Raw genomic sequence first — 226,234 nt, 5'->3', positions numbered from 1 at the left:
TGATCGAGGGGGCCGCAATGCACAATGGCAAGGTCGAGACGCGCGCCGGACTTGCCTCGGCTGTGGCGTCGTTTATCACGCTGTCGTCGGGAGGATCGACGGGCCGCGAAGGTCCGGTGGTGCATTTGGCTGCGGTGATTTCGACCAAGGTCTGCCGGTTGATCAAGGCCGACGGGGTGACGGGGCGCGATCTGCTGGGTTGCGCCGTGGCCGCCGCAGTATCTGCCAGTTTCAACGCACCGATTGCGGGAGCGTTGTTCGCGCTTGAAGTGGTGTTGCGCCACTTTGCGGTTCATGCCTTTGCACCTATCGTGATCGCCTCGGTGGCGGGCACGGTGATCAACCGGTTGGAATTTGGCGGCGTGACCGAATTCCGCCTGTCCCAGCCCGAGATGTTGCAGTTCTATGTGGAACTGCCTGCCTATCTGATGCTGGGTCTGGTCAGCGGGCTGGTGGCCGTGGTGCTGATGCGCGCGGTGTTCTGGGCGGATGATGTGGGCACGGCGGTGCAGACCCGCACCGGCTTGCCGCGTTGGTTGCGGCCTGCGGTAGCGGGTGCGCTGCTGGGCGGCATTGCGGTTTTTTTCCCGCATATCATCGGGGTGGGATACGAAACGACGTCACTGGCGCTGACCGGTTCTCTGGGGCTGCGCGAGGTGATTGTATTTGCGGTGCTGAAGGTGATCGCGGTGGCGATCACCATGGCCGGACGCATGGGCGGCGGGGTGTTTTCGCCGTCGCTGATGGTGGGGGCGCTGACGGGGCTGGCCTTTGGCCTGATTGCCACGGCGGTGTTTCCCGATGTTTCCGGGTCGGTCACACTTTATGCGCTGGCGGGCATGGGGGCGGTGGCTGCCGCTGTGCTGGGGGCGCCGATTTCTACCACGTTGATCGTGTTCGAACTGACAGGCGACTGGCAGACCGGTCTTGCCGTTATGGTATCGGTGTCACTGAGCACCGCATTGGCCAGTCGTCTGGTGCACCGCAGTTTCTTCCTGACGCAGCTTGAGCGGCGCGGGGTACATCTGGCGGCGGGACCGCAAGCGTATTTGCTGGCGATGTTCCGTGTCACGAGCGTGATGCGCAAGCCGGACGATCCGCGCGCGGCAGATGACGACGCCTGCTGGGCCATGATCGGCGAGGGCACCTATCTGGATGTCACGGCCACGCTGGAAGCCGCGATGCCGATGTTCGAAACCGCTTCGGTGCCGTTCATTCCGGTGGTGATTTTAGGGGGTAAGGACGTGCCGCCGGAACTGTTGGGCGCGGTGTTCCATGTCGACGCCTTACGCGCCTACAACCGCGCGCTGGCGGCGACGGCGGCAGAAGAACACTCCTGACGCCGCCGTGGCGCATCGACAGTTCAGATTTTTTCGACCGTGACACCGTCACCGGCATAAAAGGCCAGATAGCCTTTGATCTCGGCTACGTCGGCCTTGGGGTCTTCGTAGCTCCATGCGACATTTTCCAGCGTGGTGGATTTGGTCACAACCGAATAATAGCTGGCGTCGCCCTTGTGGGGGCAATGGCTGGTCTGTTCCGATGCGTCCAGAAATGCGGTGGCGATGTCACCGCGTGGAAAGTAAATCACGAAGGGATAGTCGCCCTCGGTCAGTTCCAGTGCGTTTTCGCTTTCACCGATGACAGCACCACCGGCGCGCACGCTCCATTTGCCGGGGGCAGGGCGGATTGTGATGTGATTGGCCATGATATGTCCTCCTCGGAACGCTCAGCGCAGTCTCTAGCAGTTTTGTAACACTCCCGCTACGCATCAGATAGATGCCGTAGCGTTCTTTAGCCATTCCAGTGTATCTGCGCTGACCCGTGGGCCGATTTTGTCCAGAACCTCGGCGTGATAGGCATTTAGCCAGTCGCGCGAGGGGGTGTCCATCTGTTCGGGCAGGATCAGACGTCGGTCGATGGGCACAAAGGTCAATGTGCGCCACGACAGCATTGCCCGATGCGCGTCGCCGCCTTCGGGCGCTGTTGCAGGTTCGACCACCAGCAGGTTTTCCAGCCGGATGCCAAAGGCGCCCTCGCGGTAATATCCCGGCTCGTTCGACAGGATCATGCCAGGTTTCAGCGGCACATGGCTGGCCCGCGACAGACGCTGCGGGCCTTCGTGCACCGACAGATATGCGCCAACGCCGTGACCCAGCCCGTGATCGAAATCCTGATGGGCATACCACAGCGGCGCGCGGCCGATCGCCTCGATGTCGCGACCGGCAAGGCCTGCAGGCCAGCGCAGGCGCGACACGGCGATCATACCCATCAGCACGCGGGTAAAGGCGGCGCATTCGTCTGCGCCCGGCTTGCCAATGGGGATGGTGCGGGTGATGTCGGTGGTGCCGTCAAGATACTGCCCACCGCTGTCCAGCACCAGAAGATGCCCCTCTTTCAGCGTCAGATCAGTTGCCTCGTTGACGTGGTAATGGTTGATTGCGCCATTCGGACCGGTGCCCGAAATGGTGTCAAAGCTGATGTCTTGCAGGGCATTGTCGCTGCGACGGCAGGCTTCAAGCTTGGTGACAACTTGCGTTTCGGTCACCGTGCCGGGGGCCTGCGCGTCCAGCCATGCCAGCAATTCTACCACAGCCGCGCCATCACGCAGGTGGGCGCTGGCGCTGCCTTCGATCTCGGCGGTGTTTTTGCAAGCCTTGGGCAAGGCGCAGGGGTCATCGCCCCACGTGCCATTGCTGCCCACGGTATCGGCGACGATGGCCGGAACCGAGGTTTTTTCCATACGCACAGGGCCGGTCAGCCCTGACAGATAGTTTAGAAAGGTATCGGGATCACGGGCAGTGACGTCAGGGCCCAAATGGTCGCGCACTTCGTTCAGTTTCGCGTCAGCCATGAACAGATCAACCCGCGCATCCGCGTGCAGAATTGCAAGGCCTTGGGCCACGGGGTTGCAGTGAATGTCGGCACCGCGGATGTTCAGCAGCCAGCACAGGCTGTCGGGCAGGGTTATGATGGCAGCAGTCTGACCGGCACGAGACAGCTCTGTTCCCAGTCGTGCGCGTTTGGCTTCGTGGCTTTCGCCCGCAAACTCCAACGGATGTACTTTGGCGGGAGCCATCGCAGGGGCGGGCTGGTCGTCCCATATCGCGTCGACCATGTTGTCGGTCGGTTTGAGCGTGATGCCAGTGCCTGTCAACGCTTCGGTCAGCTGTTCGATCTGGCCTGCGGTGTGCAACCACGGATCAAACCCGATCACACCGCCCGCTGGCATCTGTTCGATCAGCCAGTCGGCCAGACCGGTTTCGGGCCAAGGCACGGGCGTATAGACATCGGCCACCTGTGTCTTGATCTGGGTGCGATAGCGCCCGTCGATGAACACGCCCGCCACGTCGTGCAGCACGGCGCAAAAGCCTGCGGAGCCGGTGAAACCTGTCAACCACACCAGCCGTTCGTCGCGCGGCGAGACATATTCGCCCTGATGCACATCGGCGCGAGGGACCAGAAAACCGTCAAGACCCTGTGCGGCCAGTTCAGCGCGCAGCGCTTTCAGTCGAGGGGGGCCTTGCTCCGGGCGTGCGGTCACTTCGAACGACTGGTACATGGGCCTGTATCCTCTTCATTTATTTAGGTAAACGCGCCGCTCGGGCGCTGTTTCATCGGACGTTGCGTATTCCCATCACGCGGGCGCGCGCACGCGGGTCGCTGTCGAACAGCGCCGCCAGTTGCTCGGTCATCGCACCGGCCAATTGGTCCACATCGGTGATCGTGACTGCGCGATCGTAATAGCGGGTCACGTCGTGCCCGATACCGATTGCCAAAAGCTCGACCGCGCGGCGTTTCTCGATCATCGCGATCACGTCGCGCAGGTGCTTTTCCAGATAATTGGCGGGATTGACGCTCAGCGTGCTGTCATCGACCGGCGCACCGTCTGAAATCACCATCAGAATCTTGCGCGATTCCGAGCGGTTGACCATCCGGCGGTGGGCCCATTCCAGCGCCTCGCCGTCGATGTTCTCTTTCAACAGGCCTTCTTTCATCATCAGACCCAGATTGGGCCGCGCGCGGCGCCACGGGGCGTCGGCGGATTTGTAGATGATGTGGCGCAGGTCGTTCAACCGGCCAGGTGTTTGCGGGCGGCCGTCGTTCAGCCATGCCTCGCGGGCCTGACCACCCTTCCATGCGCGGGTGGTAAAGCCCAGAATCTCGACCTTGACGTTGCAGCGTTCCAACGTACGGGCCAGTACGTCGGCACAGATAGCGGCGATGCTGATCGGGCGGCCGCGCATCGACCCCGAGTTGTCCAGCAGCAGTGTCACGACCGTGTCGCGAAATTCGGTGTCTTTCTCGACCTTGAAGCTGAGCGGTGTGGTCGGGTTTGCAACAATCCGCGCAAGACGACCCGCGTCAAGCGTGCCTTCTTCCAGATCAAATTCCCAACTGCGGTTCTGCTGCGCTTGCAAGCGGCGCTGCAACTTGTTGGCCAGACGGCTGACAGCGCCCTTCAACGGCTCAAGCTGCTGGTCCAGATAGGCGCGCAGGCGTTCCAGCTCGACCGGTTCGGCCAGTTCGTCGGCGGTGATTTCCTCGTCGTGGGTGGACAGATAGACCTTATAGTCGGGGTCGGCGTCGCTGTGAGGCTGCGGGGCGGGCGGCTCAAGCGGCGCTTCGCCCTCGGGCATTTCGGCCTCTTCGCCCATCTCCTGATCGGCCATCTCGTCCATCGAGACCTGTGCCTGCGACGCGTCCTGCTGCTCTTCTTGCGACTGCTCGGGTGATCCTTCGGCTTCTTCGCCGTCGTCTTCGTCGTTGCCGGTGCTGTCGGGATCTTGTTCCTCTTCAGCGCCTTCTTCGGCCTGGTCTTCCTGATCCTCGTCGATCTGATCAGGGTCGTCGCCGATCTGGTCGCCATAGCCCAAATCCTTGATGATCTGGCGCGCAAAGCGGGCAAAATTGGCTTGGTCGTCCAGCGTCTTGTCAAGGTTGTCCAGCGTCACGCCCGCCTGATCCTCGATAAAGCCGCGCCACATTTCCATCGCGTTCTGCGCGCCCGCAGGCAGTTGGCGCCCTGTCGCCAGATGGCGGATCAGATAGCCAGCGGCGGTGGCCAGTGGTACATCAGAGGCTTGTTTGACCTGATCGTATCCCTTGCGCATCGCCTCGTTGGCGATTTTGGCGTCGATGTTGCCGGCGGTGCCCGGCATATCGCGCGCGCCCATTGCTTCGCAGCGGGCGGTTTCCATCGCCTCGTAAAGCTCGCGGGCCACTTCGCCAGAGGGCAGGTATTTCGAATGGGTCTGCCCGTTGTGATAGCGCCGGTGCAGTGCCAGCGCGTCGGCGGTGCCGCGCGCCAAAAGCACCTCTTGGCGAGTCATGCGGCGGGTGACTTGCGGCAGACGCATCGCATCGCCCGACAGCCCCGAAGGGTCGGCAGAATAGCTGACGTTCAGTTCGGGGTCATTGGCCATGACCTTGGTCGCTTCACCAAGCGCCTTTTTGAATGCGTCTGCGGGGTTGTCTGATGGTTTGCTCATGACAGCTTTCGGGTTTCGGGGTGGTCCTTGGCGAAACTCTTGCAGGTTTCTCCGAGGGCTTCAAACACATCCGCGCTTTGGCGGTCGCGGCCAAAGATCATCGCCTCGACCAACGTTTCCATCTGCGGGCGTTGGCCCGCAATAAAGTGGTCGATCTTGGTGCGCGGAGCTGTGCCAAGGCGCAAGGCAACAGCGCGAAAGGCAGCGGTGCGGGTGGCGTCAGTCGGGTCAACATCCAGATAGAGCGACCGTGCCGCATAATCGGAATAGCCCAGCCACAGAGCCGCGCATTGGGCGGCGGGGTAGATCGACAGGTCGCGGGCGGCCTGTGCGGCGCCGACGCCGAGCGCGCCAAGGGCGGCTGCGGTTGTCAGCGCCTTCAGGCTCACCCCAAGCTCACGCTGGCCGCGGATTCCGGCAGTTCCTCGTCAAACAGGCGCTGATAGAATTCGGCCACGGTCTGGCGCTCCAGCTCGTCGCATTTGTTCAGGAACGACAGACGGAAGGCATAGCCCACATTGCGGAAGATCTGGGCGTTCTGTGCCCATGCGATCACGGTACGGGGCGACATCACAGTGGACAGATCGCCGTTCATGAAGGCCGTGCGCGTCAGATCAGCGACAGTAACCATCTGTTTGACGGTCTTGCGGCCTTCAGCGTTGTTGTATTGCGGGTTCTTCGACAGAACGATCGCGGTTTCGGCGTCGATCGACAAATAGTTCAGCGTGGCCACCAGCGACCAACGGTCCATCTGGCCTTGGTTGATCTGTTGCGTGCCGTGGTACAGGCCCGTGGTGTCGCCCAGACCAACGGTGTTGGCGGTTGCGAAAATACGGAAATAGGGGTGCGGGTGGATTACCTTGTTCTGGTCCAGCAGCGTCAGCTTGCCGTCCACTTCCAGCACACGCTGGATCACGAACATCACATCGGCGCGGCCCGCGTCGTATTCGTCGAACACGATGGCGGTCGGGTTGCGCAGCGCCCAAGGCAGAATGCCCTCCTGGAAATCGGTGACCTGCTTGCCGTCTTTCAGCTTGATCGCATCCTTGCCGATCAGGTCGATCCGGCTGATGTGGCTGTCAAGGTTGACGCGCACGGCGGGCCAGTTCAGGCGGGCGGCGACCTGTTCGATGTGGGTCGATTTGCCTGTACCGTGATAACCTTGGATCATCACACGGCGGTTGTGTGTAAACCCTGCCAGAATGGCCAGCGTGGTGTCGGGGTCAAACTTGTAAGTGCTGTCGATGTCGGGCACCCGCTCCGATCCGTCGGCAAAGCCTTTGACGACCATATCCGTATTGATGCCAAAGACATCGCGCACGGAAATCTCTTCGGTGGGTTTCGCATTAATATCCAGTTCACCGTCGGCCATCATCTGTCCTTGTCTTTGGTATCTCGTGCGCCCTTACGCACCCTGCAGGTGGTGCAACATATCGCGGCGAGTGGCAAGGGGGCAGGGGCGCAAGCATCGTGAAAGAGCGGGACGTGGCGTCGCTTAGCGCGCGGCTGAGGCATTTCAAACCGATGGACATGAAATCATCGTGAACGAAAAATTGCATCTAATTTGAAACTACGAGGCGTCGGGGCTCGTACCTCTTTTCACATATGGCAGCACGCCTATGACTGAAATCAATCTGGGAGATCACTATGTTTTCTACTAAAGCACTTGCAACATCCGCACTCGTCCTGAGCCTGTCGGGCTTTGGTTTTGCCGCTTCGGCAATGGACAATCCGATGGTCGGCGGTGCTGCCATGTACGCAGACAAGAACATCGTTGAAAACGCGGTAAACTCGGCAGATCACACAACGCTGGTTGCCGCTGTGCAGGCGGCCGGTCTGGTTGAAACACTGTCGGGCGAAGGTCCGTTCACAGTATTCGCTCCGACCAACGACGCATTCGCCGCACTGCCCGAGGGCACGGTTGAAACACTGTTGCAGCCCGAGAACAAAGACATGCTGACAACAATCCTGACCTGTCACGTCGTAGCAGCCGATGCGATGTCTGACGCAATCGCAGGTATGATCGCGGATGACGGCGGTGTGCATCCTGTTTCCACAGTCGGCGGCTGCACACTGCAGGCCAAGATGGACGGTGACAACATCGTTCTGGAAGACGAGCGCGGCGGCACGGCCACAGTTACAATCGCAGATGTGAAACAGTCGAACGGTGTGATCCATGTGATCGACGCGGTTCTGCTGCCCGCGGAATAAGACCCGCTCGCGGATGCTGATGTAATGTCGGCTGAACGCAAAACGCCCCGCTTGTTGCGGGGCGTTTTTGGGTTCGGGGCTTTGGTTGGCCCCCGGATCAGATCCGTTAGTCCTTGAAGTTCTTGCTGGCCTTGATCTGCTCCCAAGCCCACATGACCTCTTGCAACTGCTCTTCCTGAGAGCGATCACCGCCGTTCATGTCGGGGTGCAACACCTTGATAAGCGCCTTGTAGGCCTTGCGCACTTCGGCCTTGGTCCAGCTGTCCTTGGCTTCCAGAATGTCCATTGCACGGCGTTCGGTGGGGGGCAGTTTCTTGCCCGCACCGGCGCTTTTGCCTGGATTCTGGGTCGCGTTGGCCCCCAGCACCTGATGCGGGTCTTCGATGCCCAGACGCGCCCAAGCCCGCGCCTCGGGGTCGCCCAACGGCTTGGTTGCACGTTCCCAGACCTTGTCCTTGGACATTTGCGCGTTCAGTTCGGCCTCGGTGGTGCCGTCGAAAAAGTTCCATTTCAGGTTATATTCGCGCACGTGTTGCTGGCAGAACCAGAAATAGTCGTCCAGCACATCCGGCGCCTTGGGCGCGCGATATTTGCCGGGCTCGTCGCATCCGTCGTGATCGCAAATACGAGTCGAGGTTTCGGACGCCCCCGACATCCCGCGACGTCCGCGCGGGTTCTTTTTCTTTGCGGAGGAGACGGACATATCGAAACCGAAGGGATCAGACTTGGACATTGGGACAACCTTATCGACTCTGGGCCGTTACTTTAGGATATTGGGGCGGAGATAGAAGGGGGCACAGTTAAAAAGTGAGCGAAAAAATGCGAGTGGCAGACGAGATAGCAGTAAAATTGAACGATGCCTTTACACCGCGCGAATTGGAGGTCGTGGACGATAGTGCATCTCATGCGGGCCATGCAAGTGCCCCGGATGCGGGGCAAAGCCATTTCAACGTACGCATCCGTGCGGATGAGTTTGCGGGTCAGAGCCGAATTGCCCGTCACCGTGCGGTTCATGCGGCCATCGGGGCCGAGTTGATGGGACGTATTCACGCGCTGGCCATCGACGCCGACGCGTAAGGGGCGGTTAATTGTCGCCTCTGGTGACACCTTTGAGGCGGTTGCGGTTGCTGGCAAGGTTTTGCAGCGAATTGGTCATGCCCGAAACTTCGGACGTGTCTTCGACGCCGTTGTCGGACAGCATCTGTGTGGCACCCTGACGCGGGGTTTTCTGTTCGTCCTTGTCGACTTTTGCGTCGTCATCGCCGTCCGGGGTGTCTTTGGTGACGTCCTGTTCGGGCGTGTCTTCGACCACCTGTTTCACAGGCGGCAGCAGTATCTCGGGCGGGTCCGGCACTGCGACCTTTTCCGTTCGCGCCTCGGGCAATGCGCGACGGAAAACCAGCAGGTGACGCCACTCGGTGATTGATCCTGTCAGCCCCGCACGCTCGGTCGAGGGCAGGGTGTCGGCGCGCTGGTATTCCCAGCCATCCCCCGCCAACTGGTTCATCAGCGTCTCCAGCGCGTTGGCATAGCGCGCCTCGGGGCTTTTGATGCCTTGACCCTTCAGGCCTTTGGCGGGTGCCGGAACAATTTTGTATTCGTACTGTGTCATGACCCTGTGCAACCGCCCCTGATGATGTCATTGCGGAGGGGTGTATACCAACTGGGGCCGGGATGTGAAAGGGCGCATCAGCCTTTGCGCGGAGGAATACCGATCTTGCGGCCTGCACGCGCAGGCCACCGCAGCGCACTTTGGGCGCTGTGCATCTTGCGCAGGTTTTCGATGATGGACTCGGGCATGGGGGCCACACGCGGGCCGGACTGGTCAACGTGCAGCGTCAGCCCCTCGCCCGTGGCGGCCAGCCAGCCGTCTTCGTGCCAGATTTCTTGATAAAGATGAAAGCGTTTCTCATCAAAATCAAGCAGATGCACAGTGGAATAGACCTGATCACCCGCGTGCAACTCACGCACGTAGCAGATGTGCAATTCGGCCACATAGGTCGTGCAGCCGGTGGATTTCAGATAATCCGGCCCAAAGCCGAATTGGGGGTATAGATCATCGACCGACGTGTCCATCAGCACCGAATAATAGGCCATATTCAAATGACCGTTATAGTCGATCCAGTCGGCGCGCACAGACATCAGCGCGCTGCGGAACAACAAGTCGGAATGGGATTTTGTGTCAGTCATGGTCTACCTTTGTGTCACTTGAGTTGACCCAAGGTGAGCGGCCTGTGCTGCGAGGTAAAGCGCGACGTCGCGGCGCACCCGCGCGTGGCGGGTGCGGGATTTGGATATTTAAAGCCAAAAGAAGGGGGGTTACCCCTTGAGCTTTTGCGCGACCAATTGGTTGACGGTCTTTGGGTTGGCCTTGCCGCCGGTGGCTTTCATCACCTGACCCACGAACCAGCCTGCCAGCTTGGGGTTTTCTTGCGCCTTGGCGACTTGATCGGGGTTGGCGGCGATGATCTCGTCGACGGCGGCCTCGATGGCACCGGTGTCGGTGACTTGGGTCATGCCTTCGGTTTCGACAATTTCGGCCGGGTCGCGGCCCGTGGTATAGGCGATTTCAAAGACGTCCTTGGCGATCTTACCGCTGATCGCATCCGAGGCGATCAGATCGATGATGCCGCCCAGTTGCGCGGGCGTCACGGGGCTTTCGTCGATGTCCTTGTCGTCTTTTTTCAGCCGGCCGAACAGCTCGTTGATGACCCAATTTGCAGCCATCTTTCCGTCGCGCCCAGCGGCAACGGATTCGAAATAACCGGCGCTGTCCAGATCGGCGGTCAGCACGCTGGCGTCATAGTCGGTCAGGCCGAAATCACCCATAAAGCGTGCCTTTTTGGCATCGGGAAGCTCGGGCAGGTCAGCCTTGATCCGGTCGACCCAGTCCTGTTCGATTTCCAGCGGCAAGAGGTCGGGATCGGGGAAATAGCGATAGTCGTGCGCTTCTTCCTTGGACCGTTGTGTGCGTGTCTCGCCCTTGACAGGATCGAAGCCGCGGGTTTCCTGATCGACTTCGCCGCCCGCCTCGACGATGGCAATCTGGCGTCGCGCCTCGACCTCGATAGCCTGCTGGATAAAGCGGGTCGAGTTCATGTTCTTGATCTCGCAGCGCGTGCCGAGATGGCCAAAATCGCCGGTCTCGCGGTAGCGCTCGTAAGCACCCGGACGGCAGATCGAAACGTTGACGTCTGCGCGCAGGTTGCCGTTCTGCATGTCGCCGTCGCAGGTACCCAGGTAACGCATGATCTGGCGCAGCTTCAGGATATAGGCGGCGGCCTCTTCGGGGCTGCGTATGTCGGGACGGCTGACAATCTCCATCAGGCAGACGCCGGCGCGGTTCAGGTCGACAAAGGACATTTCGGGGTCCATGTCGTGAATCGATTTGCCCGCGTCCTGTTCCATGTGGATGCGTTCGACGCGCACCGGGCGCGCTGTGCCGTCGCCCAGTTCGACCAGCACTTCGCCTTCGCCCACGATGGGGTGGTACAACTGGCTGATCTGATAGCCCGCCGGCTGGTCTGGGTAGAAATAGTTTTTGCGGTCAAAAGCTGATTTCAGGTGGATTTCGGCATTCAGGCCCAGACCTGTGCGCACGGCCTGTTCGATGCAATATTCGTTGATCACGGGCAACATGCCGGGCATGGCCGCGTCGACAAAGGCCACGTTCGAATTCGGTTCGGCCCCGAATTGGGTCGACGCACCCGAGAACAGCTTGGCGTTCGAGGCCACCTGAGCGTGGACTTCCATCCCGATTACCAGTTCCCAGTCGTGTTTGGCACCGGCAATCACACGGGGTTTCGGCAGGTCATAGGACAGATCAAGCATAGTCTCACCAAAGGCTGTGGGGCATTGCGGGCTGGTGTAGTCCAGCGCCCGCTGTGCTGCAAGAGGCTGCGACATTGCGCGGACTGTGCGGACCTGGGCCCGCGGTGCTAAGGGGCGTTATGGTTGTAGTTGTTTCACAAGATGTTCCTTCGGGCAGTTTGATCGATGCCTATGCCGGACTGGCCGGGTTTCACACAGATTGCTACAGCGCGGTGGTGGCGGGGCAGGTCAGCCTGACCGATTTTGTCACGGCGTTTTACACCACACCCTTGTTTCGAGCCGAACGCCTGGTGTTGCGGCTGGCGGCGCGGGCGCCGTCCACGGATGCCCAAGCACGGGCGGTGGCCGACGGAACAGCCGAGCGGTTTGCCGTCTGGAAGGTCGAGGCGCGACACAACGACGAGATGATATTGGCGGAACGGTCGGGGCGGACCAAGTCATGGTTCATGGTCGTGGCCCAAGACGTTGATACCCAGCTGCTTTTCGGATCGGTTGTGGTGCCGGTCAGGTCAAAGTCCGGTGCAATGGTACTGGGGCCGGTGTTTGACAGCCTGCTGGGCGCGCATGTGTTATATTCGCGCGCGCTGTTGGCAGCATCGACGCGGCGTTTGCCTCGAACCCGGACCTAGGCGGGCTCAAGTTGTGCGCCGCGGTCGGTAAACACCACGCGCTTGCCCTGAGACAACTCGCGGCGGAACATGTCACACAGGATGCGGTGCGCATCGGCCGCCCCTGCGGCGGCAAAGCGGTCCGGGCAGCGTACCCGCAGATTGTTGTCAAATCCGCGTGCGGCATGGGCCCAGATCATCGGGTGCAACTCGGTCAGGTGCTGGCGGATGATCCATTTGCCGCAATCCGCAATCTGGTTGCGCACAAAGGCGACTTCGTCGGCGGCGTCCAGTGTCATGCCCATCGTATTGGCACAGTAGGCAGCCAGCAGGTTCACCGTGTGCTGGTCGGTGCGGCGGGTCAGAATGTCGTGCAGGCCTTCAATGAAAAACTCCAGATCCAGTTGGCTGCACGCAGCATCATCCAGCGCGATGGCATCCAGCATAACCCATGTATAGGCGCCTGCATCCCAGACAGCTTGGGTGCGACTGGCCATGCGGCGGGCCTGAAGTTCAAGCTCTTGTACCGACCCGTGCCAGCGCGGCAGCAGATGCGTGCCAAAATTGCGAAAAGCGCGGGGGTTCAGCGGATCAAGGTCGATCAGCCGCTCGTAGGCGTCGACCAGACGGCGTGTGTCGGTTGGCAGGCCGTTGCGCAGGGCACAGTGGGCGGACGCCAGAAGCGGGGCGTCGAAGCGTTCCGCCGGATAGCTTTCAAGAATGTTGCGGGCACGGTCGAAATGGGCGTCAAAGGCGTCACGGTTGCGCTGGGGCACTTCGACGACCCAACCGGAGCCGCGCCATGCCCAGCCGATGTCGATGTGCGCCAATGCCACTACAGTTGCGATGGCGTGGTCGTCGGGGAACTCCATCAACACTTCTTCCAGTGCGATGATTCCATCCAGCAAAGGTGCATCTTTGGCAGGGTGCCCTGACAACAAAGCGTGTTCGGCGGCATAAACCACATCCGAGCGCGCGCCAAAGGCGATCAGGTCGGCGACCGGCATCCCGCCCGGTGTTCGGCTGCCTGCGGCTTCGGCGGCGTGGATCGCGTCAGAGACAGCAGCCCAGTTTTCCTGACGAGCCATACGCAGGCCGCTTTTCTGGTGATTATCACAAGCACGGTCTTCGCCGGTGGGATCAGGGCACGGAATGCTGAGTGCCGGAGGCGGGACAGATGTGACAGCAGGTGCGACAGCGCGCTGTGGGCGCACCGCCGAACCCGAAGCGTCGATAACCCCGTCAGACGCCAGATGGGGCGCGGTGGCATGTGCCATGTTTCGGAACATATTGAACAGTTTGAAAACTGGGAGCTTTGCGCGCATCTGATTTACTCGTTAATCTGAACTGACTGATGCCAATTTGCAGGGCGTTTGAGGCGCAATCGTGGCACCCGTGCGGAGCTTTGACGCCGATTGATGGACGCAGGTGCACAACCTCGCCACAGTTCGTGCCTAGGATGCGCCATGTGCCGGTTTTTAGGTAATTTTTTGCAAATTTGGTAATGAAAATTTAACTGTTTCACAGTTGCGTGACGGCCTCTTTGGGTGGTGTCAATTTGCGCGAATCTGGGCGCCTTGCCGAAAATGGCGCTAATGTGGCGATAGAATTCCGTGCTGTTTCCAAAACGGTGATGAACGTAAGGTCCAGACGTTTCTGATTGCTTGATTTGGTATAAATCTGTTGCGCATAGTGCTGCGATGAAACGGGTGCTGATGACTGTCGGGGTGATGTTGTGGGGGCTGTCTGCCAGCGCTCCGGTTTTTGCCGACCTGTCACAGATGCCGCGCCCGCCTGCGCGCGACGGAGATGTGCCGCGCACCCGCTGGTCGCATCAGGCCGATCACATGATCTGGAACCGCGCGGCGTTGTCCGCACTCAAGGCGCATGGCGCGCCGCTGGTCCGGACTGTGCCGCGTGATGTCGAAGAGTGGTGCCCGAATTATCCGCGCGCCAGCGTGCGCGAACGCCGTGCCTTCTGGTTGGGGTTCATGTCGGCGCTGGCCAAACATGAAAGCACCTATAAACCCAAAGCGGTTGGGGGCGGGGGGCGCTGGTACGGGTTGCTGCAAATCCTGCCATCCACCGCGCGCGGTTACAAATGCAATGCGGGCACCGGCCCGGACCTGATGAACGGGGCGGCCAACCTGTCGTGCGCGATCCGAATTCTGGCGGTGACAGTGCCGCGTGACGGTGTGATCTTTGGCCGTGACAAAAGATGGCGCGGGGTCGCTGCCGATTGGGGGCCGTTGCGCCATCCGGACAAGCGCCGCGACATCGCAAACTGGACGCGCAGACAACCCTATTGCGCGCTGCCAAATGCGATACGGCCCAAGATGCGGCCAGCGCGCAAAGATCAGGATTAGCCGATCAGCCGGAAATGATGACGCTCGACCTTGATGCCGCGTGCGTTCAGCGCGTCCTCAAAGGACTGGGCAGGCGGCACCACGTCCAGCGGCAGACGCACAGATGCGCCAGAGTGCCGGATCAACGTGGCCTTGATCGACATATCCAGCCGTGTGTCCAGCCGAACGGTTTGAATTTCCGCCAAGGGAACGCCGCCCGTCCTTTTGCCCGATTGCCAGCCCATATCTGTATCGCTCAGCAGCAGCGAAGACACCCGTGCCGTGACCAGATCAAAAAGCGCGGGCAGGGTGGCCAGCACCCCCAGTCCCGCGACCCAGATCGAGGCATCAAGCAGCACCATCGCAAGGCCCAGCAAGACCCACACCACCACCACTGTTACCGCGGTTGCTGGTCTGCGTCCGTTGCGTGTGTAGATATAGTTGCTCATATCTGGTGACAGGCGCGCTTGATGTCGTCCAGCGCCTCGACCTGGCGTTTGCTCGGGTCCGTGCCCGCAGCGTGAGCGGTGTCTTGCAGCACTGCCATCAGGGTCGGGAGTGATGCGCCGCCGTCCAGTTTATAAAGACGCCGCGCCAGCCGTGTCACCGCCGCCTGCGCGCCGCCGCAGGTCTGCACGAACCAATGGCCCAACACTGCGATTTCTTGGGCCTGTTGCGCATGTTGCGCGATTCCGTGGAGGCGCAACTGTACGTTGAGCGCCGCGCGGGTATCGCGGGTGGGCAGATCGTCAAGCTCCAGAAATGCGGTGGCCAGCGCACCCAGCACCAGTTTGGTATCCTCGATGCTGTCAACGGGATGCACATCGGTACGGCGTTTAAAGCCGAAACGACGGGCGGCGGCGCGGACGTCGCTGGCCATGTCGATGACCTCGGCCACCATATCCGAACCACGTCGCACGCGCAGCAGGGTGAAATATACGATCATCCCGACCACGATCATGCCCAGAACTATCGGCATGTTCAGCGACCGCCCGTTACATCAAGAAACGTACCCGTTACGTAACTGGCGTCGTCGGACATCAGATAGAGTACCGATGCCGCCACTTCGGCGGCGCTGCCCGACCGGCGCATTGGCGTCATCGGCCCCAGTTCGTCCACCCGTTCTGCCGCACCGGCCTTGCCGTGAATGTCGGTCTTGATGATGCCCGGACGCACGGCGTTCACGCGGATGCCGTTTGGGGCAACCTCGTCTGACAGGCCTTTGGTAAAGGTGTCGATGGCCCCTTTGGTGGCGGCATAGTCCACGAATTGCCCGCCCGAACCCAGACGCGCAGCAGCGGACGAAATGTTGACGATGTTGCCGCCGCTGCCCTGCGCCTCCATGCGTTGCACAGCAGCTTTGGCCACCAGCATCGCGCCGATCACATTGACCGCAAAGATGCGGGTCAGGCGGGCGTGGTCCATGTCGGTCAGGCGCGCGATGGTGTCGATGGCACCTGCGTTGTTGACCAGCGCGTCGATCCGTCCGAAATCTGCGTCCAGCGTGGCAAAGATGCGGTCGATGTCCGCAGGCTCTGCCACGTCGGCCTGTACCAGCACCACGCGGGCACCGGCAGCTTCGGCCTTGGCACGAACCGCGGCGGCACCGGTGGCATCGCGACGATAGGTCAGCAACAGGTCGTATCCGCGCCGCGCCGCCAGTTCGGCGCAGGCGGCACCGATGCCCGCCGAGGCACCGGTGATCAGACAGACGGGACGGGGTGTGCTCATGTTAAGCCTCAGGCGTTGCGGATGCGGGTGATCATTTCGGTGGTGTCACGGCTCAGGTCGGGGGTGGACGCGATACGGTCCAGCTCTTTGGCCATCAACGACTGGCGGATCTGGTCATAACGTCGCCATGTCTGAAAGGCCGAACACATCCGCGCAGTGGTCTGCGGGTTAACCGGATCCAGCTTGATCAGCCAATCGGCCAGCAGCGCGTAGCCCGATCCGTCGGCAGCGTGAAAGCCCGCGTGGTGCATGGCAAGCGCGCCCAGAGTGGCGCGGAACCGGTTGGGGTTCTTCCAGTTGAAATCGCGGTGACGGGTCAGCGCCTTGGCGGTGTCGGCGGCATCATCGGGCTTGGCTTCGCTCACTTGCAGGGCGAACCATTTGTCCATGACCAGACGGTCATCCTGCCACTGCGTTTCGAAATCTGCCAGCGCCGCATCGCCACGGCCTGCGCGGATCAGGTTGGCCAAGGCGGCCAGTTGCTGCGTCATGTTGGTGGCTGCGTCGTATTGCGTCTGGGCTGTGTCGCCGTTGTCCAGCAGGGTCAGCAAAGACAGCGCGGCATTGCCAAGGGAGCGCGTGCCCGATTGTTCGGCATCGGGCGCATAGGATGCGGTGACCTGATGGCGGGCATAAAGTCGCGGCAGATCGTCCTTGAGCGTTTGCGCCAGCGCCTCTTTCATGCCGCGCACCGCGTCGAAAATCGCCTGCGGGTCGGGCGTGTCGCCGCGCCGGTGCAGGGCGGCGGCCAGTTCTGGTTGCCCTGGCAGGCCCAGCATCAGCGCACGATAGGCCGGATCAAGACTGTCGTCACGCAATATGCTGGCGATCCCTTGTAGATAGTCATTGTCGGGCGCCGAGCCTTTGGTGATCGTGGCCAGCAAAGACGCCAGCGCCAGCGCGCGCCCCGATTCCCAGCGGTTGAACGGGTCTGTGTCATGGGCCAGCAGGGCCGCGTGGTCGGCGTCAAACTCCAACACCACTGGCGCGGAAAAATTGCGCAGGATCGAAGCTGTCGGCTTGGCACTGTGGCCCGCAAAGGCAAAGCTCTGCGTGGCGTCCGTGACCTCCAGCACCTGAGTCTCCATCACCTCGACGCCGCTTGCATCCAGCAAGCCCACGGCAACCGGAATCACCAGCGGTTGCGGATCGGGCGTGGCGGCGCTGGGTGGGGTGTTTTGGGTAAAGGTCAGCGTATAGGTCGCGTTCTTGTACGTTTCGGTCACGGTCAGATGCGGTGTGCCGGCTTGATTGTACCAGCGTTTGAACTGGCCCAGATCGCGGCCTGTGGCATCTTCGAAGACCTGCAACCAGTCCTCGATGGTGCAGGCCTGCCCATCGTGACGGTCGAAATACATATCCAGCGCGCGCTTGTAGGCATCGGCCCCGACCAACGTGCGCAGCATCCCGATCACCTCGGCGCCCTTTTCATAGACGGTGGCTGTGTAGAAGTTGTTGATCTCCTGAAAGCTTTCGGGCCGCACGGGGTGGGCCAACGGACCCTGATCCTCGGGGAACTGGCGGGCACGCAGGTCGATCACGTCGCCGATGCGTTTGACGGACGCGCTGCGCATGTCGGATGTGAACTGGCTGTCACGGAAGACGGTCAGCCCCTCTTTCAGGCACAGCTGGAACCAGTCGCGGCAAGTGATGCGGTTGCCGGTCCAGTTGTGGAAATACTCGTGTGCGATGATCGCCTCGATCCGTTCAAAATTCATGTCCGTCGAGGTTTCGGGCGAGGCCAGAACCGCAGAGGCGTTGAAGATGTTCAGCCCCTTGTTCTCCATCGCGCCCATGTTGAAATCATCCACCGCAACGATGTTGAACACGTCCAGATCATAGGCGCGTCCGTACACATTTTCATCCCATGCCATACTGTCCTTCAGCGCCTGCATGCCGAATGCGCATTTTCCCTCGTCACCGGGGCGCACATACAGCGCCAGATCGACGGTGCGGCCCTCCATCGTGGTAAAACTGTCGCGGTGCGCGACCAGATCGCCCGCGACCAGCGCGAACAGATAGGCAGGCTTGCGCCACGGGTCGTGCCATTCGGCCCAGCCATCACCCGATGATACAAGGTTGCCATTCGACAACAGCACGGGATGCGGGCCGTTGATGCGCACGGTAAAGGTGCTCATGACATCGGGGCGGTCGGGGTAGTAGGTGATCTTGCGAAAGCCTTCGGCCTCGCATTGGGTGCAGTACATGCCACCCGACTGGTACAGGCCTTCAAGGGCTGTGTTGGCGGCGGGGTCGATCTGCACATGGCTTTCCCATGTGAACGGGATCGACGGCACGTCGCAGGTCAACCCCTCGGGCGTGACTTTGGGCTTAACCGTCTCTCCGTCGATTTTTGCCCCCAGCAGCGTCAGGTTTTCACCGTGCAGAAAAAAAGTACGGTCGGTGGCGTCGGGATTGGGCGAGAACCGGATACGGGCGCGCACATGGGTGGCCGAAGGGGCCAGATCGAACGTCAGATGCACCTCGTCTACGTCAAAACCAAAGGGCGTGTAGTCGGCAAGGTAGATCGTTTGGGGGGCGGCATCGCGCATGGGCTGTCCTGTCGTCGGTCTGATGTGGAACAAAGCGGTAGGCGCAGACGTTAATTGGATGACGCTAGGGCGGCAACCCGCCCATTTTGCCAAGCGAAAGGAATTGATATGTCTGCATCCGACACAAAGATTGAAAAGCAAACCAAACATCACAAGCCCTCATTGTTGGGCATCGCAGCTGCGGTCGCACTGGCTGTTGTTGCATGTGTCGCAATCTTGATGTGGGGCTTTGGGGATGATGTGGATGACGCGGCAAGCGTAGAACCTGCGGCAGTCACCCAGCCGGCAACAGACTGATACCACCGCCAGCCGCGCCATCGGACTTCACGAAATACCGGTTTCGCCCGACAGGCGAAGCCGGTTTTTTTGTCTGAACCTGTCGGGCACTTCAATAACTCCGCGAACTGGTAAAGTAATATTACCAATCCTGCGCAAGGGAGGTTTACGGCTGCGGGAATAAGCCGTAACTTTGCCGCAATACAGCAATATACAGGAGTGTGTCATGACCAATTACGTGGATCGCAGCGGTTTGAGCGTTGCCCCCGAACTGGCAGCCTTTGTCGAAGATCGCGCGCTTGTGGGGACTGGCGTGGATGCCAGCACCTTTTGGGCAGGCTTTGCAGGTATCGTGGCCGATCTTGGCCCGAAAACCCGCGACATGTTAGCCAAACGCGCGGCGATTCAGGCAAAGATTGACGCTTGGCATGTGGAACGCCGTGGCCAGCCGCATGATGCCGAAAGCTATGCCGCGTTTCTGCGCGAGATTGGCTATCTGGTGCCAGAAGGTGCGCCGTTCCAGATCGACACCGCTGGCGTGGACCCCGAAATTGCACAAATCCCCGGCCCGCAACTGGTGGTGCCAATCACCAACGCCCGTTTTGCGCTGAACGCCGCGAATGCGCGGTGGGGCAGTCTTTATGATGCGCTTTATGGCACGGATGCGCTGGGCGATCTGCCTGCGGGCAAAGGTTATGATCCCAAGCGCGGCGCACGGGTGATCGACTGGGCCAAGGGGTTTCTGGACAAGGCCGTGCCATTGGCGGGCGGCGCATGGGCGTCGGTTTCCGGTCTTGGCGTCGTAGACGGCAGCCTTGCCCTGACAACCGCAGACGGCAGCGCCACGTTGACCACACCTGACAGCTTTGTGGGCTACGGCGGCAATGCGGATGCGCCCGACTTTGTGCTGCTGCGCAACAACGGCCTGCACGTCCAGATCATGCTGGACCGCAGCACCGACATCGGCGGTAGCGACCCCGCAGGCATATCGGACGTGCGACTGGAATCAGCCATGTCCACAATCATGGACTGCGAAGACAGCGTGGCGGCCGTGGATGCGCAGGACAAAGTGGTCGCCTATGGCAATTGGCTGGGCCTGATGACCGGCGACTTGCAAGAGACCTTTGAAAAAGGTGGCCAGCAGATGACCCGCAAGATGGCGGACGACATTGCCTTTACCGCTGCCAATGGCCGTGCAGGCACGCTCAAGGGGCGATCTTTGATGTTGATCCGCAACGTGGGCCACCTGATGACCAACCCCGCCATTCTCGATGCCGAAGGCCGCGAGATCAGCGAAGGGTTGATGGATGCGATGGTGACCACGCTGATCGCCATGCACGATCTGAAAAAGTCCTACGGGCTGCGCAATTCGGTCGCCGGCTCGGTTTATGTGGTCAAACCCAAGATGCACGGGCCCGAAGAGGTTGCCCTTGCCGACGAGATATTCACCCGCGTCGAAAAGGTGCTGGGTCTGTCTGCCAATACGGTCAAGCTGGGCATCATGGACGAGGAACGCCGCACATCCGCCAACCTTGCAGAATGTATCCGTGCCGCGAAATCGCGGGTGGCGTTTATCAACACCGGCTTCCTCGACCGGACAGGCGATGAAATCCATACCTCGATGGAGGCAGGGCCAATGGTGCCCAAGGGCGAGATGAAATCCGCCGCGTGGATTGCATCCTATGAGGATCGCAACGTCGATATCGGTCTGGCCTGCGGATTGCAGGGCCGCGCGCAGATCGGCAAGGGGATGTGGGCGATGCCGGACCTGATGGCTGACATGCTAAAAGCCAAGATCGGCCACCCGAAATCAGGTGCCAACTGCGCCTGGGTGCCGTCGCCCACCGCTGCCACGCTGCACGCGACCCATTACCACGAGGTCGATGTGCTGGCGCGACAGGACGAGATCAAGGCGGGCGGCGCACGCGGCACGCTGGAAGATTTGCTGACCATTCCGGTGATGGACGGACGCAACCTGAGCGACGAAGAAATCACCCGCGAGATCGAGAACAACGCCCAAGGCATCCTTGGCTATGTGGTGCGCTGGGTCGATCAGGGCGTGGGTTGTTCCAAGGTGCCCGACATCAATGATGTGGGCCTGATGGAAGACCGCGCGACCTGCCGCATCTCGGCGCAGGCGCTGGCCAACTGGCTGCACCACGGTGTGATCAGCGACGATCAGGTGATGGCGGGCCTGCGCAAAATGGCGGCTGTGGTTGACCAGCAGAATGCCGGTGATGCGTCCTATACGCCGATGGCACCGGGGTTTGACGGCGTGGCCTTTGCTGCGGCCTGTGATCTGGTGCTGAAAGGGCGCCTGCAGCCTTCGGGCTATACCGAACCTGTGTTGCACGCGCGGCGGCTTGAGTTGAAGGCGCAGGCCTGAGGGCGCGTGCGGCAGGGGAACTGTCCGCCGTGCCCGTGCCGCAAGGATTTTTGAACCACATTATAAGGAGGGACCGATGTCGGTGACCCTGAGCCAAGCAAGAAAGATCATTCGTCACGCCCTGACCAAAGGCCGCGAGATGGAACTGAAACCACTTTCTGTGGTGGTGGTAGATGCGGGCGGTCATGTGGTGGCGTTCGAGCGCAGCGATGGCGCGCCTCCGGGCAGGTTCGCCATTGCCCACGGCAAGGCATATGGCACCGTGATGCTGGGCATGGGCGGCACCAAACAGATGCAGCGGGCCGAGGATCAGGCCTATTTCATGGCGGCCGTGAACGGCGTTTTTGGCGGTCAGGTCGTGCCAGTGCCGGGGGGTGTGCTGCTGCGCAACAAGACGGGCAAGGTTGTGGGCGCGGTCGGCGTAACCGGCGACACCTCGGACAATGACGCGGCTGTGGCGATGGCGGGCATCGAAGCTGCTGCTTTGGTGGGCGAAATCTAGGCTTTGGTTGCAGGACGGCGCGTCAGGCTGGGCAATCGCTTTGGCCTGCGGTATATGGTCTGGAACAGGTGACGCAAGCGAGAGAGGCCCTTTATGGCACGTCCGGTTGTCGGAATTATCAGCAACGCCCATGTGATCGGTGACGATTACAAGGTACACGCCGGTGGCATGATGAATACCTCTGCCATTGCGGAAGTGTCGGGCGCAATTCCTCTATTGGTGGCCGCTGATCCTGCGTTGAACACCGCCGAAGAACTGCTGGAAGTTTGCGACGGCTTTTTGTTCACCGGCGGGCGGCCCAACGTCCACCCCGAGGAATACGGCGAAGAAGCCACTGCAGCGCACGGCGATTTTGACCGCGCGCGTGATGCGGTGACGCTGCCGTTGATTCGCGCCTGCGTCGAGCGCGGACAGCCGTTTTTCGGCGTCTGTCGCGGGTTTCAGGAAGTGAACGTGGCAATGGGCGGCAGTCTTTACCCTGAAATTCGCGATCTACCCGGACGCACCAATCACCGGATGCCCCCCGATGGCACGCTGGAAGAAAAATTTGCCCTGCGCCACGAGGTCAGCTTTACCCAAGGGGGGCCATTCCACCGCCTGCTGGGCAAACAGGCGGTTATGACCAACACGCTGCACGGTCAGGGCGTCAAAATGGCAGGCAACCGTGTGGTGATCGACGGTTATGCCCCCGATGGCACGCCCGAGGCGATGTATATCGATGGTGCGCCCGGCTTTACCATGTCGGTGCAGTGGCATCCCGAATACAACGCCCGAATGGACCCCGTGTCGAAGGTGCTGTTCGGAGCCTTTGGGGACGCGCTGCGTGACTGGGCAGCGGGCAAGACACGCCCGGCGTTAAAGACCGCCTGAGCTTTCGAATTGTCAGGCCGCTGTTGCCTGCAGCGGCAAGGTCCATGTGCCGGCACCCAAGGCGCGGTGCAACGAGGTGTGTGGCCACTTGCACGCATCGCTGACAAGGCCCGCCTGCACCGGTGCGACATAGATCAGGTGGCGATGGGCTGCAACGTCATCTGCGTCTGTCAGGCGGTGCGCCCAGAACCGGCGCTGCCATACCCCTTTGTTCTCGCTGCGCAAGCTGGCAGGACGGCAGTGCGCCGGTGCAGGCAACCCGCGCGAGAATTGCGATTTCAGGACGCGCCATCGGGTCGATACATCGGCATCGCCCGCAGGCAAGGTCCAGATGGTGTGGATGGCATTTGGCATAACCACGATGTCGTCAATCCGGAACGGATGCGCCGCAAGCGCCGCGCGCGTTGCGTGGCGCAACCGGTTCACTTCGCGCACCAACAGGTCCGAACGCCTGTCTTGCAGGCGGACAGTAAAGAAAAAGACGCTTTCGGGTGTCATCTGGCTGGGTGCTTCAATCATGCCACCAGCCTATAGGCCACAGTGTTAATGATGCGTGAACCCCCAGTATATTTGCACTCTGGCCTGTCAGCGGCGGCCACACAGAGCGATCGGATAAACTGCCGTAAGGGAAGTGCGTATGAAAGATGCGCGATGCATGATTTTTCTTTGCACTTATTGCTCTGCGCCGCAGCGTCGCTGCTTGTAACTGTGGACGCTGCAAGCTAGTCAAGTTGTCGTTAACCGTCGTCAAGACGGCGGATTTGGAATCAAACGGGGGGTGCGCGGTGAAAATCGGAACACCAAAGGAAATCTTCACGGGCGAACGCCGGGTTGCAATGACACCCGACAGCGCGCTGATGCTGCAAAAACTCGGGCATACGTGCATTGTTGAAACGGGCGCAGGGATCGAGGCCGGCTTTGCCGACGCCGATTACAAGGCCGCGGGCGTCGAGATTGCCAAAACGGCAGCGGCCCTGTGGAAGGCGGCGGATGTCGTTGCCAAAGTGCGCGCACCCGAAGAGGTCGAGGTGAAACGTCTGCGTGCGGACCAGACGCTGATCTCCCTTATCAATCCCGGTGCCAATGCCGAATTTCTGGAAGCGGCTGCCAAAAAAGGCAGCACCGTTGTTGCGATGGACATGGTGCCGCGCATCAGCCGTGCGCAGAAGATGGACGTTTTGTCGTCGATGGCCAATATCGCGGGCTACCGCGCGGTGATCGAAGCGGGCAACAACTTTGGCCGTTTCTTTACCGGACAGATCACGGCGGCGGGCAAGGTGCCCCCGGCCAAGGTTCTGGTTGTGGGGGCCGGTGTGGCCGGTCTGGCTGCCGTGGGCACGTCCACGTCGCTGGGCGCGATCACCTACGCCTTTGACGTGCGGCCCGAAGTGGCCGAACAAATCGAATCCATGGGCGCCGAATTTGTCTATCTGGACTTTGAAGAAGAACAGCAGGACGGCTCGGCCTCGGGCGGGTACGCATCCGTTTCCAGCCCCGAGTTCCGCGAGGCTCAGCTGGCCAAGTTCCGCGAACTGGCCCCCGAGATGGACATCGTCATCACCACGGCGCTGATCCCCAACCGTGAAGCGCCCGAACTTTGGACCGAAGACATGGTTGCGGCCATGAAATCCGGTTCGGTCATTGTGGACCTTGCCGCTGAACGCGGCGGCAACTGCAAGCTGACGGTCATGGACGAAAAGATCGTGACAGACAACGGCGTGACCATCATCGGCTACACCGATTTTCCCAGCCGGATGGCAACACAGGCCTCGACCCTGTTTGCGACCAACATCCGCCATATGATGACAGACCTGACGCCGGAAAAGGATGGCGTTATCAATCACAACATGGAAGACGACGTGATCCGCGGTGCAACCGTGACCCACGCCAAGAAAGTGACGTTCCCGCCACCGCCGCCCAAGGTCGCCGCCATCGCGGCAGCTCCGAAAAAGCAAGCGACCAAGGAACTGACACCTGCCGAAAAACGCGAGGCTGAAATCGCTGCGTTCAAGGCGCAGACCAAAAGTCAGGTGACCTTGCTGGTCGTCGGTGCGGTGCTGCTGCTGGGCGTGGGCCTTGTGGCCCCTGCCAGCTTCATGCAGCACTTTATCGTGTTTGTTCTGTCGGTTTTTGTTGGTTTCCAAGTTATTTGGGGCGTCGCGCACAGCCTGCACACACCGCTGATGGCCGTGACCAACGCAATCTCGTCAATCATCATTCTGGGCGCCTTGGTGCAGATCGGGTCGGGGTCGTTCCTTGTGGTCGTTCTGGCAGCGGTTTCGGTCTTTATTACCGGCATCAACATCTTCGGCGGCTTCCTTGTGACACGGCGTATGCTCGCCATGTTCCAGAAATCTTAAAGGGGCTTAGACAATGGATTTTGGATTTACGACAGCGGCCTATGTGGTCGCAGCCATTCTCTTCATCCTCAGCCTTGGTGGTTTGTCGGGACAGGAAAGCGCGAAGCGCGCGGTGTGGTACGGCATTGCCGGTATGGCGTTGGCAATCTTTGCCACGCTGATCGGGCCGGGTGCCGGTTACTGGTTGTTGTCACTGGTGCTGATCGCAGCGGGTGGGGCCATCGGCTACCAGCTGGCGACAAAGGTGCAGATGACGCAGATGCCCGAACTGGTGGCTGCCATGCATTCGCTGGTGGGTCTGGCGGCGGTCTTTGTAGGCTATATCGCCCACTTCGAGGTCGGCAACGTGGCGGCAGCGGTTGCTGACGGTACGGTCAAGGAACTGGGCAACTTCGGCCAGTTGATCGCCAAGAAAGAAGCGGTCGAGATCAACATTCTTCAGGTCGAACTGTTTCTGGGCATCTTTATCGGTGCGGTCACCTTTACCGGTTCGGTTATCGCCTATGGCAAGCTGGCGGGCCGCGTGAACTCGAAGGCGATCAAACTGCCGGGGGGCCATCTGTTGAACGCTTCTGCGGCGGGCCTGTCGCTGATCTGCCTGATCTGGTATGTCAACGCGGGCGGCTTCTTGCCCCTGTTCCTGATGACATTGGCGGCGCTGTTCATCGGTTATCACTTGATCATGGGCATCGGCGGTGCGGATATGCCCGTGGTTGTGTCCATGCTGAACAGCTATTCGGGCTGGGCGGCGGCGGCCATCGGCTTCAGCCTTGGGAATGATCTGCTGATCGTGGTCGGCGCGCTGGTGGGCTCTTCGGGTGCCATTCTGTCCTATATCATGTGCAAGGCGATGAACCGTTCGTTTATAAGCGTGATCCTTGGCGGCTTTGGCGGCACCACCGGTCCGCAGATGGAAGTTGAAGGCGAGCAGATCGCAATCGAGGCGGATGGCGTGGCTGTGGCCTTGAATGAGGCCGACAGCATCGTCATCATCCCCGGTTATGGCATGGCTGTGGCGCAAGCGCAGCAAGGCGTGGCGGAACTGACGCGCAAACTGCGCGCAGCAGGCAAAACCGTGCGTTTCGCCATTCACCCCGTCGCGGGGCGTCTGCCGGGGCACATGAACGTGCTGCTGGCCGAGGCAAAAGTGCCCTATGACATCGTGTTGGAGATGGACGAGATCAACGAAGACTTCCCCGATACGGATGTTGCCATCGTGATCGGGTCGAACGACATCGTGAATCCTGCTGCACAGGACGACCCAAACAGCCCCATCGCCGGCATGCCGGTTCTGGAATGCTGGAAGGCCAAGCAAGTCTTTGTGTCGAAACGCGGTCAGGGCACCGGCTATTCGGGTATCGAGAACCCGCTGTTCTTCAAGGAAAACACGCGCATGTTCTATGGCGATGCCAAGGCGTCGATCGACAAACTGCTGCCGATGATCGACTGATCGCATTGAAAGTGAACAACAAAAGGCAGGCCCGTCGAGGCCTGCCTTTTTGCTTTGCGCGCCAAGTCAAAAGGGCGGCAGGTCGTCCGGTATACATATGTATTCCATAATGCTTTGATATTACTGTGTTTTTACTATCTTTTTGCCTATGATCCCGTTAAATGTCTCTGCCAGTAGACATCAACAGGGCCGGACCATGCCTCCAGTGATCGACCACCCCTTGCGTCACCGCCTGACGTCCGAACTGCACGCGCGGCCCTTTCCGGTGCTGAATGCGCCTGCGATGGCGGCCTATCTGGCGATCAAGCACAGCCCTGACGACACCGATCGTGCAGCCGCTTTGGCGCAGCTAACGGCATTGCTGGACCACTACGGCGCGCCGCGTCCCGATCCGGGGGCGACGCATTATGTGGGACCGATGGGCAAATATTCCATCAAATGGGAGCAGCACACCGAATTTGTCACCTATACGGTGTTCCAGACGGGGCTGAGCGACCGCCCCTTTGACCCTGCCGAATTCGAAGTTTTCCCCGCCCACTGGCAAGACTCCGTGCCCGGTGCGCGCATCACCTCGGCCCTGTTTCGGGTCATGCCGCGCCCCGAGGATGACGGCCAGATCGTGCCGCAACTGGACAACTGGCTTGTGACCGAAAGTATCGCGGTGGCGGATGTGCTGGATGGCTCTGCCGTGGTGGCATCGGATTTTCGCATTGATCCGGCGGGGCACATGCGGTTTGCGGTCTATGTCAGCGCAACCACCGGCCCGGGGCGTGTGGGCCGGATCGTGCAGCGGTTGTGCGAGATTGAAACCTATAAATCCATGTCGCTTTTGGGTTTCGCCAAAGCCCGCGAACTGGCGGGGCAGTTGAACCGGCTGGACACACAACTGAACGACCTGACCGAAGCGATGCGCAGCCCCGATGCCCGCGCCGAAGAAACACTGCATGCGCTGCTGGATGTCTCTGTGGCGCTAGAACAGCAAGGCGCGCGCTCGGCCTATCGCTTTGCTGCGACGGGGGCCTATGCGGCGCTGGTGGCCGAACGGATCGCCGTATTGCGCGAGGCGCGGTTTCTTGGGCGTCAGAGCTTTGCCGAATTCATGATGCGTCGCTATGAGCCTGCAATGCGTACGGTAAGGTCTGCCGAGGCACGGCTGAATGCCATGTCAAACCGCGCCATTCGCGCTTCGGAATTGTTGCGCACGCAGGTGGATGTGGAGCGCTCGGCCCAGAATCAGGCGATTCTGGCCAGTATGGACCGCCGCTCGGACCTGCAACTGCGGCTGCAACGCACGGTTGAGGGGCTTTCGGTGGTCGCGGTCAGCTATTACGCGGTGTCTTTGGTGGGGTATCTTTTGTATCCGCTGGCGGAACACCTCGGGGTCAGCAAGGGAATGATGACAGCCGCCGTGACACTGCCCGTGATCGGGTTGGTCTGGCTGATGCTACACAGGATCAAGCGGCACGTAGAATAGACCTTGCGGTCAATGATCGGCAGATACGTCTAAAATCCGGCGCGAAAACTGCCGGTCTCAGACGGTTTTGCGCTGGTGATTTAAACAGATGCCAAGGCTTGCGCACTATGCCCCGATACATGGGCAGCAGGGCATGGCATTTTCGCGCAACGCAGCAAAGCGCAGTGGCACAGGGTGGCTGGATGCGCCCGTTACAGCGCCATCGCGCGGTTTTTGTGCCACGCGGTCCACGGCTTTTGGTCAGCTTTGACACGATGGATGCCCAACTCAAACCGCCGCCGCGCAGGCCGTGGGCGTGGGATCTGGCAGAAACGGCAGGCTGGTCGCATCTGGGGCTGATGGCGGGGCCGGTCAACGACTGGTATCGGCAGCGCGCAGTTCTGGATTTCTTTGATGCGCTGCGCGACACATGCTTTTTCCTGCAGTTCGACGATGTCGTGTTCTATGGCAGTTCGATGGGCGGCTTTGCGGCCTGCACCTTTGTCGCCTCCGCGCCGGGTGCGCGGGTCGTGGCCATCAGCCCGCAATCCACATTGCTGGCGGGGCTTGTCCCCTTCGAGCGGCGCTATCCGGCGGGGCAGAAATACGGCGACTGGACCGATCCACGCTATCTGGATGCGGCAAGTTGCCTGACGCTTGCCCGCAGCACCGCGGTGCTGGTGGACCCCTATCATGCAGTGGACACGGCCCATGTGGCGCGCCTGCCAGCGCAGCGGCTGACGGTGCTGCGCTGTGCGTTTATGGGGCACCGGATTCCGCACCAGTTGGCAGGGATGGGCGGGTTCAGCACATTGATGCGTGGGATAATCGAGGGGCAGGGTGACGCCGAAAGTTTTGCCGCGCATTTGCAGCGGCGCAAAACCTCGGGCAGCTATCATAAAGCACTGGCCAAAGCGCTGCTTGCGCGGGAGCATCCAGCGCTGGCGGCGCAGGTGTTGAAACGCTACCGCAGCCTTCCGGATGCGACCCCTGTGCCGCTGCTGGCGGCCCGTGTGGCCCGCCAGTTGGGTGTTACCGCAGGTCTTGCGGATCAGCGCCCGCGAATCCGTGGATCCAGCGCATCGCGCAGCCCGTCGCCCAGATAGTTCACCGACAGCACCGTCAGCGAAATTGCCACACCGGGCAGCATCACACGCTCGGGAAACTGTTCCATCCGTTGCACCGCATCTGCCAGCAACTTACCCCATGTGGGAAAGTCCGATGGAAAGCCGACGCCCAGAAACGACAACGCGCTTTCGGTGATGATCGCAGTGGCCAGACCCAGTGTCGCAGAGACGGTTATGGGCGAGATGACGTTGGGCAGCAGGTGGCGCATGATAATCTTGGAATTTTTGGTGCCGATGGACCGTGCCGCCAGAATGAATTCGCGTTCTTTCAGCGCCAGAATGTCACCGCGCACAATCCGCGCCGTCTGCATCCACGAGGTAATGCCAACCACGCCGACGATCAGGATGAACATGCCCGTTTCGGGGCCGAAGTTGGCGCGCAGCGGTTGGCGGAACAGGGTGACGGCCACCAGCAACAGCGGTAGGATCGGCAGCGACAAAACCAGATCGGTAAAGCGCATCAGCCAGAAGTCGGCACGACGGAAATAACCGGCGACGACACCGACAAAGGTGCCGATCAGCAGCGCCAGAACCATCGCAGCCCAGCCCACGGCCATCGACGCGCGACCACCCTTGATCATGGTGGCCAACAGGTCGCGGCCCAACTGGTCGGTGCCAAAGGGATGGCCCCACGCAGCCTTGGCCTCACTGTCCCAAAGCAGCGTCCAGATCGGGCGCATGTCCTTGGCGCGAATGTCCAGCTTTTGTGCGTCCAGCGTCCATATATAGGGGCCGATCAGCACGAAAAGCGTGATGAAAATCAAAAAGCCGCCGCCGAACATCGCACCTTTGTGGTGTTTGAACTGTTGCCAGACGTCGTGCCACTGGCTGCGGGGAGGGGCGATGGGGCCTTTGTCCTGCAATGCACCAAGTGCGTATTCGTCGATTTCCGGATCGGGGCCGGACACGAGGGGTTGGTCAGTCATAGCGGATCCTCGGGTCGAGCACGCCGTACATGATATCGGCGATCAGGTTGAACATGACGATCAGGATGGCGAAGATAAAGGTCAGCGTCATCACAGTGGGAATATCATTGGCAAACAGTGCGATCAGCAACTGGTAGCCGATGCCGTTCACGCCAAAGATGTTCTCGGTGATGATCGCGCCACCAAAGATCGCGGGGATACCAAGGGCAATCACCGTCACCACAGGGATCATCGAATTGCGCAGAACGTGAACCATCACCACGACGCCCTCGCGCAGACCTTTGGCACGGGCGGTGCGCACATAATCCTGCCCCAGATTGTCCAGCATGGCCGACCGCATATAGCGGCTGATTTGTGCGGTGGTCTGCAACGCCAGTACCATCACCGGCAGAACCATCTGTTTCAACTGGTAGATAAAGGTTTCCCAGTTGGTGACCTCGTGGACGGTATTGTAGTTGGACGGCAGCCAGCCCAGCTGCACCGCAAAGATCACGATCAACAGCGGGCCGGTAAAGAACGGCGGGATCGAAAAGCCGATCATGGTGATGAATGTGCCGGTCTGGTCAAAGACCGAATAGTGCCGATAGGCCGAATAGATGCCGATGGGCAGCGCAATCAGCACGCCCACGATATAGGCCATGCCGACAACCCAGATCGTCTGTGGCATGGATTGCACCACCAGATTCATCACCGGACCACGGGTCTGCCATGACAACATACGCAGGCGACCATCATAAAACGACGTGTCAGGCAACCAGCCCAACAGGGTGCTTTCGCGGGTCAGCCAGTCGACAAAGACCATCGGCTCGACCCAGAAAAACTGGACCATCCATTTCCAGTATTGAACATAGAGAGGTTCACCCAGCCCCAGCGCGATGCGCATCTTTTCTTTGACTTCCGGCGGCACCGTGAGGGGCACCTGCGCCATCGGGTCACCGGGGGCGAGTTGCAGCAGAAGAAAAATCACGAGGCTGATAAACAAAAGCGTCGGGATCGAGAGGATCAACCGGCGTATTGCAAAGGTAATCATATGTGCGGCGCCTTTGTGCGTCAGTCTTGTTTATTGCGACCCTGTCCCAGGGCCGGAAGGCTGTGCCCCCCTTAAAGAAGAAAGGGGGACACATCAACTTTATGAAGGATTATTTAGTGCGATACCAGTCGCCAACATTCCACAGCTCGGAATCCCAGACGTTCAGCACAACACCGCCCAAAGAATTGGCTTTTGCCGAGACGCGCGCACGATTGACCAACGGCACAATGGTATATGTGTCTTTGGTCAGAACGTCGTTCATCTTCTTGGCAAGCGCGCTACGCTCGTCCAGATCGCCGGTGCGGCCCAACTCGTCGATCATGGCGTCATAGGCCGGATCGCAGAAGCGGTTGATGTTCTCACCCTGCCACTGGCTGGATGGTTTGGGTTCGCCACCGCAACGATAGGCCGCCAGATACTGCTGGGGGTCTGTGCCGTTGAAGGTGTTGGCGTACATTTCCACGTCCGCATAGAATTTCTGGAATGTGTCGGGCGAACCCGGATCACCACCAAAGAACACGGAACCGTCAAGGTTACGCAATTCGGTTTCAACACCGATCTGGCTCCACCAATCCTTGATCAGCGCCTGAAAGTCCTGACGGACGGCGTTGGTCGATGTCTGGTACAGCAGCGACAGCTTCATGCCGTCTTTTTCGCGCACGCCGTCACCGTTGCTGTCGGTCCAACCGGCTTCTTCCAGCAGGGCCTTGGCGCCTTCGATGTCTTGCGTCAGGCAGTCTGTGTTGTCCGAAGCATAGATCGCAGGTGCGGGCACAAGGTTACAGGTCGGCGCGCCGGCCTTGCCATAGCCCACTTCGGTCAGCAGTTCACGGTCGATGGCCATCGACAGCGCCTTGCGCACTTTGACATCGCTCAGAATCGGGTGGGGTTCTGCCACGGTCGAACGTGTTTCCGCGGGCAGGTCTGGCGACGGGTTGGTCAGGTTCATCTCGATACGTTCGAGAAGCGGGCCGAAACCGGTGATCGCCTTGCCGTAACCGGCGGCTTCCATTTTGGCGATGACGTCGGGTGCCAGTTGAAGGTTCCAAGCATAGTCGAATTCGCCGGTTTCAAGAACCGCACGACCGGCCGAGTTCGCATCGCCGCCACCTTTAAGAGTGACTGTGGCAAAGGCAGGTTTGCCCTCTTCACGGTAGTTTTCGTTCGCTTCGTACTGGATCACGTCGTTGGGCTTGAACTCAGCAACCTTGAACGGGCCGGTGCCGACCGGATTATAGTTGGCGTCGGTGCACTCGGGCGCTTTGGCGCCAAGGCAGTCGGCGAACTGCGCGGCCTGAATGATCGGGGATTGCCCACCGACAAACGGACCATAGGGATTCGGTTTGGGCTGGTTGAACGTGACCTTGACGGTCAGATCGTCCACAGCTTCGACGTTTTCGACACCGTCAAAGAACGCGCCCTGTGCGCAACCGCCTTCTGGGTGCATACAGTATTCTGCGGTAAATTTCACGTCTGCGGATGTCACCGGTGTGCCATCGGACCAGACGAGGCCTTCTTTGATTTTCCATGTGATGGTTGTCAGGTCTTCGGACACGCCACCGTTGGCAACTGTCGGTACTTCTTCCGCAAGGAAGGGCACCATTTCACCGGTTTCATTGTAGCGCGCCAGCGGTTCGAGAACCAGCGAAGACGCTTCGATGTCCTTTGTGCCGCCCGACAGGAACGGGTTGAGAATCGAGGGCGCTTGCCAATAGAGGATTTTCACCTCGCCGTCGCGGCCGCGCTCGCCTTCGTGGCCATCTGCCATTGCCATCGGAGCGAGGGCAAAGCTGGCGGCCGCGCCGAGCATTAGGGTCTTGAGTTTCATAACATACTCCTAGTTGGACACATATTTTGTGCCTTTGGCGTGACCCTTTTTCGGGCACACGCAGTGTAGCGTCGGTGGGTGCATTGGATTTACCCAGCGTAACCAAGCGATTACAGTGGCTTTTCTAGCGCGTCCCCCAGACGAATGGCCACATCGAAACAGACTTGGCGGAAAAAGCAACCCCGCAGATGCCTGATAATTGTGCAATCAACCGGATGGGTTTGACAGTGCCCGAACAATGGTCTTAGCGTCATGTCAAAACAGCCGGGGAAAGTTATGCTGGATCACGGGGCCGAAGGGCCAATTGCCGACATCAGGGGATTGCAGGTCGAATTCCAGACCAAGGACGGCCCCGTATTGGGGGTCGAGGACGTATCCTTTACCATCAACGCGGGCGAAACCGTATGCGTGGTGGGCGAATCCGGTTCGGGCAAATCGGTGTCTTCGCTGTCTTTGATGCGTCTTGTCGAATTCGGCGGGGGCCGGATCGCAGGTGGCCAGCTGCTGTTTGATCGCAAGGATCACGCGCAGGTTGATCTGGCGCAGGCCGACCAAAGCCTGATGCGCACCATTCGCGGCAATGAAATCGGCATGATCTTCCAGGAACCGATGACCGCCCTGAACCCTGTTTTCACTGTGGGCCGCCAACTGACCGAGGGGCTGCGTCTGCACAAGGGCATGTCTAAAAAAGCGGCATCCGCCCGCGCGCTTGAACTGATGCGTCAGGTCCGTATTCCCGAACCCGAGCGGCGATTGCAACAATACCCGCACGAGTTGTCCGGCGGGATGCGCCAGCGCGTCGTGATTGCAATGGCACTGGCCTGCGAGCCGCGCCTGCTGATTGCGGACGAACCGACAACCGCGCTGGATGTGACCATTCAGGCCGAGATTCTGGCGCTGATGGACCGTCTGAAACGCGAAACCGGCACTGCGGTGATGTTTATCACCCATGACATGGCCGTGGTCGCACAAATGGCCGACCGCGTCGTTGTGATGTTCCGCGGCAAGAAGGTGGAAGAAGGCCCCGTCGCTGACATCTTCGAGGCACCCCAGCACCCCTATACCAAAGCGCTGCTGGCCGCTGTGCCCAAGCTGGGCGAGATGAGGGGCAAACAATACCCCGAACCGATGAAGCTGCTGGGCCGCGCTCAGGGTGAGATCAAACCGATTGTTGGCGAAGAGAACGAAGTGTTGCTGGAGGTGCGCAACCTGACCACACGCTTCGTTGTCAAGGGCGGTATGCTGCGCCGTACCGTTGCCAACGTCCACGCGGTCGAGGATTTGTCGTTCACCATCAACAAGGGGCAGACGCTCAGCCTTGTGGGGGAATCGGGCTGCGGTAAATCCACCGCCGGGCGGTCGATTCTGCGTCTGGTCGAACCGCTCTCGGGGCAGGTGAGGCTGGGCAAAAAGGACATTATCGCGCTGAACCAGCGTGATCTGCGCACCGCGCGGCTGGACATGCAGATGATCTTTCAGGATCCGTTCGCCAGCCTGAACCCGCAGATGCAGCTTTCGGATCAGGTGGCCGAACCGATGCACAACTATGGCATGTTCAAGGGCGACGAGGGCACCAAGCGAATCGAAATGCTGTTCGATCGCGTCGAGCTGCCGCGCAGTTTCATGCGCCGCTATCCGCACGAGCTGTCAGGCGGGCAACGCCAGCGGGTCGCAATTGCACGCGCGCTGGCGCTGAACCCCAAGCTGATTATCGCAGACGAGGCCGTCAGCGCCTTGGACGTGTCGGTGCAGGCACAGGTGCTGAACCTGATGATGGAACTGCAAGAAGAGATGGACCTGTCGTTCCTGTTTATCAGTCATGACATGGCCGTGGTCGAACGGGTCAGCCATTTTGTCGGCGTGATGTATCTGGGCCGCATCGTCGAAATGGGCCCGCGCAGCGCCGTGTTTGAAAACCCCCAGCACCCCTATACCCAAGCGTTGATGAAAGCGGTGCCAATCGCGGACCCGCGTCAGCGCAAAGACGAAAAAGATCTGAATTTCAAACCAATCCCGTCGCCTATTCATCCAGTGGATTATGTTGCCGCGCCGTCGGAATACCGCGAAGTTTCGCCCGGCCATAAAATTCTGACCACCGACAGCGGATACTGACATGCCTGAACGCCTTACGCCCTTGCAGCTGATGACCAAGCTCATCAGCTTTCCCACCGTGTCGCGTGACACCAATCTGCCGCTGATCGACTGGGTCGAGGAATATCTGACCTCTCATGGCATCACTGCGCACCGCTGGCCCGATCCCGACCAGCCGCACAAGGCGGCGCTTTTTGCCCATGTCGGTCCGTGGGTCGAGGGTGCGGTTGTGCTGTCCGGCCATACCGATGTGGTGCCGGTCGACGGTCAGCCGTGGGACAGCGACCCGTGGACGGTTACCGAGAAAGACGGCAAATATTACGGGCGCGGCTGCTGCGATATGAAGGGCTTTGACGCGCTGGCGATCTGGGCGCTGGTCGAGGTGCACTATGCCGACGTGAAACGCCCGCTGCAACTGGCGCTGAGTTTTGACGAAGAAATCGGCTGCACCGGCGCGCCGCCGATGATCGAAGCGATGCAACCGGTCCTGCCCAAGGGCGAACTGGTGATCGTGGGCGAACCGTCGATGCTGCAAGCGGTAACTGGCCATAAGGGCGGGCAGGGGTTCGACACCCATGTGATCGGCTTTGAGGTGCATTCGTCGCTGCTGCACACCGGCGTCTCTGCAATACTTGAGGGTGCAAAAATCATCGACTTCGCCAACCAGCGCAATGCCGAGAATTTCGGCAATCCGCCTACTGCCTTGGGGGCGATGTTCGAACCGCCCGTCACCACATGGCATGTGGGCCAGATCAGCGGCGGCACCGCGCATAACATCACCGCCAAGGATTGCTATTTCTCGATGGATTTCCGTGCCGTGCCCGGCGACGACCCCAAGGCGCTGAAAGAATCCTACTTTGAACATGTCCGCACCATCGAGGCGCGTATGCAAACCGTCCACCCTGACGCGCGCGTCGAGATCAGCGAACGCTTTGCCGTGCCACCGCTGAAACCCGAAGAAGAAGGCGCAGCAGAAATGCTGGTGCGCCAGATCACCGGCGACAACGGTGGCCATGTGGTCAGTTACGGCACCGAAGCGGGGCAGTTTCAGGCGGCAGGGTATTCGGCCGTGGTCTGCGGGCCGGGCGATATTGCGCAGGCGCACCAGCCCAACGAATTCATCACCGTGGCACAGTTCGATCTGGGCCATCAATTCATGCGCGATCTGGTGGCGCGGCTGGGCTGAGTGCCGCCACCTGATTTGCAGTGGTCGGACATCTGCATTTGATGCTTTCTGACACATGCCGGAAAATGCAGCACTATTCAGCCTGAAGTTCCGAAAGAATTTCGCCGCATCTTGCACCTGCCAATTCAAGGCGTAGGGTGCGCCGCATGAGCTTTCCTACTTTCATGGATACGCCACCGCAGTGGCCCGGACCCGCCCCGAAAGAGACGGATGTTGTGGTAATTGGCGGCGGTGTTATCGGCGTCTGCACGGCCCTGTTTCTGGCCCGCGCGGGCAAACGCGTTGTCGTGTTGGAAAAGGGGCGTATCGCCGCCGAACAGTCCAGCCGCAACTGGGGTTGGATCAGGGTGCAGGGGCGTGACCCTGACGAAATTCCCATCGTTCTCGAAGCTGCCGATCATTGGCGCGCGCTGGCGCAACAGACCAATGTAGACATCGGATTGCGGCAAGAGGGTGTGACCTATCTGGCTGAAACCGAAAAGGAATACACCAGGTACGAGGCATGGCTTGACCATGCGCAGGCGTATGGGCTGGACAGCCGCATGCTTGACAGCGCCGAGACGGCAAAGCTGATTCCGAACCTGTCGCGGTCATACAGCGGCGCGATTTATACCGCGCAAGACATGCGCGCCGAGCCGTGGGTCGCGGTGCCCGCACTGGCAGGTATTGCGGTGCGCGAAGGTGCTACGGTGGTTGAAGACTGCGCTGTGCGCGGGCTGGACATCGAAGGCGGCAAGGTCGCGGGGGTCATCACCGAACAGGGCCGCATCAAAGCCCCCGAAGTGGTTCTGGCGGGCGGCGCATGGTCCGCGCTGTTCTTGCAGCGTCATGGCATCTTTGTCCCGCAACTCAGCGTGCGGGCGACGGTTGTTGCGACAAAACCGATGGACGCCGGCTATAAGGGTGGGGCGACAGACAGCAAGGTGGCGTTCCGCCATCGCGCCGATGGCGGGTATTCCCTAGCCCAAGGCGGATTTTCCGAATTGTTCGTGGGCCCGCATGCCTTTCGCAGCCTGCGTCACTATGTAACCCAATTGCGTGCCGATCCCTTTGGCGTGCGGCTGTTGCCCCGCGCCCCTGCGGGGTATCCCGACGCATGGGGTACGCCGCGCAGCTGGGCCGATGATGATGTCAGCCCGTTCGAACGGATGCGCGTGCTGAACCCCGCGCCGAACACGCGCAAGGCGGCCAAACTGCTGCGCCAGTTCGCACAGATGATGCCCGGACTGGGCACGGTGAAGCCAGCCAGAACCTGGGCCGGAATGATCGACACCATGCCCGACATCGTACCGGTGGTGGACCGCGTTGCGGCAATCCCCGGCCTGACTGTGGGCACAGGAATGAGCGGTCACGGCTTTGGCATCGGTCCCGGTATGGGGCGGGTGCTGGCGGCGCTGGTCACCGGCGACAAGGTGGGGCATGATTTGCACCGCTTCCGCCTGTCCCGTTTCAGCGACGGATCGGCCATGACCCTTGGCCCCGGAATTTAAACTGAGTCATACCCGAAGGAGACCGCGAGATGCCGATCAAGAACCGTTTTGCCGAGATGCACAGCGACATCACCGCGTGGCGCCGCCACCTGCATGCACATCCCGAATTGCTGTTCGATGTGCACGAAACCGCAAAATTTGTCGAAGACAAGCTGCGGGCTTTTGGCGTGGACGAGATCACGACGGGCATCGGGAAAACCGGCGTTGTGGGTGTGATCAAGGGCAAAACAGACACCTCGGGCAAGGTCATTGGCCTGCGCGCCGATATGGACGCGCTGCCGATCGTCGAGGCGACGGGGTTGGAATATGCGTCGACGGTGTCGGGCAAGATGCACGCCTGTGGCCATGACGGCCACACTGCGATGCTGTTGGGGGCGGCGCAATATCTGGCCGAGACACGCAATTTTGACGGCACCGTTGTGCTGATCTTTCAACCCGCCGAAGAGGGCGGCGGTGGCGGGCGCGAGATGGTGAATGACGGTCTGATGGACCGTTGGAACATCCAGGAGGTCTATGGCATGCACAATATGCCGGGCATGGCGACCGGCAGCTTTGCCATCCGTTCCGGCCCGCTGTTGGCCAGCGCCGACGAATTCACCATTCGCGTCGTGGGCAAGGGCGGCCATGCCGCCAGCCCGCACGAGGCGATTGACCCCAACCTTGCCGCCGCCCACGTCATCGTGGCGCTGCAAAGCATAGCCAGTCGGAACGCGAATCCGCTGTCGTCGGTTGTGGTGACAGTGGGTGCGCTGCATTCCGACAGCCACGTCAGCAACGTGATCCCGCAGGCGACCACCATGAAGGGCACCGTGCGCGCGCTGGACGAAGCGGTGCGTGCCATGGCGCAAGAGCGCGTGCAGGCGATTGCGACTGCCACCGCTCAGGCCTATGGCTGCGTGGCCGAGGTGGATTATGTCGTGGGCTATCCCGTCACTGTAAATGCCGAAAGCAACACCGAATATGCCATCGCGGCTGCCCGCGCCGTTGCGGGGGATGTGGCAGATAACATCCCGCCCGTTATGGCCGCCGAAGACTTTGCCTTTATGTTGAACGCCCGTCCCGGCGCCTATATTCTGGTGGGCAATGGCGAAGGCGCGATGGTCCACCACCCCGAATACAACTTCGACGACGAGGCGATCCCCGCAGGATGCAGCTGGTTTGCCGAGATTGTCGAACAACGGATGGCGCAGGCCTGAAACCTGACGCCCCGAACCTACCAAGAAGGAAAGACAAACCATGCCCGTTAAAAACCGATTTGCAGAATTGCACAGCGACATCACCGCCTGGCGCCGTGATATGCACGAACATCCCGAAATCCTGTTCGATACGCATCGCACCAGTGCGCTGGTGGCGGACAAACTGAAAGCCTTTGGCTGCGACGAGATCGTCACCGGCATCGGGCGCACCGGTGTTGTGGGTGTGATCAAGGGGAAAACAGATACCTCGGGCAAAGTCATCGGCCTGCGTGCCGACATGGACGCGCTGCCGATTCTTGAACAGACGGGGCTTGAGTATGCCTCCAAGACCGATGGCGCGATGCATGCCTGTGGCCACGACGGCCACACCGCGATGCTGCTGGGGGCGGCGCAGTATCTGGCCGAGACCCGCAATTTCGACGGCACCGTTGTGCTGATCTTTCAACCCGCCGAAGAAGGCGGCGGCGGTGGCAAGGAAATGTGCGACGACGGCATGATGGAGCGTTGGGGCGTGCAGGAAGTGTACGGGATGCACAACTGGCCCGGCCTGCCCACTGGGCAGTTCGCGATCCGTTCGGGGGCATTCTTTGCGGCAACCGACCAGTTCGACATTTATGTCGAAGGCCGTGGCGGCCACGCGGCAAAACCGCATGACACCGTGGATACAACAGTGATGGCATCGCAACTGGTGCTGGCGATGCAAACTATCGCCAGCCGCAATGCCGATCCCGTGGATCAGGTGGTGGTGTCGGTCACCTCGTTCGAAACCTCGTCCAAGGCCTATAACGTGATCCCGCAAAAGGTACACATCAAGGGTACTGTGCGGACCATGAGCACTGAAATGCGCGATCTGGCCGAGGCGCGGATCAAGGCGATTGCCAAAGGCATTGGCGCCACATTCGGCGGTGTTGCGGATGTGGATTACCACCGCGGCTATCCGGTGATGGCCAACCACGAGGCGCAGACCGAATTTGCCGCCGACGTGGCGCGGTCGGTTTCGGGCGGCTGTGATGACGCGCCGCTGGTCATGGGCGGAGAGGACTTTGCCTTTATGCTCGAAGAGCGTCCGGGAGCCTATATTCTGGTGGGCAACGGCGAAGGCGCAATGGTGCACCACCCCGAGTACAATTTTAACGACGATGCTATTCCGGCGGGTTGTTCATGGTGGGCGGGCATCGTCGAACAGCGGATGCCTGCGGCCTGACTGTCGGGCGGAGTCGGGGGCGCTGCCCCCGGCCTGCGGCCTCCCCCGGGATATTTCCGGCCAAAAGAAAACGCGGTTTAGCTGGGCTTGAGGGTCTCATAGACTTTGCCAATGCCGTCTGCTTCGGCTTTGGCCGAGAAGTCGGTGCAGGCGGTGGCGCGGGCGGCTTTGGCCATTTCTTCAAAGCGCACCGTCAGGACTGTGCGCGCGGCTTGGGCTGCGGTCTCGGGCGTGGCGATCAGCCCTGCGGCGCCATTCTTGCTGAAGGCCGTGTAATAGCCTGCGTCGGTGCCCACAAAGGGCACGCCGCTGGCCATGCCTTCGAGGGGGGCCATGCCATAGCCTTCGTAGCGGGGCAGTTGTACCACAAGGCTGAGCGCGCGCATCAGGGCGGGCAGGCTGGCGGGGGGGACTTCTCCGGGGAACAGGATGCGGTCACCGAGCCCTGCGGCGGCTATTTGCGATTTGAGGTCTTTCAGAAAAGTCTGATGTTCGCGGGCGGCGCGGCCAATGACAAGTGCTGTGGCATCGGGCAGGTCCGGAAGCAGGTCGATCATTGCGGAAACGAACCTGTCGGTGCCTTTTTCGGGGCGGATGCGACCAACTGTGGCGATGCCTTGGCTGCCTGTGTACCCCAAGGCGGCCCAAGCATCCGCGCGGTCGGGCGCGGGCGAAAACAGGTCGGTGTCGACGCCGTGCGGGACAGTGGCGCGGACATGCGGGACAAAACCTGCGGCCTTGTCGGTGGTGGCGATGACCGCATCCATGCGGCTGATCAGCCAGCGCGGAAAGGCCGAATGGCGGCGCTGCGCGGCAGAGGTAAAGACGATCTTGACTGGCAGGCGCAACACGTCGCGGGCCCAGATTGCAGCGCGCATTTCCGTGTTGCGGCGCACGTGCCAGATGCAAGGCTGGTTTGACAGCGCGCGGGCCTGTTTGACGGTGATGGGTGGCGGACAGCCGGGCAGGGGCTGACCCACCAGATGCAGGTCGTAGCGGTCGGCCTGTTGGCGCACCACATTGGCTGCCGTGGCCGAGACTCCGGTGAAATTGCGGTTGAAGTTGGTGACAAAGACGCGCTGTCTCATGGGCCAAGATCCAGTGCCGTGACCAGCCGTGCCGCAATGTCTGCCGCGCCGGTATCACGTTTGGCGACGAAATCGCTGGCGGCAATGCGTGCGTGCGCCAGCGCTTGGGGGGTGTCGATCCAGTGCAGGGCGCGTTCACCCAGATCACGCCCGTCGGCCACCAGTTGCACCGCGCCGCATGCTTCGAGCGGGGCGAAGGTTTCGGCAAAGTTCGACAGATGCGGGCCGGTCAGGATCGCAGCTCCGGCTTGCGCCACCTCGTAGGGATTGTGCCCGCCATGCGGTTGCAGCGATCCACCCAGAAACACAAAAGGCGCCAGCGCATACCACAGCCCCATCTCGCCCAGCGTGTCGGCCAGAAAGACCTGCGCATCCGGCTCTTGCCCTTCTGTGCGGCGGGTGTGCGTCAGGCCCATGTTCCGGATCAGGTCGGCTACTTCGTCGCCGCGATCGGGATGACGGGGGGCCAGAATCAGCAGCGCGTCGGGATGGGTTTGCAGCACATGCGCATGGGCCAGCAGGGCGTCGGCCTCTTCGCCCACATGGGTCGAGGCGGCAACCCATGTGGGGCGCCGTGCGATGATTTCGGCCAGACGGCTGCGTGCGGCGCCGTGGACCGGCAGGGCGGGCGACAGGCTTTTGAGGTTAAAGCCTGCTTCAACCTTGGTGTGTGGCGGCGCAAGTGCCGTGAGCGCCTTGGCCATATCGTCGTTCTGGGTCAGGATCAGGCGGAACTGGCCCAGAATAAACGCAGCCGTGCGCGGAAATTTGGCCCATCGGGACAGCGAGCGCTGCGACATGCGCGCGCCGACCATCGCCAGCGGCACGTTTGCCCGATGCGCGCGCACCAGAATTTGCGGCCAGAGTTCGGATTCGACAAAAACCGCCGCATCGGGCCGCCAGCGCTTCAGGAACCGTTTCACTGGGCCTGCGGAATCCAGCGGCGCAAACTGGTGAACACAGCGCGGCGGCATCCGTGCCTCGATCATGGCCGCTGACGTGGGTGTGCCCGAGGTGATCAGAAACCGCGTCTGTGGCAATTGTACCCCGATGGCAGTGATCAGCGGCAGCACCGACAGGCTTTCCCCGACCGAAGCCGCATGAAACCAGATCAGAAGCCCGCCGGGCCGCTGTTGTGTGGTCTGCCCCAGAATTTCATGGGCACGGTGCACCGCCACCCCGTCGCGGCGCAGACGCCTGATGCGCAGATGGGCGGCAAACGGTACCACCAGTGCAGCCAAAACCACATAGGCACGATAAAGGGCGGTCGGGCGCATTCAGCCGCCGGTGTGGCTCATGTGGCGGGGCATTTGCCCGTCGGCCTGCTGGCGGGAATAGTCGAAATCGTGGCCCTTGGGTTTGATGCCGATGGCCTGACGGATGGCCGCATGAAGGGGCGCGTCATCGTCCGGGTGGGCGCGCAGGGGCGCACGCAGGTCCATCATGTCTTCCTGACCCAGACACAGGTAAATTTCGCCGGTGCAGGTCAGACGCACGCGGTTGCAGCTTTCGCAGAAATTATGGCTGAGCGGGGTGATAAAACCGATCTTTTGGCCGGTCTCTTCCAGACGCACATAGCGGGCGGGGCCGCCTGTGCGCTCGGCCAGATCGGTCACTGTATAATGTTCGGCATAGCGCGCGCGCACGTCTTTCAGCGACCAATACTGTCCCAGACGGTCCTCGTTGCCCAGATCGCCCATCGGCATCACCTCGATCCACGTCAGGTCCATGCCGCGGTCGGCACACCACTGCGTGATCGCGGGCAGTTCGTCTTCATTAAAACCTTTGAGTGCCACGGCGTTGATCTTGACGTGCAGACCGGCGGCCTGTGCCGCATCAATGCCGCGCAGCACCTGGGGCAGGCGCCCCCAGCGGGTGATCTCGGCGAATTTCTTCTCGTCCAGCGTATCTAGCGAGATGTTCACGCGGCGCACGCCTGCGGCGTAGAGATCTTTGGAAAACCGTTCCAGCTGGCTGCCGTTGGTGGTCAGGGTCAATTCCTTCAGCGTGCCTGCGTCCAGATGACGGGCCATGCTGTTGAAGAACGTCATGATCTCGCGCCGCACCAAAGGTTCGCCGCCGGTGATCCGCAGCTTTTCCACGCCCAGATCGACAAAGGCCGTGCACATGCGGTCCAGTTCTTCCAGCGTCAGAAGTTCTTTCTTGGGCAGAAAGGTCATGTTTTCCGACATGCAATAGACACAGCGAAAATCACATCTGTCGGTGACAGAGACGCGCAGATAGGTGATGGCGCGGGCGAACGGGTCAATCAGAGGTGCATTCATACCCACATAGGTAAGGGCGGCGGGAAAGCGCAGCAAGGGGGAATGCACGTTGATGCGCTTTGCGGGCTGTGGTTATCTGGATGTTATGAAAACGATACCCCTGATCCTGATTTGCGCGCTTTTCCTTACGGGCTGTGCGCAACTGCCCGAATTTCTGCAGCCGCGCCGGGATTCGGCGGAAACCGGCACCGGCGGCGCAGGTGGAGAAACGCGACCCCAATCGCGGCCTGCCGCTGTTGCGCCTGTGACGGGGGCACGCACCGTTGCCGAATTTGACACCGTCAGCGCCGAGGACAAGGCCGCAGCCAGCGCACCCGCGCCGGTGGGGGGCTCCTTGGGTATTACAGTGGCGTCGCTGGGCAGCCCGTCCGAGCCCGGATTGTGGCTGAAAACCCCGCTGGTCAAAAGCGAGCAGGCCGGTCGGGTAAGTTATGCGGGCACGGGCAAATCGGTGGCGGTGACGCTGATCCCGATCGACGGGCCTGCAACGGCGGGCAGCCGCATGTCACTGTCGGCCTTTCAGACGCTGGGTGCACCGCTGACTGGGTTGCCCGAAGTCGAGGTGTTTACGGCATCATAAGCGGTGGCGCGCGCCGCCGGTGTTTCGGGAGCCTGCGGCGCGAGTTTATTTGGCAAGGTGAAGGCAGGGGCAATGCCCTAAAGGTATTTGGCCGCATCCTTGCGGGCAAATACCTTCATCGTGTCGCCGTGTTTCGCCAGAAAGGCGCGGGTGCGGTCGGGATCGTGTTTGCTGAGATCGCGCAGCCACCACGAAATGGCCTTTTGGATAAACCAGCGTCCGTCGGGCGCATAGCTTGCAGCCCAGCCCAGTATGCGGTCGCGGGCTTCGGCCTCGTGCGGTTTGGGGTGGTTCTGTTTGGTCCACGGTAGGGTGATGACCAGTGCGGCACGTTTGGTCCACATGTGATCGCTGGTGGTCCAGTCTTCGATCTCGTCCAGACGGGACGGGTCGGCGATCAGGCGTTTTTGGCCCGCCAAGCAGGCATGATCGGCGATGGCCCAACTGTCGAAGTCGGGCGCCCAGGATTTGATCAACGCCCAAGTGGTATCGTCAGGTGTGATCCGGGCCTGTGTCAGTACTTTGGCGGCAGCAATGCGCGCCTCGAAGATATCGGTTTTCCACAGTCCGTCGGCCAGCGCCACGCGGGTTTCGATATCCAGTTCTTGCCGCCATGTCTTGGTCAGGTCGTTCAGCACCGGATTGGGCACGCCCAGATAGGTGCGGTCGGCCTTGTGATAGGCCTGTGCGCCCGTCGCCCGTTCGGGATCGGCATGTGCGGTGATTTCGGCAAGCGCCGCTTCGGGTGTCATGTGTCGGTGTCCAATATATGTGTAGGCAGACCGTTGATGCTGGTCTGGTTGCGGTCGGCCCAATAGGTGCTCAGACCGTCGGGGCCTTTGTCTTCGGCCCATTTTTGCAAGGTGTCGCGGGGGCCTGCGTGGTCGTAATAGGGCACCGCATACCCGCAGGAAGTTTGCAGCATGTCCACCGTCACGTCATAGATCTGGCGGGTGCCAAGGGCGGGGGGGAACTGCGCGTTCAGGCTGGCAAAATCCGCATCGCGCGGGTGCAGGGTGCGGGCAGTGCCATAGGCGCGCATAATCATCGGGCGTTTTTCGAACCCGCACCACATCAGCGTGATGCGGTTGTGCAGGGCCAGATGGGCGGCGGTTTCGTTGCCCGATCCGGTCAGGTTGCGCCAGACAATCCGGTTGGGCGACAACACGCGCAGGCTGTCCATCCCCTTGGGGCTGATGTTCACATGGCCGGTGTCGGCAGCGCTGCCCACAAAAAACATATGCTGGGCGGCGATGAAATCGGCGTGATCCTGTTCGATCCGGTCAAACTGTTTGCCCATTATTCCACCGTCACCGATTTGGCCAGATTGCGCGGCTGGTCCACGTCGGTGCCTTTGGCAACGGCGGTGTGATAGGCCAGCAGTTGTGCGGGCAGCGCGTAAAGAATGGGGGCCACGGCGTTGTGAACCTGCGGCATCTCGATCGAGGCCCAGACACCTTCGCCGGCCTCTTTCAGCCCTTCGGAATCCGAGATCAGAACGACCTTGCCCTTGCGCGCCATGACCTCTTGCATGTTGCTGACGGTCTTTTCGAACAGCACATCGCGTGGCGCCATCACCACCACGGGCACATGTTTGTCGATCAGTGCGATGGGGCCATGTTTCAGTTCGCCTGATGCATAAGCTTCGGCATGTATATAGCTGATTTCTTTCAGCTTAAGCGCTCCCTCAAGTGCCAGGGGGTACATCAGTCCACGGCCCAGAAACAACACGTCACGCGCCTCGGACAGGCGGCGGGCGGTGTTTTGCATTGCACCGTTCTGCTCAAGCGCCACGGACATCAGCGCAGGCAATCCGCGCAGGGCCGAAACGTGATCGGCCAGCGCATCCGCCGACAGCGTGCCACGATCCGACGCGGCCTTCAGCGCCAGCATCAGCAGTACGGTCAGTTGGCAGGTGAACGCCTTGGTCGAGGCGACGCCCACTTCGATGCCCGCGTGGATCGGCAACGCCAGATCGCTTTCGCGCGCGATCGAGCTTTCGGGGACATTGACCACCGACAGGATGCGCGCGGCTTTGCCTTCGCAATAGCGCAGCGCGGCCAGCGTGTCGGCAGTTTCGCCCGATTGCGACACGAACAGCGCCAGCGTGCGGTCGGGGATCGGCGGCTCGCGATAGCGGAACTCGGACGCGACATCGACCTCGACGGGAATGCGTGCAATCTGTTCGAACCAGTATTTCGCCGTCAGACAGGCGTAATAGGCGGTGCCGCACGCAACCAGCGTCAGCCGGTCGATGTCGTTGAAATCCACGCCGGGATCGGGCAGGGCGATATGGCCTTCGGCGGTCAGGTAGTTGGCCAGCGCATTGCCGATCACCGTGGGCTGTTCGGCGATTTCCTTGGCCATAAAGTGTTTGTGGCCGCCCTTGTCGACGCGGGTGGCGTCGATCTGGATTGTCTTGACCGCGCGATTGGCCAGCGTGCCGTTGGCGTCGTGGATTTCCAGCGAGGTGCGGGTAACAACCGCGCGGTCGCCTTCCTCAAGATAGGTGATCCGGTCGGTCAGCGGAGCCAGCGCTATGGCATCCGATCCCACGAACATCTCGCCGTCGCCGTGCCCGATAGCCAGAGGCGAACCCTTGCGTGCGGCGATAATCAGGTCGTCCTGCCCCTGAAACAAAAAGGCCAGCGCAAAGGCACCGTGCAGCCGGTCCAGCGTCTGGTTGGCAGCCGACACAGGGTCTGCGCCACGGTCCATGTACATCTGCGCCATAAGGGCGACGGTTTCGGTGTCGGTTTCCGTGACAAACGCGATGCCCGCTTCGGCCAGTTCAGCGCGCAGCTCGCGAAAGTTTTCGATGATGCCGTTGTGTACCACAGCCACCGGTCCCGCCTGATGCGGGTGCGCGTTGGCAACCGAAGGTGCACCGTGCGTGGCCCAGCGGGTGTGGCCGATGCCAGCCTTGCCCGCCAGTGGTTCATGCACCAGCAGGTCGCTGAGGTTCACCAGCTTGCCCACCGCGCGGCGGCGGTCCAGCGTGCCGTGGTTCACGGTGGCGATGCCTGCGCTGTCATAGCCGCGATATTCCAGACGCTTCAGCGCCTCGACCAGAATGGGGGCAACCTCGTGGTTGCCCAGAACGCCAACGATTCCGCACATCTTAGTTGCCCCTTGTTTGTCTGGCCTTTTTGGCACGCAGCATCTGCATCAGCTTGCGCGCCATTCCTGGCTTTTCGGTTTGGTGGGCGCGGGCGATGGCCAGCGCACCGTCTTCGACGTCGGATGTGATAACCGAACCCGAGGCTGTCATAGCCTCGTTGCCGATGGACACAGGGGCCACCAGCATAGTGTTTGATCCGATAAAGGCGCGCGCGCCGATGTGGGTGTGGTGTTTCAACACGCCGTCATAATTGCAGGTGATGGTGCCTGCGCCGATATTGGCGCCGGCCCCCACAAATGCATCTCCGATATAGCTGAGGTGATTGACCTTGGCCCCTGCGTCAATGGTCGCATTCTTGATCTCGACAAAGTTGCCGACGCGTACATCTTCGGACAGCTCGGCACCCGGACGCAGACGGGCATAGGGGCCAACGACCCCGCCGCGTGCCACATGGCAGCCTTCAAGGTGCGAGAACGCGCGGATGCGGGCACCGGATTCGATCGTCACTTCGGGGCCGAAAAACACATGCGGCTCGATCACAGTATCGCGGCCAATGACGGTGTCATAAGCGAAATAGATGCTGGCAGGGTCCAGCAGGGTCACGCCGTCTTCCATTGCTGTGGCGCGGGCGGCCTGCTGGAACAACGCATCGGCTGCGGCCAGTTCCGCGCGCGAATTGATGCCCAGCGTTTCCGCCTGCGGGCAGGTGACGACGCCGGCACTCAGCCCGCGTGCGCGGGCAAGGCCGATAATGTCAGTCAGGTAATATTCGCCTGCCGCATTGTCGTTGGTCACCGCATCCAGCAGCGAAAACAGCGTGGCGGCATCACAGGCCACAACGCCTGAATTGCACAGGGTGATGGCGCGTTCGGCTTCGGTGGCGTCGTTGAATTCTACAATCGCTTCAAGCGTTTCGCCCGCCATCTTCAAGCGGCCATAGCGTCCCGGATCGGTCGCCTCGAACCCCAGAACCACAACGTCTTGCGTGCTGCGTGCGTCGATCATCGCTTGCAATGTCTCGGGGCGCACGAAGGGCGTATCGGCATAAAGCACGATCACCGTGCCGTCAAAACCGTCCAGCGCCGCGCGGGCCTGTTGTACCGCATGGCCGGTGCCCAACTGCTCGTCTTGTACAACAACCTGCGTTTCTTCGTCATATTCCTGTACGACCTGAGTGACAGCTTCGGCACCGTGGCCTGCGACGACAACCATGCCTGCGGGTTCCAGTGACCGCGCCGCTTGCAGTGCGTGCACCAGCATGGGCGCGCCTGCGATGGGGTGGAGGACTTTCGGAATGTCCGAATTCATCCGCGTGCCTTTGCCAGCGGCAAGGATGACCGTCGCGATGCTCATGCCAAATCTCTTTGTGTTCTTGGTGTGACCGTTTTATCCATCTTGCCATGCGGCGCAACCGTTGGCCCCATCAAACAAGATTGCTGGCCGTAACACGAACAATGACAGGACGGCAATGATCCGCCCATCAGGAGACAGGCATGACATCGGTAATCTTTGATCTGGACGGCACTTTGGCAGACACCAGCGGCGATTTGCTGGCCGCCGCGAACGTGTGTTTTCGCGATATGGGCGCGGGCGATGTGCTGACTGCGGCCGACGCGGGGGCGGCGCTGCGCGGCGGGCGGGCGATGCTGGCCTTGGGGCTGACGCGGCTGGGCCGGTTGGACGAGGCGCTGATTGCGAAGTATTATCCCGTGCTGCTGGAGGCCTATGATGGTGCAATTGATCTGCATACCGTGATGTATCCCGGCGCGATGGAGGCAGTTGCGGCGATCAAGGCGGACGGCTTTGCCGTGGGCATCTGCACCAACAAACCCGCCGCACTGGCGGAAAAACTGCTGCAATCGCTGGGGGTGCGTGATGCATTCGCGTCGATGATCGGGGCCGATACGCTGCCCGTGCGCAAACCCGATCCCGCACCCCTGCTTGCGGCCGCGCGGGCTGCGGGCGGATCTGATACCTGCATCCTGATCGGTGACAGCGACACCGACCGCAACACCGCACGGGCCGCAGGCGTGCCATCGGTTCTGGTCACCTTCGGCCCCTCGGGCGAGGATATGGCGGCACTGGAACCCGAAGCATTGCTGCATGATTACGCCGATCTGCCCGCACTGGCGCGTCACCTGCTGCGCGGCGAGGCCGCCGCATGAGCGAGGTGTTCGAGGGCAGCTTTACCCAACAAGAGTCGATCCCCGAGGCAGGCATAGAAGCCGCCGTGCGGGTGATGCGCCACGGGCGTTTGCATCGTTACAATACTGTGGGGGATGAAGTGGCCGAAGCGGCCATGCTGGAACAGGAGTTTGCGGCACTGGTCGGGGCAAAATACTGCCTGGCGGTGGCGTCGGGCGGCTATGCGATGGCCACGGCGCTGCGGGCGATCGGTGTCAAACCGGGCGGCAGGGTGCTGTCCAACGCCTTTACGCTGGCCCCTGTTCCGGGGGCGATTGCCTCGCTTGGAGCTGTGCCGGTCTTTGTTGGTGTAACCGAGGATCTGACGATTGATCTGGATGATCTGGACGCCAAGGGCGGGCAGGCCCGTGTGCTGCTGCTAAGCCATATGCGCGGACACATCTGCGACATGGACGCGCTGATGGCGATCTGTGACCGGCATGGCATTCAGGTGGTCGAGGATTGCGCCCACACGATGGGGGCGGCGTGGAACGGCGTGCCGTCGGGGCGACATGGTGTGGTGGGATGTTATTCCTGCCAGACCTACAAACACGTGAACGCGGGCGAGGGCGGTTTGCTGGTGACCGACGATGCCGACGTCGCAGCGCGGGCTGTGATGCTGTCGGGCAGCTATATGCTGTACGAACGTCATCTGGCAGCTCCCCCCGCAGAAGTGTTCGAGGAGTTGCGTTATACAACGCCCAACATCTCGGGCCGGATGGACAACCTGCGCGCCGCGATCCTGCGTCCGCAACTGGCCGCACTTGAAACCCAGTGCGCCCGCTGGAACGCGCGGTACAAAGTGCTGGAAGACGGCGTGCGCGGCACACCGGGCCTGAAGGTTGTGGAACGCGCCGAGGTGGAACGTATCGTCGGCTCGTCCTTCCAGTTTCTACTGCTGGACTGGGATGTCGCCAAGCTGCAAGCCGTCATAAAACGCTGTGCCGCCCGCGGGGTCGAGCTGAAATGGTTCGGCGCGCCCGAACCCACCGCATTCACGTCGAAATACGACAGTTGGCGCTATGCCGCATCCGAGGCGATGCCCGCCACCGACAGGGTGCTGGCGGGCATCGTGGACATGCGGGTGCCGCTGACCTTTTCGACCGATGACTGCGCATTGATCGCGCGGATCATCCGCAGCGAGGTGTCGGCGGTCTATCAGGCCGCCTGAGCGCTAGTCGGACCCGTATAGCGGCACCGTGGACATGCTGACCTTGGCGCTGCCTTGGGTCAGCTCGCGGGCGTGGGCCACATAGATCAGCGTCTGGTTCGCCTCGTCAAATATCCGTTTGACGCGCAGGGTTTTAAGCACGATGGACCGCGACGTGCGAAACACATCCTCGCCATCTTCGCTGCGGTCGATGTCACCCACTTTGATCGGGCCGGTCTGGCGGCAAGAGATCGACGAGTTTGATGGATCTTCGAACCAGTTGCCGTTGGCCAGCCGGTCGATCAGGCCGCGATCGAAATAGGCGATATGACAGGTGACACCCGCAACGTCCGGATCAGGGATCGCTTCGATCACGATGTCATTGCCTGCCCAGTCGACACCGATTTCGCCCACCTGATCGGCCTGCGCTGCGCTGCCGGTTCCCAGCAGTGCGGCGATGATCCACGTGCTCAGACGGGTCAAAACGTCAGTACCCCGTACGTGCCCAAATCGGGCTTTTTGTCGGTCAGATTGGCCTTGGCGACCTCATAGAAGAACCGCGCGCTGCCATCGGTCAGCCAGACCTCGGCCTTGGACGGTTTCATCCGGACAAGGCAGACGTCAACGTCGTGCTCTCCGCCCTCGAACCAGGCGTCGGCGGCGGGCGACCACAGTTCGTCCAGCACCTCTTTGTCGCTTACAACATCCAGCGCACCTTCGATGGTGGCGTAAAGTTTGTTGTGCTGGCAGGCGACCAGATAGGTTGCCGCACTGCCCAACTTGGCGGCGTCGGCGATGTCGGTGCCATGCGCGGTGATGAACCACAGCACCTGTTCGTCATCGTCACGAATGTTGTGCGACATCGGGCGGGCGCGGTCGCTGGGTGTGGCCAGCATACCGGCCGTTATGCCTTCCAGGCGGTCCCAGAATGTCTCTTTTATCCCGGATTGTCTGTCATGATCTTTCATGGCGGATGTCCTTTTTCATGCTGCATTCGCAGCTCAACGCATCATCTCGGCGCTTGTTCCGCGGCAGGGGTGGTGATCATACTTGACCGGACGGGGCGCGGGCATGTAAGTAATGAACAAGCGTTCAATAACGGGAGGTATGCGCGGATGTTTACCCATTCAATGACGTTCGATCTGGGCGAGGATGCCAACAGCCTGCGCGAAATGGTGCACCGCTGGGCACAAGAGCGCGTGCGCCCGATGGCGCACCAGATCGACCAGACCAACGAATTCCCCCACGCTCTGTGGGCCGAGATGGGTGAGTTGGGCCTGCTGGGCATCACCGTAGAGGAAGAATTCGGCGGATCGGGCATGTCCTATCTGGCGCATACCGTCGCCGTGGAAGAGATTGCGCGCGCGTCGGCCTCTGTCTCGCTTTCTTATGGCGCCCATTCGAACCTCTGCGTGAACCAGATCAAGCTGAACGGCACGCCCGAGCAAAAGGAGAAATACCTGCCCGGTCTGGTCAGCGGCCAGCACGTCGGTGCCTTGGCCATGTCCGAACCGGGTGCGGGCAGCGATGTGGTCAGCATGAAGCTGCGGGCCGAAAAGCGGAACGATCACTTCCGGCTGAGCGGCAACAAATACTGGATCACCAACGGCCCCGATGCCGACACGCTGGTGGTCTATGCGAAAACCGACCCCGATGCGGGCAGCCGTGGCATCACCGCGTTCCTGATCGAAAAAGACATGGTCGGCTTTTCCACCTCGCCGCATTTCGACAAGCTGGGGATGCGTGGCAGCAACACCGCCGAGCTGATCTTTGACGGCGTCGAAGTGCCGTTCGAGAATATCTTGGGCGAAGAGGGCAAGGGCGTTGCTGTGCTGATGTCGGGCCTTGATTACGAACGTGTTGTGCTGGCGGGCATCGGGCTTGGGATTATGGCCGCCTGTCTGGACGAGGTCATGCCCTATGTCTCCGAGCGCAAGCAGTTCGGCCAGCCTATCGGGAACTTCCAGCTGATGCAGGGCAAGATTGCCGACATGTATACGGCGATGAACAGCGCGCGGGCCTACGTCTACGAAGTGGCGCGGGCCTGTGACAAGGGCACCGTGACCCGTCAGGATGCGGCGGCGTGCTGTCTTTATGCCTCCGAGCAGGCAATGGTGCAGGCGCATCAGGCCGTACAGGCGCTGGGCGGGGCTGGGTTCCTGTCCGACAGTCCGGTGAGCCGTCTGTTTCGCGACGCCAAGCTGATGGAGATCGGGGCCGGCACATCGGAAATCCGCCGGATGCTGATCGGTCGCGAATTGATGGGTGCGATGGCGTGACGAACGCGTGGTCCCGTGAACGCGACATTCGGGGCCTGCGCCGTGCATAGGTCTGCGCCCGCACTGCCACGCTGGCTGCGTTGGATGCCGCTGGTGGTGGTGACGCTGTTGGGTGCGCTTTGGGTGTTCCGGTTGGGCTGGATCTGGGCGCATCTGGATGAAAGTGCTCTGCTGGACCATTACGCACGGCTTTACGTGGCCGAGACGGGCGCGGGCGCCAGCCCGAGCGATTGTGTCGGGCGTCCGGGGGAACAGGCAGCGGTGCGGCTGGTGATTAGTTGCACCACGCCGCAAGGGAGCAGGCGGGTCTACCTGATTGGCCGGTTCGGCGGTCTGCTGGACCAGCTTCCCGCGCCGCGAAACGCGGCAGAGACATAAGCGGCGGCGCGGTGTCGTCGTGTGAAGGGAGAGGGAATATCATGCTACTCAAACGTGCCTTGATCGCAACCGTTCTGGCCGCCCCTGTGACCCCGTTGGCGGCACAAGATCTGGCGTTTACATCGACTATCACCGCTTCATGCCTGTCGAATGCACCTGATATGGCGGGACAGATGGCCTGTATTGGCACATCAGCCAACGCCTGCATGGAAGACACGCCGGGCGGCTTTTCGACGGTGGGCATGTCGGGCTGTCTGGACCGCGAATTGCAGTATTGGGATGCCAAGCTGAACGAAAACTATGGCGCGGCCCGCACAAGGGCGCGTGCGGATGACGATTACCTGAATGGGACGCCTTCGGAAACCGCCCTGCGCGACATGCAGCGGGCATGGATCACCTTTCGCGATGCAACTTGCGACTATGAACGCGCACAGTGGGGTGGTGGCACGGGGGGTGGACCTGCGACGGTGGGCTGTCTGATGCGCCTGACCGCGATGCAGGCGCTGTATCTGGCCGACAGCGGGATCGGTGAATGACCACCCTGCCCAACATTGCACAAACCTGTCTGGACCATGAACCGGACAAGGTGGCCATCATAAACCTGTCCGAGGGGCGGCGCCGTGATGTGCGCTATGGCGATCTGGCGGATATGGTCGACGGCATCGCGCGCGCGCTGCTGACACAGGTAGCGCCGGGCGACCGCGTGGGCGTGCTGCTCAGCCAGACGCCGTGGTGTGCCGCGGCGCATCTGGCGATCTGGAAGGTGGGCGCAATCTCGGTGCCGCTGTTCAAGCTGTTCCAGCATGACGCTCTGGCGGCACGGATCAGCGATGCGGGTGCCGCACTGGTGCTGACCGACGCCGAAGGGGCAGTACTGCTGGGCGATCTGGCGACACCCGTGATGGCGGCAAGCTGCGGTATTGCGGGTGGTCCGGTGGACTATGCTGCGGGCGGCGCGGAGGTGCCTTGCGTGCTGATCTACACCTCGGGCACCACCGGCACGCCAAAGGGGGCGCTGCACGGGCACGGCGTGCTTGAGGGGCATCTGTCCGGTGTCAGCGCCAGCCACGACCATCTGGGCCAGCCGGATGATTGCTTGTGGACCCCCGCCGACTGGGCATGGATCGGCGGGCTGTTCGATGTGCTGATGCCCGGCCTGCGGCTGGGCGTCCCTGTGGTCGCCGCACGCATGCCGAAATTCGACGTGGACCGCTGCGCGCAGATCATCGCGGAGGGTGGCGTGCGCAACGTGTTTTTCCCGCCCACCGCCTTGCGGATGCTGAAAGCCGCAGGGGCAAAGCTGCCCGGTCTGCGCACGGTTGCCAGTGGCGGCGAGCCTTTGGGCGCCGAGATGCTGGCGTGGGGGCGGGATGCTTTTGGCGTGCAGATCAACGAGTTTTACGGGCAGACCGAATGCAACATGGTCGCCAGCAGCTGTGCCGTCGATTTTCCGCCGCGTCCGGGCTGTATCGGCAAGGCGGTCGCGGGCTTTGACATCGCGGTGATCGACGATGCGGGCCAGCCCACGGACGGGGAAGGCGACATTGCCATCCGGCGCGGCGCGCCCAGCATGATGCTGGGCTACTGGCAGCGGGCGCAAGCTACCGCCGAAAAGTTTCACGGCGACTGGATGCTGACCGGCGATCGCGGCCTGTGGGAAGGTGATTATCTGCGGTTCGTGGGCCGCGAGGATGATGTGATCACCTCGTCGGGCTACCGCATCGGCCCCGCCGAGATCGAAGATTGTCTGATGACCCACCCCGATGTGGCGACTGTGGGTGTCGTCGGCAAGCCCGACCCGATGCGCACCGAGATCGTCAAGGCCTATGTGGTGCTGAAGGACGGCGCCACGGCGACGGAACAGACCCTGCAAGACTACGTCAAAGCGCGACTGGCGCAATATTCCTACCCGCGCGAAATCGCATTTCTGGATGCGCTGCCGATGACGGTGACGGGCAAAGTGATCCGCAAGGCGCTGCGTGCGCAAGCGGTGGCAGAAACTGGGAAAGGGACGGCATGAAACTGACGTCACAGATCTTGACAACTTCGGCCGATTTCAAGGCCAACCAGCAGGCGCATGAAGCGGCGCTGCAACAGGTGCAGGAGGCGGCGCAGGCGGCCACCCTGGGCGGCGGCGAGCGGTCGCGCGACCGGCATGTAAGCCGCGGCAAGATGCTGCCACGCGAACGGGTGGCGAACCTGCTGGACCCGGGCAGCCCGTTTCTGGAGGTGGGTGCCACAGCCGCGCACGGCATGTACGAAGGTGCCGCACCCGGCGCCGGCGTGATCACCGGCGTGGGCCGCGTGATGGGCCGCGACGTGATGGTGGTGTGCAATGATGCGACCGTAAAGGGTGGCACCTATTACCCGATGACGGTCAAGAAACACCTTCGCGCACAGGAAATCGCCGAGGCAAACCATCTGCCCTGCATCTATCTGGTGGACAGCGGTGGCGCGAACCTGCCCAATCAGGACGAGGTCTTTCCCGACCGCGACCACTTTGGCCGTATCTTTTTCAATCAGGCGCAGATGAGCGCCAAGGGCATTCCGCAGATCGCCGTGGTGATGGGATCGTGCACGGCGGGCGGGGCCTATGTGCCTGCGATGTCGGACGTGACGATCATCGTGCGCGATCAGGGCACGATCTTTCTGGCGGGCCCGCCGCTGGTGAAGGCGGCCACGGGCGAGGTGGTCAGCGCCGAGGATCTGGGCGGTGGCGATGTGCACACGCGCCTGTCCGGGGTGGCCGACTATCTGGCCGAGGACGACACACATGCGCTGGCGCTGGCGCGGCGCGCGGTGGGATCGCTGGAGGGGGCGGGGACGCGTTTTGCGTCCGGTGCTGTCAGCTATGATGAGCCTGCCTATGATCCTGCGGAACTGCTGGGCGTGGTGCCTGCGGATGCACGCACGCCCTATGACATCCGCGAGGTGATCATGCGGCTGGTCGACGGCAGTGTGTTCGACGAGTTCAAATCGCGCTTTGGCGAAACGCTGGTCTGCGGCTTTGCCCACGTCAAAGGCACGCCTGTCGGCATTATCGCGAACAACGGCGTGCTGTTTTCGGAAGCCGCGCAAAAGGGCGCGCATTTTGTCGAGCTGTGTTCGCAGCGCAAGATCCCGCTGGTGTTCTTGCAGAACATCACCGGCTTCATGGTCGGGCGCAAATACGAAAACGAAGGCATCGCGCGGCACGGGGCCAAAATGGTGACGGCAGTGGCCACCACTTCGGTGCCCAAGATCACCATGCTGGTCGGCGGCTCGTTCGGGGCGGGTAACTATGGCATGGCGGGGCGCGCCTATTCGCCCCGGTTCCTGTGGACCTGGCCCAACAGCCGCATCAGCGTCATGGGCGGCGCACAGGCGGCGGGCGTGTTGGCCACGGTCAAACGCGACGGCATGGAAGCGCGCGGCGAGACATGGAGCGCGCAAGACGAGCAGGCGTTCAAACAGCCCACGATTGATATGTTCGAAGAACAATCGCACCCGCTTTATGCCAGTGCGCGGCTGTGGGACGACGGGGTGATCGACCCGCGCAAAAGCCGTGATGTGCTGGATCTGAGTCTGCGGGCCAGCCTGAATGCGCCGATCGAAGATACGCGGTTCGGTCTGTTCCGGATGTGAGACTGGCCAGCGGAGGACGGGGGCCAGCCCCCGGACCCCCGGGATATTTGGGGCCAAAAGAAACGGGCCTGTTGAAAGATGTAGAAGGACGGGAATGATGTTTGACACGATCCTGATTGCGAACCGCGGCGAGATTGCCTGCCGCGTGATGGAGACGGCGCAGGGCATGGGGGTGACCTGTGTGGCGGTCTATTCGGATGCGGATGCAAGCGCCAAGCATGTGGCGATGGCGGATCGGGCCGTGCACATCGGCGGCGCGGCCCCGTCCGAGAGCTATTTGCGCGGCGACGTGATCATTCGCGCAGCCTTGGATACGGGCGCGCAGGCGATCCATCCGGGGTATGGGTTCTTGTCGGAGAACCCGGATTTCGTCGAGGCGGTCGAGGCGGCCGGTTTGATCTTTATCGGGCCGTCGGCCAGTGCGATCCGCGCGATGGGTTTGAAAGACGCGGCCAAGGCGCTGATGGTCGAGGCAGGCGTGCCGGTTGTTCCAGGCTATCACGGGTCGGACCAGTCGGATGATCTGCTGGCAAAAGAGGCGGAAAAGATCGGCTTTCCGGTGCTGATCAAGGCCGTGGCAGGCGGTGGCGGCAAGGGGATGCGGCAGGTCGATGCCGCAGAGGGGTTTCAGGAGGCGCTGGCGTCGGCACGCTCCGAGGCAAAGGCCGCCTTTGGCAACTCGGACGTGCTGGTCGAGAAATTCGTAAGCAAGCCGCGCCATATCGAAGTGCAGGTCTTTGGCGACGGAACCCGAGCTGTGCATCTGTTCGAGCGGGACTGTTCGCTGCAACGCCGCCACCAGAAGGTGATCGAAGAGGCGCCAGCGCCCGATATGACGCCCGAAATCCGCGCCGCAATGGGGGCAGCGGCGGTGCGTGCCGCAGAGGCGATCGGCTATGCGGGGGCTGGCACGGTCGAATTTATCGTCGACGGCTCGGACGGGTTGAATGCCGACGGGTTCTTTTTCATGGAGATGAACACGCGGCTGCAGGTCGAGCATCCGGTGACCGAGGCGATCACCGGTGTTGATCTGGTGGAATGGCAACTGCGCGTGGCGGCGGGCGAGGCGCTGCCTGCGGCACAGAACGACCTGACCATCAGCGGACACGCATTTGAGGCGCGGCTTTATGCCGAGGACGTGCCGAAGGGTTTCTTGCCCGCGACCGGCACGCTGACGCATCTGCAATTTCCTGACGGCTGCCGCGCAGACAGCGGGGTGCGGGCAGGCGATGTGATCAGCCCGTTTTACGATCCGATGATTGCCAAGGTGATCGTGCACGGCCCGACGCGTGACGTGGCGCTGGCACGGTTGCGGGCGGCACTGGCAGGCACGCAGGTGGGGGGCACTGTCACCAACCTTGCGTTTCTGGGGGCGCTGGCAGGGCACGCGGGTTTTGGCCGGGGCGAGGTCGACACCGGCCTGATCGGGCGCGATCTGGACGAACTGGTGGCCGCCCCCGAGGCCGCGCCGCGTCATGCGGTGGCGGCGGGGATGGTGGCCTTGGGGTTGGACCGGCCTGCGGCGGATACGGGCTTTGCGCTGTGGGCGCCGCTGCGGCGTGCCTTGACGCTGGTGCACGGCGAGGCCGACATTGTGTTGCACGTCGATGTGCTGGGCCCCATGGCGCAGGATTGGGTCGTGGATGGCACTGCGGTGGCCGTACGCCGTGTCGGTGCGCTTTGGCAGATCGACGGACAGGCAGCGCCGGACGTGGCGCAGGCGGGCGCGCAGATCACTGTCTTTGACGGCTATGGGCTGGCCTATGGTGTTGTGGACCCGCTGGAACGCGCGAGTGCCGCAGGCGGCGATGGCAACCTGATCGAAGCGCCGATGCCGGGGCTGGTGCGGTCGCTTTTTGCCAAGGCGGGGCAGGCGGTCAAGGCGGGCGAACGGCTGGCTATTCTCGAAGCGATGAAGATGGAGCACAGCCTGCTGGCTGTGCGCGATGGCATTGTGGCCGAAGTGCTGGTGGAAGAGGGCGCGCAAGTCGAAGCGGGCGCGGCACTGGTGCAATTGGAACCGGAAGCCTAGGCTGTTCACAGCAAGGGAGGAATTGCCATGAGTCTGGGTGTTTGCGAGATTTTCGAAGTCGGTCCGCGTGACGGGTTGCAGAACGAACCGAACGAGATTTCGGTGGCCGATAAGGTGGCCTTGGTCGACATGCTGAGCCGCGCTGGTTTCAGCCGCATCGAATGTGCGTCTTTTGTCAGCCCAAAGTGGGTTCCGCAGATGGCGGGCAGCGCCGAGGTGCTGGCGGGAATCACCCGGGGCGATGGCATCCGCTATGCCGCCTTGACGCCCAACATGCGCGGGTTCGAGGACGCGCAGGCGGCAGGCGCGGACGAGATCGCGGTCTTTGCCTCGGCGTCGGAAGGGTTTTCCAAGGCCAACATCAACGCCACCATCGCAGAATCGCTGGAACGGTTCGCGCCGGTGATCGAGGCTGCGCGGCACATTGATCTGCCGGTGCGCGGCTATGTGTCTTGCGTGGTGGAATGCCCCTATGACGGCGCGGTTGCGCCGCAGGCCGTGGCCGATGTGGCGGACAAGCTGTTCGGCATGGGCTGTTACGAGATCAGCCTGGGCGACACCATCGGCAAGGGCACGCCGGACGCCGTGGCGCGGATGCTGCTGGCGGTACGTGATGTGGTGCCTGCGGGCCGACTGGCCGGGCATTTCCATGACACCAATGGCCGTGCGATGGACAATATCGACGCGGCACTGGCGATGGGTCTGCGGGTGTTCGACGCGGCGGTGGGTGGTTTGGGCGGATGCCCCTTTGCCCCTGGTGCGGCCGGTAATGTGGCGACCGAAGCGGTTGCGGCGCATCTGAAACGGCTGGGCTATCAGACCGGACTGGATGCCGATGTGATCGCCGAGGCTGCCGCCTTTGCCATAAGCCTGCGCAGTTAGGCGTACAAGAAGGACAGGAATATGTACGAAACGATTTCGATCGACGTGGATGCACGCGGTGTGGCCACGCTGATGCTCGACCGGCCCGAAAAGCACAACGCCATGTCGGCGCAGATGCTGGCCGAACTGACACAGGCGGCAGGGGCGCTGGGCACGGATGACACGGTGCGCGTGGTGGTGCTGACCGGTGCGGGCAAATCGTTCTGTGCAGGCGGCGATCTGGACTGGATGCGCGAACAGATGGCCGCCGACCCTGACACCCGTGCCCGCGAGGCGGGCAAGCTGGCGCATATGTTGCAGGCGCTGAACACCATGCCCAAGCCGCTGATCGGTGCTGTGCAGGGCAATGCCTTTGGCGGGGGCGTCGGCATGGCGTCCGTCTGCGATGTGGCGCTGGGGGCGGATCATCTGAAGATGGGCCTGACCGAGGTGCGTCTGGGCATCATCCCCGCCACCATCGGCCCCTATGTCATTGCCCGCATGGGTGAGGGACGTGCGCGGCGGGTGTTCTTCTCGGGCCGTCTGTTCGACGCGCCCGAGGCTGTGGAACTGGGCCTGTTGGCGCGCGTGGTGCCATGCGGTGATCTGGCGGCGGCAGTCGAGGCCGAAGTGTCGCCCTACCTCAGCACCGCCCCCGGTGCCGTCGCATCGGCCAAGGCGCTGGCGCGCAGTCTGGGGCCGCGCATTGATGCGGACACCATCGACATGACCGTGCAGGCGTTGAAAAACCGGTGGGAGACCGAGGAAGCCGCCGAAGGGATCGGCGCGTTTTTCGACAAGCGCAAGGCGGCGTGGATGGTGTGAACTGCGAGGCGTGCAGAACGCTGACCGGACTGTACAGATGGTCGACTTTGAGGCCTACCTTAGCTTTCGTCAGCGTGCGGCGAATAACCGAAACCCAATTGACCGTTCCGATAAATCAGGTAGGAAAATGAGTGTAGCCTTGCTCGGGCCTCCCCCCTCCACTGGGGCAGCATTCGACATGCGGAGCGATACTATTTCGAACCCAACCTGTTCGAGCACGCGCATAAGGAGGGATTGCGGAGACCGCTCGAAAGAGGAGGTTCAGGATGAGACTGTCATCACCAATCTATAAACTAAAGCGCCGGGCAAAATTTCTGGTACGCGGAAACGACGTCAAGCTCCACGAGGCACTCAACCAGATTGCCGCCGAAGAAGGCTTCAAGGATTGGAGTCATTTAGCATCTAACTACTCCAAAGCGACCCCTGCCAAGGAGATCGTGAAGCAGTTAGGTGCAGGCGACATGCTGCTTATCGGTGCCCGCCCCGGCCACGGCAAAACCCTTCTGGGGCTGGAACTGACTGCGTTGGCTGAAAAGATCAATCGTACAGGATATTTTTTCACCTTGGACTTTAATGAAGCCGATGTCCGGGATCGGTTTGAAAAGCTTGGATTCGACCCCAAGGGATTTGACCGCCCCGTCGTCGTTGATACCTCGGACAACATCTGTGCCGATTATGTCATCGAATGCCTCAACAAGTCATCTGATGATGCGTTGGTAGTGATCGACTACTTGCAGCTATTGGATCAACGAAGGCGCAATCCTCCGCTCGAAGAACAAGTCCGGGCACTGAGGGCATTTGCCACCAAATGCGGGGCGATTGTTGTCATGATCTCACAGATTGACCGCACTTTTGAGCTATCCTCAGGTCTCATGCCAAGCATCGATGACATTCGATTGCCAAATCCCCTCGATCTGTCACTCTTCGATAAACGATGTTTTTTGCATGACGGCGAAGTCCAGATCGAGAAGGCGGCGTAAGTCAGGCCAAACTTGCTTTACAGGCTTTCGCAGAAGGTCCGCAATGTCCCACACTGCGGACCAAGAGCGCACCGCGTCACCGCATGGCCGGTTCGGGTCCGTTCGTGATCTCGCCACATAGGGCAGCGCCCGGCGTGCTGCTGTAAGCGCGCCATTGGCGTGACGGCGTTGCGGGTCTTGTTTCAGGCTGTGTGATCAGGTGCCGATACCAGGTAAACTTTGACACGTCTGAAGGCACTGCCCGCTCTTCGCCCGATCCATCCCTCTCGAACCCGTCCAAAACCGTCTTGCTTCTGTTGACCCTGCCCATCGGGCGGCGTAAACCTGCCCCAGTCTTGAGGGCCGCGCGACGCCGTGCGCTGGCAAAGCAAAGGAACCACACGTGGACGAGATGCTGCGGGAATACCTTCCCATTCTGGTTTTTCTGGCCGTTGCCATTGCATTGGGCCTGATTCTGATCCTTGCCGCATTGGTCATCGCGGTGCGCCGTCCCGACCCCGAAAAGGTCAGCGCCTATGAATGCGGGTTCAACGCATTCGACGATGCGCGGATGAAATTCGATGTGCGGTTCTATCTGGTGTCGATCCTGTTCATCATCTTCGATCTGGAAATCGCCTTTTTGTTCCCCTGGGCTGTCGCGTTCAAGGACATCAGCATGACAGGCTTTTGGTCGATGATGGTTTTCCTTGGCGTTCTGACCGCCGGATTTGCCTATGAGTGGAAAAAAGGCGCGCTTGAGTGGCAATAAGCCACGCCTAAGCGCCCCGTTGAAAAGCCGCCCCCCAACAGGGCGGCTTTTGTCATTTCGGGGGGCGGGTGCTAAAGTGCCGCAGGCCAAGGCCGATTTGCGGGGCGTTTTGCTGATGGCAGAGCGGCTTGGCCGCGTTTTCCCTGTGATGGGGCAAGCATGTCGCGTTGACGCTCTGGCGGGGCTGGGCTACACCCGACACCAACATGCGGGTCGCGGGAATTTCGCAACCCGTCATCCCGACAAAACGCTGGAGCGAAGCGCATATGTCAATTGCCACATCACCGAACGCTGCGGGGGCAGACCGCGAGGTCGCAACCCAGAGCCTGAACGCCGAGTTGCAGGACAAAGGGTTTCTGCTGACCTCGACCGAGGACCTGATCAACTGGGCCCGCACCGGCAGCCTGCACTGGATGACCTTTGGTCTGGCCTGCTGCGCGGTCGAGATGATGCACACGTCGATGCCGCGCTATGATCTGGAACGGTTCGGCACCGCGCCGCGCGCCTCTCCGCGCCAGTCGGATCTGATGATTGTTGCGGGCACGCTGACCAACAAGATGGCCCCGGCCCTGCGCAAGGTTTACGACCAGATGCCCGAGCCGCGTTATGTGATCTCGATGGGATCCTGCGCCAACGGCGGCGGTTATTACCACTACAGCTATTCGGTTGTGCGCGGGTGTGACCGTATCGTGCCGGTCGACATCTACGTGCCGGGCTGCCCCCCCACGGCCGAGGCGTTGTTGTATGGTATCATGCAACTGCAGCGCAAAATGCGCCGCACCGGGACCATCGTCCGCTGAGCCGGATGCGGGGATATACCTCCGCCACGGCGGCGGGCAGGGGTGTGGCAACGGCCGCACCGCAAAGACAGACTTCGGGTAAGGATAGCCGATGAGCGATGCACTGAAAGAACTGGGAACCTATATCGAGGCCAAGCGCCCCGACTGTGTCTTGTCCTGGGACATCACCCACGGCGAGCTGAATCTGGACATCACGCCCAACAACATCGTCGGGCTGGTCGAGTTCCTGAAAACCGATGCGACCTGCCGTTTCTCGTCGCTGGTTGACATTACGGCAGTTGATTACACTGGCCGGACCAAGCGGTTCGACGTGGTTTATCACTTCCTCAGCATGTACCAGAACCACCGCATCCGCTTGCGCGTGTCGGTGCGCGAAGATGCGATGGTGCCGTCGATCGTGAACGTCCACCCCTCGGCCAACTGGTTCGAGCGCGAGGTTTTCGATATGTTCGGCATCTTGTTCTCGGGTCATCCCGACCTGCGCCGCATCCTGACCGACTATGGTTTTCGCGGCTATCCGCTGCGCAAGGATTTCCCGACGACCGGCTATACCGAGGTTCGCTATGACGAGGCGCAAAAGCGCGTGGTTTACGAACCCGTCAGTCTGGTGCAGGAATACCGCCAGTTCGATTTCATGTCCCCGTGGGAAGGTGCCGAATACATCCTGCCCGGCGATGACAAGACAGCGCCTGACGGTCATGTCAGCAAGGACGCCAAGTGATGGGCGGCTTGTGGTGGCTTATACTGTCGGCATTGACGGTTATTCCGATGCTCAAGCTGCTGCCGTTTTTTGGCATCAATAAATACTGGGCTGCGGCCTGTATCGTCCCGTTCGGCACCATCGCATTGCTGTGGTGGATCGGGATGCGGTTGCAAGAGCTGGAAAAGCGCTGATGGGTGACGCGACCTTTCTTTACGGCAACGGGGCTGCCCGGTCGGGAACGGCCTGGCTGGCGCAAGCATTGCGCGCGATTTTGCAACCACAATATGATTATGTTGCGTCCAGGTTGGGCGCGCTGCCGCTGCGGTGGCAGGAACACATGCAGGAGAGAGCGGGATGATGGACGGCTCGAAATTTGACGATGCCCTGACGGGCGAGCAGAAAATCCGCAACTTTAACATCAACTTCGGGCCGCAACACCCTGCGGCGCACGGCGTTTTGCGGCTGGTGCTGGAACTGGACGGCGAAATTGTCGAACGGTGCGATCCGCACATCGGCCTGCTGCACCGTGGCACAGAAAAGCTGATGGAAAGCCGGACGTATCTGCAAAACCTGCCCTACTTCGACCGGCTGGATTATGTGGCCCCGATGAATCAGGAACACGCGTGGTGTCTGGCCATCGAAAAGTTGACCGGCACCCCGGTGCCCCGCCGTGCCTCGCTGATCCGTGTGTTGTATTCCGAGATCGGGCGCGTGCTGAACCACCTGCTGAACGTGACCACGCAGGCGATGGACGTGGGCGCGCTGACGCCGCCGCTGTGGGGCTTTGAAGAACGCGAAAAGCTGATGATCTTCTACGAGCGGGCTTGTGGTGCGCGTCTGCACGCGGCCTATTTCCGCCCTGGCGGCGTGCATCAGGATCTGCCCGACGCGCTGTTGGACGATATTGAACAGTGGGCGCACGAGTTTCCCGCCGTTCTGGCCGATATTGACGGTCTGCTGACCGAAAACCGCATCTTCAAGCAGCGCAACGCCGATATCGGCATCGTGACCGAAGAGGATATTCTTGAATACGGCTTTTCCGGCGTGATGGTGCGCGGCTCGGGGCTGGCATGGGATTTGCGCCGGTCGCAGCCCTATGAATGCTATGACGAGTTCGATTTCCAGATTCCTGTGGGCAAGAACGGCGACTGCTATGACCGCTATCTTGTACGTATGGAAGAAATGCGCCAGTCGGTCAGCATCATCAAACAGGCCATCGGCAAACTGCGTGAAGCGACGGGCGACATCATGGCCCGTGGCAAGATCACCCCGCCCAGCCGTACCGATATGAAAACCTCGATGGAAAGCCTGATCCACCACTTCAAGCTTTATACCGAAGGGTTCCACGTGCCCGAAGGTGAAGTGTACTGTGCCGTCGAAGCGCCCAAAGGCGAATTCGGCGTCTACCTTGTCGCCGATGGTAGCAACAAACCCTACCGTGCCAAGATACGCGCGCCCGGGTTCCTGCACCTTCAGGCGATGGACCACATGAGCCGCGGCCACCAACTGGCCGATGTCGCTGCGATCATCGGCACGATGGATGTCGTGTTCGGAGAGATTGACCGGTGATTCGCCCTCTGGTCTCTCCTGCGCTTCATCTTGCCCGTAAAACTCCCGCCGGAGGCTCCCACCTCTGCCACGCGAACCGAAAGTCGAACTGATGCTCCGCCGCTTGCACCTTGACCAACCCGAAAGCTTTGCCTTCACCTCCGCCAATCAGGCGTGGGCCGAAGCCCAGATCACCAAATATCCCGAAGGCCGTCAGGCCTCGGCGATCATTCCGCTGTTGTGGCGTGCGCAAGAGCAAGAGGGCTGGTTGACCCGCCCCGCGATTGAACACGTGTGTGAAATGCTGGGCATGGCCTATATTCGCGGGCTCGAGGTGGCATCGTTCTACTTCATGTTCCAGCTGCAACCGGTTGGTTCTGTTGCGCATATTCAGGTTTGTGGCACCACGTCGTGCATGATCTGCGGTGCGGAAGACCTGATGGCGGTTTGCAAAAACAAGATCGCCGCCAAGCCGCATGAATTGTCGGCCGATGGCAAGTTTTCGTGGGAAGAGGTTGAATGTCTTGGCTCTTGTGCCAACGCGCCCATGGCCCAGATCGGCAAGGATTATTACGAAGATCTGACCACCGAGCGTATGGGCGAGATCATCGACGAGCTTGCTGCCGGACGCGTGCCCACACCCGGCCCGCAAAACGGGCGCTATGCGTCTGAGCCGCTGAACGGTCTGACCACGCTGACAGAGTACGAAAGCGGCAAGACACAATATAACGCCAGCGTTCAGTTGGCGGAGGACATTGGCGACACGGTCAAGCGTATCGACGGCACCGAAGTGCCGCTTGTCACGCCGTGGCAGGACAAGGCGGCCAACACCGCAAGCAAACCACCCGCCAAGCCCAAGATGCGTACCGCGCCGTCGGCCCTTGTGACCGAGACCAAGGCCAAAGTCGCACCGGCTCCTGCGTCCGAAGCACAGTCCAAAGCCAAACCCGAGCGCACCAAGGCAGCGCCCGACGCTGCCGTTGACGCCGGTGTGAAAGTCGAGAATGATGCAGGTGCAGCGACAGGTGCAGGCAAAAAGCCCCGCACGATGAAGGCTCCGCGCAAGGCTGGTCCTGATGATCTGAAAATGATCAAAGGCGTTGGCCCCAAACTTGAAGCGATGCTGCATGAGTTGGGCTTTTACCATTTCGACCAGATCGCCAATTGGTCCGACGCAGAAGTGGCTTGGGTCGATCAGAACCTTGTCGGCTTCAAGGGCCGCGTTAGCCGTGACAACTGGGTTGAACAGGCAAGCAAGCTGGCCGCAAATGAAGAGACAGAATTTTCCACCCGTGCCAAAAAGGACGGTATCTATAACGAATAATTAAATTCAGGAGAGGGATAAAGATGAACGCGAACGAACAAATGCAGGATTGCACACGCAAGTGTTGGATGCTGTCGGCAATTGCCGGGATGGTGTTGGCCATTCTGCTGATTGCTTTCACAGGGTATGGCTTTTTCACCTCGATCCTGTTCGGGATCGTGGTCTTTGTCGCTGGCGGTCTTCTTCTGAAACCTGTGCGCTGTGGTTCCTTGGCATCCGATGCCCCCGAGGACGCAGACGCGACACCATCCGCAGCACCGACAACCACGCCTGAACCCGCCACCGAAGCTGCCCCTGTTGCCGACGCATCAGCCCCTGAGGCAGAAGTCGCCACCCCGACGCCAAGTGCTGCAGCCGCTGCACCCGATGAGAAGGCTCTGGTAAAACCCAGCGCCCGTTTGGCCGGTCAGGAAGAATTGGCCGCGCGCAAAGGCGACTGGAAATACGAAAAGCCCGCTGAAGCTTCTGCCCCTGCTGCCGAAGTGGCCGAGCCAGTCAAAAAAGCCGCAGCTGCAAAAGCACCGGTAAGCAAAGCTGCGGACAGTAAGGATGCAGGCGCTGCGTCCACCACCGTCCGCGCGCCCGTGGCTGCCGATGGCAAGCCCGAGATGCTTAGCGCCCCGCGCGAGGGTGGTGCCGACGATCTGAAGCTGATCAAAGGTGTCGGCCCCAAGCTGGAATCGATGTTGAACAACATGGGCATCTTCCACTTTTCGCAGGTGGCCGGATGGCGCAAGAAAGAAGTCGAATGGGCCGATCAGAACCTAGTTGGGTTCAAAGGTCGGGTCAGCCGTGATGAATGGGTCAAACAGGCCAAGGTGCTGGCCAAAGGTGGCAGCACGGAATTTTCGAGTAGGGTCAAGAAAGGCGGCGTTTCCTAAACGCCGACAGGTTTCATGCAGGGTCAGGACAAGGAAAACAGGGCAGGGCAGCGCTTGGCGGTGTGGATTGTGGCTGTGGCGCTGTTCTGGCTGGGCGTGACAATCGCGGGGGGGTATCTGGGCTGGACAAGCCGGACCCTTGCTCTCTTTGACCTTGCAGCGTTGGCCGGTTTCGGTTGGGCGTTGTGGATGGGTTTCAACATCTGGCGTGCGCGCCAGAAAGACAAGGGCTGAACGGACATGTTGCAGGACAAGGACCGGATTTTTACCAATCTTTATGGTATGCACGACCGCACGCTGAAAGGTGCGCAGGCGCGTGGCCATTGGGATGGTACGGACGCGATCATCAAAAATGGCCGTGACTGGGTCGTTTCCCAGATGAAAGAAAGCGGTCTGCGCGGACGTGGCGGTGCGGGCTTTCCCACGGGGTTGAAATGGTCGTTCATGCCCAAGGAAAGCGACGGTCGTCCGTCCTATCTGGTGGTCAACGCCGACGAATCCGAACCCGGTACATGCAAAGACCGCGAAATCATGCGCCACGATCCGCATACGCTGATCGAAGGGTGTCTGATCGCGTCTTTTGCGATGAATGCCAACGCCTGTTACATCTACATTCGCGGCGAATACATCCGCGAGCGCGAGGCGCTGCAAGCAGCGATTGACGAATGTTATGACGCGGGTCTGGTGGGCAAAAACGCCGCCAAATCGGGCTGGGATTTTGATATTTACCTGCACCACGGTGCCGGTGCCTATATCTGCGGCGAGGAAACAGCACTTTTGGAAAGCCTTGAGGGCAAGAAGGGGATGCCGCGCATGAAGCCGCCGTTTCCGGCGGGTGCGGGCCTGTACGGCTGCCCGACGACGGTGAACAACGTCGAATCCATCGCCGTTGTGCCAACGATTTTGCGCCGTGGACCGGACTGGTTTTCGTCCTTTGGCCGCCCCAACAACGCGGGCACCAAGCTGTTTGCGATTTCGGGCCATGTGAACAACCCCTGCGTCGTCGAAGAAGCCATGTCGATCACCTTTGAGGAGCTGATCGAAAAGCATTGCGGCGGCATTCGCGGCGGCTGGGACAATCTCAAGGCTGTGATCCCCGGTGGGTCGTCCGTGCCTTGTATCCGCGGCGAGCACATGCGCGACGCGATCATGGATTTCGACTATCTGCGCGAGCAGCGGTCGGGTCTGGGCACGGCTGCGGTGATCGTGATGGACAAAGACACCGACATTATCAAAGCGATCTGGCGTCTGGCCAAGTTCTACAAACACGAAAGCTGCGGCCAGTGTACGCCCTGCCGTGAAGGCACCGGCTGGATGATGCGGGTGATGGAACGTCTGGTCAAGGGCGACGCCGAGGTTGAAGAAATCGACATGCTGCTGGACGTGACCAAACAGGTCGAAGGGCACACGATTTGCGCCCTTGGCGACGCGGCAGCGTGGCCGATTCAGGGTCTGATCCGCAACTTTCGCGACGAAATCGAAGACCGTATCAAACACAAACGCACAGGCCGCGTCAGTGCCGTTGCAGCGGAATAGGACATGGAAATGGAACTTTATTCCCACGCCATCGCAGCATTGGGCGGCTATGCCGCTTTGATGTTCGTGCTGACGGCACTGTCTGCAATGGGGCGCGTGGACGACTTGCGCTGTGATTGCGGGCAGGTCAAACGTGATTACGCCAATGCAGTATATCGCAAGGGGCGCGCGCACGCCAACGCTGTCGAAAGCGCGGGACCATTCATTGCGGCCCTTGTGGCGGCGATTCTGATCGGCGTGGCACCGTTCTGGGTCAACCTGTTCGCGTCGGTCTTTCTGACCGCGCGGGTTGTGATGGCTTTTGTGCATATCGGCACCACCAACCAGCCGCTGCGCAGCCTGTTCTGGTCGATCAGTATGCTGTGTGTTCTGGCTTTGGCGGTCATGGCAATTTGGGGGGCTTTGTGATGCGTATAATCCTTTTGCTGGTGGTTGCACTGGCGGTGGCGGCCTGCACCGAGCGCGACAAGGGCATTGCCTTTGATGGCCATTATTATCGCGCCAAAACCAAAAAGGTCGATGACGACCGCGCGCAATTCCAGTCCGAAATCAGACCTGTTTCGCAAAGCCTGACCGGCGCACGCGAGGCAGGGCGCCACGCGGGAACGAAGTATTGCATCGAGAATTTCGGCACCTCGAACATCGCGTGGACACGTGGCCCTGACGGCGAGGACGGCGCGCTGTCGGTGAACAACGATACGCTTTTGCTGCAAGGGAAATGCGACGTTCTATGAGCGACGTGGCGACATATCGCCCCGTTCCTGTGCAGGGCGCGTACTGTTATTGCATATCAGAGCGCCGGTTTCCCATCTGTGGAAAAGGGACCGCGCGCGTGCGCGACCCGTTTCGCAGCACAGGAGACGTGAATATGCAAATGAAGACACTTGTTTTGGGCGCTACAATCGCTCTGTCGATGGCTGCCACAACTTCGGTTGTGGCCAAACCGCATCTGCGGGACACGCCGATTGACGATGGTTTGCTGGCTGTTGGCCTTGCCGATGAAATCCGCAAGGCATGTCCCGATATCTCGGCGCGGATGCTCAGGGCGTTTGGCTATATCAACGATTTGAAAAGTCAGGCACAGGCATTGGGCTATTCCGAGGCGGAAATCGACGCCTATCGGAAATCCGATGTGGAAAAGGCGCGGCTGAAACAGCGCGGCGATGCATATTTGGCTGCCAATGGGGTTGTCGCCGGACAGCCAGAGACGTATTGCGCGCTTGGGCGCAACGAAATCGAAAAATCGAGCCGGATCGGTTCGTTACTCAGGGTGAATTGACGCATGAGCGACCTTCGCAAGATCATCATCGACGGCCACGAAATCGAAGTAGACGGGGCAATGACCCTGATTCAGGCTTGTGAGCAAGCCGGTATCGAGGTTCCACGCTTTTGCTACCACGAGCGGCTGACGATTGCAGGCAACTGTCGGATGTGTCTGGTCGAGGTCGTTGGCGGCCCGCCCAAGCCTGCGGCGTCCTGCGCCATGCAGGTGCGCGATCTGCGCCCCGGCCCCGAAGGCCAGCCGCCAGTGGTGAAAACCAACAGCCCGATGGTCAAAAAGGCCCGCGAGGGCGTGATGGAATTCCTGCTGATCAACCACCCGCTGGATTGCCCGATCTGTGATCAGGGCGGCGAATGCGACCTGCAAGATCAGGCGATGGCTTACGGCGTTGATTTCAGCCGTTACCGTGAGCCCAAGCGTGCGAACGTGGATCTGGATCTGGGTCCGCTGGTCGAAACCCACATGACGCGGTGCATTTCATGTACCCGTTGCGTGCGCTTCACCACCGAGGTTGCTGGCATCACCCAGATGGGCCAGACTGGTCGCGGCGAAGACGCCGAGATTACGTCCTATCTGGGCGAAACGCTGGATTCGAATTTGCAGGGCAACATCATCGACCTGTGCCCTGTCGGCGCGCTGGTCTCGAAGCCCTATGCCTTTACAGCCCGTCCGTGGGAACTGAGTAAAACCGAGAGCATTGACGTAATGGACGCGCTTGGATCATCCATTCGCGTGGACACCAAGGGCCGCGAAGTCATGCGTTTTCTGCCATTGAACCACGATGGCGTGAACGAAGAGTGGATTTCGGACAAGACCCGTTTCGTCTGGGACGGGCTGCGCCGGCAACGTCTGGACACGCCTTACATCCGAGAAAACGGCAAGCTGCGCAAAGCCGATTGGGGCGAAGCGCTGCAACTGGCAGCCGCGAAAATCAAAGGTGCCGGGAAACTGGCCGGTCTGGTTGGCGATCTGGCTCCTGTCGAGGCGATCTTTGCACTGAAACAGTTGATCGAGGGGCAGGGCGGTGTCGTCGAATGTCGCACCGATGGCGCCAGGCTTGAGGCGGGCAACCGGTCTGCCTATGCAGGGACCGCGCGGATCGAAGACATCGACACGGCCAAATTCATCCAACTGATCGGCACCAATCCCCGCATTGAAGCACCGGTGCTGAACGCGCGCATCCGCAAGGCATGGGCCGCAGGTGCCAACGTGGGTCTGGTGGGCGAAGCCGCTGATTTGACATATGATTACGCGCATGTGGGCACCGACCGCGCCGCGCTGAACAGCCTGCTGGGCAAAGACTATGGCGATGTTCTGGATGCACCGTCAATTGTGATCGTGGGTCAGGGCGCCTTGCAAGAGGCGGACGGCGCCGCGGTTCTGGCTGCTGCGATGAAGCTGGCCGAAGATACCAAATCGAAATTCATGGTGCTGCACACCGCCGCGTCCCGCGTGGGTGCGATGGATGTGGGTGCGGTGAACGATCGCGGCATGGATGCGGTGACCGAGGCCGATGTGATCTATAACCTTGGTGCCGACGAAGTCGAGATTGGCGAAGGTGCCTTTGTCATCTATCAGGGCAGCCATGGCGACCGTGGCGCACACCGTGCCGATGTGATCCTGCCCGCCGCCGCCTATACCGAAGAAAGCGGCGTGTTCATCAACACCGAAGGCCGCCCGCAACTGGCCCAACGCGCCAGCTTTGCACCCGGTATGGCCAAGGAAAACTGGGCCATCCTGCGCGCGCTGTCGGGTGAGATGGACGCGGTTCTGTCCTATGACAATCTGGCCAGCCTGCGCACTGCACTGGTCGAAGCGGTGCCGCATATTGCCGATCTGGACGAGGTTCCCGAGAATGCATGGCAGCCCGTGGCGACAGGCAAGCTGGGCGATGCGCCGTTCCGCGGGGCGGTGTCGGATTTCTATCTGACCAACCCGATTGCGCGTTCGAGCCCGCTGATGGCCGAACTTAGCGCCAGCGCCAAGGCACGTTTGCAAGGGGCGATGGCTGCGGAATGATCCGCGCGGGCCTCATAGCCTTGGCGCCCCTGTGCGCCTGTTCCGAGCCGGAGATCACGGCAGAACGTTTGATTCCCGATTACCGGGGCGTTCGGACGTCATTGCTGGACAACGATTTGGTGCAGTTCAACGTGGAAATGACAAATGCGCTCAGCACGCAGGACGTGTCTGACTATGCGCAATGCGCCGCAGCTGGCTATACGCTGATCCGGGGATACGGATTTGCGCGTCATGTGCGGACAAATGTAAACGAAGAGGGTGGCGTGTGGCAGGCAGATGCTGTTTACACCATCTCGCCATCCTTGCCGCGCGGATTGCGCACCATCGACGCCGAAGTCGAGGCTGCCAACTGTGCGGAAAAAGGGATACCGACGGTGTGAGGACCTATGGCTGACTTTTTCATGAACCATCCGTTGGGCATTGCCCTGTTGATCATCGGGCAGATTTTCCTGCTGGTGATTCCGCTTCTGGTCGCCTTGGCGTTCCTGATGTATGCCGACCGCAAAATCTGGGCTGCTGTCCAGATGCGGCGCGGCCCCAACGTTGTGGGCATCTTTGGCCTGCTGCAAAGTTTTGCGGACTTTGGCAAATATATCGTCAAAGAGGTGGTGGTGCCTGCCGGTGCCGACAAGTCGGTGTTTTTTATGGCGCCGATGGTCAGCCTTGTCATGGCGCTGATCGCGTGGGCGGTGATCCCGTTCAATGACGGCTGGGTGCTGTCGGACATCAACGTCGCCATCCTCTATGTCTTTGCCGTGTCCTCGCTTGAGGTATACGGCGTAATCATGGGCGGCTGGGCGTCGAACTCGAAATACCCGTTCCTTGGATCGCTGCGGTCTGCGGCGCAGATGATTTCCTATGAGGTCAGCATCGGCTTGATCATCATCGGCGTTATCCTGTCGTCGGGTTCGATGAACTTCGGCGATATCGTGACATCGCAAGACGGTGATTGGGGCGTGTTCAACTGGTACTGGTTGCCGCACTTCCCGATGCTGTTCCTGTTCCTGATCTCGGCGCTTGCCGAAACCAACCGCCCGCCGTTCGATTTGCCCGAGGCTGAATCGGAACTGGTTGCGGGCTATCAGGTGGAATATTCGTCCACGCCGTTCCTGCTGTTCATGATCGGTGAATTGGTCGCCGTGGTTCTGATGTGTGCGCTGATCTCGCTGATGTTCTTTGGCGGCTGGTTGTCACCGGTTCCGTTCCTGCCCGACGGAATTGTCTGGATGATCCTGAAAATGGGCTTTGTCTTTTTCATCTTCTCGATGGTCAAGGCAATCACGCCACGCTACCGCTATGACCAGTTGATGCGTCTGGGCTGGAAAGTGTTCCTGCCGTTCAGCTTGGTTTGGGTGGTCTTCGTGGCCTTTGCTGCAAAATTCGAATGGTTCTGGGGCGTCTATGCGCGCTGGACCGTAGGGGGCTAAGCATGACTCAGATCGACTATACCCGCGCGGCGAAATATTTTCTGCTTCAGGACTTCTGGGGCGGCATGAAGCTGGGGCTGAAATACTTTTTCCGGCCCAAGGCGACGCTGAACTATCCCCACGAAAAGGGGCCGCTGAGCCCGCGTTTTCGCGGGGAACACGCGCTGCGCCGCTATCCCAACGGCGAAGAGCGTTGCATTGCGTGCAAACTGTGCGAGGCGATCTGCCCTGCGCAGGCGATCACCATCGACGCAGAACCCCGCGAAGACGGCAGCCGCCGCACCACGCGGTACGACATCGACATGACCAAATGCATCTATTGCGGTTTCTGTCAGGAAGCGTGCCCTGTCGATGCGATTGTCGAAGGTCCGAATTTTGAGTTCTCGACCGAGACCCGCGAAGAGCTGTTTTACGACAAGACCAAGCTGTTGGAAAACGGTGACCGCTGGGAAGCCGAGATTGCCCGCAATCTGGAACTGGATGCACCTTACCGATGACCGATGCTGCCAACCCCTTTGCCGCGATGATGGCCCAGATGCAGGAAATGGCCAAAGCCTTTCCCGCAATGGAAGCATTCGACGTGCGCAAGTTCGAAGGCATGTTTCCGACCATGTCCAAGGATATGATGGAAGCGATGTTCGGCAACGCCTTTAACGAAGGCGGGCTGGACGCGCGGACACGGTTGTTGCTGACGCTGGCAGGGTTGGTGATGCAGGGCGCTCAGAATGAAATTGCGGTGCGCCAGACGGTACGCCACGCGGTCGAGGCAGGCGCCAGCGACCAGCATATCAGCGAAACGATAGCGATGATGTCGATGTTTGCAGGCATCCCCGCAACGACCAAGGCCATGGAACTGGCGCAGGCCGTTATGAAAGAGGACAAAGAGACATGAGCGTTTTTGCCTTTTACCTGTTTGCGATCTCGGTGATCGCCGGTGGGCTGTTCACGGTCATCAGCCGCAACCCCGTACATTCGGTGCTGTGGTTGATCCTGTCGTTTTTGTCGGCTGCGGGCCTGTTCGTGCTGCTGGGTGCCGAATTCGTCGCGATGCTGCTGGTCATTGTCTATGTGGGCGCGGTCGCGGTTCTGTTCCTGTTTGTCGTGATGATGCTGGACGTGGATTTTGCCGAGCTTAAGGCCGAGATGGCGCGTTATATGCCGCTGGCGCTGCTGATTGGTCTGGTGATCTTGATGCAATTCGTCATGGCCTTTGGGGCATGGGAAAGCAACGCCGCCGCCGAAGGGCTGCGCGCGCAGACGATCCCGCTGGACCGGCATAACACAGAAGCCTTGGGGCTGATCCTGTACGACCAGTATTTCCTGCTGTTCCAACTGGCCGGTCTGATCCTGTTGGTGGCGATGATCGGCGCGATCGTTCTGACGCTGCGCCATCGCAAGGATGTGAAACGTCAGGACGTCGTGGCACAGATGATGCGTGATCCGGCCAAGGCGATGGAACTGAAAGACGTGAAATCGGGGCAGGGGCTGTAATGGACCTTGCGCGTGCGATCCCAAATGGCAGCTTTGCGGTTGCCTGCAACAATACAATACCAAAAGCCGAGGGACGAGAATGATCGGACTTGAACATTACCTGACAGTGGCAGCTACGCTGTTTGTCATCGGCATCTTCGGGCTTTTCCTGAACCGCAAGAACGTCATCATCCTGCTGATGAGCATTGAATTGATGCTGTTGGCGGTGAACATCAATTTTGTGGCCTTTTCCAGTTTCCTCGGCGATCTCGTCGGGCAGGTGTTTACCCTGTTCGTGCTGACGGTCGCCGCTGCCGAGGCCGCGATCGGCCTTGCGATCCTTGTGTGTTTCTTCCGCAACCGTGGCACCATCGCGGTTGAAGACGTCAACGTGATGAAGGGCTGAATTCATGGAACTGACTATCCTATTTGCCCCTCTGGTCGGCGCACTTCTGTGCGGCTTTGGCTGGCGCGCCTTTGGCGAGACGGCGGCAATGTCGATCGCTACGGGGCTGTTGTTCCTGTCCGCGTTGTTGTCGTGGGTTGTGTTTCTGACGTTCGATGGCACCACCGAACAGATCCAGATATTGCGCTGGATCGAAAGTGGATCGCTGAGCACCGATTGGTCAATCCGCCTGGACCGTCTGACCGCGATCATGCTGATCGTGATCACCACGGTCTCCAGCCTCGTGCATCTGTATTCGTTCGGGTACATGGACAAAGACCCGCAGTGGAAAGACAGCGAAAGCTATAAGCCACGCTTTTTCGCCTATCTGTCGTTCTTTACCTTCGCGATGCTGATGTTGGTGACCTCGGACAATCTGGTCCAGATGTTCTTTGGCTGGGAAGGCGTGGGCGTTGCCTCGTACCTGCTGATCGGCTTTTATTATCGCAAGCCGTCGGCCAACGCTGCCGCGATCAAGGCGTTTGTGGTCAACCGTGTGGGTGACTTCGGCTTTTCCTTGGGCATCTTCGCGCTGTTCTTGCTGACCGACAGCATTCGTTTTGACGATGTGTTTGCAGCGGCCCCTGGATTGGCCGAGACGCAGCTTTCGTTCCTTTGGGGGGAATGGAATGCGGCCAACGTGATTGCGATCCTGCTGTTCATCGGTGCGATGGGCAAATCGGCGCAACTGTTCCTGCACACATGGCTGCCCGACGCGATGGAAGGTCCGACACCTGTGTCGGCGCTGATCCACGCGGCGACAATGGTCACCGCCGGTGTGTTCCTGATCTGCCGCATGTCGCCGATCATGGAATTCGCCCCCGAAGCGACCATGTTCATCACCTTTATCGGTGCCACGACGGCCTTTTTTGCGGCCACCGTGGGGCTGGTGCAGACCGACATCAAACGGGTGATCGCTTATTCGACCTGTTCGCAGCTGGGCTATATGTTTGTCGCCGCAGGCGTCGGCATGTATTCGGCGGCGATGTTCCATCTGTTCACACACGCCTTCTTCAAGGCGATGCTTTTCTTGGGGGCGGGTTCGGTCATTCATGCGATGCACCACGAGCAGGATATGACCAACTATGGCGGTCTGCGTAAGAAAATTCCCTATACCTTTGCTGCAATGATGATCGGCACGCTGGCCATCACCGGTGTCGGCATTCCGTTGACCCACATCGGGTTCGCGGGCTTCCTGTCCAAGGATGCGATTATCGAGAGCGCCTATGCAGGCGGGTCGATGTACGGGTTCTGGGCGCTGGTGATTGCCGCCGCGATGACAAGCTTTTACAGTTGGCGTCTGATCTTCCTGACCTTCTTTGGCACAGCGCGCGGCGACAAGCACACGCATGATCATGCGCACGAAAGCCCGATGGTCATGTTGATCCCGCTGGGCGTTCTGTCACTGGGTGCGATTTTTGCAGGTATGCTGTGGTACAACAGCTTTTTCGGTCATGCCGATCAGGTTGGCAAATTCTATGGCATTCCCGTGGCTGAAGCGGGTGCCGATGGCGCTGCTGAAGATCACGCAACCGAAGGCGAACACCATTACGCATTCGCAGGACAACCCGGCGAGGGTGGGTTGTTTATGGCACCCGACAACCATGTTCTGGATGACGCGCACGCCGCCCCCGCATGGGTCAAAGTTTCGCCCTTTATCGCGATGCTGGGCGGGTTGATCATGGCGCTGTGGTTCTACATCTGGAACCCGACACTGCCTGCGCGACTGGCGGACAACCAGCGTCCGATCTATCTGTTCCTCAAGAACAAATGGTACTTTGACGAGTTTTACGATGTCGTCTTTGTGCGGCCAGCCAAATGGATTGGTCGCATGCTTTGGAAAAAGGGCGATGGCAACGTCATTGATGGCACGCTGAACGGTGTTGCGATGGGTATCGTGCCCTTCCTGACCCGTCTGGCTGGCCGTGCGCAGTCTGGCTATATCTTTACCTATGCCTTCGCGATGGTCATCGGGATTGCCGTTTTGATCACATGGATGACCCTCGGAGGGGCGAACTGATGGACAACCTTCTTTCCATTACCACGTTTATCCCCGCTCTGGCGGCCCTGATCCTGGCCCTGTTCCTGCGCGGCAGCGATGCTGCAGCGCAGCGCAATGCCAAATGGGTGGCGATGTTCGCCACCACGGCCACCTTCCTTGTGTCGCTGTTCATCCTGTTCGAATTCGACCCCGGCAACACCGGTTTCCAGTTTGTGGAACAGGCTGACTGGCTGTTGGGTCTGCAATACAAGATGGGCGTTGACGGCATCAGCGTTCTGTTCGTGATGCTGACCACCTTTATGATGCCAATGGTGATTGCGGCCAGCTGGAACGTGGAAACGCGGGTCAAGGAATATATGATTGCGTTCCTGCTGCTGGAAACGCTCATGCTGGGCGTGTTCATGGCGCTGGATCTGGTGCTGTTCTACCTGTTCTTCGAAGCAGGCCTGATTCCGATGTTTCTGATCATCGGCATCTGGGGGGGCGCGAACCGCATCTATGCCAGCTTCAAGTTCTTCCTCTACACCTTCCTTGGCTCGGTGCTGATGCTGGTGGCTATGGTTGCGATGTTCTCGGACGCGGGCACGACAGATATTGTGCAGCTTCTGAACCACGAATTTGAATACGGCACCTTCAACATTCTGGGTATCCAGATTGTCGGCGGCATGCAGACACTGATGTTTCTTGCGTTCTTTGCCAGCTTTGCGGTCAAGATGCCGATGTGGCCCGTCCACACATGGTTGCCTGATGCCCACGTTCAGGCCCCCACGGCGGGGTCGGTGGTTCTGGCCGCGATCCTGTTGAAGATGGGTGGCTATGGCTTCTTGCGGTTCAGCCTGCCCATGTTCCCTGTGGGGTCCGAACTGCTGGCGCCTGTCGTGCTGTGGATGTCTGCGATTGCGATCGTTTATACGTCCTTGGTCGCACTGGTGCAGGAAGACATGAAAAAGCTGATTGCTTATTCGTCGGTCGCGCATATGGGCTTTGTGACGATGGGTATTTTCACCTTTAACCAGCAAGGTCTGGACGGTGCGATTTTCCAGATGATCAGCCACGGCTTTATCTCGGGTGCATTGTTCCTGTGTGTCGGCGTCATTTATGACCGGATGCATACCCGCGAGATCGACGCCTATGGCGGTCTGGTCAACCGGATGCCATCCTATGCGATGATCTTTATGTTCTTCACGATGGCCAACGTGGGCCTTCCGGGGACGTCAGGTTTTGTCGGTGAATTCCTGACGCTGGTCGGTGTCTTTCAGGTAAACACGTGGGTTGCGGCAGTGGCCACGACCGGTGTGATTTTCTCGGCGGCCTATGCGCTGTGGCTGTATCGTCGCGTGGTGATGGGTGACCTGATCAAGGAAAGTCTGAAAGCCATCAAAGACATGACCCGCCGCGAAAAGCTGATTTTTGCACCCTTGGTGGCGATGACGCTGCTGTTGGGCGTCTATCCGGCCCTTGTGCTGGACATCATCGGGCCGTCGGTTTCCGCACTGGTCAACAACTACGACACGGCCACGGCCGCAGCAAATGCTGTGACCCAAGTGGCCGGAAACTGATAAAGGAACGGGACCTATGTCCGCTGATCTGACGTTTATTCTTCCCGAGATTGTTCTGGCCTGCTTTGCAATGCTGGGCCTTTTGGGCGCAGTCTACACCGGCAAGGATGCACTGGGCCCCGCGCTGGTCTGGGCAACCTCGGCGTTGTTCGTGCTGGTGGCGCTTTGGGTCGGGTTGGCGGCGCCAGAGACCCACGTCGGGTTTGGTGGCATGTTCATCGATGACAGCTTTTCGCGCTTTGCCAAGGTGACGCTGCTGCTGTCCGCCGCCGCAGTTCTGGCCATGTCCGAAGGGTATATGTCCGCACGCGGGCTGCTGCGGTTCGAATATCCGATCCTTATCACGCTGGCTGTGGTGGGCATGATGGTGATGGTCAGCGCGGGCGATCTGATGTCACTCTATATGGGGCTGGAACTGCAATCGCTGGCGCTTTACGTGGTTGCGTCCTTGCGCCGCGACTCGATCAAATCGACCGAAGCGGGCCTGAAGTATTTTGTGCTGGGCGCGCTAAGCTCGGGCTTGCTGCTTTACGGGGCATCGCTGGTTTACGGCTACTCGGGCACCACATTGTTCTCGGGTATCATCCAGACCACGCAATCGGGTGATGTGTCGATCGGGCTGCTGCTGGGTCTGGTGCTTGTGATCTCGGGGCTGGCGTTCAAGGTGTCTGCCGTGCCGTTTCACATGTGGACACCAGACGTCTACGAAGGCGCGCCAACACCCATTACAGCCTTTTTCGCCACGGCCCCCAAAGTTGCCGCGATGGGCCTGTTTGCCCGCGTGATGCACGACGCCTTTGGCGGCGCGGTTGGTGACTGGCAACAGGTGATTGCGCTGATTTCTGTGTTGTCGATGTTTCTGGGTGCTGTGGCAGCCATTGGCCAGACCAATATCAAACGCCTGATGGCCTATTCGTCGATTGCCCATATGGGCTATGCGTTGATGGGCCTGGCGGCGGGGACTGTATTCGGTGTGCAGGCGATGCTGGTCTATATGGCGATCTATGTGACGATGAACGTCGGCACCTTTGCCTTTGTCCTGATGATGGAGCGTGACGGGCAACCGGTGGTCGATACCAGATCGCTGAACATGTATTCCAAACGCGAACCGGGCAAGGCGCTGGCGATGCTGGTGCTGCTGTTCAGCCTTGCGGGCGTGCCGCCGATGCTGGGTTTCTTCGGCAAGCTTTACGTGCTGCGCGCCGCCTATGAAGGCGGGCTGGCATGGCTGGCCGTGGCTGGTGTGGTGGCGTCGGTGATTGGCGCATTCTACTATCTGCGCATCGTGTTCTACATGTACTTTGGAGATGAAAACGCCGAAGGGCTGGATGGCGGCAAGTCGCCCGTGCTTTGGGGCTTCCTGATGGCATCCGCTGCTGTGATGGTGCTGGGCATTGTGAATATGTTCGGCGTCGAAGGCGCTGCGGCTGCGGCGGCTGCGTCTCTTGTCAACTGATCCGGTGACGCAGGTGGCACGCGTCGGCGCCTCCGGCGGTGCCATTTTTGAACCAGCGAAGACATGACCGGATGGCCTGAAGGATACGGGCGTCGCCTGATGCACAGCGTGGATTCAACGCTGTCCGAAGCGGCACGTATGGCGACCGACGCAGCAGGCCCGATCTGGATCATGGCCGAAGTACAGACAGCGGCGCGTGGTCGGCGCGGGCGGCCTTGGGTCATGCCTGAGGGCAATTTTGCGGCAACCTTGCTGTTGCCGGTTTCGGGCGCGGCGGGGGATGCCGCGTTGCGGTCTTTCGTGGCCTCGCTTGCATTGCGCGAGGCATTGGTGGCCGCGACAGGGCGGTCGGATGACTTTTCACTGAAATGGCCCAACGATGTGCTGCTGCGCGGCGGCAAGCTGGCTGGCATTCTGCTGGAGAGTACGGGGCAGGGACCGCAACTGCGCCACCTGGCCATCGGCATCGGGGTGAACCTTGCAACGGCCCCAGCAGTTGCCGACGTCGAGGCGGGCGCTGTGCGGCCCGTATCACTGAAAGGCGAGCTGGGCACCACAATCACCCCCGAAGATTTTCTGGACCTTCTGGCCGCGGCCTATGCCCGCTTTGAAGACCAATTTTCAACTTACGGCTTTGCGCCGATCCGCGCGGCTTGGATGAGCCACGCCGCACGACTGGGCGAGGTTATCACCGCCCGCACCACCCGCGACGAAACCACCGGCACTTTTGTCGAGGTAGACGGTGCGGGCAATCTTGTACTCGACACGTCCAAAGGCCGCGTGACCATTGCGGCGGCAGACGTCTATTTCTAAGGGGGGCCGAGGATGCTTCTGGCGATTGACTGCGGCAACACGAACACGGTGTTTTCGATCTGGAACGGCGAGGCGTTCATTGGTACATGGCGTACGTCGACGGATTGGCAGCGCACGGCAGACCAGTATTATGTCTGGCTTTCGACGCTGATCAAATTCTACCAGATCGAGGTGGACATCACCGACATGATTATCAGTTCGACCGTGCCGCGTGTGGTGTTCAACCTGCGCGTTCTGGCCGACCGTTACTTTCACACGCGTCCGATTGTGGTGGGCAAGCCCGATTGCCTGCTGCCTGTCGATGTGCGCGTGGACACGGGCACCGCAGTCGGCCCTGACCGGTTGGTGAACACTGTGGCAGGCCATGACATGTATGGCGGCGATCTGATTGTGGTGGATTTTGGCACCGCGACCACCTTTGATGTGGTCAGTTCGGATGGCGCCTATATCGGCGGGGTCATCGCGCCGGGTGTGAACCTCAGCCTTGAGGCGTTGCACCACGCAGCCGCCGCTTTGCCGCATGTGGACATCGCCAAACCGCAGAACGTGATCGGGACCAACACTGTTGCCTGTATGCAATCCGGGGTCTTTTGGGGTTACGTTGGATTGGTGAAAGAGATATGTGCGCGGATTAAGGGCGAACGGGCGCGCGAGATGAAAATTATCTCGACCGGCGGACTGGCACCATTGTTCCAGCAGACTGAAGACCTGTTTGACGAATTTCATGATGATTTGACGATGCACGGGCTGACCGTGATCCATCGATATAACAAGGAAAATAACTGACCTATGAGTAGTGAAAGATTGATCTACCTGCCCCTCGGTGGGGCGGGCGAAATTGGCATGAACTGCTATGTTTATGGCTATGGTAAACCCGAAAAGGAACGTCTGATCGTTGTGGACATCGGCGTGGCCTTTCCCGACATGGACAGCACGCCGGGTGTGGACCTGATCCTGCCTGACATCAGCTGGCTGGAAGAACGCCGCGACCGGATCGAGGCTGTGTTCGTCACCCACGCGCATGAGGACCACATTGGTGCGGTTGCACATACCTATGGCCGCCTCGAGGCACCGATTTTTGCGCGGGCGTTCACCGCCAACCATGCCAAACGCAAGATGGCCGAAAACGGCCACCCTGCCGATGCCGTGACCGTGCTTGAAGCATGGCCCGATCAGATTGATGTGGGCCCGTTCAAGGTCGGCTTTTTGCCGATCTCGCATTCGATCCCCGAAAGTTCGGGTCTGGTTATCGACAGCCCCGCAGGCCGCGTGATTCACTCAGGCGATTTCAAGCTGGACCGCACACCGCTGGTGGGCGAGGCGTGGGATCCCGAACTGTGGGCCGACGTGTCCAAGGGCGGCGTCAAAGCGTTGGTCTGTGACAGCACAAATGTCTTTTCACCCCACGCGGGCCGGTCCGAAGTGACCGTCGGCCCCGAGATCGAAAAGATGATGAATGCGGCCACCGGCATGGTTGTCGCCACCACATTCGCGTCGAACGTGGCACGGGTGAAAACGCTGGCCGAAGCGGGCGAACGGGCAGGGCGGTCGATTGTTCTGCTGGGACGCGCGATGAAGCGGATGGTTGAAGCATCGGTAGAATCCGGCGTGTTGACCGAATTCCCCCAAGTTGTCGCCCCCGAAGATGCCCGCAGCATCCCGCGCGAGAACCTGTTGCTGCTGGTCACCGGCAGTCAGGGCGAACGCCGTGCCGCCAGCGCGCAACTGGCCCGTGGCAAATACATGGGTCTTGAGATGAAAAAGGGCGACACGTTCCTGTTTTCGTCCAAAACCATCCCCGGCAACGAACGTGGCGTGATCCAGATCATGAACGCGTTTTCGGAAATGGGCGTGGATATTGTTGACGACAACAGCGGCCACTACCACGTCAGTGGCCACGCCAACCGTCCCGATCTGGAAGAGATGCACGCGGTGGTCAAACCGCAGATTCTGGTGCCCATGCACGGCGAACACCGCCACCTGCGTGAACACACCAAAATTGCTGATGCCAGTGGCCTTCAGGGTGTTCTGGCCGTCAATGGCATGATGATCGACCTGACCGGCAATGCCCCCAAGGTCGCTGAATACGTTGAGACAGGTCGCACCTATCTGGATGGATCGGTGCAGATCGGTGCGCTGGACGGGGTTGTGCGCGACCGTATCCGGATGGCGCTGAACGGGCACGTTGTTGTGACGCTGATCATCGACGAGCACGACGAACCGCTGGGCGATCCGTGGTGCGAAACAATGGGCATCGCGGAAACCGGCAGCAGCAACGCGCCACTGGTCGAAGTGCTGGAAGCGGACCTCAGCCAGTTTCTGGGGCGTGCTGATCCCAAAACCATGCGCGACGACGAAGCGCTGGAGCAGGCATTGCGCCGAACCGTGCGCAACACCGCACAGAACGAGATCGGTAAAAAGCCCGAGGTTACAGTGATCATCAGTCGTCTGACTTGACGGAACCGAACCGCTTCTTTCCGCGTTATCAATCAACGGGGGTGCATGCTTTGCGCCCCTTTTCACGGGTAAAGGAGAGTTTCATGATTAAGAAAAGCGGTTCCGCAAAATGGTCCGGCGACCTGAAGGCCGGCAAAGGTTATGTTTCAACTGAAAGCGGTGTGCTGAAAGATCAGCCCTATGGCTTTAACACCCGTTTCGAAGACGGTAACGGCACCAACCCCGAAGAGTTGATTGGCGCAGCCCACGCAAGCTGCTTTTCGATGGCGCTGAGCATGATCCTTGGTGAAAAAGGTCTGGCTGCGGACAGCATTGAAACCACAGCCGCCGTATCGCTTGAGAAAAAAGACTCAGGCTTTGAAGTGACCAACATTCACTTGGACCTGAAGGCGAGCATCCCCGGCGCGGACAAGGTTACCTTTGACGAATGTGCCAAGACCGCCAAGGAAAACTGCCCGATCTCGAAGCTGCTGAATGCCGAGATCACAATGGATGCAGAATTGGTCTGAACCCGTTCTGACATCTTGGGCTTTTGACCCATAAAAAATGCGCGTCGGGCGATTGGCCTGACGCGCATTTTTCATTTAAAGCAGTGCTTTAGCCGTCGTAGCGTTCTGCAAAGCTTTTCTCGATGAAGGTCGGCGTATGATCGCCCAGACCTGTTACGCGGTTGCCACCGCGATCATCCCGACCACCGCGCGCGCGGCTGGACGTGCTGCGCTTGTTCTCGGATGCGTTCGGACGGCTATTCTCTGCACTGTCTGTGCGGCTGTCAGGCTGCGCAACGGGGGTTGGTTCGGGCTGTACTTCCGCGACTGGCTTTTCGGTCTGTTTGGGCGCTGCGGCGGGTTTGATCTCGACCTTGGTGTCACCTGCCGCCTCGGCTTGCGGGGTATCGTCCGTCTTGCGGCTGCGCGAGCGTGACCGCGAACGGGTTGACGCCGGTTTTTTCTCTGGCGCAGTCTCGGTTGCGGTATCTCCCTGCGCTTCGGAACCGATGTGGCCCAGTGGGTTGTCGATACGCGGAATTTCACGCTGGATCAGACGTTCGATGTCTTCAAAATTCTTTTCGTCGCGCGGCGTGCAGATCATCATGGCCTTGCCGTCACGCCCTGCGCGACCGGTACGGCCGATGCGGTGAACATAGTCTTCGGCGTGGCTGGGCACATCAAAGTTGAACACGTGGCTGACGCTTGGAACGTCCAGCCCACGGGCCGCCACGTCCGAGGCCACCAAGAACCGCAGATCGCCTGCGCGAAAACCGTCCAAGGTGCGTGTGCGCTGGCTTTGGTCCAGATCACCGTGGATGGGTGCGGCATCATAACCGTATTTTTTCAACGACTTGGATACGGTGTCCACATCCATCTTGCGGTTGCAAAAGATGATTGCGTTGGTGCATTTGTCGCCTTCGGCGTCGATCAGCATACGCAGAACCTTGCGCTTTTCGGTTGCTTCACGATCCTTGCGCGAGGCTTTGAACATGACCACGCCCTGTTCGATCGTCTCCGAGGCGCTGGCCTGACGGGCCACTTCGATGCGGGCGGGGTTGCTGAGGAATGTGTTGGTGATCCGCTCGATCTCGGGGGCCATAGTGGCCGAGAAGAACAGCGTCTGGCGGGTGAACGGCGTCAGCCCGAAAATGCGTTCGATATCGGGGATAAAGCCCATATCCAGCATCCGGTCGGCTTCGTCTACGACCATAACTTTCACATCCGACAGGATCAGCTTGCCGCGTTCGAAATGGTCCAACAGACGGCCCGGTGTGGCAATCAGCACGTCCACGCCTTTGTCGATCAGCGTGTCCTGTTCCTTGAACGACACACCGCCAATCAACAGTGCCTTGGTCAGTTTCAGGTGTTTTGTGTAGGTGTCGAAGTTTTCGGCAACCTGTGCGGCCAGTTCGCGGGTGGGGCACAGAACCAGACTGCGCGGCATCCGTGCCCGGGCGCGGCCACGCGCCAGCAGAGTGATCATGGGCAGAACAAAGCCCGCGGTCTTGCCTGTGCCGGTCTGGGCGATGCCCAAAACGTCGCGTCCGTCCAAGGCGGGGGGAATCGCACCGGCCTGAATGGGGGTCGGCGTTTCGTATCCTGCTTCCTCGACGGCTTTCAGCACTTTGGGATTCAGGTTCAGATCTGAGAATTTTATCATGTATGTCCGAAGTTTGCGGACACTGACTTGGCCCGCGGCAGCTTTGAAATGTCGGCCCGCATGGCCCAAAGGCAGCCCAAAGGCTGCGACATTGATTGCCCATACCAAAGCCCGGGGCCGGGGTCAAATCATGTCGTGAAATCAGGGAAGTGAAGGGAGGTCATTTCATCAACATTCAACCTGTGAGTGCGAAGAAGTCCTTCGGCGTCCAGACGTGCGCGCAATTCGGGGCTGTCTTCGGCCACTTCACGGTAGAATTCCCGCAGGCCCGTTTCGCCGCTGTCGGCTTCGATGAACCGGAACAGGTCGTGCAGGCTTAGCCCGCCGGCTTCGGGCGGGGTGGCTGGGGCAAGTTCCGCGCGGTACGACCCTTTTTCAAGCCGGTAGCGGTAGGCGGCCAGCCAGTCCTGCCATGTTTTGGCGTGGCAATGGGCCAGATCAATTTGCGACAACTCGACTTCGTCGGGGTTCATCACCTGATCGAGAAAGACGTTGTGAATGCGTACATCCAGTCCGTCCATGCCCGTGCGTGCAAAGAGTTTGCCGGCCACATGGGACAGGAACCCGCCTTTTATATGCGGCCCGAACGTTGGGTAGATGCGGTTCACGATTTTTTCGCGCTCGGGGCCATTTGGTATAAAGGCTTTGAACCTGTGTCCGTCGCCCGCCAACTGCTCCATCGGGCGCACGCGCGCGGTTAGCGTGCTCTCGGGCAGGGCGGCCAGTATGTCGCCAACGGGTTGGTCCGAGACCAGAAATTCATCGGCGTCCATATGGATCAGCCAGTCCACTTCGGTGCGGCGACTGTAGGCGTGGGTGGCGTTGCGGCTTTGGCGAACCTGATGTTTCTCGGGCCGCTTGCCGCCCAATTTTTGCCAGTGCTGTGCATCGCAACGGCTGACGCGGACTTTCGGATGTGCCTTGAGCGGGGCAAAGGCGTCGCTGTCGGGATCGTCTAGATAGAGATAAATCCGGTGCGCACCCGCCTCAAGGTGATAGGCCGCGAATTGAAGAAGCTCAGCCGGTGGGCCAAGGACGGTGGCGACAAGGCCCCATCTAATCGTCATCGCGGGTCGCCTTCTTTATCTGCTGCACACGTCCAAAGATGCTGCGGGGATCGGACATGACCATGCGCAGCAAGGCAAACCCCAATGGGCGGATGGTTGCGTCACGCTCGCAAAGTTGCCAGATGCGCGCCAGCAGGATCATGTCCAGATCGCCGCCTTTGAAGCTATAGGCGTCCAGCCCGAAGGCCAGTGGAAACCGTTTGCTCTCGCGCAATGACCTGAATGGCCGTCGCCCCGGCTGGCCGGAATTGCGGCGCTCGCTGTCATGCAGTTTCATCATGTCGAACATCACATGCAACGCGGTGCCACAGGCGCGCTGGTCGCCGGTCACGCCGATGTCACCGAAACTGGCCGCAGCAGAGACTTTCCAACGTGTGGTCAGCATGTTCGCCAGCTTTGCACCCTGTTCCGACCACAGACGGTGAAAAAGCGAGATGGCCACGTCGGGCGGATCATCCCGGCGCGAAATGGCGATCAGCATCGCGTGCAGGTGCAGAATTTGCGGCTGCCCCTCGAATTCCAGTTGCAATTGCAGCCACTTGCGCTGCGCGCTGAAACGCGGCACCTCCTCTGAATGTTGCGTCGGTGGCGGCACGAAAGTGGTAAAGTACGGGGCAAAGTCGACATCGGGGGCGGGCAGAACGGCAGCGGCGCCGTCAAAGGGGCGTTGGCGTTTTTCCTGTCGGTTCAGCAGCTTGGCAAACCCGCCTTGATAGAGGTTCTCGCCCGCGTCCATTCAAACCATCATTTCTTTGGTCGCGGTCAGACGCACGTCGGGGTAATCGCGCACCACGCGGTCGATGTCCCATTGCAAACGGGTCAGGTACACGATGTCGCCGTCATGATCATAGCCGATGTGCTGTTTGTTGGCCTCTACAAACTTATCAACGGCTTGGCGTGCGCCGTTCACCCAACGGGCCGAGGTGAACTGCGATTGTTCGAACCGCACCGGAAGGCTGTATTCCAGCTCGATCCGGCTGGCCAGAACCTCGAATTGCAACTGTCCGACGACGCCCACCACAAAGCCCGAGCCGATGGCGGGCTTGAACACTTTGGCGGCACCTTCCTCGGCGAATTGCATCAGCGCCTTTTCCAGATGTTTTGCCTTCAGCGGATCGCCTGCACGCACACCTTGCAGCAGTTCGGGTGCAAAGGACGGGATACCCGTGACGCGGATCGCCTCGCCCTCGGTCAGGGTGTCGCCAATGCGCAACTGGCCGTGGTTGGGTATGCCGATGATGTCGCCGGCCCAAGCTTCTTCGGCCAATTCGCGGTCCGAGGCCAGAAACAGCACGGGGTTGGAAATTGCCATCGGTTTTTTTGACCGCACATGAGTCAACTTCATGCCACGGTGAAAGTGCCCCGAGGCCAGCCGGACAAAGGCCACGCGGTCGCGGTGCTTGGGGTCCATGTTGGCCTGAACCTTGAACACAAAGCCGGAAACCGTTTTTTCTTCGGGCAGGATCTGGCGCGGTTCGGCTGATTGGATCTGCGGCTCGGGGCCATAGGTGGCAATGCCGTCCATCAGTTCCTTGACCCCGAATGAATTGATGGCCGAGCCGAACCAGATCGGGGTCAGCGACCCTTCCAGCATAGCGGCGTGGTCCATCGGAGGCAGCAGTTCGCGGGCCATTTCGACCTCTTCGCGCAGCTTCGCCAGAAGATGTGCGGGAACGTGTTCAGCCAGCTTGGGGTCGTCCAAGCCGTCGATCTGTATGCTTTCGGCCACGCGGTTGCGGTCGGAACGGTCCATCAGTTCCAGCCGGTCGCGCAGCATGTCATAGCAGCCGACGAAATCGCGGCCCACACCGATGGGCCAGCTGGCAGGGGTTACATCAATCGCCAGATTTTCCTGAATTTCGTCAATAATATCAAATGTATCCCGGCTTTCTCGGTCCATCTTGTTACAGAATGTCAGGATCGGCAGATCGCGCATCCGGCAGACTTCGAACAGCTTTTGCGTTTGGCTTTCGACACCTTTGGCGCCGTCGATCACCATCACGGCGGCGTCTACTGCGGTCAGCGTGCGATAGGTGTCTTCCGAAAAGTCCGAGTGACCGGGTGTGTCGACAAGATTGAACCGGAAGTTCTTGAAATCAAAGGACATGGCCGAGGCCGACACGGAAATCCCGCGGTCTTTTTCCATCGCCATGAAATCCGAGCGTGTCCGCCGCGCTTCGCCTTTGGCGCGGACCTGTCCGGCCATCTGGATCGCCCCGCCGAACAGCAGGAACTTTTCCGTCAGGGTCGTTTTACCGGCATCCGGATGCGAGATGATCGCAAAAGTGCGACGACGCGCAATTTCGGGCGGCAGATCGGGGCGGTTGGGGGCAATGTCCAGCATGTCGGGGCGTATATTCTGCAGGCCAGCCCTGCGCAAGGATACTTCGCGCGCGGGGGCCTAGCGGGTGCTGGCTTTGCGCAGCAGTTCGGCGGCGTCGGGGCGGTTCAGCAGGTTTTCCTGAACATCCAGACCCGACAGGCCGCTGTTGGCGTGACCGGCCGTGCCGTTGCCCGTCAGTCGGGCTGTGACCTCTTCGGGGACGGTGGGGCGGGTGCGGGTGTCGACCAGCGTTGATTCTGCTGCGATCCCTTCGGCATAGATGATCTGGTGGGCGTCGAACAAAAGTTGGAAATAGTCGACAAAGCCACCATCCTGCCGGATGACGGTGTCGCCGTTGACCAGATGGCGCGCCTTGACCAGCAGCTCGGATCGTCCGGCCCCCAATTGGTCGGAGCGTTGGTAGATGAACAGGCGGTGGTCGGGGCTGACCACCAGATCGCGGTGGTTGTTCAGCGCACCGGCACGGATGCAGATGGGTGCAAAATCACCAACGGCACGCACCGTCGACTGACCGATCCATCGCACCTGTTGGGGGCCGTCATCGCGGGTCAGCACGCGGTCACCCACGGCAAGGTTTTCAATCGGCACCTGCGCACCCGAGGCCAGCGTAATGTGCGTACCACGGGTAAAGCGGGCGCAGGCAACCTCGGCAAATTTCTCGGCTGCCTTGGTCGTGTCGATGCCGACCAGCGCATAGTCGATCCGCGGTGTCAGGCTGGCCAGAGGCAGCAGGTAAATCTGTGCGACGTTCCCCGTGATGTCGGTTTCCACCACCACGATGGAATCGGTGGTTTGCCCGTCGGGTGACATCAGTGTCAGGGCGCAATCCATATGCAGGGCAGCACCGGCGACGCCTGTGGGGCTTTCGGTGGCAATTTCGAATCCGTCTTGCAGAACCTGAATCGCCAGTTGCATCGGTTGCGCATCGGGGTTGAGCGCATAGACATCATCCAACTCAAGCTCGTCCGCAAAGGACAGCGCATCGCCCATATTCGCCCCGTCCGTCGCTGTGAACATCTGGGCGGCATAGACGGGCACAAAATGTGTCGGTGACTGCTGCAAGGTGGATTTGCGCATAGGGTTGGTTTGCACTCGGATCAAGAATTTTGCGTATCGTTCAAGGCTCTAAACTAGAATTGTGGCGGCAGCGGGTCAACGGGCCAGTGTTTTTCTGGCATCCCGTCCGCGCGAGGTGCTAGGCAGTGAAAAACCAATGATGGAGGATCGCATGGATTTGGGAATTTCTGGGAAACGCGCGCTGGTGTGCGCGTCGTCCAAAGGATTGGGGCGCGGTTGCGCCGAGGCGCTCGCCGAAGCGGGCGTAAACCTTGTGTTGAATGCACGCGGTGCGCAGGTGCTGGAGGAAACGGCCAAAGAAATCCGCGACGCCTATGGTGTTGACGTGGTGACCGTTGCCGCCGACATCAGCACCGCCGAAGGGCAGGCCAAAGTGTTGGAAGTCGCAGGCCAGATCGACATTCTGGTCAACAATGCGGGCGGCCCCCCTCCGGGTATGTGGTATGATTGGGATCGCGACGATTTTATAGCAGCTCTGGATGCCAATATGCTGGCCCCGATCGCCCTGATGAAGGCGCTGATGCCCGCCATGATGGAGCGCGGCTGGGGGCGGGTGGTCAACATCACCTCGCAGTCGGTCAAGGCACCCATTGCGCAACTGGGCCTGTCAAATTCGGCGCGCGCGGGTCTGACCGGCTATGTGGCAGGTACTGCACGGCAAGTGGCGTCCAAGGGTGTGACCATCAACAACCTGTTGCCGGGCATCCACGACACCGACCGCGCGGTTGCGCTGGACGGGAACGTGGTCAAGGCCAAGGGGATTTCTCTGGAAGAGGCGCGCGCCGAGCGTGCGGCAACAATCCCTGCGCGCCGCTATGGCACGCGGCAGGAATTCGGGCAGACCTGCGCGTTTCTGTGTTCGGTTCATGCAGGCTTTATCGTGGGTCAGAACCTGCTGTTGGACGGCGGCGCAACCAACGCGACGCTGTAAGGGAAACGGAACTTGGCCCAGGGCTTTTCTCTGAAAGACCAGTTGTTTAATGCGCAGTCACTGGGCCAGTTGGGCACAGAGTACAGCGCCGGTCTGCCCGGTCTGGATGGTGCGGCATTTGCGCGACGCGCCCTTTCGGGCGTGTCCGAGCGCAGCCTGATGGCCTGTCTTGACTGGTTCGCTGATTGCATCGAGCCGCATCTATCAGCGGATTTTCCGGTGATGGCGGACCAGTTGGAAGCGATGATGCCGCAGCCTTTGAACCCGTCGCTGCGCGATGACGACTTTGGCCGGTTCATCCACGCGGTTCCGGGCATTCTGGCGGTGCGTCACGGGTTGGAACACCACCGCGACCGTGCGCTGGACCTGCTCTATGCAGCGACACAGCGGTTTTCGATGGAGTTCTCGATCCGGCCGTTTCTGAACCGCTGGCCAGACCAGACACTTGCGCGGCTTGCAGTCTGGGCCGAGGATAAAAACTATCATGTGCGGCGGCTGGTCAGCGAAGGCACGCGGCCCAAGCTGCCATGGGGACGGGCGATTGCACTGACCCCTGCGCAGACCTTGCCGTTGCTGGACCGGCTGCACAGCGATTCCACGCGCTTTGTCACGCGGTCTGTGGCCAACCATCTGAACGATATATCAAAAATTGACACGGATGCAGTGCTGGCGCGTCTGCAACGCTGGGAAAAGGCGTCGTTGCAAACCCCGCAAGAACTGGCGTGGATGGCGCGGCATGCGCTGCGCACACGGATCAAGGCGGGACATGCGGGGGCGATGGCGCATCTGGGCTTTGCGGCGGATGCCGACGTGTCGGTGAACCTGCGGCTTGAGGCTGGCACGGTCGCCATTGGTGACCGTTTGCGCTTCGATGTGGAGTTGCAGGCACCACAGGCTTTGCCTGTGCTGGTGGATTACCGCATCTGCTTTTCCGGACCGGGCCGGGGCCGCGAAAAGGTGTTCAAGCTGAAGGCGGGGAGGCTTGAGGCGGGGCGTGCACTGGTGATGTCCAAGGCACATCTGATGAAGGGCGGGGCCAGCACATTCGTGCTGTATCCGGGGCCGCATGAACTGGTGGTGCAAGTGAACGGCGTGGACCGTGTGCGTGCGGGATTTGACTTGGTGTGATCCTGCGGGCGCTTGCGCGACTGTTGTGTTTGAGGGGGCGCAGCCCCCGCGCCTTGCGGCGCGCCCCCGGAGTTTACCCTGCAAGATGAAGCGAACGGTGCAGGACCGGTTGGGCGAACGGATTGACGGACTGATTGCCGGCGCTTGCGGGGGCGCGCCGGGCCTGATAGCCCAAGCCCGACCGATTTTATAAGACTTGGAGAGAGCCTTTGGCCGAGGTGCCCAGACTGGAGATCCGCAATCTGCGGCGCAGCTTTGACGGGCGGGCCGTGGTGGACGGCGTATCCCTACAGATCATGCCGGGGCAGGTGACCTGCCTGTTGGGCCCGTCGGGCTGCGGCAAATCTACGACATTGCGCATGATTGCGGGCGTCGAGATGCAGGACAGCGGCGAGATCTATGTCGATGGCAAGCTGATCTGCGATACCGTCACCCGTGTGCCGCCCGAGCGGCGCGAGATCGGGTTGATGTTTCAGGACTTTGCGCTGTTTCCGCACCTGAGCGTCGAGGGCAATGTGGCTTATGGCCTGCGCGGCAGCCGTGCCGAGAAACGCGCCCGCGTTGAAGAGATGTTGGGCCGTGTGCATATGCAGCGGTTTATTGACATGTACCCGCACCAACTGTCCGGCGGCGAACAGCAGCGTGTGGCGCTGGCGCGCGCATTGGCGCCGCAGCCGCGGATCATGCTGATGGACGAGCCGTTTTCGGGGCTGGACAACCGGTTGCGCGATGGCATCCGCGACGAGACGTTGAGCATCCTCAAGGAAGAAGACACCGGTGTGTTGCTGGTCACTCATGAGCCTGACGAGGCGATGCGCATGGCAGACGAGATTGCGTTGATGCGTGATGGGCGGATCGTGCAACAGGGCGCGCCCTATAACGTCTATACGCGGCCCTTGGACCGCGCATCGGTTGCGTTTTTTTCCGACGCGAATGTGCGGCGGGCGACGGTGCAGGGGGCGCTGGCGATGACGCCTTTCGGGCGGTTTCTGGCACCGGGCATCGCAGACGGCACCGAAGTGGATATTGTGTTTCGCCCGCAGCATGTGCGGATTGATTTCGATCGTGCGGGCGTGGGGCCGGTGCCCACGGCGGTCGAGGGGACTGCGGCGCGGGCTGTCGTCGAGCGGGCGCGGTTTATGGGCAACGAAAGCCTTGTGGAATTCCGGCTGGACCACGATGGTTCGGTGATGAAATCCACCGTGCCGGGGGTGTTTTTGCCACAACCGGGCACAGTCATGTGGCTGCGGGTGCGGCGCGACAAATGCTTTGTGTTTCCTGCGGGGATGATGGGATGAGCGGACCGTTGATCATCGAATTCGGGATGGGTACGTCGTTGCGTCGGGCTGATTACACGGATGCGGCGGCCAAGGCGGTGCGCCACGCGTTGTGGCGCAATTCGATCAATCTGGCAGAGCTGTTCGGCTTTTCCAAAGAGGCGATGCAGATCGCTGTGCGGGTGGCGGTGCAACAGCCCGAACAAGTGGATGTGGCGGCGCTGCGCGAGATTTTCCCATACGGGAACGCGCAGATCGAAGTGGTGCGTGGCGGATTGGACGTGCCGCGCCCCGAAGGGATGGGCAACCCCACCGTGATGGCCCATGCCGCCCTTACCGTGTCGTTTGATATGGAGCGCGCCGATGTCTGAGCAGCGGGTGATCATCGAGATGGGGCAGGGCAATGATCTGCACGGGCGCGATTATACCAAAGCCGCGCGGCGGGCAATCGAGGATGCGTTTCGCGGATCGTCCCTGCCTTTGTTCGGCACGCTGGGGCTGGATGCCTCGGACATGCGGGTGCAGGTGACTGTGGGCGTGCAACAGCCCGATGAGGTGGACGTGCAGGCGCTGGTGGCGGTGCTGCCGCGCGGGCGCGCCGAGGTGCGCGCGGTGTTCGGTGGGATGGATGTGCCGTCGGGGGATGAGGTGATTGTGGTGGCCACGGCTGCGGTCGAGGCGTTTTTGCCGACGCAGACCGGATGGCGGCTGAAGGGGTAATCGGGGCTTTGCCCCCGATGCTGCGCGTCCTCCCCGGGATATTTATAGCTAAAAGAATACTTCAGGGTCTGTCGTCGAGGAAAAGCTCGGGCAGGGCTTCGGTTGTGTCGATCAGGTCGAGACGAAAGTCACGCATGTCGTGGCGCAATTCGCACCAAGCGGTCAGCGTCCAGACGGGGCCGAGGCTGTCGAGGTTTAGCGGGCGGATGGTGCGCGTGGTGATGCGGTCGCCGCGTGAATGATAGGTAATGCGCAGTTTCTGGCGGGCGCGGATTGCGGCGCGGATGCGCGGGATATGCGAGGCACCGCGTGCAGCATCGGCAAAGGGCGATTTTTCCAGCTTCCACGCGTCGGCGGGGGCGATGGTCGCTTCGGGCAGCAGCGCGTCGATGCGATCAGCCAGCGTGGTGGCCGCCTGTGACAGGTCTGGGTCGGCGGACTGGCCGAGAATGGCAAGGCCGAGGCTGAGGGCCTCAAGCTCGGCGGGAGCCAGATCAAGTGGCGGCAGGCGGATCTGGTCGGTCAGACGGTAGCCGGTGCCGCGGGTGCCCTGAACCGGAACCCCTGCGGCCTGCAACGCCTGAATGTCGCGGTAGAGCGTGCGTTGGGACACCGACAGCCGCAACGCCAGATCGGCGGCGCGGTGGGTGGTGCCGGTGCGCAGGGCGTCGAGAAGGGCGTGAAGGCGGGTTTGGCGGGGCATAACTGACAAATAGATGTCAGTTGTGTAAAAGACCAGAATATTCCGGCGATTCTGGCAGGCGGAAACGGGCGGCACCGGGCCTTGCTGCTTTTCCCTTGGGGTGTGATTGCATAGACAAGAGACGGTAAGAAGCGCGCCGAGGGGTGCGTATAGCGGGAGATTTGGAATGTTGAACAATATTGGCCCAATGGGTCTGCTTTTGATTGCGGTTGTGGTGCTGGTGCTGTTCGGGCGCGGCAAGATTTCCAGCCTGATGGGCGAAGTCGGCAAGGGCATCACCAGCTTTAAAAAAGGCGTCAGCGAAGGCCAGAAATCTCTGGACGATGACGACGAGCACCAGCAGGCCAAGGACGTCACGCCCGAGACCGAAAAAGACAAGGTTTAATCCATGTTCGACCTGGGCTGGACCGAGCTTTTGGTCATTGGCGTCGTGGCGTTGATCGTCGTGGGGCCCAAGGATTTGCCGGTGTTGTTCCGGCAGGTGGGGCGTTTTGTCGGCAAAGCCAAGGGCATGGCGCGTGAATTCACCAGTGCCATGAACGATGCCGCCGACGAAAGCGGGATGCGCGACGTGTCGAAGACGTTGAAGTCGGCGACCAATCCGCTGGGGACAGCGATGGACGGCGTCAAGGATGCCGCCCGCGATGTCTCATCTTCGTTGCGCAATATTGATGCCGACAGCGAGACCGGAAAGCTGGCCAAAGAACGCGCGGACAAGGTGAAAAAAATACAGGCCTCGACCGCCCGCGCCGCTGCCGACCGCAAAGCACGCGAGGCCGAAGAGGCCCGAAACGCTGCCGACGCCGCCGAGGCGGCGGTCACGGCAGATGAGACACCCGATACACCCAAAGGCGACACATGAGCCACGCAGACGATATCGAAGACAGCAGCGCACCGCTGATCGAGCATCTGGCTGAACTGCGCACGCGGCTTATCCGCTCGGTTCTGGCCTTTGTGGTGGCCATGATCTTCTGCTTTTCCTTCGGCAGTGCGATCTTGGATTTCCTGCTGATCCCGATCGAGCAGACCATGCGCGATCTGGGCAATCCCAATCCGGTGATGCAATACACCGCGCCGCAAGAGTATTTCTTTACCCTTGTGCGCATTTCGATGGTGGGGGGGCTGGCGATTTCCTTTCCGGTCATCGCCTATCAGCTTTGGCGCTTTGTGGCACCGGGGCTGTACAAGAATGAAAAATCGGCCTTTTTGCCGTTTCTGATCGCCTCGCCCGCGCTGTTCATGCTGGGGGCGGCCTTTGCGCAATATGTGGTCGTGCCATTGGCGATGAAGTTCTTTCTGGGCTTCGCCGATGCGGCGTCGATCCTGTCAGCGATTGTTCAGGATGGTTCGATTGAGGGCGCATCAGAGGGCATCGACATCGTTTTTCAAGGTAAGGTGAACGAAAGCCTTGATATCACGTTGAAAATGATTGTGGCCTTTGGCCTGTGCTTTCAGCTTCCAGTGCTTTTGACCTTGATGGGCAAGGCCGGTCTGGTGACTGCCGAAGGGCTGGCAAACGTGCGCAAATATGCGGTTGTTGGCATTCTGGTGGTGGCGGCGCTGGTCACGCCCCCGGACGTCGTGACCCAGTTGATCTTGTTTGTGGTGGTCTTTGGTCTTTATGAAATTTCGATCTGGCTGGTACGCGGTGTCGAACGCCGGCGGAACCAACGCCTGCGCGAAGAAGGCTACTTCGACGACGAAGAAGACGAAGAAGGTCTGGACGACATTCTGAATGGCGATGACGAGGACCTGAAATAGTGATCGACGACCCGATGGACCGTATCGCAGCGGCGCTGGAGCGTATGGCACCTGCGCCGCTGCAAGCCCCCGATTTTGACGCGGCCAGTGCCTTTGTCTGGCACACCGGACCGGACCGGCTGGAACCGGTTCACCAGATCAGCCGCGTGCCGCTGAAACTGCTGGTGGGCAACGACCGGTCACGCGATACGCTGCTGGCCAACACCACCCAGTTTGCCAAGGGGCTGCCCGCCAACAACGCGCTGCTTTGGGGCGCGCGGGGAATGGGGAAATCCAGCCTTGTCAAAGCAGTACATGGCGCGGTTCAGGCAGATTACCCGCAGTTGAAGATCGTGGAATTGCAGCGCGAAGACCTGCCCAGCGTGGGCCGTTTGCTGAACCTGCTGCGCGCCGCGCCGGGGCGGTTTTTGTTGTATTGCGACGACCTCAGCTTTGGCCACGACGACAGCCATTACAAATCGCTCAAGGCGGTTCTGGATGGCGGGATCGAGGGGCGGCCCGAGAATGTGGTGCTTTATGCCACGTCGAACCGCCGCCACCTGATGCCGCGCGACATGATCGAAAACGAACGGCAAAGCGGGATCAACCCCGCCGAGGCGGTCGAGGAAAAGGTATCGCTGTCAGATCGCTTTGGTTTGTGGCTGGGTTTTCATCCATGCGATCAGGACCAGTATTTGGCGATGATCCGTGGCTATTGCGATGCTTATGGTGTGACCATCGACGACGCGAGCCTGCGCACCGAGGCGATTGAATGGCAGGCCACACGCGGCGCGCGGTCGGGTCGGGTGGCATGGCAGTATTTCGTGGACCTTGCGGGCCGCTCGGGCGTCACGCTTTAAGTGGACAGCACGGCCGCTTCAAAGGCGCGCAGACAGCGGGCGGCTTTGGGGCCATAGATGGCCAAATCGGGAAACAGCGTTTCGATTTCAGCCTTGGCTGCGGGGTTCACCGATTGTTTGGTCATATCTCCGGGATAGAGCGTTTCCGACCAGATTCCATGCGACTGCACCACGTGATGTGCGTCCAGCAGGATGTGGTGATAGGTGACAAGTCCGCTCGTGTTGCGATAAACGCCGTCCATGTTCAACAGATCAACGGCGCGCACCAGAACTTCTTCTTGGCCGTACAACAACTCGGCCCGCCAGTCGGTCAGCAAGATTGCGTGTTGAGGTGACACCACCAGATCGGCGTCATTGCCAAGGGTGCCTGCGGTGATGACAATCGCTGCCAGATCGCCGGTGGACGCAACGGTAGATGCACCGATCCAGCGGATAGGCTGGGCGCCTGCGCTGCCCGTGATCACCAGATCGTCAGGGAACAAGTCCTCGACGGCGCGGGGGCCGTCAGGGGTTTCGATCATCGTACCCGAGGCAAAGCAGACCACTGTCCCGCCAAGGCCAATGTGCGGGGTGCTGTCGTCGTTTTCGGTGATCCCGCCAGTGGTCAGGTCGGTGTCGGCAGGGGGCATCCCGTCTGGAAACACCAGAAAATAGCCGTTTTCGCCCGCGTCCATCACATCGTTGTCGTTGTTCAGGTCCACGTCAATGACGCCCACGCGCCATGTGTTTGTGCCGTCCGTAACCGTGAACGTGTAATCCCAGATTACCTGATGGTCTACGCCGTCCACTTCGGCTGTCTGCTCCCATGCGCCGCCAAAGCGTTCGGCAAAATCAATGTATTCGTTTACATCGCCGTCGCCGTTGAACACGATCGCGCCGTCGTTTTCCTCGACTACGAAATAGGTGTCTTCACCGGTGTAACGCCAGGTGCCGGACGGTGCATAGGCATAGTCGACGGGGTTGCCGTTGATTGTGCTTTGTGGTCCGCGAATGACGTTCGTGTATCCGTAGTAAACGGCCATCTCTGAAACCAATCCAAATACTGTATTTGAAATGTATCTGGACGTGAAACGTGGCGAGGCTGGGGCGGTCGCGTGGTCTTTTTTGTGTATCTACACCCGTTCTTGGCACAATTGGCAGCGACACCGCCACAGATGTGGCGAACCACAGCGGGTTCGCCACTGTTCCCCTGTATCGGCATCAGGGCAGGTAGGGGGCGGGGTCCACGCTCTCAAAGCCTTTGCGGACTTCGAAATGCAGATAGGCATTGTCGCCGCTGCGCAGTTTGGCAAGGCTTTGCCCGCGGCTGACGTTGTCGCCCTTTTTGACGGTCACGTTGGCGACGTTTGCATAGACGGTCAGCAGGTTGTCGGGGTGACGCACCACGATGATCGGCACGCCTTCTGCGCTTTCGGTGATTGCGGCGACGCTGCCGGATGCGGCGGCTTTGACAGGGGTGCCTGCGGCGGCCTTGATGTCGATGCCCTCGTTGCGGCCTTTGGAATAGGCGCGGATGATCGACCCTGTGACCGGATAGGCCAGTGCGGTGTTGCTGTCGGGTTTGGTCGTTTGTTTGCCGATGTCGGCAACGGGGGCCGCCGGTTTGGCCGCAGGTGCCGGTTTTGCTGTGTCATCCTTGGGCAGGGGGGTCGCCGCACTGGGCGGGGTTGGCGTAGGCGATCCTGCGCCGGGGGCGGTGGTGGCGGCGGTGCGTTTCGGTGGCGCCTGCTGCGCCACAGGGATCAGCAGAAACTGACCTTCGCGAATCTCGAAATCACTGCCCAAGCCGTTCCATTCGGCCAGCGAGCGCACGGGCACCTGATAAAGCCGCGCGATGGTATAGGCGGTTTCGCCGCGCTCGACACGGTGGCGGGTTGGTTCTTGTCCGGTCTGGACCGTCACTGGCGTCGAGTTGGCAGGGGCCGGCGTGGTTGCCGCAGGCGTGGTGTCGGCGGCGCTGTCGATGGCGTTACCGGCCAGCGTGGTCACATCGACCGAGGCAGGCTGGATCGGGCCGGTGCCGGTGGCACCCGTGGCAGGTGACGGTTCTGCCACGCGGCGCGGCAGGGCGATGATTTCGCCCGCGCGCAGGGGGACATCGGTTTCGATCCCGTTGTAACGGCTCAATTCGCCCGCATTGACGCCAATCCGTGCGGCCACATCGTTCAGCGTGTCGCCCCGACGGGCCACTGCGACCTGATAGTTGGGATAGGAAATTACCCCCCGATTGTCGGGCCGGGGCCGGTCGGTGGTGGCGTTCACGGCGGCATCTGCGGTGGAAAACGCACCCGTACCGCCGCGCATGTCGAAATCAAGCGGCTGGTCGCAGCCTGCAAGCGCAAGCGCGCCACAGGTGGCCAGCAGCAGGGGCGCGCGGTTGCGCGAAATGGCTCGGATCATCTGGCTCGTCCTCTTGGCACGCCCCGTTATGTAGCTTCGGGGCCTTGTCGTGGATGTCATCTTGGGCCTTATGTCACGGGTTTTGTCTGTCCATGCAACACAGGGTCAAGAATGTGCTGCACGGATGTCCATATCGGCGTATTTCCGCGTATTATGTATCTTTTCCCAAGCCTTCGAGCAAGGGGACGAAGCGCACGGGGCGCAATTCGTCATATTCCAGACCGGTTTCCGACTTGCGCACACGGATCAGGCTTTGCACCGCGTCCGACTGCCCCACAGGCACAACCATAATGCCGCCGACTTTCAACTGCGCCAGCAGGGGGCCGGGGGGGTCTTCGGCGGCGGCAGTGACCAGAATACGATCAAAGGGTGCCTGATCGGGCAGGCCAAAGCTGCCATCGCCGGTGATCGCTGTGATGTTGGTCAGGTTCATCGCATCAAAAATCTCGCGCGCCTGACGCACCAGACGGCGATGGCGGTCCACGGTATAGACGCGGCGCGCCAGCTTGCTGAGGATCGCCGCCTGATAGCCCGAGCCGGTGCCCACTTCGAGCACCTTGTCGCGCGGACTGATTTGTAAGGCCTGCGTCATCAGCCCGACAACCGAAGGCTGGCTGATGGTTTGCCCGCAGGCGATGGGCAGGGGCATGTCCTCGTAGGCGCGCGCGGCAAACAGGCCACGGATGAACGGCCCGCGGTCGATCGCTTCCATCGCTTCCAGCACAGCCTTGTCCGTCACGCCCTTGGAGCGCAGCGCATACAGGAACTGCATCTTGCGTTGGGCGATCTCGTCGTCGGTCATGCGTTCAACGCCCCGAGACTGTCCATCACGTCATGGGCGGTTAGATCGGCGCGCATGGGGGTGATCGAAATATAGCCATCAAGGTTGACTGCCGCGTCTGTGCCCCGCGCTGTGGGCACCTGTTGGTTGCCACCTTTGATCCAGACAAAACGCCGACCCGAGGGGGCTTCGTGTGGTTCGGTCGAAAATAGCACACCGGGACGGCGGCCCTGTGCGCTCAGGCGGGTGCCCTTGACGTCGGCAGCCGGAACGGGCGGGAAGTTCACGTTATAGAACAGTCGGTAGTCGGCGGTGTCCTGTGGTGTGGCATCCAGAATACGGCGCACGGTATCGGCACCGTGGACCAAGGCGGCCTCGAACGGGTCGGCGCTGACGGCATTGGCCGGACCGAAATACTGGGACAGGGCGATCGAAGGGATACCCTGCAACGCCCCCTCCATCGCGCCGCCCAGCGTGCCGGAATAGAGCGCGTTTTCAGCCGAATTGTTGCCGCGGTTCACACCGGACAGGATCAGGTCGGGGGGCGCGTCGCCCATCACGTCATGAACGCCCGCCAGCACACAATCGGCAGGGCTGCCTTCGGCGGCATAGCGGCGGGTATCCAGTTTCGAGATCATCATCGGATGGGTGTAGCTGATGCAGTGGCCGACGCCCGATTGCTCGAATGCGGGTGCCACGGTCCAGACCTCGCCTGTGCCGCCAGCCAGTTGCTTGGCAATGGCGTGCAGGGTTTTCAGCCCCGGTGCGGCGATGCCGTCGTCGTTGGTGATGAGAATGCGCATGTTTTGCCCCTTTTGTCCTTAGTATTCAGGCCAAAGCATTGCGGCAAGGGCAGGTGCTGTCTGCAAGGTGTATTTGTGTCAGAAGTGGGCACAGGCGTTGCGCTCAGGACTCATTGACCGGCTTGCACTGTGGCAAGCCAGCCCTGGGGAAAAGATTGTCCGAACCGGAGAAATTTTAGAGGTTTGCCAGTATGCGCGCAGCTTCGGCGCGTGGATCGGCCAAGGGCGCGCGGTCCTCGCCGGGGAAAAAGCGGGCGCGGCTGGCGGTGGGCATTGGATTGGGCTGTGTGATGACGACGCGCGGGCCGGTTTTAGTGGTTTCAGCCTGCCAGCTGCGGGCCAATGCGATCTGCGCGGCCTTGGTCGCGCCATAGCTGCCAAAGAATTTGGTGCCTGCGCGCGGATCGTCAAAAAACAGCGCCGTGCCATCGGTGCCCAGCAAAGGGGCCACATAGGTGATCAGCGTTGCGGTGGCGGTGATGTTGGCAGCGACGGACTTGGCCATGTCACCGCTGTCGATATGGCTGGTGGGTGTCAGCGGGGCAGCATGGATCGCAGTGTGCGCCCAGATGTCCAGCCCGCCCCAGCGGTCATGGATGCCGCGGCACAGGGTGGCCATCGCCGCTGGCAGGGTGATGTCCATCGGTGCCAGCGTGGCGCTGCCGCCAAGGGCCTTGATCCGGTCGTCAAGCTCTTCCAGCGCGCCGGTGGTCTTGGCTACGGCAACGATGTGATGGGTCGGGGCCAAGGCTTCGGCCAGCGCGGCACCAAGACCACGCGAAGCGCCGGTGATCAGGGCAAGTTTGGGGGCATTTGTCATGGGCCGCGTGATGGTCTGATTGTGCGCCAAGGTCAAGAGGCGTGCATGTCGCGGTCAGGCGGCGTTGGTCGAGGCGCTGGGGCGGCCACGCGGGCGCAGGGCACTGGAAATCTGGCCCCGTTGTGGCAGGCGCAGTACGTCGGTGCGGCCATTGCGGACAATGTGCAATGCGTCGTCGTCGATGGCGACAACCTGGCCCAGACGGGTCTTGTCGCCGGTTTTGACGGTGTCGATATGGCCGTTGGGATAGCGGATCATCGCGCGCGGTGCGGCGTTTGCGCCGAAAATGCCCAGCAACACGGGCCGGTTCAGGCGCACTGCGTTTTTTTGGGTCGCCAGTTGGCGGGTTTGGGAAGAGGCTTCGGCCATGGGGGGTCCTTCGGGGTTTAGTCGAAGGCGCGACGTATCATGGCCGTGGGCATCTGCAAGCGTGGCGGATTTACCCATAAGCCGAATCGCGCCAGCCCGTGCGCCATGCTTTGCCGAGGGCTGCGACATAGTGTGGCGGACCCCTTGCGAGAGGCGGGAATCAGCCTCGCACCTCACCCTTGCGGTGATAGGTGAAGGTCATCGCAGCCAGATGGGAGATCGCTTGGTCGGCAAGGGGGCCGGTCACCGCCAACCCCAGCGCACGGCGCCCGTCGTTCGGCAGGTCAGGGTAGAGACGCGCCATGCGCTCTGCCAGATCGGTCTTGCAATCCACATAGGCGGTCAGCACGTCGGGCGCGGCAGCGGACCAGTTCAATCGCAGGGTCGATCCGGTGCGCGGGGCGGCGGGGCGCCATGCGGGTTGGCCCCATTTCAGAGATTCCGTGAGCGTGCCGACACTTGCGTCATGGGCCGCGGCAAGGATGGTGGCGCGCAGCACGTCGAAACGCACGCGGGCGGCAGTGGGCCATTGGGCTGTGGTCGAGGCGAACGGATCCATCGGATAATGTATACCACATGCTGCTGACGGTTCGTGACATCAGCCGGGGGCAGAGAGGGGCGCTGCCCCCGGCGCCTTTGGCGCTCCCCCGGAGTTTATCTGGCAAGATGAAGCGGCGGGGTTATTCCGCTGCTTTCATCTCAAAGCCTTTTTCCAGCATGTCCGATGGTTTCACCGGATATTCGCCGGAAAAACATGCGTCGCAATATTGCGGGCAGCTGTTGTTACGGCCCTTGGCTTCGCCCACGGCGCGGTAAAGGCCGTCGAGCGAGATGAACTTGAGCGAATCGACGCCCAGATGTTCGCGCATCTCGTCCTCGGACATGGTCGCGGCGAGCAGTTTTTCGCGTTGCGGTGTGTCGACGCCGTAAAAGCAGGGCCAGGCCGTGGGCGGGCTTGCGATGCGAAAGTGGACTTCGGCAGCACCGGCATCAAGGATCATTTCCTTGATCTTGCGCGAGGTGGTGCCGCGCACCACGGAATCGTCGACCAGAATGACCCGTTTGCCTTTGATCAGGGCGCGGTTCACGTTCAGCTTCAGCCGCACACCCATGTTGCGGATCTGTTCGGTGGGTTCGATAAAGGTGCGGCCCATATACTGGTTGCGGATGATCCCCATTGCATAGGGAATGCCCGATTGCAGGCTGAACCCGATTGCCGCAGGCGTGCCGCTGTCAGGGACGGGGCAGACCAGATCGGCATCGACAGGCGATTCCTTGGCCAGTTCGCGGCCGATGTTCTCGCGGGTTTCATAGACGCTGCGCCCGCCAAGGATGCTGTCGGGGCGCGAGAAGTAGACGTGTTCGAATATGCAGAAACGCGGGGCGACGCGACGGAAGGGGAAGTGGCTTTCGACGCCTTTGTCGGTGATCACCACCATTTCGCCCGGTTCGATCTCGCGGACGAACTCGGCGCCGATGATGTCCAGCGCGCAGGTTTCCGAACTGAGCGCCCAGCCGTCGCCAACGCGGCCCAGAACCAGCGGGCGTACACCCAGCGGGTCGCGCACACCGATCAGCTTGGTGCGGGTCATGGCGACGATCGAGAATGCGCCTTCGACGCGGCGCAGGGCGTCTTCCATGCGTTCGGGAATATTGCGTTGAAGCGACCGGGCCATCAGGTGGATGATACATTCGCTGTCGGACGACGACTGGAAGATCGACCCGCGTTCGATCAGTTCGCGGCGCAGGGCGTTGGCATTGGTGATGTTGCCGTTGTGGGCAATCGCCGCACCGCCCATTGCAAATTCGCCAAAGAAGGGCTGTACGTCGCGGATCGCGGTCTGCCCCTTGTTGCCCGAGGTTGAGTAGCGGACATGCCCGATGGCAAGCGGGCCGGGCAGGGTTTCCATGATTTTCTGGCTGGTGAAATTGTCGCGCACATAGCCGAAGCGGCGTGCGGACTGAAAGCCAAGCTCGGCATCATAGCTGACGATACCGCCTGCTTCCTGCCCTCTGTGTTGCAGCGCGTGCAAGCCGAGGGCAACGAAGTTCGAGGCATCTTGGGTGCCGATCACACCAAAAACCCCGCATTCTTCTTTCAGCTTGTCGTCATCAAAGGGATGTGCGGGTGGCATCATGCATTCAGTCACGGGCGGATGGCTCCGAATCTGGGGTTGGACAGGTTTCTGATACTGGGGCCGTCGCGTGGTGTCACGCCCTGCGGCCGAAATAGTTGCAAGATTGCGAACCTGTGCTTCATGCGTGGCAACGCAATCGGTTTGAGGCGACACAATCAACTGTGTGTACATTGAAACTAGGGGCGCGGTCCCGCCCGTACAACCCTTGAGCGGACGGGCTGAGACGCGAATGCTGCATTATTGCTCGCAGGTTCCGATGAGGCCTTCGTATTGCTGGGTGATCCAGCCAAGGGCCTCTTCGGGTTTGCGGTCCTGAATGTCCGTGGTGAAGCGGCCAAAGACCGCTGCCGAGCGGCTTTCGTCCACGACTGTAAATTCCTGTCCTGTGATCACGGTGTCGTAGACAAAAAAGGCGACGATAACCAAAAGTATTCCGCGCGCCACGCCAAACAGAAAGCCCAGCCCCTGATCCACGCCACCCAGAGCCGAGCGTTGGACCAGCGAGGAAAACAGCGGGGTAAACAAAGACACGACAATCAGCGCCACGGCAAAGACCAACGCAAAGGCACCGATCACGCTCAGCTCGCAACTGTCGGCCAGAAATTCACCCACAACCGGGATTTCGCGCACCAGCGGTTCGACCTGAGGAGCAAACAGAAAGGCAAGGACCGCTGCCGCGATCCAGCCCGCGATGGCCATGATCTCGCGCACGATGCCGCGCCCGTAAGCCAGCAGCGCCGACAGAATGATGACGATGGCCACCACGCCATCAATGATTGTGAAACCGTCCATCATCCGTTCCTTGTCTGTGTGGCACTAACCGGCACCAAATACTTCACCCACGAAACTGGTCAGGTCGTGCATTTGTTGCACTTTGATGCCCGACGTTTCGATGGCTTTGCCCCCTGAAGGGGCAAGTGCGGTGGTAAAACCAAGTTTTTGCGCCTCTTTCAACCTGTTTTCGGTTTGAGGCGCCGGACGTAGGGCACCTGATAGGCTGATTTCCCCAAAAACCACGGCCCCTTCGGGCAGGGCTGCGTCTTCGCGCGCACTTAAAAGCGCTGCGGCCACGGCCAGATCGGCAGCAGGTTCTGAAATTTTCATGCCACCGGCGACGTTCAGATAAACATCAAGGCCGGCAAAGGGTATGCCGCAGCGCGCCTCGAGCACCGCGAGGATCATCGCCAGCCGCCCACCATCCCAGCCGACAACCGTCCGGCGTGGCTGGCTGTGGGGCGAGGGGGCAACGAGGGCTTGCAGTTCGACCAGAACGGGACGGGTGCCTTCGATGCCTGCAAACACCACCGAACCTGCGCTGGGTTTGCCACGTTCGGATAAAAACAGCGCCGAAGGGTTGGTGACCTGTTCCAGCCCGCGACCAGTCATTTCGAAGACGCCGATCTCGTCCGCAGGGCCAAAGCGGTTCTTGACCGCGCGCAGGATGCGGAACTGGTGGCCGCGCTCGCCTTCGAAATAGAGCACGGTGTCGACCATATGTTCCACGACGCGCGGGCCTGCGATCTGGCCGTCTTTGGTGACGTGGCCCACAAGGATCACCGAGACGCCCTTGCGCTTGGCAAAAGTGGTCAGCTCGTGCGCCGCCGAGCGGACCTGACTGACCGAGCCGGGGGCGCTGTCGACCGTGTCGGACCACATCGTCTGGATCGAATCGATGATCGCAAGGCCGGGCTTTTCGGCTTCCAGCGTGGTCAGGATGTTGCGCAGGTTGGTTTCGGCGGCCAGTTGCACGGGCGCGTCGGACAGGCCCAGACGCTTGGCACGCATCCGCACCTGTGCTGTGGCCTCTTCACCGCTGACATAGATCGTTTTGACGCCCGCACGAGCAAATTCGGCAGCCGCTTGCAGCAAAAGAGTCGATTTTCCGATGCCCGGATCGCCGCCGACCAACAGCGCCGAGGCGGGCACAAGCCCGCCGCCCAGCACGCGGTCAAGCTCGTCTATGCCGGAATGGGTGCGCGGGGGCGGCGATTCTTCGGTTTGAAGATCGGTCAACTGGATTGCAGAGCCACGGTTGGCGCCGAGCGACTTTTTACCACCCGCCGACAGGCCCGCGTCTTCGACTATGGTGTTCCAATCGCCACAGGCGTCGCAGCGCCCTGACCATTTGGTGTGCGTCGCACCACAGGCGGTGCAGGTGAAGGAGGGTGTTTTCGCCATGGCACTGATGTGCCTGACGCAGAGGGGAGCGTCAAAAGGTAAATGTGCGAATAGGTCGGTGGCGGAGTTATTATATTTGCGGGGGCTCTGCCCAAGTTTTTATATTTGCGGGGCTCTGCCCCCGACGCTGCGCGTCTCCCCCGGAGTTTATCAGGCAAGATGAAAAGCTATTCTGCGGCCTTGGGCATCATCTTGGTCACAGTGTTGTCGGTGGTGACAATGGTCTGCAGACCCAGTTCTGGCAGCACCTCGCGCATTTCGGCACGCAGGCGGTCCAACTGGGCCGCGGCCACGGATTCCTCAAGTTCGACGTTGGTCAGCCAGTGTTTGAATTCGGAGCTGACGGCTTTGGCGTGGTCAAGACGGGTGTTGAACTGGTCCACCTCATATTGGCGTTGCTCAAGAAAACTGCGCGCGCGGGCGACGCGCTCGTCCGAATAGACTTCGGCCAGTTCCTTGGAAATGTGGGACATTTGGGCGGCGACTTCGAGCAAGGCAGGCTCGAGCGATCCCAGATCAGGGTGATCGCGCAGATAGGCGATGCGTTCGCGAACCGCGTCGAATTCGGTGGAAAAGCGAAAGACATCGCCGCGATCAGCGGCGTGAACGGCGGCATAGGCGCGGGTGATATCGGTCATATTGACCGAGAAATCGCGATGCGCGTTTTCAAGCTGCATGGTGCGGTAGGCGCTGGGGAGGAAAAAGCAAAGGCAGACAGCAAAAACAGTCAGGGCGATCTGGGCGTACATGCCTGCCTGCGGTACGGGGGCACCATTCCATGACAACGGCAGGTCGAACCAATGCCACTGACCGGTGGCTGCCATGCCCGTTGCCGCCGTCAAACCGACCGCGGTCAGAATGAAAAAGGCCAGCGCAGCCCGTTGCATCAGGAATCGAATAAGGTGTGCGAGCGTTCTAAAAGAGTTTGTCAAATGTCCTCCCCCCAGAAAACCGATACATCGGCAAGTATACGCCGATAGAGGGTCAACCACTAAGCGGAAACTTTGTTCCCTATTATTATCACCGGATTTTAGGCGTGCTGTGGTGCGGGGTCGGCTGAGAGATTGTTTCCGATTCTGCGGCAATACGTGAATTTACCTGCTTTTGTTCTGTGCGCAGGCCAATCCAAATCGAAGCGAGGATACAGGCGGTGAACAGATAGAGGCCCCAGGCGACTTCGATCCGGCCAACACCGATGCCTTTGGTCAGTGTGATGTAAAGTGCGATCAGAAAGATTTCGGCCATCGCCAGTTTGCCCAGCACATGCAGCGCCGGCAGGCAGCGCGGGCTGAGCAGATTCCAATGCAGCAGCGCAAGGCCGATGGTTTTAAGGTAGGGCGCAAAGAGCGCAAAGACCGTGACCACCAGTGCCAGAAACACGTCCGAGGCCCAAAGCGATTGCAGCCCTGTCATCACGCTGATTTCTGACAGGCCGAACAGCGGCAACAGTCCCGCGCGCATCAACGGGGCGAACCACGCCACGGGATAGGCGACCAGCAGGGCAAGGTTGAGACAGCGCAGCATGGGTGCACTTGGGCGCAGGGTGCGCAATGTGTCAAGTCAGTGCTGTTGCATCGCAATGCTGACCCGAACCGGCCGGGCGTTTCCGGCGCAGCCCTTGCACACAGGGTCGCATCCTGAACAGGCTTTTGTATCCAAGGGTTAGCGAACGGCGGCGATGGGCCCTGTGGCGCGACCGTGGATAAACTGGTCGACATAGGGGTCTTGGGACGTGTCCAGCTTGGCCACAGGTCCGCTCCATTTGATCACACCCTCGTGCAGCATCGCCACGTTGTCGGCGATGGCGCGCACCGAGGTCATGTCGTGGGTGATGGTCACTGCCGTCGCGCCCATTTCGGTGACAATCTCGCGGATCAGGTCGTTGATGACACCCGCCATGATCGGATCAAGACCGGTGGTGGGTTCGTCGAAAAAGATGATCTCGGGGTCGGCGGCGATGGCGCGGGCAAGGCCCACCCGCTTTTGCATGCCCCCCGACAGTTCGGCGGGCAGGCGGTCGGCCACATCCTCGGTCAGGCCCACACGCCGCAGTTTTTCGATGGCGATGGCGCGGGCCTGTTCGTGGGGGCGTTTGAGCGATCCGCGCAGCAAACGAAAGGCGACATTTTGCCAGACGGGCAGGCTGTCGAACAGCGCCGATCCTTGAAACAACATGCCAAAGCGCGCCAGAAACGCGTCGCGGTCGGTGCGGGTGATGTCGACGCCATCGACGGTGATTGTGCCCTGATCAGGCGTCACAAGACCCAGTACCGCCTTGATCGTGATGGATTTTCCGGTGCCAGAGCCACCGATGATGACCATCGATGTGCCCTTGGGGACATGCAGGTTCACGCCGCGCAGCACGTGGTTGCTGCCAAAGGATTTGTGGACGTTTTCAAGCGTAATCATAGCGAGAAAAACACCCCCGTCAGCACAAAGTTCGCGGCAAGGATCAGGATGGCGGCGGCTTCGACGCTGCCCTTGGTGGCGCGGCCCACACCTTGGGCGCCACGGCCTGAATTCATGCCGAAATAGCAGCCCATCAAGGCCGCAATAAAGCCGAACACGCCACCTTTGGCCAGTGACGACACGATGTCGCGCAGTTCAAGGAAATTCACTGTGTTTTTCAGATAGGCGGCGGGGTTGAACCCCAATGTGCCCGCGGCCACAGCCCAGCCACCCGCGATGCCGATCACATCGCCCACGCCCACCAGCAGCGGCACCACAAGGGTCGCGGCCAGCACCCGCGGCACTGTCAGATACTTCATCGGATGGGTCGACAGGGTGACAAGCGCGTCGATCTGTTCGGTCACCTTCATGGTCGCAATTTCGGCTGCGATGGACGAAGTTACGCGCGCGGCGATCATTAGCCCCACCAGCACTGGCCCCAACTCGCGCACCATGCCAATGGCGACAATCTGCGGCACCACGGCCTCGGCGTTGAACCGCGCGCCACCTGCATAGATCTGCAAGGCCAGCGCGCCACCGGTAAAGATCGCGGTCAGCCCGACCACCGGCAGCGACAGCCAGCCGATGTGCAGCAAGGCGATGGCCAGTTCACGAAAGTAGAACGGCGGGCGCAGCAGGTGGCTGATGGTTTGCAGGGCATAAAGCGTCACACGCCCCACAGCACCAAGCAGGCCCAGAACGGTGGCCCCGATGGCGGCCAGAATTTTCACTCGGTATACCTGCGGGCATAGCGGTGGCCCAGCGAGGTCAGGATTTCATAACCGATAGTGTCTGCGGCGCGGGCCAGATCATCGACGCCCTGATGGGGGCCAAGCAGTTGCAGATGGTCGGGATCGTGGTCCAGATCGGTGACATCGACGGTGATCAGATCCATCGACACGCGGCCCACGACAGGCAGGGCGGTGTCGCCTGCGTAGACTTGCGTCTTGCCGCTGCCCAAGGCGCGGATCAGCCCGTCGGCATAGCCGCCCGAAACTGTGGCGATGCGCGATGCACGCGGTGCTATCCAGCTGTTGCTGTAGCCCACAGGTTCGCCAGCGGCCACATCACGCACCTGAATCACCGGTGCATCAAGGGTCACCACAGGTTCGGCATCGGCAAAAGGCAGGCCGCCATAAAGACCCACACCGGGGCGGCACAGATCAAAGTGGTAATCCTCGCCCATCAGCGTGCCACCAGTGGCTGCCAGCGACCGCGGGGCGTCAATGCCGTCTGTCATCTCGTGGAACTGGCGCAGCTGGTGGGCGTTCATTTCGTGGTCCGGCTCGTCCGAGCAGGCCAGATGCGACATGATCAGGGCGGGGCGTTGGGCCACGGCGATGTCGCGCAGGGCGGACCATTCAGACGCCTGCATGCCCAGCCGGTTCATGCCGGTGTTCAGTTGCAAACCAAAGGGTGCACCGGGCAGGGCCTCGACATGGCGCAGCATCTGGTCGACCGAGTTCAGCACCGGTGTCAGGCGGGCTTCGCCAATGGCGCCTGTGTCGCCGTTCATATGGCCCGACAGCACATAGATTACGGGGCCTTGGCCAAGGGCTGCACGCAATGCGGCCCCTTCGTCGGCGGTGGCCACGAAAAAGCTGCGGCAGCCAGCGCGGGCCAGCACACGGGCGATCACGGGTGCGCCCAATCCATAAGCGTTGGCCTTAAGCACGGCACCGGTTTCAACCTCGGTGCGCGCGTCAAGCGATTGCCAATTGCGCGCAATAGCGCCCGTGTCGATTGTCAAAGTGGCCGTTGTCATGCGCGGGGTTGTGCCATGTTTCGATCCGAGGTCAAGGTGTATCGTCGCCGCGCCGCCCCGAGGCGGCGTAATATGCGGATATGCAACAAAAGGTGCCAGTGATCGCAGAGGCGGGTGCGCTTAAAACTCTTGCTCGCCCGCGCTTTGCTGCCACGGCTGCACGAGGTTGCCAAAGCGGGTAAAGCGGCCCTCGAAGCTCAGCTCGACGGTGCCAATTGGCCCGTGACGCTGTTTGCCGATGACCACTTCGGCGCGGCCGTGCAGGCGCTCCATCTCTTCTTGCCATTTGGCCATGGCTTCCAGATCGTGATCGCCGGGCTTTTCGCGCTCCTTGTAGTATTCCTCGCGGAACACGAACATCACCACGTCGGCGTCCTGCTCGATCGAGCCGGATTCGCGAAGATCCGACAGCTGCGGGCGTTTGTCCTCGCGGCTTTCCACCTGGCGCGACAGCTGCGACAGGGCGATGACCGGAATATCCAGTTCCTTGGCGATGGCCTTGAGGCCCATGGTGATCTCGGAAATCTCGTTCACCCGGTTTTCCGATTTGCCGGTGCCGCGCACCAGTTGCAGATAGTCGACGATCAGCACGTCCAGCCCATGTGTCCGCTTCAGACGGCGGGCGCGGGCGGCCAGCTGGCTGATCGGCAGGGCGGGCGTGTCGTCGATATAAAGCGGGCAGGCTTCCAGCGACTTGGCCGCATCCACGAACCGGCGGAATTCGGTTTCGGTCATGTCACCGCGGCGGATCTGCTCAGAGGGCACTTCGGACGCTTCGGAGAGGATTCGCGCGGCCAGCTGTTCGGCGCTCATTTCCAGCGAGTAAAACCCCACGACGCCGCCGTCGATGGCCCCCTCGGAGCCGTCGGGCAACAGGCCGCGTTTATAGGCCTTGGCGACGTTGAAAGCGATGTTGGTCGCCAGCGAGGTTTTGCCCATCGACGGACGCCCCGCAAGGATCAATAGGTCGGAGCGGTGCAAGCCGCCCAGCTTCTTGTCCATGTCGATCAGACCGGTCGAGACACCCGAAAGGCCCCCCTCGCGTTGATAGGCGGCATTGGCGACGTTGACCGCATCGGTCACCGCCTTGAGGAAGGACTGGAACCCGCTTTCGGTCTGGCCTTGTTCGGCCAGTTTATAAAGCTGCTGCTCGGCCTCGACGATCTGTTCGCGCGGCTCGGAGGCCACGTCGACCTTGGCCGCCTTGGCGCTGATGTCGCGGCCAAGGATGATCAGGTCACGGCGCACCGCCAGATCATAGATCATCTGGGCATAATCGCGCACCGCAAAGGCGCTGATCGCGGCACCGGCCAGACGTGCAAGATAGGCGGGGCCGCCCAGTTCCTTCAGGCCTTCGTCGTCTTCCATGAACGCCTTGAGCGTCACCGGCGAAGCAAGGTTGTTCTTGGCGATCCGTGCCGAGGCGATGTCGTAGATGCGCGCGTGCACGGGGTCGTAGAAATGGTGCGGCCCGATGATCGACGCGACACGATCGTAGATGTCGTTGTTGGTCAGGATCGCACCCAGAAGCTGTTGCTCGGCCTCGATGGAATGCGGCATGGTTTCGGCGGCCTGAACCTCGGGCGTGCCGTTATGGATACTGCTGATCTCGTTCATTGCTGACCCCGTTTATTGACCCGTCTTGCGCGGGTGCCCTGTCTTAGACGGCAGGGCGCTGCGCAAGCAATCTGGAAATCCTGTGGATAACCCGACCGTAGGGGGTAGCCTACATCATCTGGTGGAAAATTGCAGTGCCTTAACCAGATGATGTGGCGGACTTACGCCTTTTTATGTGCCTCTTGCCACCCGCGCGGGTCGTTCAGGAAGGCTTCGACGCCGTCGAGGGTGGCCGCGTCAAAGGTGCCTTGCGCCTTGGCTTCGGCCAGCACGTCCCACCATGTACACAGGTGGTGCAGCGCAACCCCATGATCGCCCAAGGTCTTTTCGGTTTCAGGGAAGATGCCGTAGTAAAAGATCACCGCCGTGTGGCCGCAAGTGGCGCCGGTTTCGCGAATCGCATCGACAAACGACAGCTTCGAGCCGCCGTCGGTGGTCAAATCCTCGACCAGCAGAACGCGCTGGCCTTCGGTCATCACGCCCTCGATGCGGGCGTTGCGGCCGTAGCCTTTGGGTTTTTTGCGGACGTATGTCATGGGCAGCGCCATGCGTTCGGCCACCAGCGCGCCAAAGGGGATGCCAGCGGTTTCGCCGCCTGCCACGTTGTCGAATGCCTCGAAGCCTGCGTTGCGCATGACGGTCACGGTCAGAAAATCCATCAGGGTCGAGCGGATGCGCGGATAGGAGATCAGCTTGCGGCAGTCGATATAGGTGGGGCTGGGCAGGCCCGAGGCCAGTGTGAACGGGTCTTTGGCATTCAGGTGCACGGCTTCGATCTCAAGCAACATACGGGCAGTCAGGCGGGCCATTTCGGCGGCATCGGGATAGCTGGTAGGGATCATGTGGGTCGTCCTCGGGCGTTGGCGCGTGTGGAGGGTGCGGGAGCCTCCGGCGGGAGTTTATTTGGCAAGATGAAGTTCAGGTGACCGACCAGTCCAAGGGCATCGCGGGGTCGAAGATGGTAACGGGGCCGTCGTCAGTGTCGATGTGTGGCGGGTAGGTCGGCGGTGTTTTGGTCAGCGTCAGGGTCGTGGTATTGGCAGGCAGGCCGTAGAAGGCGGGGCCGTTCAGCGAGGTGAACTCTTCGAGCCGGTCAAGCGCGCCATCCTGTTCAAAGACCTGCGCAAGGATCGACATGGTGTTGGGCGCGGTAAAGCAGCCCGCGCAGCCGCAGGGCAGCAGCTTGTTGGCATCGGTGTGCGGCGCGCTGTCGGTGCCCAGAAAAAACCGCACGTCGCCGGAGGTGGCGGCACGGCGCAGGGCAAGGCGGTGGACCTCGCGCTTGGCCACGGGCAGGCAATAGTAATGCGGTTTGATGCCACCTGCGAGGATATGGTTGCGGTTGATCACAAGGTGATGCGTGGTGATTGTGGCACCCAATGTTTCGTCTTGGGCGCTGGCGTAGTCCACGGCGTCGGACGTGGTGATATGTTCCATCACCACCCGCAATCCGGGCGTGGCGCGGCGGATCGGATCGAGGACGCGGTCGATGAACACCGCTTCGCGGTCGAAGATGTCGATGTCGGGATCGGTGACTTCGCCGTGTACGCACAGCGGCAGTCCGATCTCGGCCATCTTTTCCAGCACCGGACGCACAGTGTCGAAGTTGGCCACACCCGAGGCTGAATTGGTGGTGGCCCCGGCGGGGTAAAGCTTGACCGCTTTGATCAGACCAGAGGCGTGCGCCTGTGCCACGTCAGTGGGGTCGGTGTCCTCGGTCAGGTAGAGGGTCATGAGCGGCGTGAAATCCATGCCCTCGGGCAGGGCGGCCATGATCCTGTCGCGATAGCCTTGGGCCTGTGCGCCGGTCACAACGGGCGGCACCAGATTGGGCATAATGATCGCACGGGCGAAATGGGCAGCGGTTTGGGGCAGGACGGCACGCATCATTGCGCCATCGCGCAGGTGCAAGTGCCAGTCATCGGGGCGGCGGATCGTGAGGGTATCTGTCATGCCCTGCCGTTAGCACGCGGCGCGGCAGCGCACCAGCGTCAGTTGCCCAGTTCTTTTAGCTTGCGGGCAAAGCGGGGCGCATTCATGCGGCCCGTGACGTTCTTGCAAAGGGAATGGATCAACTGCACGCGGTTGTCGATTTCAAGCGACGACAGCAGGTTGCGCAGATAGGGCGGATAGGCGCGGCGCGCCCGCCAGAGGGTGGCAAAGCTGGCATCGTTTAGCGCGCCGGTTGCGGCCTGTTCCAGCAGCGGTTTCAGCACGTCCATCTCGATCATGTTGGTCTGGATCGCGTCTCCCATATGGCGGGTGCGAAGTTTTTGCACATTGGCGCGGGTGAACAGCGCCGCGTGCATCGCGTCCAGACTTTCGCGCGGATCATAGATAACAAAGGCGCGGGCGGCGGCGTCCAACATGTCGGGCGCATAGCCGTAGCGCCGTGTAAAATCAGTGCGGCGCATGTCGGAAAAGCGGTCGTCCCATTCGGTGACACGCACATCAAGTGTGGCTTGGGGCTGGATCGTCAGCACGGTGGCACCGGGCGAGGCGACCGAATAGGCCGCTGCTGCATAGCCGCAGGGGCCTGCGCCGTAAAACACGACTGTTTCGAATTCGTCGAAAAAGCCGTCATCGACCAGACGGTCAAAATAGGCATAGAGGGCTTCGTCGCGGAACCAAGTGTCACCGTCCGAACCTATGCACAGATGCGACCAGCCATGATCGCGCACCATGTTCCAGCCCAGTGGCACCGCAGCTTCGGACAGCGCACGCATTCCTTGGATTGTCTCGAAGGTGACCAGCAGTGTTGTGCCCTGTTCCACAAATGCCGCGAAATGGCGTTTGCCCAGCGGCTCGAAATAGCCGCGTTCTTCGGTAATACCGGCCAGTTTGGTCAGCCATTCGCCTTTGGTGAGGCCTGAAAGCTCGGCGTTGAATGTGTCGGCTGCATCCTGCATCGGGGGCCCTCGGTACCTAAAGCGCGCGGATTTTTCCACGCGTGTTTAGGCCGCAGAGCTAAATGCGCAATGCGGCAAAATTGCGGAAAAAAAGCGCTACTGAGGGGTCTTTGGTGCGTCTTTCGCATCGATGCGGGCATTGCTGCGGGCGCGGTTGGCGTAACGGATCATGAACGCAGCGGCCTTTGGGGCAACAGGACGGGTGGGGCCTGCCATCAGCAAACGACCGAACAGAGCGCGAAACGGTTCTTGTTGCATCAGCGTGTCAAAGCGGGCGTGCCGCCATGCAACCGCCTGTTGATGCAGCGGGCCCAGCACCGGATCGGACATGAGGTCGCGTAGGACAGGCGCACTGGCGGCGGCCATGCGCTGGATGCTGGTATCGGTATCGTCGCAAAAATTCCGCTCGATCCAGTAATCCAGCCCCAACGCGTGATCGGAATGCACTGCGCGGCCACGGTCGGCCTTTAGCACATAGCTTTCCATTGCGCCCAGAGGATAATGGTTAAGCTGTGCCAGCGCAAAGTTCGACCGACCGTAATTGCTGAATAGGCGTTTGGTCTTGAACTGCGCATCCAGTGCGCGGCCTTCGCCGTCGAACCAGCGTGCGCGCTCCAGCAGGTCGGGGTCGGGGTTGCGGGGGCGGTGGACACCGAGTTTGCGATAGGTGCCGTCATTTCTGTACAGCGTCTTGAACATCGACGCGCGCCACGGCCAGTGCAGCACCACGGGCGCGCATTTGGTAAAGGTGCGGGTGACAGGCGCGTCGGTATACCTGACCTGATCCGCGTTGCCGAACAGCCGCCATGTCAGGGTGATGGCGGTGGCATCGGGCAGGGCGTCCAGCAGGGCAGGCACGGTGCCGTCGCCCGTATGGATGTTCACAAATTCGTCGACGTCCAGCGACAGGATCCAGTCGGCCTGTTGGACCACGTCCAGCTTTTGCGCGTGTTTAAGCGCGGTAAACTGGATGCCGCCCTTGTCATAGGGTCCGTCGTTGCGGATGTGCGTCAGCCAGCCGCGATCGGCCAGTGCATCCAGCATGACATCGGTGCCATCGTCACAATCGTTCGAGAACACCAGAAAATGCGTAAAGCCGCAGGCGCGGTGATGCGCCAGCCATTCCAGCAGGAACGCGGCTTCGTTGCGGACGCACAGAACGGCAAGAATGTTCACGCCGTGGGCCATGTCCTGCGGAATGCGACGATCTTGCCCGACGATCCGCGTGCGTAATACTTCAATCCGGCCTCCATCATTGCAGCAAAAATGGCATCGACCCCTGCGGGGCCGATCCATCTGGGGTGCAGTTTGACCACAGCCGCCCGCAGCCCCGTCAGGTCAAGATCGGGTACCAGATCGGCCTCGGCGCCTTGAACATCGACCACGACCAGCGTGGGCGACAGGCTTTTCATCAGGGTCTTTGCGTTTTGCACCGTGATTTTACCGATGGTCTCGGCGGGGCTGTCTTCGCGTTCAATCAAGGACGACATGGCGGGGTTCTTGCGCATGTAAAAATCGGCTGTGCCCTTGCGTTTGCCCAATGCGCCGGAAATCACGGTCGCATTTTCAATGTTGTTCAGTGCGAACATCCCCGACAGATAGGTTGCCAGTTCTGGATTTGCCTCGAGTGCGTGTACCATCCTGACCTTTTGGAGCCTGGCAAGAGTGGCCGAAACCGCGCCGAACCCCGCGCCGATGTCCAGCACTGTATCTTCGGGCAGTGCGGTGCGGCCGCACGCGGTGACAAGTGCGTTTTCGTAAGTGTTCTTGCGCAAAGCGGTTCTGATGGCGGGCGTCATAAAGGCCGCTTTGGGAAACTGCAGCCCGCGTGATTTGATGCTGGGTTGCGGGCTGGGTGCAGCGTCTGTGGTGCTGTCCATCGTTAGCTCTCCATATCCAGTGCGAGGGCATAGGCCACACGCTCGACTTCTGTCAGCTTCACTTCGAGCGCCTGTTTATACAGATCCTCGAATTCGGGCATGGCGTGCAACTCGCAGGCTTTGGCTTTGTGCCAGTCCAGACCCGTCTGGTGCCAGCCGCGCAGGATGTCGTCCTGCATCAACCGGTCGTATTCCGCGCGCAGGCGCGGCAGGTTGCGTTTGATGGTGATGTCGCGAAAGTCGGACCAATCCATGCGTATCCAATAGTTGATTCCAATGGACCGGTCGACGTGCAGCGCACGCCCGCGCTGGCGCTTGATCAGAAAGCTTTCAGCCGACCGAAGCGCATAGTGGTTCAGTTGCAACAGATCGTAGCCGATGGATTTTTTCGATGACCGCCAGCCGTTTTCAGCGGCTTCCTTGGTCATATCCTTGCCCGAGCCGTTGACCCATTTCACCGTCTTCCTGAACGCTTCGTCCAGCTTGTTGGGGCGGTGGCAGCTGATTTTTTCATAGGCGCCGATGTTCTTGAACATGGTCTTGAAGCCCCAGACCGTGTGCGGCTTCGGGCAGTACTTGGGCGCACAGCGATCGAACTGGTCGATCACGAAATCATCGGCCAGAGCGGTGATCCCGTTGTGACCGAACAACCGCCACGTCATCGCCACGTTGGTCGCATCGGGAACCGCGTCAAAGAAATCCTGAAGCGTGCCGTTGCCGGTACGCACGTTCATGAACTCGTCCACGTCGATGTGGATGATCCAGTCGGCGTTTTTGATCACCGGTTCCTTCAACGACTGGTTCAGCGCGTATTGCTGGGGCGAGTTGCCCTTCCAACCGTCGTTGTTGCGGTGTTGCAGCACCCCCATCTCTTGCAGGCGGTCAAGGATTTCGCTGGTGCCGTCCTCGCAACCGTTTGTATAGATCAGAAAATTATCCACACCCATTGCGCGGTGATAGGCGACCCACTCGATGATATAGGGTGCTTCGTTTTTCATGCAGCCAACGATGACATTGCCGCTGCTGCCTGGGGGCAACTCACGCGGTGGTATAGGTGCGAATGCTGCGGCCAACTGTTCTTCGTCGATCGAGCCCAGCTTGTTGTGCGGGGCAAAAGACGAATTTTTAAGCTTGTCAAAGTTCTGGATCGCAAGCGGCGGCATCAGCTTGCGGGCGGCCTCGGTCAGCCCGTCATGTTCTGACGCAGGGGCCGCAGGCCGGGCGCTGCCCTTGGGCGATTTGGTGGCCTTGGCGGCGTCCAGATCGGCGCCTTTGGTCTTGCGCTCTTCGCGGGTTGCTTTGTTGATGCGCCACATAAAGCCCAGCAGGTATTGCGTGGCGCGAAAGCCGAACCTCGGATCGGCCTCTTGCCATGTGCCTTTGGCGCGCGGCTTTTTGAAGGTGTCTTTGGTCAGCGCCGGTTGCGATTTCAGCAAGGCGGTGTTGTCTGCGGTAAATGTTTTCGAGATGGCAGACAGCGACGCCACATCAACAGGATCGCCATCCACGTTGATTTCATTGATAAAAGATCGCCATAATTGGCGCGGCAGAATGCGTTTGCGGTCGGCCAGAACCTGCAACAACAGCGCGTTCATCTGCCGCCCGCGTGTAAGCGCCGCTGCCGATGTGGGCGCAGGCACCTCTGTTGGCGTCGCTTTGCCCAATACTGCGTCAATCCCGAACATGGCGCGGATTTCGTCGGTGACGGTATCGGCGGCAAACCCTTCGGCGTCATAGGGGCGCAAGGTGACACTTCCCGCGCCAAAGCCCGTCTCCCAATGGGTCACGAGACGCCTGTAGTCCAGCCAGAATGGCGCGGCCTGATTTTCAATGAAGACGCCCGCCTGCGGGTCGATTGCGGGGGCGGTGGCAAGGCAGTCGTCCCACCATGTTTTGCTGCCCGCCAGTTCCATCTCTTGTGCCAGTGACCTGCCGCGCCCTTCAAGGATTTGTTCGGCGTACCAGCGCGACAGCAGACTGGCCTGTTCGTCCACATGGGCAATGATGCGAATATCGTCCGACAGCGGCCTTAACAGCCCGTGCAGCCGCGCAATTTCAGAAGATTGCCCCAGACTGACCCCCAGTTGCGAGGCAGACAGGATCAGGTCGGTCGGATTGTGCTGTGCCACCTCACGGGCCAGATCGTTGGCCACGGTGTCAAATAGAACCTGTTGTTTATCCTGCGGAATATACCCACGGTTAAAGCGCAACGGATCTACATGCGCGGGGTCGGTGACGGCCATATACAGCCGCGTGTGGTTCTTGGGGCCCGGACTGCGTGGAAACAGATAGCCCTTGGCCAGCAACTGCTCGCGTTTGTCGGCCATGACCGATTGCAGACGGTCTGCGCCCACTTGTTCCAGACCAATATGCAAATGAATGCGCATCATGACGCCTTTTTGTTCGAATTGCTGTTCACGCGGCCCCACCACGGCAGGGGCACACCCAGAAAGGACGCGATGCGGTCGCGCGCGCCCGCGTCGGCCACATCATATTCCAGAAAATCTTCGCGGTCGTGAAACAAAGCCCGCAGATGCGCGTAATGGGCACTGATCCACTGTTCGCGCTGCTTTGTCGTCTCGCCGTAACCTGCGGGCAATCCCGGAATATCCGCCTGCGGCAGCCGTGCCACACCCAAATCGGACCACGCCAGCATCGACTGGCTCAGTTGGAACGGATCGCGATTCGAGGCCAGAAATTTCACGCCCGGATGGTGGGTGCGAATCGCTTCGATCAGGCCGAAATCCATCTGCGGCCACAGCGACTTCCCGTCGCGCAACAGGCTGATCTCGGTCACGCATTCGAATGGCCCCAGATGCGCACCGGGGTCGCCTGTTTCGAAATACCCGCGATACAAAAGTTCGGAAACATACTGGTTGTGCAGGGGTTTCACAGTCGTCTGCTTGGGTCGCACACGATAGTCGGCCACCTTGAAATCCGCCATTTTCAGCGCGCGTGCCAATGTTGTCGTTCCGGTCTTGGGCAGGCCCAGATTGACGACGCGCAGGCTCATGTCACAGGCTCCAGCCCCAACGCCTCGATCAACGCCTGCTCTTGCGGCGGCAGTTTCGATGCGGCACGCAATTGCGCCTGCATTTTCTGGTATTCCGGCTGCGCGAGCAATGCGTCACGCTTGGCGATATGGGCCGCGACAGCCTCGGCGTGCAGGGCGGCAATTTCGGGGTCGGCCATCAGCTTTGCCATCTCTTTGCGCAGGGCAGGCACATACTTCTGGATCGACGTATCTTCCCAAGCCGCATCGTTCCGCTCGCGCCAATAGGTGTCGTCAAAGGCGCGGTTCTCGCGGTTCACGTCGCCGCGGTCGTTCTTGACCAGATAGCTGTCAAGCGAACGCAGCGCGTAATGGTTCAGCGTTGCGAATTTGCGTGCGCCATGTGCGGGAAAGCGGCGAATGCGGCGCGGGTTGGCAGCCACCAGAAACCGGTGCTGCACTGGACGCCCCGACGCATCGGTCCACAGGGGGCGTTTGTGCTTGGGCAACTTCTCGCGGAAAAACGGGCGGTGCGCGCCGTAGTACTTCAGCGGGAAATCGGCACGCACCAATGATTTTACCTCGATGGCTGTCTCGCCACACCACAGATCGGGGTTGTGGCTGCGGGTGAACTGCTCAATTACAGGACGGTCTTCGAATGTATCCACACCGTCATTGGCGAAAAACTGGAAATTGATGCTGATCGCTTGCGGATTTCCACAGGCGTCGATCAGAGCAGGGATCGTGCCGTCCCCTACATGAATGTTCAGAAATTCGTCGACATCCGCAACCCAGACCCAGTCAGAGCCTGCCACCATGTCCCGCGTCTTGGCATCCTTCAACGCCTCCATCTGGTAATTGCGCCCTTCGGCGGGGTTCGGCAGATGGCGCACGATGCCGCGGGCCTGCAACGCATCCAGAATCCGGTCGGTGGCATCGGAGCAATCGTTTGAATAAAAAAGAAAATCCGTCACGCCCAGCAGGCGATGAAAGGCAATCCATTCCAACAGAAATGGGCCTTCGTTTTTCACGCATGTCACTGCTGCTATGCGCATCTGTGCGCCCCCGCTGTGGCCCAGCTTTGGTCACACTTCATCTGCCCTGTCCGCCTCTGATCGGGTTGTCGTCAGACCAATATGCCTGCAAAACCTCTGTTATACCTTACCGGATAATGTCAGCCGCAAGAACATGCGTCAACGGCGGCAGCGCACCAGACCTTGACCTGACCCGCCAGCGATGCACGTTTGTCGCAACCAAAGGGAGACACGGATGACCAAACCCATCTCGATCGACGCTGTGCAACAACAGTTGGGCGCCGAAGGCTATGTGTGCGACCGCGCGCTGGGAACGGTGGTGTTTCTGGCGCTGTCGCTGGGCCGTCCGCTGTTTCTGGAAGGCGAGGCAGGCGTCGGCAAAACCGAGATTGCCAAGGCATTGGCCGCCTCTTTGGGCCGCCGTCTGATCCGTTTGCAATGCTACGAGGGGTTGGATGCCTCCAGCGCTGTCTACGAATGGAACTTCCCCGCCCAAATGATTGCCATCCGCACCGCAGAGGCCGCAGGCACCGCCGACCGCGCCGCCCTTCAGGCCGAGCTTTTCAGCAAGGATTTCCTCATCGAGCGCCCCTTGCTGGACGCCATGCGCCCTGACGAAAACGGCGCCCCCGTTCTGCTGATCGACGAACTTGACCGCACCGACGAACCCTTCGAGGCCTATCTGCTCGAAGCGCTCAGCGACTTTCAGGTGACAATTCCCGAACTCGGCACCATCAAGGCTCCCGAGCCGCCCATCGTAATCTTGACTTCCAACCGCACCCGCGAGGTCCACGACGCGCTCAAGCGTCGCTGCCTTTACCACTGGGTCGACTATCCCGATTTCGACCGCGAGATGGAAATTCTCAGCGCCCGCGCGCCGGAAGCCGCCAAAAACCTCAGCCGTGAAGTCGTGGCCTTTGTCCAGCAATTGCGCACCGAGGATCTGTTCAAGAAACCGGGCGTGGCGGAAACCATCGACTGGGCGAAATGTCTGATTGCCCTCGACGTGCTGACCCTGTCGCCCGAGGTCATCGCCGACACGCTGGGCGCTGTGCTGAAATATCAGGACGACATCGCCAAACTGCAGGGGTCCGAAGCCAAACGCCTGCTGGATCAGGCCCGTGCCAGTCTGGAACCCTCCTGATGCTTCTTTTGGCCCGAAATATCCCGGGGGTCCGGGGGCTGGCCCCCGTGCGCTGAGGCGATGGTGGAACACATCCCCCTTGAGGTGCCCGAAAACCCGCGTCTTGCGGGCAACATCACCCATTTCGCACGCGCCTTGCGACGCGCGGGGTTGCCCATCGGGCCGGGTCGGGTGATCGACGCCATCCGCGCGGTCGAAGTGGCAGGCTTTACCGAGCGGCGCGATTTCTACTGGACGCTACATGCCTGTTTCGTGAACCGCCCCGAACACCGCGTGATCTTTCGCCAGATCTTCCGGCTGTACTGGCGCGATCCGCGTTATCTGGAACATATGATGGCCGCGATGCTGCCTGCGATCCGTGGCGTTCAGGAGGAACGCGCAGGGCAGGCGGGCGAGAAACGCGCCGCCGAAGCCTTGCTGGACGGGGCCGAAGCGCCTGATTTCGATATGGATCAGGACGAGGATGAAGGCGAGACACAGATCGAGGTGGATGCCAGTTTCACCACATCCTCTGAGGAAAAGCTGAAAACGCTGGATTTCGAACAGATGAGCACCGCCGAGATGGCGCAGGCCAAGCGGATGCTGGCGCGGATGCGTCTGCCGGTAGAGCCGATGGCCACGCGCAGGATGCAGGCGGCGTTGCGGGGCCGGGTCGACCCGGCCAAGACCCTGCGCGCTGCCATGCGCACCGGCGGCGAAATTCGCGCCATTGCCCACCGCGCGCCCCGCAAACGCTGGCCGAACCTTGTGGTGCTGTGCGACATTTCCGGCTCGATGAGCCAGTATTCCCGTGTAGTGCTGCATTTCCTGCACGCGGTCAGCAATGCCAAAGGTGCGGGCTGGGCCAAGGTCCATGCGTTCACCTTTGGCACGCGGTTGACCAACATCACGCGCCATCTGGATCACCGCGACGTCGACGCCGCACTGGCCGCCGCAGGGGCCGAGGCGCAGGATTGGGAAGGGGGCACACGCATCGGGGAATGTATCGAGGCGTTCAACCGTGACTGGTCACGCCGCGTGCTGGGGCAGGGCGCTGTGGTTCTGCTGATCACCGACGGTCTGGACCGTGGCGCACCGGACGTGTTGGCGAAGCAGATGCAACGGCTGCATCTGTCGGCCAAGCGGCTGATCTGGCTGAACCCCTTACTGCGCTGGGACGAATTTGCGCCCAAAGCCCGCGGCATCGCCGCCATGCTGCCCCATGTAGACAGTTTTCGCGCAGGTCATTCGATTGCTTCGCTGGAAGAACTGGCCGAGGTGATTTCGCGCAAGGACGATGTGGGCGAAAAGGCACGGCTGATGAAGCTGATCGGGCAATAGTTGCCACCACTCCGCGCGGCGCAGGGACGGGGCCAAAGCCCCGCCCGAATTATGCTACTGCAACTGCAAAGCTGGTGCGGTACACGTCGGCCAGTTCGGCCAGCGGGGCGGAAACCGACCCGAACCGTACCTGATCACCGCCGAATTTGCCGACCGAAATAATGGCCACACCGGCCTGACCGGCGGCTGTCATCAACGCTTCGGCTTGGTCGAAGTTGCACGCGATCAGATAGCGGGCCTGATCCTCGCCAAACAGCGTCGGCGTGTCGGATATGTCCAGCGTGACGCCCACACCGGTTTTTTCGGCCAGTTCAAAGGCGGCCAGTGCCAGACCGCCATCGCTGAGGTCGGTACAGGCGGTGATCAGCGCGCGGTTGTCGCGGATGAACCGGCCGTGCTTGGCCTCGGCCTCCAGATCCACATGCGGCGCATCGCCTTCGACGCGGCCAAAGACCTCGGCCAGCAGGGCGGATTGGCCAAGATGGCCTGTGGTTTCTCCCAGCACCAAGGCAACGTGGCCATCGCGCACGTCGCAGCCGATGATGTCGTCGCTGTGGTGGATGATGCCTACAGCGCCGATTGTGGGTGTGGGCAGGATGCCGGTACCGTCGGTTTCGTTATACAGCGACACATTGCCCGACACGATGGGCATGTCGAGCGCGGCAACCGCTTCACCGATGCCTTTGATTGCGCCAACGAACTGGCCCATGATTTCGGGCTTTTCGGGGTTGCCGAAGTTCAGGTTGTCGGTTGTGGCCAGAGGTGTGGCGCCCACGGCGCACAGGTTGCGGTACGCTTCGGCAACGGCCTGCTTACCGCCTTCGACGGGGTTCGCCTTGACATAGCGCGGGGTCACATCCGAGGTGAAGGCCAGCGATTTATCGGTGCCATGCACGCGCACGATGCCCGCGCCCAGACCCGGCGTGCGGGCGCTGTCGGCCATGACCATCGTGTCGTATTGCTCGTAGACCCACTGTTTGCCCGCATAGTTGGGCGACGACAGCAGCGCGCGCAGCCCGTCGATCGGGTCGATACCCGGCACCTCGGCCAGCGGTTCGGCGGCGGGCGTTTCCACCCACGGACGGTCGTATTCAGGGGCGGAACTGGCCAGTTTCGACAACGGCAGATCGGCCATGGTTTCGCCATTATAGACGATGTGGAACCGGTCCTCGGGGATGGTTTCACCGACAATGGCGAAATCCAGATCCCATTTGTCAAAGACGGCCTTGGCCACGGCCTCAAGCTCGGGGCGCAGTACCATCAGCATGCGTTCCTGCGATTCCGACAGCATCATTTCGTAGGCGGTCATGTGATCTTCGCGCACGGGCACGTTTTCCAGATGCAGGCGGATGCCCAGCTTGCCCTTGTCGCCCATCTCGACGGCGGAACAGGTCAGGCCCGCGGCCCCCATGTCCTGAATGGAAATCACCGCACCCGTCGCCATCAACTCAAGCGTCGCTTCCATCAGCCGCTTTTCGGTGAAAGGGTCGCCAACCTGAACGGTGGGGCGTTTGTCTTCGATGGTGTCGTCGAATTCGGCCGAGGCCATCGTCGCACCGCCCACGCCGTCGCGTCCGGTCTTGGCCCCCAGATAGACAACGGGCATACCGACGCCCGAGGCCGCAGAATAGAAAATCTTGTCCGCATCCGCCAGACCTGCGGCAAAGGCATTCACAAGGCAGTTGCCGTTGTAGGCAGGGTCAAAGCGCACTTCGCCGCCCACACATGGCACGCCGAAACAGTTGCCATAGCCGCCCACACCCGCAACGACGCCGTTGACCAGTTGCCGCGTTTTGTGGTGCGACGGTTCGCCAAAGCTGAGCGAGTTCATCGAGGCAATGGGGCGTGCGCCCATCGTGAACACATCACGCAAAATGCCGCCAACGCCGGTGGCCGCGCCCTGATAGGGTTCGATGTAAGAGGGGTGGTTGTGGCTTTCCATTTTGAAAACCACGGCCTGTCCGTCACCGATGTCGACAACGCCCGCATTCTCACCCGGGCCGCAGATCACCTGCGGGCCGTCGGTGGGCAGCGTGCGCAGCCATTTCTTGGAGGACTTGTAGGAACAGTGTTCGTTCCACATGGCAGAAAAAATGCCAAGTTCGGTGAATGTCGGTTCCCGCCCGATGATCTCCAGCAGCCGCTGGTATTCGTCCGTGCTCAGCCCGTGGCTGGCGATCAGGTCAGGTGTGATTGCTGGTTCGGTCATGCGCCCATGTCCCCCGTGACAGATGGTGGCCTGTCTTTATGGCAGCTTGGCGCGCGGGGAAAGGGGGGACGGGCCGGATTTACATGCGGCAAAAAGAAAGGCCGTGCTGAGAGGTAAGGAAAGCACGGCCTTTCGATATCATGCCGCCCCCGAATGGGGGGCAGCGAGATTAACAGATTTTAGGGCAAGGTCACCGACTTGCGGTCGGAGTATGTGCCACGGCCACTGTCTTCGGAAGCCAACACCATATCATCAAGTGTGGTGCCCAGAGCGATTTCGCCGTCACCCAGCATCACGTTACCGGGTGTCACGGTGATGATCAGAACTTCGGTGTCAAACTTGGCTGACGCGTCGTCCGTCAGATCGACCACCAGTTCGGGGCTGCCCTGAGCGGAGACGTTCACATTCTCGACCATGCCGATAACCATACCATCTGTGGTTTCCAGATTCTCGCCGCGCGCATTGCTCAGTGCGCGGAACGCGTCCTGCGACATCGCGATCTGGTTGGTGTCATATTCGGCATAGCCGTTCGATACACGCGGGTTGGTGGTATCGTATTTGAACTGGTTCGATGCGACCGGATTGTCTTGGCCACCTTCAAATGTGGGCGAGTTGCTTTGCAGATCGGGGTTATCTGTATTTTCCTGCGCCAGTGCGGGTACAGCGATCAGAGCGGTGATTGTGGCGGTTGTTGTCAAAAACTTGCGTGTCATATTGTAATTCCTCTCGTTGGGAGTTGCTGGTGGAACAACGGCCAAGTCGTGGGTCAGTTCCCGCTGACTTTTCAGAAAAATTCTTCGTGAACAGGGGAACAATTTCTGCATCCGTGCAATACCTGCGCCCGGGAGAGAAAAATGCTCGTGAAAAATCACGTAGATAGAATATTGAGATACTTCCGGCGGAGCGCCGGCACGTCATTCGGTGGCATGAGGCTGCGGCCAGACACGCAACAATTCCTGCCCGAAAAGCAAACGCTTTGGCCAAAAAAAAGGCCGAGCACGAAGCTCGGCCAAGTCCAACAGGGAGGTATGAAGATGATGCGCTAAGCGATCATCGTCTTCGAGGCCGATTTAGGGGCAGCAGTGCTGCCAAACAAGGCAGAATGTGAACACCAGACGGAATGGCCGCTATGCACTCTTTGCATGGCTATTCTTTTTGTTTGCTTTTCAACTGTTTACGGTACAGCAAAATCTCTTCCTGAACAAAATCGCGAAAGGCGGAAATACGCTGCGAATGGCGCAATTCCTCGGGGTAGGCGAGGAAAACGGGAACATCCGCCGATTCAAGGTTGGGCAGGACGCGCACAAGCTCGGGAAAGTCGTTGGCCAGATAGTCCGGCAGCACACCGATTCCCAGATTGTGCAGCACGCCCTGCAAGACGCCGAAATAATTGTTGACCGTCAGCAGGGAATTGATCTCGTGGGTCATCAGTTCCTGAACAAGGCTGGCACTGGCGCCGACTTGGGCTGAATCCGTGTTCTGACAGATCAGGCGGTGATCCTTCAGGTCTTCGAATGAATCCGGAAACGGATGCTCTTTCAGGTAGTCGGACGATGCGTACAGGCGCATCTTGACGGTCATCAGCTTTTTGCGGATCAGGTCGGCCTGACTGGGTTCTTTCATGCGGATGGCCACGTCTGCTTCGCGCATGGGCAGATCCAGCACCCGTTCTTCCAGCATCAGATCGACGCGCAGATCGGGGTGTTTGGCGTAAAGCTTGGGCAGGCGCGGAGCCAGCCACAAAGTGCCAAAGCCGGTGGTGGTGGTCACGCGCAGATCGCCGAACACTTCTTCTTCGCTGTCGCGGATGCGCGCGGCAGCGGCGTCCAGACGTTTTGTCATGGCGCTGGTGGCATCGAACAGCAGTTCGCCCTGCTCGGTCAGGATCAACCCCCGCGCGTGGCGGTGGAACAGCGTGGCTGCCAGTGATTCTTCAAGCCCGCGAATCTGGCGGCTGACGGCGGACTGGCTGAGATTCAGCCTGTCACCTGCGTGCGTCAGACTGCCCGCATCTGCCACCGCGTGAAATATTCTTAGCTTGTCCCAGTCCATCACACTGCTTTCTGATCGTTGAGATCACCCTATAGTAAAAGACATGGAAACCTACCACTCGTCAAAAGGCCCGTGGCGGAAAGTCGCATTATTGTCTATACAGGTCATAGTTTGTGACCTAATATTGCTGAAAGTCTGACATATATATATCCAAGCTGGGAGGCACAGGTGTGACCACGCAAAAGATTTCACTGAACGACCGTTACGATCTGGAACGCAGTCCGGTGCTGTTGAATGGCACGCAAGCGTTGGTCCGGCTGATGATGATGCAGAAATCTCGCGACCGTGCAGCTGGCTTGAACACCGCGGGATTGGTGACCGGCTATCGCGGATCGCCGCTGGGCGCGGTCGATATGCAGATGATGCGTGCGGCCAAACCGCTGGCCGAGCATGACATCACCTTTCAACCCGGTCTGAACGAAGACCTTGCCGCGACCGCCCTGTGGGGCAGCCAGCAGGCCGAACTGCGCGGCGAAGGCAAGTTCGATGGCGTCTTTGGCCTGTGGTACGGCAAGGGGCCGGGTGTGGACCGTTCGGGTGACGTGTTCAAACATGGCAATATGGCAGGCAGTTCCCAACATGGCGGCGTGTTGGTGGCGATGGGCGACGACCACACCGGCGAATCCTCGACCGTGTTGCACCAATCGGAATTCGCACTTCTGGATGCCTATATGCCCGTGGTGTCGCCCGCAGGCGTTCAGGAAATCATGGATTATGGTCTTTATGGTTGGGCGCTCAGCCGTTTTTCCGGGCTTTGGGTCGGTCTGAAAACGATGAAGGACACGATCGAGGCCACCAGCGTCGTCAACGGCGATCCCAACCGTCTGAGCTTTGTCGTGCCAGAATTCACGATGCCCCAAGGGGGGCTGAACATCCGTCTGGTCGACACGCCTGTCGATCAGGAAACCCGTGTCATCGACTTCAAACGCTCTGCCGCCGAGGCGTTCAGCCGTGCCAACGGCATGGACAAGCGCATGTGGGGCAAGCCCGGTGCCAAGATCGGCTTTGTCGCCGCCGGTAAAAACTGGCTGGACCTGATGCACGCGCTGGACCTGCTGCACATCGACGAAAACGAGGCCGAGCGTCTGGGGATCACCACCTATAAGGTGGGCCAGACATGGCCGCTGGACATGGACACCTTCCACGAATGGGCCGCCGGTCTGGACCTGATCGTGGTGGTCGAAGAGAAACGCAAGCTGATCGAAGTGCAGATCAAGGAAGCCATCTTTGACGACCGCGATGGCCGCCGCGTCTATGGCTGGCACAAGGGCGATACATGGGAAAACGGCCGCAGGCTGGAACTGTTCCCGACGCGCGGTGCCTTGGATCCGATCCTGATTGCTGAAAAATTGGGCGATATCCTGATCGAAGAGGGCCGCAACACCGATGGCATCAAGGCGGGGCTTGCGTCCCTTTCCGAGGCACGGCGCAACGACAATGCTCAGGATCTTGCGGCGCGCTTGCCTTATTTCTGCTCGGGTTGCCCGCACAACTCGTCCACCAAACTGCCAGAAGGCAGCCGCGCCTATGCGGGCATCGGGTGTCATTACATGGCGCAGTGGATGGACCGCAGCACAGTGGGTTACACCCACATGGGCGGCGAGGGGGCCAACTGGATCGGCGAGGCACCTTTCTCGAAGACCGAGCATGTGTTCCAGAACCTTGGCGACGGCACCTATAACCATTCAGGTATTCAGGCGATCCGCGCCGCTTTGGCCTCAAAGGCGAACATAACCTACAAGATTCTGTACAACGATGCGGTCGCCATGACCGGCGGGCAAGCCAACGAAGGCGGGCTGAGCGCCTATAAGATCGTCGAAGAGCTGCGCGCCATCGGCGTGCCCACCATCGAAGTGGTCTACGACGAGAAGGAAGACGTCGATCTCGCCCGTTTCGGCAAGGGCATCGCCACCCACGAGCGCGCGGAACTGGACGCGGTGCAGAAACGTCTGCGCGAAGTCAAAGGCGTCAGCGCTATCGTCTATATCCAGACCTGCGCCGCCGAGAAACGCCGCCGCCGCAAGCGGGGCACCTTCCCCGATCCCGACAAGCGCGTGTTCATCAACACCGACGTCTGCGAAGGATGTGGTGATTGCGGTGTGCAGTCCAACTGCGTGTCGATCGTGCCCAAGGAAACCGAACTGGGCCGCAAACGCGCCATCGACCAGTCGTCCTGCAATAAGGATTTCTCCTGCCTCAAAGGGTTCTGCCCGTCCTTCGTGACGCTGGAAGGTGCGCAGGTGCGCAAGGACCCCACGACCAAGCTGGACCTGCCCGACATGCCGCACCCCGACCTGCCTGCGATCGACGGCACGTTCAACGTGGTCATCACCGGCGTCGGCGGTACTGGCGTTGTGACCGTGGGGGCGGTGATGGCCCAAGCGGCGCATATCGACGGCAAGGGGGCAGGCATGATGGAAATGGCCGGTCTCGCGCAAAAGGGCGGTGCCGTGCACATCCACTGCCGCCTTGCGAACAAGCCCGCAGACATCACGGCGATCCGCGTCGCCACAGGCGAAGCCGATGCGCTGATCGGCGGCGATCTGGTCGTTAGTGCCGGTGCCAAGACGCTGGGTCTGACCAGCACGGGCCGCACCGGCGCCGTGGTCAACAGCCACGAGATCATCACCGGCGATTTCACCCGCGATACTGAATTCGCTCTGCCCGCCGACCGGCTGACGCTGGCGCTTCAGGCGCGCTTGCAGGACAAGGTGGCGCTGTTCGATGCCTCCGATCTGGCCAAGGCCGTGCTGGGCGATTCGATCTATTCCAACATGATGCTCATGGGGGCCGCATGGCAGCGCGGCCTGCTGCCGTTGACGCACGACGCCATCGTCGAGGCCGTCACGCTGAACGGTGCAGCCGTCGAGCGTAACTTGCGGGCCTTTGAAATCGGGCGCTGGGCGGTGCTCTACCCCGAGCAGGTGCAAAACATCCTGACGCCCAAAGTGGTGGCCCTGCCCAAGACGCTGGACGAGAAAATCAGCTACCGCGCCGATCATCTGGTGAAGTATCAGGGCAAACGTCTGGCCAAACGCTATCGCAAGATGGTCGAAGCCATTGAAGACAAGGCCGTGCGTGCCGCCGTCGCCGAAGGCTATCACAAGGTGCTGGCCTATAAGGACGAATACGAGGTTGCCCGCCTGTTGCAAACCACCCGTGCCAAGGCCGAAGCCGAGTTTGATGGTGATTTCAAAATGAAGTTCCATCTGGCCCCGCCGATCCTGTCCAAGCAAGGCAGCGACGGTCGCCCCGTAAAGCGTACGTTTGGCCCGTGGCTGGAAAAACCGTTGCGTCTCATGGCGCGGTTCAAAGGTCTGCGCGGCACGCCGCTGGATGTGTTCGGCTATACCACCGAACGCAAAATGGAGCGCGCGCTGATCACGCAATACGAGGCTGACATGAAGCAGGTGCTGCCGCAGCTGACAAATGACACCCGCGACGCCATCGTGGCGCTTGCCGAACTGCCCAAGTCGATCCGCGGTTTTGGTCCGGTGAAACAGGCAAACGAGGCCAAGGCGGCGAAGCGGCGCGAGGAACTTCTGGCGGTGATCCGCGCAGGGGGCAAGGACATGGCGAAAGCGGCGGAGTAAACCGCTTTCGTCACATTACTGTCACCGGTAATGTGCGATAAGACACTTTGCAGGAACCGCATGCGTCTGGTTCGGAGATAAAGATGGCCCCGTCCAAGCGTGCAATCGCGCGTGACATTACCTATTCTCACTCGGCGACGTCGCGCAGTGGCAGGGCTATGATCCGTTTGATCGAGAACAGCACTGGCAGGCTGCACCTGATCCGCCGTGCCGATGGCTATCAGGACGAGGTCGCGGCGGGCCGCGATTTCTGGTCGGTGATCGTGGAACGCTATGGGCTTTCCTTGGATGTGGTGGGCGGCGCGCTGGAGAATATCCCGCGCACCGGTCCGCTGATTTTGATCGCTAACCACCCTTATGGAATTCTGGATGGCATGATGATGGGGCATATCCTGTCGGTCATGCGGGGCGATTTCCGCATTCTGGCCAATTCGGTGTTCAACCGCGCCGAAGAGTTGAACCGCGTGTTGTTGCCGATCAGTTTTGACCAGACCCGCGAGGCGCTGGCCCTGAACATCGAAACGCGGCGCACCGCCTTGCGCTATCTGTCTGATGGCGGTGCAATCGGTATTTTCCCCGGTGGAACGGTCAGCACGGCGGCCAAGCCGTTTTCGCGCCCGATGGACCCGCGTTGGCGCGGCTTTACCGCGCGGATGGTGGCAAAGTCGGGGGCGACGGTGGTGCCGGTTTTTTTTGACGGCCACACCAGTCGGCTGTTCCAACTGGCCAGCCACATGCACAACACCCTGCGCCTGAGCCTGCTGATCAAGGAATTCAAGAAACGCGTCGATACACCGGTGCGGGTCGTGGTTGGGCAACCTTTGGGGCGCGATGTTCTGGACCCGTTGGCGGGCGACAGCAAACAGATGATGGATTTCCTGCGCAAAGCGACGTATGACCTCAATCCAGATCCGGTCAAATATTTTGATCTGGGATATGAATTCGAGGAACGGCACCGCTGACATGCTCACCGGCGCCCTGAGGAACGCGGCGTAACAGGTTATGGCAATTGGTGTTTTTGACAGTGGGTTGGGCGGCCTGACCGTTCTGGAAGCAGCGCAAAAGCGGCTGCCGGATGTCGAGTTCATCTATCTGGCGGACACGGCCAACGCACCTTATGGCGTGCGCACCGCCGATGACATCTACAACCTGACCACCGCCGCCGTGCAGCGCCTGTTCGATGCCGGTTGCGATCTGGTGATTCTGGCCTGCAACACCGCCTCGGCGGCGGCATTGCGCCGGATGCAAGAGGGCTGGGTGCCCGAGGGCAAGCGTGTCCTGGGCGTGTTCGTGCCGCTGATCGAAGCAATGACCGAACGGCAGTGGGGCGATAATTCGCCCCCGCGCGAGGTGGCAGTCAAGCACGTCGCCCTGTTTGCAACACCTGCAACCGTCAGCAGCCGCGCATTCCAGCGCGAACTGGCGTTTCGTGCCATCGGTGTGGACGTCGAGGCGCAGGCTTGCGGCGGTGTGGTTGATGCCATCGAAGACGGCGACATGATCCTTGCCGAGGCGCTGGTGCGCAGCCATGTCGACGCGCTGAAACGCAAGATGCCACAACCGCAGGCAGCCATTCTGGGATGCACCCATTATCCGCTGCTGCAAGACATCTTTCAGCAGGCGCTGGGCGCGGATGTCGACGTGTATTCGCAGGCCGGTCTGGTGGGCGAAAGCCTCGCCGATTATCTGGTTCGTCATCCCGACAAGATGGGCAGCGGCACAGCGGCCTATCTGACCACAGGCGACCCCAAGCGGGTCAGCGATCGCGCCGTGCAATTCATGCGACGACAAATCAACTTTGTCTCTGCCTGAACACCTTACACACATCCTTAATATACGAGGTCTGACATGACCCATTCTGTCGCAATTCTGGGGGCCAGCGGATACACTGGCGCCGAACTGATCCGGCTGATCTCTGAACATCCTTCCATTAAAATCAAAGCTTTGGGCGCATTTTCCAAGGCAGGTCAGAAGCTTTCGGAGGTGTTCTCGCATCTGCGCCATCTGGACCTGCCGGATATGGTGGCCTTCGACACAATCGACTGGTCGGGGATCGACCTGTGCTTTTGCGCGCTGCCGCATAAGACCAGTCAGGAGGTCATCCGTGACCTGCCCAAGACGCTGAAAATCGTCGATCTCAGCGCTGATTTCCGGCTGCGCGACCCTGCTGATTACAAGACGTGGTACGGCAACGATCACGCCGCCACCCAGATGCAGGCCGAGGCGGTCTATGGGCTGACCGAGTTCTACCGCGACGAGATCGCGGGCGCGCGGTTGGTTGCGGGCACGGGGTGCAACGCGGCCACGGGTCAATTCGCCTTGCGTCCGTTGATATCCGCCGGTGTGATCGGGCTGGACGATATCATTCTGGATCTGAAATGCGCCGTTTCGGGGGCGGGCCGGTCGCTGAAGGAAAATCTGCTGCACGCCGAACTGAGCGAAGGTTACCACGCCTATTCCGTCGGTGGCACGCACCGCCATCTGGGCGAGTTCGATCAGGAGTTTTCCAAAGTTGCGGGCCGTCCGGTCAAAGTGCAATTCACCCCGCACCTGATCCCCGCCAACCGCGGTATTCTGGCCACCTGCTATGTCTCGGGCGAGACGGACGCGGTACACGGCGCATTGGCTGCGGCCTATGATGCCGAACCGTTTATCCATGTCCTGCCCAAAGGCGAGGCCCCCAGCACGCGCCACATTCGCGGCAGCAACTTTTGCCACATCGGCGTGATCGGAGACCGGATCGCGGGGCGCTGCATCGTCATCGCGGCGCTGGACAACCTGACCAAAGGCTCCAGCGGGCAGGCATTGCAAAACGCCAATCTGATGCTGGGCCTGCCGGAAACCGCTGGCCTGATGATGGCACCGCTGTTCCCCTGATCCGTCAGGGTGCGACGAAAGGAGCGGGCGGCGCGCGTTGATTGGCGCGCCGTTCGTGTCTAAGTACGGGACAAGGATGCTTTCATTTGGGAAAGCAGTCGGAGTCACGATGAAAAGTCTCAAGAAACAACGGCGCGTTCAGATCATTCTGGTGACGGCAGTGGCTTTGGCACTCAGCACTGCGCTGATCGGCTATGCCATGCGCGACGGCATAAATTTTTTCCGCGCGCCCAGTCAGGTGATCGCCGAACCGCCGCGCCCGTCAGAAGTGTTTCGCATCGGCGGTTTGGTCGCTGCGGGATCGTTGCGGCGCGGACAGGGCGAGGTTATCCGCTTTGATGTGACCGATGGGGGCGCGACTGTGCCAGTGGTGTTCAGCGGTGTTTTGCCAGATCTTTTTGGTGAGGATCAAGGCATGGTCGGCACCGGAAGTTACGTTAACGGTGTATTCGAAGCCACTGAAATTCTTGCCAAACACGATGAAACATATATGCCAAAAGAGGTCGTGGACGCGCTGAAGGAACAAGGCGTCTACAAAGACCCCGAGGGCTGAGAGCGCACGGTCCGCTTAACACCTGTTAATCATTTCCAAACCACAGTCCGCGCCAATTGCAGCAGGCACAAGGGTTGGACATGCAAACTGTCAGAGACATCGCCATCGAGATCGTCGCCCGCGAAGGCGGCTATGTGAACGACCCCGACGATCCCGGCGGGGCGACGAAATTCGGCGTGACGATCCACACTATGCAGCGGCTTGGGCTGGATCTGGATGACGATGGCGATGTGGATGCTGTCGACGTGCGCCAGCTGACGCAGGCACAGGCCGTCGACATCTTCGTGCGCCACTACTATGAGCGGCCATTGATCGCGGACCTGCCGACCGGACTGCAAGCATCGGTTTTTGATATGTATGTGAACGCAGGCGCCAATGCCGTGCGTATCCTGCAACGGCTGCTGTGCGAGATGGGGCACGCGGTCACGGTGGATGGCGCGTTGGGGCCGCAGTCATTGACGGCGGCGCGCACAGCTTACAATCAGGCTCCGCAGGCGATGGTTGACGCCTATGGTATCGCGCGGCGCAACTATTATTTCCGCATTGCTGACCGCCGTCCTGCCAGTCGCAAATATGCACGGACACAGGCGGGCGACAAAGGCGGCTGGATCCGCCGTGCCGAGGAATTCATCAGCGGCGCTTATCACATGACGAATGCGGAATTTGCAGCAAGGGTGGCGATATGGGGATGATCGAACGGATGCTGGGCCTGTTGTTCGGCAACGGGCGCAATGTGGTGCGTGACACGGTCGAGGTGTTTCGCGAGAACGCCGAAACCGGCAGCCAGCGCGCCCAAGAGGTGCAGGTGCAGGCCATGCGCCAGTTTGGCGCGGAATACAGCGTGGCGCGCCAAGGCGGGTTTGACCGGTTCATGGACGGGCTGAACCGGCTGCCTCGGCCACTGCTCGCGTTGGGAACCTTGGGTCTGTTCGTCTCTGCGATGGTCGAACCTTTGTGGTTTGCCGAACGGATGCAGGGCATCGCACTGGTGCCAGAGCCGCTGTGGTGGTTGCTGGGGGTGATCGTGTCCTTCTATTTCGGGGCACGGCATCAGGTAAAAGCGCAAGAGTTCCAGCGGCAGATCGTCGGCACGATGGCCCATGTCCCTCAGGTGATGGACAACATCCGTGCGCTGCGCCACTTGCGGGCCGAAAGTGTCGGAGTGGCCGACACGGGCAATAACGCGCAGCTGACGACGGCAGCGACATTACCCGATCGCAATGCGGCGCTAGAGGTCTGGAAGCGGGCAGGTCAGGAGTAACCTCCGGCTTGCGGGATTTTCTGGCCGGAGATTACACAGCGCGCTGACACTGATGTGATGCGACACAATGACAGCGCGTTGTACTGCGGATTGTGAGGGAGGGCATGCAGGCCTATAAGGCGTGCATGATTACAGAACTTGGTCACTTTTCGCTGATCCTCGCCTTTTTGGTGGCGATCGTACAGGCCGTGGTGCCGATGATTGGCGCGCAGCGGCGCAATGCGGCGTGGATGGCCGTGGCCGAACCTGCAGCCGCAGCGCAGTTTTTCCTGACACTGGCTGCCTTTGGCGCATTGACATGGGCATTTGTCACATCGGATTTTTCGGTGCGTCTGGTTGTGTTGAACAGCCACTCGGCCAAGCCGATGCTGTATAAAATCAGCGGCACATGGGGCAACCACGAAGGCTCGATGTTGCTTTGGGTGCTGATCGTGACGCTGTTCGGCGCAATGGCGGCATGGTTCGGGGGCAATCTGCCGCCCAGCCTGCGTGCGCGGGTGCTGGCGGTGCAGGCGGCAATCGCAGTGGCGTTTTTCGCCTTTATCCTGTTCACTTCGAACCCGTTTTTGCGCCTTGCGGTGCCACCCTTTGACGGCCAAGATCTGAATCCGCTGTTGCAAGACCCCGGTTTGGCCTTTCACCCTCCGTTTCTGTATCTGGGCTATGTGGGGCTGAGCATGACGTTCAGCTTTGCGATGGCCGCCCTGATCGAAGGGCGCGTGGATGCCGCGTGGGGCCGCTGGGTGCGACCCTGGACGTTGGCGGCGTGGGTTTTCCTGACCATCGGCATCGCGCTGGGATCGTGGTGGGCCTATTACGAATTGGGCTGGGGCGGTTTCTGGTTCTGGGATCCGGTCGAAAACGCTTCGTTCATGCCGTGGTTGCTGGCGGCTGCGCTGTTCCATTCGGCCATCGTGGTGGAAAAACGTGAAAGTCTGAAATCCTGGACGATCTTGCTGGCGATTTTGGCCTTTGGGTTTTCACTGATCGGCACGTTCATCGTGCGCTCGGGGCTGCTGACCTCGGTCCATGCCTTTGCCAATGACCCCGAACGCGGGGTGTTCATTCTGGCCATCCTTGCGGTCTTTGTCGGCGGTGCGCTGTGTCTTTATGCAGCGCGCGCAGGCGCGATGGAGGCGCGGGGCGTTTTTGGCATGGTCAGCCGTGAAAGCGCGCTGTTGGTCAACAATATCCTGCTGGCGGTGGCCTGTTTCGTCGTCTTTGTCGGTACGATGTGGCCGTTGCTGGCCGAGATGTTTCTGGATCGCAAGCTCAGCGTCGGGCCGCCGTTCTTTAACATGGCGTTCACGCCATTCATGGTGCTGCTGGGGCTTGTTCTGCCTGTTGGCGCCGTGCTGCCGTGGAAGCGGGCCAAGCTGGGCCGCGCCATGCGCTTGATGGTGCCCGTGTTTGTGCTGGCGCTGGCGCTGGCGGGGCTGGTTTGGGTGATGCAGACGGGGCGCAGCATGTTGGGCCCTGTGGGGCTGTTTCTGGGGGCATGGCTGGTGATGGGGGCCGCAGTTGACCTGTGGATGCGCACAGGGCGCGGCGGCGTTGGTCGCTTGTTCCGTCTGCCGCGCGCGGACTGGGGCAAGGCCGTGGCCCACGCAGGCTTTGGCGTGACTGTCTTTGGCATCGCGGGGCTCACCGCTTGGCAATCCGAAGATATTCGCGTGGCACGGTTTGGCGAACCCTTTGACGTCGGGGCCTACACGCTGACGCTGGACAACGTGTTGCAGGGCGAGGGGCCGAATTACATTACAACGACGGGGCTGGTGACGCTTGCGAAAGACGGACGCGAAATTGCGCAAATGCGGCCTGAAAAGCGGGTCTATCCGGTGGCCCAAATGCCAACCACCGAAGCCGCGATTGACCAATCGCTGGCGCGCGATGTCTATGTGGTGATCGGTGATGAACAGGACGCGGGCGGTTGGGCCGTGCGCACTTACATCAAACCGTTGGTCAACTGGATCTGGATCGGCTGCGCCCTGATGTCTCTGGGCGGTGCCCTCAGTCTGAGCGACAGGCGGTTCCGCGTGGCCGCAGGGGCGCGCAGAACCAGTGCGGTGCCTGCGGAATGAAACGGCTGGTGATGATCCTGATGCTGCTGGCCGCCCCCGTCTGGGCGGTCGAGCCGGGCGAGGTGCTGGACAATCCGGCGCTGGAGGCGCGTGCGCGCGAAATCAGTCAGGGGCTGCGCTGTCTGGTGTGCCGCAACGAAAGCATCGACGAAAGCCACGCGCCACTGGCACGCGATCTGCGGTTGCTGGTGCGCGAACGTTTGGTGGCCGGTGACACCAATGCCGAAACGGTGGATTTCATCGTCGCGCGCTACGGCGAATACGTTTTGCTGCGCCCGCAGGCAACGGGGGCCAACTGGCTGCTTTGGGCTGCGGGGCCGATCATGCTGTTGTTGGCGTTGCTGGCTGCCGGTGTCTATGTGCGCGGCAGATCACGCGCATCCGAACCGCAAGATCAGGCGCTAAGCGCCGAGGAATCCCGACGGCTGGCCGAAATTCTGGACGAGTGACGCGCGGTTTCGCTGTGCGTCAGAATCTGGTTTGCTAAGCTGCGACCAAAAGTGACGGCCCGAAGACGGCGGCCCAAGCGAACACAGGGAAGGGAACCCCGATGCATTACGAAACGCTGACCTACGATCTGGCCGACGGTGTCGCCACAGTGACGTTGAACCGCCCCGAAAAGATGAACGCGCTGAACAGCCAGATGCGCGCCGAGATTGCGCAGGCCGTGGGCCGTGGCGGAGAAGAGGCACGGGTCGTGGTGCTGACGGGGTCCGGTGACCGGGCGTTCTGCTCGGGTCAGGATCTGGGCGATGGCACCGGCGGTCTGGGGGCCGAGAACACAGAACGCACCCTGCGCGACGAATATGCGCCGATGCTGAGGGCCATCGTGAATTGTCCGGTGCCCACAATTTGCGCTGTGAATGGTGTGGCTGCGGGTGCAGGCGCCAACCTTGCCTTGGCCGCGGACGTGGTGATTGCCGCCGAGCGGGCCTATTTCCTACAGGCCTTTGCCCGTATTGCGCTGATCCCTGATGCGGGCGGCACCTATACGCTGCCACGCACGATGGGCATGTCCAAGGCGATGGGGGCGGCGCTGTTTGCCGATCGTATCAGCGCCAAACAGGCCGACGACTGGGGCATGATCTGGCAAGCGGTGCCGGATGCCGACTTTGACAGCCATTGGAAGGCCCGCGCCGCCCATCTGGCCAACGGCCCCACCAAGACCTATGGCGCGATCAAGCGGGTGCTGCGGGCCAGTTGGGCCAACGATCTGGAAGAACAGCTTGAGCTGGAAGCGTCCGAACAAGGCCAATGTGCCGAAAGCCGCGATTTTGTCGAAGGCGTGGTGGCCTTCACCGAGAAACGCAAAGCGAATTTCGAGGGGCGTTAAAGCCCGTCGACATGGATCGTGCAAAGTCTGTGCCATTTCCCGACAGCGGCCATTCGTGTTGAGTGCGGCGAAGGTCGGCTGTGAGCCCATCTTGCAAAAATTCTGCTTCGCGGCGAATGTCGGCAGTCAGGAGACAGACAATGACCTTCAACAATGCCTCTAGTTTGGAACGGGTTTTTGCTAGCCTCATTTTAGTAGTTTGCGACCGATCCAAAAACGAGGGTTTGTCGGAAGTCACTCGCTTCGGAATAGGGGCGCGAAGAGCCTAATTATGTTGGTTGCTCCCCACTGATGAATTGCTGTTTAAATTCGGCAAGTAAACGAGCAGGATGAGAGATATGTTGGAGTTTTTCTGGGGCATGGTTGGCAGCCGCCCTATCGAGTGGATCGCGGTTGTATGTGGAATACTGAACGTAAGTCTGATCATCCGACGTTCGATATGGAATTATCCGTTCGGCTTTGCTGTGGTGACGCTGTATTTTTTCATCTTCTGGGAGTATCGGCTCTATAGTGACGCGCTGTTACAGGTCTATTTTTTCTTTATTCAGTTCTACGGTCTCTATGTCTGGCTAAACGGACGTGCGCGCGACGGTCGGATCATTGTGGCACCTTTGGGAGCTGGCATATTCGCGTTGTATCTTGGGGCAACCGCCATTGTGTGGTTGATCGTTGCAAGTCTGATGGCAGCCTATACCGATGCAGCCGCGCCGTTCTGGGATGCGGCAGTGGCGGCGCTAAGCATAACTGCACAATTCCTATTGTCGCGAAGATACTTGCAAAGCTGGTATTTGTGGATTGCCGTGGATGTGCTGGCGATTGCCCTTTTCTACACGCGCGGACTGGAGCCGACGGCAGCACTTTACGTCGTGTTCCTATGCCTTGCTATCACAGGATTGTTCCAGTGGCGTCGGGCCGCGATGCAGCCTCTGACGACATGAAAACACACGGCTTTCTACTGGGGAAGTTTATGCCGCCCCATGCGGGCCATCTCTATTGTGCCGAGGTCGGGAAGGCGCGGTGTGATGTGATGACGGTGCTAGTGTGTAGCCATGACGCAGAGCCGATCGACGGATACCTAAGGGCCAAGTGGATGAGGGAATGCCTGTCGCGGCCCGGCTATCGCGTGCTGCACATGCATCGCGACATTCCACAGGCACCAGAGGATCACCATAATTTTTGGCCTATCTGGCGCGCAGCAATTACGGAGTTTCACCCCGAGCCGATTGATTGGGTCTTCGGCTCGGAAGGCTACGTCCACCGCCTCGCGCAGGAAGTCGATGCGCGGCCCTTTCCAGTGGACTCGGAGCGACAGGTTGTGCCGGTGTCGGCCACGGCAATCCGAGAAGATCTGACGAGCAATTGGAGCCATGTGCCAGTTCCAGTGAGGAGCCACTACCAACGCCGCCTTGTTCTGGTGGGAGCGGAAAGCACCGGCAAGACGGTATTGTCCGAAGCCTTGGCCGCACGGCTTAAAAGTGTGCCGATCCCTGAATATGGGCGTGATTACGACGCCGTCTTCCGGCATGGGCAAGATTGGGTCGCGGCAGACTTCGAGGCGATCATGGCGGGCCACAAAGCGTTGGCCGATACGATGGCGGCGCGAGGTGGACCGATTATTGTCGAGGATACGGATTCCTTGCAAACGTTGGTTTGGGCCGAAGCGTTATTAGGCAAAGTGCATAAGCCGCTCGTAGACTGGGCACGTTCTGCGGTTGAAGGGAAGACTTACCTTCTGCTCGACCACGCAACGCCTTGGGAAGATGACGGAACACGACATTTCGCTGACCCGGCGCGCCGAGCGTGGTTCACCAGCAGGCTGCGCTCTTGGTTGGATGAGTTGGGGGCAGATTGGAAATGCATCGAGGGTGAGGATTGGGCCGAGCGAACGGCAGCGGCCAATGTCTTTCTGGATACGCTTAGCTAGCCTCCCCAAAAGGACCGTTTTGGGAAGCCTGCCGTAAGCAGCCATTGGCGCAGCCGCAGCGAAAGCGCACTTCGTCCGCAGTTTGCCAGTTCGCTGCCTGCGCGGCGAAGGTCAGCTATCGCAGGTTCGAGCCAAGAGTTGTTGGCCCGCTTCAGACTGACCGTAGCCATTTACGCCCCCGATGTAACGGCAGCTTGCGTCCCGCAAACCAACCACAGCCACCGTCCCGCATACACCTCATGAAAACGCTCCCGAAGTTTCCCTCGGAAGTGCCATGTCCTGTGGACCTCTTCGCCTGAAAACCGCTCCGTGCGACCTTGGCAACACCACCCGACGCCTTGAAACCCATGATTTCAGCCGACGTCGGATGATGCAGGATCACGTCAAACCGCTTCAGCGGTTTTCGATATCCACATAGTCGCGGGTGGTTTCGCCCAGATACAACTGGCGCGGACGGCCGATCTTGTTTTGCGGATCGCCGATCATTTCCTTCCACTGCGACACCCAGCCGACGGTGCGCGAAAGCGCAAAGATCGGTGTGAACATCGACGTGGGGAAACCCATCGCCTCGAGGATGATACCCGAGTAGAAATCGACGTTGGGGAACAGTTTCTTTTCCGCGAAATACGGATCTTCAAGCGCCTGCTTCTCCAGCTCTTTTGCCACTTGCAGGGTCGGGTTGTTCTCGACGCCCAGCAGCTCCAGCACTTCGTCGGCGCTTTCTTTCATCACGGTCGCGCGCGGGTCATGGTTTTTGTAAACGCGGTGACCAAAGCCCATCAGACGGAACGGATCGTTCTTGTCCTTGGCGCGGGCGATGAATTCGGGGATGCGGTCCGGTGTGCCGATCTCTTTCAGCATTTCCAGACAGGCCTGATTGGCGCCACCGTGTGCGGGGCCCCACAGGCAGGCGATGCCGGCAGCGATACAGGCGAACGGATTGGCACCCGAAGACGACGCCAGACGCACGGTCGAAGTCGATGCGTTTTGTTCGTGGTCTGCGTGCAGGGTAAAGATACGGTCCATCGCGCGGGACAGAATCGGGTTCACCACATAGTCTTCGGCAGGCACGGCAAAGCACATGCGCAGGAAGTTGGACGCATAGTCCAGATCGTTGCGCGGATATTCGAACGGCTGACCGATGGTGTATTTATAGGCCATCGCGGCAATCGTCGGCATCTTGGCGATCAGACGGATCGAGGCGACCTCGCGCTGCCATTCGTCGGTGATGTCGGTGCTGTCATGATAGAACGCAGACATCGCGCCGACCACGCCGACCATAACGGCCATCGGGTGCGCATCGCGGCGGAAGCCACGGAAGAAATTCATCATCTGCTCGTGCAGCATGGTGTGGTTTGTCACACGGTTTTCGAAATCTTCCAGCTCTGTCGGGGACGGCAGTTCGCCGTACAGCAACAGATAGCACACTTCGAGATAGTGCGATTTGCCCGCCAACTGGTCGATGGGATAACCGCGATGCAGCAACACGCCCTTGTCACCGTCGATAAAGGTGATGGTGCTGTCGCAGCTTGCAGTCGACGTATAGCCCGGATCGTAGGTGAACACGCCCGCTTGTGCGTAAAGCTTGCGGATGTCGAGAACGTCAGGTCCTGCGGTGGGCGAATAGAGCGGCAGTTCGTAGTCGTTGCCGTCAATCGTGAGTTTTGCAGTCTTAGTCGAGTCGGCCATGCGGTCCCTTCCTGAGTTTCGCCCGTGCGGTCAAAGCCACCGGCGGCGCCCAAACCGAAGCTTGGGCCAATTGCTACGTCGCTTATCCTTTAGAACGGGTTAACCAGTCTCAGATAGCGACATCGGTGATGCGGGCCAGGGTTTCATCGGGACCCAGAACCAGCATCATGTCAAATACAGAAGGGGTCACTGCACGACCTGCAAGTGCCGCCCGAAGCGGCCCCGCAAGTTTGCCGAACTTAGTGTCGTTCTGTTCGGCAAAGTCGTTTAGTTTCGCCTCCAAGCTGTCACGGTCCCAGCTATCATTTTGCAGATGCGGCGTCAATTGCGCGAGCAAGGCGCGGTTTTCCGTATCCAAAGCTTTGGCAGCCTTTTCATCCACTTGGACAGGACGCGAGGTTAATGCAAACTGTGCTTTTTCAAGCAGTTCGGGAAAGGTTTTCGCCCGTTCCTTGAGGAAAGGCATGGCTTTGACCAATGTCGCATTTTGCACATCCGTCAGGGCAGGCAGCCCTGCGGCTTCCAGAAATGCGATCAATTCGCGCTGCAACGCAGCGTCATCGCTTGCGGCTATATGCTGCCCGCTCAGGTTTTCCAGCTTCTTGGTGTCAAACCGCGCAGGGCTCTTGCCGATACCGGACAGATCGAACCATTCCAGCGCCTGCGCGTCGGTGAAAAACTCGTCGTCGCCGTGGCTCCAGCCCAGACGCGACAGATAGTTGCGCATCCCCGCCGCCGGATAGCCCATCACCTGATATTCCTGCGCCCCCAGCGCGCCGTGCCGTTTCGACAGCTTTTTGCCGTCGGCCCCGTGAATCAGCGGGATATGCGCCCAGACCGGCACCGGCCAGCCCATCGCGTCATAGATCATCATCTGGCGTGCGGCGTTGTTCAGGTGGTCGTCGCCCCGGATCACGTGGGTCACGCCCATATCGTGATCGTCGACCACCACCGCCAGCATATAAACGGGCGTGCCGTCCGAGCGCAGCAGCACCATATCGTCGAGCTGGTCATTGCCGATGGTCACATCGCCCTGCACCTCGTCGCGGATCACGGTTTTACCGTCCAGCGGGGCCTTGATTCGAATGACAAAGGGCGCGTCGGGGTGCGTGCCGGCATCCGCATCGCGCCATGGCGAATGAAACAGGGTCGATTTGCCTTCGGCCTTGGCTGCCTCGCGAAAGGCGGCGATTTCATCCTGCGTCGAGAAACATTTGTATGCTTTGCCCTGCGCCAACAGGTCCAGTGCCACCTCGGCGTGGCGCGGAGCGCGTTCAAACTGGCTGATCACCTCGCCGTCATGGTCCAGACCCAGCCACGCCATCCCTTGCAGGATCGCGGCGGTCGCGGCGGGAGTAGAGCGGGCGCGGTCGGTGTCTTCGATGCGCAGCAGGAACTTGCCGCCACGCCCACGGGCATAAAGCCAGTTGAACAGCGCCGTGCGTGCGCCACCGATGTGCAGATAGCCCGTGGGCGAGGGCGCGAAACGGGTGACAACTTGGTCGGACATGAAGCGTTTACCTTTCAGTAACCAGAAGATGGCTAGGGTTGGCGCCTGTCTACCCAGTGGACCCATAAGGGGCAAGCATGCGCATGTTACCGGCGTTAGAGCACGCGATGCTGATCCAGCGCGGGCATTTGTTCCACTGGGTGCCGGTCTGTCTGGCGACGGGCGTTGGCGGCTTCTTTGCGCTGCGGTTCGAACCGGACGGGATAATGCTGGCGGGGGCAGGTGCCGTTGCCGCGGCGCTGGCCGTTTTGGCACGCCACATGGGCGAGGCGTTTCGCCCTGTGCCCTTTGCGCTGGTGTTGGTGCTGGCAGGCGCGTTGCTGGCGGCTGGGCGCGCGCACAGCGTGGCAGGGCCGGTGCTGGGCTGGCGCTATTACGGCGCGGTCGAGGGGCGGGTGGTCGCATTGGACCGCAGCGGATCGGACGCGGTGCGTATCACGCTGGACCGTGTGGTGCTGGAACGGGTGTCGCCCGCCCGCACCCCCTTGCGCGTCCGCGTGTCTCTGCATGGCGACGGTCAGGGGATTGGTCCGCAACCGGGCATGCGGGTCATGACCACCGCGCATCTGTCACCCCCCGGTGGACCGGTTGAACCGGGCGGCTTTGATTTCCAGCGCAACGCGTGGTTCGCGCAACTGGGCGCTGTGGGCTATACCCGCGTGCCGCTGGTCGGGCTTGAACCGGCCGAGAATGGCTGGTCACTGGCCACGTTCCGGCTGCGGATGGCGATGTCGGCCTATGTCCGTGCCGCCTTGCCCGCAGATGTGGGCGGTTTTGCCGCCGCCGTCACCACAGGCGACCGCAGCGGCATCAGCCTGCGCGCGCTCGAGAATTTGCGCGCCAGCAATACGGCGCATCTGTTGGCAATTTCGGGGCTGCATATGGGCCTGCTCAGTGGTTTTGTGCTGGGGTTGCTGCGGCTGGTGCTGGCGGCCATTCCGCGTGCGGCCCTTTATCTGCCCGTGCGCAAGATTGCCTCCGCAGGTGCGCTGGTGGCGGCCACCGGTTATCTGGCGTTGTCGGGGGGCAATGTGGCCACCGAACGCGCCTATGTCATGGCTGCGGTTGCCCTGTGTGCTGTCATGCTGAACCGCCGCGCGATCAGTTTGCGGGCGGTTGCCATTGCCGCGATGATCGTGCTGGTTCTGCGCCCCGAGGCCTTGCTTGGCCCCGGTTTCCAGATGTCCTTTGCTGCCACTGTGGCGCTGGTTGCGGTCTTTGGCTGGATGCGCGACAGCGTGCTGAACGCGGGGCCGCGTTGGGTGCAACCCTTTGTGGCCGTTATGGTTTCCTCGGCTGTGGCGGGGCTGGCGACGGCGCCCATCGGCGCTGCACATTTCAACACGGTATCGCACTACGGGCTGCTGGCCAATCTGGCATCGGTGCCGTTGATGGGGCTGTTGGTGGTGCCTGCGGCGGTGCTGGCGGGGCTGCTGGCGCCACTCGGGCTGGACTGGATCGGGCTCTGGCTGATGGGGCTGGGGCTGCGCTGGATTTTGGCGGTGGCGGAATGGGTCGCCGGACTGGACGGCGCACGCGGCTACGTGCACGGGCCAGACCCGTGGGCGTTGCCGATGATCGCCTTGGGCGGACTGATGGTGATCCTGTGGCAAGGGCATGGGCGTTGGAGCGGTCTGGCCGCGATGGTGTTCGGGTTCATCCTGTGGATCGGTGCGGACCGGCCTGCAGCGTTGATTGCCGAAGACGCAGGGATCGTCGGCGTGATGACCGCGCAGGGCCGCGCGCTGAGCAAGGAAAAAGGCGCGGGATTCGTGGCGCAGAACTGGCTGGAGAATGATGGTGACGGGGTGGACCAGCAGGGCGCGGCGGCCCGTTGGCAGGGCGATGTCGCATCGCGCACCAAACTGGCCACCGTCGGCACCGCCGAACTGGTGCACCTGATCGGCAAACGGGCGTTGGCGGATTTCGGACCGTGCACGCCGGAGCAGATGGTGGTGGTCAGCGTCACACCCGAAGTGCCGATGGGCGATTGCGATATCTACGACCCCAAACGCCTGCGCCAGACGGGCGCGATTGCGTTGGTGCAGGACAAGGATGGTGTCCAGATACGCACCGCGCGACAGGTTGCGGGCGACAGGATGTGGTCCGGCTGGGCGCGTTGAAGTGACATGAAACACCGGCGGCTCCCGACGCACTGAATTTCCACAGAAGACGCGTATCAGGCGCTGCGCAGGATAGGTGAGCGAAACTGAGATCAGCGCCCGCCGGTCGTGCTGCAAGCACGCCTTTGGTATGTCGTGCTGCAAGCACGTCTTTGGGATGTCGTGCTGAAAGCAGGCCGCGCGGAAACTTTTGTCAGGTGCTGAACACCGGCTAACGCACAAAAAAACGGGGCGATTTTATCCGTGATAAACCCGTCAGGACCGCCTCATATTACCGCCTCAATAATATGTACCATACGCCGCCCGATATGTACAAAAACGGCTTTGGGCATGCATGGGAGGCCCGAAAGACGGCAAAGAATATGTACCAAACGCCGCTGATTATGTACTGATCAGATCAATATGTGCGGATCAGCCCGACCAGCTTGCCCTGAATTTTCACGCGGTCGTCGGCGAACACGCGGGTTTCATAAGCAGGGTTCGCCGCCTCAAGCGCTATGGTGTTGCCGCGCTTCATATAGCGTTTCAGCGTCGCTTCCTGATCTTCGATCAATGCCACGACAATATCGCCGTTTTCCGCGACCGAAGTTTCGCGGATCACCACGACGTCGCCGTCGTTGATCCCTGCCTCGATCATAGAATCGCCTTTGACTTCAAGCGCATAGTGTTCACCCTTGCCGGTCAGCATCTGGCCGGGAACGGCCACAGAATGCGATGCCTGCTGGATCGCCTCGATGGGCACACCGGCGGCGATGCGGCCCATGACGGGTAGTTCGGTGGCATAAAGCGCCTCGACCGGCAGGGCAGAGGCAGGTGCAGGGCCATCGGGCCGGTCGCCGTCAATTACACGCGGCGCAAAGCCGGAAGTCGGCGCACCCCCCATGCTTTCGGGCAGCTTAACAATCTCGATGGCGCGGGCACGGTGTGCCAGACGGCGAATAAATCCGCGTTCTTCCAGCGCTGTGATCAGCCGGTGGATGCCGGATTTTGATCGCAGATCCAGTGCCTCTTTCATCTCGTCAAAACTGGGTGGCACACCGTCGCGCTGAACCCTTTTGTGAATGAATCCCAACAGATCCAGTTGCTTTTTGGTCAGCATGTGTAAGGCCCCTCAACAGAGTTGATTTGGCTTTGTTCTATTCATGTTCCCGTTTTGTGTCAACCGCTGCGCTGCTTTAGATGTCGATTACATCCACAAGATCGCCCACGGCGCGGGCCGGATCATCGGGGGGACGCACGATCAGCGCATTGGCGTTGGCCAGCACGCTAAGCAACGAACTGTCCTGCCGCCCGGCATCGGATACACCGGCCGCATCGGTCACGGCACGCATGTAATGTTCGCGGGGGCCGTTGGCCTCCAGCGGTGTGCTCAGCGGCATCTGGCGGCGCGGGGCGGGGGCGGCTTGCAAACCCTGCATCGCACGGATCACAGGGGCCAGAAACACGGTGCCGCAGACCATTGCGGACACGGGGTTGCCCGGCAGTCCGATCATCGGCGTGCCATTCAGCGACCCCGCCATCAGCGGCTTGCCCGGGCGCATTGCCACTTTGTAAAACGATTGCTGCATGCCCATCTGTGCGGCCACTTCGCCCACAAGATCATGATCCCCAACCGAAGCGCCGCCGATGGTCACCACCAGATCGGCCCCCGCTGACAGTTCCAGCACTTGGGTCAGCGCCGGTTTGGTGTCGCGGGCGATGGGCAGGATGCGCGGCACGGCACCCAGATCTTCCAACAGGGCAGCAAGGCCAAAAGTGTTCGACACGATAATCTGGTCGTCGTCGGGTATCTCTCCGGGCATCACCAATTCGTCACCGGTCGAGATCAGGGCAACCACAGGTGCGCGGCTGACGGGTACCTGCGCCACGTTCATAGCAGCCAGCAGCGCCACATCACCCGCCGACAAACGGCGCGGGGCGGGCATTGGCGTGCCATGGGTGAAATCGGTGCCCGCCGGACGGATGTTGTTCGCGGTGCCAAGGTTGTGGTTCAGGGTGATCAGGGTGCCACGCCGCGTCACGTCCTCTTGGATTACAACGAAATCAGCGCCTTGCGGCACGGGAGCGCCGGTAAAGATGCGCACGGCCTGACCTGCACCCACGGTGCCGTCAAACCCGTGACCGGCGGCAGATTCGCCGATGACCTTGAACAGCGCGTCGGTTTCGACTTCGGTGGATTTGACCGCATAGCCGTCCATCGCTGAAGCGGCAAAGGGCGGCTGGTTGCGCCGTGCTGTCACCGTTTCGGCCAGAACCCGACCATGCGCGCGGCGCAGCGGGACGGTTTCAACCGGCAATGGGCGGACTAGGGCAAACAGATGGTCAAGAGCTTGCGAAACCGGTATCATGACGCCTCGTACCGTCCTGATTTTCCACCATCTTTCAGAACCACATGCAGCCCGCCGATTTCCATCGCCTTGTCCACAGCCTTGGCCATGTCATAGACGGTCAGCGCCGCAGTCGAGGCTGCGGTCAGCGCCTCCATTTCCACGCCGGTCTGGCCGGTGGTTTTGACGGTGGCCGTAATGCGGACGCCGGGCAGGTCGGCGTCGGGGGTCAGCTCCAGCGCGACCTTGGTGATCGGCAACGGGTGGCACAGCGGGATCAGATCGGATGTGCGTTTGGCCCCCATGATGCCCGCCAGCCGTGCCACGCCCAGAACGTCCCCCTTTTTTGCGCGCCCTTCGGTAATGATATCAAAGGTTTCGCGCGCCATCTTGATGTGGCAGGCGGCCACGGCGACGCGATCGGTCACGGCCTTGTCGGTGACATCGACCATATGCGCCTGACCTTCGGCGTCGAAATGCGACAGCTTTCCTGCGGGGGTGTCCACCACGTTATATGCCCCCACCGGGTTGCAGCGGGTTGGCCAGCAGGGCGCGGGTTGCCGCGGCCACATCGTCGTGACGCATCAGGCTTTCACCGATCAGGAAACTGCGCACGCCGTACATCGCCATTTCGGCCAGTTCCTTGGGCGTGTTCAGACCGCTTTCACAGACAATCGTGCGGTCCTCGGGCACCAGTTTCGACAGCGTGCGGGTGGTGTCCAATGATGTCTCAAACGTCTTGAGGTTGCGGTTGTTGATGCCGACCAGCGGGCTTTTGAGGACACTGGCGCGGGTCAGTTCGGCCTCGTCGTGGACTTCGATCAGCACGTCCATACCCCATTCCACAGCGGTTTCTTCCAGTTCGATCGCCTGACTATCTCCGACCGAGGCCATGATGATCAGGATGCAATCGGCACCCAAGGCGCGCGCCTCGACCACCTGATAGGGATCGTACATGAAATCCTTGCGCAGCACCGGCAGGGTGCAGGCGGCGCGGGCATCGACCAGAAACTGTTTGGCACCCTGAAAGCTGGGCGTGTCGGTCAGCACCGACAGGCAGGCCGCACCGCCCTGTTCATAGGCCTGCGCGTGGGCCGCCGGATCAAAGTCGGGGCGGATCATACCCTTGGACGGGCTGGCCTTTTTGATCTCGGCAATCAGCCCATAGCCTTCGCGCGATGCGGTTTGCAGGGATTGGGCAAAGTGGCGCACGGGCGGTGCGTTGCGGGCCTCGGCCTCGACATCGGCAAGGTTTTTGGCCCGTTTGTCGGTTGCGACTTCTTCCAGCTTATAGGCTTTGATGCGGTCTAGGATTGTCTCGGTCATCGGTTGACTTTCTGTGTCGGTCGGCAGGGCAGCGTCGGGCGGTCAGCCCTCCTGCGTGATTTTGGCGACAGCCGCGATTTTGGCGCGGGCCGCACCGCTGTCGATGGAGGCACGGGCCATTTCAGCACCTGATTTCAGGTCTGGTGCGGCATCTGCAACAACTAGGGCTGCGGCAGAATTCAGCAACACCGCGTCGCGGTAGGCCGATGGCGCACCATCCAGCAGCGCATTGAACGCCACCGCGTTTTCCTCGGGCGTGCCGCCCACGATATCCTTGAACGGATGCACCGGCAGGCCCGCATCCTCGGGGTGAATTTCGATATCGGTGATCGCACCGTTGTCCAGCGCAGAGACCCACGACACGCCGGTAATCGTCAATTCGTCGGTGCCATCCGAGCCGTGGACCAGCCATGCCTTTTCGCTGCCCAACTGGCACAGCGTTTCGGCCATCGGGCGGATCAGATCGCGGCGATAGGTACCTGTCAGCTGGCGTTTGACGCCTGCGGGGTTGGTCAGGGGGCCAAGGATGTTAAAGATCGTGCGCGTGCCCAGTTCGGTGCGGGCGGGCATCACATGGGCAATCGCGGGGTGGTGCATGGGGGCCATCATAAACCCGATACCGGCCTCGCGCAGGGCGCGCTCGACGGTCTTGGCGCCGACCATCACCTTCAGGCCCATCTGGGTCAATGCGTCCGCAGCGCCGGATTTCGAGCTGAGGTTGCGGTTGCCGTGTTTGGCCACCACCACGCCCGCACCCGCCACCACAAAGGCCGTCGCGGTTGAAATGTTCAGCGTGCCCTTGCCGTCGCCGCCGGTGCCGACAATGTCCATCGCGCCCTCGGGGGCCTGCACCGGATTGCATTTGGCGCGCATCACGGCGGCAGCGGCGGCATATTCGTCCACGGTTTCGCCGCGCGTGCGCAAAGCCATCAGCAGCCCGCCGATCTGCGCCGGTGTCGCTTCGCCGTCGAACAGAATGGCAAAGGCCGCTTCGGCCTGCGCGCGGGTCAGCGGGCCATTGGCAGCAGCGTCGATCAGGGGTTTCAGGGCGTCACTCATGCGGGCACCTTTAGCAGATCCAGGAAATTCTTCAGCAGCGCGTGCCCGTGTTCCGACCGGATGCTTTCGGGGTGGAACTGCACACCGTGGATCGGCAGATCGCGGTGTTGCAGGCCCATGATGATTCCGTTGTCCAGTGCGGCGGTGATTTCAAGGCAATCGGGCAGGGTGGCGCGGTCGACGATCAGCGAATGATAGCGCGTCGCGTCGAAAGGCGTGGGCAGGCCCGCAAACAGGCCGGTGCCGCTGTGCTGCATCGTGCCCATTTTGCCGTGCACGATGTCGGGTGCGCGCACCACCTTGCCGCCAAAGGCCTGACCGATGGTCTGGTGGCCCAGACAGACCCCCATCAGCGGCGTGCGGGTTTCGGCGGCGGCCTGTGTCAGTGCAAGGCAGATGCCAGCCTGATCCGGATCGCAAGGGCCGGGCGACAACAGAATACCTGCGGGGTTCATCGCCATCGCCTCTTGCACGTTCAGCGCATCGTTGCGGTGGACCGCCACCTCGGCGCCCAATTCGCCCAGATAGTGTACCAGATTGTAGGTAAAACTGTCGTAATTGTCGATCAGCAGCAGCATGGGTCAAACTTTGCATTTAGGGGGCTGGAGGCCAGGGCCACCTGCACTGTATAAGCGAGGCATACTTGTTCAGGCTTGCCCGCCAGCGTCAAGGGGGCGGGGGCCGAAGACAGGGTACAGTGGGCGATGACAAGGGCACAAAAAACCCGTTAGGGTGAGCACGCAACAGGCAGGGACGAACAAATATGGCGCGAGGGTTTTTGAGCGGAGCAGTGGTAGGCGCCGTGATCGGTGTCAGTGCCGCAGGGCTGGCATCAATCATGGCCGACAAGGCACCCGCGCCGGATATGGCTGTGGATGCCCCTGCGTCTGGCACAGCGCCCGAAGCCTCCAGCGGCGATAGCCCGCAAACCGCAGGCGACGCCGATCTGGCCACAGTCACAGGTGCGCCGCAGGTGGCAAAACCCGAAGCAGACGATGTGGCGGTGCTGGATGATGCAGGCACCGATATGCCCATGCGCCCCGAAACGGGCGGCACCAGCGGCATTGAAGCCCCCACGCCGCCCGAGGCCGAAAGCGGCGTCGAAGTGCAAAGCGATGCACCCGTCCTGCCCAGTCCGCAAGCGGCCTTGCCCGCGCAGCCCGATGCGGACAAGTTGAGCATTTCGACCGAACCGGCACAGCCGCTCGCGCCCGAAGTGGCCGCCGACAGCGGATTCGAGACCGCAACATCCGAGGCGCAGGCAGAAACCGCCATCGTCGTGCCGGAGACCGTTGCGCCCGAGGCCGACACGCCCTCCACCGACGCCCCTGTTGCCGAAGAAGATACAGGTGCCACACCCCTGCTGGAGCAGCGCATGGGCTCTTTGGTTGATCGCGACGACCCGCCCGAGGCGGAACCTGCGCCAGATGCAACCGTGCCACAGCAAAAACCCATTGATGCCTATGCCGCAGTGGTGGAAGTGGACAGTTTCAAACCGATGATGTCGATCGTGTTGATCGACAATGGCGCTGATCTGTCCGGTGGCACTGTCGGTCTTGCCGCCCTGCGCAGTTTTCCCTATCCGCTGAGCTTTGCCATCGACGTCAATCTGCCTGATGCCGCCGAACGCGCCGCTGCCTATCGCGCCCAGGGGCTGGAAGTGCTGGCGATGGTCGACCTGCCCGCAGGGGCCACCCCCAGCGACGCCGAGGTCAGCATTTCTGCCGCGCTGGACGCGGTGCCAGAGGCCATTGGCGTGCTGGAAGGCACCGGAACAGGATTTCAGGCCGACCGTGCCCTGTCCGATCAGGTGGTCAGCATTCTGGACAGCAGCGGCCACGGTATCGTGATGCAATCCAAGGGCCTGAACACCGCCCAAAAGTTGGCGGTGCGCGACGGTGTGCCTGCGGCAACCGTGTTCCGCGACTTTGACAGTGCAAACCAGACGCCAACAGTCATCCGCCGCTTTCTGGATCAGGCGGCGTTCCGGGCCGATCAGGAGGGGGGCGTGATCATGCTGGGCCGCGTGCGCCCCGATACGATCTCGGCGTTGCTGCTGTGGGGGCTGCAAGACCGCGCCGAACGCGTGGCGCTGTCGCCGGTGTCAGCGCTGCTCAAGTCGCAGGTCGCGCAATAGACGTCAGATAATCTCGTCTTCGTCAAAGATCGGGTCGGACCCGAGTTGGGCGGTCATATCTTCGACGGTGTCTTCATCCGCACGCGGGCCCAATTCGGCCAAGTGAAAGATCGCATCGCCTTCGTTCACCACGGGCAGAATCGCCCGCCCGATCAGAATGCCCGGTTCAGGGGCCGTCAGCTCGACCTCGACGTGGCCGAACGGGTCTGAAATGGCGGCCAGAACGTCGCCTTTTTCCACCACTTCACCAGTGTCACGGAAGGTGCGCAGCAAACCACCCGCAGGCGCGCGCAGCCAGTGCGATCCCTTGCACAGCAACGAGGCGGATTTGCCCTTGGCGATGCCTTTGGCGGGCAGCATGTCTTGGGCACGCATCACGCGCATGATCCCCGCCACACCGGCGCGCACGGCAAATTCGTCAAACCGCAGACCTTCGCCCGCTTCGTAAAGCAGAACCGGCGTACCACGTGCCGCAGCCTCGCCGCGCAATGATCCGTCGCGCAGGGGTGAATTCAGAATCACCGGTGCGCCGAAATCACGCGCCATCTTTGCCGTCACCTTGTCACCGGGGGTGACGCGGCATTGCGGCAGGTTGGTGCGGTGGATCGCCGCCGAATGCAGGTCGATGCCAAAATCGCAGCGCAAAACAACTTCGTTCAGGAAAATATGGGCCAACCGCGATCCCAGCGACCCCAACTGCGTGCCGGGAAAGCAGCGGTTCAGGTCACGTCGGTCGGGCAAGTAACGCGAGCGGTTGAGAAAGCCGAAAGAGTTGACCACAGGCACCACCAGCAAGGTGCCGCGCAGGCTGGACAGTTGCGGCGCGCGCAGCAGGCGGCGCACGATCTCGACGCCGATCACCTCGTCGCCGTGCACAGCCGCCGACACGAACATCGTGGGACCGCTCCGCTTGCCGTGATGCACCTTGACCGACATATGCACAGGCGTGTGATCGGGCAGGATCGACACCGGCAGATCCACGGTGCCACTGGTGCCCGTTGCGATACGTTTACCGGCAATCTCGAAAGGGGGACGGCTCATGAGGCAGGGGGGCCTTTTTGGGGTTCAGTATATCCCGCGCGTCGGGCACGGTTGCAGCTTTATCCGTTGCCCCCGCCAAAACGTGCCGCATCTTCTGCCGCACGGCGGATCGCGCCGGATTTGTGCATGGTTTCCATATATTCCGATTGCGGATCGCTGTCATAGACCACGCCGCCGCCTGCCTGAATATACAGGGTCTGGTCCTTGACCACGGCGGTGCGCAGGGCGATGCACATATCCATATCGCCACCCGCGCTGAAATAGCCGACACCGCCGCCATAGACGCCGCGTTTTTCCGGTTCCAGCTCGTCGATGATCTGCATGGCGCGGACCTTGGGCGCGCCGGAAACCGTGCCTGCGGGCATCCCTGCAAAAAACGCGTCCAGCGCGTCCTTGTCGGGGGCCAGTTCGCCCACGACGTTCGACACGATGTGCATGACGTGGCTGTAGCGTTCGACGATAAATTCTTCCGTAGGGCGCACGGTGCCGATCCTGGCGACGCGGCCCACATCGTTGCGGCCCAGATCCAGCAGCATCAGGTGCTCGGCCAGTTCTTTCTGGTCGGCCAGCAGGTCGGCCTCCAGCGCGCGGTCTTCTTCGGGCGTGGCACCACGGGGACGCGTGCCCGCGATGGGGCGTATGGTGACCTCGTTGCCGAAGACACGTACCAGAATCTCGGGGCTGGCGCCGATCACCTGAAAGCCGCCAAAGTTGAAATAGAACATGAACGGCGACGGGTTGGTGCGGCGCAGCGACCGGTAAAGCGAGAAGGGCGGCTGTGGGAAAGCCTGCGACCAGCGCTGGCTGGGCACCACCTGAAAGATGTCACCGGCGCGGATGTAATCCTTGGCCTTCTCGACGGCCTGCAAATAGCCCTCGTGGGTAAAGTTGCTGACCGGCTCGTCGCTGACCGACGCCTCGCCCAGATCACGGGTTTCGCGCGGCATGGCGCGTTCCAGATCGCGCACCGCGTCCATCACCCGTTCAGCCGCTTGGGCATAGGCGGCGCGTGCGCTTTGCCCGTCGTTCACCCATGCCGGTGACACCACGGTTACCTCGCCCTTGACCCCGTCAAGAACGGCAATAACCGAAGGGCGCAACATCAGCGCGTCGGGCAGGCCCAGCGGATCGGGGTTCACATCCGGCAGGTGTTCGACCAACCGCACAGTGTCATAGCCCAGATAGCCGAACAGGCCCGCCGCCGCCTGTGGCAGATCATCGGGCAGGTCGATCTTGGATTCCGCGATCAGAGCGCGCAAGGCGTCGAGCGGATTGCCATCCATCGGTTGGAACGCATCGGCATCATAGCGCGCGGCGCGGTTCACAGCCGAGGTTTCGCCCTCGCAGCGCCAGATCAGATCGGGTTTCATCCCGATGATGGAGTAGCGTCCGCGCACTTCACCGCCCGTCACCGATTCCAGCACAAAGGCGTTTTCCGCAGCGCCCGTCAGTTTCAGCATCAGCGACACCGGCGTATCAAGATCGGCGGCAAGGCGGGTGTAAACGATCTGGTTACGACCGGCGTCGAAACCGGCGGCAAAGTCGCTATATGCGGGGGTTAAGGTCATGTTAAAGTCATGGGGTCAGGGAAAGTTCACATGAACGGCCTGCACCGCGCGCTGGTCGATCTGCGGACGGGCACGCACGGTGGCGTCGACGGTGTAGATGTCCAGAATGTTCTGCGCCAGCGACTGGTTCATCTGTTCAACCAGCTGTTCTTGCAACGCGGCAGCTTCGGCATTGTCGGCAGCGGGCAGAACCTTGTCCAGACGTACGATCACAACCATGCCTTCGCCAGTGACCAGATTGACGTCGCCCGCATTCATTTCAAACACTTGCGCCATGAAACCGCGCGGGGTGTTCTGGATGAAAGCGTTGCGGGTCTGGTCGGCCTCTTCGATCGAATCCAGCCCCAGATCAGCAAAACCCGCGCCGTCTTTCAGTTGCGGCAGCAGCTCTGCGGCTTTGGCGGTCAGGGCGGTTTCGGTGCGCGCGTCGACCATGTCGGCGGCCACGTCCTCGCGGGCCTCTTCAAAGGTGGCGTCGCGGGCGGGGGTGATCTTGTCCAGACGCATGGCAAAGATGCCGCCATCGCTCAGCACGGTAATCTGCGGATAGTCGTCTTGGGTGATGGCAACGGCGGCCTCGCGGAATTCGGCATAGCCTGTCATCTGGTCGTCGGAGCCGTCGAACCAGTCAACGGTGTCCAGCGTCATGTCGCTTTCGGCGGCCAGTTCTTCCAGCGTTGCACCACCGGCCAGCAGATCGTCATAGTCGCGTGATTGTGCTTCAACCTGACGGCGGGCGCGGTCGGCGGCCAGCGTGGCGCGCAACTCGGGCTCGGCTTGCTCGAAGGTGGTGTTCTGCGCGGGCAGAACGCCATTGATGCGGAACAGGGCAGGCCCCAGCGCTGACGGCAGCGGGCCCACAACGTCGCCCACGTCTGCGGCAAAGATCGTTTCGCCCGCAGCTTCCAGTTCGTCCAGTCCGACATCGCCCATGTCCACATCCGCCAGATCCAGACCACGGTCCTGAACCAGTTGTTCAAACGTGGTGCCTTGCATTTCCAAAGAGGCGGCTGCGCGGTCTGCGGCCTCGTCGTCAAGGAAGGGCAGGCGTTCGACCAGACGGCGCTCGGGTTGTTGGTATTCCTCGGCGCGGGCGTCATAGGCCGCTTGCAGATCGGCGGCGTCGACTTCGACCTGATCCACCAGCATGTCGGGGGTCAGCAGCGCATAGGTGATGGTTTTGGTTTCGGGGCGTTGATAGTCTGCCTGATGCTCTGTGTGATAGGCGCGCATCTCGTCTTCGGTGGGGGTTGCGACCGGCACCTCCAGGTCTTCGGCGTTCAGACGCGACCATGTGAAATTGCGCGCTTCACCGACGTAATTGACCAGTGTCTTGGCATAGGTGCCGGGCATCACGACGCCCGAAGCGATGGCCCCTTGCAGCAGCGTGCGGGCGGCCTCTTCGCGCAGGGAAGTTTCAAAGTCCGTCTCGGTCATGCCGGACTGTTCAAGCGCCAGTTTATAACCCTCGCGGTTGAATTTGCCGTCAACACCGCGAAAAGAGCGGATTTGCAGGATTTCGTCGCGCAGCGCAGCATCGCCAATGGACAGGCCCAGTTTGTCGGTCTCGTTGTCCAGCGCGCGCTGGCGGACCAGACGTTGCAACACGGCCTGATCCAGACCCATCGCCTGTGCTTGCGCAAAGGGCAGCTGTTGGCCGGTCTGCGCCTCGACCGCGCGAATTTCCTGACTAAGCTGGCGTGCGTATTGGTCAATGTCGATGTGTTTGTCGCCGACGGTGCCCAAAGTGCGCAACGTGCCTGACAGGTTGGTCGCGCCAAAGCCGCCAAGACCAAGGATCAGCATCCCCATCAGAATCCAGACTGCTATTTTCGACATGTTTTTGGTGCGTACAGCCATGATGCGGATCCTCGGATAAAAGTTTGCCTTGTCTAGCGAGCGTGCCGAGCAGGGGCAAGGGCCGTCAACTTGGCAGGTTCAATGCGGCAAGACGGCGATAGAATTCAGCGATTCCCGCGATATCAAGATTGGCAAAGGCAATGCGCAACTGGCGTGTGCCGGTGTCGTCCTCTGCCGGGCAGAACATAGTGCCGGGCAGGCACAAAATGCCCGCATCACGCACCAGTTGCGGTGCCAGATCCGCCGAGGACATCGCAAAAGGATGCTCGAGATAGGCAAAATAGGCCCCCAGCCCCAGCAACCGCCAGCCCTGCGCTGCCAGCACGTCGAACCCGCTGGCGATGGCCGCGCGACGGGCGAGGATTTCATCGCGTTCGCCTGCGACCCATTGCGACAGGTTTTCCAGCCCCCAAAGGGCGGCATACTGGCCGATCTGGCCGGGGCAGATGGCTACTGTATCCAGAAATTTTTCAACCTCGGCCAGACGTGCTGGTGCTGCGACCAGCGCGCCGACACGGTGGCCAGTCAGGCGATAGGCCTTTGAAAAAGAATAAAGATGAATGAATGTGTCCTGCCAGCCGTCCTGTTGGAACAGCGCGTGCGGTGCGCCTGTGCGGATGTCGAAATCGCGGTAGGTTTCGTCGACCAGCAACGCGATGCCCGCCTCCTGCGCCAGATCGTAAAAGGCGCGGACCAGTTCGGCGGGATATTCCACGCCGCCGGGGTTATTGGGTGTCACCAGCGCAATCGCTCGGGTGCGCGGTGTGATCAGCGCACGGGCAGCATCGACGTCGGGCAACAGGTCGTCGCCGGTGCGCAGGGCGACCGAAGCGACGCCTGACATATCCAGCCACATCTTGTGATTGAAATACCATGGCGTCGGCAGGATCACCTCGTCGCCCTCGGCGCAGAGCGTGGCAATCGCCGCGGCGAACGCCTGATTGCAGCCAGAGGTGATGGCAACGTGATCGCCCGTGACCTGTGCGGCGTAGTGGCTGCTGATCTGCGATGCCAGCGCATCGCGCAGGGCGGGCATACCCAATACGGGGCCGTACAGGTGCGCATCATCGCGGGTCAGCGCGGCGTCGGCCATCGCCTGACGCAGTGCGGGCGGGGGCGGATCGACCGGCGCCGCCTGACTGACGTTAATCAGCGGGCGGTCGGCGGGATGGGTGACGCCATCCAGCCAGCGGCGGGCCTCCATGACGGGCGGTGCGAATGTGGTGGCGGTGCGTGGCAAATTCATCGGTTGGCTCCGGATAAGAGGGCAGGTGCCTCCGGCGGGGGGCTTTCAAGCCAGAGACGCAGGACCGGTGGTTCAGTCCTTGCCGCGGTAGGGGTCGACGTATTGCAGCGCCATGTCCCACGGGAAGAAAATCCAAGTGTCTTGGCTGACCTCGGTGACAAAAGTATCGACCTGTGGGCGGCCCTTGGGCTTGGCATAGACTGTGGCAAAATGCGCCTTGGGGTACATGGCGCGCACCACCTCCAGCGTTTTGCCGCTGTCCACCAGATCGTCGATGATCAGGATGCCGGTGCCGTCGCCCATCAGTTCGGGGTCGGGGGATTTCAGCACGCGGGCCTCTGACTGGTCTTGATGGTCATAGGATTTGATGCTGATCGTGTCGACAGTACGAATGTCCAGTTCGCGCGCGGCAATCATCGCGGGGGCCATGCCGCCACGGGTGATCGCCACCACAGCGCGCCAGCCTGCATTTTCGGGACCATGTTCAGCCAGACGCCACGCCAGCGCACGGCTGTCGCGGTGGATCTGGTCCCAGCTGATGTGAAAGCCTTTTTCGTGGGGCAAGCGGTCGGTCATGGGATCATTTTCCTGTAAGCAGTTTCAAGCCAAAGCCACCCAGCGCCATCGCCGCGATGCGGTCCAGCACGGGTTTGGCCGAAAGATAGCGCGCGCGGGCCGGACCGCTGGACAGCAGCAGGGCACAGGCTGTGTAGAACAGTGTTTCAAGCACGAAGTGGTTGGCAACAATCAGTGCGATATTGGCAGCATCCAGCCCCTTGGGAAAGATCACCACGATGATTGCACCTGCAAAGAGCATGGATTTGGGATTGCCGAGATTCACCAGAAAGCCTGCCAGAAACGCCCGCCCGCGCGGCACGGTGACATCGCCCAGCGGGTCACGGGCGTGGCGCCACGTTTGCACCGCAATCCAGATCAGATAAAGTGCGCCGCCGGTTTTCAGCGCCGTATAGGCCCAAGGGAACAGGGCAAATAGTCCGCCCAACCCCAGCAGCGCCGCCGTCGTCCACAGGGCCGCCATTGACGCAAGCCCCAACCCTGTGGCCACGCCCGCCGCGCGACCGGCGCTGACCGACATACGCACCGATATCAGAAAGGCAGCACCGGGACTGAGCAGGGCGGCGATCAGGATTGCGTTAAAGGCAAGCAGGCTTTCAATCGTCATTTTGCATCACTTTGTAATGTCGGGGGCGTCGACCGCCTTCATGCCGACCACGTGATAGCCTGCATCGACATGCAGGTTTTCGCCCGTGGTCCCGCTGCCCAGATCGGACAGCAGATAGAGCGCGGCCTTGCCCACGTCCTCGATGGTAACATTGCGGCGCAGGGGCGAGTTGTACTCGTTCCACTTCATTATGTACCGGAAATCACCGATGCCCGAGGCGGCCAGCGTTTTGATCGGACCCGCCGAGATCGCGTTGACGCGGATGCCATCTTTGCCCAAATCTTCGGCAAGGTACTGCACGGATGCCTCAAGAGCGGCCTTGGCCACGCCCATGACATTGTAATGCGGCATGACCTTTTCGGCACCGTAATAGGTGAGGGTCACCGCACTGCTGCCGGGGTTCATCATCTTTTCCGCGCGCTGCATCACCGCCGTGAACGAATAGACTGAAATGTCCATCGACATGGCAAAGTTGCCGCGGCTGGTATCGACATAGCGGCCACGCAGCTCGGATTTATCGGAAAAACCGATGGCATGTACCAAAAAGTCCAGATTGCCCCACGTGTCTTTCAGCGACGCAAACAATGCGTCAATCGACTCTTCGTCACCCACGTCGCAGGGCAGGACGATGTCGCTGCCCAATTGTGCCGCCAGTGGCCCCACGCGTTTTTTCAACGCATCGCCCTGATAGGAAAATGCCAGTTCCGCGCCGGCATCCGCCAGCATCTTGGCAATGCCCCATGCGATCGACTTGTCATTGGCAAGGCCCATGATCAGCCCACGTTTGCCCTTCATTAGCTCATGCGCCATCAATAACCCCTATGCCTGCAAGCCACTTTATCTCAGCGACCTTTAGGCGATTGACCCGATGCCATCAAGAGAGTTGGTATACATAGGTCTTGGTCTATGTGCGGTGTGTTACACTGGTGCAAATCGGGGCATGAACGATTTGAAGGTATCCAAGGGGACAGAAATGGCGGAACGCAGTGGAAAATTCGCAGGGAACGATCCCTTTGCTTTGGTACGCAGCTGGTTGGCCGAGGCCGAGGCGTCGGAAATAAACGACCCCAATGCCATTGCGCTGGCAACGGTGGACGCAACTGGCCTGCCCAATGCGCGGATGGTTCTGTTGAAAGACATCACCGACGATGCGTTCATTTTTTACACCAACTATGAAAGCGTCAAGGCGCAGGAACTGGAGCATGCAGGGACTGCGGCCTTTGTCATGCACTGGAAATCGCTGCGCCGTCAGGTGCGGGTGCGCGGCACTATCACCCGCGAGGACGGAGCGCGGGCGGACGCCTATTATGCCTCGCGGTCGCTCAAAAGCCGACTGGGCGCTTGGGCCTCTCGGCAAAGTCGTCCGCTGAAGAACCGCGCGACGCTGATGGCCGAGGTCGCAAAAGTGACCGCACAGCACGGCACCAACCCCAAACGCCCGCCGTTCTGGGGCGGCTACCGGATCACGCCGGTCGAGATAGAATTCTGGGCGGATGGTGATTTCAGGTTGCACGACAGGTACAGATGGCGGCGGCAAACCGAAGCCGAACCATGGGAGATCAACCGCCTGAACCCGTGAATCTCGCGCAGCGCGAAATGCAGAATACTGATTTTTATAATCTTTTCACGCTTGAAAAGCAGAGTCTAAATCGTGCAAGTCTTGCGGATGAAAAATGCTGGAACAGCCGGACGTATGAAAGACGACCTCGTGGAAGATGAAGACTCACAACTCGAATCCGTCACCGGGCTGGTCAAATGGTTTGACCCGGTCAAAGGGTTCGGCTTCATCATTGCTGACACCGGCGGGCCTGATATATTGCTGCACGTCAATGTGTTGCGCAATTTCGGACAAAGTTCGGTCGCGGATCAGGCGCAGGTAAATGTAACCGTTCAGAACACCGAACGCGGCGTTCAGGCGGTCGAGGTTTTGTCGATCGTCCCACCCCACGGCACCGAAAGCGATCAGGCGTTGGCGGATCTGGCCGAGATCGGCATCGTGGATGTTCCGTTGCTGCCGGGGCGGGTCAAATGGTTCGACAAGGGCAAGGGGTTCGGCTTTGCCAATGTCTTTGGCCAGCACGATGATGTGTTTTTACACGTCGAGGTGTTGCGCCGGTCGGGGCTGGCTGATCTGCAACCGGGCGAAGCCTTGGCAATGCGGGTGATTGATGGCAAACGTGGTCGCATGGCCGCCGAAGTTCACGCTTGGGAGGCGGCGCTGTCAAAGGACGACTGACAATGCGCTGCACTTTGTTTACCGGTCTTTTTCTGATCTTTGGCGCCAATGCGCTTTGGGCGGCCTGTTCGGACGAAGCCGTGGACCTGCGCGGGGACTGGGGCCGGGCGCGGTTCAATGTTGAAATTGCCGACGATAATGAAGAACGCGCGCAAGGGCTGATGCACCGGAGCAAAATGGCGCAATCGGCGGGAATGCTGTTTGTCTATGAAAGCCCGCGCCGCATGTCGTTCTGGATGCGCAATACGCTGATCGAACTGGATATGCTGTTCATTGATGCGCAGGGCGTGGTGCAGCACATTCACCACCGCGCGATACCGCTGGACGAGACGCCGATTTTCGGGGGCGAGAATCTGTTGGCGGCGTTGGAAATCAACGGTGGTCTGGCCGAAAGGTTGGGCATCACCGAGGGCACTCAGGTGCGCCATCCGACCTTCTCAGACAACGATGCTGCGTGGCCTTGCACAGAATAGAACGGATTGCGCGCTTTTGCTCTTTTCAATCGGCGGGGTGGTCGTTATGCACCGCGCATGGTTCGGGGTGTGGCGCAGCCTGGTAGCGCACCTGTTTTGGGTACAGGGGGTCGGAGGTTCGAATCCTCTCGCCCCGACCATATAAATCCCACGATATTTGATCTTTTACGGCACGCGCCAAGCGCGCGCCGGATCAGGCATGTTCAGTCGATGGATTTGCCACCGGCGGCGCGCATCATCTGGTCCAGCAACTGGTCCAGTTGGCGGTCTTTATAATAGATGCGCCGCGAATTGCCGGATTTCTGCGGCACCTCGGCAAAATAGCTGAATTCGATCATCGAGCTGTCGGGCCCTGCATCGGTGCGGCGCTGCTGCTTTTGCATGACCACGGTGGGGGTTTTCAGCGCACCGTCATATTCCAGCAACAAGAACGCGGCGAAATCGGGTGTGGGCAGAGTACGGCACTGAACGATTCCCCGCGACGGCGTCGCCAACGTGTCACCGGGTGAGTCGCAAGCATCACGGAATGCTTCGTGCAGCACTTCCGGGTCTTCCGAGAAAAATGCGCGCCGGACCGGCAAATCTTGTGGGTTGCTTACGATTGTCTCTACATATTGTGGAGAACAGGCCGCCAATAAGATAGGCAACAGTGCCGTGATCGGTTTCATAAGCGTGCCCTTTTTGCCATTTGCACCCAGACGACCATAAATGCCAACCAAGGACAAATCGTTTCACGCCGCAGCGCAGAAGGAGGGGATGAAGCTGGGGACAACTTCATGAACAACCTCATGTGTTTGGGCTAAGCTTGCCAGTGTATTCAGAAATTCCCCACCCTGCCTGTGGGTAACATTTCGAAGCTTTTCCACCGCGAGAACCGGCTGAATCACTCTGGCGGTGGAACGCGCCGAACGATAGATACGGTCAAGTCCCGAGCGGTCAAAAAAATTCTAAAAATTTCGTTGACGCAAGGCCGTCTGATACGTCAGGTTGTGCAGACACCATCAGTCACCACAACATTTAGTGGACAACACTAAGAGCAGACTGATGACACCGGGACAGAGTATTAACGTCAGATACGACGAATCCCATGCTGGAAATTTGCATTTCAGCTGGCCAGTACGTGTCTGTTTTCAACCCGGCCGGAGACCCAAGCGGACCGCTGCAACGTCAGCGTTTCAAATTGAAAAGCTGGACATGAGGCAGCGCGATGAAAATTGACAGAAAGTTTACCCAAGCCGGAGCAGATGCCTACGCATCCTTGGATTTCATTACGACCGTTTCCGAAATCCGCAATCCCGACGGGACAATCGTCTTTCATCTCGACAACGTCGAAGTGCCATCATCGTGGAGCCAGGTGGCCAGCGACGTCATCGCGCAGAAATATTTCCGCAAGGCCGGCGTGCCCAGCAAGGTCGAAAAAGTAAAAGAAGAGGGCGTTCCCGAATTCCTGTGGCGCTCGGTTCCGGCAAAAGGCGCCGAGATGGGCGGCGAGACGTCGTCCAAGCAGGTGTTCGACCGTCTGGCAGGCGCTTGGGCGTACTGGGGTTGGAAGGGCGGCTATTTCTCGACCGAGGCCGACGCGCAAACCTATTACGACGAAATGCGCCACATGCTGGCGACCCAGCGCGCGGCACCCAACAGCCCACAGTGGTTCAACACGGGCCTGCACTGGGCCTACGGCATCGATGGTCCGGCACAGGGCCATTACTATGTGGACTACCAGACCGGCAAACTGACTCGTTCCAAATCCTCATACGAACATCCGCAACCGCACGCCTGCTTTATCCAGTCCGTGGCCGACGATCTGGTGGGCGACGGTGGCATTATGGACCTGTGGGTGCGTGAAGCGCGCCTGTTCAAATACGGCTCGGGCACCGGCACCAACTTTTCCAGCCTGCGCGGCGAAGGCGAGAAACTGTCGGGCGGAGGCAAGTCCAGCGGCCTGATGGGTTTTTTGAAAATCGGTGACCGTGCTGCTGGTGCGATCAAATCGGGCGGTACAACACGCCGCGCCGCCAAGATGGTGATTGTCGATGCGGACCACCCCGACATCGAGGATTTCATCAACTGGAAAGTCATCGAAGAGCAAAAAGTGGCAAGCATCGTCGCAGGCTCGAAGATGCACGAACAGAAGTTGAACGCGCTGTTTGCCGCGATCAGGGCATGGGACGGCGCCGAGGCAGACGCCTATGATCCCAAGGTGAACGAAGGACTGAAAGCCGCCATTCGCGATGCCAAAAAGGTCGCGATCCCCGAGACATACATCAAACGCGTGCTGGATTACGCCAAGCAGGGCCACACCAGCATTGAGTTTCCCACATATGACACCGATTGGGATTCCGAAGCGTATAGCTCGGTGTCGGGCCAGAACTCGAACAACTCGATCCGCGTGACCAACGCATTCCTGACGGCTGTTGAAAAAGACGCCGACTGGGAGTTGATCAGCCGCACCGACAACCGCGTGACCAAGACGATCCGCGCCCGCGATCTGTGGGAACAAGTGGGCCATGCCGCATGGGCCTGTGCCGATCCGGGCATCCAGTACCACGACACCGTAAACGAATGGCACACATGCCCCGCTGACGGCGCGATCCGCGGCTCGAACCCCTGTTCGGAATATATGTTTCTGGACGACACCGCCTGCAATCTTGCGTCGATGAACCTGCTGACGTTCCTCAAGGACGGTGAATTTCAGGTCGAAGATTACATGCATGCCGCGCGTCTGTGGACCGTGACGCTGGAAATCAGTGTTATGATGGCGCAGTTTCCGTCGAAAGAGATTGCGCAGCGGTCCTATGACTTCCGCACGCTGGGTCTGGGTTATGCCAACATTGGCGGTCTGCTCATGAACATGGGCTACTCCTATGACAGCACCGAAGGGCGCGCGCTGTGTGGTGCGCTGACGGCGATCATGACCGGCGTGGCCTATGCCACTTCCGCCGAAATGGCCGGCGAGCTGGGGTCGTTTCCAGGCTATAAGAAAAACGCCAAGCACATGCTGCGCGTCATCCGCAACCACCGCAACGCAGCCTATGGCAATGACGAGGGTTATGAGAAGCTGGCGGTGAAACCGGTGCCGCTGGACGTTGCCGGATGCCCCGACATGCGTCTGGTCGAGATGGCGCAGACCACTTGGGACGAGGCGCTGGCCTTGGGCGAAAAGCACGGCTATCGCAACGCCCAGACAACGGTGATCGCGCCCACAGGCACCATCGGTCTGGTGATGGACTGCGACACCACAGGTATCGAGCCCGACTTTGCACTGGTGAAGTTCAAAAAGCTGGCCGGTGGCGGTTATTTCAAGATCATCAACCGCTCGGTGCCTGCGGCACTGGAAAAGCTGGGCTACGGGTCGGCGCAGATCGAAGAGATTGTCAGCTATGCGGTGGGCCACGGCACCATCGGCAACGCACCCGGTATCAACCACACCTCGCTGACCGGTCACGGGTTTGGCCCGAACGAGTTGGCCAAGGTCGATGCCTCGCTGGAAAGCGCTTTTGACATCCGGTTTGTGTTCAACCAGTGGACCCTGGGCGAAGAGTTCTGCACCAAGGTGCTGGGCATCCCTGCGGACAAGCTGAACGATCCCACCTTTGATCTGCTCCGCCACTTGGGCTTTAGCAAACGCGACATCGAACTGGCCAACGACCACGTTTGCGGCACCATGACACTGGAAGGCGCGCCATTCCTGAAGCCCGAGCATTACGCGATTTTCGATTGCGCCAATGCCTGCGGCAAAAAGGGCAAGCGGTATCTGAGCGTCGACAGCCACATCTATATGATGGCCGCCGCGCAATCGTTCATCTCGGGCGCGATCAGCAAGACGATCAACATGCCCAACGATGCCACGATCGTGGATTGCCAAAAGGCCTATGAACTTAGCTGGTCGCTGGGTGTGAAGGCCAACGCGCTGTACCGTGACGGATCGAAACTGTCGCAACCGCTGGCGTCGGCACTGGTCGAAGACGATGAAGAAGCCGAAGAGACATTGGCATCGGGTTCGGCGCAGGAAAAAGCCACGGTGCTGGCCGAAAAGATCGTTGAAAAGATCATCGTCAAAGAGATTGTCAAATCGCACCGCGAAAAGATGCCCGAGCGTCGCAAGGGCTATACCCAAAAAGCCATCGTTGGCGGCCACAAGGTTTACCTGCGCACCGGCGAATATCAGGATGGAAATCTGGGTGAAATCTTTATCGACATGCACAAAGAGGGTGCCGGTTTCCGCGCCATGATGAACAACTTTGCCATCGCGGTGTCAGTTGGTTTGCAATACGGTGTGCCGCTGGAAGAGTTTGTGGATGCCTTTACCTTCACCAAATTCGAACCTGCGGGCATGGTTCAGGGCAACGACAGCATCAAGAATGCGACGTCGATCCTGGATTACATCTTCCGCGAACTGGCTGTGTCCTATCTGGATCGCACCGATCTGGCGCATGTGCAGCCCGAAGGGGCGTCATTCGACAGCATCGGGCGCGGTGTCGAGGAAGGTGTCAGCAACCTGAGCGAGATCAGCGAAACCGCCGCCAGCCGGTCGCTGGAAGTGCTCAAGCAAATCTCGTCCACCGGTTATCTGCGCAAACGTCTGCCGCAGGATCTGACACTGTTGCAAGGCGGTATGGCCGACCCTGTCGTGTCCCTGCAAACGCTGGTGCCCCAAGTGGCCACCGGCACGGGCGGGGCCAGCATGGCGACAACCGCCGTGGCGTCGGGCGGGGTCAGTCTGGATGCGCGGACCAAGGCAAAGATGCAGGGCTATGAGGGGGAAGCCTGCGGCGAATGTGGCAACTATACGCTGGTGCGCAACGGCACCTGCATGAAATGCAACACCTGCGGCGGCACGTCCGGCTGTAGTTGACAAAGAGATCACGTTTCCCTTGGCGGAAAACGTGCAAGGGGGTCCGGCCATCCCAAATAATGCCAGACCCCCGACGACATAGGGTGGGGCGGAATATTGTCCTTCCCACCTTGACACGGGGCGGGTGCGCTCGCCCCCTGACGACGTTCAGGCCGCAGGCAAAAAAATTTCCGAGCGGTTAACATATTGAGCCTGAACGGCGAGACTTCAGGGGAGGGCTTCGGCTCTCCCTTTTTTCATGTATTCAGTAGCTTGCAGTGCGTCGTTTATCCGAATCTTCAGGATTTGGCTGATCGTGCCTGTTCGCCTTTTCGGTTTTCAGTTCAGGCGTGCAGCAGGCGCATGTTATCCATACCGTCAAAAGCCGCTGACCCGTGGCAGCCAAGTGCTGAGAACCGGAACGAATGTCAGCAGCATCAGCACAATGAAGTTCGCCAGAAAAAAGGGCGGCATTTCGCGTATCAACGCGGCTGGCTTGAGATTTGCCGCCGCCGAGACGACAAAGATCAGACTGCCCACCGGAGGTGTCGTCAGGCCCAGCGTCAGGTTTACAATGACGACGATGGCAAAGTGATCGGGTGCAATCCCCAATGCGTGGCTGATCGGGGCAAGAATCGGCACAAGGATCATGACGCCGGGAAGCGGGTCCATGAACAGGCCGAAAACCAGCATCAGCACGTTGACGGCCAACAGGAACAGAATGGGCGACAGGTTCCACGCAATGATCGTCTCGGCCAGGAACTGTGGTACGCCTTCGATCACCAGAACCCAGGCAAAGGCACGCGCAGCCCCCAAAATCAGCAGCACGGCGGCGCTGACCAGTGCGGCGCGCAGGATGATGGCAGGCAGATCGCGCAGGCGCAGTGCGCGGTAGATGAACATGCCGCAGAACAGCGCATAGAACACCGCGATCACCGAGGCTTCGGTGGGTGTGAAAATACCGCCGCGGATGCCGCCGACGATCAGAACGATCAGGCCCAGTGCGGGCAGGGCCATCGCGGTGGTGCGCAGCATCTCGACCGTGTCGGGGCGTGTTTCGGTGCTGCGAAAATCGCGTTTCCAGCTGACATATCCGTTCGTCGCCAGATTACCCAAGGCCAGCAACAGACCCGGAATGACCCCCGCCATGAATAGCGATCCAACCGACACTTCCTGATCTTGCAGCGCATAGATGATCATCACGATTGATGGTGGAATGATCGGGCCGACCACAGCGCTGGAAATTGTCAGAGCGCCGGCATAGGGCCGGTCATAGCCGCCCTTTTCCATCATACGGATCATCATGGCACCGGGGCCTGCCGCATCGGCCAGCGCTGATCCTGAAATGCCCGCGAACATGGTAGACGAGATCACGTTGGCATAGCCCAATCCGCCGCGCAAATGCCCCACGAATTGAGAGGCAAACCGCAGCAGCGTGTGGGTGATCGCGCCGCCGGTCATGATCTCGGCGGCCAGAATAAAGAACGGGACTGCCAGCAAAGGAAAACTGTCGAGGCCCGAGAACATCTCTTTGACGACGACAATCTCGGGGTAGGAACTGCCCAAGGCGATGGCGGCAAAGACGGAAATAGCCATCGCAAAGGCCACCGGCAGGCCCAGAATCATTAGCCCGAACAAAGAGATAAACAGGATTTCAGCCATTTGCAGCACCCGGCGCATTTTCAGTCGCGCCGTCGGCTTGCTTGTACAGCCCCGCGTGAATGAACGGTTTGGCGATCAACAGCAGATGCACGATCAACAGGCTGAAACCCACAGGCATCGCGGCATAGACATATCGAAACGAAAGCCGCAGGGCAGGGGTTTGCTGAAAGCGGGCGCGTTCCATATATTGCCAGCCAACATAGACCATGAACCCGAAAAACAGCAGCAGCGTCACCACGATGGCCGCGCGCAGCAGCTTTTGGGAACGGGTGCTGATGAAATCATGCAGGTTAGTGATGGCCACATGCCCGCCCATCCGCAGCGCCAGTCCGGCCCCCAGGAACGTCATCCAGATCATCAGATATCGCGCCGCTTCGTCTGCCCAAGGCAGTGAATGGTTTGTCGTGTAGCGCAGCGCGACATTCGCGCCGACAATCAACGTCATCGACGCCAACAGGCCAATCACTGCCACTTCGTTGAGCGACACAAATATTCGTTCGATCCTGCGCACCATTCCCTCCGGCAATGACAAAAGCGGCCGAAAGCTTGCGCTCCGGCCGCTTGGATTACAGCATGCGGATTATTCTGTCGCCGAAATACGGTCGATCAGGTCTTTGCCGTAGGTTTCGTAGTAGCCTTCATAGGCGCTTTCGACCGATGCGCGGAACGCTGCCTTTTGCTCTTCGGACAGTTCATTCACTTCCATGCCGCGCTCTTTCAGCGTCTCGACGCCGCTTTGCTCGACATCATCCACAAAACCGCGCATGGCAACGACGGCTTCGGTTGCGCCTTCTTCAAAAGCGGCTTTTTCCTCGTCCGACAGACCATCCCAGAACGGTTTCGAGATCAGCAGCATGGCGGGCGAATAGACGTGGCCCGACAGCGTCAGGTATTTTTGCACTTCGTTCAGTTTAACCGAAACGATCACCGAAAGCGGGTTTTCCTGACCGTCGATTGTCCCTTGTTGCAGGGCTCCGATCACTTCGGGCCATGCCATCGGCGTGGGGGCCGCACCCAGCGCGTTGAATGCGGATAGGTGAACGGGGTTTTCCATCGTGCGCAGCTTCATGCCCGCCAGATCTTCGGGTGTCTCGATGGGATTGCGGTTGTTGGTGATGTGGCGGAACCCTTGTTCGCCCCAAGCAACTGCGACCAGTCCGGCACCGTCGAAGTCGGCCAGAATTTCCTGACCTACCGGGCCGTCCAGCACGTTGCGTGCGTGTTCGAGGCTGCGGAACAGGAACGGAATGTCGGTCACGCCTGTGGCGGGGACAAAGTTGCTGAGGGTACCGGTCGAGACAATTGTCGCCTCGACGGTGCCAAGTTGCAGACCTTCGACCACTTCACGCTCGCCGCCCAGACCGGACGAGGGGAAATGGCGGAACTTGAACTTGCCGTCGGTTTTGGCTTCGACGACTTCCTGCCACTTTTCTGCGGCGACGCCGTAGTGTGAATCCGGTGCCAGTGCGTAGCCGATTTTGACTTCTGTTTCGGCGCTTGCAACGCCTGCTGAAATTGTAGCGACAACAGCCATCAGGGCCGTTTGGCGTATCTTGTTGAAAAACATATTTTCCCTCCTCCAAGGTCTTCGTAATCTCTTCGAATTGCTACCTTGCGCTCCGGAGCATGGCAATGGCCGAAGCTAAGATTGCGCGGGTCATTGGTACCGTTTTCAGTAAACGCGGATGCAGCGCCTTGGCGATTTGGCACAACTTGTGCCCAAGGTCGTGTTTCTGCCTGTGCCCGTCCGCGCGACCCACGCGCGCGTTTTTGCAAGATTGTACAACGCGGGGATTGTAACAGGCTGGGCCACCGGCGCTGGTTCCAACTGACTGCGCAACATGGGCCAATGCACTTGCCATAGCGCGTTCGCCGCCTTAGGTGGGCGCCTTGAGACACGGCACCAAGGGGAGCACGCCCATGCAAACGCCCTATTACCTGATCGACAAATCCCACCTGTTGAAGAACATGGAAAAAATCGCGTGGCTGCGCGCGGCTTCGGGGGCGAAATCCCTGCTGGCGTTGAAATGTTTCGCCACCTGGTCAGTGTTCGATTTCATGGCGGAGTATATGGACGGTTCGACCTCGTCCTCGCTTTACGAAGTGCGCTTGGGGTCCGAGAAGTTCGGCGGAGAAACCCATGCCTATTCCGTGGCTTACGCCGATCACGAGATCGACGAGGTGTTGACCCAGAGCGACAAGATCATCTTCAATTCAATCGGCCAGCTACAGCGGTTCGACATCCAATCCCAAGGGCATGTGCGCGGTCTGCGCGTCAATCCGGGTGTGTCCACCTCGGGTTTTGATCTTGCCGACCCTGCGCGCCCCTTTAGCCGTTTGGGCGAACATGACCCCGACCGGATCGCCGCCGTGGCCGACAAGATCAGCGGCCTGATGTTTCACAACAACTGCGAAAACGACGATTTCGAGCGGTTCGACGAGATGCTGACCCTGATCGAGGACCGTTTTGGCGCGATCATCACGCAGATGGATTGGATCAGTCTTGGCGGCGGCATCCATTTCACCGGCGAAGGCTATCCGTTGGACCGTCTGGCGGCGCGGCTGAAGGGCTTTGCCGAAGACAACGGAGTACAGGTCTATCTGGAACCGGGTGAGGCCGCGATCACGGGGGCTGCGACGCTGGAAGTGACCGTGCTGGATACGCTGCACAACGGCAAGGATCTGGCCATCGTCGATGCTTCGATCGAGGCCCATATGCTGGATCTGCTGATTTACCGCGAACCGGCCAAAGTCAGCCCCGACAGCGGTGATCATGCGTGGATGATCTGCGGCAAATCCTGCCTTGCGGGCGATATCTTTGGCGAATTCCGCTTTGACAAACCGATCAAACCCGGTGACCGGATTTCATTTCAGGACGCAGCCGGTTACACAATGGTTAAGAAAAACTGGTTCAATGGGGTGAAGATGCCCGGCATCGCCATACGTGAACTGGACGGAACCCTGCGCATGGTGCGCGAATTCGATTACGCCGACTTTTTGGCGGCTCTTTCCTGAACACCAAACATAAGAGGTCTCTTGGATACATGAAACGCAATGTTCTTATCATCGGCGCAGGTGGCGTCGCTCAGGTCGTGGCGCATAAATGCGCGCAAAACAACGATGTGTTGGGGGATTTGCATATCGCTAGCCGGACGGTTTCGAAATGCGAGGCCATCATCCAGAGCGTGCACGACAAGGGCGCGATGAAACAGGACGGCGTGTTCAAGGCCCATGCGGTGGATGCGATGAACACCGCCGCTGTGGTCGATCTTTTGAAAGGCACGGGCGCGCAGATCGTGATCAATGTCGGTTCGCCCTTTGTGAACATGACTGTTCTCGAGGCGTGTATTCAGGCGGGTGTTGCCTATATCGACACTGCGATTCACGAAGATCCGGCCAAAATCTGCGAAACCCCGCCGTGGTACGGCAACTATGAATGGAAACGCCGTGAGGATTGCGCGGCGGCCGGTGTGACGGCGATTTTGGGCGCGGGTTTTGATCCCGGGATGGTCAATGCCTTTGCCCGTTTCGCGGTGGATGAATACATGGATGACGTCAAATCCATCGACATCGTCGACATCAACGCGGGCAGCCACGGCAAGTATTTCTCGACCAACTTCGACCCCGAGATCAACTTTCGCGAGTTTACGGGCACCGTCTATAGCTGGCAGCAAGGCGCTTGGCAGGAAAACAGCATGTTCGAGGTGGGCCGCGAATGGGATCTGCCCGTCGTTGGCAAGCAAAAGGCCTATATGTCTGGCCATGACGAGGTGCATTCGCTGGCGGCCAACTATCCGCAGGCCGATATCCGGTTCTGGATGGGCTTTGGCGATCACTACATCAACGTCTTTACCGTGCTGCAAAACCTTGGTCTGTTGTCCGAACAGCCCGTGGTGACCGCCGAAGGGCTGGAGGTTATCCCGCTGAAAGTAGTCAAGGCTGTGCTGCCCGATCCGTCCAGCCTTGCGCCGAATTATACCGGCAAGACCTGCATCGGTGATCTGGTCAAAGGCACCAAGGATGGCGCCGAGGCAGAAGTGTTCGTCTACAACGTGGCCGACCACAAAGAAGCCTATGAAGAGGTGGGCAGCCAAGGCATTTCCTATACCGCAGGCGTGCCGCCGGTGGCCTTTGCCATGCTGATCGCGGATGGCACCTATGACGTGGCCAAGATGGTCAACGTCGAGGAACTGGACCCCAAGCCGTTGTTCGCGCTGCTGGATGACATCGGCCTGCCGACGCGGGTCAAGGATGCCAACGGCGACCGGGCGTGGAACGCATGACCTGAGGGGGGGCGATGCGATGCGCCCCCCTTTTTTCGGCAGGATTAAGGCGCGGGCTTATTGGCTGGTGTCACTTAACTGCTTCATCCATCTCACCTTCCAACATGCGCCGCAGTCTTGCCCGTGCGCGGGCCAGACGCGACATGACTGTGCCTTGGGGCAGGCCGGTCAGTTGTGCCAGACGGGCCGGTGACGTCTCGCCCGCTGCGACCAGCCGCAACAGGTCGGCCTGATCGCGAGGCAGCGTTTCGATGGCACTCAATGTGTCCGCATAGTCCAGCCGCATGGGCGCATCGGGCAGCACCGTGGCATGATCTTCCTCCAGCTCCTCGGTCACCGGCGCACGCCGCCACGCCATCCGCGCCTGATTGGTCAGCGTGCGCATCGCATAGGCGGGCAGGTCGTCGATCGGCCCGCCATGGCGCGCGCGCAGGATCAGGCGCAGCAGGGTCTCTTGCACCAGATCGTCGGCGGCGCTGTGTGAACGTGTCAGCCGACGCGCACGGCGGGTCAGCATTGGGATGAGGCGGGACAGGGGTGCTTGTGTTGTCATGGCGCGACCTAACCCTGCGTTGCACACGCTGAACAGACGGGGGTTTCTTGCCGGTTTTCCAAAGCGGGGCTTTTTGGGCGACGGCTTGCCGAGGTCTTTGTCGCAGATCGGCGCGGTGCCGCGCGTGGGGTATGGTGGTCAGCCCGTCAGGGACGCGATGCGCCGTTTTCGCATCAAACCCTATGAGTGCCCAACGAGGCCTCGTGACTTGAAACCTAAAGGAGTACCATCATGACCAAATTCAGCACATTTGCCGCAGCCGTTGCCGTTGCTGCATGCCCCGTGATTGCCAGTGCAGACACGCTGTCAGAGTTGGATGCCAATCAGGACGGGTTTTTGACACTGGACGAAGTGCAGTCGGTCAATCCCGAGATGACGAGCGACCAGTTCATCACGCTTGATCTGGATGCCAACGGGGCGCTTGACGAAGAGGAAGTCGCCGCCGCAACCGAAAGCGGAATGCTGCCCGCCCCCTCGGAAGGCTAACGCCTTGGGCGTCCGGCTTAACCCCGAGCCGGACGCCATTTTGTATCTATGCTGGCAGGTGAATGTTGAACTTTGCCCGTATCGCCGCATCCAGCGCCGGATCGAACCGCGCGGCGGATCGTTCCGACAGGATTTCGTTCTTGCGCTCTGTGGCCCGCGCGATCAGATCGGGTTTGCCGCGCTCGGCCCATTCTTTGGGCGAAGTGCGATCGCCAAGGGCAGGATAGACGTTGTCCATCTCCATCCGGCCCAGCGTTTCGGCGGTGCCAAGATAGTGCCCCGGACCGCCCATGCACACGGCCTCCATCTGGTCCAGCGCCATCGTCTCGTCGGTGACTTCGATGCCGCGCACACAGCGCATTGCCTGACCGATCAGATCGTCGCCTATAATCAGGCTTTCGTGACAGAACCCCAGCAGCGATGCGTGCATCCCCGCCGCCTCGTAAACCATGTTCAGCCCCGACAGCCCCGCCATCACGTTTGAACACATCTGTTCCCATCCGGCCTGCATGTCGGGCAGTTTGCTGTCGGCAATGCCTGCCGCGGCTCCTCCGGGCAGGTCGTAGAAACGATGCATCTGCGCGCAGCCTGCCGTCAGCAGCGCCTGTTCGCCCGATCCGCCGGTCATCGACCCTGTGCGCAGGTCCAGATCAAAAGGCCAGGTGCCAAAAATCGCGGGCGCCCCCGGCTGAACCGCGTGGACATAGACCAGACCCGCCAGACATTCCGCCACCGCCTGCACGATCGCGCCCGCGATACTGCCCGGAGCGGTGGCCCCCGACATGCCTGCAGACAGCAGCAGCACAGGCATGCCGTGTTTGATGCACGCCTCCATCACCAGACAGGATTCGGTGGCGAATTTCATTGGTGGTACGACAAAACAGTTGGAATTGCTGACAAAGGGCCGTTCGCGCCACGCCGCTTCGCCGCCTGCAATCAAGTGCAGCATCTCGATGGCGGGGGCGACAAAGGCGGGGTCGGTGAATGATACACCGACGTGTTTGGTCGTGCCGGATGTGCAGGCATAGACCGAATTCATGTCCATCTCGAAGTTGTCAAAGATGTCTCGACAAACCATCGGACGCTGTACGAAATGGATATTGTCCAGCCGGTCGCAGATGCGCGCGGCGTCGTGCAGATCTTGCACCGTGCTTTCGCGGTAGCTGCGGCCATCCGGTTCGACCATATGCACCGCAGCCCCTGCGGTGCCATAATGAACGCGGGTGCCTGACAGATCCAGATCATGCAACCCGTCGCGGCTGTGCAGGGTCAGCGTGCGGTTGGCTTTGGCAATGGTGTCTTCAACCAGCGCACGCGGAAAGCGGATGCGCCCGTCGTCGCCCAGAGCCGCCCCCGCAGCCGTCAGATGGGCCACGCCCGAAGGCGGCGCATCCGCCAGCCCGATACGTTCCAGCGCATCAAGGGCGGCGGTGTGAATGCGCAAGACATCCGCGTCGCTGAGGGGGGTGTACTGTCCACCCGACATTCCGGCGCGGATGGGGCGCAGGTGGTCGGCCAACGGGGCAGCGCGTGCGGCGCGGCGCGCAGCGCGGCCACCTGTGCGCGAGGGGGAATGATCGTTCATGGTGCAATTTCCGTGTGCAAGAGAATGGGGCAGGGTTGATCGGTGGCAAATCGCTAGGGCCTGCCGCGTGCGGCGCGTCCGCGTTCGGCACCAATTGTGCGCACAACAAGAGCGATTTTACACAGATCAGCCTGCATCCCAGTCTCCTTGGCAGAGCGCCAAAAGCGGCGATCCTGTACGGGGTGAAACGATCCTGCGCCTGTGCGTGCCGGTCTGTCCTGCCCGTTTGCGACATAGGGTCGCAATCGGACCACGGCTGATCACCGCTTAACGGCCCGCCGCCCTGCGCGGGTTCCCGCCTTGGATTGCAGAACACGAAAATGTGGGTGGAACTTAACCCCGCAAATGGCGTTTTGCTCACAGTCCGTGGAAACACAACGCTGCGTGCAGAAACCTGCACTGCGGTGTCTACGGCGAAGCATGCTTAAGAAATGAAACTAGGAGCAACACAATGAAACGTATCGTTTACGCAGGCGCACTTACACTGGCTGCCGCAGCCCCGCTTTATGCTGGCGCCCCCGCTGATCCGGTGATCGAAGCACCGGTTATCGTGCCCGCAACACCCGCATACACGGGTGGCGACTGGACAGGCTTCTATGCTGGTGGCCAACTGGGCTATGCCGACATCGACGGCACCGGCGCGGCGGATGGGTCCGGTGGCACATACGGTGTGCACGGCGGTTACAACTACGACTTTGGTCGTTTCGTACTGGGCGGCGAGGTCGATTACGACCAGCTCGACATTGATCTGGGCGGCGGCGGCACAGCCGACAATGTTGCACGCCTGAAACTGAAAGCGGGCTATGACCTTGGCCGCACTCTGGTCTATGCCACAGCCGGTGCCGCACGTGCGGACACATCGGTTGGCAGCGACAACGGTGAATTCTACGGTCTGGGCGTCGCCTACAAAGTGAATGATCGTTTCACCATGGGCGGCGAAGTGCTGGAGCACAGCTTTGACGACATCGCAGGTTCGGGTTTGGACGCGGACGCGACCTCATTCACACTGCGCGGTTCGTACAACTTCTAAGCGCAATGAATCGTCAGGATGCCCTATGGGCGTCCTGACCACATGAACACGACTGGCGGCGGCATGTCGGGCGGGTGGTTTACCACTTGCCGGACGCGCCGCCGCCGCTGCTTGAGCCTCCGCCAAACGAGCTGCTGCTTGACGATGAAGAGCTGCGTGTGGCCGACAGCATCGGCACCATGATAATTGCCGTATCCCCGAAATCGCAGTTGCTACAGGATGTTGTACGCTCTTTCTTGCCCTTCGAAGTGCGGGTGGCCGCGTCGATCGTCCTGTCCTTGATTTGCAACGATCCGCGCGTCCCGCAGGATGGGCATTTGCGCAATTTGAGCCGGATCTTGCCCTGGAAGATCAGCGCGACCAACCCCAGCGGAATGATTGAAAGCCACCACAAACCGCCGCCGCCCTCGGCTGGTGCTGCGGGTTCGGGGGGTGGTGTGTTGGCGGCAAAGGGGCGGGCGATCACGTCGATGGTGGCGCTGACGCCTTGGGCTATGCCCGCGGGGTAATCGCCGTCCCTGAACCCGGGCAAAAAGGCATCTTGGACCACGGCGTCGGCTACATCGTTCCAACCGTCGCCAAAGCCGGCACCCAATTCCAGCCGCATCGCCCTGTCTTCGGGAAGGACCAACACCATGATCCCGTCGTTGCGTTCGGCATTGCCCACGCCCCAGTGGTTGAACAGGCCGGTGGCAAACTGCTCGAGCGTGCTGTCGGGGTCATAGGTTTCCTGCCGCGTCAGGGTGACGACTGTCATTTCGATGCCGGTGTCGTCGCGCAATGCGTCTAGCTGTGCCGAAATCGCAGCCTCGGTGTCGTCGGGCAGGATGTCGGCAAAGTCGTTGACGGTGATGGAATTGTAATCGGGATAGAATTGCGCGCTGGCCAGCGCTGGCCAGAGCACCAATGCAAGGGTCGCAACGATCCGCTTCATGGCAAAACCTTTCCTTAAAATAGGAACAGGTTAAATCAAGATTGCGATTATGTCAGGTGACATTCGCAGCGGTTTTCCCCGCGTACCCCAGGGGGCTTGCCACACTGCACACCGCACCCGCCCGTCATGCTGTTGGTGTAACGGGCGGGTGCGGCGCGTATGACGACGCCCTTATTTTTTGGCCAGATCAGCCGCAAAGGCGCACAGGGTTTTCAACGCCGCGATAAAGCGGTCGTCGTCGATTGTCATCGCCACGCGGATGTGTCCCGCAGCCGCCTGACCAAAGCTTTCGCCGGGCATGACCGCAATGTGGTGTGCATCCAGCAGGGTGTTGGCAAAATCGTCGCCGCTTTGCCCCGTGGCGCGGATGTCCAGCATCAGGTACATCGCGCCCTGCGCCGGAACCAGCGTCACGGTGTTCTGGGCGGCCAGCACTTCCATCGCCTTTTCGCGACGACGGCGGAAGGGTTCTGCAACCTCTGCCTCGACCTCGGGGCCTTGGTTCAGCGCAAAGCTGGCGGCGTCCTGAATATAGCCCGGCACGCCGTAGGTTGTGTTCGTGGCCAGATTGACCAGATTGCCGATGACCTCTTCGGGGCCGACGATCCAGCCGCAGCGCGATCCGGTCATGGCGTGGGATTTCGACATAGAGCCCACGACAAGCGTGCGCTCTGCCATATCCGGAAGGGCGCGCGGGCTGATGTGCTCGCCGTCCCAGACCTGTGTGTCGTAGACCTCGTCCGAGATCAGCCAGAGGTCGTGCGCCTTGCAGACATCCGCGATGCCTTGCAGGGTGTCACGGCTGTAGACCACGCCGGTGGGATTGTTGGGCGAATTGATCAGCAGTGATGCCGCGCCCTGTTCCGCAGCCGCCGCAATGTCTTTGGCGCGGGGCTGAAAGGCGTTATCGGCCAATGCGGGCACCGATTGCGGTACAGCACCGACCGCGCGGATCGTGCCGGGGTAAGTGGCGTAATAAGGATCAACATAAAGCGCCGTGTCACCGGAATCGCAGACAGCGGTGTGGGCCGCAAACAGGGCGGCCTGACCGCCGGGGGTGATGATGACGTTGTCGCGGGTGGTGGGCACACCGGTGCGCGCCTGCACCCGTGCCGCCACTGTGTCGCGCAGGGCATTGATGCCCGGAACCATCGCGTAACCGGTGTGCCCGCCCATCGCACTGCGGTGCATCTCTTGCAGAATGGGCGCTGCGGTGCCGATGTCGTGCTCTCCGATGGTCAGTTCAGTCACGGCGACACCTTCGGCAATCATGCCGCGCGCCTTGAGGAACACGTCCCAGCCGTCCGACCCGCCGCCGTTGATATTTGTAATCCGATGCGAAAGCTTCATTTGCCGCTCCTGTCCCAGTCAATTTTCGGCCAAGGGGTCAGAGAGGTCCGGAATTGTCAACACCATCCACCTGCATCAGGGACTTGACCCCGCGCGCCGCCGTGGGTTAGCTGGCGTCATGACAAGAACCTGCATCATTATTACCTGCTGCATTATCTGCTGATCCTATCAGCGGGCCGGTTCTTTGTTTCCATGACACATCAGAATTGCTAGGCCCGCGCTAACCCCTGCGCGAGGACGCCTGATGGATATCCACCTGTATAACACCGCCACCCGCAGCAAAGAGAAGTTTGCGCCGTTGGACCCTGAAAACGTGCGTATGTATGTTTGTGGGCCGACGGTCTACGACCGCGCGCACCTGGGCAACGCGCGGCCCGTGCTGGTGTTCGATATTCTCTACCGTCTGCTGAAAACGCAGTACCCGCGTGTGACTTACGTGCGCAATTTCACCGACGTCGATGACAAGATCAACGCACGCGCCGCCGAGAGCGATCGCAGCATCGGCGAGATCACCGCCGAGACATCGCAGTGGTTTCTGGACGACATGGGCGCGATTGGCGCGTTGGAGCCCGATCACATGCCGCGCGCGACGGCCTATATCGCCGAGATGATCGAGATGATCCAAGGGCTGATCGACGGTGGTTTTGCCTATGCCAAAGAGGGCCATGTGTTGTTCCGCGTGCGTGAATACGACCGCTATGGTGCGCTGTCGGGGCGGTCGGTTGACGACATGATCGCGGGCGCAAGGGTCGAGGTGGCCCCGTACAAAGAAGATCCGATGGATTTCGTGATGTGGAAGCCGTCAGATGACAAGACGCCCGGTTGGGACAGTCCGTGGGGGCGCGGGCGTCCGGGTTGGCATATCGAATGCTCGGCCATGGCCAAGGCGCTGCTGGGCGACAGGTTCGACATTCACGGCGGCGGCAACGATCTGATGTTTCCGCACCATGAAAACGAGATCGCGCAAAGCTGCTGCGCCAATGGCACCGACCGCATGGCAAACGTGTGGATGCACAACGAGATGCTGCAGGTCGAGGGCAAGAAGATGTCCAAGAGCCTGGGCAACTTCTTTACCGTGCGGGATTTGTTAGAGCAGGGGGTTCCGGGCGAGGTGATCCGGTTCGTGATGCTGTCGACGCATTACCGCAAGCCGATGGACTGGACTGAGAAGAAGCGGGAAGAGGCGGAGGCGACGCTGCGCAAGTGGCGAGGCCTGCTCACTGGTATTGCCCCTTCGAAACCGAGCCAGCTAGTGGTCCAAGAACTCAAAAATGATCTCAACACTTCTATGGTCTTCTACCATTTGCAAAAAATGGCTGACTCTCTGAAAGAACACCGATTTTGGGCGTATCATAAAGTTAAGGATATTGTCAGAACTGCTGATGAGATTGAGGCCGAATTTGTTGCGAGTGCAAACCTTTTCGGTCTGTTGACTGCGGAGTTAGGCGAATGGGTGAGCAGCAACGAAGTTGATTTGAGTGCCTATGAAGTGGACTTTTCCGCTGTGCGTGCTGACGCTATGGCAACCAAAGACTTCTCCAAACTTGATGCAATGAAGCAGATGCTGGTTGAGGCGGGCATCGAGGTCAAGATGCGCAAGGATGGCGTTGATTTGGTGGCAGGGCCTACGTTTGATCCGTCCAAGTTGGAGGGGTTGTGATGGTGCGCTGTCTTGTCTGTTTCGCCCGGCGGTACGCCGGGCAGCCCCCGACCGCCCCCATGGGCGGGGGCTTCTCCCCCACCCGCGGTCGGGGGCTGCCCTATAATCTGAAACGCGAAGATAAAGTTGCTGCTGGGTTGTGCACAAACACCACAGCCCAACTGGTCGGGAGAGTGGTATGACCCGCGAACGCCTCTATCTCTTCGACACCACCCTGCGGGACGGGCAGCAGACCCAAGGTGTGCAATTCTCGACCGACGAGAAGATCACCATCGCCCGCGCGCTCGACAGCTTGGGTGTCGCCCATATCGAAGGCGGCTGGCCGGGGGCGAACCCCACCGACAGTGCGTTCTTTGACGCCGCGCCCCAAACCCGCGCCACCATGACCGCATTCGGCATGACCAAGCGCAACGGCATGTCCGCCGAAAACGATGATGTGCTGGCGGCGGTGCTGAACGCGAACACGCCCGCCGTCTGCCTTGTGGGCAAGACCCACGACTTTCATGTGAAGACCGCGCTGGGCATCACGCTGGACGAAAACACCGACAACATCGTCAAATCCGTCGCCCATCTGGTGGCGCAGGGCCGCGAGACGATCTTTGACGCGGAACACTTCTTTGACGGTTTCAAAGCCAATCCCGATTATGCGCTGGCGGCGATCCGAGCGGCCTATGACGCGGGCGCGCGCTGGATTGCGCTCTGCGACACCAACGGCGGCACGCTGCCTGCCGATGTGGGGCGCATTACCGCCGCGGTGATCGAAGCGGGCATTCCGGGTGATCATTTGGGTATCCACACCCACAACGATACCGAAAACGCCGTGGGCTGCGCGCTGGCCGCCGTGGACGCGGGCGCGCGGCAAATTCAGGGCACGCTGAACGGATTGGGCGAACGCTGCGGCAATGCCAACCTGACCACGTTGATCCCTATCCTGCTGCTGAAGGAACCCTATGCCAGCCGGTTTGAAACCGGCGTGCCGCAGACCGCGCTGCAGGACCTGACGCGCATCAGCCGGATGCTGGACGAAATCCTGAACCGTGTGCCGCAGAAACAGGCGGCTTTCGTGGGCGCCTCTGCCTTCGCCCACAAGGCGGGGCTGCATGCCAGTGCCATCGCCAAGGACCCGACCACCTATGAACACATTGACCCCGCTTTGGTCGGCAATATCCGCATTATCCCGATGTCGAACCAAGCGGGGCAGTCGAACCTGCGCGAACGGCTGACTGGCATGGGGCTGAGCGTTGACCGCGCAGACCCCGCGCTGGGCCGAATTCTGGACCGGATCAAGACCCGCGAGGCCGAAGGCTACAGCTATGACACCGCGCAGGCGTCGTTCGAGTTGCTGGCGCGCGAAGAGTTGGGCCAGCTGCCTGAGTTCTTCGAGGTCAAACGCTATCGCGTCACTGTCGAGCGGCGCAAAAACAAATACGATAAAATGATCAGCCTGTCCGAAGCAGTGGTTGTGGTTAAAGTCGATGGTGAAAAACTGCTGTCGGTCAGCGAAAGCATGGACGAGACCGGCAGCGACCGTGGCCCGGTCAACGCCCTGTCCAAAGCGCTGGCAAAGGATCTGGGCCGCTATTCGTCGCATCTGGAAGATCTGCGGTTGGTGGACTTCAAGGTTCGCATAACCCAAGGTGGAACCGAGGCCGTTACACGCGTCATCATTGACAGCGAAGACGGTCAGGGGCGGCGTTGGTCGACTGTTGGGGTCAGTGCCAACATAGTCGACGCGTCGTTCGAGGCGCTGTTAGACGCCATCAGGTGGAAGCTGATTCGCGATGTGGATGCTTGTCCTTGAGGTTTTTGTTGTCGGAGCGATTGCCGCGCTGTTGATTGCGCTGGCATTGGTGATGTCCCAGCGCGAGGTCACGATGCAGGGCCAAGGCGACGTGGGTGTTGATCTGGACGAGATCATGGCGCGCGACAAGGCTGAAACGCCGCCGGTCCAGCCGGTGACGATGCGCGACGGATTCAAGCTGCAATGCTACAAATACGGTGCCCCGGGGCGCGATGTGCCGTTGATCGTCATGGTTCATGCGTCTAGTTTTTACGGGGTGCAAATGCACAATCTGGCCACATCTGTGGCGAAAGATGCCTATGTGCTGGTGCCCGATCTGCGCGGACACGGGCCAAAACCGGGGCGGCGCGGCGATATCGACTATATCGGCCAGTTCGAGGATGACCTGTCGGATTTGATCAAGACCCACGCCCGTCCCGACCAAAAGGTTATGATGGTCGGCCATTCAGTCGGGGCCGGTCTGGTTGTGCGCATGGCGGGTGGTCCGCATGGGAAGCTGATCGACTACGCGGTGCTGTTGGCGCCGTTCCTCAACCACTTTGCCACCACGACGCGGCGCAAGTCTGCGGGATGGGCGCGGGTGATGATGCGGCGTATTGTGGGGCTGAAATTGTTGAACGCGGTCGGTTTTCGCGGACTGAATCATCTGACCGTGGTGCAATTCAATCTGCCACGCGAAGCGCTTGAACGGTCCGAAGGATCATCGCTTTGCACCGCCTATTCCTATCGGCTGAACCAGTCCTATATGCTGCGCGCGGATTTCCGCCGCGATATTGCCGCATTGCCCGATTTTTCGCTGCTGGTCGGCGCGCGCGATGAGGCGTTTCATGCCGAAGCCTATGCGCCATTGATGCGCGCGGTGACGGACAAGGGGCTGTATCATGTGATCCCGGGCCTTGGTCACTTGGGTCTTGTTGATGCACCGCAAACGCTCCAGATTATCCGCGACGTGATCAAAAACGTCCAATAGCAACATCCCGCCGTCTTGGTTCGGGCAAGCGGTTGCGACGACCGCCAAGCCATGAGATCAGTCCCGCGCAGGTCGTGCACCGGCAGTACAACACAAGGCAGAATATTTCGGAATGTGGTTCAGTATTATTTTGGGGATCGCCATCACCGCTGGCGTGTTGTTGGTGGTTGCACTGGGGCTGATCGCTTCTCAAAGGCCGGTCGCCTTGTCCGGGCAGAACGACGCGGGTCTTGATTTCAGCGACACTCTGGCACGGGACGTTGGCGATGTGCCCGCACCCGAGCCGGTTTTGATGCGCGACGGTTATCCGCTTCCTTGTCGCCGTTACGGCGGGCAGGGTCGTGATGTGCCGCTGGTTGTGTTGGTCCACGGGTCAGGTTGGCACGGAATGCAGTTTCACACCCTGGCCACGGCCCTGGCTGCGGACGCCAATGTGCTGGTACCCGATTTGCGCGGCCACGGTGCGGCACCGATGCGGCGCGGTGACATGGATTACGTCGGCCAGTTCGAGGATGATCTGGCCTATCTGATCGCCGGTCAGGTCGGTTCGGGGCAAAAGGTTGTTTTGGTCGGGCACTCTTCTGGCGGCGGGCTGGTGATGCGCATGGCGGGTGGCGTGCATGGCGGGCTGATAGACCGTGCAGTTTTGTTGGCCCCGTTTTTGAAACACAACGCCCCGACAACGCGCCCCAATTCCGGCGGCTGGGCGCATGTGCTGCTGCGCCGTATGATCGGTTTGACCCTGCTCAACGCGATGGGAGTGCGCGGTTTGAATCACATCGAGGTGATCCAGTTCGACATGCCCCGCGCGGTTCTGGACGGCCCGTTGGGGAACACTGCAACCACGGCCTATTCCTATCGGCTGAACCAGTCGCTTGCGCCGCGTTCGGATTTTCGCAGTGATATCGCCGCCCTGCCGCCGTTCGCCGTGGTGGTCGGGGCGCAGGACGAGGCATTTTACGCCGACGCCTATGCGCCCTTGATGCAGTCAGTTACGGACAAGGGGCAGTATCACGTCGTACCGGACGTGGGCCATCTGGGCATCGTCGATGCACCGCAAACCTTGCAACTGATCCGCGACGCGATCCATGTCCTTTGATGCGGATCTGACCGCATGCGCGGCGCTTGTGCAACGCGCTGACGCCGACCGGTTTCGTGCTGCGATGGCTGCACCCGTGGCGGCGCGTCCGGTCTTGTTCGCGCTTTATGCGTTCAACGTCGAAGTGGCCCGTGCCCCTTGGGTCACCCAAGAGGCGATGATTGCCGAAATGCGGCTGCAATGGTGGCGCGATGCGTTGGAGGAAATCGCCAAGGGCGGGATCGTGCGGCGACACGAGGTGGTCACGCCACTGGCACATGCACTGGATGCAGTTGGCGCTCGGGCGCTGGACTGTCTGGTGGCTGCGCGGCGTTGGGATATCTACCGCGATCCGTTCGAGGATACAGATCACTTCAGCGCCTATCTGGCTGACACATCAGGTGCGCTTATGTGGGCGGCGGCGCGGGCTTTGGGGGCGGAACCCGCCGCCGAAATGCCGGTGCGTGCATTCGGGGCGGCTACGGGGCTGGCGCGGTTTTTGCAAGCGGTGCCCGAGCTTGAGGCGCAAAAGCGCGTGCCATTGGTGGATGGCCGCGCCGAAGCGATTGCCGATCTGTGCAACGCCGCGTTGAAGTCCATGCCGACCCGTGCGGCCCTGCGCCGTGCAGCGGGTCCGGCAGGTCAGCCTGCTCTGATCGAAGGGTTTCTGACGCAAGCCTTGCTGCAGCAGGCGGCCCGCGATCCGGGCCGCGTGGGGGCAGGGGCCTTGCATGTCAATCCGGTGCGGCAGTCGCTGTTGCTTTGGCGCTGGTCCTGAACGTCAGGCGATCGCATCCTTGGGGCGCAGCATCAGCCAGATGAGCGACCCACCCGCCAGCACCAGAAACGGCACCATCGCGATATTGACCGCAGCCCAGCCATCGGCCGGATTGCCACCCGAACAGTTCATCAAACCGCCCGAGGCCAGCGACGCCACCGTCACGCCACCAAACACCAGAAGGTCGTTCAGGCCCTGCATCCGCCCGCGTTCATGCGGCAGATGCGCCCCCGACAGCATCGTGGTCGCGCCGATAAAGCCAAAGTTCCAGCCCAGTCCCAGCAGGACGAGCGCGATAAAGAAGTTGGACAGGCTGACACCCGACAGCGCCACGATGCCCGCAGCACCCAGAATGGCAATACCCAGCCCCACGATCTTCTCCACGCCAAAGCGGTTGATCAGATGGCCGGTAAAGAACGACGGCGCAAACATCGCCAGAACATGGGCGGTGACCACATTCGACGCCAGATTGATGAACGTCGAACGCTGCTCGGTGGCGCTCAGCCCGCTCATGTCGGTTCCGGGCAGCAGATCGCCTGACAGCCCGCACCCCACCACCGCCAGCGGTGTCGACGTCATTACAAGGTTCATCAGCGCATAGGACACCGTGGCGCAAATGACTGCCACAGCAATGCGTGGCGTTTTCAGCAACTCCATCCGGCTGCGGCCCTTGGGTGCGTCCAGTTCGGGCACGGGGGGCTTGGGGATGTCGATGAACAAAAACAGCAGCGATCCGACCACGTTGACAGCGATGACCGCCAGATAGGTGCCCAGAAAGGGAATCACATAGGCATCTGCCGTCAGTTTGACCACCTGTGGGCCAATCACAGCAGAGACTAGACCACCAGCCATCACATAGGAAATCGCCTTGGGCCGGAATTCATCCGACGCGGTGTCGGCTGCGGCAAAGCGGTAAAAACCTTGGGCCGACATATAGATACCTGTCAGAAAACTGCCCGCCAGAAAGATCGGGAACGATCCCAGATAGAGACCGTAGGCCCCCACAATCCCGCCCACGGCCCCGCCGGTGGCCCCCACAAAGAAGCCCGCGCGGCGGCCAAAGCGTTGCATGATCGCAGAAACCGGCGTCGCTGCCAGCATCGAGCCCAGCACGATCAACGAGATCGGCAAGGTGGCGAAACAGATGTTGGACGCCAGCGATTGCCCCGCCAGCCCCGCCACCACAAAAATCATTGGCATCTGGCTGCCCAGAAGCGCTTGGGCGCAGACCAGAACGGCCACATTACGCTTGGCCCGGCTGTCTTTTGTATTTGTCATTTCGAAATGCGTAAACCTGAACGCGAAGGTCGGCAAGCGCTGGATTGCGAATTTTGGTGGCGGGTTTGTAGGCACTGCGGCGCTGCGCAAAATCACGTTGCGTCACAGAGTGGCAATTCGACGGCTGCATGCCGCAATCGCCCATGCTATAGACCGCCCACCAGAAAAATGAACGTAACAAAAGTCAGTTGATCCAGTGCGCACCAATGCGTCGGATCGCCTTGGGACTCGGGACATACTGCCATGACAGACACCAAACGCATCGTTCTCTCTAGCGACCACGCCGCGATTGATCTGCGCCAGACCATCGCCGCACATATCGCCAAGCTTGGTTGGGAGGTGGTCGACATCGGCCCGACCACGCCCGAGAGCACACACTACCCCAAACACGGTAAGGCCGCAGCCGGGCGCGTCGCCTCGGGCGATTGCCGCTTTGGCATCATCCTGTGCGGCACCGGTCAGGGAATCATGATGGCGGCAAACAAGGTGGCCGGTATCCGCTGCGGCGTGTGTTCCGACACGTTTTCGGCCCGCATGATCCGTCAGCACAACGACGCGAATATGCTGTCGCTGGGCGTGCGCGTGCTGGGCGAGGGGCTGGCGCTGGACATTGTTGACGCCTTCCTGACTGCCGAGTTCGAGGGCGGCCGCCATGCAACCCGGGTGGAAATGATCGAAGCACCCGAAGTTGCGCTGACGGCATAAGGCAATCGAAGCCTGCAAGGGGCGAGGCATGGAAGACACCGCGCGTCATGCGCAGATTCTGATGCTGGGGGGCGCGGGCGAGGCACCTGCGGTGCTGGCTTTGCTGCGCGGGCGCGGAGATCCGCGGGTCCGCATCATCTGGGACGGACCGCCCCCGATGGGTGCGCCATCGGAACTGGACGGTGTTACGCCGGACAGAAATGGTATTGCGCAGGCGCTTCGTGACGGGGGCTTTACCCATCTGCTGGACGTAACCCACGGGTTCGCTGGACAGATCAGCGCCGATGCCGCAGGGGCCTGTGCGGATGCGGGGGCCGCATATGCCGTTCTGCGCCGCCCCGCGTGGACAGCGCAGGCGGGGGATCGCTGGACCGATGTCGCCGATATGGCTGCGGCGAGTGCGGCGATCGCCCCCTTTGCCCGTGTCTTTACCAACGTGGGACGGGCGCTGTTGCCCGGTCTGGCAGGCTTTCGCGGTCAGCTTTTTGTGCGCCAGACCACGCAGCACGATGCAGCGCCAGTATCCGCCAACATGCACTATATTTTCGGTAGCCCGCCGTTCACTCACGACAATGAAGTGGCGTTGCTGCGCGATCTGGGCGTCGATGCGGTCCTGTTTCGTAACACCGGTGGGGCCGCATCGGACACCAAGGTGACGGCGGCGCGCACGCTAGGGTTGGGCATCGTGATGCTTGCACGGCCCGCAGCCCCCGCAGGAACACATTTGCCCGATGTGCAGGCCGTCGCCCGATGGGCCGACACGCTATGAGTGTCGGGCGCATCATCGAAACCGACGCCGATGTGGCCGAGGGCGCGGCGTGGCTGGCCAATGCGGATCCGCGCATGGCCCACGCCCTGGCGCAGACCGGCCCGCTGCCCCTGCGCCGCCGCGCGGACGGTTTTGCGCAACTGTTGTCTGCCATCATCAGCCAACAGGTCAGCACCGCATCTGCCGCCGCGATCTGGGCGCGGATGCAGCAGGCGGGGCTGACAACCGAACCCGCCGTGCGCGCCGCAGGTGACGAAGGCCTGCGCGCCGTGGGCCTCAGTCGTCAGAAAATCGCTTATGCCCAAGCGTTGGCCGCCGCCGACATCGACTATGCCGCCCTGCGCCACGCCCCCGATGCCGATGTCATTGCCACGTTGGTCGGGATTAAGGGCATCGGCGTATGGACCGCCGAGATTTACGCTATGTTCAGCCTTGGTCGCGCCGATGTCTTCGCTCCCGGCGATCTAGCCCTGCAAGAGGCGGCGCGGGTGCTTTATAATCTGCCCGACCGACCCACGCCAATGGTATTGCGCATGATGTCAAAAGAATGGTCCCCGTGGCGGTCGGTTGCGGCGCGCTGTCTCTTTGCGTACTACCGGATTGCAAAAGGCAGGGAAGGGATCACATGACACGCGTACTTCAATCGCAACGCCGCGAACCAACATCGGGCGAGGTCCGTTCGGCCGTCGTGTTTCTGCACGGCTATGGCGCCAACGGGGCCGACCTTTTGGGGTTGGCCGATCCGTTGTCGGAGCACCTGCCTGACACGCTGTTCGTGTCGCCCGATGCCCCCGAGCGTATCGACGGGATGCCCGGTGCCTTTCAGTGGTTTCCGATTCCGTGGATTGATGGCTCAAGCGAGGAAGAGGCCGAACGCGGGATGCGCGCGGCGGTCGAGGATCTGAACGCCTATCTTGATGCGTTGATGGTCGACGAGGATCTGATGCCCGAGCAGGTTGCGCTGTTCGGCTTCAGTCAGGGTACGATGATGGCACTGCACGTTGCCCCGCGCCGCGAGGACGCGCTGGCCGGTGTCGTGGCGTTTTCAGGCCGTTTGCTCAACCCCGAAGTTCTGACGGACGAGGCTGTCTCGCGCCCTCCGATCCTGTTGGTGCATGGCGATCAGGATGATGTGGTGCCGCCGCAGTCGTTGCCGCAGGCTGCCGAAGCCTTGCAAGAAGCGGGCTGGAAAGACGTTTTCGCCCATGTAATGAAAGGCACCGCCCACGGTATCGCGCCGGACGGGCTGAGCATTTCACTGGCGTTTTTGCGCGACAAACTTGGATTTTAAGGCCGATTAGAGCCGCAACCCTATTTTTCAACAAATTTTTGTGCCTCACTTGTCATATTCGTAAAAGAACAATGGCAAGCGGGGACAGCAGATGTTGAAAAAACAGGTAAAATCCGCCTTAGCTCAGGCGGTTATGGGGGGGGCGGTTCTTCTGGGGGCGCAGCTCTATGCACCTCTGGCAATGGCTAAACGCAGCAGCGACAGTTTTGTTCCGTCGATCACGCTGGAAAAAGAGCTTGGGCGTAAATTCATTATGCGGATGGCCGGTATGCCCAAAGATGTGGGCGAGGCGATCTGGCAGGTGGACGCCACCGACCAGGCGCTGAACCGTCACCAAGAGGTGACGGGTCTGTCGGGCGCCGATGTCTGGGTGGTAGGGTTGCAGGACTGGCAGCAAACCGACTGGCTGAAAGACAGCCCTTGGCACACCTTGTTTGCCGAGCGGCTGAATGGCACCGCCGATACGACGGTGTTCCGGTCGTTCCAGTGGCGCGTGCGCCCCGGCCAGCACGTCGATGTGCATTTCGTGAACCTGTCGCAGACCCAGGACATGCCGGCACTGTGTCTGGCGTTGGCGGTCTATGACCTTAGCCGCGAGGCCATGCCCGCGCTGCGCGTGAACGGCAAGGCCACCCGATCAGCCCGCGCGCGCAATTGTATGCGCGAGGGATGGCGCAACATGCCCGTGGCCAGCAACTGACACTGATTCGACACGATGAAAGTTGAACGGGCACTCTGAACGCTGGCAGCGGTGCCCGATTTTGTAACGGGGGTGTGAAATTTTGCCGCCATTCGTGCTTGGAACATGTAGTGGGAAAAACCGGACTTGTCAGAAACTTGCCACGAGATATAGTTAACGTCATCAGGCGTGAGCATAGGCTCTGACCCGATGCTGCCAGTGCGGTTCGGGTGTCAAATCGGGCGAGGGTGATTGCACGAAATGGACGGCGATTTCAGAACGGAATTCACGCGCGCACCGGGCGCGTTGAAACAGCATCCGGCATTGGTGCTGAATGCGGATTACAGGCCTCTCAGTTACTATCCTTTGTCGCTGTGGCCATGGCAGGAAGCGGTCAAGGCGGCGTGGCTGGATCGGGTCGACATCGTCGCGGAATACGACGAAGTGGTCCGAAGCCCCAGTACGGTGTTCAGGATACCGTCTGTTGTTGTCCTGAAAGATTATGTCAAACCTCAAAAGCGCGTGGCCTTCACGCGCTTTAATTTATTTCTGAGGGACGAATTCCGCTGCCAGTACTGCGGGGCCAAGGGCGATCTGACATTCGACCACGTGGTGCCACGCGCCAGCGGCGGCGTGACCAGCTGGCAGAACGTGGTGGCGGCGTGCAGCCCGTGTAACCTGAAAAAGGGGTCCAAGGCCCTGCACCGCACGGGCATGGCCCTGCGCAAACCGCCGCGCCAGCCCGCCGCAGAAGAACTGCGCAATATGGGCCGTAAGTTTCCGCCCAACCACTTGCACGAAGCGTGGATGGACTTTTTGTATTGGGACGCCGAGCTGGAGGCGTAGATCGGACGCCGCCCGATGGTGCTGTCGTTTCGGACCGGCGACCCTAGCCGTTCGAGCGTTGCAGCATCCCGAACAGGTCGCGCGGATCATCGGGGTCGGCCAGCAGGTCCAACGGGTGAAAATATGCCGTCCCCTCGATCCGGTCGCGGACATAGCGCAGCGCGCTGAAATCTTCGGTGGCAAAGCCCACGCTGTCAAACAGGGTGATCTGCGATTGCGATGTGCGCCCCGGTTTGGCACCGCTCAGCACTTCCCAGAATTCGGTCACGGGATGATCCGCGTCCAGTTGCTGAATCTCGCCTTCCACACGGGTTTGCGGCGGGAATTCTACAAAGATGTCCGACCGTTTCAGGATGGCTGGCGCCAGTTCCGTCTTGCCGGGGCAATCGCCGCCGATGGCGTTGATGTGTACACCCGCGCCGACCATATTGTCGGTCAGGATGGTCGCATATTGCTTGTCAGCGGTGCAAGTGGTCAGAATATGCGCGCCCTCGATGGCCTCTTGCGCGCTGGCGCATGACACAACCGTCAGCCCGCTGCCCGCCAGATTGGCCGCACATTTTGCCGTGGCCTTGGGGTCGGTATCAAACAGACGCACTGTATCAATGCCCACGATGGCCTTCATCGCGATGCTTTGAAATTCGGACTGCGCCCCGTTGCCGATCATCGCCATTGTCGTGGCCCCCTTGGGTGCCAGCGTTCGCGCCACCAAGGCCGATGTGGCCGCCGTGCGCATTGCCGTCAGCATCGTCATTTCGGACAGCAGCACGGGATAGCCGGTAGCCACATCGGCCAGCAGGCCAAAGGCGGTGACCGTCTGCAACCCGTCTGCTGTGTTTTTAGGGTGGCCGTTGACGTATTTGAACCCGTAAACCTCGCCGTCCGATGTCGGCATCAGTTCGATCACTCCCTCGGGCGAATGGGATGCCACGCGGGGCGATTTGTCGAACAACTCCCAACGGCGAAAGTCGGCTTCGATATAATCGGCGAGCCCCTTCAGTGCCTCCTCGATGCCGATGTGGTGGATCAGCTGCATCATGTGGTCGACGGATACGAAGGGCACAAGAGCCTTGTCGGATGGGGTCAGCATGTGGGGTTTCCTTAGCTAAATGCGCGTGTGGGGCGGTCAAAGATGCGGCGGCCGAGGGCGGATGCGGTCAGTTCGACCATCAGTTGCGCGGTGCGGCCACGCTCATCCAGAAACGGGTTCAACTCGACCAGATCAAGCGAGGTCATCAGTCCGCTGTCGTGCAGCATTTCCATCACCAGATGCGCCTCGCGGACCGTCGCACCGCCCGGAACGGTGGTGCCGACGGCGGGCGCAAAAGAGGGATCAAGAAAGTCGACGTCCAGCGACACATGCAGATGGCCGTCTGCCGCACGCACCTTGTCCAGAAATGTATTCAGCGGCCCCGCAATGCCGTGTTCGTCAATCGCCCGCATGTCGATATAGGTGACATCGGTGCCTTCCAGTGCCGCACGCTCTGCCGGATCGACCGAGCGCAGGCCCAGCATGCAGATGTTGTCATGCGGCACAGGGTGTTCGACCGCAGGAAAGCCGTCAAAGCCGTCGCGGCCCGCAATATACCCCATCGGCGTGCCGTGCAGATTGCCGGAATCGGTGGTTTGCGGGGTGTGGTAATCGGTGTGCGCGTCTAGCCACAACACGAACAATGGCTTGTCCGAAGCCGCGGCGTGGCGGGTCGCGCCCAGCAGGGTACCAAGCGCCAGCGCATGATCGCCACCCATGAAGATCGGAAAGCCGTCCTTGAGTGCCGCCACACAGGCGTCGGCAAGGCTTTCGGTCCATGCGATGGTTTCGGCCAGTTTATACAGGCGGTCGTGGGCGATCGGGTCAACGGGGGCAGGGGAGACATTGCCACGGTCCTGCACCTTGTGGCCCAGCGATTGCAGCGCACCGGCCAGATCGGCGGTGCGATAGGCGTCGGGGCCCATCAGGCAACCGGCGCGGCGTTTGCCACAGTCCATCGGTGCCCCGATCAGAATACAGTTTTGAGTGGTCATTGCGGCTCTCCTGTCTGGCGTTTCTTATAGATACTGCGCGAAACGGGTTATCGACAAGCGACCAAATTGATCGTATCGGTTGTCAATTCATCGAAACGGAACCTATTTATGGACGATATGGACAACCGCCTGATCGCAGCGCTGCGCCACGATGCACGTGCGTCTCTGTCGGATCTGGCCGCAGACCTTGGCGTGACACGCACTACCGTGCGCGGGCGCATCGAAAAGCTGCAGGCGCGGGGCGATATTCTGGGGTTCTCTGTGGTTCTGCGCGAGGACGCACTTCAAGATCCGGTGCGCGGGCTGATGATGATCGGCATCGAGGGGCGCGGCACCGAGCGGATCATCCGTCAGCTTCAAGGCATGAGTGCCGTGCGCCACATCCATTCCACCAACGGACGCTGGGATGTAATCGTGGAAATCGGCACCGGGACGCTGGAAAGTTTTGACAGGGTGCTGTTCGACATTCGCCGTCTGGACGGGGTCGTGGCCTCGGAAACGTCGTTGCTGCTGTCGACGCGAAAATCGTCTTAGGGGCGGCGCAGCGCCATCAGCCAGCAGGCAACCAGCACGAAAGAAATAACCGCGTTCCAACCGGCCATCGACAGACCGGCCAGTTGCCACACGATGTCGTCGCAACGGGTCAGCGGCGCGCTCATGATCTGGTCGAACAGGGCATCGGTATTCATTCCCGTGATGTCACTCGAGGTGCAGGTGGTCGGACCCTGCCACCATTTCCATTCGACACCCGCGTGATAGACGCCAAAGACCCCTGTAACGGCAGCACTGGCAGCGCCCAGTATGATCAGCAAACGGTTCGGCATCCACAGCGCAATCGCACCGATCACCACGGCGATCACATGCGGATAGCGTTGCCAATAGCACAGCTTGCACGGATGAAACCCGCCCAGATACTGAAACCCCAGCGCGCCCAACATCAGCGCTGCCGACCCAAGCGTTGCGATCATGATCCAGTGGCGTTGTGTCATAGATACCTCGTGGCAGCGAACCCGCCGATCAAAAGCAGAAGACACACCGTAAAGACAAGACCCAACCGCCGCTCGATGAAATCACGAATTGGTGCGCCAAACCCCCAAAGCAGTCCGGCCACCACAAAGAACCGTATACCGCGCGCCAGAATGGAGGTGACGATAAAGGTTCCCAGCGGCATGCCGGTCCAGCCGGACATGATCGTGATGACCTTGAACGGAAAGGGGGTGATGCCCGCCCCCAGAACCGCCCAAAAGCCCAGATCGTTGAACCGTGTGCTGAACTCCGCCATCGCATCGGCCTTGCCCAGCATTGCAAGAATCGGTTGGCCCAATGTTTCGAAGGCAAGCGCACCGATCGCATAGCCCAGTACTCCGCCCAGAACCGACGCCACCAGCGCCACCGTCGCAATTAGCCACGCCCGCGAGGGGCGGGCGATGATCATCGGGATCATCAGCACATCGGGCGGGATCGGAAAGACAGAGCTTTCGATAAAGGCGATGACCGCAAGCAGCCAAAGTGCATTGGGGTGATCTGCCATGCGCAGCACCCAGTCGTATAAATTGCGTATCACCTGTCGCCCTCTTTGCGGGTGGTTTGTCGTGCAAGACCATGCAGGTTATTTCCCGTCAAGACTATGAGAAGCGGCGCATCGGCATAAAAAGCCTCTGGACGCGCGCAAAGTGGCGCGCTAAACGGCGGATGTGAGGCCCAAGTGGCGGAATGGTAGACGCAGGGGATTCAAAATCCCCCGCCGCAAGGCTTGCCGGTTCGAGTCCGGCCTTGGGTACCACCTCATCTTATTTAGTGTTTTTCCCGACCATCGTGCGGTCGCGGGATGCGGATGATTATGGCCGACAAACCCTAAGGTTTGTGCCCGGTACGAATCGTTCGGATTTCGGGGATAGCGGGTTATGGCGAACTAAACCCTTGGTTTCGACACAATTGGTTCCTGTTTGTGAACACAACATTGTGGCGACTAAGCCGTTTCAGGGCATGTGTTCGATTTTTCAGCAGAAAGCGGATTTGTTTCCGATTTGGAAACTTTCTTCGGGTTTGGTCGTCAATTTCAGACCCAATACGCAAGCAAACACTGCAACATCTCGTAAACTGTGGAAACAGTTGTGAATTTCCAATTCGCAACCTTGGCGTGAATTAAGGCAATAAAAAGGTACAATTGGGTCGATGTTTCCATTTTCTGGACATTTTTTGCTTTGTTCGTTTCAAGCGCAATTGTATGACTGATCTTGCCCAACTGGGGGGCGATGTCTGAAGGTCACGGGGGCGACCGCACTTTGACGCATCATTTTGGTGCGGAAGATGTGCGTCCGCCGGGTTGCTGCCGCAACACCGTAAACGCACGTGGTCGGGGGTTCCCCTTGGCCACCGAACCTGCGTGTCAGGTCATCTTCCCACATCTGTGCATCTCGTGTGGTTCGCCCGACCGCCCGACGAGTCGTTCTGTAGCAGGGTTCCGGTTTGGTTAGTCCGCGGTGGTGCGGCATTGGCGTGCACCACGCCTTAAGAGGAATTGAAACGATGACATTCTATTATGATCCCAAGACACCCGTGGACCCCAAGGACACTGCGAAAACAACACGTGACGGCGTGGTCGATGGCGACAACAATGCCAACGTGATCAACGCGGCCTACACAGGCGACCCTGAAGGTGACAAGATTGATAACAACGATGCGATTATCGGTTCAGACACCGGCGATCAGGACATTGTTGACGCACGGGGCGGCGATGACAAAGTCTACGCCGGTGCCGATGACGACAAGGTTTATGCAGGCGCGGGCGACGACACAGTATATGGCGGTGCGGGCGACGACCTGATTTACGGCGACAGCGGCTTTACCGGCGGCACGGCGGGCAAGACCATAGGCGACGAAGGCATGTTCCGCTGGAGCGAGCTGGACGATCCCGACGGGCATTGGCATGGCAAAGTCGATGACGGTGAGAATCTGGAAAACATGACGCTGACCCAACAGGTTGGCGGCGTGAAGGTTTCTGTTTCAACGCCACCACGTGCCTCGCACCACTCCAACGGTCTTGAAACCGAGTTTGACAATGAAGCCGTCTATGTTGGTGGCCTCAAGGACAGCATCAACGCGCGTTCCAGTCTTGAATCCGAAGCGGACAATGGCGAATGTGGCACATATAATATCGCGTTCGACAAATCCGTTGACCAAGTACGGTTCAACATCACCGACATCGACGCCGACGTGGGCTATGTCCGCGTTCTGGCCTATGGTCCCGATGGTTCGCTGATTCCAGTTGATTTTCAGGTGGGCTCCGGTCTGACGTTGGGCGGCAACAACACCATTACATCCAACAACGACCACGGCGATGCACGTACCGATGCGGACGCGGCCGCGACTGTAACTGTCACCGGTCCGGTCAGCCGCATCGAAGTGATCCACGCAGGCGACGGTCATGGCCAGTCGAACATCTATCTGTCCGACATCGGTATCGTCGAGACATTCGAACCCATCGCTGGCACCGACGGCGAAGCAACAGCCGCGCAGGGCGCTGGCGCCGATTTCCTGAACGGCGACACGGGCAACGACACCATCTATGGTCAGGGCGGCAATGACACCATCGACGGTGGTGCTGACGATGACCTGTTGGTGGGCGGTTCGGGCGATGACAGCATCGACGGCGGTTCGGGTAACGACGTGATCTATGGCGACAACAAGGGCGAAACGCCCCCGTCGTCGACAGAATCCGTGCGCGAAAGCTTTGAGTGGGATCAGGCGGGTGTGGGCAACGGCCATGATCTTGACGGCTTTACCCAGAACACCGGAAACGTCAACGTCACCTTCAAAGTCCTGCAAGAAACCGGGGCTGCGGATACCGAATTTTCGACCGACCAGCAAAAAGTGCATTCGATCAGCGATGACGGTAAAGGCGTTGACGCCTTCAGCTCGTTGGACAGCGAAACCAAAGGTCACGGCAATCAGGCGGATTATGAGCTGTCGTTCAGCGAAGCCGTTGAAAAAGTATCTTTCCGCGTGAACGATATTGATGGCGACGGTCTGGTCCGTATCAAGGCCTATGATCTGGACGGAAAAGAGATCAACGTCGACATGACTGGCGGCCACAAGCTGACGTTGATCGACACTGATGGCAAATTCGGCGTCGACACGGCGGACAGCAAAGGCGGCTACGAGGAAGATACTTCGGGCAATTATTCGATCCTAGTCGACATTCCGGGCCCCGTCGGGCGGATCACGATCGAGCACGACCAGAACGGTTCGAACAACTCGGGTATTAACGTTACCGACATTTATTATGACGTTACAGTTGGCGCACCCGCAGGCGGAGACGGCAACGACGTGCTGAACGGCGGCAGCGGCGACGACATGATCTTTGGCGAAGGTGGCAACGACACGCTGACCGGCGGCGAAGGGTCCGACACCATCTATGGCGGTGAAGGCAACGATTTTATCACCTCCAGCGATCCTGACAACGATCTGAAAGTAGACAAAGGCTATCCGGGTCTGTTCACCGGTGAAGAGGGCACAGCCGCCGCCGAAAACGAACGCGATTTTGTTGATGGCGGTGCGGGCAACGATACGATCTTTACAGGCGACGACCGCGACACAATCTATGGCGGTACCGGCGACGATGTAATTGATGCGGGCATCGACGACGATGAAATCTATGGCGACGAAGGCGACGACCGTATCGTCGGTGGCGAAGGCAGCGACATTATTCTGGGCGGTATCGGCAACGACACCATCTATGCTGGCAACGACCCGCTAAAAGTTCCGGATCTGGTCAACATCGAAGATGACGGGTCCAACCCCTTTGGTGCGGACAAGCGTCCGGACAATGGCCGTGACACTGTCTATGGCGGCGAGGGCGACGACGTCATTTACGGCGCCGACGACGATGACCTGCTGTACGGCGACGAGGGCGACGATTACATCGACGGCGAGATCGACGACGACACCATCTTTGGTGGCACTGGCGATGACACGCTTTTGGGCGGTCAGGGCAACGACGAGATTTATGGCGGCGAAGGCGACGACTATATCAACGCAGGCCGTAATGCAGACATCGTTTATGGCGGCGCTGGTGACGACACGATCTATGGTGAAAACGGGGCCGACAAGCTGATGGGCGGCGACGGCGACGACTGGATTGATGGCGGCACCGGCGATGACACGCTGGACGGCGGTGACGGCGATGACATGATCATCGGCGCGACCGGCGACGACGTGATGACAGGCGGCGCGGGTAACGACACCATCGACGGCGGCAACGGCGGCGATGATATGATGTCGGGCGGCGACGGTCGTGATACCTTCCTGAAGGCCAACGCGGGTGACACCGTGGACGGTGGCACGGGCGGCGACGACTTTGATACGCTGGATCTGACGGGCGCCGGCAAATATGAATACGTTAGTCGTACCCTGGACGCCGACGGCGACTCGACTTCGGGCACCATCCGGTTTCTGAACAATGACGGCACTAGTAAGGGCACGCTCGACTTCTCCGAGATTGAATCGATCATTCCCTGCTTTACCCCCGGCACCCTGATCGCCACACCAAAAGGCGAGTGTCGTGTCGAGGACATGCAAGTTGGCGATCGCGTTATTACCCGCGACAACGGCATTCAGGAAATCCGTTGGGTGGGTCAAAAGTCGATGGCAGGCGCCGCGTTCGAGCGTGCCGAGCACCTCAAGCCTGTTCTGATCCAAAAGGGCGCGTTAGGGGGCGGCTTGCCTGAGCGTGACATGATGGTTTCACCCAACCACCGCGTTCTGGTGGCCAACGACAAAACCGCGCTTTACTTCGAAGAGCGCGAGGTTCTAGTCGCGGCTAAACACCTGACCGGTCTGGAAGGGGTCGATATTGTTGACGTCAGCGCGACAACCTACATCCACCTGATGTTCGACCGGCACGAGGTGATCCTGTCGGACGGTGCATGGACAGAAAGCTTCCAGCCCGGCGATCTGACACTGGCCGGTATCGGAAACGCGCAGCGCAACGAGTTGTTCGAGCTATTCCCCGAACTGAAAACGCGCGAAGGCGTCGACGCCTATACCTCAGCACGCCGGTCTCTGAAAAAGCACGAGGCGGTCCTTTTGACCAAATAAGCGCGCCTCGGGTCCAAGAACATATGCAGTGAGTGAGTCGCCGGTGTGGCCCAAAGCCACACCGGACGAGGAAAACGACGCAGGGGGCTGCGTCGCTTTTCGCGTTCAATAAGTCGAAAGAAAGGATATTGTTTCGTAAGTCGAGATTGCATCGAGAAAATTTGATCTAACTAAGGCAAAAATATGGTTCTTGATCACGTTTTTGAACCTATCTCCATATACATCCCGAGATTGATCGTTAATACATCCCTAAGACGCGCGTGGGGGCGCGGCGTCTGATGATTTGACACTAGGGACACAGCTGCCATGACCGTGATCAACGGGACCAGCAACAACGACACCCTTCAGGGTGGCGCGGAAGACGATGTAATTTCAGGCCAGAATGGACAGGACCGCATCTCGGGTGAGGGTGGCAACGACATCATTCTGGGTGGCGAAGGTAACGACACGCTTTTCGGTGACGTTGGTGAAGGCACAGCCCCCGGTCAGGATGCATCGGCACTGACGCTGAGCATCGATAATGTTGTGTCGAAGACCTACTATGGCGACAATGCCAGCGCGGGTGACTCTGCCGTTTATAGCAACGTCGCAACGCTGGATGATGGTACCCCGATTTCGGGCCGTCTGGTGCTGGTTTCAAAATCCGACAACAGAATGGAGGTTGACCTGGCCAGCGGCCGCGGATCTGAAATCTTGCTGAACGGGGGCCGTTTTAGTTCGGGAAAGGGCGACACAGCCACGTTCCGGTTCGAGTTCTTCGATCCGGCCACTGGTCAGCCTGTAGCGTTGAATTCGGTTGCGACGTTCAACGACCTCGACAAGAACGGTCGCGGTGACCAAGAGGCGGTGACGCTTCAGACTTCCAGTTTCTCGGCTTTTGGCGTGGCGCCGGATTCTGTCCTGAACATCTTGTCTGATTCGGGAACGGTTACGGCTGTGGGCAACGGGAACAATGACCCTTCGGACCAGCAGGCGTGGTTCAGTGCGGAATTTGAAAACCGAAATTTCATCGAATTCACCCTTGAAGCGCGCAGCACGCAGTCGGGTTTCACCTTTTCGGGTGATCTGATTGACGGTGCGGTTGTTACCCCGATCATTGCTGGCGACGACACCATCGACGGTGGCGCAGGTCAGGACGTGATCTTTGGTCAGGGCGGCGATGACGAACTGAGCGGCGGCGACGGCGACGACATGCTGGACGGCGGCGAAGGAGATGATTTTCTAAGCGGCGGTCAGGGTCAGGACACGTTGATTGGTGGCGCGGGCGACGACACGTTGGTCGGCGGCACCGGCGATGATAAAGTGTACGGCGGCGCAGGTCGGGACCAGATTGTCATGGGCCCTGACAATGACCACGCCGAAGGTGGCGCCGGCAGCGACAGATTCACTTTTGACGGGACGGGCAGCCACACCATCGTCGGGGGTGAAGACGCGGACGGCTCTGACATTGACGTGATCGACCTGACCGGCGTGCGTGCCAAGGTCTATTCTGACGGGGCGGGCACAGAATCGGGCCGGATCGAATTTATCGACGAACATGGCAATGTTTCGGGCCGCACGACCTATTCCGAGATCGAAGAAATTATCGTGTGCTTTACGCCCGGCACGATGATTGCGACCGATAAGGGCGAGGTGGCCGTCGAGGCGCTGAAACCCGGTATGCGCGTGTTCACACGTGACAACGGTCTGCAAAAGCTGCGGTGGACAGGTCGCCGCGATCTTGTCCGTGCCGATCTGGCAGCCAAGCCCGAGTTTAACCCCGTTCTGATCCGTCAGGGTGCTTTGGGCCGCGGTCTGCCCGATCGCGACATGCTGGTCAGCCCGAACCACCGGATGCTGATCACATCGGATCTGGCAGCGGTCATGTTCGACGACCGCGAAGTACTGGTGGCTGCCAAACACCTGACGTCAATGGAAGGTGTGGACTTTGTCGAGGCAGACTCCGTCAGCTATATCCACCTGATGTTCGACCACCACGAGGTGATTTTGGGCGATGGCACATGGACCGAAAGTTTCCAGCCTGGTGATATGTCTTTGCGGGGTATCGGTTCGGACCAGCGCGACGAAATACTGGCATTGTTCCCCGAGCTTGAGACTGTCGAAGGTCTGGACGGCTATACATCGGCGCGCCGTTCGCTGAAGTCCTTCGAGGCCCGATCGCTTCTGGGTTAATCCCGTAGGGCACGCCAGTTGGCCCATTCTTCGGGCGTGTCCAGATCATTGCGTGCGCGATTGCCCGACAGAGCAATGTGCGCGACGCGATCACCGGCAAATGCCACAATCGACTGGCCACCATTGTCGCCTGTCAACGTTGCAAACTCTGCGAACAGCGACTTTGCAAACACGATGGGGTGGCCCGCACGCCCCTCTGATGTGGTGCCGCGCCAGATCAGGTTATCAGATGTTAAATCAACGGCTTGTAAGACGGTGCTCAAGTCTTCTGCGGTCAGGTCAGGCAGATCCCCCAGCAGTAGCAGTGCAGCCTGTGCATCCGCTGGCAAAGCGGCAAAACCCGCGCGCAGGGATGCGCCCATGCCTTCGGCAGCGTTGGCAACCGATACTGGCGTCACGTCTAACCCGCTGATTGCAGTATAGCGGTCATGCGGAAGAGGCGGCAGCGTCACGTAGACCCGTTCGCAGACCTGCCGCGCCATCTGGCACTGCCGCCGGATCAGCGGTTGGCCATCCACATCCTGCAACAGTTTGTCGGTGCCGCGCATACGCGACGATTGCCCTGCGGCAAGCACAATGGCGGGGATGGTGCTGAGTTGGTCCATGGGCCAACTCTAATCAGCCACGCATCCGCGCGCCATCGGCATCAAAGGGAGGCGTTAGCGTGACCGTGGCACCGCGCATCTGGCCCAGAATTTCGATCTCGACACGCAAACCGTCCGAAACCGCCTGCACCGGCAGGAACCCTTGGGCGATGGATGTGCCCGTATGGTGCGAAAAACCACCCGACGTACAAAAGCCCACCACGTCGCCATCCAGCCATATCGGCTCGTAGCCTTGCACATCGGCGTCATCCGCATCGACGACAAAGGCCACCAGCCGCCGCGCCGATCCTTTGTCGCGCTCTGCCTTGGCGGCAGCGCGACCGATAAAATCCGTGTTCTTCTTGAAGCTGATAAAACGGTCCAACCCCGTCTCGGCGGCGGTGTAATCGGGCGAGAACTCGGCCATCCAACTGCCAAAATGTTTGTCCAGTCGCAGCGACATCATCGCGCGCATGCCAAAGGGCACCATCCCGTGTGGCTGCCCCGCATTCCACAGCGTCCACCAGAGCGCGCGCTGGCCCATCGGGTCGCAGTAAATCTCATAGCCCAGATCGCCGGTAAAGCTAACCCGCTGCACGATGCAGTCTGTCATGCCGACGGTCATGCGGCGCACGTCGAGAAACCTCATGTCCGAGATGTCGGTCAGGGTGCAGGCGGCCAGAACCGCGCGGGCCTTGGGCCCTGCGATCTGGAACCCGTTGCGTTTATCGCTGATATTCTCGACTGTTACACCGTCTTCGGCGTGCTGCTGGAACCAGCGGAAATGAAAGTTCTGACTGCCATAGGACGCGGTCAACTGGAATTCGTCATCGCTCAGGCACGACATGGTGAAATCACCGATCAGCTTGCCCTTTTCCGACAGCATCGGGGTCAGCGACAAACGGCCCGGCTGTGGCACACGGCCTGCCATGATCCGGTCCAGCCAGGCGCGGGCGCGGGGGCCGGTGACGCGGTATTTGCCAAAATTGTGGACCTCGTTGATGCCCACGCCGCCCCGCACGCCGCGCACTTCGCGGGCGGTCGCGTCAAACGCGTCCGAGCGGCGGAAAGACGGGGTTTCAAACGCGGGCTCGCCCTCTTGGGCATAGTAATTGACCACCTCAAGCCCGTATTGCTGGCCCCAGACCGCGCCCATATCTGAAAAAATGTCATACATCGGCGTGGTGCGGTTGGGGCGTGCTGCGGGCAGTTCTTCGTTGGGATAGCTGACGGAAAAGCGTTTCTGATAGTTTTCGATGACTTTGGGCAGGGTATATCCGGGACTGATCCAGTCGCCAAAGCGGGCCACGTCCATCGCCATCACGTCCCGTTCGGGCTCGCCCTCGATCATCCATTGCGCCAGCGTCAAGCCGACGCCGCCACCTTGGGAAAAGCCAGCCATAACGCCGCAGGCCGACCAGTAATTGCGCACACCCGGAACCGGACCAACCAGCGGGTTGCCATCGGGGGCAAAGGTGAAAGGCCCGTGGATCACCGATTTGACCCCCGCAGTTTCCAGCGCCGGAAAGCGTTTGTAGGCGAATGCGATGCTGTCCTCGATCTTGTCGAAATCATCAGGCAGCAGTTCATGGCCAAAGGTCCACGGCGTGCCGTTCACTGCCCACGGGCGGCAGGGCTGTTCGTAAAACCCGATGCACAGGCCGTGCCCTTCTTGCCGCAGATAGCTTTCGCCGGCGGGGTCCATCACATGCGGATGCTCGCCGCCTGCGTCGACGATGTCGGCGATCATCGGCACCTCTTCGGTGACGATGTACTGGTGCTCCATTGGGTGTAGGGGGAAATAGATGCCCGCCATCGCCCCCACCTCACGCGCCCACAGGCCGCCTGCGTTGACGATGTGTTCGGCGTGGATCGTGCCCTTGTCGGTGACCACATCCCAAGTGCCATCGGGGCGCTGGTTGGTCTCGACCACCATCGTGTGCGTCTGGATCGTGGCACCGCCCATGCGTGCCGCGCGTGCATAGGCGTGAGTGGTGCCAGACGGATCAAGATGGCCATCGAGCGGATCATAGAGCCCGCCAATGATGCCCTCGATGTTGGTCACTGGCGCGATCTTTGCGATCTCGGCGGGGGTGACGATTTCGGTTTCCAACCCCATGAACCTGTGCTTTGCCCGTTCGGCCAGCAGCATGTCGAACCGGTCGCGATTGTCGGCCAGTGTGATGCCGCCCACATGATGCAACCCGCACGACATGCCGGTGATCTCTTCCAGTTCCTTGTACAACCGAATGGTATAACCCTGAAGCGCCGCCATATTGGTGTCGCCGTTCAGCGTGTGAAATCCACCCGCCGCGTGCCATGTGCTGCCCGATGTCAGTTCCGACCTTTCAATCAGCATCACATCGGACCAGCCGAGTTTCGTCAGATGATAGAGCACGGATGCGCCGACAACGCCTCCTCCTATGACGGCAACGCGGGTGGTGGTTTGCATCGGGGCCTCCTGAATGGGATGGTTCAGGGAGAGTTTAGGATGCGCTGGCGGTCAGGCTGGTCCGTTTGCGACAGGATGCGTCGTTTCGGTGGGTTGCAAGGGCCGTACCAGGGCGCTGCCCCGGACCCCGGAGTTTGTATGGCAAGATGAAGAGGTTTATTTCGGGACTTGGTGCGTGGCCGACACGGGACGTCGGAAATGATCAATCTTGCGCGGCCCAAGGCGGCAGGTTGGGGCGCAGTGCAATCAACAAAGGCTGAGCCCATGCGCACACATGCCCAAGCTGTCGTGATCGGCGGCGGTGTGATCGGATGTTCGATCCTGTACCATCTGGCCAAACTGGGCTGGCAGGATGTGGTGTTGCTGGAACGTGACGAGCTGACATCGGGCAGCACGTGGCATGCGGCAGCCAACATTCACGGGCTGCACGACAGCACCAACATCAGCCGTATCCAGCATTATACGATGGGTCTGTATAAAAAACTGGAGCAGGAGACGGGGCAGGGCTGCGGCGTGTTCCAGCCCGGATCGCTGTATCTGGCCCAGACCGAGGCGCGGGTGCATCAGCTGCGGTTGCAGGCGGCCAAGGCCAAGTTGTACGGCATGAACTTTCACGAGGTGGACCGTGCGGAGGCCGAACGTCTGCATCCGTTGGTGGATTTTGACGGTATCCGCTGCATCATGTGGGAACCCGAGGGCGGCAATGTGGACCCGTCGGGCGTGACCAATGCCTATGCGGCGGGCGCGCGGGCGATGGGAGCCGAAATTGTGCGGTTCTGCCCCGTCACGGGGACAGAGGCGCAGTCCGATGGTACATGGATCGTGCGCACCGAAAAAGGTGATATTGCAACGCCTTGGGTGGTAAATGCTGCCGGTCTGTGGGGGCGCGAGGTGGCGGCTATGGCGGGGCTGACCCTGCCGCTGCAACCAACCGAGCACCAGTATTTTGTAACTGAAACAATTGCGCAGATTGCCGCGATGGACCGCCGGTTGCCCTCGGTCGCGGATCGGGACGGTGAATATTATCTGCGCCAAGAGGGCAAGGGCCTGCTGGTCGGGGCCTATGAGAAAGACATGCGCTTTTGGGCCGAGGATGGCACGCCACAAGGTTTTGGCCATGAGTTGTTCGCCGACGATCTGGAGCGAATCGAGGACAACATGATGCGCGCGATCGAACGGGTGCCGGTGGTGGGCACTGCGGGTATCAAGCGGGTGATCAACGGCCCGATGATCTGGTCACCCGATGCCAATGTGCTGTTCGGGCCGGTGCCGGAACTGCGCGGCTATTTCTGCTGCAACGGCATTATTCCGGGGTTCTCGCAGTCGGGAGGAATGGGGTTGCTAGCGGCGCAGTGGATGATCGAGGGCGAGACCCGATACGATATGTTTGCGTGGGATATGGCACGGTTTGGCAATTGGGCCGACAAGGCCTTTACCAAGGCACGGGTGCGCGACCAATACGCCAATCGCTTCAAGATCCATTTCCCGAACGAGGAACGCGCCGCTGGCAGGCCTGCACGCACACGACCTGCCTATGAGATGCAAGCGCAGATGGGGGCGGTGTTCGGGCTGAACGCAGGCTGGGAACATCCGCTTTGGTTTGCGGACAGCCCTAGTGCGCAGGACACCGACGGGTTTACGCGGCAGAACTGGTGGGGGCCGGTGGGGGATGAGTGCCGGATGCTGCGGGATCGGGCGGGTATTATCGACATTTCGAATTTTGCAAAATACCGCTGCACAGGGCCGGAGGCCGAGGCCTGGCTGAACGCGGTCTTTGCCAACCGGATGCCGCAGGCTGTGGGGCGGTCGTGTCTGACGCCGCTGATTGGCAAACGGGGCGGGATCGCGGGGGATTTCACCGTCATACGACTGGCAGAGGATGAATTCTGGGTGATTGGCTCTGGCATGGCGGAACGATACCACCAGCGGTTTTTCCACGCGGTGCCATTGCCCGAGGGGATCACGTTTCAAAGCCTGACCGAAGCAATGTGCGGGTTCAACGTGGCAGGGCCCGACAGTCGCGCGCTATTGCAGGGGCTGACCGATGCGTCGCTGGCAACAGCGGACTTTCCCTTTATGCACGCACAAAGGATTGCGCTGGCGGGCGTCGAAGTGCTGGCGCTGAGGGTGTCGTTCACCGGTGATCTGGGTTGGGAACTGCATTGCCGCGCGCAGGATCAGGCGCAGCTTTATGCGGCATTGATCGGGGCGGGCAAGGATTTTGGCGTCGGCCCCGTGGGCAGCCGTGCGCTGATGAGCCTGCGGATCGAAAAAGGCTATGGGTCATGGGGGCGTGAATACAGCCCTGAATACTGGCCCCAAGAGGTCTCGCTTGACCGGTTGTGCAAGATGGACAAGGTGTTTTTGAACAGCGATGCAGTGGCTGGTACGCTGGCGCAGCCTGCGCGCGAACGGCTGGTGCTGCTGGCGCTGGATGCAGGCGACACGGACGCGTCAAACGCCGATGCCACAGGCGGCGAGCCGATTTTTTGGAATGGTCAGGGGATCGGGCGCGTGACCTCGGGTGCCTATGGCTATTCGGTGGGGATGTCGCTGGCGCTGGGCTTTGTCAAAGGGGCGGGAGCGGGCGATGTGGTCGAGGTGATGGTCTTGGGCCAACCGCACCGTGCCACAATTCTGGATGTGCCACCATTTGATCCAGGTGGTACACGATTGCGCTTATGAACACTTGACCCTCTTGCAAGGCGGTCCGTGTGGTATAAAACGCGCCTTGAAGCGTTTTAAGGGGCACCCATGCGCGCAAAGCTCCATCCCAGACAAATTGAACGGCTGGCGCAACTGCGCAAGCTTGGAATTCTGGATACAGATGCTGAACCTCAGTTCGACGAACTGGTTGAATTGGTTGCCAAAATCTGTGATGTTCCGATTGCGTTGATCTCGCTTGTGGATGAAGATCGCCAGTGGTTCAAGGCCCGCGTGGGCATGGATGCGACCGGCACCGGTCTGGACCAATCCATTTGCAGTCACGCCATTTTGCAAGACGATTTGTTGGAAATTCGCGACACACGGCGTGATGCGCGTACTGCTGACAATCCGCTGGTGCTTGGCACAGAAAACATCCGGTTCTACGCAGGTGTGCCGCTCGTCTCTGATGATGGATTGCCGATTGGCACCCTTTGCGTGCTGGACACTGAACCGCGTACCCTGAGCGATCTGCAACGCACCACATTGCGGGTGCTGGGCAAACAGGTGATGCGCCAGATCGAAATGCGTCTGGCCCTGCATCAGGCCGAGGTTTTGCGTGATGAAATCGACCACCGCGTCAAGAATTCGCTGCAAACAGTGTTGTCAGTGGGGCGCATGTATAAGTCGCGGGTGGACAGTGACATTGCCGTCGAGGCCTTATCAGCGGTCGAGCGGCGCATTGATGCGGTGGCGATGTTGCATCAGGAATTGTACCAGACCAGCCAGTCGCATCAGGTGGCTTTGGCGCCCTATCTGGTGCGCGTGGCGTCGTTGCTTGAGGTCAGTGCGCCGTCACACGTGCGACTGGATATGGATGTGTGTCAGGCCCAAGTTGCATCTTTGGTCGCTGCCAACATCGGGATGATTGTTAGCGAATTCACAGCAAATGCAATCAAACATGCCTTTCCTGACGGGCGGCAGGGCACTGTCAGCGTTTCGATTGTGCAAAGCGAAGACCACAGTGCACTGATGGTGGATTGCAAGGATGACGGCATCGGCAACACCCAGCCCATGCCCGAGAATGCCGTGACCACATTGGGCCAACGGTTGATGCAGGCGGCGGCGTTGCAGATCGGGGCCGATTATTCGATCAGCGGGTCTGCAAGCGGTTATCACCTGCACATGCGGGTGCCGCTACAGGACGACGAGCTTAGCGCCGGACAAGTGGCCGAATAGCCAGCGCTGCAATACGGTTGCCGTCGCGGGCGGTTACCTCGAACCTGAATCCGTGAAACGAAAACACCTGACCGACTTCGGGGATCATCTGCGCCTCGTGGATGACCAGACCGGCGACTGTGTTCGCCTCGTCGTCGGGCAGGGTCCATTCGGTGGCACGGTTCAGGTCGCGGATGGTCATTGATCCGTCAACGACAAATTGTCCGTCCTCGCCGCGGGTCAGCGGATGGTCTGCGTCGGGGTCAAATTCGTCGGTGATCTCGCCCACGATTTCTTCCAGAATATCCTCAAGCGTGATCAAACCCTGAAGGCTGCCATATTCGTCCACCACCAGTGCGAAATGGGTGTTAAGACGCAGGAACTGGCGCATCTGGTCGTCAAGAGTCGTGGTTTCGGGGACAAAATAGGGGGCCGTTGCAACGTCCAGAATATTAAATGATTTCAGAGCCTTGGCGTCTCCCTCTGGTCCGCCGACAATCTTGTACATCGCGCGTAACAGGTCTTTGGCGTGGACCACGCCGATGATGTTTTCCACATCATCGCGAAACAGGGGCAGGCGGGTATGGCTGGACTTCAGACATTGCTCGAAAATCGTTTCGGGGTCGTCTTGGGCGTTGATCATCTCGATGCCCGAGCGATGCAACATTATCTCTTCAACTGTGCGGTCGCCCAGATCAAGCGCGCCCAGAATGCGGTCGCGGTCTTCTTTTTCGACGACACCTTCGGAATGCCCCAGATGCAGCGCGCCTGCGATTTCCTCGCGCACCGCCAGAACATTGCTGTTGGGGTCAATGCGCACGCCAAAGACAAACAGCACACCACGCACAAAATAGCGCACCGCCGCCACAACCGGCGAAAACACCAGAACAATCAGAGAGATGGGCCGTGACACCGCCGCAGCGGCGGTTTCGGCGTTGGTGATCGCATAGGTTTTTGGCAAGACCTCGGCAAAGATCAGCACCAGCAGGGTCATCACCAGCGTCGCCAGCGCCACGCCGCTTTCGCCAAAGACGCGGGTGAACAGCGCTGTGGCCATCGAGGCGGCCAGAATGTTGACAAGATTGTTGCCCAGCAGCACAGAGCCGATCAGCCGTTCGTTGTCCTCGGTGATCTTCAGTGCCCGTTGCGCCCCGCGCGAGCCTTTGTCGGCCTGACTGCGCAGTTTCCCGCGCGAGGCGGCGGTCAGGGCCGTTTCCGACCCCGAAAAGAAACCGGAAAGGACAAGAAGAAACAGGATGATCCCGCAGGTGATCCAGAAAGCGCTGTCCAGCGTCGCAGAAGATGGGTCCATTGGTAAAACTGTGTTCCTTGAGGGTTCATAGGGTTATGGGGCCGTTGGACCGTGCATTCAAGGGAAGGAAGCCAGATGATTGCAGCGGATTCAGGGCAAATGGACCGATCGGTGCCGGTTTCTGGCGATCATCCTTGCAATTTTCAGGCCATGTGTTCGGTTTGCAACCGGGCTGCGGCACTGTGCGCAGGTGGCTATTTGCCCGAGGTTTTGCGCGTATTCTCGTTGGCCAACGGGTGATGGTCCAGCACCAATTCGGTCAATCTTGCGTCCAGCACATGGGTGTAAATCTCGGTTGTGGCCACATCGGCGTGGCCCAGCAGCGCCTGAATTGACCGCAGATCGGCACCACCCGCCAGCAGATGCGTCGCAAAAGCGTGGCGCAGTGTGTGTGGCGTGACCTTGTCCGGTGACACGCCGCCCGCCACGGCAAATTCCTTGATCATCAAATAAAACCGGTGGCGCGTCAGATGCCCTGCGGCCCCGCGTGACGGAAACAAAAAGCGCGAGGCAGGCTTGCCCTTGGCCTTGCCCGCATCTTCCAGTGCGTCGCGCATTTTTAGCCAATTGGCCAGCGCCGAACGGGCAGGGGGCGACAGTGGCACGATGCGTTCCTTGCCGCCTTTACCAAGAATCAGCAACATGCGCGGATCACCCCGCGCGGCGCTGACCGGCAGGCCCACCAGTTCGGTTACCCGCATCCCCGTGGCATAAAGCAGTTCCATCAGGCAGGTGTTGCGCGTGCAGTCTGCCTCGTTGCGGCCCGAGGCGCGCGCGGCCTCAAGCAGCCTGTCCACTTCTGCAATATCCAGCGTTTTGGGCAGGCGCTTGTCCTGACCCGGCCCCGAAATCTGGATCGCGGGGTTTTCCTTGCGCCAGCCTTCCTCGAAGGCAAAGCGGTACATTTGCTTGATCGAAGACAGCCGCCGCGCACGGGTGGATTTGGCAAGGCCCTGTTCGTCGCAGAACACCAGATAGGCCTCGATATCGCCTTGCTTCACGGTGTCGAACCGGCGTCCCTGACGGGTGGCCCAAGTTGCAAAATCCTTGAGATCGCGTCCGTAAGCCAGAAGAGTATTCTGCGCGGCCCCCAGTTCGGCTGCCTGCGCTTCGATAAAGGTGGAAATCCAGCGGTCTGTGTCAGCGCTCATAGTGCAGGCCTGAGCATGATTTGCAAAGCGGCGCGGCGGGCGTTGTCTTCCAGTCCCAGCGCCCGCAGCGTGGCCAGACCCTGACGCAACGCGCCGGGGTCGCCTTTGGCGCCCTCGTTGACCAGCGACAACGCCCCCAGCAGGGCGCGCCCCAGCTTACCGGTGCGGGCCAGCCCAACCAGCGTGGCGTCGGGGGGCGCATCGGCAAAGGCGTCAACCAATGCCTTTTCCATCGGCCCGTTGGGTTGCGCGCCCGTGGTGTCGCCCTGCGCCAATCCGACCAACAACGGGGCATGCGCGGCGGCTTGGGCGTATTTGGTGGCGGCTTGTTCGTATACGGGCGACAGCAACATGGTCTCGAACGCGACGGTACTCGCGGTGCGGTCGTCCAACGGCGGCAGGCGTTCACCAAAGAGATTGGCAAAATGCACGCCAAGTCCTGCGGCCTGCATTTCGGACCACGCAGGGGGCAGGGTCTTGGCCACGGCTTCGGTGCTGTTGCTGTTCAGAGCGGTTTCAAAGCGTTGCACGGCGTTCACACGGTCCCACAGACCACCAGAGGCGGCAGGCTGACGGTCGGTATAGATGCCCAGCAGCCGGTTGTCGGCGATGGCGCCGGTTTGTGCCAACCGTTCAACCGCCATCAACTGCGACCGCCAGCCTGCGATTTCGCGCAGATCGGCGTTGGCATAGATCCGCGGCCAAAGTGCTGTGGAAACGGGTGTACCGATTGATTCGTAGACGCGAAAGGCCAGAGGATTGGGTTCGGCTGGTGTCGGAAGGTCCGGCTCTCCCTCGAAAAGGTCGGGGTCAAGGAACCGCTCAAGCATATCCGCTTCGGCGTCGCTTAAGTTCTCCAATGCACGTGCCGTGCCCAACAGCAGAACCGCGGTGTCCCAATCGCCCGCGCGCGCGGCACAGAACACGCGTGCGGCATAGCCGGGGGCCAGCGACGGCTTGGCCATGACCTTGGCGCATGCATCATCTTCGGTGCCCGCCAGCAGGCTGGCGTCGAAATAGCGGGCAAGGACGGCGGCCGACGATTCTGGGCCGATCTGTTCCAGCATCGCAAGCGCCGGATCAAGCGCCCCAAGACGCAACAGCGCATCGACACGGGCAAGGTTGAAATCCGCGTCATGCACCGCAGGTGGCAATGCCTCGGCCAGCAGCAAGGTATAGAACAACGCCTGCGTGGCGGGCAGGCGGACCGCCTTGATGGCGCTGATTGCTTCGGCCAGTTCGGTGCCGTCCGAACCTTGCCAAAGCGTATCGGGCAGGCCGGTGATCGACGCAGGTGCCAGCCCCACGCGCCGCGCCGCAGGCCCGTCCAGCGGTGATACGGTGACAACGGGCACATTGGCACTGGGGGCTGTGGCAGGCTCGGGTGGTTGCGGCTGCGGTTGTACTGCGGGCGTCGGTGTGTTGCGTTCCAGCCAGTCGATCACCGACAACGGGGCCTCTTGTGCTTGCACAGCTGTAATGGGCGCGAATGCGCCCGCCATCAGCCCCAGACACAGCGGAAATACGCCAACCCTAATCGGCATCGAGAGTCACAGGCACACGGACTTCGGTCTGTGGCGGGTCAAAGTCCGCGCCGAAAAACGGACCGGCATAGGCGTAGACCACCAAGCCGATCAGCCCCAGAACGATAAGGTATATCAGATACTTGATCAGTCTTCCCATACTTTTGTCTGCCTCGGGTTTTCTGGTTTTGACCAACTTATATATGGCCTTTTGTGCAATATCACGTCATTCACCGGAATATGAGCGAAATTCAGCAATCACCGTCAGATAGTCCAGCAGATGTTGCGCAGTTTGCGCTGCACAAGACTGTCGTGATGGTTGGAATGATGGGGGCTGGCAAAACAGCCGTGGGCAAAGCTCTGGCTGCGAAACTGGGCGTGCCATTTCTTGACAGCGATCACGAGATCGAGGCTGCAGCCAACATGACCGTGCCCGAAATCTTTGAACGCGACGGAGAGCCGTTTTTCCGGATCAAGGAAACGCAGGTGATCTCGCGGCTGCTGGACAGTTCTCGCGGGGTTCTTTCTACTGGCGGGGGCGCATTTCTGAGCGCGGAAAACCGTCAGAACATTTCGCAGCGCGGCGTGTCAGTCTGGCTGGACGCCGATTTGCCGCTGCTTTGGCAGCGCGTGCGTTACAAGGACACGCGGCCCTTGCTGCGTAATCCCGACCCCAAAGCCAAGCTGACCAGCCTGTACGAGACACGCGTGCCGATCTACAAACTGGCTGATCTGCATGTGGCGTCCAAGCCGTCGTATAGCATTGAAAAGATGGCTGATCGCGTGATTGCAGCGCTGCTGACGCGGCCCGATGTATTGGAGAAACTGGATGCGTGACACCGTACATGTGGGCCTGCCGGGGCGCGAATATGATGTGCTGATCGGCACCGGCCTGCTGGCCGAAGCCGCCGTCCACATCGCGCCGTTGCTCAAGCGGTCGCGGGTGGTTGTAATCTCGGATGAAAATGTGGCCGCGCTGCATCTGGCCGCCTTTCAGGACGGTTTGCGCGCGCATGGGATCGACAGTGCTGCAATGACCCTGCAAGCGGGTGAGGCGACCAAAAGCTGGCCGCATCTTATGGCCTGCGTCGACTGGCTGCTGGATCAAAAGGTCGAACGGGGCGATATTGTTGTGGCCTTGGGGGGGGGCGTGATTGGCGATCTGGTGGGTTTTGCTGCCGCGATCCTGCGCCGCGGGGTGCGCTTTGTGCAAATGCCCACGTCGCTGCTGGCGCAGGTCGACAGTTCGGTGGGTGGCAAGACCGGCATCAACGCGCGACATGGCAAGAACCTGATCGGTGCGTTTCACCAGCCCAGTCTGGTTCTGGCGGATGTCGATGTGCTGGGCACGCTGAGGCCGCGCGATTTTCTGGCAGGCTACGGCGAGGTCGTGAAATACGGCCTGCTGGGTGATGCTGCGTTTTTCGAGTGGCTCGAAGGACAGGGACCGGCCCTGGCCGCAGGCGACATGCCCGCGCGCATCGAGGCCGTGCGTCGTTCGGTACAGATGAAAGCCGACATCGTGTTGCGTGACGAGACCGAACAGGGCGATCGCGCCTTGCTAAACCTTGGCCACACCTTTGGCCATGCGCTTGAGGCGGCGACGGGCTATTCCGACCGTCTGTATCATGGCGAAGGTGTTGCCATAGGCTGTGCGATGGCATTTGCGCTGTCGGCACGGCTGGGTCTGTGCAGTCAGGAAGACCCAAGCCGTGTGCGCGCGCATCTGCGCGACATGGGCATGAAGACCGATCTGGCCGACATCGACGGCGATCTGCCCGGTCCTGAGGTACTGCTGGAGCTGATGGGGCAGGACAAGAAAGTGGTACAGGGGCAGCTGCGTTTTGTGCTGGCGCGAGGCATCGGTGATGCTTTTGTGACGGGCGATGTGCCGCCCGAAGCCGTACTGGAGGTTCTGCGCGACGGCTAGACGTCGCGCAGACCGGAAAGCTTAGAACGGAATTTCATCGTCCAGATCACGCGAAGGCGTTGGCGCATTGCCTCCGCCACCGGACGACTGGCCGCCAAAACGGTCATCGGACGGGCCGCTGTCATAGTTGGACCCGCCGCCGCCGTAGTTGCCCCCGCCCCCGCCGCCGCCGCCATCGCGGCCGTCCAGCATGGTCAGCGTGCTGTTGAATCCTTGCAATACAATTTCGGTCGAATAGCGGTCCTGACCGGACTGGTCTTGCCATTTGCGGGTCTGCAACTGACCCTCGATATACACTTTCGAGCCCTTTTTCAGGTATTGCTCGGCCACGCGCACCAGACCTTCGTTAAAGATCGCAACCGAATGCCATTCGGTCCGCTCTTTGCGTTCGCCGGTGTTGCGGTCTTTCCAGTTTTCCGAAGTGGCAATGCGCAGGTTGCACACCTTGCCGCCGTTCTGGAAACTGCGCACTTCGGGATCACGGCCCAGATTGCCGATTAGGATCACTTTGTTCACTGAGCCAGCCATGATGTCCTCTCACTCATTCGTTCCCGTTCGGGCGATTCCCGAACGGTCGTGACAACCTACAGATTGGCCCGAACATCGTAAACAGATGCCTAACGGGAATCGGATCTAAAGGGGTGGTCGCAACCATCAGATAAAGTATAGTGCCGCCACGAGTGAAACCAGAGCCGTGCGGGCTTTGTATCTTTGGGGGGCTGGGAAATATGCGCGTATGGATTTCGGCGCTGGTGATCGGTGCAACAGTGGCGGGCGCTGCACATGCGGATGTGTTTTCAACGCGCAGCCGAAGCAAGCTGTTCGGATCGCAGACAAAAGTACTCGATACACGGGCCTCGCAGCAATACACCGCTTCGGTCAGATTGCAGCCGCCAAAGGTGAACACGCCGACGAAATGGGATGTAAATCCCGCCTATAGCGGCAAGTACAAAGGTATCTACCTGGCCGCCGCCCGCGATGCCGCGCGCCGTCACGGGGTGCCAGAAGATTTGTTTTTGCGGCTGATCCAGCAGGAATCCGGCTGGAACCCCTCGGCAAAATCGCACAAGGGCGCGCTGGGTCTGGCGCAATTGATGCCCGCAACCGCGCGGCGGCTGCGTGTCGACCCAAGCGATCCGCACGAAAACCTTGACGGTGGCGCGCGCTATCTCAGCCAACAATACCGTACCTTCGGCAGTTGGAGGCTGGCGCTGGCGGCCTATAACGCAGGCCCCGGCGCGGTTAAGCGCCACAAGGGTGTGCCACCCTACAAAGAAACCCAGAACTACGTCAAAGTCATCTGGGGCAGCTAGGCGGTCTGGTGGCGCTGCGCTGATGATCTTGCTGCGCAGCACAGGTTTCGACGCGGCCCGTTCGGCGGTTTAGCGTCGATGAGGGGCCAAACCGGCAGGTTCCCGCCATCCTGATTATTCTGACAAGCGTGGATTTTCCTTATCTTTCAAGTGTAATTATGTATAAAATACAGTAGATTGAAGCTCGTTCTTCAAGTTTTCAGCTCCCAGCTTCTCCTATTGCTACGCCTTTCGGAACCATAACGCCCCCACCGCCGTTTGTCAGCACACCTCAGGCCATCACGGCCCTGAAAGGAGCAAGACAATGAAATCGACAATTGCAAAACTGACCGCAGCCACTGCCATCGCTCTGTTGCCGCTGGGCGCCTTCGCCGCGACCCCGATTTCCAAAGTGAACGTCAAAGCAGACCTGACCGAAAACGTCGGCGCAAACGCCATGCAATACTACCCCCAGATCGAAGAAGACGTGACCCGCATGATCGCCGAGCGTATTGATCTGACCGGAGACGCAGGTGATCCGCAGATCAAGGTCGAGATCAAAGGCGTGTTGCTTGATGGCGATTCCGTGCTTCCGGACAGCGCCGAGTTCAACGAGCTGGTCGCCACGATCAACTACACGGACGACAACGGCGAGATCAACGCCGAGACCTATCCGGTCTTTATCAAGGCGATGACCGCCGACACCCCCCAAGACGGCGTGATTTACGTGGCCCCGGGGCGTGACGACTTTTATCAGGCGATGATTTTGGCGCTGGTCGACAATGTTGTCGAAAACATCCCCGATATCGCGCGCATTGATAAATCCAAGTAACTGATCTGTTTTTCAGGGCCGTGGCATCCGTTGCGGCCCTGATTTATTCCGCCGCGATCTGAATCACCGGCTCCATCTGCGTAAATTTATCCTCGTCTAGGTGGCATTTCACCTGATGGCCCGCAGCCATGTCACGCAGGGGGGGCACCTCGGTCTCGCACAGATTGTCCGGCACCTGCGATTTCCACCTGCACCGTGTCTGGAACGGACAGCCCGATGGCGGGTTCATCGCCGAGGGAATTTCTCCCTCAAGCACGATGTGTTTTTTCTTCACCCGCGTGTCGGCAATGGGCACGGCAGACAGCAGCGCCTCGGTGTAGGGGTGGTAGGGGGGCGAAAACACCTGTTCGGTGGTGCCCAGTTCGACCACGTGGCCCAGATACATCACCATCACACGATCCGCGAGATAGCGCACAATGCTCAGGTCGTGGCTGATGAACAGCAGCGTGGTCTTATGCGTGCGCTGGATTTCCATCAGCAGGTCGGTCACAGCCGCCTGAACCGACACATCCAACGCCGAGACAGGCTCGTCCGCCACCACAATCCGCGCATCCCCCGCAAAGGCGCGTGCAATCCCGACACGCTGCTTTTGCCCGCCGGACAGCTGGCGTGGCATCCGGCCTGCGAATTCGCGCGGCAGCTTCACCAGATCCAGCAGTTCCAGCATTCGCGTGCGCCGCTCGCCTTCGTTCTTGCCGACCTTGAACACCTCAAGCGCGCGGATGATCTGGCGCCCCACCGTCATCGACGGGTTCAGCGTGTCAAAGGGGTTCTGGAACACCATCTGCACATCGGCAACGGTCTGCGTGTCGCGTTTTTCGATCGGTATGTCCTGAATTTCGCGATCCCCAAGGGTGATCGTCCCTTCGGTCGCTGTCTCCAGCCCCATCAGCACTTTGGCAAAGGTCGACTTGCCGCAGCCGCTTTCACCGACAATCGCCAGCGTCTCGGATTCGCGTGCCTCGAAACTCAGTGTCTCGTTGGCCTTGACCACCTTGGTCGCCACGCTGCCGAACAGGGCATTGGCCGCCACTTCGTAATATTTCTTAAGATTGTCCATCCTCAGCACCACGTCGCCAATCTCGCCCTTGGTCTTGACCTCGGCCAGCGCCAGCGGCGCCTGCCAGTCGATCTCCGCAAACCGCAGACAGCGGGTGTTGTGCACATCGTCACCGGGCACGGGAAACATCGGAATATCGCCCTGATCACAACGCCCCGCTTCGAAGTAATCGCAGCGCGGGCCAAAATTGCAGCCCTGTGGCCGCTCGTGCGGCAGGGGAAAGTTGCCCGGAATGGCGACAAGCGGCCGCGCGTTCTTGTCCGCTCCGGGCAGCGGGATCGACCTGAACAAAGCCTGCGTATAAGGGTGCTGCATCTCGTCAAAGACATCCTCGATGCTGCCACGCTCGACCGCCTCGCCCGAATACATCACGCAGATTCGGTCGCAGGTTTCCAGCACCAGCCCAAGGTTGTGGCTGATGAACAGCATCGAGGTGCCGTATTTCTTGCCCAGATCCTTGACCAGTTCGACCACTGCCGCTTCTACTGTCACGTCCAGTGCGGTGGTGGGCTCGTCCAAAATCAGCAAGGACGGCTCGGACATCAGCGCCATCGCGATCACGATCCGCTGTTGTTGCCCGCCTGATAGCTGGTGCGGATAGGCGTCCAGAATCCGTTTGGGGTCGGGCAGTTTCACATCCGTTACGACCTGCAATGCGCGTTCGCGGGCCTCTGCCTGACTCATACCAGCGTGGATCATCGGTACTTCCATCAACTGGTGTCCGATTTTCATCGCGGGATTCAGCGACGCCATCGGTTCCTGATAGATCATCGCAATTTCAGACCCGCGAATGTCGCGCAACTCGTCTTGGGTCATCGCGCCCAGATCGCGGCCCTTGAACTTGATTGACCCGCCCACGACCCGTCCGTTCACACCCAGATCCTGCATCACTCCCAAGGCTACGGTGGACTTGCCACAGCCGCTTTCACCCACAAGACCCACGGCTTCGCCCGGTTGTATGCTGACAGAAAAATCCATCACTGCAGGAATTTCTCGCAGCCGCGTGAAAAACGAAATCGACAGCTTGTCGATCTCTAGAATGGGGCCGTCATATGCGTCTTTGACCATGTGTAGTTCTCCCTTGCCACAGCGCCCTTGCGGGCTTCTTTTGGCGGTAAATTTCCCGGGGGTCCGGGGGCAGCGCCCCCGAAACGCGCCCCCCGGACGCATCTTGTGTCAATCGCGCAAGGATTCCTCGCGCAAGCCATCGGCCAACAGGTTCAGCCCCAGCACCAGTGTCATCAGCGCAAAGGCAGGCACCAGCGCCGCATGGGGGTAGAGCGACAGCAACCGCCGCCCCGAGTTGATCGTGGTCCCCCAATCGGGGCTTTCGCTCTCCAGCCCCAGACCAAAAAAGCCCAAGGTGCCCAGCAAGATAGTGGTGTATCCAATCCGCAGGCAGAAATCGACGATCAGCGGACCGCGTGCATTGGGCAGGATTTCCCACAGCATGATGTACCACGGACCTTCGCCTCGGGTTTGCGCCGCCGCCACATAGTCGCGCGTCTTGATGTCCAGCGCGAGGCCGCGCACGATCCGGAACACCGTGGGCGCGTTGACAAAGACCACGGCCACGAAAACGGTCAGCAGGCCGCCATCCATGTCAATCCAGTCTACAAACGCTGGCAGCCCCGGAATGCGGTAGCTGTCATTGGCCACGATCGACCCATTGGTCGAAATCAGCGCCAGATAGGCCCAGACCAGCCCGCCCAGCACCACGATCAGCAGCGGTGTGCGCACCGACGGCTGGGTGTAAAAGCGCGCGTTCAGCAGCACCGCGCAGAACACGATGGGAAAGGCAAACAACACCGCCGCCATGTAGTTGGGAATGCCGGTAACGACGATTTCGGGCGTGACCAGCAGGTAGAACAGCAAGATCACCGGAAAGGCGAGGATCAGGTTGGCCAGAAACGACAGGAATGTGTCCAGCCGTCCACCGTAGTATCCCGCAGGCAGACCCAGCGTGATGCCCACCATAAAGGCAAACAGCGTCGCCATCGGTGCGATCTTGACCACGATCCACGCGCCTTTGATCAGCCGCGAGAACACATCGCGCGCCAGATTGTCACCGCCCAGCAGGAACCATTGATAATCGTCCGCTTCGGCCCCGTTCAGCGCCGTGCCGGGCAGTTTGTTTTTCATGCCCGAAAACTGGCTCAGCGGGTCGTGGGTGACCAGCATGTCGAACGGCCCGCCCATGATTCCCGCGAAAACCCAGAACATCACCAGACCAAAGCCGATCATGCCGATGGTGCTGTCAAACAGCTTGCCGTACAGTCCCAGCTTGCCTTTAAATGTGATCGACACCGCAAACAGCACGATCAGCGCGACCCAGACCGGCAGCATGTTGCGTGACAGACCACCGATGATGCCTGCTTGCGGGCCCAGTATGACCCCACCAGCCACATAGACCAGCACCAGCGCGATCAGCGCCAGAAAACTGTATTTGCGGGCCTTGGCCGTCAGCCCTGTCAAACCTGTTGGGGCCATCAGCGTGCCGTCGGCGTTGATGCCCAGCGGTCCGGTGTCGCGGGCAAGCAGCGACACCGCAATGCTGGCCAGAACCGACACCGCCAGCGCCAGCGCCAAAGTAAAAAAGACCACATTCAGCCCGCTCAGGGCACCAGTCCATGTCAATTGTTCCATCTAACAGACCTGCCTTATGAAATGCGGATGCGTGGATTGAGAATGACATAGCCGATGTCCGAGATCAGCTGCGTCAGCAGCACTACGATCACCGACACGACCGACACTGCCAGCAACAGTTCGATGTCATTGTTGCCCGCCGCCTGTACCAGAACCCAGCCAAAGCCCTTGTAGTTGAATAGGGTTTCCACGATCACCACGCCGTTCAGCAGCCACGGAATTTGCAGCATGATTACCGTGAACGGGGCGATCAGCGCGTTGCGCAGGGCGTGCTTGATGACGATATTGCGGAAGCTCACACCCTTTAGGCGTGCTGTGCGGATATACTGTGCGGTCATCACCTCGGTCATCGACGCGCGGGTCATGCGGGCGATATAGCCCATGCCGTACAGGGCAATGGTCAGCACCGGCAGGGTAAAGTTTTCGAAGGTCGCGTTTTCCATCGCTGATGTGGCCGACCCTTTGAACCACTTCAGCTCAAAGGCCGAGGACGAGAAGACTGCGATAAAGATCACCCCCGATACATATTCCGGCGTGGCCGTGGTCGAGATCGAGAAGGTCGACAGCGTCCGGTCCAGCGGCGAGCCTTCGCGCATCCCCGCCAGAACCCCGATCAGCAGGGACGAGGGCACCATGACCAGCAGGACAAAGCCCATCAGTTTGCCCGTCAGACCCAGCCTTTCCATGACTATGGTGCCGACGTCATCGTTGAACACAGTGGACTTGCCCCAGTTGCCTTGCAGCACACCGCAAAAGGTGGGGCGGTCTTCGGCGAGTGTGTTTTGGGCAAAACAGCGGCCCGTCACGGTGCCGTCGGGCGCCTGGGTCACCCAACCGGGGACAACGCCCAGCCATCGACCGAATTTTAACGGCATCGGGTCCAGATATCCGCGTTTGCTCAGATAACTTTCCACGGCTTCGTCCGACATGCGAAAGTTGCCTTGGGTTTTGGCCAGCTTTTCAAGGTTCGGATAAAGATTTGTCAGGAAGAACACGACAAAGGTCAGGCACAAGGCCGTCACGATCATCACGCCCAGACGTCTGAGTATAAATAGTCCCATGTATGCCCCTGTCGGTAGGCTGAAACGGGTTGATCCCGCTTGTCGTGTTGGCTGGCCTAAAGGCTTGGCCGTTTTTATGGTGAACTGGCCGCGTGGTGTCTACGAGCGGTTGCACCGGATGGGTGGCGATTTGGCTTCCTGTTAGACTGCCCTGTTTCAAAGCCTGTGCCAGAGCGTCCATGAGAGGTGGCGCACGGCGGGCCAATTGCAAGTTTGTTGTACCATCAGGCAACAATGCAGTCCGCGCGTCAACGAAAGGATTGGGAAATTTGAGCCCAAAAGCGACATTTTTCATGTCTGAAAGCGACATTGGCGATTTGGTCCGGTCCAGTGCCAGCCGGTCTAGGTGCCGCGGGTGATGCCTGATTTGCGCAGTTGGCTGGGGGTCTTGCCGGTTTGCGTCTGGATATAGCGGGTGAAATAGGCAGCACTGCCAAAGCCCAGATGCCGAGCGATGTCTTGCATCGGCACGTCTGTGTCGGTCAGGGCTGTGCGGGCAGCGTGCAGGATGCGCTGGCTTAGAATGTCGGCAGCCGTGTGGCCGGTGGCCGCTTTGCAGGCGCGGGCCAGATGGGTGCCGGTCACGCCCAGTTCTTGGGCGTGTTCGGCCACGGACATTCCGTTGGCGTAATGCTGCGCCACACGCGCACAAAACCGCGCTGACAGCCGTGCGGCACCGTTCAGTTTCTGCGGCAGGTGGTCGTCTTCGGCCATCTGGCGGCGCAGCCAGACCGAAACCAGCGCCATATAGCCGTCCAGCGCATCCTGCGTCAGACTGCGCTGCGCTGTGGCCTCACGCTGTGCGGCGTCCAGAAATCCGGTCAATTCCGAGATCGGGCCGGTTTCGCGCAGGCGCAGTTGGCGCGGGGTTTGGGGCAGACGTACATCGGTGCCCACAGGGATGATCGCCATCAGCCCGAGACTTTGACGGCTCAACTCCAGAGCAAAAAGCTCGTCCGCAGGCACAAAGATCGCATTGTGCGCCCCCACGCCGCGCCGCGTGCCGTTCAGCAACAGCCGCCCCTGACCGCGTGTGGTCCAGATCAAAAGATGATAGGGAAGGTCATGCGCAAGCGTCCAGCGCCAGTCATGGGCGCCACCCGCAGGTGAGATAGTGCTGATACGGATGGCACCTAGGGTCATAGGGCCATCTATATGCCAATATCCTGTAATTGCAATATCGAGGGCATATATCCCCATATTGATGGCAAGAATGTGGCGATAGTGAAATCGACGTCAGCCCGTCGAAGGGTCAACCCATTGCCAGTGCGCCATTTTCGACCGCTGCCAAGTACGTTGGCGCTTGGCATATTGGCGCGTGGCAATCACCGCCGCATCGCGTGCCGCCTCCAGCGTGATCTTGCCGCATGCGTGGGCCATCAACTCGGGCACGCCAATCGCGCGGCAACTGGGCAGCACGGGATCATAGCGGTCGCGCATTGCTGCAATTTCGTCCAGCGCACCGCCCTTCAGCATCATGTCGAACCGCTGCGCGATGCGTGCGTTCAGCCAGTCGGGCGGGCTGGCCAACGCGATGCAGGTGGCGGACCCGTCAGGCAGCAAAGGCGGCGGGGTGTCGTTATGCCATGCGGCCAGCCCGCGCCCCGTGGCATGAAGCACCTCCCACGCGCGCTGGACCCGCGCGCGGTTGTTGACGTCGATGCGTGCAGTGGTTTCGGGATCAAGTGCGGCCAGCAGCTTTTCCAAGGGAATCGAATCTGCGGATTTGCGCAATTCATCCGGCGTGGCGGGGATTTCGGCCAGGCCGTTGGTTAGTGCGGTGAAATACAGCCCCGTACCACCCACGATGATCGGACGCTTGCCATTGGACAGCAACGGGGCAACCTCGCGCAGCCAATGGCCGGCAGAATAGGGCGCATCATAGGCCACATGACCATACAGCAGATGCTGCGCGCGGGCCAGATCGGCGTCACCGGGACGTGCGGTGACCACTTGCCAGCAGTCGTAAATCTGGCTGGCGTCTGCATTCACGATCACACCGCCCTGCGCTTCGGCGATGGCCAGCGCCAGTCCGGATTTGCCAGACGCGGTCGGCCCTGCAATCAGCACAGGCCGGTGCGGGTTGACCGCAGACAGTTCAAGTGGGCCAAAAGCGTCCATTTATTGCCGATACCCTTGTGCTGTGCATTGAACTGAGCGGTGTTTTAGGACACTTTGCGCACGAACAAAACTGCCCAAAAACCGGAGAACCCAATGAGCGACGCGATCCAACCTGCCTCGGACGTCACTTTCAAACGTGTGATGCTGAAAATTTCGGGTGAGGCGCTGATGGGCGATCAGGGTTTTGGCCTGCACCCGCCCACCGTCGAGCGTATCGCCCGCGAAGTTCAATCGGTTCACGAACTGGGTGTCGAGATTTGCATGGTCATCGGCGGCGGCAACATCTTTCGCGGCCTGCAAGGGTCAGCGCAGGGGATGGAACGGACCACAGCCGACTATATGGGGATGCTGGCCACAGTGATGAACGCGCTGGCGATGCAATCTTCACTTGAGGGGTTGGGTATTCACACACGGGTCATCAGCGCCATCACCATGAACGAAGTGGCCGAACCCTACATTCGTCGCCGTGCCGTGCGCCACCTTGAGAAAAAGCGGGTCTGCATCTTTGCCGCAGGCACCGGCAATCCCTATTTCACCACCGACACGGCCGCGACCCTGCGCGCCAACGAAATGTCCTGCGAAGCGATCTTCAAGGGCACCAAGGTTGATGGCGTATATGACAAGGATCCGGCAAAGCACGCCGATGCCAAACGCTACGAACACGTCAGCTTTGATGACGTGCTGCAAAAACGTCTGGGGGTTATGGACGCATCTGCCATCGCACTGGCGCGCGACAACAACCTGCCGATCATTGTGTTTTCGCTGGACGAACCCGGCGGGTTCAAAGGTATTCTGGCGGGCAAGGGCACCTATACCCGCGTCCACGGCTAAACCACTTTGCACGCCGAACGTGAAACCCTGCTGGCCTTCGGGCGCAGGGTTGATCTATACCCGCACCACGCCCGGGGAAGGGGCGCGCGACCAATAAGGGGAAAACCTCATGTCCGAAGACTTTATGCTGGATACCGATGATCTGAAACGCCGCATGGATGGCGCGATTGCATCGTTAAAGACCGAATTTGCCTCTCTGCGCACAGGGCGTGGGTCGGCGTCGATGCTGGAACCGGTGATGGTCGAGGCTTACGGCCAACGCACCCCGATCAATCAGGTCGGCACTGTTAACGTACCCGAGCCGCGCATGGTCACCATTAACGTGTGGGACAAGTCGATGGTGAACGCTGTTGAGAAAGCCATCCGCGAAAGCGGTCTGGGCATCAACCCGCAACTGAACGGCACCATCATTATGCTGCCGATCCCTGAACTAAACGAAGAGCGTCGCCGC

The 226,234-nt window shown here is 60.5% G+C and carries 210 protein-coding genes and 2 tRNA genes (2 of these 212 running past the window's edge); 112 read left to right on the top strand and 100 right to left on the bottom strand.

Annotated elements, in window-relative coordinates; genetic code table 11:
* Positions 1-1,340: the 3' portion of a chloride channel protein gene (locus SULPSESMR1_RS09535; RefSeq protein WP_089420600.1), read on the top strand. 349 nt of this gene lie to the left of the window's left edge; 1,340 of the gene's 1,689 nt are visible here — the last part of the coding sequence; the start codon falls outside the window, past its left edge; it ends in the stop codon at positions 1,338-1,340.
* 23 nt (positions 1,341-1,363) lie between these two features.
* Here SULPSESMR1_RS09535 and SULPSESMR1_RS09530 read toward each other — a convergent pair whose 3' ends face one another.
* From SULPSESMR1_RS09530 to cobS, 5 genes are all read right to left on the bottom strand, one after another.
* The gene (locus SULPSESMR1_RS09530) at positions 1,364-1,708 is read right to left on the bottom strand and encodes a DUF427 domain-containing protein (RefSeq protein ID WP_089420599.1); all 345 of its coding nucleotides are present in this window, start codon (positions 1,706-1,708) and stop codon (positions 1,364-1,366) included.
* A 63-nt stretch (positions 1,709-1,771) separates the two neighbouring features.
* Entirely contained in the window at positions 1,772-3,562 is a 1,791-nt protein-coding gene (locus SULPSESMR1_RS09525; RefSeq protein ID WP_089420598.1) for an aminopeptidase P family protein, read from the bottom strand.
* A 52-nt stretch (positions 3,563-3,614) separates the two neighbouring features.
* The gene (cobT, locus tag SULPSESMR1_RS09520; RefSeq protein WP_089420597.1) at positions 3,615-5,492 is read right to left on the bottom strand and encodes a cobaltochelatase subunit CobT; all 1,878 of its coding nucleotides are present in this window, start codon (positions 5,490-5,492) and stop codon (positions 3,615-3,617) included.
* Positions 5,489-5,881 (bottom strand): hypothetical protein, encoded by a 393-nt coding sequence (locus SULPSESMR1_RS09515; protein ID WP_089420596.1) that lies wholly within the window; start codon positions 5,879-5,881, stop codon positions 5,489-5,491. The genes cobT and SULPSESMR1_RS09515 overlap by 4 nt, the downstream gene beginning before the upstream one ends.
* Positions 5,878-6,864 carry a cobaltochelatase subunit CobS gene (cobS, locus tag SULPSESMR1_RS09510; RefSeq protein WP_089422261.1) on the bottom strand — a complete coding sequence of 329 codons (987 nt, stop codon included), beginning with the start codon at positions 6,862-6,864 and terminating at the stop codon, positions 5,878-5,880. Before cobS ends, SULPSESMR1_RS09515 begins: the two co-directional genes overlap by 4 nt.
* Before the next feature lie 275 nt (positions 6,865-7,139).
* Between cobS and SULPSESMR1_RS09505 the strand changes: the two genes are divergently transcribed.
* Entirely contained in the window at positions 7,140-7,703 is a 564-nt protein-coding gene (locus SULPSESMR1_RS09505) for a fasciclin domain-containing protein (protein WP_089420595.1), read from the top strand.
* 106 nt (positions 7,704-7,809) lie between these two features.
* Here the strand turns inward: SULPSESMR1_RS09505 and SULPSESMR1_RS09500 are convergent, their stop codons facing one another.
* Positions 7,810-8,436, bottom strand: a complete 627-nt coding sequence (locus SULPSESMR1_RS09500) for a DnaJ domain-containing protein (RefSeq protein WP_089420594.1) — start codon at positions 8,434-8,436, stop codon at positions 7,810-7,812.
* Positions 8,437-8,522: 86 nt separating this feature from the next.
* Here SULPSESMR1_RS09500 and SULPSESMR1_RS09495 point away from each other — a divergent pair, with 86 nt between their 5' ends.
* Positions 8,523-8,780, top strand: coding sequence for a BolA family protein (locus SULPSESMR1_RS09495; RefSeq protein ID WP_089420593.1), 258 nt, complete (start codon positions 8,523-8,525; stop codon positions 8,778-8,780).
* A 7-nt stretch (positions 8,781-8,787) separates the two neighbouring features.
* On the opposite strand, the gene SULPSESMR1_RS09490 is transcribed toward SULPSESMR1_RS09495, so the two are convergent.
* The 3 genes from SULPSESMR1_RS09490 to gatB form a co-directional block, all read right to left on the bottom strand.
* Positions 8,788-9,315: a DUF4177 domain-containing protein gene (locus tag SULPSESMR1_RS09490; protein WP_089420592.1), complete on the bottom strand. Its 528-nt coding sequence runs from the start codon at positions 9,313-9,315 to the stop codon at positions 8,788-8,790.
* 77 nt (positions 9,316-9,392) lie between these two features.
* Positions 9,393-9,893, bottom strand: a complete 501-nt coding sequence (locus SULPSESMR1_RS09485) for a thioesterase family protein (RefSeq protein ID WP_089420591.1) — start codon at positions 9,891-9,893, stop codon at positions 9,393-9,395.
* Positions 9,894-10,022: 129 nt separating this feature from the next.
* The gene (gatB, locus tag SULPSESMR1_RS09480; protein ID WP_089420590.1) at positions 10,023-11,534 is read right to left on the bottom strand and encodes an Asp-tRNA(Asn)/Glu-tRNA(Gln) amidotransferase subunit GatB; all 1,512 of its coding nucleotides are present in this window, start codon (positions 11,532-11,534) and stop codon (positions 10,023-10,025) included.
* A 119-nt stretch (positions 11,535-11,653) separates the two neighbouring features.
* Between gatB and SULPSESMR1_RS09475 the strand changes: the two genes are divergently transcribed.
* Complete coding sequence (locus tag SULPSESMR1_RS09475) at positions 11,654-12,163, top strand: hypothetical protein (RefSeq protein WP_089420589.1); 510 nt, start codon at positions 11,654-11,656, stop codon at positions 12,161-12,163.
* On the opposite strand, the gene SULPSESMR1_RS09470 is transcribed toward SULPSESMR1_RS09475, so the two are convergent.
* The gene (locus tag SULPSESMR1_RS09470) at positions 12,160-13,467 is read right to left on the bottom strand and encodes a hypothetical protein (protein WP_240311321.1); all 1,308 of its coding nucleotides are present in this window, start codon (positions 13,465-13,467) and stop codon (positions 12,160-12,162) included. The two genes, SULPSESMR1_RS09475 and SULPSESMR1_RS09470, sit on opposite strands and share 4 nt — an antisense overlap.
* Before the next feature lie 375 nt (positions 13,468-13,842).
* Between SULPSESMR1_RS09470 and SULPSESMR1_RS09465 the strand changes: the two genes are divergently transcribed.
* On the top strand, positions 13,843-14,508 hold the full coding sequence (locus SULPSESMR1_RS09465) for a transglycosylase SLT domain-containing protein (RefSeq protein ID WP_089420588.1): 666 nt from the start codon (positions 13,843-13,845) through the stop codon (positions 14,506-14,508).
* On the opposite strand, the gene SULPSESMR1_RS09460 is transcribed toward SULPSESMR1_RS09465, so the two are convergent.
* Genes SULPSESMR1_RS09460 through pepN form a run of 4 tightly spaced genes read right to left on the bottom strand, consistent with a single transcriptional unit; the run spans position 14,505 to position 18,770 of the window.
* Positions 14,505-14,936, bottom strand: a complete 432-nt coding sequence (locus tag SULPSESMR1_RS09460) for a hypothetical protein (protein ID WP_089420587.1) — start codon at positions 14,934-14,936, stop codon at positions 14,505-14,507. The genes SULPSESMR1_RS09465 and SULPSESMR1_RS09460 overlap by 4 nt on opposite strands.
* Entirely contained in the window at positions 14,933-15,466 is a 534-nt protein-coding gene (locus tag SULPSESMR1_RS09455) for a hypothetical protein (RefSeq protein ID WP_089420586.1), read from the bottom strand. Before SULPSESMR1_RS09455 ends, SULPSESMR1_RS09460 begins: the two co-directional genes overlap by 4 nt.
* 2 nt (positions 15,467-15,468) lie before the next feature.
* Positions 15,469-16,218, bottom strand: a complete 750-nt coding sequence (locus tag SULPSESMR1_RS09450) for an SDR family oxidoreductase (protein WP_089420585.1) — start codon at positions 16,216-16,218, stop codon at positions 15,469-15,471.
* An 8-nt stretch (positions 16,219-16,226) separates the two neighbouring features.
* On the bottom strand, positions 16,227-18,770 hold the full coding sequence (gene pepN, locus SULPSESMR1_RS09445; protein WP_089420584.1) for an aminopeptidase N: 2,544 nt from the start codon (positions 18,768-18,770) through the stop codon (positions 16,227-16,229).
* Between the two features lie 502 nt (positions 18,771-19,272).
* Between pepN and SULPSESMR1_RS09435 the strand changes: the two genes are divergently transcribed.
* The 3 genes from SULPSESMR1_RS09435 (at position 19,273) to SULPSESMR1_RS09425 (ending at position 22,804) form a co-directional block, all read left to right on the top strand.
* On the top strand, positions 19,273-21,432 hold the full coding sequence (locus tag SULPSESMR1_RS09435) for a malate synthase G (protein WP_089420582.1): 2,160 nt from the start codon (positions 19,273-19,275) through the stop codon (positions 21,430-21,432).
* Positions 21,433-21,508: 76 nt separating this feature from the next.
* The gene (locus SULPSESMR1_RS09430) at positions 21,509-21,934 is read left to right on the top strand and encodes a GlcG/HbpS family heme-binding protein (protein WP_089420581.1); all 426 of its coding nucleotides are present in this window, start codon (positions 21,509-21,511) and stop codon (positions 21,932-21,934) included.
* A gap of 93 nt (positions 21,935-22,027) precedes the next feature.
* Positions 22,028-22,804, top strand: coding sequence for a gamma-glutamyl-gamma-aminobutyrate hydrolase family protein (locus tag SULPSESMR1_RS09425; protein ID WP_089420580.1), 777 nt, complete (start codon positions 22,028-22,030; stop codon positions 22,802-22,804).
* Positions 22,805-22,816: 12 nt separating this feature from the next.
* On the opposite strand, the gene SULPSESMR1_RS09420 is transcribed toward SULPSESMR1_RS09425, so the two are convergent.
* Positions 22,817-23,323, bottom strand: coding sequence for an REP-associated tyrosine transposase (locus SULPSESMR1_RS09420; RefSeq protein WP_089420579.1), 507 nt, complete (start codon positions 23,321-23,323; stop codon positions 22,817-22,819).
* A 266-nt stretch (positions 23,324-23,589) separates the two neighbouring features.
* On the opposite strand from SULPSESMR1_RS09420, the gene SULPSESMR1_RS09415 reads away from it, so the two are divergent.
* The 4 genes from SULPSESMR1_RS09415 (at position 23,590) to SULPSESMR1_RS09400 (ending at position 29,173) form a co-directional block, all read left to right on the top strand.
* On the top strand, positions 23,590-25,164 hold the full coding sequence (locus SULPSESMR1_RS09415) for a Re/Si-specific NAD(P)(+) transhydrogenase subunit alpha (protein WP_089420578.1): 1,575 nt from the start codon (positions 23,590-23,592) through the stop codon (positions 25,162-25,164).
* A 13-nt stretch (positions 25,165-25,177) separates the two neighbouring features.
* Positions 25,178-26,614, top strand: coding sequence for an NAD(P)(+) transhydrogenase (Re/Si-specific) subunit beta (locus SULPSESMR1_RS09410; protein WP_089420577.1), 1,437 nt, complete (start codon positions 25,178-25,180; stop codon positions 26,612-26,614).
* 196 nt (positions 26,615-26,810) lie between these two features.
* Entirely contained in the window at positions 26,811-28,088 is a 1,278-nt protein-coding gene (locus SULPSESMR1_RS09405) for a DUF3422 family protein (RefSeq protein WP_089420576.1), read from the top strand.
* 107 nt (positions 28,089-28,195) lie between these two features.
* Complete coding sequence (locus tag SULPSESMR1_RS09400) at positions 28,196-29,173, top strand: hypothetical protein (RefSeq protein WP_157728995.1); 978 nt, start codon at positions 28,196-28,198, stop codon at positions 29,171-29,173.
* On the opposite strand, the gene SULPSESMR1_RS09395 is transcribed toward SULPSESMR1_RS09400, so the two are convergent.
* The 3 genes from SULPSESMR1_RS09395 to SULPSESMR1_RS09385 all read right to left on the bottom strand — a co-directional run bounded on the left by SULPSESMR1_RS09395 (position 29,119) and on the right by SULPSESMR1_RS09385 (position 32,978).
* Entirely contained in the window at positions 29,119-30,120 is a 1,002-nt protein-coding gene (locus SULPSESMR1_RS09395; RefSeq protein WP_089420574.1) for an ABC transporter permease, read from the bottom strand. The genes SULPSESMR1_RS09400 and SULPSESMR1_RS09395 overlap by 55 nt on opposite strands.
* Positions 30,113-31,150 carry an ABC transporter permease gene (locus SULPSESMR1_RS09390; protein WP_089420573.1) on the bottom strand — a complete coding sequence of 346 codons (1,038 nt, stop codon included), beginning with the start codon at positions 31,148-31,150 and terminating at the stop codon, positions 30,113-30,115. Before SULPSESMR1_RS09390 ends, SULPSESMR1_RS09395 begins: the two co-directional genes overlap by 8 nt.
* A gap of 109 nt (positions 31,151-31,259) precedes the next feature.
* Positions 31,260-32,978: a peptide ABC transporter substrate-binding protein gene (locus SULPSESMR1_RS09385; RefSeq protein ID WP_089420572.1), complete on the bottom strand. Its 1,719-nt coding sequence runs from the start codon at positions 32,976-32,978 to the stop codon at positions 31,260-31,262.
* Between the two features lie 276 nt (positions 32,979-33,254).
* On the opposite strand from SULPSESMR1_RS09385, the gene SULPSESMR1_RS09380 reads away from it, so the two are divergent.
* From SULPSESMR1_RS09380 to SULPSESMR1_RS09360, 5 genes are all read left to right on the top strand, one after another.
* Positions 33,255-35,090, top strand: a complete 1,836-nt coding sequence (locus SULPSESMR1_RS09380; RefSeq protein WP_089420571.1) for an ABC transporter ATP-binding protein — start codon at positions 33,255-33,257, stop codon at positions 35,088-35,090.
* 1 nt (position 35,091) lies between these two features.
* Complete coding sequence (gene argE, locus SULPSESMR1_RS09375; protein WP_089420570.1) at positions 35,092-36,255, top strand: acetylornithine deacetylase; 1,164 nt, start codon at positions 35,092-35,094, stop codon at positions 36,253-36,255.
* 146 nt (positions 36,256-36,401) lie between these two features.
* Positions 36,402-37,745, top strand: coding sequence for an NAD(P)/FAD-dependent oxidoreductase (locus SULPSESMR1_RS09370; RefSeq protein WP_089420569.1), 1,344 nt, complete (start codon positions 36,402-36,404; stop codon positions 37,743-37,745).
* Between the two features lie 29 nt (positions 37,746-37,774).
* Positions 37,775-38,941: a M20 aminoacylase family protein gene (locus SULPSESMR1_RS09365; RefSeq protein WP_089420568.1), complete on the top strand. Its 1,167-nt coding sequence runs from the start codon at positions 37,775-37,777 to the stop codon at positions 38,939-38,941.
* Positions 38,942-38,981: 40 nt separating this feature from the next.
* The gene (locus SULPSESMR1_RS09360) at positions 38,982-40,145 is read left to right on the top strand and encodes a M20 aminoacylase family protein (RefSeq protein WP_089420567.1); all 1,164 of its coding nucleotides are present in this window, start codon (positions 38,982-38,984) and stop codon (positions 40,143-40,145) included.
* A 77-nt stretch (positions 40,146-40,222) separates the two neighbouring features.
* Here the strand turns inward: SULPSESMR1_RS09360 and SULPSESMR1_RS09355 are convergent, their stop codons facing one another.
* The 3 genes from SULPSESMR1_RS09355 to moaA are packed head-to-tail and all read right to left on the bottom strand — an operon-like array spanning position 40,223 to position 43,518.
* On the bottom strand, positions 40,223-41,233 hold the full coding sequence (locus SULPSESMR1_RS09355; protein WP_089420566.1) for a glycosyltransferase family 4 protein: 1,011 nt from the start codon (positions 41,231-41,233) through the stop codon (positions 40,223-40,225).
* Complete coding sequence (locus SULPSESMR1_RS09350; RefSeq protein ID WP_089420565.1) at positions 41,230-42,510, bottom strand: 3-deoxy-D-manno-octulosonic acid transferase; 1,281 nt, start codon at positions 42,508-42,510, stop codon at positions 41,230-41,232. The genes SULPSESMR1_RS09355 and SULPSESMR1_RS09350 overlap by 4 nt, the downstream gene beginning before the upstream one ends.
* A complete protein-coding gene (gene moaA, locus SULPSESMR1_RS09345) occupies positions 42,511-43,518 on the bottom strand; it encodes a GTP 3',8-cyclase MoaA (RefSeq protein ID WP_089422259.1) in 1,008 nt (335 codons plus the stop codon).
* A gap of 85 nt (positions 43,519-43,603) precedes the next feature.
* Here moaA and SULPSESMR1_RS09340 point away from each other — a divergent pair, with 85 nt between their 5' ends.
* Positions 43,604-44,098, top strand: coding sequence for a hypothetical protein (locus tag SULPSESMR1_RS09340; protein ID WP_089422258.1), 495 nt, complete (start codon positions 43,604-43,606; stop codon positions 44,096-44,098).
* 77 nt (positions 44,099-44,175) lie between these two features.
* Here SULPSESMR1_RS09340 and SULPSESMR1_RS09335 read toward each other — a convergent pair whose 3' ends face one another.
* The 4 genes from SULPSESMR1_RS09335 to glmU are packed head-to-tail and all read right to left on the bottom strand — an operon-like array spanning position 44,176 to position 48,572.
* On the bottom strand, positions 44,176-44,850 hold the full coding sequence (locus tag SULPSESMR1_RS09335) for a DNA alkylation repair protein (RefSeq protein WP_089420564.1): 675 nt from the start codon (positions 44,848-44,850) through the stop codon (positions 44,176-44,178).
* The gene (locus SULPSESMR1_RS09330) at positions 44,847-45,398 is read right to left on the bottom strand and encodes a pyridoxamine 5'-phosphate oxidase family protein (protein WP_089420563.1); all 552 of its coding nucleotides are present in this window, start codon (positions 45,396-45,398) and stop codon (positions 44,847-44,849) included. Before SULPSESMR1_RS09330 ends, SULPSESMR1_RS09335 begins: the two co-directional genes overlap by 4 nt.
* A complete protein-coding gene (glmS, locus tag SULPSESMR1_RS09325) occupies positions 45,398-47,218 on the bottom strand; it encodes a glutamine--fructose-6-phosphate transaminase (isomerizing) (RefSeq protein WP_089420562.1) in 1,821 nt (606 codons plus the stop codon). The genes SULPSESMR1_RS09330 and glmS overlap by 1 nt, the downstream gene beginning before the upstream one ends.
* 1 nt (position 47,219) lies before the next feature.
* Positions 47,220-48,572 (bottom strand): bifunctional UDP-N-acetylglucosamine diphosphorylase/glucosamine-1-phosphate N-acetyltransferase GlmU, encoded by a 1,353-nt coding sequence (glmU, locus tag SULPSESMR1_RS09320; protein ID WP_089420561.1) that lies wholly within the window; start codon positions 48,570-48,572, stop codon positions 47,220-47,222.
* A gap of 140 nt (positions 48,573-48,712) precedes the next feature.
* Between glmU and SULPSESMR1_RS09315 the strand changes: the two genes are divergently transcribed.
* Both SULPSESMR1_RS09315 and SULPSESMR1_RS09310 read left to right on the top strand, forming a co-directional pair.
* Positions 48,713-49,384 (top strand): HAD-IA family hydrolase, encoded by a 672-nt coding sequence (locus SULPSESMR1_RS09315; protein WP_089420560.1) that lies wholly within the window; start codon positions 48,713-48,715, stop codon positions 49,382-49,384.
* On the top strand, positions 49,381-50,574 hold the full coding sequence (locus SULPSESMR1_RS09310; protein WP_089420559.1) for a DegT/DnrJ/EryC1/StrS family aminotransferase: 1,194 nt from the start codon (positions 49,381-49,383) through the stop codon (positions 50,572-50,574). The genes SULPSESMR1_RS09315 and SULPSESMR1_RS09310 overlap by 4 nt, the downstream gene beginning before the upstream one ends.
* A gap of 3 nt (positions 50,575-50,577) precedes the next feature.
* On the opposite strand, the gene SULPSESMR1_RS09305 is transcribed toward SULPSESMR1_RS09310, so the two are convergent.
* Together SULPSESMR1_RS09305 and SULPSESMR1_RS09300 are read right to left on the bottom strand one after the other, a co-directional pair.
* Complete coding sequence (locus SULPSESMR1_RS09305) at positions 50,578-51,027, bottom strand: CreA family protein (protein ID WP_089422257.1); 450 nt, start codon at positions 51,025-51,027, stop codon at positions 50,578-50,580.
* A 5-nt stretch (positions 51,028-51,032) separates the two neighbouring features.
* Positions 51,033-51,521 (bottom strand): pyridoxamine 5'-phosphate oxidase family protein, encoded by a 489-nt coding sequence (locus tag SULPSESMR1_RS09300; protein ID WP_089420558.1) that lies wholly within the window; start codon positions 51,519-51,521, stop codon positions 51,033-51,035.
* A 147-nt stretch (positions 51,522-51,668) separates the two neighbouring features.
* Between SULPSESMR1_RS09300 and SULPSESMR1_RS09295 the strand changes: the two genes are divergently transcribed.
* The 35 genes from SULPSESMR1_RS09295 (at position 51,669) to SULPSESMR1_RS09130 (ending at position 84,511) form a co-directional block, all read left to right on the top strand.
* The gene (locus SULPSESMR1_RS09295) at positions 51,669-52,832 is read left to right on the top strand and encodes an isovaleryl-CoA dehydrogenase (protein ID WP_089420557.1); all 1,164 of its coding nucleotides are present in this window, start codon (positions 51,669-51,671) and stop codon (positions 52,830-52,832) included.
* Between the two features lie 15 nt (positions 52,833-52,847).
* A complete protein-coding gene (locus SULPSESMR1_RS09290) occupies positions 52,848-53,210 on the top strand; it encodes a hypothetical protein (protein WP_157728994.1) in 363 nt (120 codons plus the stop codon).
* Positions 53,211-53,251: 41 nt separating this feature from the next.
* A complete protein-coding gene (locus SULPSESMR1_RS09285; RefSeq protein ID WP_089420555.1) occupies positions 53,252-53,746 on the top strand; it encodes a lysozyme inhibitor LprI family protein in 495 nt (164 codons plus the stop codon).
* Positions 53,743-55,230 (top strand): AMP-binding protein, encoded by a 1,488-nt coding sequence (locus SULPSESMR1_RS09280; protein WP_089420554.1) that lies wholly within the window; start codon positions 53,743-53,745, stop codon positions 55,228-55,230. The genes SULPSESMR1_RS09285 and SULPSESMR1_RS09280 overlap by 4 nt, the downstream gene beginning before the upstream one ends.
* Complete coding sequence (locus SULPSESMR1_RS09275) at positions 55,227-56,834, top strand: carboxyl transferase domain-containing protein (RefSeq protein ID WP_089420553.1); 1,608 nt, start codon at positions 55,227-55,229, stop codon at positions 56,832-56,834. The genes SULPSESMR1_RS09280 and SULPSESMR1_RS09275 overlap by 4 nt, the downstream gene beginning before the upstream one ends.
* A 97-nt stretch (positions 56,835-56,931) precedes the next feature.
* Positions 56,932-58,866, top strand: a complete 1,935-nt coding sequence (locus tag SULPSESMR1_RS09270; protein WP_089422256.1) for a biotin carboxylase N-terminal domain-containing protein — start codon at positions 56,932-56,934, stop codon at positions 58,864-58,866.
* Between the two features lie 27 nt (positions 58,867-58,893).
* Positions 58,894-59,748, top strand: coding sequence for a hydroxymethylglutaryl-CoA lyase (locus SULPSESMR1_RS09265; RefSeq protein ID WP_089420552.1), 855 nt, complete (start codon positions 58,894-58,896; stop codon positions 59,746-59,748).
* A 21-nt stretch (positions 59,749-59,769) separates the two neighbouring features.
* Entirely contained in the window at positions 59,770-60,552 is a 783-nt protein-coding gene (locus SULPSESMR1_RS09260) for a crotonase/enoyl-CoA hydratase family protein (protein ID WP_089420551.1), read from the top strand.
* Positions 60,553-60,818: 266 nt separating this feature from the next.
* On the top strand, positions 60,819-61,532 hold the full coding sequence (locus SULPSESMR1_RS09255) for a DNA helicase (RefSeq protein ID WP_089420550.1): 714 nt from the start codon (positions 60,819-60,821) through the stop codon (positions 61,530-61,532).
* 382 nt (positions 61,533-61,914) lie between these two features.
* Positions 61,915-62,280, top strand: a complete 366-nt coding sequence (locus SULPSESMR1_RS09250) for an NADH-quinone oxidoreductase subunit A (RefSeq protein WP_028956106.1) — start codon at positions 61,915-61,917, stop codon at positions 62,278-62,280.
* Between the two features lie 266 nt (positions 62,281-62,546).
* Positions 62,547-63,080 (top strand): NuoB/complex I 20 kDa subunit family protein, encoded by a 534-nt coding sequence (locus SULPSESMR1_RS09245; RefSeq protein ID WP_028956107.1) that lies wholly within the window; start codon positions 62,547-62,549, stop codon positions 63,078-63,080.
* Between the two features lie 91 nt (positions 63,081-63,171).
* Entirely contained in the window at positions 63,172-63,801 is a 630-nt protein-coding gene (locus SULPSESMR1_RS09240; RefSeq protein ID WP_089420549.1) for an NADH-quinone oxidoreductase subunit C, read from the top strand.
* A complete protein-coding gene (locus SULPSESMR1_RS25230) occupies positions 63,801-63,974 on the top strand; it encodes a hypothetical protein (RefSeq protein ID WP_198362775.1) in 174 nt (57 codons plus the stop codon). Before SULPSESMR1_RS09240 ends, SULPSESMR1_RS25230 begins: the two co-directional genes overlap by 1 nt.
* A 166-nt stretch (positions 63,975-64,140) precedes the next feature.
* Positions 64,141-65,352 (top strand): NADH-quinone oxidoreductase subunit D, encoded by a 1,212-nt coding sequence (locus SULPSESMR1_RS09235; protein ID WP_089422255.1) that lies wholly within the window; start codon positions 64,141-64,143, stop codon positions 65,350-65,352.
* Between the two features lie 91 nt (positions 65,353-65,443).
* Positions 65,444-66,655: an NADH-quinone oxidoreductase subunit E gene (locus tag SULPSESMR1_RS09230; protein WP_089420548.1), complete on the top strand. Its 1,212-nt coding sequence runs from the start codon at positions 65,444-65,446 to the stop codon at positions 66,653-66,655.
* 23 nt (positions 66,656-66,678) lie between these two features.
* Entirely contained in the window at positions 66,679-67,536 is an 858-nt protein-coding gene (locus tag SULPSESMR1_RS09225; RefSeq protein WP_089420547.1) for a hypothetical protein, read from the top strand.
* Between the two features lie 60 nt (positions 67,537-67,596).
* A complete protein-coding gene (locus SULPSESMR1_RS09220; protein WP_349813527.1) occupies positions 67,597-67,770 on the top strand; it encodes a DUF5337 family protein in 174 nt (57 codons plus the stop codon).
* A 6-nt stretch (positions 67,771-67,776) separates the two neighbouring features.
* Positions 67,777-69,072 (top strand): NADH-quinone oxidoreductase subunit NuoF, encoded by a 1,296-nt coding sequence (gene nuoF, locus SULPSESMR1_RS09215; protein ID WP_089420545.1) that lies wholly within the window; start codon positions 67,777-67,779, stop codon positions 69,070-69,072.
* Between the two features lie 9 nt (positions 69,073-69,081).
* Positions 69,082-69,480, top strand: a complete 399-nt coding sequence (locus SULPSESMR1_RS09210; protein WP_240311320.1) for an MAPEG family protein — start codon at positions 69,082-69,084, stop codon at positions 69,478-69,480.
* On the top strand, positions 69,480-69,806 hold the full coding sequence (locus SULPSESMR1_RS09205) for a hypothetical protein (protein WP_240311319.1): 327 nt from the start codon (positions 69,480-69,482) through the stop codon (positions 69,804-69,806). Before SULPSESMR1_RS09210 ends, SULPSESMR1_RS09205 begins: the two co-directional genes overlap by 1 nt.
* A gap of 134 nt (positions 69,807-69,940) precedes the next feature.
* Positions 69,941-70,351, top strand: a complete 411-nt coding sequence (locus SULPSESMR1_RS09200; protein ID WP_345889506.1) for a DUF5333 domain-containing protein — start codon at positions 69,941-69,943, stop codon at positions 70,349-70,351.
* 3 nt (positions 70,352-70,354) lie between these two features.
* Positions 70,355-72,373 carry an NADH-quinone oxidoreductase subunit NuoG gene (gene nuoG / locus SULPSESMR1_RS09195; RefSeq protein WP_089420543.1) on the top strand — a complete coding sequence of 673 codons (2,019 nt, stop codon included), beginning with the start codon at positions 70,355-70,357 and terminating at the stop codon, positions 72,371-72,373.
* Positions 72,370-72,753, top strand: a complete 384-nt coding sequence (locus SULPSESMR1_RS09190) for a hypothetical protein (RefSeq protein ID WP_198362774.1) — start codon at positions 72,370-72,372, stop codon at positions 72,751-72,753. Before nuoG ends, SULPSESMR1_RS09190 begins: the two co-directional genes overlap by 4 nt.
* 6 nt (positions 72,754-72,759) lie before the next feature.
* Complete coding sequence (nuoH, locus tag SULPSESMR1_RS09185; RefSeq protein WP_089420542.1) at positions 72,760-73,800, top strand: NADH-quinone oxidoreductase subunit NuoH; 1,041 nt, start codon at positions 72,760-72,762, stop codon at positions 73,798-73,800.
* A 2-nt stretch (positions 73,801-73,802) separates the two neighbouring features.
* Positions 73,803-74,297, top strand: a complete 495-nt coding sequence (gene nuoI / locus SULPSESMR1_RS09180) for an NADH-quinone oxidoreductase subunit NuoI (protein ID WP_089420541.1) — start codon at positions 73,803-73,805, stop codon at positions 74,295-74,297.
* Positions 74,294-74,692, top strand: coding sequence for a carboxymuconolactone decarboxylase family protein (locus SULPSESMR1_RS09175; protein WP_089420540.1), 399 nt, complete (start codon positions 74,294-74,296; stop codon positions 74,690-74,692). Before nuoI ends, SULPSESMR1_RS09175 begins: the two co-directional genes overlap by 4 nt.
* On the top strand, positions 74,689-75,291 hold the full coding sequence (locus SULPSESMR1_RS09170; RefSeq protein ID WP_089420539.1) for an NADH-quinone oxidoreductase subunit J: 603 nt from the start codon (positions 74,689-74,691) through the stop codon (positions 75,289-75,291). Before SULPSESMR1_RS09175 ends, SULPSESMR1_RS09170 begins: the two co-directional genes overlap by 4 nt.
* A gap of 79 nt (positions 75,292-75,370) precedes the next feature.
* Positions 75,371-75,676 carry an NADH-quinone oxidoreductase subunit NuoK gene (gene nuoK, locus SULPSESMR1_RS09165; RefSeq protein ID WP_089420538.1) on the top strand — a complete coding sequence of 102 codons (306 nt, stop codon included), beginning with the start codon at positions 75,371-75,373 and terminating at the stop codon, positions 75,674-75,676.
* 4 nt (positions 75,677-75,680) lie between these two features.
* Positions 75,681-77,735 (top strand): NADH-quinone oxidoreductase subunit L, encoded by a 2,055-nt coding sequence (nuoL, locus tag SULPSESMR1_RS09160; RefSeq protein ID WP_089420537.1) that lies wholly within the window; start codon positions 75,681-75,683, stop codon positions 77,733-77,735.
* On the top strand, positions 77,735-79,276 hold the full coding sequence (locus tag SULPSESMR1_RS09155; protein WP_089420536.1) for an NADH-quinone oxidoreductase subunit M: 1,542 nt from the start codon (positions 77,735-77,737) through the stop codon (positions 79,274-79,276). The genes nuoL and SULPSESMR1_RS09155 overlap by 1 nt, the downstream gene beginning before the upstream one ends.
* 16 nt (positions 79,277-79,292) lie before the next feature.
* Complete coding sequence (gene nuoN, locus SULPSESMR1_RS09150) at positions 79,293-80,732, top strand: NADH-quinone oxidoreductase subunit NuoN (RefSeq protein ID WP_089420535.1); 1,440 nt, start codon at positions 79,293-79,295, stop codon at positions 80,730-80,732.
* Between the two features lie 63 nt (positions 80,733-80,795).
* A complete protein-coding gene (locus tag SULPSESMR1_RS09145; RefSeq protein ID WP_089420534.1) occupies positions 80,796-81,545 on the top strand; it encodes a biotin--[acetyl-CoA-carboxylase] ligase in 750 nt (249 codons plus the stop codon).
* 12 nt (positions 81,546-81,557) lie between these two features.
* Positions 81,558-82,331 (top strand): type III pantothenate kinase, encoded by a 774-nt coding sequence (locus SULPSESMR1_RS09140; RefSeq protein ID WP_089420533.1) that lies wholly within the window; start codon positions 81,558-81,560, stop codon positions 82,329-82,331.
* A gap of 3 nt (positions 82,332-82,334) precedes the next feature.
* Entirely contained in the window at positions 82,335-84,002 is a 1,668-nt protein-coding gene (locus tag SULPSESMR1_RS09135; protein ID WP_089420532.1) for a ribonuclease J, read from the top strand.
* Between the two features lie 83 nt (positions 84,003-84,085).
* A complete protein-coding gene (locus SULPSESMR1_RS09130; protein WP_089420531.1) occupies positions 84,086-84,511 on the top strand; it encodes an OsmC family protein in 426 nt (141 codons plus the stop codon).
* A gap of 88 nt (positions 84,512-84,599) precedes the next feature.
* On the opposite strand, the gene SULPSESMR1_RS09125 is transcribed toward SULPSESMR1_RS09130, so the two are convergent.
* The 5 genes from SULPSESMR1_RS09125 to SULPSESMR1_RS09105 all read right to left on the bottom strand — a co-directional run bounded on the left by SULPSESMR1_RS09125 (position 84,600) and on the right by SULPSESMR1_RS09105 (position 90,641).
* Entirely contained in the window at positions 84,600-86,153 is a 1,554-nt protein-coding gene (locus SULPSESMR1_RS09125; RefSeq protein WP_089422251.1) for a DEAD/DEAH box helicase, read from the bottom strand.
* 128 nt (positions 86,154-86,281) lie between these two features.
* Complete coding sequence (locus SULPSESMR1_RS09120; protein WP_089420530.1) at positions 86,282-87,220, bottom strand: glycosyltransferase family 2 protein; 939 nt, start codon at positions 87,218-87,220, stop codon at positions 86,282-86,284.
* Entirely contained in the window at positions 87,210-87,956 is a 747-nt protein-coding gene (locus tag SULPSESMR1_RS09115) for a hypothetical protein (protein WP_089420529.1), read from the bottom strand. The genes SULPSESMR1_RS09120 and SULPSESMR1_RS09115 overlap by 11 nt, the downstream gene beginning before the upstream one ends.
* Positions 87,957-89,564, bottom strand: a complete 1,608-nt coding sequence (locus SULPSESMR1_RS09110) for a peptide chain release factor 3 (RefSeq protein WP_089420528.1) — start codon at positions 89,562-89,564, stop codon at positions 87,957-87,959.
* A 57-nt stretch (positions 89,565-89,621) separates the two neighbouring features.
* Entirely contained in the window at positions 89,622-90,641 is a 1,020-nt protein-coding gene (locus SULPSESMR1_RS09105; RefSeq protein ID WP_089420527.1) for a Hint domain-containing protein, read from the bottom strand.
* 151 nt (positions 90,642-90,792) lie between these two features.
* On the opposite strand from SULPSESMR1_RS09105, the gene SULPSESMR1_RS09100 reads away from it, so the two are divergent.
* The 5 genes from SULPSESMR1_RS09100 (at position 90,793) to SULPSESMR1_RS09080 (ending at position 94,697) form a co-directional block, all read left to right on the top strand.
* The gene (locus SULPSESMR1_RS09100; RefSeq protein WP_089422250.1) at positions 90,793-91,572 is read left to right on the top strand and encodes an SDR family oxidoreductase; all 780 of its coding nucleotides are present in this window, start codon (positions 90,793-90,795) and stop codon (positions 91,570-91,572) included.
* Positions 91,573-91,584: 12 nt separating this feature from the next.
* On the top strand, positions 91,585-92,700 hold the full coding sequence (locus SULPSESMR1_RS09095) for a hypothetical protein (RefSeq protein ID WP_089420526.1): 1,116 nt from the start codon (positions 91,585-91,587) through the stop codon (positions 92,698-92,700).
* A 209-nt stretch (positions 92,701-92,909) separates the two neighbouring features.
* Positions 92,910-93,998, top strand: a complete 1,089-nt coding sequence (locus tag SULPSESMR1_RS09090) for an ABC transporter ATP-binding protein (RefSeq protein WP_089420525.1) — start codon at positions 92,910-92,912, stop codon at positions 93,996-93,998.
* Complete coding sequence (locus SULPSESMR1_RS09085; RefSeq protein WP_089420524.1) at positions 93,995-94,348, top strand: Lin0512 family protein; 354 nt, start codon at positions 93,995-93,997, stop codon at positions 94,346-94,348. The genes SULPSESMR1_RS09090 and SULPSESMR1_RS09085 overlap by 4 nt, the downstream gene beginning before the upstream one ends.
* A complete protein-coding gene (locus SULPSESMR1_RS09080; protein WP_089420523.1) occupies positions 94,341-94,697 on the top strand; it encodes a Lin0512 family protein in 357 nt (118 codons plus the stop codon). Before SULPSESMR1_RS09085 ends, SULPSESMR1_RS09080 begins: the two co-directional genes overlap by 8 nt.
* 61 nt (positions 94,698-94,758) lie before the next feature.
* Here SULPSESMR1_RS09080 and SULPSESMR1_RS09075 read toward each other — a convergent pair whose 3' ends face one another.
* Positions 94,759-95,400 carry a helix-turn-helix transcriptional regulator gene (locus SULPSESMR1_RS09075; RefSeq protein WP_089422249.1) on the bottom strand — a complete coding sequence of 214 codons (642 nt, stop codon included), beginning with the start codon at positions 95,398-95,400 and terminating at the stop codon, positions 94,759-94,761.
* A gap of 166 nt (positions 95,401-95,566) precedes the next feature.
* Here SULPSESMR1_RS09075 and tatA point away from each other — a divergent pair, with 166 nt between their 5' ends.
* From tatA to SULPSESMR1_RS09055, 4 genes are read left to right on the top strand one after another with little or no spacing between them, the layout of a single operon-like run.
* Positions 95,567-95,785, top strand: coding sequence for a twin-arginine translocase TatA/TatE family subunit (gene tatA / locus SULPSESMR1_RS09070; protein ID WP_089420522.1), 219 nt, complete (start codon positions 95,567-95,569; stop codon positions 95,783-95,785).
* Positions 95,786-95,788: 3 nt separating this feature from the next.
* Entirely contained in the window at positions 95,789-96,262 is a 474-nt protein-coding gene (gene tatB, locus SULPSESMR1_RS09065) for a Sec-independent protein translocase protein TatB (RefSeq protein ID WP_089420521.1), read from the top strand.
* On the top strand, positions 96,259-97,161 hold the full coding sequence (gene tatC / locus SULPSESMR1_RS09060; protein WP_089420520.1) for a twin-arginine translocase subunit TatC: 903 nt from the start codon (positions 96,259-96,261) through the stop codon (positions 97,159-97,161). The genes tatB and tatC overlap by 4 nt, the downstream gene beginning before the upstream one ends.
* Positions 97,161-98,000 carry an ATP-binding protein gene (locus SULPSESMR1_RS09055; protein WP_089420519.1) on the top strand — a complete coding sequence of 280 codons (840 nt, stop codon included), beginning with the start codon at positions 97,161-97,163 and terminating at the stop codon, positions 97,998-98,000. Before tatC ends, SULPSESMR1_RS09055 begins: the two co-directional genes overlap by 1 nt.
* On the opposite strand, the gene SULPSESMR1_RS09050 is transcribed toward SULPSESMR1_RS09055, so the two are convergent.
* The 24 genes from SULPSESMR1_RS09050 to SULPSESMR1_RS08935 form a co-directional block, all read right to left on the bottom strand.
* Positions 97,997-99,022: a Hint domain-containing protein gene (locus SULPSESMR1_RS09050; RefSeq protein ID WP_089420518.1), complete on the bottom strand. Its 1,026-nt coding sequence runs from the start codon at positions 99,020-99,022 to the stop codon at positions 97,997-97,999. The genes SULPSESMR1_RS09055 and SULPSESMR1_RS09050 overlap by 4 nt on opposite strands.
* Before the next feature lie 178 nt (positions 99,023-99,200).
* Positions 99,201-100,400, bottom strand: a complete 1,200-nt coding sequence (locus SULPSESMR1_RS09045) for a peptidoglycan DD-metalloendopeptidase family protein (RefSeq protein WP_089420517.1) — start codon at positions 100,398-100,400, stop codon at positions 99,201-99,203.
* 151 nt (positions 100,401-100,551) lie between these two features.
* Positions 100,552-101,202, bottom strand: a complete 651-nt coding sequence (locus tag SULPSESMR1_RS09040; protein WP_089420516.1) for a protein-L-isoaspartate(D-aspartate) O-methyltransferase — start codon at positions 101,200-101,202, stop codon at positions 100,552-100,554.
* A complete protein-coding gene (gene surE, locus SULPSESMR1_RS09035; RefSeq protein WP_089420515.1) occupies positions 101,199-101,984 on the bottom strand; it encodes a 5'/3'-nucleotidase SurE in 786 nt (261 codons plus the stop codon). The genes SULPSESMR1_RS09040 and surE overlap by 4 nt, the downstream gene beginning before the upstream one ends.
* Positions 101,985-102,159: 175 nt before the next feature.
* Positions 102,160-102,804 carry an SDR family NAD(P)-dependent oxidoreductase gene (locus SULPSESMR1_RS09030; RefSeq protein ID WP_089422248.1) on the bottom strand — a complete coding sequence of 215 codons (645 nt, stop codon included), beginning with the start codon at positions 102,802-102,804 and terminating at the stop codon, positions 102,160-102,162.
* A gap of 54 nt (positions 102,805-102,858) precedes the next feature.
* Positions 102,859-103,173 (bottom strand): hypothetical protein, encoded by a 315-nt coding sequence (locus tag SULPSESMR1_RS09025; RefSeq protein WP_198362773.1) that lies wholly within the window; start codon positions 103,171-103,173, stop codon positions 102,859-102,861.
* A 160-nt stretch (positions 103,174-103,333) separates the two neighbouring features.
* Positions 103,334-103,732 (bottom strand): hypothetical protein, encoded by a 399-nt coding sequence (locus SULPSESMR1_RS09020; RefSeq protein WP_089420514.1) that lies wholly within the window; start codon positions 103,730-103,732, stop codon positions 103,334-103,336.
* Positions 103,733-103,853: 121 nt separating this feature from the next.
* On the bottom strand, positions 103,854-105,308 hold the full coding sequence (gene purF / locus SULPSESMR1_RS09015; RefSeq protein ID WP_089422247.1) for an amidophosphoribosyltransferase: 1,455 nt from the start codon (positions 105,306-105,308) through the stop codon (positions 103,854-103,856).
* A gap of 240 nt (positions 105,309-105,548) precedes the next feature.
* A complete protein-coding gene (locus tag SULPSESMR1_RS09010) occupies positions 105,549-106,103 on the bottom strand; it encodes a CvpA family protein (RefSeq protein WP_089420513.1) in 555 nt (184 codons plus the stop codon).
* A 24-nt stretch (positions 106,104-106,127) separates the two neighbouring features.
* The gene (gene radA, locus SULPSESMR1_RS09005; RefSeq protein WP_089420512.1) at positions 106,128-107,489 is read right to left on the bottom strand and encodes a DNA repair protein RadA; all 1,362 of its coding nucleotides are present in this window, start codon (positions 107,487-107,489) and stop codon (positions 106,128-106,130) included.
* A 167-nt stretch (positions 107,490-107,656) separates the two neighbouring features.
* The gene (locus SULPSESMR1_RS09000; protein WP_240311318.1) at positions 107,657-108,421 is read right to left on the bottom strand and encodes a DNA repair protein; all 765 of its coding nucleotides are present in this window, start codon (positions 108,419-108,421) and stop codon (positions 107,657-107,659) included.
* An 88-nt stretch (positions 108,422-108,509) separates the two neighbouring features.
* Positions 108,510-109,013, bottom strand: coding sequence for a paraquat-inducible protein A (locus SULPSESMR1_RS08995; RefSeq protein ID WP_089420510.1), 504 nt, complete (start codon positions 109,011-109,013; stop codon positions 108,510-108,512).
* A 138-nt stretch (positions 109,014-109,151) separates the two neighbouring features.
* Entirely contained in the window at positions 109,152-109,898 is a 747-nt protein-coding gene (locus SULPSESMR1_RS08990) for an ABC transporter ATP-binding protein (RefSeq protein WP_089420509.1), read from the bottom strand.
* Positions 109,895-110,668: an MlaE family ABC transporter permease gene (locus tag SULPSESMR1_RS08985; RefSeq protein ID WP_089420508.1), complete on the bottom strand. Its 774-nt coding sequence runs from the start codon at positions 110,666-110,668 to the stop codon at positions 109,895-109,897. The genes SULPSESMR1_RS08990 and SULPSESMR1_RS08985 overlap by 4 nt, the downstream gene beginning before the upstream one ends.
* The gene (alr, locus tag SULPSESMR1_RS08980) at positions 110,665-111,702 is read right to left on the bottom strand and encodes an alanine racemase (protein ID WP_089420507.1); all 1,038 of its coding nucleotides are present in this window, start codon (positions 111,700-111,702) and stop codon (positions 110,665-110,667) included. The genes SULPSESMR1_RS08985 and alr overlap by 4 nt, the downstream gene beginning before the upstream one ends.
* Before the next feature lie 120 nt (positions 111,703-111,822).
* Positions 111,823-113,319, bottom strand: a complete 1,497-nt coding sequence (locus SULPSESMR1_RS08975) for a replicative DNA helicase (protein ID WP_089420506.1) — start codon at positions 113,317-113,319, stop codon at positions 111,823-111,825.
* Between the two features lie 161 nt (positions 113,320-113,480).
* Positions 113,481-114,161: an orotate phosphoribosyltransferase gene (locus tag SULPSESMR1_RS08970; protein ID WP_089420505.1), complete on the bottom strand. Its 681-nt coding sequence runs from the start codon at positions 114,159-114,161 to the stop codon at positions 113,481-113,483.
* A gap of 76 nt (positions 114,162-114,237) precedes the next feature.
* On the bottom strand, positions 114,238-115,272 hold the full coding sequence (pyrC, locus tag SULPSESMR1_RS08965) for a dihydroorotase (RefSeq protein ID WP_089420504.1): 1,035 nt from the start codon (positions 115,270-115,272) through the stop codon (positions 114,238-114,240).
* 38 nt (positions 115,273-115,310) lie between these two features.
* Positions 115,311-116,228: a phosphoadenosine phosphosulfate reductase gene (locus SULPSESMR1_RS08960; protein WP_089420503.1), complete on the bottom strand. Its 918-nt coding sequence runs from the start codon at positions 116,226-116,228 to the stop codon at positions 115,311-115,313.
* 96 nt (positions 116,229-116,324) lie between these two features.
* The gene (locus SULPSESMR1_RS08955; RefSeq protein WP_089422246.1) at positions 116,325-117,404 is read right to left on the bottom strand and encodes a glycosyltransferase family 2 protein; all 1,080 of its coding nucleotides are present in this window, start codon (positions 117,402-117,404) and stop codon (positions 116,325-116,327) included.
* Complete coding sequence (locus SULPSESMR1_RS08950; protein ID WP_089420502.1) at positions 117,401-118,108, bottom strand: FkbM family methyltransferase; 708 nt, start codon at positions 118,106-118,108, stop codon at positions 117,401-117,403. Before SULPSESMR1_RS08950 ends, SULPSESMR1_RS08955 begins: the two co-directional genes overlap by 4 nt.
* 2 nt (positions 118,109-118,110) lie before the next feature.
* A complete protein-coding gene (locus SULPSESMR1_RS08945) occupies positions 118,111-120,495 on the bottom strand; it encodes a glycosyltransferase family 2 protein (protein WP_089422245.1) in 2,385 nt (794 codons plus the stop codon).
* Positions 120,495-121,121 carry a sulfotransferase gene (locus SULPSESMR1_RS08940; RefSeq protein WP_089420501.1) on the bottom strand — a complete coding sequence of 209 codons (627 nt, stop codon included), beginning with the start codon at positions 121,119-121,121 and terminating at the stop codon, positions 120,495-120,497. The genes SULPSESMR1_RS08945 and SULPSESMR1_RS08940 overlap by 1 nt, the downstream gene beginning before the upstream one ends.
* Positions 121,118-122,155: a glycosyltransferase family 2 protein gene (locus tag SULPSESMR1_RS08935; protein ID WP_089420500.1), complete on the bottom strand. Its 1,038-nt coding sequence runs from the start codon at positions 122,153-122,155 to the stop codon at positions 121,118-121,120. Before SULPSESMR1_RS08935 ends, SULPSESMR1_RS08940 begins: the two co-directional genes overlap by 4 nt.
* 214 nt (positions 122,156-122,369) lie before the next feature.
* Between SULPSESMR1_RS08935 and SULPSESMR1_RS08930 the strand changes: the two genes are divergently transcribed.
* Positions 122,370-123,278, top strand: a complete 909-nt coding sequence (locus SULPSESMR1_RS08930) for an AAA family ATPase (protein ID WP_089420499.1) — start codon at positions 122,370-122,372, stop codon at positions 123,276-123,278.
* Positions 123,279-123,338: 60 nt separating this feature from the next.
* Positions 123,339-124,598 (top strand): vWA domain-containing protein, encoded by a 1,260-nt coding sequence (locus SULPSESMR1_RS08925; protein WP_198362772.1) that lies wholly within the window; start codon positions 123,339-123,341, stop codon positions 124,596-124,598.
* A 49-nt stretch (positions 124,599-124,647) separates the two neighbouring features.
* On the opposite strand, the gene purL is transcribed toward SULPSESMR1_RS08925, so the two are convergent.
* From purL to SULPSESMR1_RS08905, 3 genes are all read right to left on the bottom strand, one after another.
* The gene (gene purL, locus SULPSESMR1_RS08920) at positions 124,648-126,807 is read right to left on the bottom strand and encodes a phosphoribosylformylglycinamidine synthase subunit PurL (RefSeq protein ID WP_089420498.1); all 2,160 of its coding nucleotides are present in this window, start codon (positions 126,805-126,807) and stop codon (positions 124,648-124,650) included.
* 179 nt (positions 126,808-126,986) lie between these two features.
* Positions 126,987-127,520, bottom strand: a complete 534-nt coding sequence (locus SULPSESMR1_RS08915; RefSeq protein ID WP_089420497.1) for a hypothetical protein — start codon at positions 127,518-127,520, stop codon at positions 126,987-126,989.
* Between the two features lie 433 nt (positions 127,521-127,953).
* A complete protein-coding gene (locus SULPSESMR1_RS08905; protein ID WP_089420495.1) occupies positions 127,954-128,859 on the bottom strand; it encodes a LysR family transcriptional regulator in 906 nt (301 codons plus the stop codon).
* A gap of 170 nt (positions 128,860-129,029) precedes the next feature.
* On the opposite strand from SULPSESMR1_RS08905, the gene SULPSESMR1_RS08900 reads away from it, so the two are divergent.
* The 12 genes from SULPSESMR1_RS08900 (at position 129,030) to SULPSESMR1_RS08845 (ending at position 142,481) form a co-directional block, all read left to right on the top strand.
* Positions 129,030-132,452, top strand: coding sequence for an indolepyruvate ferredoxin oxidoreductase family protein (locus SULPSESMR1_RS08900; RefSeq protein ID WP_089420494.1), 3,423 nt, complete (start codon positions 129,030-129,032; stop codon positions 132,450-132,452).
* Positions 132,453-132,535: 83 nt separating this feature from the next.
* A complete protein-coding gene (locus SULPSESMR1_RS08895) occupies positions 132,536-133,414 on the top strand; it encodes a lysophospholipid acyltransferase family protein (RefSeq protein ID WP_089420493.1) in 879 nt (292 codons plus the stop codon).
* A gap of 40 nt (positions 133,415-133,454) precedes the next feature.
* Entirely contained in the window at positions 133,455-134,264 is an 810-nt protein-coding gene (locus SULPSESMR1_RS08890; RefSeq protein WP_089420492.1) for a glutamate racemase, read from the top strand.
* Between the two features lie 36 nt (positions 134,265-134,300).
* On the top strand, positions 134,301-135,329 hold the full coding sequence (argC, locus tag SULPSESMR1_RS08885) for an N-acetyl-gamma-glutamyl-phosphate reductase (RefSeq protein WP_089420491.1): 1,029 nt from the start codon (positions 134,301-134,303) through the stop codon (positions 135,327-135,329).
* Positions 135,330-135,438: 109 nt separating this feature from the next.
* A complete protein-coding gene (gene ccmE, locus SULPSESMR1_RS08880; RefSeq protein WP_089420490.1) occupies positions 135,439-135,882 on the top strand; it encodes a cytochrome c maturation protein CcmE in 444 nt (147 codons plus the stop codon).
* A gap of 80 nt (positions 135,883-135,962) precedes the next feature.
* Complete coding sequence (locus tag SULPSESMR1_RS08875) at positions 135,963-136,574, top strand: holin-associated N-acetylmuramidase (protein ID WP_089420489.1); 612 nt, start codon at positions 135,963-135,965, stop codon at positions 136,572-136,574.
* Entirely contained in the window at positions 136,565-137,143 is a 579-nt protein-coding gene (locus SULPSESMR1_RS08870) for a holin family protein (RefSeq protein WP_089420488.1), read from the top strand. Before SULPSESMR1_RS08875 ends, SULPSESMR1_RS08870 begins: the two co-directional genes overlap by 10 nt.
* 125 nt (positions 137,144-137,268) lie before the next feature.
* The gene (locus tag SULPSESMR1_RS08865) at positions 137,269-139,224 is read left to right on the top strand and encodes a heme lyase CcmF/NrfE family subunit (protein ID WP_089422243.1); all 1,956 of its coding nucleotides are present in this window, start codon (positions 137,269-137,271) and stop codon (positions 139,222-139,224) included.
* Positions 139,221-139,673: a cytochrome c-type biogenesis protein gene (locus tag SULPSESMR1_RS08860; protein ID WP_089420487.1), complete on the top strand. Its 453-nt coding sequence runs from the start codon at positions 139,221-139,223 to the stop codon at positions 139,671-139,673. The genes SULPSESMR1_RS08865 and SULPSESMR1_RS08860 overlap by 4 nt, the downstream gene beginning before the upstream one ends.
* Before the next feature lie 101 nt (positions 139,674-139,774).
* Positions 139,775-140,557: an enoyl-CoA hydratase-related protein gene (locus SULPSESMR1_RS08855; protein ID WP_089420486.1), complete on the top strand. Its 783-nt coding sequence runs from the start codon at positions 139,775-139,777 to the stop codon at positions 140,555-140,557.
* 338 nt (positions 140,558-140,895) lie between these two features.
* Positions 140,896-141,495, top strand: a complete 600-nt coding sequence (gene pnuC / locus SULPSESMR1_RS08850; RefSeq protein ID WP_198362771.1) for a nicotinamide riboside transporter PnuC — start codon at positions 140,896-140,898, stop codon at positions 141,493-141,495.
* Positions 141,459-142,481 carry an AAA family ATPase gene (locus SULPSESMR1_RS08845; RefSeq protein WP_162791885.1) on the top strand — a complete coding sequence of 341 codons (1,023 nt, stop codon included), beginning with the start codon at positions 141,459-141,461 and terminating at the stop codon, positions 142,479-142,481. Before pnuC ends, SULPSESMR1_RS08845 begins: the two co-directional genes overlap by 37 nt.
* Before the next feature lie 393 nt (positions 142,482-142,874).
* Here the strand turns inward: SULPSESMR1_RS08845 and gltA are convergent, their stop codons facing one another.
* Together gltA and gltX are read right to left on the bottom strand one after the other, a co-directional pair.
* Positions 142,875-144,170, bottom strand: a complete 1,296-nt coding sequence (gene gltA / locus SULPSESMR1_RS08840; protein ID WP_089420484.1) for a citrate synthase — start codon at positions 144,168-144,170, stop codon at positions 142,875-142,877.
* Between the two features lie 109 nt (positions 144,171-144,279).
* Positions 144,280-145,680: a glutamate--tRNA ligase gene (gene gltX, locus SULPSESMR1_RS08835; protein WP_089420483.1), complete on the bottom strand. Its 1,401-nt coding sequence runs from the start codon at positions 145,678-145,680 to the stop codon at positions 144,280-144,282.
* Positions 145,681-145,757: 77 nt separating this feature from the next.
* Between gltX and SULPSESMR1_RS08830 the strand changes: the two genes are divergently transcribed.
* Positions 145,758-147,803 carry a ComEC/Rec2 family competence protein gene (locus tag SULPSESMR1_RS08830; RefSeq protein WP_089420482.1) on the top strand — a complete coding sequence of 682 codons (2,046 nt, stop codon included), beginning with the start codon at positions 145,758-145,760 and terminating at the stop codon, positions 147,801-147,803.
* A gap of 397 nt (positions 147,804-148,200) precedes the next feature.
* On the opposite strand, the gene lexA is transcribed toward SULPSESMR1_RS08830, so the two are convergent.
* From lexA to SULPSESMR1_RS08800, 6 genes are all read right to left on the bottom strand, one after another.
* Positions 148,201-148,902 (bottom strand): transcriptional repressor LexA, encoded by a 702-nt coding sequence (lexA, locus tag SULPSESMR1_RS08825; protein ID WP_089420481.1) that lies wholly within the window; start codon positions 148,900-148,902, stop codon positions 148,201-148,203.
* Positions 148,903-148,978: 76 nt separating this feature from the next.
* Positions 148,979-150,151, bottom strand: coding sequence for a molybdopterin molybdotransferase MoeA (locus SULPSESMR1_RS08820; protein WP_089420480.1), 1,173 nt, complete (start codon positions 150,149-150,151; stop codon positions 148,979-148,981).
* Positions 150,148-150,582, bottom strand: a complete 435-nt coding sequence (gene moaC, locus SULPSESMR1_RS08815; protein ID WP_240311335.1) for a cyclic pyranopterin monophosphate synthase MoaC — start codon at positions 150,580-150,582, stop codon at positions 150,148-150,150. The genes SULPSESMR1_RS08820 and moaC overlap by 4 nt, the downstream gene beginning before the upstream one ends.
* A 58-nt stretch (positions 150,583-150,640) precedes the next feature.
* Positions 150,641-151,456 (bottom strand): indole-3-glycerol phosphate synthase TrpC, encoded by an 816-nt coding sequence (gene trpC / locus SULPSESMR1_RS08810; RefSeq protein ID WP_089420478.1) that lies wholly within the window; start codon positions 151,454-151,456, stop codon positions 150,641-150,643.
* Between the two features lie 42 nt (positions 151,457-151,498).
* Positions 151,499-152,515: an anthranilate phosphoribosyltransferase gene (gene trpD / locus SULPSESMR1_RS08805; protein ID WP_089420477.1), complete on the bottom strand. Its 1,017-nt coding sequence runs from the start codon at positions 152,513-152,515 to the stop codon at positions 151,499-151,501.
* Entirely contained in the window at positions 152,512-153,093 is a 582-nt protein-coding gene (locus tag SULPSESMR1_RS08800) for an anthranilate synthase component II (RefSeq protein WP_089420476.1), read from the bottom strand. Before SULPSESMR1_RS08800 ends, trpD begins: the two co-directional genes overlap by 4 nt.
* Positions 153,094-153,278: 185 nt before the next feature.
* Here SULPSESMR1_RS08800 and SULPSESMR1_RS08795 point away from each other — a divergent pair, with 185 nt between their 5' ends.
* Positions 153,279-154,652 carry a divergent polysaccharide deacteylase family protein gene (locus SULPSESMR1_RS08795; RefSeq protein ID WP_089420475.1) on the top strand — a complete coding sequence of 458 codons (1,374 nt, stop codon included), beginning with the start codon at positions 153,279-153,281 and terminating at the stop codon, positions 154,650-154,652.
* A 3-nt stretch (positions 154,653-154,655) separates the two neighbouring features.
* Here the strand turns inward: SULPSESMR1_RS08795 and SULPSESMR1_RS08790 are convergent, their stop codons facing one another.
* The 7 genes from SULPSESMR1_RS08790 to fabI all read right to left on the bottom strand — a co-directional run bounded on the left by SULPSESMR1_RS08790 (position 154,656) and on the right by fabI (position 162,360).
* Positions 154,656-155,693 (bottom strand): succinylglutamate desuccinylase/aspartoacylase family protein, encoded by a 1,038-nt coding sequence (locus tag SULPSESMR1_RS08790; RefSeq protein WP_089420474.1) that lies wholly within the window; start codon positions 155,691-155,693, stop codon positions 154,656-154,658.
* Between the two features lie 59 nt (positions 155,694-155,752).
* Positions 155,753-157,261, bottom strand: coding sequence for an anthranilate synthase component I (gene trpE / locus SULPSESMR1_RS08785; RefSeq protein ID WP_089420473.1), 1,509 nt, complete (start codon positions 157,259-157,261; stop codon positions 155,753-155,755).
* A gap of 15 nt (positions 157,262-157,276) precedes the next feature.
* The gene (locus tag SULPSESMR1_RS08780) at positions 157,277-159,121 is read right to left on the bottom strand and encodes a peptidylprolyl isomerase (RefSeq protein WP_089420472.1); all 1,845 of its coding nucleotides are present in this window, start codon (positions 159,119-159,121) and stop codon (positions 157,277-157,279) included.
* A 64-nt stretch (positions 159,122-159,185) separates the two neighbouring features.
* Positions 159,186-160,367 carry an aminotransferase gene (locus SULPSESMR1_RS08775; protein ID WP_089420471.1) on the bottom strand — a complete coding sequence of 394 codons (1,182 nt, stop codon included), beginning with the start codon at positions 160,365-160,367 and terminating at the stop codon, positions 159,186-159,188.
* A 72-nt stretch (positions 160,368-160,439) separates the two neighbouring features.
* Positions 160,440-160,943 carry a xanthine phosphoribosyltransferase gene (gene gpt, locus SULPSESMR1_RS08770; protein ID WP_089420470.1) on the bottom strand — a complete coding sequence of 168 codons (504 nt, stop codon included), beginning with the start codon at positions 160,941-160,943 and terminating at the stop codon, positions 160,440-160,442.
* A gap of 4 nt (positions 160,944-160,947) precedes the next feature.
* A complete protein-coding gene (locus tag SULPSESMR1_RS08765; RefSeq protein ID WP_089420469.1) occupies positions 160,948-161,550 on the bottom strand; it encodes a LysE family translocator in 603 nt (200 codons plus the stop codon).
* 6 nt (positions 161,551-161,556) lie between these two features.
* Positions 161,557-162,360: an enoyl-ACP reductase FabI gene (gene fabI, locus SULPSESMR1_RS08760; RefSeq protein ID WP_089420468.1), complete on the bottom strand. Its 804-nt coding sequence runs from the start codon at positions 162,358-162,360 to the stop codon at positions 161,557-161,559.
* 163 nt (positions 162,361-162,523) lie between these two features.
* On the opposite strand from fabI, the gene pdxH reads away from it, so the two are divergent.
* From pdxH to SULPSESMR1_RS08740, 4 genes are all read left to right on the top strand, one after another.
* Positions 162,524-163,129: a pyridoxamine 5'-phosphate oxidase gene (gene pdxH, locus SULPSESMR1_RS08755; RefSeq protein ID WP_089422241.1), complete on the top strand. Its 606-nt coding sequence runs from the start codon at positions 162,524-162,526 to the stop codon at positions 163,127-163,129.
* Between the two features lie 114 nt (positions 163,130-163,243).
* Positions 163,244-163,786, top strand: a complete 543-nt coding sequence (locus tag SULPSESMR1_RS08750; protein ID WP_089420467.1) for a cold-shock protein — start codon at positions 163,244-163,246, stop codon at positions 163,784-163,786.
* 2 nt (positions 163,787-163,788) lie between these two features.
* Positions 163,789-164,259 carry a DUF192 domain-containing protein gene (locus tag SULPSESMR1_RS08745; protein WP_089420466.1) on the top strand — a complete coding sequence of 157 codons (471 nt, stop codon included), beginning with the start codon at positions 163,789-163,791 and terminating at the stop codon, positions 164,257-164,259.
* A gap of 63 nt (positions 164,260-164,322) precedes the next feature.
* Positions 164,323-164,399, top strand: a tRNA-Pro gene (locus tag SULPSESMR1_RS08740).
* 63 nt (positions 164,400-164,462) lie between these two features.
* On the opposite strand, the gene SULPSESMR1_RS08735 is transcribed toward SULPSESMR1_RS08740, so the two are convergent.
* Entirely contained in the window at positions 164,463-164,927 is a 465-nt protein-coding gene (locus SULPSESMR1_RS08735; protein WP_157728992.1) for a hypothetical protein, read from the bottom strand.
* A gap of 539 nt (positions 164,928-165,466) precedes the next feature.
* On the opposite strand from SULPSESMR1_RS08735, the gene SULPSESMR1_RS08730 reads away from it, so the two are divergent.
* Positions 165,467-169,114 carry a vitamin B12-dependent ribonucleotide reductase gene (locus SULPSESMR1_RS08730; RefSeq protein WP_089420464.1) on the top strand — a complete coding sequence of 1,216 codons (3,648 nt, stop codon included), beginning with the start codon at positions 165,467-165,469 and terminating at the stop codon, positions 169,112-169,114.
* 357 nt (positions 169,115-169,471) lie between these two features.
* Here SULPSESMR1_RS08730 and SULPSESMR1_RS08725 read toward each other — a convergent pair whose 3' ends face one another.
* The 3 genes from SULPSESMR1_RS08725 to SULPSESMR1_RS08715 all read right to left on the bottom strand — a co-directional run bounded on the left by SULPSESMR1_RS08725 (position 169,472) and on the right by SULPSESMR1_RS08715 (position 172,289).
* Complete coding sequence (locus SULPSESMR1_RS08725; RefSeq protein WP_089422239.1) at positions 169,472-170,755, bottom strand: TRAP transporter large permease; 1,284 nt, start codon at positions 170,753-170,755, stop codon at positions 169,472-169,474.
* Positions 170,748-171,266: a TRAP transporter small permease gene (locus tag SULPSESMR1_RS08720; protein ID WP_089422240.1), complete on the bottom strand. Its 519-nt coding sequence runs from the start codon at positions 171,264-171,266 to the stop codon at positions 170,748-170,750. The genes SULPSESMR1_RS08725 and SULPSESMR1_RS08720 overlap by 8 nt, the downstream gene beginning before the upstream one ends.
* Before the next feature lie 69 nt (positions 171,267-171,335).
* Positions 171,336-172,289, bottom strand: a complete 954-nt coding sequence (locus SULPSESMR1_RS08715; RefSeq protein WP_089422238.1) for a TRAP transporter substrate-binding protein — start codon at positions 172,287-172,289, stop codon at positions 171,336-171,338.
* A 386-nt stretch (positions 172,290-172,675) separates the two neighbouring features.
* Between SULPSESMR1_RS08715 and SULPSESMR1_RS08710 the strand changes: the two genes are divergently transcribed.
* A complete protein-coding gene (locus tag SULPSESMR1_RS08710) occupies positions 172,676-173,770 on the top strand; it encodes a carboxynorspermidine decarboxylase (protein WP_089420463.1) in 1,095 nt (364 codons plus the stop codon).
* 29 nt (positions 173,771-173,799) lie between these two features.
* Positions 173,800-175,038, top strand: coding sequence for a saccharopine dehydrogenase family protein (locus tag SULPSESMR1_RS08705; protein ID WP_089420462.1), 1,239 nt, complete (start codon positions 173,800-173,802; stop codon positions 175,036-175,038).
* Positions 175,039-175,108: 70 nt separating this feature from the next.
* Here SULPSESMR1_RS08705 and SULPSESMR1_RS08700 read toward each other — a convergent pair whose 3' ends face one another.
* Positions 175,109-175,591, bottom strand: a complete 483-nt coding sequence (locus SULPSESMR1_RS08700; RefSeq protein WP_089420461.1) for an RNA polymerase sigma factor — start codon at positions 175,589-175,591, stop codon at positions 175,109-175,111.
* A gap of 231 nt (positions 175,592-175,822) precedes the next feature.
* Here SULPSESMR1_RS08700 and SULPSESMR1_RS08695 point away from each other — a divergent pair, with 231 nt between their 5' ends.
* Positions 175,823-176,077: a hypothetical protein gene (locus SULPSESMR1_RS08695; protein ID WP_089420460.1), complete on the top strand. Its 255-nt coding sequence runs from the start codon at positions 175,823-175,825 to the stop codon at positions 176,075-176,077.
* A gap of 46 nt (positions 176,078-176,123) precedes the next feature.
* On the opposite strand, the gene SULPSESMR1_RS08690 is transcribed toward SULPSESMR1_RS08695, so the two are convergent.
* Positions 176,124-177,662, bottom strand: a complete 1,539-nt coding sequence (locus tag SULPSESMR1_RS08690; RefSeq protein ID WP_089420459.1) for a trimethylamine methyltransferase family protein — start codon at positions 177,660-177,662, stop codon at positions 176,124-176,126.
* A gap of 451 nt (positions 177,663-178,113) precedes the next feature.
* Between SULPSESMR1_RS08690 and SULPSESMR1_RS08685 the strand changes: the two genes are divergently transcribed.
* Positions 178,114-178,692 (top strand): outer membrane protein, encoded by a 579-nt coding sequence (locus SULPSESMR1_RS08685; protein WP_089420458.1) that lies wholly within the window; start codon positions 178,114-178,116, stop codon positions 178,690-178,692.
* Between the two features lie 79 nt (positions 178,693-178,771).
* On the opposite strand, the gene SULPSESMR1_RS08680 is transcribed toward SULPSESMR1_RS08685, so the two are convergent.
* Both SULPSESMR1_RS08680 and SULPSESMR1_RS08675 read right to left on the bottom strand, forming a co-directional pair.
* Complete coding sequence (locus tag SULPSESMR1_RS08680; RefSeq protein WP_089420457.1) at positions 178,772-179,626, bottom strand: TPM domain-containing protein; 855 nt, start codon at positions 179,624-179,626, stop codon at positions 178,772-178,774.
* Between the two features lie 171 nt (positions 179,627-179,797).
* Positions 179,798-180,976, bottom strand: a complete 1,179-nt coding sequence (locus SULPSESMR1_RS08675) for a pyridoxal phosphate-dependent aminotransferase (protein ID WP_089420456.1) — start codon at positions 180,974-180,976, stop codon at positions 179,798-179,800.
* Positions 180,977-181,217: 241 nt separating this feature from the next.
* Here SULPSESMR1_RS08675 and cysS point away from each other — a divergent pair, with 241 nt between their 5' ends.
* The 5 genes from cysS (at position 181,218) to SULPSESMR1_RS08650 (ending at position 187,263) form a co-directional block, all read left to right on the top strand.
* Entirely contained in the window at positions 181,218-182,636 is a 1,419-nt protein-coding gene (gene cysS, locus SULPSESMR1_RS08670; RefSeq protein ID WP_198362879.1) for a cysteine--tRNA ligase, read from the top strand.
* Between the two features lie 178 nt (positions 182,637-182,814).
* Positions 182,815-184,437 (top strand): citramalate synthase, encoded by a 1,623-nt coding sequence (gene cimA, locus SULPSESMR1_RS08665; protein WP_089420454.1) that lies wholly within the window; start codon positions 182,815-182,817, stop codon positions 184,435-184,437.
* On the top strand, positions 184,418-185,407 hold the full coding sequence (locus tag SULPSESMR1_RS08660; RefSeq protein WP_089420453.1) for an alpha/beta hydrolase: 990 nt from the start codon (positions 184,418-184,420) through the stop codon (positions 185,405-185,407). The genes cimA and SULPSESMR1_RS08660 overlap by 20 nt, the downstream gene beginning before the upstream one ends.
* A 112-nt stretch (positions 185,408-185,519) precedes the next feature.
* Positions 185,520-186,506: an alpha/beta hydrolase gene (locus SULPSESMR1_RS08655; protein ID WP_089420452.1), complete on the top strand. Its 987-nt coding sequence runs from the start codon at positions 185,520-185,522 to the stop codon at positions 186,504-186,506.
* Positions 186,496-187,263 (top strand): squalene/phytoene synthase family protein, encoded by a 768-nt coding sequence (locus SULPSESMR1_RS08650; RefSeq protein WP_089420451.1) that lies wholly within the window; start codon positions 186,496-186,498, stop codon positions 187,261-187,263. The genes SULPSESMR1_RS08655 and SULPSESMR1_RS08650 overlap by 11 nt, the downstream gene beginning before the upstream one ends.
* A 3-nt stretch (positions 187,264-187,266) precedes the next feature.
* Here SULPSESMR1_RS08650 and SULPSESMR1_RS08645 read toward each other — a convergent pair whose 3' ends face one another.
* Entirely contained in the window at positions 187,267-188,541 is a 1,275-nt protein-coding gene (locus tag SULPSESMR1_RS08645) for an MFS transporter (protein ID WP_089422237.1), read from the bottom strand.
* Positions 188,542-188,784: 243 nt separating this feature from the next.
* Here SULPSESMR1_RS08645 and rpiB point away from each other — a divergent pair, with 243 nt between their 5' ends.
* The 6 genes from rpiB (at position 188,785) to SULPSESMR1_RS08615 (ending at position 192,831) form a co-directional block, all read left to right on the top strand.
* Entirely contained in the window at positions 188,785-189,246 is a 462-nt protein-coding gene (rpiB, locus tag SULPSESMR1_RS08640; protein WP_089420450.1) for a ribose 5-phosphate isomerase B, read from the top strand.
* Positions 189,247-189,274: 28 nt separating this feature from the next.
* Entirely contained in the window at positions 189,275-190,015 is a 741-nt protein-coding gene (locus tag SULPSESMR1_RS08635; protein WP_089420449.1) for a precorrin-6A/cobalt-precorrin-6A reductase, read from the top strand.
* On the top strand, positions 190,012-190,644 hold the full coding sequence (locus tag SULPSESMR1_RS08630; protein ID WP_089420448.1) for a DNA-3-methyladenine glycosylase family protein: 633 nt from the start codon (positions 190,012-190,014) through the stop codon (positions 190,642-190,644). The genes SULPSESMR1_RS08635 and SULPSESMR1_RS08630 overlap by 4 nt, the downstream gene beginning before the upstream one ends.
* Positions 190,641-191,306, top strand: a complete 666-nt coding sequence (locus tag SULPSESMR1_RS08625; protein ID WP_089420447.1) for an alpha/beta hydrolase — start codon at positions 190,641-190,643, stop codon at positions 191,304-191,306. The genes SULPSESMR1_RS08630 and SULPSESMR1_RS08625 overlap by 4 nt, the downstream gene beginning before the upstream one ends.
* 91 nt (positions 191,307-191,397) lie before the next feature.
* Positions 191,398-192,006 (top strand): hypothetical protein, encoded by a 609-nt coding sequence (locus SULPSESMR1_RS08620; protein WP_157728991.1) that lies wholly within the window; start codon positions 191,398-191,400, stop codon positions 192,004-192,006.
* 240 nt (positions 192,007-192,246) lie between these two features.
* Entirely contained in the window at positions 192,247-192,831 is a 585-nt protein-coding gene (locus tag SULPSESMR1_RS08615) for an HNH endonuclease (RefSeq protein WP_089420445.1), read from the top strand.
* A 43-nt stretch (positions 192,832-192,874) separates the two neighbouring features.
* Here SULPSESMR1_RS08615 and SULPSESMR1_RS08610 read toward each other — a convergent pair whose 3' ends face one another.
* Positions 192,875-193,921: an ornithine cyclodeaminase gene (locus SULPSESMR1_RS08610; RefSeq protein WP_089420444.1), complete on the bottom strand. Its 1,047-nt coding sequence runs from the start codon at positions 193,919-193,921 to the stop codon at positions 192,875-192,877.
* An 11-nt stretch (positions 193,922-193,932) separates the two neighbouring features.
* Positions 193,933-194,856: an arginase gene (rocF, locus tag SULPSESMR1_RS08605; protein WP_089420443.1), complete on the bottom strand. Its 924-nt coding sequence runs from the start codon at positions 194,854-194,856 to the stop codon at positions 193,933-193,935.
* A 108-nt stretch (positions 194,857-194,964) separates the two neighbouring features.
* Here rocF and SULPSESMR1_RS08600 point away from each other — a divergent pair, with 108 nt between their 5' ends.
* Positions 194,965-195,390 (top strand): Lrp/AsnC family transcriptional regulator, encoded by a 426-nt coding sequence (locus tag SULPSESMR1_RS08600; RefSeq protein ID WP_089420442.1) that lies wholly within the window; start codon positions 194,965-194,967, stop codon positions 195,388-195,390.
* Here the strand turns inward: SULPSESMR1_RS08600 and SULPSESMR1_RS08595 are convergent.
* Positions 195,387-195,845: a disulfide bond formation protein B gene (locus tag SULPSESMR1_RS08595; protein ID WP_089420441.1), complete on the bottom strand. Its 459-nt coding sequence runs from the start codon at positions 195,843-195,845 to the stop codon at positions 195,387-195,389. The genes SULPSESMR1_RS08600 and SULPSESMR1_RS08595 overlap by 4 nt on opposite strands.
* On the bottom strand, positions 195,842-196,420 hold the full coding sequence (locus SULPSESMR1_RS08590) for a YqaA family protein (RefSeq protein WP_089420440.1): 579 nt from the start codon (positions 196,418-196,420) through the stop codon (positions 195,842-195,844). The genes SULPSESMR1_RS08595 and SULPSESMR1_RS08590 overlap by 4 nt, the downstream gene beginning before the upstream one ends.
* Before the next feature lie 135 nt (positions 196,421-196,555).
* Here SULPSESMR1_RS08590 and SULPSESMR1_RS08585 point away from each other — a divergent pair.
* The 3 genes from SULPSESMR1_RS08585 (at position 196,556) to SULPSESMR1_RS08570 (ending at position 203,127) form a co-directional block, all read left to right on the top strand.
* Positions 196,556-196,639, top strand: a tRNA-Leu gene (locus SULPSESMR1_RS08585).
* A 746-nt stretch (positions 196,640-197,385) separates the two neighbouring features.
* Positions 197,386-200,955: a Hint domain-containing protein gene (locus SULPSESMR1_RS08575; RefSeq protein ID WP_114284543.1), complete on the top strand. Its 3,570-nt coding sequence runs from the start codon at positions 197,386-197,388 to the stop codon at positions 200,953-200,955.
* Between the two features lie 306 nt (positions 200,956-201,261).
* Entirely contained in the window at positions 201,262-203,127 is a 1,866-nt protein-coding gene (locus SULPSESMR1_RS08570) for a Hint domain-containing protein (RefSeq protein WP_089420438.1), read from the top strand.
* Here SULPSESMR1_RS08570 and SULPSESMR1_RS08565 read toward each other — a convergent pair.
* Positions 203,124-203,732, bottom strand: coding sequence for a nucleotidyltransferase family protein (locus tag SULPSESMR1_RS08565; RefSeq protein WP_089420437.1), 609 nt, complete (start codon positions 203,730-203,732; stop codon positions 203,124-203,126). The genes SULPSESMR1_RS08570 and SULPSESMR1_RS08565 overlap by 4 nt on opposite strands.
* Before the next feature lie 13 nt (positions 203,733-203,745).
* A complete protein-coding gene (locus SULPSESMR1_RS08560) occupies positions 203,746-206,163 on the bottom strand; it encodes a GcvT family protein (protein ID WP_089420436.1) in 2,418 nt (805 codons plus the stop codon).
* Positions 206,164-206,427: 264 nt separating this feature from the next.
* Between SULPSESMR1_RS08560 and SULPSESMR1_RS08555 the strand changes: the two genes are divergently transcribed.
* A complete protein-coding gene (locus SULPSESMR1_RS08555) occupies positions 206,428-208,848 on the top strand; it encodes a GcvT family protein (RefSeq protein ID WP_089422235.1) in 2,421 nt (806 codons plus the stop codon).
* Positions 208,849-208,917: 69 nt separating this feature from the next.
* Positions 208,918-210,045 (top strand): sensor histidine kinase, encoded by a 1,128-nt coding sequence (locus SULPSESMR1_RS08550; RefSeq protein WP_089420435.1) that lies wholly within the window; start codon positions 208,918-208,920, stop codon positions 210,043-210,045.
* Here the strand turns inward: SULPSESMR1_RS08550 and SULPSESMR1_RS08545 are convergent.
* From SULPSESMR1_RS08545 to SULPSESMR1_RS25225, 4 genes are all read right to left on the bottom strand, one after another.
* Positions 210,020-211,336 carry an HlyC/CorC family transporter gene (locus SULPSESMR1_RS08545; RefSeq protein WP_089420434.1) on the bottom strand — a complete coding sequence of 439 codons (1,317 nt, stop codon included), beginning with the start codon at positions 211,334-211,336 and terminating at the stop codon, positions 210,020-210,022. The genes SULPSESMR1_RS08550 and SULPSESMR1_RS08545 overlap by 26 nt on opposite strands.
* 194 nt (positions 211,337-211,530) lie before the next feature.
* Positions 211,531-212,487 (bottom strand): tyrosine recombinase, encoded by a 957-nt coding sequence (locus tag SULPSESMR1_RS08540; protein ID WP_089420433.1) that lies wholly within the window; start codon positions 212,485-212,487, stop codon positions 211,531-211,533.
* Entirely contained in the window at positions 212,484-214,031 is a 1,548-nt protein-coding gene (locus tag SULPSESMR1_RS08535) for a hypothetical protein (RefSeq protein ID WP_240311317.1), read from the bottom strand. The genes SULPSESMR1_RS08540 and SULPSESMR1_RS08535 overlap by 4 nt, the downstream gene beginning before the upstream one ends.
* On the bottom strand, positions 214,021-214,170 hold the full coding sequence (locus SULPSESMR1_RS25225) for a hypothetical protein (RefSeq protein WP_198362867.1): 150 nt from the start codon (positions 214,168-214,170) through the stop codon (positions 214,021-214,023). The genes SULPSESMR1_RS08535 and SULPSESMR1_RS25225 overlap by 11 nt, the downstream gene beginning before the upstream one ends.
* An 80-nt stretch (positions 214,171-214,250) precedes the next feature.
* On the opposite strand from SULPSESMR1_RS25225, the gene SULPSESMR1_RS08525 reads away from it, so the two are divergent.
* Together SULPSESMR1_RS08525 and aroB are read left to right on the top strand one after the other, a co-directional pair.
* Positions 214,251-214,847: a shikimate kinase gene (locus tag SULPSESMR1_RS08525; RefSeq protein ID WP_089420431.1), complete on the top strand. Its 597-nt coding sequence runs from the start codon at positions 214,251-214,253 to the stop codon at positions 214,845-214,847.
* The gene (gene aroB, locus SULPSESMR1_RS08520; RefSeq protein ID WP_089420430.1) at positions 214,840-215,940 is read left to right on the top strand and encodes a 3-dehydroquinate synthase; all 1,101 of its coding nucleotides are present in this window, start codon (positions 214,840-214,842) and stop codon (positions 215,938-215,940) included. Before SULPSESMR1_RS08525 ends, aroB begins: the two co-directional genes overlap by 8 nt.
* Before the next feature lie 21 nt (positions 215,941-215,961).
* On the opposite strand, the gene SULPSESMR1_RS08515 is transcribed toward aroB, so the two are convergent.
* A complete protein-coding gene (locus SULPSESMR1_RS08515) occupies positions 215,962-216,468 on the bottom strand; it encodes a single-stranded DNA-binding protein (protein ID WP_089420429.1) in 507 nt (168 codons plus the stop codon).
* Positions 216,469-216,668: 200 nt separating this feature from the next.
* Between SULPSESMR1_RS08515 and SULPSESMR1_RS08510 the strand changes: the two genes are divergently transcribed.
* Both SULPSESMR1_RS08510 and SULPSESMR1_RS08505 read left to right on the top strand, forming a co-directional pair.
* Positions 216,669-217,253, top strand: coding sequence for a lytic transglycosylase domain-containing protein (locus tag SULPSESMR1_RS08510; RefSeq protein WP_089420428.1), 585 nt, complete (start codon positions 216,669-216,671; stop codon positions 217,251-217,253).
* Positions 217,254-217,557: 304 nt separating this feature from the next.
* A complete protein-coding gene (locus tag SULPSESMR1_RS08505) occupies positions 217,558-218,064 on the top strand; it encodes a hypothetical protein (protein ID WP_089420427.1) in 507 nt (168 codons plus the stop codon).
* 43 nt (positions 218,065-218,107) lie between these two features.
* Here SULPSESMR1_RS08505 and SULPSESMR1_RS08500 read toward each other — a convergent pair whose 3' ends face one another.
* The 5 genes from SULPSESMR1_RS08500 to miaA form a co-directional block, all read right to left on the bottom strand.
* Positions 218,108-220,192: an ABC transporter ATP-binding protein gene (locus SULPSESMR1_RS08500; RefSeq protein ID WP_089420426.1), complete on the bottom strand. Its 2,085-nt coding sequence runs from the start codon at positions 220,190-220,192 to the stop codon at positions 218,108-218,110.
* Positions 220,193-220,300: 108 nt separating this feature from the next.
* Positions 220,301-221,770, bottom strand: a complete 1,470-nt coding sequence (locus tag SULPSESMR1_RS08495) for an ABC transporter permease (RefSeq protein ID WP_198362866.1) — start codon at positions 221,768-221,770, stop codon at positions 220,301-220,303.
* Positions 221,771-221,784: 14 nt separating this feature from the next.
* A complete protein-coding gene (locus SULPSESMR1_RS08490; protein WP_089420425.1) occupies positions 221,785-222,831 on the bottom strand; it encodes an ABC transporter permease in 1,047 nt (348 codons plus the stop codon).
* 342 nt (positions 222,832-223,173) lie between these two features.
* On the bottom strand, positions 223,174-223,974 hold the full coding sequence (locus SULPSESMR1_RS08485; protein ID WP_089420424.1) for a helix-turn-helix domain-containing protein: 801 nt from the start codon (positions 223,972-223,974) through the stop codon (positions 223,174-223,176).
* Positions 223,975-224,067: 93 nt separating this feature from the next.
* Complete coding sequence (gene miaA, locus SULPSESMR1_RS08480; RefSeq protein ID WP_089420423.1) at positions 224,068-224,952, bottom strand: tRNA (adenosine(37)-N6)-dimethylallyltransferase MiaA; 885 nt, start codon at positions 224,950-224,952, stop codon at positions 224,068-224,070.
* Between the two features lie 93 nt (positions 224,953-225,045).
* Between miaA and pyrH the strand changes: the two genes are divergently transcribed.
* Positions 225,046-225,783 (top strand): UMP kinase, encoded by a 738-nt coding sequence (pyrH, locus tag SULPSESMR1_RS08475; RefSeq protein ID WP_089420422.1) that lies wholly within the window; start codon positions 225,046-225,048, stop codon positions 225,781-225,783.
* Positions 225,784-225,892: 109 nt separating this feature from the next.
* Positions 225,893-226,234, top strand: the 5' portion of a protein-coding gene (gene frr / locus SULPSESMR1_RS08470) for a ribosome recycling factor (protein WP_089420421.1). 222 nt of this gene lie beyond the right edge of the window; only the first 342 of its 564 coding nucleotides appear in the window; its start codon is at positions 225,893-225,895; its stop codon lies off the right edge, out of view.

This window comes from Pseudosulfitobacter pseudonitzschiae, from assembly GCF_002222635.1.
Taxonomy (GTDB): Bacteria; Pseudomonadota; Alphaproteobacteria; order Rhodobacterales; family Rhodobacteraceae; genus Pseudosulfitobacter; species Pseudosulfitobacter pseudonitzschiae_A.
The sequence above is the reverse complement of the archived record's forward strand: the minus strand, read 5'-3'. Positions and strand labels throughout refer to the sequence as shown.

Bases quoted from the DNA above. Each gene is read 5' to 3' on its own strand.
- SULPSESMR1_RS08940 (WP_089420501.1), bottom strand. From the start codon at position 121,121: ATGAGCCTGCGCGTCGTCAATCTGGGCCTGCCCAAGACCGGAACGACA.
- nuoG (WP_089420543.1), top strand. From the start codon at position 70,355: ATGAGCGACCTTCGCAAGATCATCATCGACGGCCACGAAATCGAAGTA.
- SULPSESMR1_RS08775 (WP_089420471.1), bottom strand. From the start codon at position 160,367: ATGAATTTGCCACGCACCGCCACCACATTCGCACCGCCCGTCATGGAG.
- SULPSESMR1_RS08925 (WP_198362772.1), top strand. From the start codon at position 123,339: ATGGTGGAACACATCCCCCTTGAGGTGCCCGAAAACCCGCGTCTTGCG.
- nuoN (WP_089420535.1), top strand. From the start codon at position 79,293: ATGTCCGCTGATCTGACGTTTATTCTTCCCGAGATTGTTCTGGCCTGC.
- SULPSESMR1_RS08705 (WP_089420462.1), top strand. From the start codon at position 173,800: ATGAAACGCAATGTTCTTATCATCGGCGCAGGTGGCGTCGCTCAGGTC.
- SULPSESMR1_RS09505 (WP_089420595.1), top strand. From the start codon at position 7,140: ATGTTTTCTACTAAAGCACTTGCAACATCCGCACTCGTCCTGAGCCTG.
- SULPSESMR1_RS09300 (WP_089420558.1), bottom strand. From the start codon at position 51,521: ATGAAAGATCATGACAGACAATCCGGGATAAAAGAGACATTCTGGGAC.
- SULPSESMR1_RS08635 (WP_089420449.1), top strand. From the start codon at position 189,275: ATGGAAGACACCGCGCGTCATGCGCAGATTCTGATGCTGGGGGGCGCG.
- SULPSESMR1_RS08545 (WP_089420434.1), bottom strand. From the start codon at position 211,336: ATGGACCCATCTTCTGCGACGCTGGACAGCGCTTTCTGGATCACCTGC.
- SULPSESMR1_RS08700 (WP_089420461.1), bottom strand. From the start codon at position 175,591: ATGACAACACAAGCACCCCTGTCCCGCCTCATCCCAATGCTGACCCGC.
- moaA (WP_089422259.1), bottom strand. From the start codon at position 43,518: ATGAATGCACCTCTGATTGACCCGTTCGCCCGCGCCATCACCTATCTG.
- SULPSESMR1_RS09335 (WP_089420564.1), bottom strand. From the start codon at position 44,850: ATGACACCCGAAGCGGCGCTTGCCGAAATCACCGCACATGCCGATCCC.
- SULPSESMR1_RS08625 (WP_089420447.1), top strand. From the start codon at position 190,641: ATGACACGCGTACTTCAATCGCAACGCCGCGAACCAACATCGGGCGAG.
- SULPSESMR1_RS09360 (WP_089420567.1), top strand. From the start codon at position 38,982: ATGCCCGTTAAAAACCGATTTGCAGAATTGCACAGCGACATCACCGCC.
- SULPSESMR1_RS09420 (WP_089420579.1), bottom strand. From the start codon at position 23,323: ATGATTGAAGCACCCAGCCAGATGACACCCGAAAGCGTCTTTTTCTTT.
- trpC (WP_089420478.1), bottom strand. From the start codon at position 151,456: ATGACCGAGACAATCCTAGACCGCATCAAAGCCTATAAGCTGGAAGAA.
- SULPSESMR1_RS08515 (WP_089420429.1), bottom strand. From the start codon at position 216,468: ATGGCTGGCTCAGTGAACAAAGTGATCCTAATCGGCAATCTGGGCCGT.
- SULPSESMR1_RS08495 (WP_198362866.1), bottom strand. From the start codon at position 221,770: ATGGAACAATTGACATGGACTGGTGCCCTGAGCGGGCTGAATGTGGTC.
- SULPSESMR1_RS09230 (WP_089420548.1), top strand. From the start codon at position 65,444: ATGCTCCGCCGCTTGCACCTTGACCAACCCGAAAGCTTTGCCTTCACC.
- SULPSESMR1_RS09115 (WP_089420529.1), bottom strand. From the start codon at position 87,956: ATGGACGCGGGCGAGAACCTCTATCAAGGCGGGTTTGCCAAGCTGCTG.
- SULPSESMR1_RS09120 (WP_089420530.1), bottom strand. From the start codon at position 87,220: ATGACGATTAGATGGGGCCTTGTCGCCACCGTCCTTGGCCCACCGGCT.
- moaC (WP_240311335.1), bottom strand. From the start codon at position 150,582: ATGGTCGATGTCACCGACAAGGCCGTGACCGATCGCGTCGCCGTGGCC.
- gltX (WP_089420483.1), bottom strand. From the start codon at position 145,680: ATGTCCGACCAAGTTGTCACCCGTTTCGCGCCCTCGCCCACGGGCTAT.
- SULPSESMR1_RS09455 (WP_089420586.1), bottom strand. From the start codon at position 15,466: ATGCCGATAGTTCTGGGCATGATCGTGGTCGGGATGATCGTATATTTC.
- tatB (WP_089420521.1), top strand. From the start codon at position 95,789: ATGTTCGACCTGGGCTGGACCGAGCTTTTGGTCATTGGCGTCGTGGCG.
- SULPSESMR1_RS09045 (WP_089420517.1), bottom strand. From the start codon at position 100,400: ATGATCCGAGCCATTTCGCGCAACCGCGCGCCCCTGCTGCTGGCCACC.
- aroB (WP_089420430.1), top strand. From the start codon at position 214,840: ATGCGTGACACCGTACATGTGGGCCTGCCGGGGCGCGAATATGATGTG.
- SULPSESMR1_RS09525 (WP_089420598.1), bottom strand. From the start codon at position 3,562: ATGTACCAGTCGTTCGAAGTGACCGCACGCCCGGAGCAAGGCCCCCCT.
- SULPSESMR1_RS08730 (WP_089420464.1), top strand. From the start codon at position 165,467: ATGAAAATTGACAGAAAGTTTACCCAAGCCGGAGCAGATGCCTACGCA.
- SULPSESMR1_RS08945 (WP_089422245.1), bottom strand. From the start codon at position 120,495: ATGCGCATTCATTTGCATATTGGTCTGGAACAAGTGGGCGCAGACCGT.
- SULPSESMR1_RS09135 (WP_089420532.1), top strand. From the start codon at position 82,335: ATGAGTAGTGAAAGATTGATCTACCTGCCCCTCGGTGGGGCGGGCGAA.
- SULPSESMR1_RS09200 (WP_345889506.1), top strand. From the start codon at position 69,941: ATGCAAATGAAGACACTTGTTTTGGGCGCTACAATCGCTCTGTCGATG.
- SULPSESMR1_RS09130 (WP_089420531.1), top strand. From the start codon at position 84,086: ATGATTAAGAAAAGCGGTTCCGCAAAATGGTCCGGCGACCTGAAGGCC.
- nuoL (WP_089420537.1), top strand. From the start codon at position 75,681: ATGGAACTGACTATCCTATTTGCCCCTCTGGTCGGCGCACTTCTGTGC.
- SULPSESMR1_RS08675 (WP_089420456.1), bottom strand. From the start codon at position 180,976: ATGAAGCTTTCGCATCGGATTACAAATATCAACGGCGGCGGGTCGGAC.
- SULPSESMR1_RS09145 (WP_089420534.1), top strand. From the start codon at position 80,796: ATGACCGGATGGCCTGAAGGATACGGGCGTCGCCTGATGCACAGCGTG.
- SULPSESMR1_RS08650 (WP_089420451.1), top strand. From the start codon at position 186,496: ATGTCCTTTGATGCGGATCTGACCGCATGCGCGGCGCTTGTGCAACGC.
- miaA (WP_089420423.1), bottom strand. From the start codon at position 224,952: ATGGACGCTTTTGGCCCACTTGAACTGTCTGCGGTCAACCCGCACCGG.
- SULPSESMR1_RS08505 (WP_089420427.1), top strand. From the start codon at position 217,558: ATGAAATCGACAATTGCAAAACTGACCGCAGCCACTGCCATCGCTCTG.
- SULPSESMR1_RS09530 (WP_089420599.1), bottom strand. From the start codon at position 1,708: ATGGCCAATCACATCACAATCCGCCCTGCCCCCGGCAAATGGAGCGTG.
- SULPSESMR1_RS09465 (WP_089420588.1), top strand. From the start codon at position 13,843: ATGAAACGGGTGCTGATGACTGTCGGGGTGATGTTGTGGGGGCTGTCT.
- SULPSESMR1_RS08765 (WP_089420469.1), bottom strand. From the start codon at position 161,550: ATGACGATTGAAAGCCTGCTTGCCTTTAACGCAATCCTGATCGCCGCC.
- glmU (WP_089420561.1), bottom strand. From the start codon at position 48,572: ATGAGCATCGCGACGGTCATCCTTGCCGCTGGCAAAGGCACGCGGATG.
- SULPSESMR1_RS08960 (WP_089420503.1), bottom strand. From the start codon at position 116,228: ATGCAGGATGCAGCCGACACATTCAACGCCGAGCTTTCAGGCCTCACC.
- SULPSESMR1_RS09010 (WP_089420513.1), bottom strand. From the start codon at position 106,103: ATGGACGGTTTCACAATCATTGATGGCGTGGTGGCCATCGTCATCATT.
- nuoK (WP_089420538.1), top strand. From the start codon at position 75,371: ATGATCGGACTTGAACATTACCTGACAGTGGCAGCTACGCTGTTTGTC.
- SULPSESMR1_RS08525 (WP_089420431.1), top strand. From the start codon at position 214,251: ATGAGCGAAATTCAGCAATCACCGTCAGATAGTCCAGCAGATGTTGCG.
- SULPSESMR1_RS08570 (WP_089420438.1), top strand. From the start codon at position 201,262: ATGACCGTGATCAACGGGACCAGCAACAACGACACCCTTCAGGGTGGC.
- SULPSESMR1_RS09025 (WP_198362773.1), bottom strand. From the start codon at position 103,173: ATGGCCGAAGCCTCTTCCCAAACCCGCCAACTGGCGACCCAAAAAAAC.
- SULPSESMR1_RS08550 (WP_089420435.1), top strand. From the start codon at position 208,918: ATGCGCGCAAAGCTCCATCCCAGACAAATTGAACGGCTGGCGCAACTG.
- SULPSESMR1_RS09050 (WP_089420518.1), bottom strand. From the start codon at position 99,022: ATGGCCGTTTACTACGGATACACGAACGTCATTCGCGGACCACAAAGC.
- SULPSESMR1_RS09175 (WP_089420540.1), top strand. From the start codon at position 74,294: ATGACCGATGCTGCCAACCCCTTTGCCGCGATGATGGCCCAGATGCAG.
- SULPSESMR1_RS09240 (WP_089420549.1), top strand. From the start codon at position 63,172: ATGAGCGATGCACTGAAAGAACTGGGAACCTATATCGAGGCCAAGCGC.
- SULPSESMR1_RS09470 (WP_240311321.1), bottom strand. From the start codon at position 13,467: ATGCGCGCAAAGCTCCCAGTTTTCAAACTGTTCAATATGTTCCGAAAC.
- SULPSESMR1_RS09275 (WP_089420553.1), top strand. From the start codon at position 55,227: ATGAAACTGACGTCACAGATCTTGACAACTTCGGCCGATTTCAAGGCC.
- cobT (WP_089420597.1), bottom strand. From the start codon at position 5,492: ATGAGCAAACCATCAGACAACCCCGCAGACGCATTCAAAAAGGCGCTT.
- alr (WP_089420507.1), bottom strand. From the start codon at position 111,702: ATGACAACGGCCACTTTGACAATCGACACGGGCGCTATTGCGCGCAAT.
- radA (WP_089420512.1), bottom strand. From the start codon at position 107,489: ATGGCGAAAACACCCTCCTTCACCTGCACCGCCTGTGGTGCGACGCAC.
- SULPSESMR1_RS09020 (WP_089420514.1), bottom strand. From the start codon at position 103,732: ATGGATCCGTTCGCCTCGACCACAGCCCAATGGCCCACTGCCGCCCGC.
- SULPSESMR1_RS09255 (WP_089420550.1), top strand. From the start codon at position 60,819: ATGAGACTGTCATCACCAATCTATAAACTAAAGCGCCGGGCAAAATTT.
- SULPSESMR1_RS08645 (WP_089422237.1), bottom strand. From the start codon at position 188,541: ATGACAAATACAAAAGACAGCCGGGCCAAGCGTAATGTGGCCGTTCTG.
- pnuC (WP_198362771.1), top strand. From the start codon at position 140,896: ATGTTGGAGTTTTTCTGGGGCATGGTTGGCAGCCGCCCTATCGAGTGG.
- SULPSESMR1_RS08990 (WP_089420509.1), bottom strand. From the start codon at position 109,898: ATGATTACGCTTGAAAACGTCCACAAATCCTTTGGCAGCAACCACGTG.
- SULPSESMR1_RS09350 (WP_089420565.1), bottom strand. From the start codon at position 42,510: ATGCGCCCGACCGCCCTTTATCGTGCCTATGTGGTTTTGGCTGCACTG.
- SULPSESMR1_RS09205 (WP_240311319.1), top strand. From the start codon at position 69,480: ATGCGTATAATCCTTTTGCTGGTGGTTGCACTGGCGGTGGCGGCCTGC.
- SULPSESMR1_RS08905 (WP_089420495.1), bottom strand. From the start codon at position 128,859: ATGGACTGGGACAAGCTAAGAATATTTCACGCGGTGGCAGATGCGGGC.
- SULPSESMR1_RS08685 (WP_089420458.1), top strand. From the start codon at position 178,114: ATGAAACGTATCGTTTACGCAGGCGCACTTACACTGGCTGCCGCAGCC.
- SULPSESMR1_RS08695 (WP_089420460.1), top strand. From the start codon at position 175,823: ATGACCAAATTCAGCACATTTGCCGCAGCCGTTGCCGTTGCTGCATGC.
- SULPSESMR1_RS09085 (WP_089420524.1), top strand. From the start codon at position 93,995: ATGAGCGGACCGTTGATCATCGAATTCGGGATGGGTACGTCGTTGCGT.
- SULPSESMR1_RS09310 (WP_089420559.1), top strand. From the start codon at position 49,381: ATGAGCGAGGTGTTCGAGGGCAGCTTTACCCAACAAGAGTCGATCCCC.
- SULPSESMR1_RS08500 (WP_089420426.1), bottom strand. From the start codon at position 220,192: ATGGTCAAAGACGCATATGACGGCCCCATTCTAGAGATCGACAAGCTG.
- SULPSESMR1_RS08715 (WP_089422238.1), bottom strand. From the start codon at position 172,289: ATGGCTGTTGTCGCTACAATTTCAGCAGGCGTTGCAAGCGCCGAAACA.
- SULPSESMR1_RS08895 (WP_089420493.1), top strand. From the start codon at position 132,536: ATGGCCCCGTCCAAGCGTGCAATCGCGCGTGACATTACCTATTCTCAC.
- SULPSESMR1_RS08610 (WP_089420444.1), bottom strand. From the start codon at position 193,921: ATGCTGACCCCATCCGACAAGGCTCTTGTGCCCTTCGTATCCGTCGAC.
- SULPSESMR1_RS09385 (WP_089420572.1), bottom strand. From the start codon at position 32,978: ATGAAACTCAAGACCCTAATGCTCGGCGCGGCCGCCAGCTTTGCCCTC.
- SULPSESMR1_RS09485 (WP_089420591.1), bottom strand. From the start codon at position 9,893: ATGACTGACACAAAATCCCATTCCGACTTGTTGTTCCGCAGCGCGCTG.
- SULPSESMR1_RS09210 (WP_240311320.1), top strand. From the start codon at position 69,082: ATGGAACTTTATTCCCACGCCATCGCAGCATTGGGCGGCTATGCCGCT.
- SULPSESMR1_RS08995 (WP_089420510.1), bottom strand. From the start codon at position 109,013: ATGCTGCGCTGTCTCAACCTTGCCCTGCTGGTCGCCTATCCCGTGGCG.
- SULPSESMR1_RS09490 (WP_089420592.1), bottom strand. From the start codon at position 9,315: ATGACACAGTACGAATACAAAATTGTTCCGGCACCCGCCAAAGGCCTG.
- purF (WP_089422247.1), bottom strand. From the start codon at position 105,308: ATGCCACCCGCACATCCCTTTGATGACGACAAGCTGAAAGAAGAATGC.
- SULPSESMR1_RS08690 (WP_089420459.1), bottom strand. From the start codon at position 177,662: ATGAACGATCATTCCCCCTCGCGCACAGGTGGCCGCGCTGCGCGCCGC.
- fabI (WP_089420468.1), bottom strand. From the start codon at position 162,360: ATGGCGCATGAGCTAATGAAGGGCAAACGTGGGCTGATCATGGGCCTT.
- SULPSESMR1_RS09380 (WP_089420571.1), top strand. From the start codon at position 33,255: ATGCTGGATCACGGGGCCGAAGGGCCAATTGCCGACATCAGGGGATTG.
- SULPSESMR1_RS09390 (WP_089420573.1), bottom strand. From the start codon at position 31,150: ATGATTACCTTTGCAATACGCCGGTTGATCCTCTCGATCCCGACGCTT.
- SULPSESMR1_RS09155 (WP_089420536.1), top strand. From the start codon at position 77,735: ATGGACAACCTTCTTTCCATTACCACGTTTATCCCCGCTCTGGCGGCC.
- SULPSESMR1_RS09370 (WP_089420569.1), top strand. From the start codon at position 36,402: ATGAGCTTTCCTACTTTCATGGATACGCCACCGCAGTGGCCCGGACCC.
- nuoF (WP_089420545.1), top strand. From the start codon at position 67,777: ATGTTGCAGGACAAGGACCGGATTTTTACCAATCTTTATGGTATGCAC.
- SULPSESMR1_RS08510 (WP_089420428.1), top strand. From the start codon at position 216,669: ATGCGCGTATGGATTTCGGCGCTGGTGATCGGTGCAACAGTGGCGGGC.
- SULPSESMR1_RS08710 (WP_089420463.1), top strand. From the start codon at position 172,676: ATGCAAACGCCCTATTACCTGATCGACAAATCCCACCTGTTGAAGAAC.
- SULPSESMR1_RS09260 (WP_089420551.1), top strand. From the start codon at position 59,770: ATGTACGAAACGATTTCGATCGACGTGGATGCACGCGGTGTGGCCACG.
- SULPSESMR1_RS08615 (WP_089420445.1), top strand. From the start codon at position 192,247: ATGGACGGCGATTTCAGAACGGAATTCACGCGCGCACCGGGCGCGTTG.
- SULPSESMR1_RS09280 (WP_089420554.1), top strand. From the start codon at position 53,743: ATGACCACCCTGCCCAACATTGCACAAACCTGTCTGGACCATGAACCG.
- SULPSESMR1_RS09245 (WP_028956107.1), top strand. From the start codon at position 62,547: ATGTCAATTGCCACATCACCGAACGCTGCGGGGGCAGACCGCGAGGTC.
- SULPSESMR1_RS08630 (WP_089420448.1), top strand. From the start codon at position 190,012: ATGAGTGTCGGGCGCATCATCGAAACCGACGCCGATGTGGCCGAGGGC.
- SULPSESMR1_RS09265 (WP_089420552.1), top strand. From the start codon at position 58,894: ATGAGTCTGGGTGTTTGCGAGATTTTCGAAGTCGGTCCGCGTGACGGG.
- gpt (WP_089420470.1), bottom strand. From the start codon at position 160,943: ATGACCGACCGCTTGCCCCACGAAAAAGGCTTTCACATCAGCTGGGAC.
- SULPSESMR1_RS08655 (WP_089420452.1), top strand. From the start codon at position 185,520: ATGTGGTTCAGTATTATTTTGGGGATCGCCATCACCGCTGGCGTGTTG.
- SULPSESMR1_RS08660 (WP_089420453.1), top strand. From the start codon at position 184,418: ATGTGGATGCTTGTCCTTGAGGTTTTTGTTGTCGGAGCGATTGCCGCG.
- nuoI (WP_089420541.1), top strand. From the start codon at position 73,803: ATGACTCAGATCGACTATACCCGCGCGGCGAAATATTTTCTGCTTCAG.
- SULPSESMR1_RS09495 (WP_089420593.1), top strand. From the start codon at position 8,523: ATGCGAGTGGCAGACGAGATAGCAGTAAAATTGAACGATGCCTTTACA.
- SULPSESMR1_RS08830 (WP_089420482.1), top strand. From the start codon at position 145,758: ATGCGCATGTTACCGGCGTTAGAGCACGCGATGCTGATCCAGCGCGGG.
- SULPSESMR1_RS25225 (WP_198362867.1), bottom strand. From the start codon at position 214,170: ATGGGAAGACTGATCAAGTATCTGATATACCTTATCGTTCTGGGGCTG.
- tatA (WP_089420522.1), top strand. From the start codon at position 95,567: ATGTTGAACAATATTGGCCCAATGGGTCTGCTTTTGATTGCGGTTGTG.
- SULPSESMR1_RS09295 (WP_089420557.1), top strand. From the start codon at position 51,669: ATGTTTACCCATTCAATGACGTTCGATCTGGGCGAGGATGCCAACAGC.
- rocF (WP_089420443.1), bottom strand. From the start codon at position 194,856: ATGACCACTCAAAACTGTATTCTGATCGGGGCACCGATGGACTGTGGC.
- glmS (WP_089420562.1), bottom strand. From the start codon at position 47,218: ATGTGCGGAATCGTTGGCGTTCTGGGCAACCACGAGGTTGCCCCCATT.
- surE (WP_089420515.1), bottom strand. From the start codon at position 101,984: ATGCGCATTCTCATCACCAACGACGACGGCATCGCCGCACCGGGGCTG.
- SULPSESMR1_RS08820 (WP_089420480.1), bottom strand. From the start codon at position 150,151: ATGATACCGGTTTCGCAAGCTCTTGACCATCTGTTTGCCCTAGTCCGC.
- gltA (WP_089420484.1), bottom strand. From the start codon at position 144,170: ATGGCCGACTCGACTAAGACTGCAAAACTCACGATTGACGGCAACGAC.
- SULPSESMR1_RS08855 (WP_089420486.1), top strand. From the start codon at position 139,775: ATGCATTACGAAACGCTGACCTACGATCTGGCCGACGGTGTCGCCACA.
- SULPSESMR1_RS08950 (WP_089420502.1), bottom strand. From the start codon at position 118,108: ATGGACAGCACCACAGACGCTGCACCCAGCCCGCAACCCAGCATCAAA.
- SULPSESMR1_RS09500 (WP_089420594.1), bottom strand. From the start codon at position 8,436: ATGTCCAAGTCTGATCCCTTCGGTTTCGATATGTCCGTCTCCTCCGCA.
- SULPSESMR1_RS08935 (WP_089420500.1), bottom strand. From the start codon at position 122,155: ATGCGCATAGCAGCAGTGACATGCGTGAAAAACGAAGGCCCATTTCTG.
- SULPSESMR1_RS09395 (WP_089420574.1), bottom strand. From the start codon at position 30,120: ATGACTGACCAACCCCTCGTGTCCGGCCCCGATCCGGAAATCGACGAA.
- SULPSESMR1_RS08735 (WP_157728992.1), bottom strand. From the start codon at position 164,927: ATGAAACCGATCACGGCACTGTTGCCTATCTTATTGGCGGCCTGTTCT.
- SULPSESMR1_RS09330 (WP_089420563.1), bottom strand. From the start codon at position 45,398: ATGGGCAAACAGTTTGACCGGATCGAACAGGATCACGCCGATTTCATC.
- SULPSESMR1_RS08975 (WP_089420506.1), bottom strand. From the start codon at position 113,319: ATGAACGAGATCAGCAGTATCCATAACGGCACGCCCGAGGTTCAGGCC.
- pepN (WP_089420584.1), bottom strand. From the start codon at position 18,770: ATGCGCGATGCCGCCCCCCAAACGATCTACCTTGCCGACTACACGCCC.
- SULPSESMR1_RS09170 (WP_089420539.1), top strand. From the start codon at position 74,689: ATGAGCGTTTTTGCCTTTTACCTGTTTGCGATCTCGGTGATCGCCGGT.
- SULPSESMR1_RS09225 (WP_089420547.1), top strand. From the start codon at position 66,679: ATGAACGCGAACGAACAAATGCAGGATTGCACACGCAAGTGTTGGATG.
- SULPSESMR1_RS08535 (WP_240311317.1), bottom strand. From the start codon at position 214,031: ATGCCGATTAGGGTTGGCGTATTTCCGCTGTGTCTGGGGCTGATGGCG.
- SULPSESMR1_RS09435 (WP_089420582.1), top strand. From the start codon at position 19,273: ATGACCAATTACGTGGATCGCAGCGGTTTGAGCGTTGCCCCCGAACTG.
- SULPSESMR1_RS09400 (WP_157728995.1), top strand. From the start codon at position 28,196: ATGCCCCGATACATGGGCAGCAGGGCATGGCATTTTCGCGCAACGCAG.
- SULPSESMR1_RS08485 (WP_089420424.1), bottom strand. From the start codon at position 223,974: ATGACCCTAGGTGCCATCCGTATCAGCACTATCTCACCTGCGGGTGGC.
- SULPSESMR1_RS09315 (WP_089420560.1), top strand. From the start codon at position 48,713: ATGACATCGGTAATCTTTGATCTGGACGGCACTTTGGCAGACACCAGC.
- SULPSESMR1_RS08725 (WP_089422239.1), bottom strand. From the start codon at position 170,755: ATGGCTGAAATCCTGTTTATCTCTTTGTTCGGGCTAATGATTCTGGGC.
- SULPSESMR1_RS08555 (WP_089422235.1), top strand. From the start codon at position 206,428: ATGCGCACACATGCCCAAGCTGTCGTGATCGGCGGCGGTGTGATCGGA.
- pyrC (WP_089420504.1), bottom strand. From the start codon at position 115,272: ATGACAGATACCCTCACGATCCGCCGCCCCGATGACTGGCACTTGCAC.
- SULPSESMR1_RS08875 (WP_089420489.1), top strand. From the start codon at position 135,963: ATGCAAACTGTCAGAGACATCGCCATCGAGATCGTCGCCCGCGAAGGC.
- SULPSESMR1_RS09270 (WP_089422256.1), top strand. From the start codon at position 56,932: ATGTTTGACACGATCCTGATTGCGAACCGCGGCGAGATTGCCTGCCGC.
- SULPSESMR1_RS09405 (WP_089420576.1), top strand. From the start codon at position 26,811: ATGCCTCCAGTGATCGACCACCCCTTGCGTCACCGCCTGACGTCCGAA.
- ccmE (WP_089420490.1), top strand. From the start codon at position 135,439: ATGAAAAGTCTCAAGAAACAACGGCGCGTTCAGATCATTCTGGTGACG.
- purL (WP_089420498.1), bottom strand. From the start codon at position 126,807: ATGACCGAACCAGCAATCACACCTGACCTGATCGCCAGCCACGGGCTG.
- SULPSESMR1_RS09105 (WP_089420527.1), bottom strand. From the start codon at position 90,641: ATGCGCAAATCCACCTTGCAGCAGTCACCGACACATTTTGTGCCCGTC.
- SULPSESMR1_RS08800 (WP_089420476.1), bottom strand. From the start codon at position 153,093: ATGCTGCTGCTGATCGACAATTACGACAGTTTTACCTACAATCTGGTA.
- SULPSESMR1_RS08790 (WP_089420474.1), bottom strand. From the start codon at position 155,693: ATGAGCCGTCCCCCTTTCGAGATTGCCGGTAAACGTATCGCAACGGGC.
- SULPSESMR1_RS08565 (WP_089420437.1), bottom strand. From the start codon at position 203,732: ATGGACCAACTCAGCACCATCCCCGCCATTGTGCTTGCCGCAGGGCAA.
- SULPSESMR1_RS08795 (WP_089420475.1), top strand. From the start codon at position 153,279: ATGGCGCGAGGGTTTTTGAGCGGAGCAGTGGTAGGCGCCGTGATCGGT.
- SULPSESMR1_RS09460 (WP_089420587.1), bottom strand. From the start codon at position 14,936: ATGAGCAACTATATCTACACACGCAACGGACGCAGACCAGCAACCGCG.
- SULPSESMR1_RS08680 (WP_089420457.1), bottom strand. From the start codon at position 179,626: ATGAAGCGGATCGTTGCGACCCTTGCATTGGTGCTCTGGCCAGCGCTG.
- SULPSESMR1_RS09125 (WP_089422251.1), bottom strand. From the start codon at position 86,153: ATGATAAAATTCTCAGATCTGAACCTGAATCCCAAAGTGCTGAAAGCC.
- SULPSESMR1_RS09110 (WP_089420528.1), bottom strand. From the start codon at position 89,564: ATGCTGGACATTGCCCCCAACCGCCCCGATCTGCCGCCCGAAATTGCG.
- SULPSESMR1_RS09040 (WP_089420516.1), bottom strand. From the start codon at position 101,202: ATGACCGACGACGAGATCGCCCAACGCAAGATGCAGTTCCTGTATGCG.
- SULPSESMR1_RS08490 (WP_089420425.1), bottom strand. From the start codon at position 222,831: ATGGGACTATTTATACTCAGACGTCTGGGCGTGATGATCGTGACGGCC.
- trpE (WP_089420473.1), bottom strand. From the start codon at position 157,261: ATGACCTTAACCCCCGCATATAGCGACTTTGCCGCCGGTTTCGACGCC.
- SULPSESMR1_RS08865 (WP_089422243.1), top strand. From the start codon at position 137,269: ATGATTACAGAACTTGGTCACTTTTCGCTGATCCTCGCCTTTTTGGTG.
- SULPSESMR1_RS08890 (WP_089420492.1), top strand. From the start codon at position 133,455: ATGGCAATTGGTGTTTTTGACAGTGGGTTGGGCGGCCTGACCGTTCTG.
- SULPSESMR1_RS09285 (WP_089420555.1), top strand. From the start codon at position 53,252: ATGCTACTCAAACGTGCCTTGATCGCAACCGTTCTGGCCGCCCCTGTG.
- tatC (WP_089420520.1), top strand. From the start codon at position 96,259: ATGAGCCACGCAGACGATATCGAAGACAGCAGCGCACCGCTGATCGAG.
- SULPSESMR1_RS08750 (WP_089420467.1), top strand. From the start codon at position 163,244: ATGAAAGACGACCTCGTGGAAGATGAAGACTCACAACTCGAATCCGTC.
- SULPSESMR1_RS09340 (WP_089422258.1), top strand. From the start codon at position 43,604: ATGAAAACGATACCCCTGATCCTGATTTGCGCGCTTTTCCTTACGGGC.
- trpD (WP_089420477.1), bottom strand. From the start codon at position 152,515: ATGAGTGACGCCCTGAAACCCCTGATCGACGCTGCTGCCAATGGCCCG.
- nuoH (WP_089420542.1), top strand. From the start codon at position 72,760: ATGGCTGACTTTTTCATGAACCATCCGTTGGGCATTGCCCTGTTGATC.
- SULPSESMR1_RS08745 (WP_089420466.1), top strand. From the start codon at position 163,789: ATGCGCTGCACTTTGTTTACCGGTCTTTTTCTGATCTTTGGCGCCAAT.
- pdxH (WP_089422241.1), top strand. From the start codon at position 162,524: ATGGCGGAACGCAGTGGAAAATTCGCAGGGAACGATCCCTTTGCTTTG.
- SULPSESMR1_RS08620 (WP_157728991.1), top strand. From the start codon at position 191,398: ATGTTGAAAAAACAGGTAAAATCCGCCTTAGCTCAGGCGGTTATGGGG.
- SULPSESMR1_RS08575 (WP_114284543.1), top strand. From the start codon at position 197,386: ATGACATTCTATTATGATCCCAAGACACCCGTGGACCCCAAGGACACT.
- SULPSESMR1_RS09430 (WP_089420581.1), top strand. From the start codon at position 21,509: ATGTCGGTGACCCTGAGCCAAGCAAGAAAGATCATTCGTCACGCCCTG.
- SULPSESMR1_RS08600 (WP_089420442.1), top strand. From the start codon at position 194,965: ATGGACGATATGGACAACCGCCTGATCGCAGCGCTGCGCCACGATGCA.
- cimA (WP_089420454.1), top strand. From the start codon at position 182,815: ATGACCCGCGAACGCCTCTATCTCTTCGACACCACCCTGCGGGACGGG.
- SULPSESMR1_RS09190 (WP_198362774.1), top strand. From the start codon at position 72,370: ATGATCCGCGCGGGCCTCATAGCCTTGGCGCCCCTGTGCGCCTGTTCC.
- SULPSESMR1_RS09365 (WP_089420568.1), top strand. From the start codon at position 37,775: ATGCCGATCAAGAACCGTTTTGCCGAGATGCACAGCGACATCACCGCG.
- SULPSESMR1_RS09475 (WP_089420589.1), top strand. From the start codon at position 11,654: ATGGTTGTAGTTGTTTCACAAGATGTTCCTTCGGGCAGTTTGATCGAT.
- gatB (WP_089420590.1), bottom strand. From the start codon at position 11,534: ATGCTTGATCTGTCCTATGACCTGCCGAAACCCCGTGTGATTGCCGGT.
- lexA (WP_089420481.1), bottom strand. From the start codon at position 148,902: ATGCTGACCAAAAAGCAACTGGATCTGTTGGGATTCATTCACAAAAGG.
- SULPSESMR1_RS09075 (WP_089422249.1), bottom strand. From the start codon at position 95,400: ATGCCCCGCCAAACCCGCCTTCACGCCCTTCTCGACGCCCTGCGCACC.
- SULPSESMR1_RS08970 (WP_089420505.1), bottom strand. From the start codon at position 114,161: ATGATCCCTACCAGCTATCCCGATGCCGCCGAAATGGCCCGCCTGACT.
- SULPSESMR1_RS09235 (WP_089422255.1), top strand. From the start codon at position 64,141: ATGGACGGCTCGAAATTTGACGATGCCCTGACGGGCGAGCAGAAAATC.
- SULPSESMR1_RS08540 (WP_089420433.1), bottom strand. From the start codon at position 212,487: ATGAGCGCTGACACAGACCGCTGGATTTCCACCTTTATCGAAGCGCAG.
- SULPSESMR1_RS25230 (WP_198362775.1), top strand. From the start codon at position 63,801: ATGGGCGGCTTGTGGTGGCTTATACTGTCGGCATTGACGGTTATTCCG.
- argE (WP_089420570.1), top strand. From the start codon at position 35,092: ATGCCTGAACGCCTTACGCCCTTGCAGCTGATGACCAAGCTCATCAGC.
- SULPSESMR1_RS08930 (WP_089420499.1), top strand. From the start codon at position 122,370: ATGACCAAACCCATCTCGATCGACGCTGTGCAACAACAGTTGGGCGCC.
- cobS (WP_089422261.1), bottom strand. From the start codon at position 6,864: ATGGCCGACGGTGAACTGGATATTAATGCGAAACCCACCGAAGAGATT.
- SULPSESMR1_RS09030 (WP_089422248.1), bottom strand. From the start codon at position 102,804: ATGACAAATGCCCCCAAACTTGCCCTGATCACCGGCGCTTCGCGTGGT.
- SULPSESMR1_RS09100 (WP_089422250.1), top strand. From the start codon at position 90,793: ATGGATTTGGGAATTTCTGGGAAACGCGCGCTGGTGTGCGCGTCGTCC.
- SULPSESMR1_RS09425 (WP_089420580.1), top strand. From the start codon at position 22,028: ATGGCACGTCCGGTTGTCGGAATTATCAGCAACGCCCATGTGATCGGT.
- SULPSESMR1_RS09355 (WP_089420566.1), bottom strand. From the start codon at position 41,233: ATGAGACAGCGCGTCTTTGTCACCAACTTCAACCGCAATTTCACCGGA.
- pyrH (WP_089420422.1), top strand. From the start codon at position 225,046: ATGAGCGACGCGATCCAACCTGCCTCGGACGTCACTTTCAAACGTGTG.
- SULPSESMR1_RS08595 (WP_089420441.1), bottom strand. From the start codon at position 195,845: ATGACACAACGCCACTGGATCATGATCGCAACGCTTGGGTCGGCAGCG.
- SULPSESMR1_RS09450 (WP_089420585.1), bottom strand. From the start codon at position 16,218: ATGAGCACACCCCGTCCCGTCTGTCTGATCACCGGTGCCTCGGCGGGC.
- SULPSESMR1_RS08560 (WP_089420436.1), bottom strand. From the start codon at position 206,163: ATGCAAACCACCACCCGCGTTGCCGTCATAGGAGGAGGCGTTGTCGGC.
- rpiB (WP_089420450.1), top strand. From the start codon at position 188,785: ATGACAGACACCAAACGCATCGTTCTCTCTAGCGACCACGCCGCGATT.
- argC (WP_089420491.1), top strand. From the start codon at position 134,301: ATGACCCATTCTGTCGCAATTCTGGGGGCCAGCGGATACACTGGCGCC.
- SULPSESMR1_RS08860 (WP_089420487.1), top strand. From the start codon at position 139,221: ATGAAACGGCTGGTGATGATCCTGATGCTGCTGGCCGCCCCCGTCTGG.
- SULPSESMR1_RS09410 (WP_089420577.1), top strand. From the start codon at position 25,178: ATGGATTTTGGATTTACGACAGCGGCCTATGTGGTCGCAGCCATTCTC.
- SULPSESMR1_RS08870 (WP_089420488.1), top strand. From the start codon at position 136,565: ATGGGGATGATCGAACGGATGCTGGGCCTGTTGTTCGGCAACGGGCGC.
- SULPSESMR1_RS09080 (WP_089420523.1), top strand. From the start codon at position 94,341: ATGTCTGAGCAGCGGGTGATCATCGAGATGGGGCAGGGCAATGATCTG.
- SULPSESMR1_RS08780 (WP_089420472.1), bottom strand. From the start codon at position 159,121: ATGGCTGTACGCACCAAAAACATGTCGAAAATAGCAGTCTGGATTCTG.
- SULPSESMR1_RS09140 (WP_089420533.1), top strand. From the start codon at position 81,558: ATGCTTCTGGCGATTGACTGCGGCAACACGAACACGGTGTTTTCGATC.
- SULPSESMR1_RS08915 (WP_089420497.1), bottom strand. From the start codon at position 127,520: ATGACACGCAAGTTTTTGACAACAACCGCCACAATCACCGCTCTGATC.